Here is a 226267-nt window from a genome sequence, read left to right as displayed (position 1 = left end):
TTGTCGATGCCGAGCTCTTTCCACAGGCTATCGAGCACCCAGGCCCCGCCTATGGCCTTACTCGATATGACCTCCACCTGGTCTGGGTTTCCTGACTGCAAGGCGCAAGCCTCTGCGGGCTCTAGGAATCGGCCTATGCTCTTTGCAAGCCTCTTTAAGGCCTCGACGTCCAGGGTATCCGCGCGCCCGAACGAGTAGATCACCTCCGCCTTCGCGCAGCCTGCCTTGGGGTCCCAGACGTTGTGGGCTAGCTGAACGTATTTTGTGACCGAGCCGTCCTTGTTCTTCCTGCTGGTAGTTCTTATATACATGTCTAGATTATAGCATGGTTACCAGCGTGGTGCAAGTCCATAATAGAGTGCGCGTGTGCCTATTGACTTTTTCTGTTTTGGCCGCCGCCAAACCCGCAAACCCGCATGAAACCTAGATCCCCGATCCCGAAAACCCCCTCTGTGTGCCCTGTCACTGTCGAACCCGGGTGTGAGGCGGTGACGGAATTCCTTCGGGTCATAGCCGAATGGATGCCGAATAGATCAGGTGGTTCACACTTAAGCCGCGGAGTCGTGGACATAATACACTCGAAAGACATCCATCTGGCATGGGCAGAGGCGGCTTCTCCATGGACTTTGCAGGCAACGTGTTCGGGCTCGTGAACCTGTTCTTCGGGATAGTCATAGGGCTGTATTTCTGGAATCTCCTCAGAACTCAGCAGGGGAACAGGGTTGCCGTAGACCGGGAATCTCGCAAGGAGATGGAGAAACTCCAAAAGATGCGCAGCATCTCCCTGACGGAGCCACTCTCGGAGAAGACCCGGCCTACGACGCTCAAAGAGATCGTAGGTCAGGAGGAGGGCCTGCGTGCGCTGCGCGCCGCGCTGTGTGGACCCAACCCCCAGCACGTCCTGATGTACGGCCCTCCAGGCGTGGGCAAGACCGCCGCTGCCAGAGTCGTTCTCGAGGAAGCCAAGAAGAATCCCCGCTCGCCGTTCAAGCAATGGGCCAAGTTCGTCGAGGTGGACGGAGCGACCTCCAGATTCGACGATCGGGGTATCGCAGATCCCTTGATCGGTTCCGTCCACGATCCAATATACCAGGGAGCGGGTCCTCTCGGAATAGCAGGCATCCCACAGCCGAAGCCGGGCGCTGTGACAAAGGCCCACGGTGGCATACTGTTCATCGATGAGATCGGCGAGCTTCATCCCGTGCAGATAAACAAGCTCCTCAAAGTGCTGGAAGACAGGAAGGTGTTCCTGGAGAGCGCGTACTATAGCTCGGAGGATCCCAATATCCCCCAGCACATCCACGACATATTCCAGAATGGGCTTCCGGCCGATTTCCGGCTCGTCGGGGCGACCACCAGGTCTCCGGACGAGATCCCAGCCGCGATCCGCTCGAGGTGTATCGAGGTCTTCTTCAGGGCTCTCACTCCCGAGGAGGTGGGGACCATCGCGGCGAACGCTGCGGAGAAGGCAGGTTTCTTCCTGGAAGATGGGGCCCTCGACGTCATCAAGAAATACGCGTCCAACGGCCGGGACGCCGTGAACATCCTTCAGATCGCCGGAGGCGCCGCGCTCACGGCCGGAAGGCAGCTCGTAACGAGGGCAGACATCGAATGGGTGGTGAACTCCGGCCAGTACTCTCCCCGTCCGTTCAAGAAGGTCCCTCGCGCACCTCAGGTGGGGTACGCGAACGGGCTTGCAGTGTACGGCGCGATGAACGGGATGCTGGTGGAGATCGAGGCCACCGCGGTACCTGTGGAGAGGGGAACAGGGAAGGTCGTCACGACCGGGCTGATAGACGAGGAAGAGATGGGCGAGACGGGGAGGATAATGAGGCGCAAGAGCATGGCGAGAGGCTCTGTGGAAAACGTCATCACCGCGTTGCGTAAATTCCTTTCGGTCAGGCCCGAGGATTACGACATACACGTGAACTTTCCGGGTGGCATCCCCCTTGATGGGCCGTCGGCCGGGGTTGCCATCGTCACCGCCATCTACTCCGCTATAACCGGCGTTCCCGTGGACAACAAAGTCGCCATGACGGGCGAGCTGTCGATACGCGGGTACGTGAAGCCCGTTGGCGGGATCGTTGCGAAGGTCGAGGCCGCGGCGCTGGCGGGCGCGAGCAAAGTGATAATCCCCCGTGAGAACTGGCAGGAGAGCTTCGCGGAAAGGAAGGACATCTTCATCACCCCTGTGGAGCGGGTCGAGGAGGTCGTTCAGGCCGCGCTGGTCGCTCCGGGGGCGCTAATGGGCTCCATCAGCGCGAGCGTCCATACCCAGGTGGCCGCGGCGGGTCTATCCGCAGGGTGCTGAGGAGGGCACTGAGGCCTTCTCTCTGCAACAGAAATTGACAGTTCGGGCATGTTGACATAATGATGACCTGTGTGGTAGCCTTGCCTGTGAGGTGAGGCTTTCCTCGTTTTCTCATCGGGTCATCGGTACGTTCAGCCTGCCACAGTAAGCCGCCGATTCACCATGCTTGCGCTACCAGCCGTGGCACGTCGCGAAGCGAGGGGATTTGAAGGGCGAGAGCCGGGCGCGATAGCCCGTGTCCCTGGAGTCGAGGGCAGGAATCGGACAGGCCGGGCCGAATACACTGAGTATTGAGGGCACCGCGCCTGGGCGTGACTTGCTGCTGATTCGGGCGGGGCGTGTAGCGCGGCTCGCGATGCGGAGCGGGGATTAGTCCGCCGGAGCAGCCGAGGAGGTGCAAGGTTGTCATGCCGAAGGAAGAAGCCAAAGCAGCAACGACAAGAGACTTGGTGCCTCTCCTCCCGTTGCGCGGAGTGATCGTGTTCCCCTTCATGACGGTTCCCCTCGACGTGGGCAGGGACAGATCCGTCGCTGCGCTCGAAGACGCGATGATGAACGAAAGACTCATCCTGCTCGCCGCGCAGAAGCAAGCGAAGGTGAACGAGCCGACGCCCAAGGAGATCCACGAGGTGGGCACCATCTCCGAGGTCAAGCAGCTCGCCAGGTATCCCGATGGTACGATACGGGTGCTGGTGGACGGAATCCGGCGCGCGAGGATCGTCGAGTACGTCCAGGTGGATCCGTTCTACAAGGTCAGGGTGGAGCCGCTCGACGTGTCGGAACGACTGACGAAGGAGACCGAGGCGCTAATGCGCAGCGTCATCGGGTACTTTGAATCGTATGTGAGAGTGGGCAAGAAGATCCCCGCGGAGGTCTTGACGTCCGTTCAGGCTATAGAAGACCCGGGAAGACTAGCAGATGACATCGCAGCTCACCTTCCTCTGCGCACGGAGGACAAGCAGAAGATATTGGAAGCCGCCTCGCCTAGGGTCAGGCTCGAGCGGCTGTGCGCGATTCTCCTGAAAGAGATGGAGATACTCGAACTCGAGAAGAAGATCAACTCGCGCGTGCGCAAGCAGATGGAGAAGACTCAGAAAGAGTACTATCTGCGAGAGCAGATGAAAGCGATACAGAAAGAGCTGGGCGAAAGGGACGAGAGATCCCAAGAGGGCGAGGAGTACAGGGAGAAGATCGCCGCGGCCAAGCTGCCTAAGGAAGTGGAAGAGCGCGCGATCCGTGAGGTGGAGAGGCTCGAGAAGATGCCTCCCATGGCTGCTGAGGCTGTGGTGGTGCGAACCTACCTCGACTGGCTCCTGAGCTTGCCGTGGACTTACAAGACAGAGGACCGCCTCGACATCGAGGCGGCGGCAAGGGTTCTCGACGAGGACCATTACGGCCTCGAGAAGGTAAAGGAACGCATTCTCGAGTTCCTAGCGGTGCGCCAGCTCACGACGAAGCTCAAAGGCCCGATTCTCTGTCTCGTCGGTCCTCCCGGAGTGGGCAAGACCTCGCTGGGAAAGTCAATCGCGCGGGCGCTCGATAGGAAGTTCGTCAGGTTCTCGCTGGGCGGTGTGAGAGATGAGGCCGAGATACGCGGGCACCGGAGGACGTACGTAGGCGCCCTGCCGGGCAAGATCATACAGGCGATGCGCCAGGCCGGCTCGAAGAATCCGGTGCTCCTCCTCGATGAAGTGGACAAGATGAGCTATGACTTCCGAGGTGACCCGTCGTCAGCGCTTCTCGAGGTGCTCGACCCGGAGCAGAACGTGGCTTTCGGCGACCACTACATCGAGATCCCGTTTGACCTGTCGGATGTCATGTTCATTACGACCGCGAACGTGTTGCACGCGATCCCTAGGCCTCTCGCGGATCGAATGGAGATCATCTCCATACCTGGCTACACAGAGGAAGAGAAGGTCCAGATAGGCCTCCATTTCCTAGTGCCCAAGCAGGTGAAGGAAAACGGCCTCGGACACTGTGACATCCAGTTCACAGAGGGTGCGATCAGGGCGATGATCAGACAGTACACGCGCGAAGCGGGCGTGCGTGGCCTTGAGCGCGAGGTCTCCTCGGTACTGCGGAAGATAGCCAAGAGAGTGGTCAAGGAGTCGGCAGGTGGAGAGACACCTCGCGTGGTCGTTGACGCCGGCGACATTGAAGGATACCTCGGGATACCCCAATACCGGTATGGTGTCGCGGAGTCCGAAGACAGGGTGGGAGTCGCGACGGGGCTCGCCGTCACGGAAGTGGGCGGCGATATCCTGGCCATCGAGGTCTCCGTGATGAAAGGCACCGGAAAGCTCACGCTCACGGGGAAGCTTGGGGACGTGATGAAGGAGTCGGCGCAGGCCGGATTCACGTACATCAGGTCTCGTGCGGACGAACTGGGGATCGACCCCGACTTTTATCAAGACCGGGACGTGCACATCCACGTGCCGGAAGGGGCCATACCCAAAGACGGACCATCCGCGGGAATTGCCATGGCGACCGCCCTCGCTTCCGCGCTTTCGGGGCGGCCGGTGAGGTGCGATATCGCCATGACGGGCGAGATCACGCTGCGCGGGAGGGTCCTCCCCGTGGGTGGTATCAAGGAGAAGGTGGTCGCGGCGCACCGGGCTGGAGTCTTCACGGTTGTGCTTCCCGGCGAGAATCGAAAGGATGTCGAGGAGATCCCCAAGAGTGTCCTGGAGGGAATGAAGCTAGTGTTCGTGGACCACATGGACCAGGTTCTCGAGGTGGCGTTGCAGCGGCGCGAGGAGCCTCGCGGAAGCGAGCGGAACGCGGATGATGATGACGAAAAGGTCCTCCCCGAAATCGTACACGAGAGCCCACTGGCTCCGGTCCCAAACCAGATCTACTACGGGTCCTGCTAGTAGCCCTCCGGGGCGTCTCGTGGTGGCGGCCAGCGCCGGGAGGGATCTCCAGTCAGTTCCCGGCGGCGAAACTCCACGGCAACCGGACCGGCCGGGATCCTGAAACTACGGCAAAGGATGAACACCTCTTGAATGGATGGGCCACCCGTGCGCGGGTGGCCCGTCCCACTTCACACGTTGCGACGGTCATGCCTTCGCGCTCTGTCGGTTGGGCAGGAATCCCGCTTCGTGAGTAGAATAACCTACAGAGAACTTGAGAACCTAGGTGCGACAGGCTGCCAAACATCTGGAGTGGGGGAGGCGGCACATTTTTCGCCCAGAGCTATGCATTGTCTGCATAACCATGCAGGCGTGCATACAATCTGATCCTTCTTCAGGCAGGCGAGCTGCCCGGGCGCCTCAGCGCGCTCACCCGCGTGGAGCAGTGGGAGCGTGCAGGTGGGAGTGCCGACGGAACTCCACGGACGGGTGGTTGCGTGCTGCCATCCAGGGATCGTGCAGGGAGAGTGATCACAGTGGACGAGATCACGGTGGTGTGCTGGGGACTAGGCGCGATGGGCTCGGGAATGGCAAGGGCGCTGCTGGAGCGCAAAGGCGTCAGAATCGTCGGGGCGATTGCGACGAGGCCTGACAAGGCCGGCCGCGACCTCGGGGACGTCCTGAACGCGGGGCGGGATCTCGGCGTGAGGGTCACGAACGACCCGGACGAGGCGCTCGAGGCCGGCGCGGACGTCGTGCTTCATGCAACTTCGTCGTTCGCGAGGGAGATCTACCCTCAGCTGGACGCGGCCATGGCCGCGGGGAGCAACGTCATAACTGTGGCAGAGGAGATGGCATATCTCCGACAGAGCGACCCAGGACTTGCAGCAGAGATCGACCAGCTTGCCCGCAAGTACGGGGTCAGCGTGCTCGGAACGGGTATCAACCCTGGTTTCGTCCTGGATACCCTCATCATCGGGCTTACGGGCATATGCACCCACGTCAAGCGGGTGAAAGCACGGCGGGTCAACGACCTCTCTCCTTTCGGGCCGACCGTGATGAGGACTCAAGGTGTCGGGACCACGGTCGAAGAGTTCAGGGAAGGGCTGGAGAAGGGCTCGATTGTCGGCCACATCGGCTTCATACAGTCATGTGGAATGATCGCGGACGCCCTTGGCTGGAGGCTTGACGAGATCACCCAGACAAGGGAGCCCATAGTGTCCAATACCAGGCGCACGACACCCTACGTCGACGTCAAGCCTGGCATGGTCGCGGGATGCAACCACACTGCCCACGCCTTCATGAACGGCGAGGAGGTGATCACCCTTGAGCATCCGCAGCAGGTGTTGCCGGGTCTGGAGGGCGTCGAGACAGGGGACTACATATGGATCGAAGGCACGCCTCCGGTGAATCTCGCCATCAAGCCCGAGATACCAGGAGGCATCGGCACCATAGCCATTGCGGTCAACATGATACCGCAAGTGGTTGAGGCGGAGCCGGGTCTTGTCACCATGAAAGACTTGCGGGTGCCTGCTTGCGCTATGGGGGACATGGCAAGCCTCGCGAGGACGGCGAGAGGGGATGGGGAAAGTGTGCGGAAGTGACCCGGAGGGTATGCCGGAGAGGACGGAGCGCGTTCCAGCCGGGGAGTACGTGCAGGTAAAGGCGGTCGTTCTGAGACCAGGCGAACGCGCTCCGCAGGTGCCTGAGGACACCCAGCGAGTCCCGCTGGAGCTGCGCATAAAGGGCTACCTGGACAGTGACGCGTTCATCGGGGACGAGGTAACCATCACGACGGTGCTCGGAAGAAAGGTCGCGGGACAGCTCATTGCGGTAAACCCCCCATACCCACACTCGTTTGCGAGGCCGGTGCCCGAACTCCTGCACGTGGGCGAGGAGCTCGGGCGCATTCTGAAAACCGATGGGGCAAGCAGGCCGGGAGAGGGTGAACGGGCTTGACACGGGGCACGGGCTACGCGGAGGTCATGGCGCGACGCCACGAGATAATGAAGTCGGCCGTGGGAATCGACTACGAGAAGTTCGAAACGGGCGCCATCGCTTTCGATTACGAGGGGATGATGGACGAGGTTGGTTACACGCTCGAAGAGGTCCATGCCATCCAGGACGAGACCAACGTGGGACGGACTCCTCTCGTGGAACTCCGCAACATAACGGAGGTCGTGCGTCGCATCGCCGACCCCGGTAAAGGAGCGCGGATCCTGGTAAAGGACGAGGCCGCGAACCCCTCGGGGAGTTTCAAGGACAGGCGCGCGTCGGTATCTGTGTACCGCGCGAAGACAAAGGGCTACCAGGGCGTCATCGCAGCCACAAGCGGGAATTACGGCGCGGCCGTAGCTTCGCAGGCAGCCAAGAGGGGGATCAAGTGCATCATAGTCCAGGAGACCTACGACTCGAAGGGGCGCGGCCAGCCAGAGATCATCGAGAAAGGCCGGGCGTGCGAGGCGTACGGAGCCGAGGTGCATCAGCTCACCGTTGGGCCAGAGCTCTTCTACGTGTTCCTAATGCTTCTCGAGGAGACGGGGTTCTTCAATGCGTCGCTCTACACGCCGTTCAGCGTCGCCGGCATCGAAACCCTTGGGTACGAAGTCGGCACGGAGACCCTGCGACTGACTGGGCGCTTCCCGGACGCGGTGATAGTGACGCACGCGGGCGGCGGAAACGTAACGGGGACGGCTCGAGGTCTACGCAAGGCGGGAAGCCGCCAGACCCAGGTGATCGCTGCGAGCGTCGATATCACCGGGCTTCACATGGCGAGCGACTCCGACTTCAACAGAAAGTCCTTCACAACCGGGCACACCGGCTTCGGAATTCCCTTCGCGACCTGGCCCGATAGGTCGGACGTTCCGCGAAACGCCGCAAGACCTCTCCGCTACATGGATAGGTACGTCACAGTGACGCAGGGAGAGGTCTTCTACGTCACCGAGATGCTGGCGAAACTGGAGGGCATGGAGCGGGGTCCCGCAGGAAACACGTCGCTTGCGGCTGCCATCGCGATCGCTCGCGAGATGGATCGCGACCAGGTCGTGGTTGTGCAAGAGACTGAATACACGGGCGCGGGCAAGCATCCCTACGCGCAGCTTGCATTCGCACGGGACATGGGAGTCGAGGTGAGGCGCGGCGATCCCCGCGAGAACGTGCCGGGGAAGCGCATAGTCATACCTGAGCACCCGTCTCAGATCCGCGCGCAGGACGTGTCGCTGGAGGAGATGCGCAAGTCCTACATACGAAACGCGTTGTCCCACGCAAAGGCGCGGCGAGTATCAGAGGAGGACGTGAGGTTCCTCGCGGAGGACACGAACTCGACTGTGGCGTTCGTGGAGGGTACCATCCACGAGCTCGAGGCAGAGGGGGTCGCAGCCAGATGATGCGTTCGGACGATTTCGAGGAGAGACGCCGTCACCTTGCACACATGAGCAACGAGGAGCTCGCGAGGTACTTTTGGGAGCTCGCCGATAAGGTGGTGCAGCCGCTGGTGGACCTCGCCCGTACCCACACGTCGCCGTCCATTGAGAGGTCGGTGCTTCTCCGGATGGGGTTCTCAAGCCTGGAGGCGAAGACCATCGTGGACAAGTGCGCCGAGAAAGGTCTTCTAGGCAAGGGTGCCGGCCACGTTGTGTGGAAGCTGGCGAATGCCAGGGGAATGTGCGTGCGCGATGCGGGCGTTGCTCTGGCCGAGGGCAGACTGTGGGATGAGGCAGCCGCGCTCTTTGGGTTCAGGAGGTGAGGCGCCGTGGACGAAAAGCGGCTTTCCCCTGACGAGAAGCTAAACGTGAGGGAGATCCTTCGAGACCTCGAGCACTACAGGCCGAGGCGGCGCGGCTGGGTTTGGCGCGAGAAGCTGCCCCCAGGAACTCGCGTGGGCCCGTTCGAGTATCGACAGATATCGAGCTCGCTGAGGCGGTCGGTGGCACTGCCCGCCGCGAAGTACTTCGGGGGCGTGGATCCACAGCCGGAGGTCGTTGTGACCACGGAGATCGCATCGGGTCGCTTCGAGGACGACATCAGAAGGATGAGGATGGCCGCGTGGCACGGGGCTGACCACATCATGGTCATACGTACCACAGGGCAGAGCCACTTCGACGGGCTCATCGAGGGCACTCCGGAAGGGGTTGGCGGCGTCCCAATCACGCGCAAACAGGTGCGCGCAACGCGAAAGGCCCTCGATCTCATCGAAGACGAAGTGGGCAGGCCAATAAACTTTCATTCCTACGTGAGCGGGGTGGCGGGTCCGGAGATCGCCGTCCTCTTTGCGGAGGAAGGCGTGAACGGAGCTCACCAGGACCCCCAGTACAATGTCCTCTACAGAAACGTGAACATGCACAGGTCGTTCGTGGACGCGGCGGTGGCAAAGACCCTTATGCAGTGGGCAGGGATGGCTCAGATAGACGGTGCGCACAACGCGAACGCGACGGCTCGCGAGGCATGGAAAGTAATGCCCGAGCTGATGGTGCAGCACGCCATCAACTGCGCCTACTCAGTGAAAGTGGGAATGGCGAAGGAGAACATATGCCTGTCCACGGTTCCACCAACAGCACCGCCCGCGCCGGAGATGCGCCTGGATCTCCCGTACGCCGTTGCTCTTCGCAGGCTGTTCTCTGGGTACAGGTTCCGAGCTCAGATGAATACGAAGTACATAGAGTCTTCCACGCGCGAGGCCACGGTCACTCACACTCTCAATCTCATGCTGTCGCGACTCACCAGCGCTGACATTCAGAGCACTATAACCCCTGATGAAGGACGGAACGTCCCATGGCATTACAACAACATCGCCGCTCTTGCCACCGCGAAGCAAGTGCTGGTGGGGCTGGATGGTCTGCGCGACATGGTGAGGCTGGACGAGGATCCCAATGGCGAACTAGAGCGGAAAGCACGGGAGATCACGGAGCGCGCCGTATTGTTCCTGGAAGAGATCTTGAGCGTGGGAGGGTACTTTGAGGCTGTCAGGCTTGGATTCTTCGTGGATTCGGGGATGTACCCCGAGCGGAACGGAGACGGGATAGCGCGCGACCCAGACGGAGGAGTGGCTGCAGGCACGATAGTGCCGCGTGACCCCGATTACATGGCTCCTGTCTGCGCCCACTTCGGGGAGAACCACCTCCCTGATGGGATCCCGGTCGAGCGGCCTTGCGACCTAATAGGCGGGTGCACGCTGTGTAGGCCGGATAGGATAGTGTACATCGACGAGCTCGATCCCACGGACAACGTGGATACGAGACTCGCGGCTCTCGAGGCCGGCCAGCCGGGCTTGGTCTATCCTGAGGTGGAATGGGCCGCGGACCGCGTAGTGACCATGACCATGTTCTGGCCTCTCGACGAGGCCCGAGCGGAGGCGGCGGCCCTCGAGACGGCGCGAAGGCTCGGCCTGGAGGAGCCGAAAGCCATCCACAAGGAGGTCATGCACCCAGCGGAAGGCACGCTGGTCGAGGTGAGGGGCAAGGTCTCGTTCGGGGTCGAGCTGGCAAAGCTCAAGCTGCCCGAGGGGCAGAGGAACCTCTCGGCCGACGAGATAAGGAGATTCGTGAAGGACCGAGGCGTGAAAGTCGTCGCGGCGACGGTAGGCCAGGACGAGCACTCGGTGGGCCTCCGGGAGATACTAGACATCAAACACGGTGGAATAGAAGCTTTTGGAATCGAGTGCCACTACCTCGGGACGTCGTGTCCCGTGGAGAAGCTGGTCGACGCTGCGATAGAGGTCGGGGCGGACGCCATACTTGTGAGCACCATTATCACGCACGCCGACGTCCACAGGATCAACATGAGGAAACTCGCCGACCTGTGCCGCGAGAAGGGCATCCGGGAGAGGGTGCTCCTGGTGGCCGGGGGCACGCAGGTGACGTGGGACGTTGCCACTGAGTCGGGCATGGATGCGGGATTCGGAAGGGGAACCCGAGGCATAGACGTGGCGAGTTTCCTGGTCCAGAGGCTGCGCGAGAGGGAGGGCGGCCCATGCACCGAGCCGGGGGCTGAAGCGAGTCCGGGCGCAGCTGAGAATCGGAGCGCAAGGGAGGGGGCAGAAAGCGGGGCGGGCACCCTGCCGGACGGGAACGCCGAACGAGGCGCGGGGGCTGCCAGATGGTAGACGTCTTGGTTGCGGAGATCGGCAGCACCACAACCCTCGTGAACGCTTTTGCCGGCCTAGACGGCCCGAGTCCGGTTTTCCTTGGACAAGGGAAGGCACTCACCACCGTAAACGAGGGCGATGTCGCAATCGGTTTGCAGAGGGCGGTGGAGGACCTCGGGCGCGTCCTTGGAACGACGACACCTGTCAGGTATGGAGAGCTCCTGGCGACATCAAGCGCCGCGGGCGGGCTTCGGATGACAGTCCACGGGCTCGTGTACGACATGACGGTCAAGGCCGCCAAGGAGGCGGCGCTTGGGGCGGGTGCCGTGCTGAAAATGGTGACCGCCGGTCGCCTGTCGCAAGCCGACCTCGAGAGACTCCGGGCCACACGCCCGAACATCATCCTTCTGGCGGGCGGGGTGGACTTCGGAGAAAGGGAGACGGTGCTCGAGAACGCAAGACTCATCGCCGGGGCGCGTGTGCCGGCCCCTGTGATATACGCAGGCAACAGGGCGATCCACGACGAGGTGAGGGCGATCTTGGAGGAAGCCGGGATCTCCGTCACCATAGTGGAGAACGTGTACCCCCGGGTGGACGTGCTCAACATAGAGCCGGCGAGGCGAGCGATCCAAAGGCTTTTCGAAGAGCACATCGTGACCGCGCCGGGCATGGACCGCGTTCGCGAAAGGGCGCACGGCGGGATCATGCCTACCCCGGGCGCCGTGATGGCGGCAGCGAAGCTTCTCTACGAGACGATAGGAGACCTCGTGGTCGTAGACGTGGGGGGAGCCACCACAGATGTACACTCGGTCACACAGGGCTCCCCGGAGATAGCCAAGATCCTCGTGAGCCCGGAGCCCCTAGCGAAACGCACCGTGGAGGGCGATCTCGGAGTTTTCGTTAACGCCGGCAACATAGTGAACCTGGTAGGCAGGGAGAAGGTGTTTGGCGACCTCGGTATGGACCCAGGGGAGGCCCTTGCGGAGCTCGAGCCGGTGCCCTCGACCGAGAGGGGCATGCGTCTCGCGCTGGCTCTCGCAAGAGAGGCCGCCAGAATCGCAGTTGAGCGACATGCGGGTGACGTCCGGTACCTCTACGGCCCCCTGGGTAGAATCACGGTGGCGGAAGGAAAGGACCTGACGCGCGTCAAGTGGATAGTCGGCACGGGGGGAGCGGCGACGCGACTGCCGCAGGGCCGTCTCATACTGGAGGCGGTGAAAGGCAGGCGAGGCGAGACGCGACTACTTCCCCCGGCTGACGCCGAGTGTGTGGTGGATCGGGATTACGTGATGGCGTCGTGCGGCGTGTTAGCCAAGTCACGTCCGGAGGCAGCCATCGCCATAATGCTGAGAAGCCTCGGGCTCGTCGACCGGCACGGGGCAAGACCATCGACGTGAGGACGGGAGTGAGATCTCAAGTGGCAAGGAAAACGAGAGTAGTGATCATGGGCGCTGCTGGTCGTGACTTTCACAACTTCAACACGTTTTTCCGTGACAACGATGAGTACGAGGTCGTGGCGTTCACGGCGACACAGATTCCGAACATCGAAGGGAGGCGCTATCCGCCCGAGCTTGCGGGGGAAGGTTATCCCGACGGCATTCCCATCCTCGCCGAGGAGGAGCTGGCTGCCATAATCGAGGCTAACGGTGTGGACCAGGTGATCTTCGCATACAGCGACGTCTCTCACCTGGACGTGATGCACAAGGCTTCGTTGGCGCTGGCCAAGGGGACGGATTTTCGCCTCATGGGTCCTGGAACCACGATGCTCAAGTCGAGAGTGCCGGTCATCGCCATCACTGCCGTGCGGACCGGCGTCGGCAAGAGCCAGACGACTCGCAGAGTGACGGATATCATGAAGAAGCACGGCAAGAAGACGGTCGTGGTCCGCCATCCCATGCCGTACGGGGATCTCATAAAGCAGAGGGTTCAGAGGTTCGCGACTTTTGACGATCTCGACAGGTATGATACGACCATAGAGGAGCGGGAAGAGTACGAGCCGCACATAGCGAGAGGCTTCGTGGTCTACGCGGGGGTAGACTACGGCGCGATACTGCGGGAGGCTGAGAGAGAGGCGGAGGTGGTTCTCTGGGACGGAGGCAACAATGACATGCCGTTCTATGAGCCGGACCTCCTCATCACCTTGGCCGACCCTCACAGGCCTGGTCACGAGACGTCATTCCATCCCGGCGAGACGAACCTTCGCATGGCCGACGTGGTCGTCCTGAACAAGGTCGACACTGCGAAGCCCGAGGATGTGGACAGGGTGGAGGCCACGGTGAAGAGGATCAACCCGGGCGCGGCAGTCATTCGAGCGGCTTCTCCCATCGTGCTCGAGCAAGGGGACATGATAAGGGGGAAGAAGGCCCTCGTCGTGGAGGACGGTCCGACGTTGACGCACGGTGGCATGACCTACGGAGCCGGGGTGATAGCTGCGAGGCGTCACGGCGCTGCGGAACTCGTGGATCCCGAGCCGTACGCCGTCGGATCCATCAAGGCCACCTTGAGGAAGTACCCCGACCTGGAGCCTTTGCTGCCCGCAATGGGGTATGGCAGAGAGCAAATCCGCGAGCTGGAGGAGACGGTGAATCGAACCCCCGCCGATGTCGTCATCATAGGCACTCCCATAGACTTGCGGCGGGTGATGAACATCACGAAACCGGCGTTTCGTGTGAGCTACGAGCTCGAGGAGATAGGCCGTCCGACCCTGGAGGAGATCATCTTGGAGAGGTTCACCGGGACGCTCTTCTGAGTCGAAGTCTGCGGCTGGGCACGGTGGCCTGTTACCGGTGAAGTTGACTCGCCTGGCGCCGTGTGGTACACTCTGGACGTCAAGGAAACAGCTGTCACAACCGAGGCAAACGACGTGAAGGAGTGGTGCCGTGTGGCTGAGGTCGAGCTTCCGGAGGGCGTGTCCGTCGCGAGCCTGAGAAGCTGCCGCCAGCTCAGAGGATGCCCCGCAAGCCTGTATCTCATCTGTCCGGTGTACGCAAGACATGACAACTGCTGGGACTCGGAAGAAGGGTGCATGGACTGCTGGAAGGACTGCGAGCACTGCAAGGACTACGCGAAAGCTGTTTCCCTGGGGCTTGTCAAGAAGCGCAGGTGAACAAGGTCAAAGGCGATCTCCAGGGGCTGGGGCCGTGAAAGGCTCGCCTGCGGGAGCGGCTGAGCGGGCATAGATAGCTAGCACCCGGCGTCAGAATGTCTGCCCGACCGATCAAGGTCCTGCGGGAGCTGCGGAGAGCCTAGCGAGGCAGGCGGAGCGCCAGCCCCGTGAGGTGACCTGGAACACATGCACGAACAGCAAGAGAGCCCTCTGGCACGTACACGGTGATCGTGCCGGAGGGCTTTCTTACGTGATCGTACTAGGGCAGCGTAAGGCAGCACCACCCGAAAGTGGGATTGTCATCCATGGGAATACATGGTATCATGGACACGCCTGCGTTCTGTTGATGGGACGGATAGACGCAGGGCGCAGCAGGCGCGTTCCGCGCTTTCGGGGAGGGAATGCGTTCGTGAGGTGCGGTAACACTGCTCTTGCCGGATTTGTCGGCGCGTTCGCGTGTGTGCTCGCGGTATCTTGGGGTCTCCCTCCAGGTATTCTCATTTCGTCCGTCGAAGGCGCCGAGCGCTTGGATCGCGCGCAGGCGCCCACAGCGCGCTTTGCCGGCAAGCTTACGCTGGACTTCTCGTGCGCTCACGATGACTCCGGGTCCACAGCCATGAAGCTGGGAATGGCCGTTGACGGCAAGCTGCGGCTGCAGGCTGACGGAGGCGTGTCGTGTGACGTCACCGGGAGCGCGAAACCTCACCCTGCGGGCCGTGGAATCCTGGGGTACGCTGCCGTGGCGTTTGCCGCAAGACCCGGATGGGGAGTTAGACTTGACTTTGACGCGAGGACCAGCCGGAGCTGTGAGACCAATGATTCCGGTGAGCCCACTTTTGACAGCGTATCTAGTCTCGTCAGAACCACGCTGGAGTGGAAGTCCGGTTCCGGCAGGCTGTCCTCAAAGGTTGCGTGGGAGAGGGAAGGGGTGGTGTTCCCGTGTCGGCCGTCCAGCGACCGTGATAGTAGGGTGGTCGAGGGCGAGCTGAGGGTGGTTCCCACGGCGGCGGTATCCGCTCAGGTGGGGGTGAGCTTCGTGGACCGGCGGTATCGCATTGCGCCGCACAAAGATTCCTCTACCAATGCGTCGTGGTGTGAGGTAGAGGTAGATCCGGCGGGCGCCGGCGCGGAGGGCAAGGTCAGGCTGGAGGGCAGGAGCGTCACGTATCCCGGCTCCAGCACCAGAACGTACGACCAACGCAGCAGCGAGGTTGCGCTGTCTTGGAACCCGTTGTCGCGCCTCTTTGTGAGCCTGACGCTCTCCCACGTTGACAGGGACTTTCCGTTCGCCCCCGAGAAGGACCTCACCGACCGCGAAGTCTCCGCGTTGTTATCAATGAGAGACACCCTCGCCGGCACTATCACTCTCAAGGGCACGGCTTTCCAGCGCAAGGTGCCCGCGTCCGCCCAGAAAGAGTACACGAGCCACAGCATAGGTACAGAGCTTGAGTCATTGGTGGGCGACCATCTCTCGCTTTCCGCGGGGTGTGTCCTGTCGAAGAGGATCCACAAGGATCCGCAGGAGAGGGACGGCGACTATACGGAGGCGGAGATCTCGTGGAGAGTGAGGTACGACCTCTCCAAAGACGCCGAGCTTGTCTGCGAGGCAGAGATCGAACGCCGCGAGTACCCGTTCAAGGAGACCGCTAATACCTATGGTCTCACGTCCGGGGTGACCGTCGTGTACAGATTCTGAGCTGCCGAGCGCCAGGCGCTCGCGACAGTGCCCGCGCGGAATCCTCAGATCAGTGAAGCTCCTGGGCGGGCGGCGCGGGGGGCGCTCCGGTGACGGAGTATGGGATGAGTAGCCTTGCCCCGGGCTCGAGGCAGGTCTGTGCCGAGAGCTGGTTCGCGTTGGCGATGTCTCGCATCGGCACGCCGTAGCGTCTAGCTATCTGAAGGAGGTTGTCTCCAGGAGCAACGGTGTGCACGATTTCGCGATCAGCCTTTCCATCTATCGACAGGGTGTCGTCTATTTCGAGCTGCACCGGGATGGACATGGCGTCGAGATCGCCGACTATGAAGCCATGCATGAACGGGGGCTCCGGACGTCCCCTTGCGGGGTTCACGCTGAGCAGGTACTCGCGGACGACCGCAGGAACGTCGTCCCTGCGGCAAAAGAGAATCGGTGGGTGTTTACCCATGCGAGCGAGGAGCGCGCCGGATATCGCGTCCTGCCACCTCCCGGGGTTGACGAAGGTGAATGCGTGGCCGTGTTTGTCCGTCTTGCCGAACCCGAACCTACCGTCTGCAGAGCGGTACTTCGCGAATCTCACCGAGAGCTCGAAGGGATCCTCGCCGGAGATCCTCCCCACCGTGCCAGAAGTGAGGTCCCGCACAGCCTCCTCCACCTGGTCCGAGATGAGGTTGCGGCTCCCAACCATGAACACGTTCACAGACTTCCCGCAAGCGCGTATCGCTCCCACAGTCTCCTGGGGTAGGGTGTCCCTGAGGGTAAAGAGCACGGGCACTCCAGCGTGCGCGGCCATGGCGCCTGCACATAGGCCGGACAGGGGATGCTCGCCCGAGAGCAGCATGATGTCTTCCGGATAACCCAGGAACCTCACGATCTCAGCCGCCGTGTGGTACGCGTTCATTCCGGTCAACCTCATGACTGAGAACCCCAGGGAGGCAACATGCTGCTCAACGTCGCTACCGACTGCTCCGATCATGATCACCTGCGCAAGACCTTCCACACCTAAGGGCGCCAGCCTGCGAATCTCGTCGACGGTGACAGAGTCGAGACCGTTCGGCGGGCAGAGCAGCACCGGCCCGTCAATCGGCTGGTGCACGAGGGAGAGGGCAGCGATGGCGTCCAGCGGCCGTTCGGAGCTTGCCAAGACCACCGCGTTGGACCTTCGCCCGAAGACGAGCTGTGTCACCGCGACGTTCGTCTGGTAAGGTCCTCTGCCGAAGACCCTCGTTGTGTTGGGCGAATCGTAGGTGAGCAGCGGCATGAGTGGTGACCTCCTGGGCGCGGAGACATGGCTGCGTTCGAGTCCGCGCTCAGAGTTCGTATTCCCAGCGCCGTTCGCGCTTATACAAGAAGGGAGCCTGCGGTGCGCAAGCTCCCTGGCACGTTTCGACCACGCGCTTCGACAATGCGGTTGCTCTCCGGGGAAGGCAGGGTCCGCGGTCCGACTAACCCTGCTGCTCCTTCTCCTTCCTCGTCTTCTCAATGATCTGCTGGCTGATCTGCGCGGGCACCTCCTCGTAGTGAGAGAACTCCATAGAGTATGACCCGCGCCCGCCCGTGATGGAGCGGAGATCTATGGCGTACTTGAACATCTCAGCCATGGGCACCTGCGCCTTGATAATCTGCTGCTTGCCGTGAGGTTCCATTCCCATGATCCGTCCGCGCCTCTTGTTGAGGTCGCCCATGACGTCCCCCATCTGGTTCTCAGGCACCACGACCTGGACGTTCATTATGGGCTCGAGCAGCACCGGGCGGGCGTCCATGACTCCCTTCTTGAACGCCATCGACGCTGCGATCTTGAACGCCATTTCCGACGAGTCCACCGGATGGTATGAGCCATCATACAGCGTCACCTTGACGTCAACGACGGGGTACCCAGCGAGCACGCCCTCCTGAAGGGACTCCCTCACGCCCTTTTCCACGGCGGGGATGTACTGCCTCGGCACGGCGCCGCCGAAGATCTTGTCTACGAACTCGAACTCTCCTCCCGGGGGCAGCGGCTCGAGTTCGAGGAAGACGTGGCCATACTGGCCTCGGCCGCCGGTCTGTTTCTTGTGTTTCCCTTCGACCTTCGCTGTCCCGCGAATCGTCTCACGGTACGGGACCTTCGGAGTCTCAAGAACCACGTCCGTTCCGAATTTCCTCTTGAGCTTCTCGGCAATGACTTCTATGTGGACTTCTCCCATTCCCTCGACTATGGTCTCGGAAGTCTCCACGTCCCGTCTGACCACGACCGTGGGGTCTTCCTCGGCGAGCCTCGCGAGGCCGCTGCTGATTTTCTCCTCGTCGCCCTTGCTCTTGGGCTTCATTGCCATCGCCAACGTGGGCTTCGGGAAGGCTATGCCTGGCAACACTATTGGATTGGCTTTGTCCGTGAACGTGTCCCCCGTCGCCGTCACTGAGAGTTTCGCGACAGCCGCGATGTCTCCAGCACCCACCTCACCCGCGGGCTCCTGCTGCTTTCCCCTCATGAAGAACACTTGCCCGATGCGTTCCTGCGAGTCGCGGGTTACGTTGTAAACCTGTGAATCCGACCTGACGAGACCGGAATACACCCGGAACATGCTGATCTTGCCGACGAACGGGTCCGCGGTTGTCTTGAAGACCAGCGCCGCCAGGGGCGCGCCGTCCTCTGGTGCCCTGACCGCCTTCTCGTCGGACCCGGGCGTCTTGCCTTCAACGACGCCCGCTTCCGCCGGTGAAGGGAGCAGCGACACGATGGCGTCGATGAGCGGTTGCACACCTATGTTCCGGAGCGCGGACGCGCACAGGATCGGATACACCTTGCCCTGGACGACCCCCGTCCGGAAACCCTTCAAGATCTCTTCCTGGGTGAGTTCACTGCCCTCAAGGTACTTCTCGATGAGCTCGTCGTCGCCCTCAGCGGCTATCTCCACGAGGGCGTCGCGCAGCTCACGCGCCCTTCCAGAAAGGTCAGCTGGAATGTCGGTCTCCTCGTACTTAGTCCCGGCCCCATCCTTGTATACGATCGCCCTCATCGTGATGAGGTCCACTATTCCACGGAAACTGTCCTGCGAGCCTATGGGGATCTGCACCGGGACGCATCGGTTTCCGAAAGCGCCTCTCACGGCGTCGACCGTCTTGAAGAAGTCGGCGTTCTCGCGATCCAGCTTCGTTACTACGATAGCCCTGGCAAGCCCGCGCTCGTCAGCGAATCTCCACACGTTCTCCGTTCCGACCTCCACTCCAGAGACCGCGCACACCGCGACGAGAGCCGAGTCCGCCACCCGCAGACCGCTCTTCACCTCGCCGACGAAGTCCGCATAGCCAGGCGTGTCGATGAGATTGATCTTCACGCCCTTCCACTCGAGCGGGGCGACCGAGGTGGAGATGGATATCTTGCGCCTGATCTCATCGGGATCGTAGTCCATGGTGCTCGTTCCATCATCGACCCTACCAAGCCTGTCGATCGCGCCGGCATCATACAAAATCGCCTCGGCAAGGCTCGTCTTGCCTGCCCCGCCATGGGCGATGAGGGCAACGTTCCGGAGGTCCTCCGTCCGGTATCTCTTCAAAAACATCTCCTCCCTATTGTCAAAGGCTCGTCCAGTCCTATGTCGCCTTCCTTATTCTACACTTGCACCTCCCTGATTTCAAGAGAATGACTCGGCGCCGGGCCTCACCGCCCTCGCCTACCTCGCGCCCACCAAGACAAGCATTGCGCCACACAGGATGATGAGTAGTTTCACCCAGGATACTCTGCCCACGATGCTCGACAGCCCGAGTCCGCACACGAGGGTGAGGACCACCGGACCTAGGGCACCCAGGACCGCGTTGATCCTGAGCCCGGTCGTGACCCGACCGCACTTGAGCATCAACAGCGCGCCAAGGATCTCGACCACGGCGCCCGCCGCCCTGAGGCATGCCATGGACGCGACCACCTTCTCTTCCCCCGTCATGCGAAAAAGCCTCCCATCGTTTGTCAAGACGATCGTATGCCCTTGCGGAGCGCTTCTTTCCATCGCGACCGCACTTCACGACGCGGAACGACGTCTGGCGCTTCTATGCCCCTGCGCCCGACGTTGTTGCACACCGGCGACCGGTGTGCTATACTCTAACTGTGCAGCCTTCGAGCCGTCGGCGCTTCGGCGATTGTGGAGAGTGGGGAAACCCACTCTCTCATGTTGTAAGGCGAGTCGGCCCGTTCACCGCCGGGCCGAGGGAATCGGGAGGGGGCGTCCGACGCCGGCCTGCCTCAGAGGCTTGCACCGTGCGCTCGATCAGAGGAGGAGATAGAGTGAAACCCCAGGACATCGAGAACCTAGTCACGGACATCCTAAGGCCGATGGTGGATGGAAGAGGGATAGAGCTCGTGGACGTTGAATACGTCCGAGAAGGTGGCCAGTGGTATCTAAGGGTGTACATCGATCGCCCTGAAGGAGTCTCCATGGACGACTGCGAGTGGGTCAACAACGAGCTAGGTGGCAAACTGGACGAGCTCGATCCGATTCCTCAGAGCTACGTCCTCGAGGTCTCGTCCTCGGGAGAGAAGCCGCTCAGGCGCGAAAGCGATTACGAGCGGTTCCGCGGGCGCATGGTGCTCGTTAGTACGTACGCTCCCGTAGAAGGTAGGAAGTCGTTTGAGGGCAGGCTGCTCGGTTTGGTCGACGGGAAGGTGAGGCTCGACGTGGAGGGGCGCACATTCGAGGTGCCCCGCGATAAGATAAGCCACGCGAGGCTCGTCGTTGAGATCTAGATTCGGAGGCGGCTGCCGGAGGTCTCCCGGTTCGTGACAGGCGGGCGCAATGCCCGCATTTTGCAGGCCGCGAACCGGGATAATCCGCCGGGTGGCGAGGAGGGTTACGATGAATTCCGAGGTCATTGAGGCTCTTGCGCAACTTGAGAAGGAACGGGGGATTCCGAAGGCTGCGCTGCTAGAGGCCATAGAAACGGCGCTCGTTTCCGCATTCAAGAGGAACTACGGATCCTCCCAAAACGTCAGGGTCACCATAGACCCTGAAACAGGCGATATCAGCGTATATGCCCACAAGAACGTCGTGGACGTGCCGCGCGACCCCAGACACGAGATCTCTCTGGATGAGGCCCGGGCGGTGGATCCCACGCATCAGGTGGGTGATGTCTTCGAAGTCGAGGTGACGCCCCGTGAGTTCGGGCGGATCGCTGCGCAGACCGCCAAGCAAGTGGTGGTTCAGAAAATCCGCGAGGCGGAGCGGGGAGTGATCTTCGAAGAATACAGCAACAGGGAAGGAGACGTGGTGACGGGCATCGTCCAACGGCGCGAGATGCGCAACGTAATAGTCGACCTCGGCCGCGTGGAGGCGGTCATGCCCGTGTCCGAGCAAGTGCAGCGAGAGACCTATTCGTTCGGAGACAGGATTAAGGTCTACATCGTGGAGGCGCGCAAGACACCGAAGGGTCCGCAGGTGGTGGTGTCCCGGAGCCATCCAGGCCTTCTCAAGAGGCTTCTAGAGCTCGAGGTGCCGGAGATATACGATGGGACCGTGGAGATCAAGGGCATAGCCAGGGAGGCCGGAAGCAGGTCCAAGGTGGCCGTGCTTTCGTATGACCCAAACGTGGATGCCGTGGGTGCTTGCGTTGGCCCTCGGGGGATGAGAGTACAAAAGATCGTCGCCGAGCTGCGAGGCGAGAAGATAGACATCATTCAGTGGCATGACGATCCAGGCATATACGTGTCCAACGCCCTCAGTCCAGCGAGAGTCATATTGACGCGTGTGGATGAGGCGAGCCATGCGGCGAGGGCCATAGTGCCGGACAACCAGCTGTCGCTGGCTATCGGAAAGGAGGGCCAGAACGTGCGGCTTGCGGCCAAGCTCACAGGCTGGAAGATCGACATCAAGAGCGACTCGCAAGCGCGCGTGCTGGAGGAAGAGGAGGAGCGCCTGGCTGCTGAGAGAGCCTTGCGAGAGACGGAAGCCTCCGATCTCGAGGCTACAGAGGAGAGTGTTGACGAACTCGTCCAGGTGAAGACGGTGCAGCCTGAGGCCATCGAACGCGGATTGACAGAGGCCGAGGAAGGCGGGACTTCCGCAGAGGGCTCCGGAGAGGCACGAACTTGTCGTGAGGCGATCCCACCGACACATGTCGACGTGACACCGACTGATGGATTGGAGACGGAGTTGGCTATGCCTGCTGAGGAGGTTGAGGAGAGCCTCCCAGGCGAGGCTGTCCCGTCGCGACATGAGGACCTTGTCGTCAGGGCGGGCGGACGGGATCGTGAGACGCCCACCGAGTCGGCCGAGTCGAAAGAGGAAAGGGCGGTTTCAGGCGAGGCTCCGGGCAGGCGCAAGAAGAAGGACAAGGCCAAGAAGGGAGAAACCCTTGAGGAGGAGGCACCGAGGAAGGGACGCCTCCCCAAGAAGTCCAAACGGGAGCTGGACCTAGACGACGACCTCGACCTGGACGTCGACATATAGGGTGAAAGCGGGTGGCTTTCGAGGATGGCGAGGGGGAAGACTCGTCAACGGGTGAAGAAGGTTCCACAGCGCACGTGCGTGGGATGCAGGCAGGTCCGTCCGAAGAAGGAGCTCGTCAGGATAGTGCGCACACCGGAAGGGCTCGTCGAGATGGATCCAACCGGAAAGCGGTCCGGGAGGGGAGCGTACGTCTGCCCGGATCCTGGATGTCTTGACTTGGCGTTGAGAGGAAAGAGGCTGGACGCGGCCCTCGAGGTGCATGTGCCTGCGGAAGTGGTGGATGACCTAATGCGTCAGATCTCGTTGTACGCGAGCGGAAAGCCTCCAGCCTGAGACCGTGAAGATTTGAAGGTGGTGGGTGTATGGGGAAGAAGACCAGGGTATACGAGCTCGCACGCGAGCTCGGTAGGAATAGCAAGGAGATCCTTGACCTCCTCGCCGAGTCCGGCGTGCGCGACAAGAATCACATGAGCGCCCTGGAGGATAACGTAGTCAGGTTCATCAAGAACAGATTTGCCGAGAAAGAGGGGCGTAAGGACGCTGAGAGTCCTACTGCCACGGGGCGTGCCCAAGCCGCTTCGGAAGAGGAGAGACCGGCGGCAAGAGAGCCACAACAACCTCGCGAGAAGCCGAAACCGAAGCCGAAGCCTCTTCCATTGCCCAGACCGGTCGTTCCGCGAGGGTCGGCGCCCGGGCACGGCGTGGCGAACCCCCGGCCCGCTTCCGACTACAGGAGGTCCCACCATGGCACTGGAGGTTCTGCTGCTCAAAAGGCGATGCGGTCGCCGAAGCCGGCCTCCGCTGGCAGGGAGGGGCTCGACCATCCCCCTGCCCGCGAGCGTCAGGAGCGCCGGTGGACACCGGCGAGCGCTTCCCAAGTAGGTCCGCGTCCCACTGTGCCTGGGGCGCAACGCCACGGGGGTATGAGACATTGGCCGGCGCAGATAGCTCCTACGGTACCTCCTGCGCTGGCTAAGGCTCAGACTCGTCCGTCCCGACCGAGCCCCGGGGGGACGGGAGTCGCTATGCCGAGGGTTCCCGGAGCGGCGGGACCGTCAGAGTCAAGGTCCGAAGGAAGGCCGGAAGCAAGGCCTGAGATCTGGGGGAGGCCGAAGCAGATCCGGCCGGCTGTGCCGCCGGCGCCTGCGGGCAGGGTGCGTCCGGCCGCCGGTCCCGCTCCTTCTCCTACTCGCGCGCCTTCGGCGGCTCCTGCGGCCACGCCTGTTACACGTCATCTGGAAAAGCCGGCCGCGCAGCCTCCTGCCCCAGCGCCAGAAGCTCCTGAGAAACCAGGGGCAGTCGAGAAGATCGCCGCTCCAGCTGAAGCCCCTGTGGCAGCAAGCGTGCCGTCGGAGAAGGCTCCCACAGGTGAGGCCACGTTTCAGCCGGATGAAGCTGCCGCTAAGGGAGGAATGCCTGCGCCGCTCCCGTCCAGAGCTGCGGCTCTTGACGAGACGGGCAGCGGCGAGGCACGAGCTGTCTCGCGGGGGAACGAAACGGAACGGGACACGGTCGCTCCGGCTGAAACCCGGAGACAACCTGCGGCAATGCAGCCTCCTGCTCAGCAGCTCCCCGCGAAGCAACCGCCCGCAAAGCGCGCAGGTCCGGGCCGTCCCGCGACGGGTGCCGCGACGACGGGGGCAGCGGCCACAGGCGTGGCGTCAAGCCCTCGACCACGCCCGGTTCAGCCTCCCGCTGCGGACTCGAGGAAGCCCTCCGCCGAGCGTCTTCAGAGGCCCGATGCCAGGAGGGAGCGCAGGGAGGACCGCAGGGAGCAGCAGGAACGTCACCCGGAACGCAGGTTGGAACTCATAAAGAGCGGCAAAGGCGCGGAGAAGCTGCGAGAGGCGCGTGCGGAAGCCATCATCAGAGCGAGAATGCCCAGACGCCCGAGTGCGGCCCAGCCAGCCGCTGCACCGGCCTCCCGGAAGAGGGAGCATCCGAAGAGGCAGACGCGGATCGCCTTGCCGCCAAGCATCACCGTGGGAGAGCTGGCAGAGAAGCTCGGCGTCGGCTCGGCGGAGGTCATCAAGTCCTTGATGACCATGGGTATCCTCGCCACCATCAACCAAGAGATAGACTTCGACGCCGCAAGCCTGGTTGCGGACGAGCACGGTTTCGACGTGGAGCCGCTCGAGCAGCAGGAGGCGAGGGAGTTCGGAATCGAGGACGTACAGGACGCGCCGGAGGCTCTAAAGCCCAGGCCGCCCGTGGTGACCGTGCTGGGACACGTAGATCACGGCAAGACGTCGCTGCTCGACGCCATTCGCCAGACCAATGTGACGGCTCAAGAAGCAGGAGGCATCACGCAACACATCGGAGCTTACCAGGTGGAGCTCGGCGGCAGGAAGATAACATTCATCGACACGCCCGGTCACGAGGCGTTCACCGCCATGAGGGCCCGCGGTGCCCAAGTGACCGACATAGCGGTGCTCGTGGTTGCGGCGGACGACGGCGTCATGCCGCAGACCGTGGAGGCCATCAACCACGCTCGGGCAGCAAAGGTGCCGATCGTGGTCGCGATAAACAAGATAGACAAGGCCAACGCCCAGCCTGACAGGGTTAAGCAGGAGCTCGCCCAGCAAGGCCTGGTTCCTGAGGAGTGGGGCGGAGACACCGTGACGGTCGAGATATCCGCCCTCCGCAAGCAAGGCATTCAGGAACTCTTGGAGATGATCTTGCTTGTCGCAGACATGAGGGAGCTCAAGGCGAACCCTGACAGAGCGGCCAAGGGAACCGTGATCGAGGCGAGGCTTGACAAGGGCAGAGGGCCTGTTGCCACAGTCCTGGTTGAGAAGGGAACGCTTCGAGTGGGCGATGCGATCGTCGCCGGCGAGGTCTCCGGCAAAGTGCGCGCAATGGTCGACGACCAGGGCAAGTCGGTCGATGTCGCAGGGCCGTCCATGCCCGTGGAAGTTCTCGGGTTCTCGGAGGTGCCGCAAGCGGGAGACGTGCTTCATGTGGTTCCTGAAGACAAGCTGGCGAAGCAACTTGCGGCAAGGCGGTCTGAGAGGAAACGCGCGGAGGAGGCCCAGGGGGCGCGCTCTGTCAGTCTGGAGGCCCTCTTTGGTAAGATAAGAGAGGGTGAGGTCAAGGAGCTCAATTTGATCATCAAGGCTGACGTCCAAGGATCCGTGGAGGCGCTCAGACGGTCGCTGGAGAACCTGTCCACCGATGAGGTCAAGGTGAACGTCATCCACTCCGGAGTCGGTGCGATCACCGAGAGCGATGTCATGCTGGCCTCCACTTCGGGCGCCATCATCATTGGATTCCAGGTGCGGCCGGATGTAAACGCGAGGAAGATGGCGGAGAGGGACGGCGTTGACATACGTCTCTACAGGATCATTTACGATGCTACGTCCGACGTGAAGTCGGCCATGGAAGGACTGCTCGAACCCGAGAAGCGTGAGGTGACAGTTGGGAAGGCAGACGTGATGGCTACCTTCCGCGTTCCGAAGATCGGAGTCGTGGCAGGGTGCAAGGTGAGCGAGGGCAAGATCAGTCGAGACTCGCTTGTCCGGGTCATCCGCGATAACGTTGTCGTCCATGAAGGAAGGATCGAGTCGCTGAAGAGGTTTAAGGATGACGTCTCCGAGGTCGCGGCCGGCTACGAATGCGGGATCGGGATAGCCGGTTTCCAGGACATCAGAGAGGGTGACTTGATCGAGGCCTTCAAGGTGGAGGAGACCCGTCGCGAGCTGTAGAGGCGCGCATAAACCGTCTGAGCGTGCGGGTGAGAGTCCTGGCAGACCTCCGGCTATCTCAAGGGGTTGCCGGCGACCGCGGGAGGGGCCATGATAGTCGGCGTTCTAAAGCTCGAAGTCTTCATAGGCGGAGCTTCGTCTCTCAAAGACAAACGGAGAGTCGTCCGGAGGGTATGCGACAGGGTGAGGGCGAGGCACAACGTGGCCATCGCCGAGGTCGGCGAGTGCGACCTGTGGCAGCGTTCCACGCTCGGGGTCGCGTGTGTGTCCAACGAGATGAAGCTCGTTGAGTCTGTTCTCTCGAGCGTGCTGCGCGATGTGGAGATGGAGACCGACCTCGAGGTGACCAGGTGTGAAAGAACCATCGTTTGAAGGCGATGCTTTGGCGTCGGAAGGTGATGGGACATGGCTCGGCTGAGGGTTGAGAGGGTCGCGGAAGCAATCCGGTCCGAGGTGGCGGACATTCTGGCGCGTGAGATCAAGGATCCACGGCTGGGGTTCGCCACCGTGACCGACGTGGAAGTGTCGGACGACTTGCGTCACGTGAAGGTATTCGTGAGCGTGATGGGCGACAGGGCACAGGTAGACGAGACCATGGCCGCCCTCGAGAGCGCGACCGGGTTCGTCCGCAGCGAGATCGGCCGGCGAGTCAGGCTTCGTCATACGCCGGAAATAACCTTCCGGTACGATACGTCGATAAAGCGAGGGGCTCGGGTTTTCGAGCTCCTCAAGGAGATCCAGAGCGCGAAGGAGACCAAGGACGGAAAGGGAGGCCGGGAGTAGTGGAGAGCCATGAAGACATCGCGCGCATCCTCATGCGGTACCGGTCGTTCCTCATAGCGACCCACGTGTTCCCAGACGGGGATGCCATCGGCTCCGCTCTCGGGCTTGGTTTCGGGCTCCAGAAGACCGGAAGGAAGGCGGTAATCTCCTGCCCTGGTGGCGTTCCTGAGACCTTGAGCTTTTTGCCCGGTTCGAACAGAGTGGTGGCACCGGATCGCGTCTTCGGGGAGTTCGAGGCGGCCGTGGTTCTCGATTCGAGCGACCTCGACCGCATCGAAGGGATATCTGACAAGATCAGCTCGGGAGTGCCCGTGATCAATATCGACCATCACGTGACCAACAAGGTGTTCGGAACATACAACTACGTGGACCCGGGGGCGGCCGCCGTGGGTGAGCAGATTTACAGGATTCTGACAGCCATGCGGGTGCCCGTGGACAGGGACATGGCGACCTGCCTTTTCACGGCCGTGAGCACCGACTCGGGGTTCTTCCGGTTCTCAAACACGAGCCCGACCACTCTCCGTATCGCTGCCCGGCTTGTAGAGAAGGGTGCCGAGCCGTTCAAGATCTCCGAGCAAGTGTACGAGACCAAGACGCTGGGCAGTTTGAGGCTGCTTGGCCGCGTCCTCGATACCTTAAGGGTCGACGAGGCCGGGAAAGTCGCGTGGGTGGAGATCAAGCGTGAGTGGCTGTCCGAATTCGGAGTCGATGAGGGCCAAACGGAGGGTTTCGTGAACTATCCTCGCATGGTCAGAGGCGTTGAGGTGGCGCTCCTCTTCCGAGAGAGCACCGAAGGCAAGATCCGCGTCGGCATGAGGTCCAGGGGGGACTTCGATGTGAGCGTGCTTGCCGAGGTCTTCAACGGCGGAGGCCACTCCAGGGCCGCGGGCTGCAGCATCGAAGCGGTTTCGCTCGAGGACGCGAGGCTGGCCGTGCTCGGCAAGGTATACGAGTTGATGGCGGCGAGGTAGGTTCTTGGACCATGGCGTGCGGGGAGAGGATAGACGGAATCCTCGTGGTGGCAAAGCCGAGTGGCATGACGTCCCACGACGTGGTCGCCAGGGTCAGGCGGATGACGGGGGAGAAGAGGGTAGGCCACGCGGGAACCCTCGACCCGGACGCCTCAGGCGTTCTCGTGGTGCTCATGGGCAGGGCGACCTCCGCGATGCGCTTCATGCTGGAGTTGTCGAAGGCCTACAGAGCTGAGATCGTGCTGGGCGTGGTGACCGATACTCACGACGCTTCGGGGCGAGTGGTCCGCGTGGCGGAAGAGGTGAAAGTCTCGGAGCAGCTCTTTCGTGAGGTGCTCAAGGGGTACGAGGGGGAGATCCTTCAAGTGCCCCCGATGGTTTCCGCGGTCCATCACGAAGGACGTCGCCTGTACGAGCTCGCACGAGAGGGTATCGAGGTTGAGCGCGAACCGAGGCGCGTCACGATATACCGCGCCGATGTGGAATCGTGGCCCGACGGACCGATCGTCCCCGGGAGCAGAATATCGGTGGACGTGGTCTGTTCATCGGGGACATACATCCGCCAGCTCGCGGCGGACGTGGGTGAGTCGCTGGGGTGCGGCGCGCACCTGGGTTCTCTCGTCAGGACGCGCGCGGGGCCGTTTCTCCTGTCAAGCGCGCACGATCTGGATGAGATAGCAGCTGCTGCGAAGGACGGACGTATTCGAGATCTGGTGCTGCCCATCTCAGCGGGGTTGTCCCATCTGCCGGCTGTGGTCGTGACCGGCGAGGACGCCAGGAGGATAGCCTGCGGCGCGCCGGTCGAGGTTCCCGCAGGCACGTGCGTTCGGGGCACCCTGCCGGCAGACGATGATCCGACTTTCGCGGGCGGCGGGCCCTTTTCGGAGCGCCTGGAGGACCTCGTGAGGGTTCACAGTGACACCGGAGAGCTTCTCGGCGTGGCACGAGCCGAGGGAGCCGCCGAAGGGCGGATGCGTCTTCGCCCTCTCAGGATGTTCGTCGGATAACGCTTGGTCATGCGATGCTGGGGATGGGAGGTTCCGCGTGAAAGTCATAAGTGATGTGGCACGGATCGACATCGCAGACGTGGCAAGGTCAGTGATCTGTCTGGGGACGTTTGATGGCGTGCACCTGGGGCACCAGGAGATACTCAGAAGATGCGTCGCTTGCGCGAAGCGTTACGAGGCACGTGCCGTGGCTTTCACCTTCGACAGGCACCCTCTCCGGGTCATCCGGCCGCAGGCAGCCCCCGCGCAGCTCACAGACATCGAGGACAAACTCGCGCTCATAGAGGCGATGGGGATCGAAGTTGCAGTGGTAGCACGCTTCGACGAGGCCTTCGCCAGTGCGACACCGGAGCAATTCGCGCGCGAGGTGCTGGTAGACGGCCTGCGGGCTGCCAAAGCGGTGGTTGGCTTCAACTACACTTTCGGACGGAGCGCGAGCGGTACCGCCCCGGTCCTGGCGGAACTGGGCAGGAAGCACGGCTTCGAGGTGGAGATCGCGGAGCCCGTCACGGTCGGTGGGGTTCCCGTGGGAAGCACGGAGATCCGGGCGCGTCTTTCGCGTGGGGACGTGGTCGGAGCGTGGGCGATGCTCGGCAGGCCATTCTCTCTGAAGGGAACGGTGGTCCCGGGCGAGGGGCGCGGGCGAACGCTCGGGTATCCCACGGCAAACGTGCAGGTAAGCTCGGAATTGGCTGTGCCGGCAAGCGGCGTCTATGCGGTGATCGCGGGCGTTTGCGGGAAGGAACTCCGCGCAGTGGCTAACGTGGGCGTTAGGCCGACGTTTGATGGCAAGGTTCCCCGCCTAGAGGTGTTCGCCATCGACTTCGCAGGCGACATATACGGTGAGACCATGAGAGTGTCGTTCGTGAAGAGGCTTCGCGATGAGTTGAGGTTCAGTTCCGCTTCGGCACTCGCGTCCCAGATAGCGGACGACGTCAAGAACGCTGAAATGGTGTTCGCCACTCGCCTCGCGGGGCATACTGAATGTGGGATGGGAGCGGCCGCCGGAGAGTCGGGCACGGCTCAGCCCGAGCGAACGACGGAATCGTGAGGGCGACTGTGGGCGGCCCGCCGGAACGGCGGAGCGCGGAGCGTCGGAGCGCTGAGGGCGGCGTCGTTTACAACGGATAGGTTGTATGATAGAATTGGTGCGTGGCGGAAGTCCCGATTCCGCCGCAGCGACAGATGAACCCAGCGCTAGGATGCCTCGCACCTCCGGCGGGTTTCTTGGCGATGGGGGGATAGGGTTCAAGGAGGTGGAACGGCGTGGCTCTACCCGCCGGCGAAAAGCAAGCGATCATTGAGAAGTACAGACTTCACGAGAATGACACTGGTTCACCAGAGGTGCAGATAGCGATCCTCACTGAGAGGATCAACAGTCTCACCGAGCACCTAAAGGAACATCGGAAGGACCATCACTCGCGACGCGGGCTGCTCAAGATGGTCGGTCAGAGGCGCAATCTCCTCAACTACCTCAAGGAGAAGGATATCGAAAGGTATCGCGCCATCATCGATCGACTCGGCCTCAGAAAGTAACAGCGCTAGCTCGAGGAGGCAGGATTTGTAATGGAACACCACTGCCTGGACATGATTCTGGGCGGGAGGAGACTTTCGCTTGAGGTCGGGAAGGTCGCGAAACAGGCCAACGGGTCGGTACTGGTCAGGTACGGCGACACTGTGGTGTTGGTCACGGCGTGCATGTCGAAGGAGCCGCGAGAAGGCATCGATTTCTTCCCGCTTCTGGTAGATTACGAGGAAAGGCTCTACGCTGTGGGCAAGATCCCTGGTGGGTGGATAAAGAGGGAAGGGAGACCTTCTGAAGTCGCCACCCTGTCGGCCCGCATGATAGATAGGCCGATAAGGCCGCTCTTTCCCGAGGGGTTCAGGCACGACGTGCAAGTGGTGTGTACTGTGCTGTCGGTTGAGCAGGATTGTGAACCGGACGTCACAGCGATGATTGGCGCGTCCGCCGCCCTCAGCATATCCGACATTCCGTTTCGTGGACCCGTCGGTGGAGTAAGGGTCGGAAGAATCGATGGCCAGCTAGTCATCAACCCGAGCCTCGAACAGTCCCTCAAGAGCGATCTCTCCCTTGTGGTCGCGGGAACGAAAGACGCCATCCTCATGGTAGAGGCTGGCGCGAGCGAAGTCCCTGAAGAGGTGATCCTCGAGGCCATATCCTTCGGCCACGAGGCGATCCGTGGGATCGTCGAGTTCATTGAGGGGCTCACCGCCATGTGCGGCAAGCCCAAGCGCGAAGTGACTCTGTATAGGCCGGATCCCACTATCGAAGCGAAGGTGAGGGAACGGGCCACATCAGATCTCCGCGACGCTCTGAAAAGCGAGGACAAGCTTGCCCGCGAAGAACGCACCGACGCTGCCAAGATGACGGTAGTCGAGGAGATGCGGGAGACCCTCGGCGACGAGTTCTCTTTGTATGAGAAAGACATCACCATGGTCCTTGACAAGATAGTCAAGGAAGAGGTCAGGAAGATGATCCTCGAAGAGGGCTATCGACCTGACGGGAGAAGGGTTGATGAGATCCGGCCAATCTCCTGTGAGGTGGGAGTCCTTCCGAGGGTACACGGTTCCGGCCTTTTCACCCGTGGTCAGACGCAGGTGCTTACAAGCGTAACGTTGGGAGCCATCGGGGAAGAGCAACTCCTCGACGGTCTGGGTGAGGAAGAGTCCAAGCGGTACATGCATCATTACAACTTCCCGCCTTACAGCGTGGGCGAGGTGCGGCCGATGAGGGGCCCTGGTCGGCGCGAGATAGGTCATGGGGCGCTCGCAGAACGCGCGCTTGCGGCGATGATTCCTGACGAGGAGGCTTTCCCATACACGATCCGGCTCGTGTCCGAGGTGCTCGAGTCGAATGGCTCCACGTCCCAGGCGAGCGTGTGCGGGTCCACCCTTGCGCTCATGGACGCCGGCGTCCCCATCAAGAGGCCGGTCGCGGGGATAGCCATGGGTCTTGTCAAGGAGGCCGACAGGGTCGTCGTGCTCTCTGACATCCAGGGGATCGAGGATGCCCTCGGCGATATGGATTTCAAGGTCGCGGGAACGGACCGCGGCGTCACGGCCATTCAGATGGACATCAAGATCCCGGGGATAACCAGAGACATCCTCGAGAAGGCCCTCGCTCAAGCCAGGGAGGGAAGACTGTTCATCCTCGGGAAGATGCTCGAGGTCATCCCCGAGCCGCGCAAGGAGCTCTCGCCATACGCTCCGAGGATAATCCGGATGACCATCGATCCAGAGAAGATCCGCGACGTCATCGGCCCCGGCGGCAAGATAATAAGGCACATCATCGACGAGACCGGAGCGAAGATCGATATAGAGGATGACGGCAGGGTCTTCATCGCGGCCGTCGACGAAAGCGCTGGCGCGAAGGCCAGGAAGATGATAGAGGATCTCACCGCTGAGGTCGAGGTCGGCAAGGTTTATACGGGCACAGTCACTCGGATAATGAACTTCGGCGCGTTCGTGGAGATCCTGCCCGGCAAGGAGGGCCTTGTGCACATCTCCGAACTGGCTCACACACGGGTGCCCAGGGTGGAGGATGTCGTCAAGGTGGGTGACACGGTCGAGGTCAAAGTCACCGAGATAGATAGGCAGGGCAGGATAAACCTATCCCGCAAGGAGGTGCTCCCGAGGGATAGTGCTCTGGAGGCTGGGCGCCGCCAGGGCGCACATCGCCAAGGCGTGCCGGGCCGACACGATCAGCATGGAGACTATAGGCGCCGAAGATAGGTCGGAAGATAGGTCGAAGATAGGTGGCGGGCGTCGGAGCCGCGACCCACACGTGTCTCGGGCGCCCCGCCCGCAGGGCTGCTCATGGGGCGACGCACCCGTTGTGCCCCAAGTCTGACGGTCATGAGATCCCATATCGCCTGATCTTGTAGTAGAGGCTTCTCAAACCTATTCCGAGGAGTTTCGCAGCGGCGGTCTTATTGCCGCCTGCCGCCTCGAGCGCGCGGAGGATGGCGCGTCTTTCGGCGCGCTCGACGGTCTCTCGCAGCCTGGGAACGCCTTGGACGGGTCGCTTCTCTCCTCTCCCCGCCTCGTTGGACGCGTCCCCTTGTACGATCTGAGGCCACTGTTGGGACTTGCCCAGGGCAGGCAGATGGCCTGGCAGGATCTCGATCTCGCTGTAGTGCATGCTGATGATGGCTCGGCTGAGAACGTTCTCCAATTCCCTGACGTTGCCGGGCCAGTCATACTCTATGAGAATGTCGAGCGCCTCATCGGAAACGCGGGTCACGTTGCGCCCGTACGCTTGGTTGAACCGGCGTATCAGACTATGGCACAGGACGGGTATGTCCTCTATGCGTTCCCTCAGCGGTGGGATGAAGATCGGGACCACGTTCAGTCGGTAGTACAAGTCCTCCCTCATCCGCCCCTCTCTGACCGCTCTCTCAAGATCGGTATTGGTGGCAGCTATGACCCTTACGTCCACCGGTATGGGCCTCGTGTCCCCAACCCTCACGATCTCCTTTTCCTGAAGGACTCGGAGCAGCTTCGCTTGAAGAGCGAGGTTGGTCGCCCCAACCTCATCCAAGAAGATCGTCCCGCCGTTCGCTTCCTCGAAGAGCCCGCGCTTGCCGCCCCTTCTCGCTCCGGTGAAAGCGCCCTCTTCGTAGCCGAACAGCTCGGACTCGAGGAGCGTATCCACTATGGCCGTGCAGTTTACCCTGATGAACTGACCGTGCGACCGATCGCTCGCGTTGTGGATGGCGTGCGCGAACAGCTCCTTTCCGGTCCCGCTCTCTCCCCTGAGGAGGACGGTCACGGGCGTCGCCGCGACACGCCTAGCCTGTTCTATGGCTCGTGCCATCTTGGGGCTCACCCCAACTATGTCGTCAAACGTGTACTTGGCCTCAAGCCGCCTGATCAACGTCTTGGCCCTGTCGAGTTCCTCGGTGAGCCGCCTGATCTCCGATGTGTCGTGGATCACGGCGACGCTGCCCCGTAGCTCGTCACCAACGATCAGCGGCGCCGCGTGGACTATGACTTCCTTCCTCCTTGGACCCACCTTCATGCGGGCTCCCCGCACGGGGAGCCGAGTGCGAAGCACCTTCATGTGCATGCTCTCGCCCTCGGCGATGTCGGTGGTGGCCGGCTTGCCGATGACGTCCTCTTCGGTGAGGCCGGTGAGTCTCGTGTACGCCGGGTTGATGAGGAGCCCGTTCCCGTTTTCGTCCACCACGGATATGGCGTCCTGAGTGGAGTTGATGATGGCTTCGAGAAGGCCTTGGATCTGGCGGAGGTTGGTGATCTCCTCCGCGAGGGCGATCACCTCACTGATGTCTCTGAAAACCGCGACCGCTCCTATGACGTGACCTTCCGAGTTGCGCACCGGCACTCGGTTGGTGATGATCTTCACCCCGCCCAACACCTGCTGTTGGTTGAGTTCTGCCTGACCGCTCTCGAGCACGATGTGGAGCCGGGTGTTGGGGATCACATTTTGAGCTCGCTTGCCTATCATGTCGGCTGGATCGAGCCCGGTGATACGCGCGGCAGCGGCATTGAATATGGTAATGAGCCCCCGGCGGTCAACGGCGATCATGCCGTCGTGCGTGGAGTTCAGGATGACTTCGAGTTCTCTGTTGGACAGACGGAACCGTTCAGGTCGCCCCATGTAATCCCTTCCTCAGCTGGTGATATGAGAGGTCGGCGTCGCTTCCCGTGGCTGTCCGTTGATCCACTTGGGTGATCGGCACTCGTGATCAGTACGTGTAGAAGCCCTTTCCGACCTTCCTGCCCAGGTGACCCGCGTCAACCATGCGGCGGAGCAGCGGGCAGGGCCTGAACTTGGGGTCTCTGAAGCCTTCGTAGAGGACTTCCATAATGTGCAGACAGGTATCGAGCCCTATGAGGTCGGCGAGGGCCAGCGGGCCCATTGGGTGATTCATTCCGAGTCTCATCACAGTGTCGATGTCTTCCCGGGAGGCGACTCCCTCCATGAGACAATACGCCGCCTCGTTTATCATCGGGATGAGCAGCCTGTTCGCGACGAACCCGGGATAGTCGGAAACCGCCACGGGGACCTTGCCCATTCTCTCCGCGAGCTCCCAAGCGGCCCGGCGCGTTTCGTCCGAGGTGGCCTCCCCTGAGATGATCTCCACGAGTTTCATGGCGGGAACAGGGTTCATGAAGTGCATGCCGACCACGTTCTCGGGCCGTCTGGTTGCCGACGCGAGCCGCGTGATGGAGATCGAGGACGTGTTGGAGGCGATTACGGCAGCCGGCGGGAGAAGCGCGTCCAACTTTCGGAGGACGTCTTCCTTTACGTCGACTCGCTCAAACACCGCCTCTATGGCCACGTCCGCGTCGGACGTGAGGGAGAGACAAGCCCCGGCCTGGATCCTTGCGAGCACCTCGCGTTTCTCCTCCGGCGCCAGCTTGCCTTTCTCGATGGCGCGGTCGAGCCCCTTCTCCACTGCGGCCAAGCCTCGCCGCGCAAGATCCTCTGAGACGTCCAATAGCACCACGGAAAGCCCGGCTGTTGCCGCCACTTGCGCTATCCCGGTCCCCATCTGCCCCGCGCCCACGACCGCCAACTTGGAGACGTTCACCTGTAGGCCTCCTCTCTCGATCCGGATCTACTGCACGAGGCGCCTCACTTGTGCCGCAGCTTCATGACTAGGGTCTCACCTTGATCCCCGGTGCCGCGCGCAGCTGAGAGTCTGAACCGGACGTCCCTCGTCCTCCGCCCGCCTCAACACAGCCGCCCCACACCGCCTCTCCGAACTTGGGCGCGCACTATGATTGGGCAAGTAAGTCTTTCTTCATGTCAAGGCGAATCCCTTCAGGAGTCCTCGCACCGGACGCACACTTTGTGCAGATACTTGCACAGTACCCAGGTGCGATAGTGCACGCAATTGCACAATTACGAGCACCGCCGCGCTCGAAGCCCGCACAGCTCGCGTGTGGACGGAGTGGCAGAATCCTATGGGTATGGCATGACAATTGCTGCGGAAATAGCGTGGGGCGTTGGCGCACCGACCGATTGACGGCGGAGATTGACGGCGGAACCGAGGTGGAGACATTGCAGGTGCTCGTGATCAATCCCGGCTCAACCGCGACCAGGATCGCCCTGTACACACCCTCCGGCCCCCTCTTCGAGCGGAAGCTCTCTCACGACCACGAGGTCATCGCGTCGTTCCCCGGCATCATGGACCAGTTTCAATACAGGCTTTCAGAGATCATGAAGGTTCTCCGGGAGGAGGAGATGGAACCGGCCAGCGTAGCCGCGGTCGTGGCGCGAGGGGGCCTGCTTCGTCCTGTGGCCGGCGGAACGTACCTGGTCAACGAGAGGATGTTGGAGGACCTGCGCAATCAGGTGCAGGGCCCTCACGCCTCGAACCTCGGGGGTCTCATCGCCCGGCTCTTAGCGGACGGGTGGGGTGTGCCGGCCTTTGTAGTTGACCCGGTGTCGTGCGACGAGTTCGAGCCGTTGGCGAGGGTGTCTGGCGTCCCGGAATTGCCCAGGCGCAGCTTGAGCCACGCGCTGAACATCAAGGCGGCCGTGAGACGGGCCTCGCGAGAGATGGGAGCAGATCCGAAATCAACGAACTACGTCGTCGCCCATCTAGGCGGCGGGATATCAGTCGCGGCCTGCCGAGGGGAACGCATCATCGACGTGAACAACGCCAATGAACAAGGGCCCTTCAGCCCTGAGCGGGCGGGCGGGGTGCCGGCGGTGCCCCTTGCGCGGCTCGCCTTCTCAGGCCGATACACAAAGGAAGAGCTGGTCAAGAAGCTCGTGGGACGCGGTGGCCTCATGGCGTACTTGGGCACGTCCGACGCGGTCGAGGTGGAGAGGAGGATATCCCAGGGAGACGAGCGGGCGCGGCTCGCGTACGAAGCCATGGCCTATCAGGTGGCAAAGGAGATTGGAGCCATGGCTTGCGTGCTCCGCGGCGAAGTGCGAGCTGTCCTGATAACGGGCGGCCTCGCCAACGCGGCGCGCTTGGTGGACATGATCCGGACCCGTGTCCAGTTCGTAGCCGAAGTCAAGGTCTATCCGGGTGAAGAGGAGATGGAGGCCCTCGCGATGGGGGCCTTCAGAGTCCTCTTGGGGGAGGAGGAGGCGAAAGTGTATGTATGACGGAGCAAAGGAACATGGAGCGACTGGGATGGTGAGAAACCTGGAAGACCTCGCGAACATGGCGCGGGACGCAGGCCCGAAGACGTGCGCAGTGGTGTCGGCCGCCGACCCAGAGGTGCTCGTCGCAGCTGATGAGGCTGCACGACGAGGGATCGCCAGGTGCGTGCTCATCGGCGATCCTGCGGAGATAGGGAGGGCCGCGTCCGAGGTTGGAATAGACCTTTCGGGGTACGACGTCGTCGAGGAAGGAGGCGGTCCGGCAGCGGCACGCAGAGGCGTGGCCCTGGTGAACTCGGGGAAGGCGGATCTCATAATGAAAGGCCTAGTGAGCACGGCTGACGTGCTCAGGGCGGTTCTCGACAAAGACATCGGTCTACGCACCGGACGGCTTCTATCGCACTTGTCAGTGTTTCAAGTGCCTTCTCTGGATCGGCTCCTGATTTTCAGTGATGGAGCGATGAACGTAGCGCCTGGCCTGGGAGAGAAGGTCCAGATAGTGCAAAACGCCATAGACGTGGCGCGGAGGCTGGGAATCACAGAGCCGCGAGTCGCCGCTCTCGCGGCGGTCGAGACGGTCAACCCTGACATGCCTGCCACTGTTGATGCCGCGTGCCTCGCGAAGATGGCGGAGCGGGGGCAGATCAAGGGGGGCATCGTGGATGGCCCGCTCGCTCTGGACAACGCGATATCGTCCAGTGCCGCCACACACAAGGGGATCTCGAGCCCCGTGGCGGGACGGGCGGACATTCTCATAGTGCCGGACATAGAAGCCGGAAACGTGTTCTACAAAACTCTCGTGTACCTGGCTGGAGGATGCGCGGCCAGCGTTGTGGTGGGTGCGAAGGCGCCAGTCGTGATCACTTCGAGATCGGACTCGCACACGGCGAAGGTGTATTCGCTCGCCCTCGGCGTGCTTCTGTGCAAGTGAAGCCGTGTGAACCGCTCGGTACTCAGCGCGCAGCGTTTGCGACGGCACGAGGTACGTCGCTTGCCGGCGCCGGGCATGGAGGAAAGAGGCCATGAAAAGGGAGGAGGTCCGGAATTGAAGCTCTTTGAAGAGATGGGACGTTACGGGTTTGAGCAAGTGGTTTTCGCGAACGACGAAGCGTCGGGGCTGCGGGCCATCATTGCCATTCATGACACGACGCTCGGCCCCGCCCTCGGCGGGTGCAGGATGTGGCCTTACGCATCGGAGGAAGATGCCTTGGTAGATGCCTTGAGGCTCGCCCGTGGGATGACGTACAAGAACGCTGCCGCCGGGCTCGATTTCGGTGGGGGCAAGTCCGTCATCATCGGCGACCCGCGCAAGGACAAGTCCGAGGCGCTCTTCCGGGCGTTCGGGAGGTTCGTCGATACCCTCGGAGGCCGGTATCTCACCGCGGAGGACGTGGGAGTGAGCGTGGAGGACATGGAGATCGTCCATGCCGAGACCGACCACGTCCTGGGCCTGTCCGCGATGACCGGCTCGAGCGGCGATCCCTCGCCCGTGACCGCGTTCGGGGTGGTTAGGGGCATGAAGGCATGTGCGAAGGAGGTCTTTGGGAGCGATTCCCTCAAGGGCAAGACAGTCGTCGTCCAGGGCGCGGGCCACGTGGGTTACAACGTGGTGAGATACCTTTCCGAGGAAGGCGCGAAGGTGTACGTGACCGACATCTATGAAGACCGGGCGAGCCAGGCGGCCAAGGATTTTGGGGCCAAGCAGATCGCTCCGAGCGAGGTGTTCGACGTCACGTGCGACGTGTTCTGCCCCTGTGCCCTGGGTTCCGTCATAAACGACGAGACGCTTCCGAAACTCAAGTGCAAGATCGTGGCAGGGGCCGCGAACAACCAACTCAAGGAGGAGCGGCACGGCGACGCCCTGGAAGACATGGGAATACTCTACGCTCCGGACTACATCATCAACGCGGGAGGAGTAATAAACGTAGCTGACGAATTCTACGGTTACAACAGGGAGAGGGCGCTTCGCAAGGCGTCGGGCATATACGAAAACGTGCTGAAGGTCATCGAGATAGCGAAGAGGGAGAAGATCCCTACTTACAAGGCGGCGGCTAGGCTTGCCGAGGAGAGAATAGAGAAACTTGGGAAGATTCGCAAGGTATACGTGCCGGCGTAGGGTGGCTGGCGCGACATGAGAGAACACGGGGGCGCGCCCGGCGTGAGGCGAGCCTGGGTGACGAGGCGCTCGCCGAGGCCATGGGCGCTCCCCGGCGTTATGAGGGCTTCCCCGGCGGGCTGAACGAAGAGCACGAAGAGGGGACACGATCATGGCTTGTACAGAGAACTCTGCAACCAAGCCCGGGTCAGACCACGGCCGCGGCTTTCGGATCCTGGTGATCAACCCGGGGTCCACCTCGACTAAGATAGCTGTGTACGTTGACGAGCACATGCTCTTCCAAGAGACTGTATCCCATGAAAGCGCCGAACTGGCGAAGATCGGTGGCGTGAGCAAGCAGTATCAGATGAGGCTTGACGCCATCCTCGGTGCTCTCGGGAAACACGGAGAGTCCGTGACCGACTTTGACGCGGTCGTGGGGCGAGGAGGGCTGCTCAAGCCCGTGGAGAGTGGAGTGTACGAGGTAAACGAGGAGATGGTGCGCGACCTCACCGGAGCGGGGTCGGTGCCGCACGCTTCGAACCTCGGTGCTCCCCTTGCCCGCGAGATAGCGGCACGCGCGCGGGCACGGGCGTTCATCGCGGACCCCGTGGTCGTGGACGAGCTGTGGGACGTTGCGAGGCTCTCAGGGCTTCCCGAGATCCCACGACGCAGCGTTTTCCACGCCCTCAACCACAAAGCGGTCGCGAGGCAGGCGGCGAGAGACTTGGGCATGCGGTACGAAGACCTGAACCTCGTCGTAGCGCATCTGGGAGGCGGCATAACCGTTGGTGCGCATCTCAAGGGGCGGGTGGTCGACGTAAGCAACGGCCTGGATGGCGAAGGCCCCTTCACGCCAGAGCGAGCGGGCGCCGTTCCCGCCCTCGGCGTGGTGGACCTTTGCTTTTCGGGTAAGTACTCCGAAGACCAAGTCATGAGGAAACTGGTCGGCGCCGGCGGCCTCGTGGCCTACCTTGGGACAAGCGACGCTTCGGAAGTAGAGAGGCGCATCGGCGCGGGCGATGAGCGCGCCGAAATCATTTTCGAGGCCATGGCCTATCAGGTAGCTAAGGAAATAGGAGCGTATGCCGCAGTGCTTTCGGGGGATGTCGACGCGATCATCCTCACGGGGGGTCTAGCCCACTCGCGCCGCATGGTGGAGTGGATCAGGGACAGGGTCAGCTTCATAGCTCCCGTAATGGTGTACCCTGGCGAAAACGAGATGCAGGCGCTCGCTCAAGCCTGCCTCCGCGTCCTGCGTGGCGAGGAAGAGGCCAAGGTGTACAGGTAGGAGGTTTGGTTAGATGCCGAAGGTCGTGTTCAACGAGGAACGGTGCAAAGGGTGCGAGCTGTGCGTCACCTTCTGTCCGAGGAAAGCGTTGGCAATGGCTGAGCACTTCAACAGCAAGGGGTTTCACCCGGCGACGCTCATCGACGAGGAACGGTGCAACTCCTGTACCGCTTGCGCCCGGATGTGCCCCGAAGTGGCCATCGAAGTGTACAGATAGGGAGGAGGGAGGGCGCGCATGGCCGAGAGGATCTTGATGAAAGGCAATGAGGCTGTGGCAGAGGCTGCCATAATAGCGGGATGCAGGTGTTTCTTTGGATACCCCATAACCCCCCAGAACGAGATACCCGAGTACATGTCGAGGCGTATGCCTGAAGTCGGAGGGGTGTTCCTGCAGGCGGAAAGCGAGGTCGCCGGGAGCAATATGGTATACGGGGCCGCATGCACGGGGGCTCGGGTGATGACCACCTCGTCTAGCCCGGGGATCAGCCTCATGCAGGAGGCCATCTCGTACATGGCCGGCGCGGAGCTTCCTTGCGTCATCGTGAACATAGTGCGCGGAGGCCCGGGCCTCGGGGGGATACAGGGTGCGCAGTCCGATTACTTTCAGGCCACCAAGGGTGGCGGCCACGGTGACTATCGCCTCTTGGTGCTCGGCCCTTCCACCGTGCAGGAGCTAGTGGACCTCACGATGGAGGCGTTCGACCTCGCCGAGTTGTACCGCAACCCCGTCATGCTCCTTGGTGACGCGATCCTCGGCCAGATGATGGAGCCTGTGGAAATGCGCGAGCGGCAGCCGAGGGCCGACCTTCCGCCGAAGACCTGGGCGACGACGGGCGCGATGGGCCGACCGAAGAACGTCATAACGTCCTTGTACCTCGACCCCGCGAAGTTGGAGCGGCATAACTTGCGCCTGGCTGACAAGTACCGACGGATGGCCGCAGAGCAGGTGCGTTACGCCACGCACATGACGGAGGACGCCGATGTGGTGCTCGTGGCGTACGGCACGACCGCACGCATAGCCCGTGCTGCGCTCGAAAGGGCCAGGGAGCGCGGGTTGCGAGTCGGCTTGTTCAGGCCGATCAGCCTATGGCCGTTTCCATACGAGGCGCTGGCGGCCGCGACCGCGGGCGCTTCGCGAGTGCTGGTAGTGGAGATGAGCCTCGGCCAAATGGTGGAAGACGTAAGGCTGGCTTGCGGCGATACAAAGCCTGTGCACTTCTACGGGAGGACCGGAGGCATGAGCCCCTCGCCCAGGGAGATACTGGATGAGATCGTGAAGATCGTGGAAAAGGGGGCGTGAGGAATGCAGAAGGTATTCGGGCGGCCTGAGGCGCTCGCGGACGTGCCTACGCACTACTGCCCGGGGTGCACTCACGGGATCATTCACCGGCTCATTGCCGAGGTCATCGACGAGCTCGGGGTGCGCGAGCGTGCCGTGGGGATATCGCCGGTGGGTTGCGCGGTGCTCGCTTATGATTACTTCAACTGCGATTTCGTTGAGGCTTCCCACGGGAGGGCCCCGGCCGTGGCGACCGGGATCAAGCGTGCGTCGCCGAACACGGTCGTGTTCACCTATCAAGGCGACGGCGACCTTGCCTCCATAGGAGCCGGCGAGATAGTCCACGCGGCTTCGAGGGGAGAGAAGATAACGGTCATCTTCGTGAACAACGCCATCTACGGCATGACCGGTGGCCAGATGGCTCCAACGACCCTCCCAGGGCAGAGAACGACCACGTCTCCAAGAGGTCGGGACCCCGAGGTGGCGGGCCATCCGATAAAGGTTTGCGAGCTCCTATCGTCGCTCTCGGGGCCTGCGTACATTGCCAGGGTCTCCGTTACGAATCCGGCCAACGTGGCTAAGGCCAGGCGCACCGTGAAGAAGGCATTTGAGACACAGCTGGACGGAAAGGGGTTCAGCCTTGTGGAGTTCCTGTCCACGTGCCCCACGAACTGGGGTCTGTCCCCCGTCGATGCCCTCAAGTGGGTCGATGACAAGATGGCCGTGTACTACCCGCTCGGGGAGTACACCAAGGTTCCGGAGGTGGGCTGAGCATGCACGAGGAGGTCATCTTCGCGGGATTCGGTGGGCAGGGAGTGCTCCTCATGGGGCAGCTGGTCACCTACGCAGGGATGATGGAAGGTCGCAACGTGACATGGATGCCGTCCTACGGCCCGGAGATGCGCGGAGGCACGGCGAACTGCGGTGTCGTCGTGTCTGAAAGAGAGATCGCGTCTCCGCTAGTGAACGAGCCCACGAGCGTGGTGGCGATGAACAGGCCGTCTCTGGAGAAGTTCCAGGGGATGGTAAGGCCCGGCGGGCTTGTCATATACAATAGCTCGCTCGTCGACACCAGGCCGTCGAGAAGCGACGTCAGGGTGCTCGCCGTGCCGGCTAACGAGATCGCCAACGAGATAGGCGACATGAGGGTAGCGAACATGGTCGCTCTAGGGGCGTACCTCGCCGCCACAGGCGTCGTCAGCGTGGAGACCGTGCTTGCGGCGATGAAGAAGGTCCTTCCTGAGCGCCGCCACGGGCTCATCCCCCTCAACGAACAGGCCATCGCGCGGGGCAGGGACCTAGCGGCGGCGTCTGGCCGGGTGGGGTAGCGCTCGGGCGTTCGCAGGAACTATTGGGGCCTTATCAGAGACGGGTTCCTCTCGAGGGGAGCGTCGATGCCCACGTGGCCGCCGATGCTCTCCTCTTTCTTGCCTTCAATGAGGATCTGAACCCTTGCTATCCCTGGGAACTCAGTGAGCGTGTTCACGATGGACCAGGCGAGGAGCTCCTCCGTGCGGCTGCCTCCGGGGAATCTAGTGCGGATCTCGCTCGAGAAGTCGGCCGTGGCGAGATCTCCGCTTGCGCTCACTCCCAACACCTTTGTCCCCTCTGGGACGAGCCTTTCGAGCCCGGTTTCAGGCGCCGGGCCTCTTGCTAGCAGCTCTAGCGCTCCCCGCATCGCGTCGGTTCCGGCAGGGACCGTGGCCTTGACAGGCACGAGGTAGGAATCGGTAAGTGTGGTACGGCCGAAGTACACGGTGACCTCGGTGGCGGGACGAGTCTGGACGGCAGCCGTCATCTCGTTGACGCGCTTGGAGAGCGCCGAGAGGTCGGCGAAGGCGCGGTCAAGGTCTTTCTCGACGCGTTGGAGGTCGCGTGCGAGCCTCATGGAAGCGCCCATTCCCCATCCCGCAAGCGCAAGGGCGATGAAGATAGCCACCCAGAACTGCCATCTGCTCACGCTGACTCCTCCGTTCCCATGCAGTCACCACTGAGTATGCTGTCCCCGGCGCGGGGAACATATTCTAATGCGGAATACGACGGAGATCGGCACATCCCTGCAAGGAGGCTTCGCCGTGGCGCTGTGATGATAGGAGCACGAGTAGGCGTAGTGAAGTCCGTGGCACGGTTCGGGCGAGGGGTCGTGAAGGCCGAAGTACAGTGCGAAGGTGTGACGGCGGAAGCACTGTGCTACGAGGATTTGACCGGGCCGTGCTCGGTGGGAGACGAAGTCGTTCTCAACACTACTGCGGTGGAACTCGGTCTGGGCACCGGGGGACACCACTTCGTCATGTGGGTGGTCGGGAGGGACCGCCTCGACCTTGACGTGGGGCCCGGGACAGGTCACATAATGAAGGTACGCTACACTCCGATGCAGGTGAGGTGCCTGGCCGTGGAGGAAGAGACGAGCCCGTACCGTCCGGCGTTGGAGTCCTTCTCGTCGCTGGAGGGCACTCCGGTGGTGGCTTGCGAACTCCACAGCATGATAGCGCCGGTAGCAGCGGGAATAAAGGAAACAGCTGGTGACGAGACGCGGGTTGTGTACGTGATGACGGATGGCGGAGCGCTACCCCTACCGTACAGCTCGCTCGTGCGGGAGCTGCGCGAAAAGGGACTCATCGACTTGGCGATCACGTGCGGCCACGCTTTCGGCGGCGATCTCGAGGCGGTGAGCCTCCACTCTGCCCTCGCCGCAGCGCGCGCGTGCGCTCGGGGCGATGCGGTGATCGTCTCAATGGGTCCGGGACAGGCCGGAACTGCCACCAAGTATGGGTTCTCCGGGATTCAGCAGGGAGAAGTGGCCAACGCGGCGTATTCTCTGGGAGGGACGCCGGTCGTGGCTCCGAGAGTGAGCTTCTCTGACGCGCGGGCAAGACACTACGGTGTGAGCCATCACACTCTCACGATCCTGTCCCGCGTCGCGCTGGCGAGGTGTATTGTGGTCGTGCCGGAACTGGGCAGAGAGGAACTGCGCCGGCTGAGGCTTCAGCTTGCCCGGGAAGGCGTGGACCGGCGCCACGTCGTCCTGGTGGAAGACGGGCGTCCAGCCGTGGAGAGGCTCAAGCGCACGAACGTTCGTGTCAGGACGATGGGGCGGGGCCCGGACGAGGATCCCGCCTTCTTCCTGGCCGCGGGCGCCGCGGGTGTGTTGGCCGGCAAGATCGCGTGCGCCACGCGCCGCGCCGAATCCTAGGAGCCACGGGGGGAGGAGAGAAGCTCGGCCAAGGTGACGTGGCCTTTGCAGAGGATGGCGAGAGCGCGGAGGATCTCCGAGGGCTTTCCCGCGATCCAAAGGGCTTCCTTGTGAACCACTATGGTCATGCCTGAAAGTGCCTCCTTGTGAGCGTCTCATGGGTCACGTGGGCTTTGTGACGTAGGCTCATTCTCCACGGTCGCCACCGATGCGCATTTCGACCACCTTCCGCCGCCCCGTGAGCTCCGGCCACATGCCCGCCGGGTTCTTGCGGCAGGCGGTCCCGGATCCCGATCACGCGGCGGCTGGGAGGCTCGGCTGCCACGGCGAACCTAGGGGACATACCCCTCGGATCTGATAAGAGGATACGCACTATCGGGCCGTTTCATGCTACGTGCCCACGAATTGGAGGGACTCGCGTTGGAAGAGGCGCAGTTTGCGGAGAGACAGGTCGGTTCGAGGTCGGTGTACCGGGGGGCCATCCTCACCCTGCGCGTGGACGAAGTCGAGCTGCCGTCGGGAAGGCGGTCGACGCGTGAGGTTGTGGAACACCCCGGCGGCGTGGCGATTGTGGCCGTCGACCGGGACGGTTCGGTGATCCTCGTGCGCCAGTACCGGTACCCAATTCGCTCGACCCTCTGGGAGATCCCCGCCGGGAAGCTGGACCCGGGCGAGAGCCCGAGCGAGTGTGCCGCTCGCGAGCTTGAGGAAGAAACCGGCTACCGAGCAAAGAGACTCGAAGAGATCTTGCCCTTCTATACGTCTCCTGGGTTTTGCGACGAAGTGCTGCACCTTTTCTTCGCGAAGGAGCTCGTGGCCGGGCAGGACAGACCGGAGGAGGACGAGCTCATAGAGACGAGGCGTGTGCGCCGCGAAGAGGTGGAGGCGATGCTGGCAAGGGGAGAGATCCGCGACGGCAAGACCGTCCTCGGGCTGCTCGCCGCGATGTCCAAGGGGCTAATATAGGTGGAGCTGGAGCGGTCTTTCGTCGACCTTCACGTGCACATCGGACGGGACGGCCGCGAGCGTCCTGTCAGGGTGTCCGCTGCCAGGAATCTCACCTTTGACGGTACTCCGCCTCTTATCGCCGGTGGGGGCGGACGCTGTGGCAAGTCCCTCGGGGGTATGTCGGACGACGATTGAGCACGAGCCCCCGCAGCGTCGGATAGGCGCAAGAGCGGTGCTGGAACCGTGAATATCGCGGCGAGCGTGGACATACACATCTAAGGAGGTGGTCCGAAGGAGGATCGCGCGATGCTGGACGATTCACGGTCCCCGGTCTTTGCCGGTGTATCCCTGAGGAGGCATCTGCCCGTCCTAGTCCTAGTGACCTTCATGTTCTTGATGGGCGTCATATTCGGCTCACTCTCGGTCAGGGCGCTTCCCGGAAGCCAGAAGGCCGAGCTCGCCGAGGACCTCATGGTGTTCTTCAGGGGTTTCGGTGGGTCCGGCCAAAACGAGGCGGGCGCAGGCGCAGCTCCGAGGCAAGCGCTTTACAACAACGTCAAGACGATCCTCCTCGCGTTCCTCCTGGGGCTCTCGGTGATAGGAGCCCCGGGCGTGTTGGTTCTCCTCTTCCTGAGGGGCTTCGTCATAGGCTTCACCGTGGGATTCCTCGTCGACGAGATGGCGGCGAAAGGGGTGGTTCTTGCCGCAGCGTCGGTGCTCCCGCAGAACATCTTCATCATCCCTGCGATACTGGCCGGATGCGAGGCGTCGCTCGCGTTCGCGGTTACCCTTGCCCTGGACAGGCTGAGTCACAAACGCGTCCCGATCTACCCTCAGCTGTTCTTTACGGCGGTCGTGTGCCTCGGGGCGGTAGTGCTCCTCGTCGCAGGGAGCGCTGTCGAGACTTACGTTGCGCCCACGTTCATCAGGCTCGTCTCAAGGTACCTGCTCTAGACTTCAGAAGGCTTGGTCGGACAGATGCAGTGGGAACACTATACCGGAGGCGAGGGAAATTGCGGGCGCTCTCCCCCCATGATATACTGGAAACAGCGGGACGACATGGCACGTCTGGATTCGTCCGGCGGTGGAGGAGGAGCGGCGTGGCCCTGTTGGACGGGTTGCTACTGGACGAGTTCCTGGCGTACCTGAGCGTAGAGCGGGGGCTCGCGCAGAACAGCCTGGAATCGTACGCGAGAGACCTCAACCAGTTCGCGGAGTATGTGGAGGAGCTTGGCGGAGGCGGACTCGACGGCGTCACTCAGGATACCATAATGGCGTACCTTGCCCACCTCAGGAGGCAAGGAAGGGCCACGTCGAGCATATGCAGACAGCTGGCTGCAATAAGGGGCCTCTACAAGTTCCTGGACCGCGAAGGCAAGGTCCAGCACGATCCCACGGTGAACCTGGGGTCTCCGAGATTGGAACGGCGCTTGCCCGGGGTGCTCGGGTCGGAAGAAGTAGCGAGGCTCTTGGAAATGCCTGCTATCGGAACCCCCTCGGGCGTGAGGGACCGGGCTATGTTGGAGGTGCTTTACGCCACCGGCATGCGTGTTTCCGAACTCGTGTCGCTCAACGTCGGCGATCTGAACGTGGGGATGGGCTACGTCAGGTGCGTCGGAAAGGGATCCAAGGAGAGGATAGTCCCTGTCGGCAGCGTGGCTTCGCGGTGGACGGAGGTATACCTTCGAACGGCCAGGCCGAGGTTGGTGAGAAGCCGTACTGAGAACGCCCTATTTGTGAACGCCCGAGGCAAGAGGATGACCAGGCAGGGGTTTTGGAAGATAATAAGGGCGTACGCAGCCAAGGCAGGGCTCCAGAAGCACGTGACCCCTCACACGCTGCGTCACTGCTTCGCGACTCACCTCCTCGAGAACGGCGCCGACCTGCGCTCCGTTCAGGAGATGTTGGGCCACGCTGATATCGCGACTACCCAGATTTACACCCATCTTGCCAGGGGCAAGCTGAAGGAGATATATGACGCCGCCCATCCGAGAGCGAAGCGTGCTCGCGTCTCGGGAGGTGCCCCTGCCATGGAACCGACTTCGCCTTCAAATTCAGGCGCGGCCGACCATTCTCCGGTCGCCAGCGCCAAGACAGGGGGGAAGGCGTGACATGAGGGCCTACGACGTCATCCTCAAGAAGAGGCGTGGAGAGGAGCTGTCTCCAGACGAGATCGCCTTTCTTGTGGATGGATTCACACGGGACAAGATCCCCGACTACCAAATGGCAGCATGGTGCATGGCCGTGTTCTTCCAGGGGATGAGCGCGAGAGAGACACGGGATCTCACAATCGCCATGGCAAAGTCTGGGGACGAGGTGGACCTCTCCCAGATTCGCGGCATCAAGGTGGACAAGCACAGCACGGGCGGAGTGGGGGACAAGACCACACTCGTGCTGGCACCGCTCGTGGCCGCATCTGGTGTGCCCGTCGCGAAGATGTCCGGTCGAGGGCTGGGTCACACCGGGGGAACTCTTGACAAGCTCGAGTCGATTCCGGGGTTCCGCGTAGACCTGCCCAGGGAAGCGTTCGTGAGGAACGTGAATTCGGTCGGGCTGGCCGTGGTGGGGCAGACGGCGGAGATAGCGCCCGCTGACAAAAAGCTGTACGCGCTGCGTGACGTTACGGCCACCGTCGACAGCATTCCTCTCATCGCTAGCAGCGTGTGCAGTAAGAAGCTGGCGTGCGGTTCGGACGCCATCGTGTTCGACGTAAAGACGGGCAGCGGGGCGTTCATGAAGTCCGAGAGCGACGCGCACGCTCTCGCGCGCCTCATGGTGGACATCATGAAGGGCGCAGGGCGCAAGGCGGCCGCGGTTGTGAGCGACATGAACCAGCCGCTGGGCCGCGCCGTCGGGAACGCGCTCGAGGTAAGGGAGGCCATTGAGACGCTCCGAGGCGAAGGCCCGCCCGACCTCGTGGAGCTCTGTTTGACTCTGGGTTCGGTGATGCTCGTGCTGGGGGAGGCCGCCTCCGACACCGGTCGGGCTCGGGAGGCCTTGGCCGGTCTATTGAGGAGCGGCGCGGCCCTCGCCAAGTTCTCCGAGTTCGTGAGGGCGCAGGGCGGAGACGCGAGCGTTGTGGAACGCTTGGACGTGCTTCCGAGCGCGGACCACGTAGCGGATGTACCCAGCCCAGGCGCGGGTTACGTGGCGGCCATCGACACTGAGGCGGTGGGCGTCGCGGCCATGCTGCTGGGAGCGGGGCGCCGTGTGAAAGACGAACCGGTGGACCCGGCCGCGGGGCTCGTTGTTCGGAAGAAGCTCGGAGACTGGGTGTCGGCGGACGAGCCTCTCGCTGTCCTTCACACCAACGATCGCGCGGCCGTCGACGAGGCCTCTCGGCTCGTGGCTTCCGCGTACTCCCTCTCCGAGGCGCCCGTGCTGCCGCCCCGTCTCATCAGGAGCGTCATAGACTACTGACATCGCCCCAACTAATCGATCCTGGCGCGTCCCCTCCGGGCGGATTCGGGTATATGCCTGCGTCCGCCCGAATATGTACCTGACTGAAGGTCTCGGACGGTTCCGTCTGCGACGGTTCCTCAGGGTACGGGAGGGGATGGAGGATGAATGCTCGGAGGGTAGCGGCGGGCGTCGCTCTCGCAGTCTTCCTGATCACCGCGGTGTCCATGTGGAACGCCGGCGCCCCAGCCGGCGCGTCAGCGCAAGAGAAGCAGCCCGGTCCTGCCCCAAGCGTGCCGATCACCGCGGGTTCCGCGATTCTCATGGAAGCCTCCTCTGGCCGGGTGCTGTTCGAGAAGGATCCCGACAAGCGTATGGCTCCAGCCAGCATCACGAAGATCATGACCATGCTGCTGGCCATGGAGGCGATCGAGCAGGGAAAGGCAAGCCTTGATGACATGGTGCCCACGAGTGAGCGCGCCATGGAGATGGGAGGGTCGCAGATTTGGCTCGAGGTGGGGGAGGAGATGCCTCTCTCAGACCTCATGAAAGCCATCGCAGTCGTCTCGGCCAATGATGCCAGCGTCGCCGTGGCAGAGCACATCGCCGGGAGCGAAGAGGCCTTCGTAGACATGATGAACGAGCGAGCGCGGGAGCTCGGGATGACAGGAACCCACTTTGCGAACTGCCATGGCCTCCCTCACCAGGACCACTACACGACTGCTAGGGACATCGCCATCATGTCTCGAGCGCTTCTTCGTTATCCCAAGGTCCACGAGTGGTTCACCATATGGATCGACTATGTGCGGGGCGGTAAGAACATCCTCGTCAACACAAACAGGCTCGTCAAGTCATACGAGGGAGCGGACGGACTCAAGACCGGATTCACAGAGGCGGCGGGGTACTGCCTCGCCGCCACGGCCAAGAGAGGAGGCCTTAGGCTGATAGCAGTCGTGTTGAACGTGGCCGACTCGCAGCTACGGTTCAAGGAGGCTTCCTCCCTCCTCGACTTCGGTTTCAGGTACTACTCCGGCGTGGAGATAGCGTCCAAAGGGCAGGTCATGGCGCAACTGGACGTGGCCCGCGGCGTCATTGAGAAGGTGGACGTCGTCGCCAGGGACCATCTCGTGGCCGTAGTGCGCCGGGGCGAGGAGGGCAAGGTGAGGAGCGAGATGGTCCTTCCCGAAAGGATCACCGCCCCGGTGCAGAAAGGGCAGAAGATCGGGGATCTCATCGCCCTACTGGAAGATGGAACGGAGGTTGCGCGAGTTGACCTTGTGGCGGCAGAGGAGGTGAAAAGGGGGAACGTGTTGAGGGTCGTGCTGCGTGCCACCCGAAACCTCTTGCGGACCCTCTTCCGGGTCGGACAGGACTGAATGGGAAAGCGTGACGGCCCTCGGTCGGAGTAGCATCTCGACAACGCAGGCGCGTGAGACAGTGAGGTAGGATGCCCCGAAATGCCCCGGCGACGGGGCATTTTCGTCGTCCCCGGGAGGACTCATAGGAGGGCCGTAGAATACAAACCGTCGGGAGCGCCCGACCGGCATGACACGGTAGGAGGGCTTCGCATGAGAATCGAAACCAGGGCTATTGGAGACGTTCTCGTTGTGCGCCTTTCGGGAGAGCTGGATCTAGGCACCGCTCCCGACTTCCGCGCGAAGGTAGAGGAGGAGCTCGGCGCGAGGCCTGAAGTCACCAACATGCTCTTGATGCTGCGCGACGTCACGTTCATCGACAGTTCGGGCTTGGGAGCCATCCTCGGGAGGTACAAGAGGCTGCGCGCGCACGGAGGACGCGTGGTGGCGGTGTCGCCGTCCCCGCAGGTTCGCAAGGTCTTTGAGCTCTCAGGCCTCGTGAACATCATCCCTGTGTGTGAAACAGAGGACGAGGCCTGGATGCGAGCGTCGGGGGGGTAGGGGGATGAGCGTGACTAACCATGTAACCCTTGAGTTTCCGGCAACCGCTCAGAACGTGGAATTCGCCAGGGTGGCGGTTGCCTGTTTCGCGTCGCAGATCGCATCTTTCACCATGGAAGAGATAGACGACATCAAGCTCATAGTCTCCGAAGCTGTGTCCAACGTAGTGCTCCACGGGTACGACACTCCCGGCGGACTCGTGAGGGTTCGGGCGGTCATCGAGGGCAACGTCCTCACCATAACGGTGGAAGATACGGGCCGTGGGATAGCAGATATAGAGCAAGCCCTCCGTCCAGCGTTCACCACGTCTCCGGATCGCATGGGGATGGGTTTCACCATAATGGAAGCTCTCGCAGACAGCCTCGACGTCTCGTCCAGGCCTGGGGCCGGGGTGCGGGTCACCATGACAAAGGCTCCACGCATGGCAGGGAGCGAGGAGAATGAACGACGGTCTTGAGCGCGTTCGGTTTCCCCAGACACCCGTTCTCTCCGACGAGGAGGTTCGCGAGCTCGCCGCGCGAATCCGCGCTGGAGACGATAAAGCCCGCGAGGAGCTGGTCTCGAGGAACTTGCGCCTCGTGATGAGCATAGTGAACCGCTTCTTGCAGAGAACTGACGATTCCGAAGACCTGTTCCAGGTGGGGTGCGTGGGCCTCTTGCGGGCCGCTGACAGGTTCGACGCTTCTGTGGGCACTCGGTTCTCCACGTACGCCGTTCCCGTGATCCTAGGGGAAATAAGGCGGCACCTTAGGAGCGCGGGGGGGATGAAAATCGGGAGGACTCTGCGGGAGCGTGCGGTCAAAGTCGAGATGGCGAGAGAGCAGCTACGGGCCACTTGCGGCAGAGAACCCACAGTTGAGGAAGTGGCTTCCGCAACGGGTCTCGCGCGCGAGGAGGTGGTTGAGACCCAAGAGGCATTCCAACCCGTCGCGTCCCTCTCGGAGCCGTCTTCCGGCGAGTGTCCCGCGCCCTTTGAGGAGCAGCTCGCGGTGGGCGAGTCTTTCGCCGACAAGAGCGTCGAGTCCATCGCGCTCCAACAAGCCATGACACGGCTTAGCGCTTCGGAGCGAGCCGTTCTGCAGCTGCGCTTCTTCCGCGAGTTGACGCAAGTGGAGGTCGCTCGGGCGCTCGGCATATCCCAGCCCCAAGTCTCGAAGATCGAGCAGAAGGCTTTGCGCCGCCTCAGGCAGGAGCTGGTCTAGACGTTGGCCGAAACCGACCGCGCGGCAATAGTCGTGGAAGGCGAAGCAGCGCCCCGTACTGTGGTCTCTGACACACGGCGGGGCGTTCTCGATCGCTTGAGCTGGCGACTTTCGCGGCCTTCCTTCCGGCCCAACGCAACACGCCACCGGGGAATTAAAGCCATGAGCCGTGAGCATAATTAACCGAGAGAAAGGAGGTTGTTTCACGTGACAGTGGTCAAGATAGTGGAGCTGATGGGCGAGTCCTCAACGAGCTGGGAAGATGCCGTGAACCAGGCCGTTCGTGCCGCATCTCAGACCCTCAGGAATATCACCGGGGTTGAGGTGACCAACATGACCGCCTCAGTGGACAACGGCAAGATAGTCAGGTACAAGGCGGATGTCCACGTTGCCTTCGCGGTGGACGGTACCTGACGGACAGCCCTGGGGAGAGATGCGCATTGACATCCCAGAAAGCAAAGAAGCAGGTGGCGAACCTGCCCCACATGACCCAAGCATCGCAGGAGGAGAAGAGGCGGCAGCTTGCGTACAAAGAGCTCGTGCAGAGGAGAAAGCCGAGGCCGCGCTACCTGCGGAACTTGCTGGTGGCTTTCGTGGTGGGCGGCGCTATAGCCGTTATCGGACAGGTGGTCTTGACGTTCTTCATGTCCCGGGGCCTTGACCTCGATTCAGCGTCCGCTCCCACGCTCGCGGTGATGATCCTGGTGGGAGTGGTTGCTACAGGGCTCGGCGTCTACGATGAGCTTGGTGAGTTCGCGGGAGCGGGGGCCGCGGTGCCAATTACCGGGTTTGCCAACACCATAGTCGCCGCGGCCATCGATTTCAAACGCGAGGGGTGGGTTCTCGGCATGGGCGCGAAAATGTTCATAATAGCCGGTCCAGTCATTGTCTACGCCACGCTTGCTGGAGTCGCGGTTGCGCTCATCAAGTTCGTGGCCACGTCGTAATTGGGGGGAAGCCTTGAGCCGTGGCGGTGAAGAAGCTCGGGAAAAGCACCGTTGGCTTCGCAAACCCTCCCGTCATCGTGGGAACCGGGACGGTCGTTGGTCCTGTGGAGGGCAAGGGGCCGCTGGCCTCGGATTTCGACGTGGTCCTGCCGGACCACACGTACGGCGAGAAGACTCCCGAGAAGAGTGAGACAAAGATCTTGGAGCAGGCCGCGAAAACAGCCATCGAACGAGCGAAGATCGACAGGAACATGGTGGACTTCTACATGGCCGGCGACCTCCTCAACCAGATAATCTCCGCAGGATACTCCGCAAGGCAGCTCTCCATCCCGTACTTCGGCCTTTACGGCGCCTGTTCCACGTGTGCGATGAGCCTGGCCCTCGCGGGAATGGTGCTGGACGGCGGGTTTGCAGACTACGTTCTGGTCGCATGCTCCAGCCATTACCAGACGGCCGAACGTCAGTATAGGTACCCCATAGAGCTGAACGTCCAACGCAAGACGACATCGCAGTATACCGTGACGGGCGCGGGAGCGGCCTTGCTTGCATCCGCCGGCACCGGACCGAAGGTGACCCGGGCGACCGTCGGTAGGGTGGTGGACCTCGGACTGAAGGACGTGAACAACATGGGCGGCGCCATGGCGCCGGCTGCCGCTGACACGCTCCTGACACATCTGGCTGATACCGGTCTCAGTCCTAGGGATTACGATCTCATCCTCACGGGCGATCTCGGGTCATTTGGAAGCGAGATGCTCAAGGAGCTAGTTAAGGATAACGGTGTCGAGCTGGGGGGCAACTATGTGGACTGCGGACTCATGCTGTTCGACACGAGGACCCAGAAAGTCGGGGCCGGAGGCAGCGGGTGCGCGTGTTCGGCTGTGGTGACGTTCGGCCACGTCCTGAGGGAAATGCAGAGGGGCACGTACAAGAACGTGCTCCTCATCGCGACGGGGGCTCTCATGAGCCCGCTCAGTTGTCAGCAGGGTGAGTCCATACCTTGCGTCGCGCATGCCGTCGTGATCGAGGCGTGAAGAGGGGGGTCGATCCGCGGCACGTAGGATTCGAGAACGGAGGTGAAGCTGTGACCTACCTGTACGCTTTTCTCGTGGGAGGCGCGATATGCGCGATAGGCCAGCTCATCCTGGATTTTACGAACCTCACCCCCGGTCACATGTTGGTCATCTTGACGGTTGCGGGGGCGATAGCCGGGGGGCTCGACCTGTACCAGCCGTTGATCAAGTTCGCGGGAGCGGGCGCCATCACTCCGGTTTCCGGGTTCGGCGCGTCCATCGCTAGAGGGGCTTTGATGGAGGCTAAGAGGACGGGGCTCATCGGGCTCTTCACCGGAGTGTTCGAGTACACAGGGATGGGCATAGCCGTGGCGGTGTTCTTCGGCGCGCTGGTTGCGCTCGTCGCCAGTCCGAAAACGTGAGGATGTGATGGCTGATTGGCGAGGAAGAAAGTGATCGTGGTGACTGACGGAGACGGCAGGGCGAAAGCAGCTGTGCGACAAGCTGCCCGCAACCTCGGCTTGCACTGCATCGAGAGGTCCGCCGGGACTCCCACGCATGCAGGCGGCCGAGAGCTTGCAGCCATGGCGAAACAGGCTCCAGTGGAGCCGGTGATAGTCATGTTCGACGACCGAGGGAAGAGGGGCAAGGGTCCCGGTGAAAAGGCGCTCGAGGACTTCGCGCGCGACGCGGGGATCGAGATAGTGGGCGCAGTCGCGGTGGCGTCCAACACAAAGGCCGACAAGTCGGTCACGGTGGACGAATCAGTCACGAAAGAGGGGGAGGTGACCGCAGGGCCGGTGGGGAAATCCGGTGCGCCCGAACCTCCCGGCCACGAGCAGCTGGAAGGAGACACGGTCGGGATCCTGTCCCGCCTTCAGATCCCGAAGATCGTAGGCATAGGCGACCTCGGCAAGATGGATACCCAGGATGCGGTGGAGAAGGGTGCCCTCATCACGACAAGAGCCATCCGAGAGATCCTCGAGCACCAGGGGATGGTATGAAGCCTTCTCGGCCTCTGAAGGAGACCGCAGTGATTTGTCAAAGGAGAGAAGGCTGGTGAAGGCAGGTGGCATGTCGCTGTGGGAGAGGTAGTGGGGATCCCCCGTGCCCTTCTCTACTACCATTACTACCCCATGTGGAAGGTCTTCTTCGAGTCGTTGGGGGCTAGCGTCGTTACCTCCGGTGAGACCACCAGAGCGGTACTGGACGCCGGCGCGAGGGTCGCGGTGGACGAAGCTTGCCTGCCCATCAAGGTGTTCCATGGGCACGTGCTCGCCCTCGCCGGCAACTGCGACTACGTGTTCGTCCCCAGGCTCGTGTCGGTGGAGAGACGGGCCTTCATTTGCCCGAAGTTCATGGGCCTGCCCGATATGGTGCGCTGCAACTGCCCCGGCATCCCCAATCTCATCGACTCGTGCGTGAATCTGAGCAAGAGCACCAGGGGGTACGTTCGCGCCGTGTACTCCGCGGGCCGTGTGTTCACCGGGAACACGCTCAGGATCTTGGCCGCGCACACCAAGGCGAAGGCTGCGTTGGCGACATACACGCGGTACCTCGAGAGCGGCATGACTCCGGACGAGGCGCTCGCTCTCATGGGCATGACGAACTCGCGCGACGCGTCTGCGCGTGGGGGCGTGGCCGCGGCGTCCTCCCCGCTAGGGGCGGCACGGAACCCGGGCAAAGGGCAGGATGGCGTGGCGATCGGGCTCGTCGGGCACCCCTACGTCGTCTACGACCCGTTCGTAAGCATGGGTGTCATTCGGAGACTCCGAGAGATGGGGGCGATCGTCGTGACGTCGGACATGGTTCCGGCGTCCACGATCGAGAGTGAGGCCTCGAGATTTCCGAGGAGAGTGTTCTGGACGCTCGGCAGAAGGCTCCTCGGCGCGGGGTTTTACTTCCTGGGGTCTGGAGCGGTCCATGGGTGCCTCCACATGAGGGCGTTCGCGTGCGGTCCGGAGTCGCTCATCGGTGAGATCCTGGAGCGGGAGGCGGCGCGGCACAGGGACGTGCCATTTGCGACCATCACCGTTGATGAGCACACGGGAGAAGCCGGAGTCCTCACGAGACTGGAGGCGTTCTTCGACGTGGTCACGCGCAGGAAGAAGCGGTGAATCCATGAAGGTCACCTTCGCGCACATGGGCAACTTGTACATCACTGTAAAAGCGCTGCTGGAAGACCTCGGGGTGGAGGTGGTGGTGCCTCCCATGCCGAGCAAGCGCACTCTCTCCATAGGCTCGCGCCACTCGCCCGAATTCGCGTGCCTGCCACTCAAGGTGAACATCGGGAACTACATAGAAGCCCTGGAGCTCGGGGCCGACACCATCGCTATGGCGGGGGGCGTGGGGCCTTGCAGGTTCGGCTTGTACGGGGAGGTGCAGAGGGAGATTCTGAAAGGTCTTGGGTACGAGTTCGACATGGTCATCATCGACCCTCCCCAAGGAAGGTTACGACGAGTCCTGCAGCAGGTCGGGCGGCTCGTGGGGCGGAACTCCGTGGGCAGGTACCTGCGAGCCGTAAGGCTGGCTTGGGCCAAGATGACCGCGGTGGACGAACTCGAGAAGCTGGCGCAGCGCGTCCGGCCGTTCGAGAGCCGGCGTGGTGAGGCGAGCGCCGCGCTCGAGCGTGCGCTGAGGCTGGTCGATGAGGCGTCGAGCATCGCTGGCGTGAAAGGAGCTCTCGAAGACGGGCGGGAGGCGCTCCTAGACGTGAAGGCACCTGGAGGCGGTGCTCACAGCGCTCCGAGGATAGGTGTAGTGGGCGAAGTGTACGTCGTCCTCGAGCCCTTCGTCAACTTCGATGTCGAGCGCAGGCTCGGAGAGATGGGGGTTCTAGTGGAGAGGTCCATATACATAGGCGATTGGGTCAGAGAGCATGTCTTCAAGGACTTGCTCCGGCTGCGAAAGGGCAGGAGGCCGTATGACCTCGCGAAGCCGTACCTCTGTCACTTCGTGGGGGGACACGGAATCGAAACCGTGGGACACACCGTCGAGTACGCCCACCGGAGGTTCGACGGGGTAATCCAGCTCGCGCCGTTCACGTGCATGCCCGAGATAGTTGCGCAGGACGTGCTCCCGTCCGTCTCTCGAGACATGGGCATTCCAGTGATGACACTGATCTTCGACGAGCATTCCTCGGATGCCGGGGTGCTCACGCGCCTCGAGGCGTTCGTGGATCTCGTCGAGAGATCGCGGAGCCGGCGTGACGCCATGTGAGCCATGGTGGGGAGGTGAGTTCGCTCGTGGCACGAAAGGCGTACCTGGGAGTCGACGTCGGATCGGTCAGCACGAACCTTGTCCTCCTGAGCGAAGAGGGTGAAGTGATCGAGAAACTGTACCTCCGTACCAGGGGAGAGCCCATCGCGGTCATTCAGAGAGGAATGAGAATGCTGGCCACGGCGTTCTCGGGTGTGGACGTCGCGGGTGTCGGGACCACGGGGAGCGGCAGGAGGCTTGCGGCGGTGATCCTGGGGGCTGATTGCGTCAAGAACGAGATAACGGCGCACGCGGTCGCCTCCGCACGGTTCGTCCCGGAGGTGCGCACGGTCATCGAGATCGGAGGGCAGGATTCCAAGATCATCATCTTGCGCGACGGCATGGTGCTCGACTTCGCCATGAACACGGTGTGCGCGGCCGGCACAGGCTCGTTCCTGGACCAGCAGGCTGCGAGGCTCGGGGTGCCCATCGAGAGGTTCGGGGAGCTCGCTCTCACGTCAAAGACACCCGTAAGGATAGCGGGAAGGTGCGCTGTGTTCGCGGAGTCGGACATGATTCACAAGCAGCAGATGGGCCACAGGATAGAAGACATCGTCGCCGGCCTTTGCGAAGCCCTGGTGCGCAATTACCTCAGCAACGTGGGGAAGGGCAAGGACATCCGCCCACCTGTCGTGTTCCAGGGCGGGGTCGCCGCGAACGCAGGGATGAGAGCGGCTTTCGAGAAGGCCCTCGGGACAGCTGTGGCCGTGCCAGAACACTACAACGTAATGGGCGCCATCGGGGCCGCTTTGTTGGCGATGGAGGAAATGGAGTGCCGGAACGAGCCGTCTCGTTTCCGCGGCCTCCAGGCTCTCGACATGGACTACTCAGCCTCCAGCTTCGAGTGTAGGGGCTGTCCCAACCTCTGTGAGGTAGTGAACATCAAGATGGGCCGCGAAGTCATCGCAAGGTGGGGCTCCCGCTGCGGGCGATGGGACTGTCTCTAGGAGTCGGAACAAGGAGCGCGCCGCAAGCATAAGCTTGCATCGTGGGAGGGGGTGTGCTTCAGGCTCTGATCCTTCTCGCCGCGCCCGCTCGGAGGCCGCTTCTCGTTTTCTTGACCCGTCCCAGCGTGCGTGCTATTATGGAGAAAACCACGGCCCGTCGACTCAACCTGTGTGCGAATGGGAGCGGAGAACGAGTGGATTTGCGTGGGACGATGAGGATCACCGACGACGGAAGACTGGAGATCGGCGGGTGCGCTTGTGACCGGCTGGCGAAGGACTTCGGCACCCCGTTGTACGTCATGGATGAAGACGAGATCCGGGCGAGGTGCCGCGAGATGGCGGGGGTGCTTGCCCGCGCGTATCCGAATACGTTCGTGGCATACGCGAGCAAGGCGTTTTCCACGCTGGCCATGTGCAGGCTCGTCCACCAGGAGGGTTTGGGGCTGGACGTGGCGTCAGGGGGCGAGCTGTACACGGCGCTCCAGGCGGGGTTTCCTCCCGCGCGCGTCCTCTTTCACGGAAACAACAAGTCCCTTGACGAGATTGAGATGGGCGTCCGCGCAGGTGTTTTGAGATTCGTGGTGGACAACTTGTCGGAGCTGGACCTCATCGAGGACGTTGCGCGCAGGTTCATGAGGAGGGTACACGTTCAGATCCGCCTCACACCCGGCATCGATGCTCACACTCACGACTACATACGCACGGGGCAGCTCGACTCGAAATTCGGTCTGGGAATTGAGAACGGCCAGGCCATGGCGGCCGTGAAAAGGGCGCACGCGAGCGAGTTCCTGATCCTCGAGGGCCTGCACTGTCACATCGGCTCGCAGATACTGTCCGTGAAGCCCTTCGCGATGGCGGCTGCGATCGTCATGGACTTTGCCGCTGAAGTGAAGAAGGCCACGGGCTACTCAGTTCGAGAGGTGAACCTCGGGGGTGGGCTCGGGGTGAGGTACACCTCCGGGGATGAGAGGGTTCCGCTTGGGAAGTACGCCTCCGTGATCTCCAAGGTCGTTCGGGAGAAGTGCCTCGCGCACGGGTTGGAGCCACCTCGGTTGATGGTGGAGCCCGGACGCTACATCGTGGGCGAGGCGGGCACGACGCTCTACACGGTGGGCTCCGTGAAAGAGATCCCCGGTGTTCGCAAGTACGTGACAGTGGACGGCGGACTTGCCGATAACCCCAGAGTGGCGCTATATAAGGCGTGTTACGAGGCAGTCTCGGTGACGAGACCGCTCTCGCCTCCTGAGGAAAGAGTCTCAATTGCGGGCAGACACTGCGAATCGGGGGACATGCTCATACGAGACATATTCCTTCCGCGCCTCAAGACGGGCGATATCCTGGCTGTGCTGAGCACGGGGGCGTACAACTACTCAATGTCGAGCAACTACAACAGATACCCCAGGCCCGCGGTCGTCTTCGTGAGGGCAGGAGTGGCTGACGTAGTGGTCGCGAGAGAGGCATACCAGGACGTGGCTGCGCGCGATCGAATCCCGGCCAGGCTGGAGCTAGCAGACGATGCCTCACCGTACCTGAGCAGTGTGGGTACCGCTTGAGCGGCCCCGAGTGAGCGGCCCCCAAGAGAGACCCTCAAGAGAAGCGGAGGCCACCGGTTCTGCCCGGCAGGAAACCGGCGACCAGCCGGAGTATTGCCCAATCATGATACGCGCGGGGGGAATGGACGCTGGATCTCGCTGCCATCCTGGTGACGCTGCCGATAATACTCTTGTCCCTGACCGTTCACGAATGCGCCCATGCCGCGATGGCGAACGCTCTGGGCGACCCGACCGCGAGGTGGCAAGGGAGGCTGACGCTCAATCCCCTGGCCCACCTGGACGTATTCGGGACCCTCACGCTCATCCTCACCCAACGATTCGGGTGGGCCAAGCCTGTCCCGGTCAATCCCGCGTATTTCAAGGACTGGAGACGCGGGATGATGCTGGTTGGCGTGGCTGGGCCCCTCGCCAACGTGGCCCTGGCTTTCCTGTTGGCGATACCTTTGAGAATGGGGATCGCAATGCCCTATGCCCTGGGGCGGCTGGTCGTCTCGGGGATCATCATAAACCTTGGTCTAGCGGCGTTTAACTTGATACCCGTTCCTCCGCTGGATGGCTCGAGGCTGTTGCTTGGGGTGCTCCGCGGCAGGAATCTCTATGTTTACCATCAACTAGAGTCTTATGGTCCATTCATTCTCCTGCTTCTCGTATTCAGCGGCGCGACGAGGATAATCGTGGCTCCGATAATGAGTCTACTGGCGCTGCTGGTGCTCGGACAGAGGCTGTTTTGAGTCCGGTTGACGGCAGGCGCGGCACGGCGGCGGACGAGGGATGATGGAGGGGATGCGTGTATGGCGAAACCAAGGATATTCAGTGGCATGCGACCCACCGGGAAGTTGCACTTGGGAAACCTCTTCGGTGCCCTCGTGAATTGGGTCAGGCTTCAAGATGAGTACGATTGCGTGTACGGAGTCGTGGACTGGCACGCATTGACCACGGCATACGAGGACACGAGCGAGATCAAGTCGAATACCAGGGAAATCGTGATGGATTACCTCGCTGCCGGGATAGACCCGGAGAAGAGCGTAATCATGCGGCAGTCCGACGTCAAACAGCACGCCGAGCTATCTTTGCTGTTCTCAATGATCACGCCGCTGTCTTGGCTTGAGCGTTGCCCCACGTACAAGGATCAGCTTCGCGAGCTCGAGGGACGGGAGATAATGACCCACGGGTTCCTGGGGTACCCAGTCTTGATGGCGGCAGACATCCTCGTGTACAAGGCCGACGCGGTGCCGGTCGGCGAGGATCAGCTGCCTCATTTGGAGCTTGCTCGGGAGATCGCCAGGCGGTTCAACTTCCTGTATGGTCCCGTGTTCCCTGAGCCGCAGGCCAAGCTGAACGAGGTCGTCCTACTTCCGGGCACCGACGGACGGAAAATGAGCAAGAGCTACAACAATGTCATAGAGATGTCGGCCAGCGCTGGCGAGGTGCGCAAGGCCATAGAGAACATGATCACGGATCCTGCCAGGATACGGCGGCAAGATCCTGGGCATCCCGGTGTGTGCTCAGTGCACGCGCTCCACAGGGTGTTCTCGCGCACGATGATAGACCACATAACCCGGGAGTGTGAGAACGCAGGCATAGGGTGCGTGGAGTGCAAGAGGCGACTGGCGGACGCGGTGAACGAGTTCCTCGAGCCCATCCGGGAACGCAGACGCGTGTTGGAAAGAGATCCAAGTCTGGTGGACGACATTCTATCTGATGGGGCGAGGCGGGCGCGTGCGATCGCCGAGGCGACCCTGGAGGAAGTCAGGAAGGCGATGCGGATTTGACCACCATGCAGGTGAACATCCCAGGCTTTTCAGGCACGCTCGAGGATCTTGCCAGGGCAGTGGAGAGAGGGGACGTCGACGCCCTGTCAGTTTCGGTTTACGAGGTCATCCAAACCTGCTTTGAGGAACTCGAGCGCTCGGGAAAGCCTGGTCTAGAAGATGTGGGCGGGCTGCTTGCGGCGGCGAGCAACCTGATCGCCGCGAAGGCGAAAGCCCTCCTACCACCGGAGCCGCAGGCAGGCGAATCGCAAGCAGAGTCCGGCGAAAACGAGGGGGCTGCCTGGGATACCGACAGTGGTGGAGCAGAGGGGGGCCGGGAGGACGGAGATACCGCACTCATAGCACACCTGATGGAGTACCGCGTTTTCAAAGAAGCGGTCGAGGAGCTTGCTAGGCGCGATGAAGCGTGGCGCCTGGTGTACCTTCGCGACTCTCTCCCGTCCGAAGCATGCAGCGCGCGCCTTAGCGGGGGAGTAAGCCTTTCCGACCTCGTTCAAGCGCTCCGAAGGGTGCTCGAAGGAGTCTCGGAGGACGAGTTCACCGCACTACCTGAGGACGACCTCTCGATAGAGGACAAGATGGACGCCATCCTCGCCCGGCTCCATCGCAACGGCAGGCTCGTGTTCCGCGAGCTCTTCGAAGGCGCAGCCATAACCCGTTCCGAGGTGATAGCGGTATTCCTTGCGCTCTTGGAGCTAATAAGGCTTGCCAAGGCGGTTGTGCGGCAGGATGCTCATTTCGGGGACATCCTGATAATGCCAGCGACCGGAGGCTCTGATCATGGAGTATAGGGAAGCCAGAGCCGCCATCGAGGCGATGGTGTTCGCGTCGCCTCGTCCGGTCACCGCGCGTGAGATGGGGGAAATACTCGGGATCGACGTTCGTACGGCTGACGCCATCGTGGACGACCTCAGGAGGGAGTATGACGAGAAGAATCGCGGGATGCAGATCGTATTCGTGGCGGGCGGTTATCAGATGGCGACCAGGCCCGCGCACGCCGACTACATAGCCAGGCTGAACGTCGGGACCCGGCAGGCGCTTTCCAAACCTGCTCTCGAGACGGTGGCCATGATAGCCTATAAGCAGCCCATCACCAGGGCCGAGCTGGAAGCCATCCGCGGCGTGAGAGTCGACGGCGTGCTCAACACGTTGATCGAGCGCGGGTTGGTGCGACCGGTCGGCCGCAAGAAGGCGCCTGGACGGCCGGTCTTGTACGGAACCACTCCGGAGTTCCTTCGCTGGTTCGGCCTGGCATCCCTTGACGACCTCCCACCGATCGAAGGAGACGTGGCAACGCTCCCGGGCTTCGGGCTCAGGTCCACAGCCAGGCGGTCGCCTGATCAAAGGGTTCTCCGACGGGCTTCCAGGGAATAATAGCGTTTGGGCGCAATGGATTGCGGTCTGGGAGGACGGCCGGAGCGCCCGTGACCTTTCCGATACTTCAACCTGCCGCGCAGATGCGAGGGCGGAGGCGACCGAGTTGCGCTGGGCTGTCATCGTCTTAGCCTTTATCCCGGGCATCGCCGCGCTCATACTCATCCTCGCAATGCTTCCGCTGAAGGTGTCGGTCCGTTTCGTCAGAACTGCTGGTCGCAACATCATCCGCGTGTGGGTGGGCGTCCTGTCGGGCCTCGTGTGGCTTAGTGTCTATCGGAGTGCTTCACGCGTCGAGGACACGAGCGGCGGGGAGGTGACAGGGGTAGGCGAAGACCTGACGTCGGTCTTGGCGGAATGGGTGTCGCGTTTGTGGGCGCGCTCCCGGGCCCTTGGGGGGTCGGGCGGCGCCCGCGTCCAACAAGGGCCGCGCCGCTGGCGTGATGTGAGAGGGCGCATAGGGCGCTTCCTTTTCTCTGCGTTGAGGTCTACGGGCCTGGACGTCAAGATGCTTCGAATCCGTGTGGAGCTCGGGTCCGGGGAGGCCGCGACGAGCGCCATCGGCGTGGGACTGACTTACGCGCTCGTCAATGCCTGCCTCGCCGCATGTCCCGTGCCTCTCAGGTTCGCTGCGGGAAAACCCGAGATAGCGATCACGCCTCGCTACGACCGCGCTGGGCTCGACGTCGCCGTGGACTGCATAGTGGCTCTCACGCCAGGTTATATTATCCTACAGGGTATACAGAACAGGCGCAGGAGGCGACGTGTGTCATGCCCGACCACCCGATAGAGGCGCTCATGAAGACGACCATGGACAGCATAAAGGAGATGGTCGACGTCAACACCATCCTGGGGGATCCCGTGGAAACCCCGGACGGGACGGTCATCCTGCCGGTATCGCGAGTGACCTTTGGGTTTGCCGCAGGCGGTAGCGAGTTTCAAGCGGCAGGCGGCGGCGCCTTGGGCCATGCCAAGGGGGCCACGGAGAATGGAGAGGAGGCCCTTCCGTTCGGCGGCGGGGCGGGAGCCGGGATAACCGTGCAGCCAGTGGCCTTCCTCGTGGTAGGGCAGGGACAGATCCGCGCGTTGCCTGTTGACGGGGGAGCCATCATCGACAGGCTCATCGACGTCGTGCCCTCCCTCTTGGGACAAATGTCCGCAAGAAGGCGCCAGAGCCCACCTGCCTCTGAGGTCTCCGCGCAGAGGCCGAACGTTCAGGGCGGGGTCCAGTGAGCCCTCCTCCTTTTCCTCAACTTGCATTCTCCTTGGCTGTGCAGTAGAATCTTCCTGAAGGCAGGGAACCTTTCCGCTGGAGGGTTGGCGGGCGCACCGCTGCTCCGTGTGCTTCGCCTGCCCGCCGATTACTGTACAGCCTGAACGGAGATGATATCTGTGCGTCAATTCGCAGTGATCGGTCTTGGGAAATTCGGCACGAGCGTGGCCAGGGCTCTCAGCAAGATGGGTCACGAGGTTCTTGCCATCGATGTAGACCCTGACAAGGTGCAACACGTCGCCGATGACGTGACCCACGCGGTACAGGCAGATGCCACCGATGAAGAGGCTCTCCGGGCGCTGGGGATCCGCAACGTGGACGTCGCGGTCGTGACGGTGGGCCACGACATCAGGTCGAGCATACTAGCGTGCATGATACTGAAGGAGATCGGAGTCGGGCAGGTGGTCGCCAAGGCCACAGACGAGCTTCACGGGAGACTGCTCGAGAAACTGGGCGTTGATCGCGTGGTGTACCCAGAGCGGGACATGGGAGTCAGACTGGCCAACAGCCTGGGTTCATCCAATATCCTGGAATACATCGAGCTGTCTCCTGACTACGGAGTGGCGGAGATCGTGGCGACCGAGGAATTCGAGGACAAGACCCTGAGAGAGCTGAACCTTCGAACTCGCTTCGGAGCAAACGTGGTGGCCATTCGCAGCGGCGACACCGTGAAGGTCTCCCCGGGAGCGGATGACCGGGTCCGCGAGGGGGACGTTCTCGTGATCCTCGGCTCAGTCGAGAGCCTGGATAGGCTGAAGAAGATGAGGTAACCACGGCCGGTGGGTCTTGCCATGGAGAGGCTTCAGAGGGTGCTCGCGCGGGCGGGAGTTGCTTCAAGAAGGCACAGTGCCGACATCATCAGGCAGGGCCGCGTGCAAGTGGACGGCGTGGTGATTCGCGAGCCGGGGGCGAGGGTGGACCCGTCCCGCGCCAAGGTCAGTGTCGACGGAAGACCCATCACCATCGATGACTCCAGAGTGTACTATCTGCTCAATAAACCTGCCGGCTACATCAGCACGGCTCGGGATCCTCAAGGTCGCCCAACCGTGCTCGACCTCGTCCCGCGCGACCGTCACAGACTCTTCCCCGTGGGCCGGCTGGACTTCGACACCGAAGGCCTTATCCTTCTTACGAATGACGGAGACGCGGCGTACGCCCTTACTCATCCCGCGTTCGAGGTGCCCAAGACTTACATAGCGCAAGTGCGGGGCGTGCCGGGCGAACGTGCGCTCGAGGCGCTCAGAGGCGGGGTGAGGCTTGGAGACGTGGTTACATCGCCCGCGCGAGTTAGGTTGCTGAGAAGCGACTCCACGTCAGCCGTGATAGAGGTCGAGATTCACGAAGGTAGGAAGCGCGAGGTTCGGAACATGCTCGCCGCCGTGGGCCACCCGGTGCTGCACTTGAGAAGGACCCGCCTCGGGAGGCTCGTCTTGGGCGACCTGAAAGTCGGGTCGTGGAGGCGGCTAACCCCTGACGAGGTTCGATGGGTGCAGACCCTTGCGGCGAAAGCGGCGGGACGCGCAGGGCGTTCCAAAGGCCCTGGCAGCGGCGACCAGCGCCAGGCGCCGGTGGCGGCAGAGGATGAAGATGGAACTGAGTGGGAAGGATATTGACGCTTTGTGCAGAATAGTGTGGCGTGCGAAACCAGGGCCCCAGGCGACCGAGGGCCCCAAAGATAGAGTGCGAGGTCTGCTGAGAGTTGAGCATGAAGTCTGGCGGAGGACGACGCGTGGTCGTGATAGGAGGCGGGCCTGCCGGGCTCATGGCCGCGATTGCGGCGGCAGGAAAGGGCGCGAGGGTTACGTTGCTCGAACGGAACCCAGAGGTTGGGCGCAAACTCCTCCTCACCGGTGGGGGCAGGTGTAACTTCACTCACGACACCGATGTTCAGGGCCTTGTGGCCGGGATGCCGGGCAACGGCGAGTTCCTCTACTCCGCCTTCTCCGCGCTGGACTCGTCAAGACTGAGGAGATTCTTCTCAGACTTGGGCGTCGAGAGCGTGGTGGAAGGGGATGGGAGAGTCTTCCCATTCTCTGGGGTGGGAAGGGACGTTTTGACCGCCTTGGTGACGTGCGCCCGAAAGAAGGGCGTCGAGATGAGATGCCTCTGGGAGGCGGACCGAATCTTGGCGGATGACGGTCGAGTTCTGGGAGTCGTCGCGGGCAGGGTGCCGATGAGCCCCGGGCTCGTGTCGTGCGATGCGGTGGTGGTCGCAACGGGCGGGGTGACGCACCCGATGACTGGGTCCACCGGCGACGGCTACCGCATGGCGAGAGAGCTCGGCCACACGATAGTGGAGCCCAGAGCGTCCTTGGTTCCTCTTGAGACAGAGGAGCCGTGGGTCGCGAGCCTTGCCGGTCTCGCGCTGAGAGACGTCAGGGTGGAGTCGTTTGTGGCGGAGCAGTCTTTGGGCGCGGAATTCGGGGGCATGCTCTTCACGCATTTCGGGGTGTCCGGGCCGGTGGTCCATGCTCTGTCAAGGGACATAGCTCTGGCCCTCGAGCGCGGGGAAGGCCCCGCGCGTCTCGTGATAGACCTCAAGCCGGGGCTTACCCTGGCTGAGATAGACAGGGAGCTGCTTGAGGCTTTTGACCGTCACTTTCGTCGCCGGGTTCCGAACTCACTTGTCGAGTTCATGCCGGCGAGGCTCATCTCCGTGCTGGTCCGCGAGGCGCACATAGACGGGACGAAGCCGGTTTCGCAGGTGACGCGCGAAGAAAGGCTTGCACTGGGGCGCGTCATCAAAGGACTCGTCCTCACTATCAAAGGAACGCGGCCGATTGAGGAAGCGATGGTCACAGCGGGAGGAGTGAGCGTGAACGAGATAGACCCGCACACCATGGGATCCAAGCTGGTGTCGGGGCTGTATTTCGCTGGGGAAGTGATGGACGTAGACGGCACCACAGGCGGTTTCAACCTCCAAGCAGCGTTCTCCACGGGTTTCCTGGCAGGGCTGTCCGCCGCCATGGGAGAGGCGGTGTTTCGCGATGTCCGGTAGCGGCTCTTCCTCACGGGATGAGAGTCTCCTGGTCCGCCTCGAGCGGGCCTTCTGGCTAGCTTTCCTGGTGCTCTTGACGCTTGTCGTCGTCGCACAGGCTGCTCTGCTCACGGAGCGGGGAAGGGGCCGAATCAGCCGAGCGGATCGTCTCGAGGGGGTAGCGCTGCGGATACACGAGGTCGCGCGATGAATTAGGTGGCAATTCAGTGTGGAAGAAGAGGAATAAAGGAACGCATGTCGAATAAGGCAGAAGCTAGAATGAAGCGCCCTGTGATCGCCATCGACGGCCCGGCCGGCGCGGGGAAGAGCACTGTGGCGAGGGCTATCGCCGCCATGTTCGGGCTCCGCTACGTCAGCACCGGCCATTTCTATCGGGCCGTCGCGCTCAAGGCTTTGCGTCTCGGGGTGGACGTAAGATCGAGCGAAGCCCTAACGACGCTTGCAAAGTCATGCGACATTGCCATACGCGTGAATGCTCTCGGTGAGTCGCGCACGCTCCTCGACGGCGAGGACGTCACCGAAAGCCTCATGTCTTCAGAAGTTGACGCGTGTGTGTCCGAAGTGGCGCTTGTCCCAGGGGTGAGGCTGGCGCTGCTCGAGCGGCAAAGGTCGCTTTCGCGCGAGGGTGGCGTAGTCATGGATGGGAGGGATATCGGCACGGTCGTGGCGCCCGACGCCGACGTGAAGGTATTCCTCGTTGCCACGCTCGAGGAAAGGGTCCGGCGACGGGTCGCCCAGGCTCGAGAACGCGGATGTAGGAGCAGTCGCGTGGCTGTGGCGGAAGGGGTTGCGCATCGCGACCGGTTGGACAGCGAGCGTGAAATAGCGCCGCTGTGCCCTGCGCCCGACGCGGTGGTCATCGACACCACCGGCAAGACCCCCGAGGAGACGATCGCCGAAGTCGCTCGGCTGGTCGAGAGCGCGACAGGTCAACGCATGCACTCGCCGGCTTCGTCGCGTGCCAAGGAGGAGCGAGCTTGTTCTACGTGATAGTTCGGGCGATCTTGCGGGTGGTCCTCAAGATCGCTTTTCAGACGCGGGTCGATGGTGACGACAACGTACCCTCGGAAGGGCCAGTGATACTGGTGGCCAACCACCTGAGCATGCTTGACCCAATAGTCCTAGGGTGCGCGATAGCGAGACCAGTCAGGTTCATGGCTAAGCACGAGCTTTTCTCGAACCGGTTCTTTGCGTGGATCCTGTCCAGCTTGGGCGCGTTTCCCGTAAGGCGTGGGCAGGCTGACAAGGAGGCGTTCCACAGGGCTGTCGAGATCCTCCTCAAGGGGCAGGTGCTTGGCGTGTTTCCTGAGGGCACCCGAAGCCTCACGGGACGCCTTCAGGCGCCGTACTCTGGGGCGGTGGTGCTTGCGGAGAAGGTGGGCGCCCCAATCGTCCCCGTCGGTATCGTCGGCACGGATAAGATCCTTCGAAAGGGAGCTGTGCTGCCGAGGCCAGGGAGGATATCGGTGAGGGTGGGCAAGCCGATATTCCCGCCTAGCTGCTGTCAAGGACAGGGACGGGAGGCAGGGAGAGAGAGCGTCGACCTGAAGAGCCTCATGATGCAGCACATAGCGGAGCTCATCGCGGGAGGCGCGCAGGCGGCGAGATAATGTTGGTCCTTCTGCGGGAGATACTAAATGGAAGGAAATGACGGGCTTCGCATCGCCCTGAGCAAGCGGACGGGGTTCTGTTACGGGGTCCGCCGCGCAGTGGGAATAGCAGAAGAAGCGGGCTCGAAGGGACGGGCGTTCACGATCGGACCACTCGTCCACAACCCGCTCGTGGTGGAGAAGTTGAGGGAGAAGGGCGTTGCGCCGGTCGCGGGGCTCGATGAGATCAAAGAAGGGATCCTCATAGTACCGTCTCACGGGCTGCCGCCGGATCTGCTGAAAGAGGCGGAGAGACGTGGACTCGAGGTAGTCCACGCGACGTGTCCCAATGTCGGCCGCACTCAGCGGCTCGTTGCGGACTTGAAGCGTGATGGTTACCAGGTTTTTATCGTCGGAGACGATGGACATTCAGAGGTCGCAGGCCTCGTCGGGTTCGCGGGAGGCGACGCCCGCGTCGTGAGATCTGCCGAGGATGTCCTCTCCGGCCCTGTGAGACCCAGGGTAGGTGTCGTCTGTCAGACCACCCAAACGATTGAGGCGTTTCGCCAGGTGCTTGCCGCCCTAGCTTTGCGGGCGAAGGAACTCGTGGCCTACAATACAATCTGCAACGCGACAGAGGAGAGGCAACAGGCTGCGCGCGAGCTTGCACGGTCAGTGGATGCCATGATCGTGGTGGGCGGGCGAGCCAGCGCGAACACGCGTAGACTCGCTGAGATCTGTGAGGCCGAAGGGGCGAAGGTGTATTGGATAGAGGCCGTGCCCGATGTGGACTCTCTGGATCTCTCCGGCGTGAGATCGGTGGGGATTGCGGCGGGGGCATCGACGCCGAATTGGGTTATCGAGGAGGTCATGGAGAGGATGAGCGTACTGGGCGAAGACAAGAAGAATGAACGGGAGGAACCAATGGTCGCACAAGGTGACGAGAAAGGCCCGAGGACGGGCGGCTGCGAGGGCGAAGACGGCTGCTGCCAGGGGCGCGATTGCTGCACCGGAGGCGGCGAGGGGGAAGCCGCCCTCGGGGGGGAGCAGAGAGCGCAGAACGCTCCCGATGATGCGTCCGCGGCTCCAGAGAGCTCACGTGCTATGTCAGGCGCAGCCGAAGAACCGAACGGGCCGGCTGGTTCGGCGGGGGCGGCGACAGAGTCGGGGACTGAGTCGGCTCCGCATGCTTCCCGACCGGCGAGGGAGCAGTCCGGTGGTGAGGCCCGGGGTGAGGGGGAGCCCCGCGGAACGTCGAGAGAGACGGCCCATGCGGACGGCGAGCAGATGCCCGAGGGATCAGAGATATCCGAGGGAGACATCGTCAGGGGCACGGTCGTGGCAGTACACCCCGACGAGGTCCTTGTGAATATCGGTTTGAAGTCCGAAGGGGTTGTGCCGAGGTCGGAGATATCGAGGAGACCGGTTCAGTCCTGCCTTGAGGTCGTTCGGGAGGGGCAGGAGATAGACGTTCTCGTTGAGAGGCTTGAGGACAAGGAAGGCAGGCCGCGTCTATCCAAGAGGAAGGCCGACACCGAGCGGGCCTGGGAGACGGTGCAGAGAGCGCTCGACAGCGGTGAGATCTTGGAGGGCGAGGTCACTGACGTCGTCAAGGGCGGTGTAGTGGTGGATGTCGGTCTGAGGGGCTTTGTCCCGGCGTCGCACGCGAGCCGCCGTCCCATGGCGGACCTTTCACCCCTCGTGGGTCAGACCCTGCGTATGAAGGTGCTCGAGGCCGACCGGGCAAAGAGGAACGTCGTGCTTTCCGCCCGTCTAGTGCAGGAGCAGGAGGCGGCGGAGGCGAAAGCGAGGGTGCTCGATTCGCTTCAAGAAGGCGAGATCGTGGACGGCATCGTCAGGCGAGTCGTGAACTTCGGGGCCTTCGTGGACATTGGAGAAGGCGTCGAAGGGCTGCTGCATGTGTCCGACATGGCATGGACGAGGACGACCGATCCCCGTGACGTGGTGCATGAAGGCGATCACATAAGGGTGAAGGTTCTCTCGGTGGACAGGGAACGCGAGAGGATTTCGCTGGGGCTCAAACAGACCCTGCAGGATCCGTGGGAGGACATAACCTCGCGCTATCCCGTCGGAAGCATTGTGACCGGCAAGGTCACGAAGCTGGCAGATTTCGGCGCTTTCGTGGAGCTCGAACCCGGGATCGAGGGACTCATCCATATATCCCAGCTTGCAGAGAGACGGGTGTCACGTCCTGACGAGGTCGTGAAACCCGGGGATGAAGTGTCCGTTAAGGTCATAAGCGTGAGGCCGCGGGATCATCGCATCGGTCTGAGCCTGAGAGAGGCGCAGGCTGAGGGAGACAGGCAGGCGTTCAAGAAATACGCCGACAAGGAGGAGGAGTCCGGGCCAACCCTCGGAGACGTGTTCGGGGATCTGCTGAAGAACTCGAGGGAGGAATAGCCGACTCTCCGTCTTGTTCATCTCAGGGAAGTCGGTGACGTATCGCAAGAGCGGAAGGTCACCAGGCGACCACGAGCAGGTGGCCATCGATTGGACGCATGGCCGGCGGCAGGATGAAGCCGCCGGCCCTTTCGTTGCGAATAAGCCTCGGAGTTTCAGGTTACGCTACCTTCCAGAGTGTGGCAGAGTGGCCGCAGGTTCGTGCGCGTACGACGGCGCGTGAACGTAGGACGGCGAGAAAGTTGCGCACCGGGAAGGGAGGCGGCGGCAGGACATGACCGTAGGACTCGTCCTCTTGCTTGGCACCAGCATCTTGATCTTCCTCGGGGTGACCCACCGAGTCCTGGACAGAATGCACCTCACTGACAGGCAAGCCCTCGCGGCACTCGGGCTGATGCTCGTCGGGAGTTTCGTTGACGTGCCTGTTTGGCGCGGTGTCCAGTCCGTGACCATCAGCCTTGGGGGGGCGGTTGTACCCATCGTGCTTGCTGTGTACGTTCTGGCGCGTGCCGACACTCCCACGGAGACAGGGAGGGGTATAGCCGCGACCGTCATAACAGGTGTCGCGCTTTTCGCCCTCACCAAGGTCTTCTCCTTCGAGGAGGGCCGCGCCATTATAGACCCTCTGTACGCATTCGGGCTAGTGGCGGGTGTCGTCGCGTATCTTGCGGGGAGATCGAGAAGGGCGGCGTTTGCCGGGGCGGTGTTGGGCGTGGTGCTTCTCGATGTGGCTCATCTCGTGGAGGTGACGTCCAGACGCATGCCGGCCACCGTGCACTTGGGTGGAGCGGGAGTGTTCGACGCTGTGGTGATCGCGGCGGTGGTGGCGGTGGGCCTCGCTGAGGTATTCGGAGAGGCCATGGAGAGGGTTCAGGGTGGACCTGTCCCCAACGTCCGCCGAAGAATGCGGGTGGATTCGCCCCTGCCTTCGGAAGGTCCGCAACCGCGAGCGGACGAGGAGCGCTCCAAGGGTACGCTCGCGCGCGCGGACGACTCAGGGAGGGATGAGAGTGACCAGGTCTGACGTGGGTCTGAATGCTCACGGAGCCAGCCGACGACGAAGACTCGCGGCGGCAATTGCGATGCTGGCGAGCGCAGTCGCCGTGGCCATGGTGACCCTCTCGCTTCCCGCACTGGCTCACGAGGAACGCGGCGAGGGTTACTACACGGTGGTGGACGAAGAGAAGCGGGAGATCTTCATGACTGCCATCATGGTCGCTCCAGGCGACATCTTCATCGCCGAGGACGATCGAGCGTACGAGATCACCCTCGTTCAAGGGGACATCGCCCACGCTGTGCTCGTAGGAACCCTGGGGCTTGACGAGGAGCGCGGCAGTGGAGCTCAGGGGCTGCTGGAGCGCGCGTTTTCAACGGCCGTTTCCGCACTGCGCAGCGTGTTCCTGGCCCAGGGCGAGCAGGGCCGGGGCAGGACGGTCGTGCTGTACAACACGCACAGCGACGAGTCGTACGAGCCAACGAGCGGGACGCCCACCAAGGACTGGGGCGATGTGTACAAGGTCGCGGCCGCGTTCGAGCGGGCTCTTGAGAAGCAAGGCTTTCGGGTGGTAAGGTCGACGGACAACCATAACCCTCACGACGGGGGCGCGTACGCCAGGTCCAGGAGAACATTGGCCCAGCTCATGAAGGAGAATCCTATAGCGGCCTTCGACATCCACAGGGACGCTGTGCCTCCGCAGGCGTACAGGGCGACCGTGGCGGGCGAGGACGTCACCAAGATCACACTTGTGGTTGGCCAGCAGAACCAAACGAGGGGCCAGAACATCCAATTCGCCAAGACGCTCAAGGCCGAAGCCGACCGCCGAGCGCCTGGACTCATCAAGGGCATATTGTGGGCGCAAGGCGACTATAACCAGGACATGCTGGGTCGCTCCGTGATCATTGAGGTCGGCGCGCACACCAACAGACTTGACCAAGCCGAGAGAGCGGTCAACCTGTTTGCTTCGTCCGTGGGCCAGGTGCTGGGCGTCGCGGCGCCCGGGGTCGGGGCCGTGAGGGGCGGCGTGGGGCGCGCCCTAATCTGGATGGTTGGCCTTGTGGTCGTGGGTGGGGGAGCCTACCTCGTCGCAAACTCCGATAACTGGAGGAAGATCAGGACCCGGCTCGCGGGGGTGGGGGCGCGAGGGTTGCTCAACCTCATAGGCCTTCGCCGGAAGAGGAAGCCATGATCTTCCCCCGTCTCGTAGTGCTCGGTTCCGCCCGCAGGCCGTGTGCAAGTCGCCCGCACGCTAGCGCGGTCTACCTCGGTCCGGGACCTTCCATGTGACGCCAGCCCCGCCCGGCCGATGACGGAGGATGCCCCCGGATGAAAGTCATCTACCATTGTTATGGAAGCTCACACTCGTCCGTCGTAGCGGCAGCCATTCACCTCGGGTGGCTGCCTTCTGATAGAGTACCCGAGCCGTGCGAGATGCTGGCGTTGCCGCACTACGACAAGACCACTCCGGACCAGATCGGCACTTGCTTCTTGATGGGGATTGACGAGGCAGGAAGGGAAGTGTACATCATCGGAATGGGCGCGGCCAAAGGCGTGGTGAAGCGGGCGGTGGAGAGCATCTTCCGTATCTGCGGAGTATCACGGGACGAATACCTCCTGGTGGACACCTTGCCGGAGGTCGGACTCGTTACCAGGATCGGCGGCGTCCTGTCGAGAGCTGTGGGGCTGATAGGGGTGGGACGCCCCCTCACCATTTGGGGGATGAGGCGTTCGTACCCGAAGTTCGTGCGGCTAGTGCAAGATGTCAAGCGGCGTCTTTCCGGTATCTCCGGACAGTGACCCCAGAGTGACGTTCGACGAAGCGCGCCTCTCCAGGCCCTCCGCATCCCACTGCGCGCGGCCCGCGTCCCACTGCAGCCGCGTCCCACTGCAGTTGACACCCCAAAGGGGGTGTGGTACACTGATTTCGTCCTTGTGATGCCCGGAGAGGGCGAGCCGAAAGGAGAGGAACCAGGGGTGAAGAGCAAGAGACCGCTAACCGTCGTGATTGCCGTTGTGGTCGTTGGCCTCGTGGCCATCGGCGCCGCGTGGACATACTCCGATCTCAGGGCCGTCGCGAAAGTCAACTCTGCAGCCATTACTTGGAAGGAGTTTCATTCGGCGCTGGAAAAGCAATCGGGTAGGCAGCTTCTCGCTCAAATGATCAGGGAGGAGCTCATCACGCAGGGAGCTGCCAAGTACGGCATCCAGGTGACTGATGAGGACGTGGCTGCCGAGATCGACGATCTCAAGGCGCAGTTTGGCTCGGACGCGAGTCTGGAGCAGGCACTGTCACAGTATGGGATGACCATGGACGACCTGCGACACCAGATCAAGATCAACCTCTTGCTCGAGGCGATCGCGTCGAAGGACGTGACGGTGGGCGACGATGAGGTGAAGAAGTACTACGACGAACACAAAGAGGATTTCAAGGAGCCCGAAGAGGTGAAGGCCCGGCACATCCTGGTCAAGGACGAGAAGACCGCGAACGAGATACGGAAGGAACTGGCTGGTGGCGCGGACTTCGCGGAGCTCGCCAAGGCGAAGTCGGAGGATCCTGGCTCCAAGGACAAAGGCGGAGACCTTGGCTACTTCCAGAGGGGAGCCATGGATCCTGCGTTCGAGAAGGTGGCTTTTGAGCTGAAGATAGGTGAGACGAGCGGTCCAGTGAAGTCCTCCTTCGGGTATCACATCATAAGGGTCGAGGACAAGAAGCCTGAGCGTGTTCCCTCACTCGAGGAAGTCCGCGACGAGGTCGTGAAGCAGGTCACGCGAGAGAAAGCGAAGCCTGCGTCGACGGTGATCAGCGAGCTCAAGGACGCGGCGCAGATCAAGATAAATGACAAGGCTCTCCAGGATGCCTTGTACGAAGTCGTATACTAGGCTGAAGTAGAGGGGTAGGTTGTGATCGCTGTCTCGAGAGCGTCGTTCGAGGAGGGCATGAGTCCCTCCTCTTCTTGTAGCTCTTCTCTGAAAACACGCCGCAGGACCATGCCGGCGAGCTCGTCGCGTGGTGCCGTTGTCTCCCGAGTAGAGGCGGGAAGCATTGCCGATGAGGCTGGCATCGTGCCAGGTGACAGGCTCGTAGCCGTGAACGGCAGACAGGTGCGGGACGTGCTCGAGTACAGGTTCCTTTGCGCTGATGAGGAGCTTTCGTTGGAGTTCGAGAAGTCCGACGGCGAAGTGCTCGTGGTCGAGGTGGCGAAGGACTTCGATGAGTCCTGCGGACTCGAGTTCACCGACGCCATCTTCGATGGGGTGCGGCGGTGTCGTAATCGTTGCGTCTTCTGTTTCGTGGACCAGCTTCCTCGCGGGGTGCGCAGGACTCTTCGGCTGAAGGACGACGACTTCAGGCTTTCATTCATGACTGGAAGCTACATTACGCTGACGAACTTCACTGAGGAAGATTACGCCCGCGTGGCCTCAATGAGGTTGTCTCCACTCTACGTGTCCGTACACTCCACGAACCCCGCCACGCGCGGGCGGCTCCTCGGTAGGAAGAGACAGTGTGACGTCATGAGAAGCCTGGCAAGGCTGGTGGAAGCGGGGATCGTAATCCATACCCAAGTGGTCCTCTGCCCAGGGCTGAACGATGGCTCTGATCTCGAGGGGACCGTACGCGATCTTCGGTCCCTTTTCCCGGGCGTGAGGTCGTGTGCAGTGGTTCCGGTGGGGCTTACGAGACACAGGCGAGGGCTTCCCAGAGTCGCTCCGGTCCTGAAGGAAGACGCCGCCCGGGTGATCGCGGACGTGGAGAGGTGGCAGAGGGAATCGCTGGAAGTGTGCTCCTACAGGTTCGTGTTCGCCTCCGACGAGCTCTATCTCCGCGCCGGACGCGCCGTACCAGGACGCGAGGCTTATGAGGACTTTCCGCAAATAGAGAACGGAGTTGGCCTGTTGCGGGAGTTCATCGACCATCTCGACGCGCTGAAAGCGAGCGGACGGCTGCCTGAAGAGGTCAATACTCCGACGAGGCTGGTCGTCGTGACGGGTGAAGACGCATACGCGGTGGTGGGTGAGGCATGCAGACTCCTTGAGCGCGTGAGGGGTCTATCTTGCCGAACGCTTCTCGTCAAGAACGCGTTTTTCGGGCCGGGCGTGAGGGCAGCAGGCCTATTGACCGGACGCGACATCGCAAGAACCTATCTTCTGGCGGTCGGCCGAGGAAAGTGTGACGCCGTGGTGATCCCGAGCGTGTCCCTGAAGGCCGACGAACCCAGGTTTCTGGACGACATGACAGTCAACGAGCTGCAACGTGAGTGCGGAGTGCCCGTTGAAGTCGTTTCGCCAGATCCTGCTTCACTCGCAGTGTGCGCGTTGAGGAGAGGTGGCTGCGCATGGGAGCCCCAGTAGTCGCCATCGTCGGCCGGCCGAACGTGGGGAAGTCCGCTCTCTTCAACAGGATCGTCGGGACACAGCACGCGATAGTCGAGGAGACTCCGGGAGTGACGCGTGACCGCATATGCGCCGACGTCGAGTGGCGCGGGCGCAAGTTCATCTTGGTAGACACGGGTGGCATAGAGCCCTCGGAGAGTGGAGATCCGATTCAGGACATGACTACTGCGCAGGCCAGGGTGGCCATCGAAGAGGCGGATCTCGTCCTGTTCCTAGTCGATACCAAGTCCGGCTTGATTCCGCAAGACGCGGAGATAGCCGACTTGCTCAGGCGATCCGGTCGTCCCGTGATCCTGGTGGCAAGCAAGGCGGAAGGAGCACGTCGCGAGGACTATCTGGAATTCTTCGCCCTTGGATTTGGATGTCCCGTGCCGATCTCGTCAGTACACGGCACGGGGATAGGAGACCTCCTCGATGCGGTCCTCGTGCATTTGGGCGAAAGCCAAGATAGGGGCGAGGACCTGGAAACCGAGGAAGCGGTGAGGATCGCCGTGGTAGGCAGGCCCAATGTGGGCAAGTCCTCGCTGGTCAACGCCATCCTCGGGACGGAGAGGTCCATCGTGAGCGCCGAGCCCGGGACGACGAGGGACGCAGTGGATACGCCATTTGAGTGGCGCGGCCGCAGGTTCGTCATCATAGATACCGCGGGGTTGCGCAGGAAGACGAGAGTGCACAGCGCGATCGAGCGCTACAGCGCCCTTCGGGCGGAAAGAGCGATCCGCGGATGCGACGTGGCGCTCGTCGTACTGGATGCGTCGGAGGGGCCGGCCGCCCAGGACGTGAGGATAGCTGGTCTGGCGGACGAAGCAGGACGCGCCTCGGTGATCGTCCTCAACAAGTGGGACCTCGTGAGCAAGGAGGAGGGAGCGAGGGCCAGACTGGAGAGGGCTATCGACTCGGATCTCGCTTTCCTTTCGTACGCCTACCGAGTGTTTGTGTCCGCTCTGACTGGCGCGGGGATCCAACGGCTGATGCTTGCCGTTGAGAAGGCTGCGGCCGCCCATGCCCGCAGGGTTGCTACGTCCGCGCTGAACGAGGTGATCGAGGAAGCGCAGATGAGGGTCGAGCCACCGCACGATAGAGGGCGTCAGCTCAAGATCTTCTATGGAACCCAGGTGGGGACCAGGCCGCCTGAGTTCTCGTTGTTCGTGAACGATCCCGATTTGGTCCACTTCTCGTATGAGCGTTACCTCGAGAACAGGCTTCGTGAGGCCTTCGATTTCGAGGGCACCCCGGTGAGGCTCAGGTTCCGCCGGAGAGGCTAGCAATGGATCGGAGGAGAGGTCGTGGTCTGGCAAAGGATGGTTCCAGCAGTAGTGCTTAGTTATCTTCTCGGTTCAATCCCTTTTGGCTACTTGGTTGGGAGACTCCTGCGGGGAGTGGACGTAAGGCGACGTGGGAGCGGGAACATCGGGGCCACGAACGTGTTGCGAGTGCTGGGTCCGGGACCCGCTCTCTTGGTCCTCGCGGGCGACATGGGAAAAGGGGCGCTCAGCGTGTACCTCGGTCGAGAAGTGGCCGGCCCTGTCGGCGCTGCGGCGTGTGGCATCGCAGCGGCTGTCGGAGGAGCGTGGTCGCTCTTTCTCGGGTTCGGTGGGGGCAAGGGCATGGGTGTCGGCAGCGGAATCATCCTCGCGACCATGCCCGCGGTGGCGTGCGTGCTGGCTCCAATATGGGCTGGGCTCGTTGCGTTGACGCGCTACGTCTCACTTGGGTCTGTCGTGATCGCGGCGCTCGCGCCGGCGGTGGCGTACGTCATGGGGGTGCCTGAGGGATATGTGGTGCTCGCTGCGGCAGTCGGCGGGATCGCCATAGTGAAGCACTTCTCCAACATCAAGCGGCTCATCACTGGCACGGAACGGAGACTGGGGGATCCGGCCGACTAGAGTTCTGGAGCGCTGGGGGACTCTCTCCCGCGAAGACACGGGTCGTGATCGACCGTCCGGGCGCGGCGGGACCGCAGCGGCGATCGGACGGACGAGCCATCGGCGAGGCAGAGTGGATCGTGGCGGGACCTGACGTGTGGGATTGGGCGCGTAAGAATCTGACGCTGATTCGGGAACGATTGCCTGGCGGCGGCTTAGGGGGGTCGGAGCGTGTCTTCGCCAACGCGTGTGGGCGTCATCGGCGCGGGAGGATGGGGGACGGCTCTCTCCATACTCCTCGCAAGAAAGGGGTTCAGGGTCGACCTCTGGGCGCGTGAGGAAGCAGTAGCGCGTGAGATCTCAACCTCGCGCACGAATGAGACTTTTCTACCGGGGGTCGTGGTCCCAGAGGGTGTAACCGCTCGGACCGCTCTGGATGAGGTGGTGCACGACGCCCCCCTCCTCTTCGTGCCTGTCCCGGCGCAGCATATGCGGGCCGTCATCCGGGCTGCCAGGCCGTACCTAAGGCAGGATCAAGTTGTGATTCACGCAGGCAAGGGCATCGAGGAGGGAACTCTCCTGCGCCTGTCTCAAGTGCTTGCGGAGGAGCTCCCACGGGAGCTTCACGGCAACATAGGGGTGATATCCGGCCCAAGCCACGCCGAAGAGGTCGCCCGCGAAGTGCCTACCGCCCTCGTCGCCGCGTCTGTCAATGACGATGTAGCGAAGCTCGCGCAGGACACTCTGATGTGTCCGACCATGCGGGTGTATACGAGCCACGACGTCATAGGAGTGGAGCTCGGCGGCGCCCTGAAGAACGTGATCGCCGTAGCCACCGGAATTGCGGACGGACTCGGGTTTGGGGACAACACGAGGGCAGCCCTGATGACGCGGGGCCTCGCGGAGATCGCGCGCCTCGGGATCGCTCTGGGAGCCAACCCGCTCACCTTTGCGGGTCTTTCCGGGATGGGGGATCTCGTCGTGACATGCATGAGCATGCATTCGCGCAACAGGCGGGCGGGAATAGAGATAGGGCGGGGCCGGAAGGTCAAAGACGTCCTGGCTTCCACACCCATGGTCGTGGAGGGAATTCCCACAACGCGTGCCGCGGTTGAGCTTGGTCGTCGCGCGGGAGTGCAAATGCCCGTCGCGGAGAAGCTGTACGAGATCCTCTTCTCAGGGCTAGACCCGATGCAGGCGGTGGTGGATCTGATGACTCGAGATCCACAGGCGGAAACCTCGCCTGTGTTTCGAAAGGGCTTGAACATCCTGGACGGGATCTGAAACAGGGGGGAGGGGAGGCCGGCCGTCGGGTGTCGAGAGAGCCTGAGGGAGGCCGGTCCAATCGGACATGGGATCGGGTGTTGGTGTGAGCTGGCCTGTGACCATAGCCACCCTTGTGGTGGCTGCCGTGGCGGCGTGGTGGACGTTTCGGGACGCGCGCGGGCGGGATGCCAATCCCCTGCTCTGGGCGGCGGCGATCGTGATAGGTGCGCTGATGGTGGGATATGTCGCTGTCCCAGCCATCTTCGGAGGATACTTGCTCCTTAGGCCGCGGGGTGCGCTCCTTGTATGCCCTCATTGCAAGCGAAGGTACATTCACAATCTGGCTTTCTGTCCGCACTGCGCGAAACCAGTCAAGAAGGAGTGCCTGCGGTGTCACGACACGATGCCGCTCGACGCGGACAAGTGTCCTCACTGCGGGATGAAGGCCCTCTAAGTTTCGCCGCGGCGGGAGGAATCATCCACAGGGCGTCGAAACATTAAGGCACCCCCATTCGTGTTCGTCCCAAGGTGCTCGACCTTGCCGGTGCTTCCTGGTGGCACGGTCGGTATGTCTCGGAGGCGCCGTGCGAGAAGTCGCGGCTGGTCGGCCGCGGTGCAAACGGAAGGGTTCTCCTTGACGTGCCGGTCACGTGTGCGTCGATAGAGTCCAGGGCAGGCCTTTCGGTGAGGTGCGGGGGTGATGCGGGTGCTCGAGAAAACAGACAGGATCGACGTCCTCATCCACCAGCTGACTCGCCTTGAAGAGGACCTCGACAAGCTCGACGGGGAGGGCCGCGATCAGACCAGGGCCGAGGTTGCGGCCGTTCGGGGTCAAATCGTGGACGTCCTCATGGCAGCTCTTCGGGAAGGAGACGTGTTCGCGCGGCGAGGCGCGGCGTACGGCCTCAGCAAGCTCCCCGAGGCGCGTGCGGTGGACGTGCTGATATACGCCCTGGAAGACCCGGACGACTCGGTCCGAAGCTGGGCGGCGGAAGCGCTCGGGTCCATAGGAGACGAGCGGGCTCTCGGGCCCCTCGTGAGATCCCTCAAGGAAGAGAACCCTTATGTTGCTTACAGCATCACCCACGCGATAATGAAGTTCCCCAAGAATGAGGTGGCGCGGGCGGTCATGGCCGCTTCCGACAGCGCCGACAGGAACGTGCGCCGGAGGGCGGCGAAGCTGCTCGGAGAGCTCAAGTACAAGAAGGCGGTTCCTCGTCTTGCGACGATGCTGAGCGACGCTGACCCGCAAGTGAGGTATGAGGCCACCGAGGCTCTTCGCAAGGTGGGGGACATCAGGGCTCTTGAACACCTGATAGCCGCGCTTGCCGACGAGTCTACGGATGTGCGGTACGGAGCCATTCAGGCTTTGCGGGCGCTTGGGGATCGAAGGGCCGTGGAACCCCTCGTCAGAGTGTGCATGGAGAACGAGGATCTCCGTTTCTATGCGTTGCAGGCATTGAAGGAGCTCTGCGGAGAGGACGCGGTGAGGCCTGTTCTCGAAGCGCTCGATCACCTCAGGAGCGTCGCGCACGCGGTGGCCATACGAGTGCTGAACGAACGAGACCAAGGCGTCCAAAGGGCGAGTGGTTGAGCGGGCGAGCGGGGCGTCCGCCAAAGAGGCTCGAGGGCCGACCGACCGTCAGAGGGCAGGTTTGAGGGCTGTGCGGCGGCTGGTGGTTCCGGCAGCGTGGGAGCGAGACCGGGATACGCCGCCGCTTCTCTTTGCGCTCCCTTTCCGGGAGCGGAATGGTGTGCTATAATTCAGTGCAACCGGCATGGGGACCGGTGCACGCTGCGGCTCGGAGCCTGCGTGGCGATAATCGCCCAGAGCGAATCGCTCGAGTCAGGCCACCGGGCGCGTCAGGGGGTGACGGAATGATTTCTCAGACTGATATGATCGTGCGCCTAGGTTTGGCGGTGCTGTTCGGAGGGCTCATCGGCCTTGAACGGGAGAGCCACAAGCGCCCCGCCGGGTTTAGGACACACATCCTCGTGTGCGTCGGCTCCGCCCTGATCATGATGATCTCCCAGTATGCTTTCGTCGGTTTCACAAGGGTGATCCAGTACGACCCAGGTCGGATCGCGGCCCAGGTAGTGAGCGGCATAGGGTTCTTAGGGGCGGGAACGATTCTCAGGGAAGGCGCCACGATCAAAGGTCTGACGACGGCAGCGAGCCTGTGGGTGGTGGCGGGCATTGGGCTCGCAGTGGGCACGGGCTTCTACCTCGCGGGCGCTCTCACCACTGGCATAGTGGTGGTGGTGCTCATCGTCTTGGATCGGTTCGAACGCAGGTTCATCTATACGAAGCGGGACACCCTCTTCGTCCAGATGCAGGACAGGCCCGGGCAGCTCGGCGCCATCGCCACCGTGCTAGGCAAGTACGGAGTGAGCATCAAGGACGTGGAAATGGAGACAATTGAGACAGGACACGAGGCGTCCCTTCATCTTGCGCTCGAAGTTCCATTCTCAGTGCGCAAGGACAGGCTCCTAGATGAGATAGCCGCTGTTGAGGGAGTGTACCGGGTCGGTTACGAGGAGTGAAGGCATGGCTGTGAGGATACTCGTGACGAATGACGACGGGATCCTGGCGGACGGCGTTCGCATCCTCGCCGCTGAGCTCGGGACTCTCGGAGAGGTCGTGGTGGTCGCCCCCGACAGGGAGAGAAGCGCCACGGGCCACGCCATAACCGTGCTTCGCCCCTTGAGGGTGGAGAAGGTCACCGTTCCCGGACTAGACGCTGAGGCGTGGGCTGTGGACGGGACGCCGTCCGACTGCGTGAAGCTGGCAGTCGAGGCTCTGCTCGAAAGGAAACCCGACGTGGTTGTCTCGGGGATCAACCGCGGACCCAACCTGGGCACGGACGTGCTTTACTCCGGTACGGTCTCCGCGGCAGTGGAGGGCGCCATCTGCGGACTGCCAGCCATGGCACTGTCGGTGGCCGCCTTCGAGAACTGCAATTACGACTATGCGGCGAAGTTCGGCGCGAGGATGGTGTCGAAAGTACTCGAAAAGGGCCTTCCCCCAGATACGCTCCTTAACATAAACGTCCCTTCCGTGGATGAGGAGGACATAGCCGGCGTGGCCATTACCAGGCTCGGGGCTCGCAAGTGGAAGGACGTGTTCGACCGGAGAATAGACCCGAGGGGGAGGACGTACTACTGGATGGCGGGAGACGTGATCGACTGCGATGAGGACGAGGACACCGATTCAGTGGCCATACGAAACAACCTCGTCTCGATCACCCCGATTCACCTCGATCTCACGAGGTACGACCTCATAGACGAGTTGAGGCGATGGGGGATCGGCGCGGCGGCTTCGCATTTTCCGGGCGGGAGGCATAGTATATAGAAGACTCGCTTTCGGACCGGGGGTATGACCGTGGGTCTCGCCTGGATGTTGAGGTGCGCGGCCGTTCTATCCCTAGTCATCATCCTCGAGATGGCTTGGGTGATATATGCTCACAGGTCTCAAGCGCTGTCGCGCCAGGTCATCTCATTCGCAGTGGGCGTCGTGGCGGCGACCGCCGTGCTATACGCTGCGCTGCTCTCGGTCATTGCAGTGCGTGTCATGGCTCCTCTCATATACGGCTTATGAGCGCGGGGTCGCAGTCCCGCGCGGAAAGGAGGGGAAGCGCGCCTGCCCTCGCACTCCGGCGTGGAGGGCCGCCAGCGTGCGCTTGTCAAGTCCATGAGGAAGGTAGCCCTGGTGCTGGGCGGGAAATCCGCGGAGAGAGAGATATCTTTGCGCACAGGGGAGCAAGTCGGGGTCGCGCTGAAGCGCAAAGGACATGAAGTCATCTCTCTCGACCTCGATGACGGGCTCGTCCCGGCTCTTCAGAGAGAGAAGCCCGATGTGGTTTTCATCGCGTTGCATGGCAGGTACGGTGAGGACGGGTGCCTGCAGGGTCTGCTCGAGATAATGGGCATTCCGTACGTAGGATCCGGCGTCCTCGCCAGTGCGTTAGCCATGGACAAGATAATGTCCAAGAAGCTCTTTCGACTTGAGGGCCTCACTTGCCCGCGCGGCATCGCCGTGACGAGAGACGATATGAGAAGAACTGGCGAATATGGGCTCGCGCAGGAGGTTCAGGAGACCTTAGGGTTCCCCGTGATAGTGAAGCCCTGCAGAGAAGGGTCGACCATAGGACTCTCCCTCGTAAAGGAGCCAGGCAGCCTTCATGGAGCCCTCGAGCACGCTTTCGAGTACGACTCAGACGTCCTGGTGGAAGAGTACGTCAAGGGAACGGAGATCACAGTGGGAGTGCTGGGCAATCGCGAACCTCGGGCGCTTCCGGTGATAGAGATAGTGTCGGCGACCGGTCTCTACGACTACGAGGCCAAGTATACAAAGGGGCTGAGCGAGCACATCATTCCCGCGCGTATTCCGGATGACGCATACGCTGCAGCGCAGGACGCCGCCGTGAGAGCCCACAAAGCCATGGGCTGTCGCGGCATGTCCCGCGCGGACTTCATGGTCGATCCTGGAGGAGTCCCGTATATCCTTGAGGTGAATACCATCCCCGGCATGACCGAGACGAGCCTTCTTCCAGACGCGGCCAGAGCAGCGGGAATCGACTTTCCCGAGCTCGTCGACATGCTCATAGAGCTCGCCCTCGAGACACCGAAAGGCGAACCGCCCGTCGGGGTTCGTTTCTGAGAAGCTACATCGGAGGTTGTGCCCTCTCATCCTTCCTGACCCTCAAATGGGGCCCGATGAAAAAACTGGGCCCCATTCTCCGTTTCCAGCAGGAGATCCCAAAGACGCGTCGAAGAAGCTCTTTGTTTAGATAGCGTAGAAAGCTCCTCGGCCGGGCGGGCGTGTCTGGCGGTCTCGCTCGGCTGCCGCCTGTCCGGCGGCTCTCCGACGCCGTGGAACGCCGTGGCGCCGGATCTGCGCGGGAGTAGAAGCGGTTTTGGCGTCGTGCTCTCGTCAACGTCGAGTCCTGGTGTGCTTCTCAGCGACCATCGTCGTCGCCGCGGCGGTCGACCTGCGCAAGGGTCGTCCAGCGGGGCGTTTGTTGGCTAGTTCCTTCAAGCAGACAAGAAAGGAAGGCCCGCTGCCCGCCTAGCTCCATGGCCCCGCACTGCCTGCGCGGTGCGAGGAGCATTAGATCGTGGGGTCCGGTGGACAGCAAGGTTCCTGGCGAGCGGGGACCGGGGGAGACGAGGGGAGGTGAGCTCTGGCGAGAGAACCGCCCTGTGGGCGGAGGTTGTCGCAAAGCCGGCCCGCGAAGCAAGTGGCCGACGGGAGTGCTCGGCAACCTAGCGATGTGTAGGCGGTCAGGGTTTCGAAGGTTCCCGGGGATCAACGTCCGTGCGAACAATAGTTCCGAAGGAGGGTCTCGAGGTGCGAAAAGCTATTGTCATCGCGTTGTGCATGGTGGCGCTCGTCGCGGTCGGCTGTCTCGGGGCGTCGGCAGCGGAGACGCTGAACGTCATCTACATGGCCCAAGCGGGATACCAGCCGGATGACATCCGTGATATGGCCGATCTGTTCGAGTTCTTGACCGACACGAAGGTCAATATAACCTTCGTCAAGTATGACGAACAGCACGAGAAGATCGTTGCTTCGGCCGTAGCTCCGGTGGCTACCTACGACGTCATACTCCTGGACCTCATCTGGACCGCGGAGTTCGCCTCAAAGAAGATGGTCGTGCCGCTTGACGACCAGATCACGGCGGAAATGCGCAAAGACATAGCCCCGGCTATCATGGACGCCTTCGTCTTCGACGGAAAGACGTGGGCGATGCCGTTCCTCGCCAACTTCCAGTTGTTCTTCTACAACAAGGACATGATCAAGAAGGCGGGTTTCGCCGGTCCCCCGAAGACGCTCGAGGAAATGGTAGAACAGATGAAGGCCATGAAGGCCAAGAACATCGTGAAGTACCCCTGGACCGACTCATGGAACCAAAAAGAGGGCCTCGTGTGCGAGTACGTGTGGCTCACTGGGGCGTTCGGCGGTGACACGTTCGACGCCTCCGGAAAGCCCATCTTCAACGAAGGCCCCGGCGTGAAGGCTCTCGAGTTCATGGTGAGCCTGCTCAAAGAGGGGCTCGCCAACCCCAAGTGCCTGACCAACGACGAGACGGCGGCGAAGGACGATTTCATATCGGGCAACGCCGCTTTCACGACGAACTGGACGTTCCAGTACGCCTTGATGAACGACCCGGCGGTATCAAAAGTAGTTGGGTCCGGCGAGATGGGGCTCATTCCGGTCTCGAAGGCCATAGCCGACAAGAAGAAAACGGCGTCGGTCAGCGGATTCCAGGGAGCTGCGATCATGGCGAACTCCCGCAAGAAGGATCTAGCCTGGAAGTACGTGAAGTTCATAACCAGCCCATTGGTGCAGAGGTCCTACCTGCAGGAGATGCCCGTGTGGACCTCCGTGCAGAAGAGCGCATACGCCAACATGATGGACCAGACGATGGCAGTCAAGAGCGAGCAGATAGCAGCGGTGCACCACAGGCCGAAGGTGCCGCCCTATCCTGAAGTGTCGTCCATTCTGCAGCGGTACATCCACCAGGCACTGCAGATGAAGATGGAACCCAAGGCGGCGCTGGACAAAGCGGCGGAGGAGATAAAGGCGGTTCTAGCGAAGAAGTAGTCGGGCTGCACCGTCCGTGCTCTGCGCGGGGCCGCCAGCCGGGTGGCCGGTCGGCCCCGCGTCCTCCTCCGAGGGGCTGGTAACGGAGGTCGGCGACATGTTGTTGAGAGCTCATGATGCTAGCGAGCGAAGGTTGGCGTGGTGGCTCCTTGCACCCAGCGTAGCCCTGATCGTGCTGGTGGTGATCGGTCCTCTGCTGTTCGCGCTGTACCTCAGCTTCCAAGACGCCGAGCCGACGGTTGGCGGAATAAGCATGAGGTTCGTTGGACTCGCCAATTACGTCCACCACCTCGTCCAGTCTGACCTTTTCTGGATGGCCGTGCGGGTGACAGTGTACTTTACCCTGGTTTCTCTCGGCGTGGAGCTGATCCTGGGCATCGCGATAGCGCTGGTTCTGAATGAGAGGTTCTGGGGAAGATCTGTGGTGCGAGCTATGATCTTGTTACCGTGGGCCGTTCCCACCGTGGTCAACGCCAGAATGTGGGAGTGGATCTTCGCTGGATCCAAGTTCGGCGCGTTGAACGGGCTCATGAAGGTGCTTCGCGTGTTCCCTCCAACGCACGACCAAGTGTGGCTGGGATTTGACGTACCATTCGAGGCCGTCCCCGTGCTGGGATCCCTTTTCAAGTGGATGGGCGTAACGCGGGCGTTGAACATGATCATAGTCGCCGACACGTGGAAAGTGACGCCTCTTGTGGCCTTTCTCGTGCTCGCAGGGCTTCAGACGATTCCCAGCAGTCTGTACGAGGCGGCTACTGTGGACGGAGCGGGCTTTTGGCGGAAGCTTACCCACATCACGCTGCCGCTCCTCAAGCCGGTGCTCCTCGTCATCCTGGTGCTGCGCACCATGGAGCTCTTCCGCGTGTTCGACATCATCTACATCATCATGCAGTATTCCATCAGAGTGCTGGGAGTGCTCACGTATGAGGTGGGAATGAAGTTCCTGCACTTCGGGAGCGGAGCGGCTCTTTCGTTCCTGGTGGCCTTGTTCATACTCGGGCTCGCGCTTGTATACATTCGGCTCTTCTACACGGAAGACGGCTATTGAAGGCTTCTGATCAATTGGTCGGGGACGGCTCTTGCCACGGGCTCAGGAGGAAGCTTGGAGGGATCAGTGTGAGGTTTCCACCATTGAGGGGCAGGAGAAAGGGCAGGACGGTGGTCTGGCTGAGGCGAGCAGGGGTTTACCTTGGAGTCGCGGTGATCGTGGCGTGGACCCTGGCGCCTGTTACGTGGCTTGTCATCTCCAGCGTCACGCCTTACAACGAACTCATATCAGACCGGGCGACCCACTGGTTCCCCAGACATCCCACTCTCGCAAACTTTCAGGTCATGTTCGACCTTTCGAGCGAGGTGGGCGAGCGGTTCGTGTTCGCCATCCGCAACAGCATGATTGTCGCGAGCTCCGTGACGGCCATATGTCTCGTCGCGGGTTCCCTCGCGGCGTACGCGCTGGCGCGTCTGCGCGTGCGCGGGAAGAAGGCCCTCGTTCTGTCCCTCATGTCAATAAGGATGCTTCCGACCATCACCCTCGTGATCCCGTTCTTCGTCTTGGTGTCATACATCGACTACGGCTTCATGAACATCGGCTCGTCTTTCCACCTCTTCGACACGAAGCTGGTCCTCGTCACCCTTTACACCACTTTCATCTTGGGATTCGTTATCTGGATCATGCGGGGCTTCTTCCTCACGATCCCTACCGAGCTGGAAGAGGCGGCGCGCATCGACGGATGCACGCGGCTTCAGGTCCTGCGTCACGTCGTGCTTCCATTGTCCTCGCCAGGCTTGGTCGCCACGGGTATACTCTCGTTTCTCTTGGCGTGGGACGAGTTTCTGCTCGCGCTGATATTCACGAGATCCAACAACGCCATCACGTTGCCCCTCTTCATAGCGGAGCTGGGAAGCCAGTACATAACCGCCTATGACCAGATATCTGCCGCAGGAGTCATGGCCGCCATTCCTCCGGTGCTCCTCGCCCTGCTCTTCCAAAGGTTCATCGTGCAAGGATTGACATCGGGCAGCGTAAAGGGATAGGCTTCCGAGCCACACGCGTCGCGCCTCAACCGCTCCGTCAGAAGGACTTTTACGTCTGCGCGAAGAAAGTACCATAGCCGTTTTGTTGTCATCCAGTGGTCGCCGAAGACCGTCGAAGCGGCGGGTCGGATGTCGAGCCACACCGGCATGCCCAGGAAGCCTGCGCAAGAAGGGAGCGTTGGAAAGTTGGCAGAGATCTCGCGCCTTCGGGCGGGCACGGTTCCGAAGGGCAACCAGAAGCTAGTCAAGACCATCAATCGCAACATCGTACTGAACATCGTCAGACAGCACGGGCCGATCTCGCGGGCTGACGCGGCGCGGATGAGCCAGCTGTACCCCGCCACGGTATCGTCCATCGTCAACGAACTCATTGCGGAGGGATTTGTGCGCGAGGTTGGGCTGGGCGACTCAACCGGAGGCCGGCAGCCGGTGATGCTCGAACTGAACCGCGGGGTGTACGTGGCGTGCGGCGCCTCCATAGAGGTCGGGCGAGTCAGGGTGTGCCTCACGGACCTTGACGCGCGAGTGCTTGCCAGAGTGGAGCGGCCATTCTCGTGGCAGGAGGGCCCACGTAAGAGCCTTCCCGCCATTGCCTCCGCAATCCGCGAGATAGTGGAGTCTGGTAAGGTGCCGGCGGAGAAAGTGCTTGGGGTCGGGGTCGTGTACCCAGGCCCGGTCGACACATCGGCAGGTGCCATCCAGGCGTCCCCGCACATGCCAGGGTGGGGCGGGTTTTCTCTGAGGGCAGCACTCGAGGGGGAGCTCAACCACGAGGTGGTCGTGGACAATGACGCGAATGCCGCAGCCTGGGGCGAAAGGTGGTTCGGCGCCGGGAAGGGGCACTCCAGCTTCCTCTACGTTATGGCGGACTATGGCCTCGGAGGCGGGATAATCATAGACGACAGGCTCTACAGGGGGCGCAACGACGGGGCGGGAGAGATAGGTCACATGACCGTGGATGTCGATGGTCCGCAGTGCAAGTGCGGAAACTTCGGGTGTCTCGACGTCATGGCGTCGGGCACGGCCATCGTGCGCAAGATGATAAGTGACATAAAGCGCGGCGCCGAGACGCTGTGCAAGGACCTCGTGGGAGGGGACATAGAGGCAATCACGATCGACACAGTGCTCGAGGCGGCCGAAATCGGAGACCCCCATGCCCGCGCGATAGTCGAGGAGAGCGGCAGGTACGTTGGTATTGGTCTTGCGAACCTTACCAACTGCTTCAACCCCGAACTCATTATCCTCGGGGGCCAGCTCGCGCTACGCAGCGACCTGTTTTTCACGAGCGCCAGGGAAACCGCGAGAAGGCGTGCCTGGCCCGCGTTGGGCAAAGATCTTGAGATCGTCGTCTCGGCGCTCGGTCACGACGCGTGTGTCATTGGCGCGGCAAGCCTCGTGCTGACGAAGGTGTTTGAGTCGCCGAGCATCAGGGCTTACGCATAGAGACGACTCCAGGTGAGATGGAGAGACCTCCCGACTCTCAGGAGGGGTTTGCGGTGACCCGGATGGAGAGCCTTGCGAAGGGCAGCTTCATCAGTTTCCTCGTCCTCGTGATCGCTACAGCTTCATCCTGGGGGGTGTCAGCAGGGCGCGAGATGAGGCTGAACGTGATATACATGGCACAGGCGGGTTACCAACCAGAGCAGTTTGAGGAGATGACACGGGAGTTCACGGAGGAAACCGGGATCGACGTGGCGGTGAACATCGTCCGCTACGACGAGGAGTATCAGAAGATAGTCACGTCCGCCACATCGCCCGTGGCCACTTATGACGTCGTGCTATTGGACCTCATCTGGGTGGCGGAATTCGCGGAGAAGAGCTACGTGGTGCCGCTGGACAAGGGACTTGCCTCAAGGGCGAGAGAAGATGTTTCTCCCATCATCCTGAGTGCCTTCGAACACCGGGGCCGAATCTGGGCCATGCCTTTTCTGGCGAACCTCCATTTCCTCTTCTACAACTCTGACATGCTCCAACGTGCGGGCTTCAAAGCGCCGCCGGCGACAGTGGAGGAGATGGAGACTCAGATGCGGGAGATCAAGCGCAGAGGGATAGTCGACTATCCCATGATCGCTTCGTGGAATCAGAAGGAAGGTCTGGTATGCGAATACGTCTGGTTGGTGGGGGCGTACGGCGGCGAGATCTTTGACGTGCGGAACGAGCCGGTTTTCAACCGTGGGCCCGGCGTTCTCGCTTTGGACACAATGGTGCGATGGGTGAGGGAGGGGCTTGTGGATCCTCTCGCCCTGACAGCTGACGAGCTCGTGGCGAAGGACGTCTTCATGGCGGGAAAGGCGGCGTTCGTTCCCAACTGGACGTTTCTGTGCGGGCTGATGAACGATCCAGCTGTTTCGCGCATTGCCGGCCAAGCCAAGATGGCGCTCCTGCCAGTTGCGAAGGCAGTACGCGACGGGTCGGGCCGGCTCTCGTCGTCCGTGAGCGGATTCCAAGGGCTTGCCGTGATGGCCAACTCCTCTCGCAAGGAGGACGCGTGGAAGTACGTCGAATTCATGACGAGCCCCGCGTTTCAGGGCAGGTTCTTGGAAGAGGTGCCCGTGTGGACCTCCCTTCAAATGAGCCCGGCCGCCCGGGCCAAAGATCCGCTCCTGGACCTAAAACTAGAGCAGATGCGGTGGCTTCACCACCGTCCAAAACTCGTTCGGTACCAAGAGATATCCGCGATCATGCAGCGGTTCATCCACGCTGCGCTCGAGGGCGCGATGTCGCCGAAGGACGCTCTGGACGAAGCGGCGGAAAGGATACGCCGACTGCCCTGAGGCACGAGGCCCGTTCAGCCGCGACGTCGGGCAAAGCCAGGCTACGGAGGATGTAGGGTGGGTGTCGGTGCAGGGAAACCGGGCATGCGCGTGACTGAACGTGTGCGTCTCGGCTTTGCCGCGATCGTCTGGTCCACGTTCGTCTTGAGCATCCTTACCTTCTATGCCATATCCCACCTAACGGCCGCTCTTCACCAGATAAACACGTGTGACGTCCCGGCCATCCAGCTCAGCGGGGAGATCTCAAAGAAGATATACCAGACCACGGGCAACGTCTACCTGACCATAGCCGGAGGCGGGAAGGTGGCGAGGCCAGAAGACCAGCTCAACGAGGTGAGGATGCTTCTAGACAGCCTTGACGAGCTTCTCAGGCGGCATCCAAGCCGGAGCGTCCGCGTGATTCTGCCGATGCTGGACGACATCGCGGACGCGGCGGGGGAGTATACGAGCGTCTTGGTGAGCATGCACGCCGAACGCGACCCGGAGAAGCTCTACATGCTCCTGAGGGCGTTGTCGGGCAAGGGCGAATGGCTCATCAGCCGCGCAGAGCACGTACAGCTTCGAATATGGGAACAGATCGGTCCGAGGATGACGAGGGTGGAGCGGCTCTCGACCCTGCTCAAAGCGGGGGTGGCGCTTGCGTTCGCCTTCGCATTCATCTTCGGTCTCTTTGTCTCGGGGGTCATCACCAGGACCCTCATCGAGGTGTCCCACGGGATCCGGAAGGCCGCGGAGGCGGCACACCACGAGAGCGAACGGTCGGCGCAACTTTCAGCGGGCATGCGGTCGTCCGCTGGCACGGCCCAGACGGCTTTGGAGGCAGTGCTCAGGGCTTTCCACGGCGTCGTGGAGACCAGCAAAGTGTGCAGCGAAGCGTCGCAAACCATAGCCGCCCGCATGGAGGTCGGGGCCGACGCCGCGCGCATGTTGGCGGACAGAACTCAGGTTACAGCGAGGGCTGCCGAGAGGACGAAGACGACCGTGTCATCGCTTGGTCGCAGGGTGGCTCTGGCAAGCGCGGTGATACGAGAGACCATTCTCATGGTTGACTCCAACGTTAGAACGGCGACAGAAGCCAGCTGCCACGTGGACGCGCTCCAAGAACAGATGGACCGGATCGACGCCGTGCTGCAAGGGATAACGAACATCGCGGATCAGGTGGGGTTGATAGCTCTCGACGCGCGTATAGCCTCCGCTAGGTCGGGCAACCTCGGTCGCGACTTCGGGAGAGTGGCGGAGGAGATCGGCAGTCTCGCGGAGATGAGCGCGAGCGCGGTAGAAGAGGTCAAGAAGCTGATGAGTGAGATAAAGGCCTCAACGCTCGAGGTGGCGAAGTCGCTGGGAGCCTCTATCGAGCGTGTGAGGGGGCTCTCTCGCCAGTCGTCGCGCGTAGAAGAGGTGTTCCGGGCGATAAAGGCGTCCTTCGACGAGATCCTTGGTTTGATGGGTGAGGTGGAAGACGCGGCGGGCATGGGCGCAAGGGAGGCCAGGCTCGTGCAGGAGGCCATGGCTGAGATACTGGGATCGGCACGCCACGTGGCGCGACAGGCAGGCGATCTGGCCGGCGAGATGCAAGATCTCGCCGGGAGTGCCAAGGAAGCCATAGGAGCAAGTGAAGCCCTGGTGGACGGCATAGCCGGACAAGCGAGATCGGCAGAGGAGCAGTCGAGACTCGCTCGGGAGGTGCTTGGCGAGATCCAGAGGTTGGCTTGAGGATGCCTCCAGCAGATTCTTTCACGCCTGTGACGCCGGTCACATCACGAAGATGTCCCGGCGTCTATCATCGCAAGTAGGAAACACCCTGAACACGGGACAGGAGGGATCGAGATGACCATCAGGAAAACGGCGGCCTTGTTGCTCGTGGTAGCCGCCTTGGTAGCCGCCCTCATCATGGGGGGCACTGCATACGCGATAGACGCGGAGAATCCCGATGATGAGGCCTTTGCGGCCGATGTGTTCACGGCGAACATCATAGCGGGGTTTCCGGAGCTCGCCCTCACGGTCGAGATGGTTCAAGCGCTGAGGGACGCGGATTACGGCTGGGGCGAGATTGTGATCGCGTGCGGTATCGCAGTCAACTCAGGCCAGACTCTCGACAGCGTGATAGCTCTTGCGAACGAGGGCGCAGGATGGGGCGAGATAGCGAAACAGCTCGGTGTCCCAGAAACGGCATTTGGACACTACGTGAGGGGCATCATGGGCAAGGGTGGTCCGAAGGCGAAGGAGCGACGCGGGCGCAAACAACTCGACGACGCCGTGGCGATGGACGTCGTGTGCGAGAGGTTCGGCCTCCGAGAGTCTGACGTCGAGGCTCTCTTCTCGGCGGGCATGGACGCACAGGACGTCTTGTGTGCGGTGAGCATCGCTGCGGCAGTCGGCGACGCGTCGAGAGTCTCCCTGGTCCTTGAGCTTCGTGCAAGGCAGGAGAACTGGGTCAAAATCGCCGAGGCGGTTGGAGTGGCCGGGGACGCGGTGATCAGGCAGGGTGTACATGTTAGGAATCGCGTCGAATTCCAGAACGCGCTCAAGGCGATGATAAGAGAGCGAGTCTGGTCAGGCGACAGGACCAACATGGGAAAGGGCAAGGGCCATCCCGAGGACCAGGGGAAAGGCAAGGGGCCGGGTGGCAACGGCGATGGCCCGGGGAGCCCCGGTAGCCAAGGCAAAGCGGGGTCTTGAGGTCATGGCCGCGGCAGCGGCAGTGTCCAAGCGACACGAGGTCCGAACCGGGACGCGACGAGAGGGTACCTCGGCTGCGACACTCGCGGCCGGGGCACCCTCTCATGATCAGAACGTTTCCTCCAGGAAGAAGACGTCGAGCTCCCTGACACCGAACGCCAGTGCCTCGTCGTGGGTGGACATGAAAACGTCGATGCGGTTTCCTCTTATGGCACCTCCGGTGTCCTCGGCCCTGTATACGCCAAGACCGTCGATGTACACCCACGTGCCTATGGGGATGACCTCGGGATCGACAGCTATGGTGCGATAGGGTGTAGCTGTGAGCCCGGAGCTCGTGATGCCGAAGGCTGGGTGATCCCTGGTCTTGCCGGTGCAGAGAGGGCAGTTGTCGTACGCCGTGGCAGTCACGCGCAACCTACCCTTCGTTTCCGTCGTGAGATATGCTGAGGGCTTCGGGTCTTGAGCCGCCGCCTCGGCGGCGAAGGCCGGGCGGTGGGCCGTGAGCATCATTCCGGTTCAGAGCGCAAAAGACATGGTCCAGGACAGTGCGCTCGAAATGATTTTCTTGAAGATGGGCATCGGCTTCTCGCGCTGGACGCCGCCCGCCACCATCTGGACGGCACTCCTACGCGGTCCACACCTCCGTACGCTGTAAAAGAAGTCGTCTCACAGATATGATCCCCGGCTCCTTCTCGAACGACACAGGGAACTCGCTGAAGCGTTTCCTGCACGTCACGATACGTGCACGTCTTGATCATTGCACGAGTATTCAGTCGCTTGCCTGGAGGAAATGCACTATCTGGGGAGAAGTACAAATGAGGCATCCAAACGTGGGCGCAGGAGGTGCGAGCATCCGCGGTTCCTTCGTGTCTACGTCGCTGAGCGATTCTCGAGTTCGCTTGGCGGAGCCTGGCTGGGGCGGGAAGTGGTTTCGTGAACATCGAGAGGGCTGCGAACCGGGCTAGCGACGAGGGCAGCTCCAGGGAGCTCTTGGAGAATCTGCGCGTGATCCTCGATTCCATCGACGAAGGCATTCACGTTGTCGATAGGAACGGAGTCACTGTTCTCTACAACAGGGTCGCGGCCCAACTGGACAACCTCAGAGAAGACGAAGTGGTGGGCAAGCACATCCTGGAAGTCTTCCCGTCTCTTTCGAGGGAGACGAGCACTCTACTTCAGGTTCTGCGAACAGGTCAGCCCATATGCAACAGGGAGCAGACATTCACCACTTACAAGGGAGATGAGATAACCACTCTAAACTCCACGCTGCCCGTAAAAGTCGACGGGAAACTCGTGGGAGCCGTGGAAGTCTCTCGCAATATCACCCTCATGAGAGAGATGGCCCACCGAATAGTCGACCTTCAGGTAGAGCTGTTCGGTCGCCGCGAGGGAAGACGTGAGACAGAGTCGGAGGGAGCGCGATACACATTCAGGGACATAGTGGGCGAAAGCGAGAGCATCCTCGAGCTCAAGCGCAGGGCGGCACGGGCGGCCGCAAGCTCGTCATCAGTCCTCGTGTACGGTGAGACCGGCACCGGCAAGGAGCTGTTCGTGCAGGCTGTTCACAACGCGAGCCCGCGCGCGCACGGCCCGTTCGTCGCCCAGAACTGCGCGGCGTTTCCCGAAGGGCTCCTGGAGGGAATCCTCTTTGGCACCACGAGAGGCAGCTTCACCGGGGCCCAGGACAGACCGGGGCTGTTCGAGCTTGCCGATGGAGGAAGCATTTTCCTTGACGAGATAGACTCGATGCCCGCGAGCCTTCAGGCGAAACTCCTCAGAGTGCTTTCGGAGAAGTGCGTCAGAAGGGTCGGCGACACGAAGGTGCGAAGGATAGACGTCCGCGTGATGGCCGCCATGTCCCGGCCTCCGCTCGACGCTGTGGCCCAGGGCGTGCTTCGCGAGGACTTGTATTACCGTTTGAACGTGATCTCCTTCGGAATACCGCCTTTGCGAGAGAGACGCGAGGACATCCCTCTCCTCGTCGCCCACTTCATCGCCAGACTCAACGAGCGTCTCATGATGAGTGTGAGAGGGGTTTCCGACGAGGTTTTGAGGATCTTCTTCGCGTACGCCTGGCCAGGAAACGTGCGCGAGCTCGAGCACGCGGTCGAGGGGGCCATGCACCTCCTCGACGGGGACGTCATAATGCTCGAGCACCTCCCGGATAACCTCCGAAACCTTGAGATACGCAAAGACGGCGAGAGGAGCCTTCCCACCGCCATTCCCACCGCCGCCGGTCGGAGTGCGGCCGACGCCGCTCGTCGAGTTGCCCTCGAGTTCCAGGGGAATTTCCGCCTGGCGGTGGCGGACGTGGAGAACTCCCTCGTGAGAAAGGCTTTGATCGAGGCAGGCGGGAACATCTCCAAAGCCGCACGGGCTCTCGGCATCCCACGTCAGACTCTTCAGTACAGACTAAAGAAGCTAGGCATAGACCCGAAAGCGATTCAGGCTCCCGATCCGGCCCCGCTGTGAACCAACGCGAGCAGCCAGACTCCTGTGCTAGGTCCCTCCCAAGCTAGGTCCCTCCCAACGACACAGTGTCGTGCCTGCGTCTGCGGCAGCATCCTGCGTTCCTACGGGCTAAGAGGATCATGAAACCACCGGACCTGAGCGCGAGGGAACCGCGCGCGGTTTTCGCAGGGTTTCCTTGAGGTTGGCTGCGCGGTAAGGCGATGGAACGTCTGGGAAACAGGGGCACCAACGCCGCAGTATGCACCCATTTTGGCACGGCCATAATACCTGTAGACCGTGGAGGAACGGCGGGAGGTGCGCGTCATGAAGGGATACCTGGATCTTGTCGTCCATGACGGCAATCGTCCACTCATGGAAGCACTCGAGGCTTCAGTCGTGTCGCTCCTTGCCGGGCGGCCCCTCCACGTTCACGTGGAGGGACTTCGAGGCACCGGGAAGACCACGATCATTCGCGCCATGAGGGATGTGCTTCCGAGCATGCGGAGGATCAAAGGTTGCCCGTACAACTGCGACCCCGAGAGCCCTCACTGCCCCGAGCATCGGGGCCTCTGCCGCGAAGCCATCGAAGCTATAGGAACGGAGGAGGTGCCCGTCCCTTTCCTTGAGATATCTCATGCCGCGAAGATCGGCACTGTGGTGGGAAGCATCGACCTCGCACGGATCGTGGACCCTTCAATGCCGGAGGCTGCGCTTCTGCCTGGCGTGCTCCCCCGGGCACACAGGGGGGTCGTCTTCATCGACGAGATCAACAGGCTCGCCGATACCTCTCCTGAGCTCACGGACGTGCTCTTGGATGTCATGGGCACCAAGCCCGGCCGTCTCCAGGTGGAGGAAACCGGCTTGCCCACGTTCGAGATCCCCATCACGTGCGCCGTGTGGGCCGCAAGCAATCCCGACGAGGAGCCCGGCGCGCTGGAGGACATACGGAGGCAGCTCTCCGACAGATTCGACTTCACGGTGAACATGGCGAGACCTCAGGACCAATCCACGGTAAAACGCATCCTCCTCGACGGCGAGGACCGGCTCAGTCTGCAGCCATCCTCCATCCCTGGACGGGGCGGGGCTTCGTCGAGGTGTCTAGAAGTGGTTAGAGAGAGAATGCTGGGGCGGGCAGCGGCGTTGCCCGACGTGACCCTGCCCGATGACCTAGCCTCTCTCCTCGCGGAGGTGTACGTGAGCTTCGGCATGGAGAGCCTTCGAGCTGTGGAGGCCATCTCGCTCGGAGCTCGCGTGCGCGCTGCGCTATGCGCGAGACCGCACGCTTCCATCGAGGACGTGAGGACGGTGCTCCCCTTTGCCCTCCGACACAGGGTGGACGCCTCCACTCTCATAAGCATCGGGAAGTTCTTCGATGAGTACGAATCCAGGTGCGGTAGGCGTCGGGAGGTGGACCCGCCCAAGGACGAGACGTCCGAAGGAACGCGGGACGCTTCCGCAGATGAAGCGCGATACAAGGACAGGGACCTAGGAGCCGCGATAGGCGAGCAAGGCTCGCGTCCGGACACTCTCTGGGAGAGACTCATGAAGGGCATGGGCTTCACGAGGCCGGACGCGCCCAAGGGCGGGCCGACAGGGGGCGGTCGTTCAGGGTCGGGCCAGGCCTCCCCTAGGGCGTCCGCGGCGGGCGCAGGTCCCACGGGCGGCGGGGGCGCGGATTGCGGGAGTCCCCAGGAGACGAGCCACGAGAGTCGCGCGAGCGCCATATCCGATCCGACCGACTTCCCCCTCGTGGCACCTCCCATGAAAGCTAGAAGCCTTGCTCAACTGGCCGGCGGTGAGGTAGTGTTCACGGAGGAGGATCTCAGGCTCCGATGACCTCCTTCGACCATATTCCCGTCCTTCGATACGACGCCCCTCGTCTCGTCCGAGTGATGCAAAGCGAGTTCCGGATGGGAAGGGGCATCAGGGTCGGCGAGACGACGGTCGTGAGCAGGCGGGTCCATGTCATCCACCCCGCTAATCCGGGAGAGATCAAGGTCATCGTGAACCAGGACGCGGGGGTGGCATTCTACGCCAGGCGTCGGAAGGATGAGATCCTGCACATAGATGTGTTCCACGAGGTCGCTGAGGTGGACCACCGCAGGGCAGCTGAAGCCGTGAAGCGCGCTGTCCATAGATTCTACGGCGATCTCCTCCTCGACCGGGCGCGGGGCCTCTTCCTCCCTCAGCCCAGGGAACTCATAGACCTCATGGACATTCAGACGGGCACTGGCGGCGGCAGGATAGGGGGCGCTCTCAATTACGGAAGGAAGCTCTCGCTGCGCAGGGCTCACTGCAACCACGTGCACATCGCGGCGATGCTTCCCGACAACTGCCTCCTCGCGTTGTTCTACTTGGTGCTGGCTCTTGAGGAGGAGATAACCGGGCAGGGCGTGGAGATCCGAAAGGTGGAGAGGCTTACTCACCAAGAGGGCACTGGGAAGAGCGATCTCTCGCCATACTCTAGCATGTTTGATTCCTACCTCAACGAGTCGGGGACCGCGGGTCATGGTCAAGATTGGGAGAGGCTGCCTCGGGAGGCGAGGATTGAGGCGGTGTCCTGCATGGCCGAGGAATTCGGGGGAAGGGCGAACATGGCGCGTCTTCTCGACCTTCTTCCTGCGTCGGGCGCCATCCCGCCGGACATTCGATCTGATACCGGTGATCTCGACGAGGTCCTCGAACGCCTGTCCGCCTTCGACCTTGTGGCTCGTGAGCGCGGGCAGCTCACGCTCACCGCGAAAGGGAGGGAGGTGCGTGACATTCTTGCGACGTGTGCATCGGAGGTCGAGGCGGGTATAAGGAGACTCATAAGGAAGATGCCGCTTGTGCCGCGGATTCCCCGGCACGAGGAAGGGCGTTTTGGACGGAAGGCCAACCACGAGAGGCCCAAGGTGTCGAAGAGCGTGAGAGCGCCGAAGGAGGGAGAATGGTGCGACGAGATCGCGGTGCCCGAGACCGTGCTTGCCGCGCTCTCCAGGGAACACCTCGAAAGGGGCTGTTCCAGACAGTCTTCCTCCTCCAGCGCCGGGGAGAACGCCATTGCGCCTACTCTTGCGCCGCGCCTCACGCGTGAAGACATAAGACTGTACCGAAAGCGCCCTGCCAGGCCGCCTGAAGTCTGCTTGCTCATCGACGCAAGCGCCAGCATGGTCGGAAGGCGGATCCGCGCGGCCAAGTACCTCATTCGTCATCTCGCTACCGCGTGTCAGGTGAAGGTGACGGTCCTCACCTTTCAAGAACGGGACGTTCGACTCCAGATAGCCTCCACGAGGAGCAGGAAGGTCATTGAGGAAGGGGTTCGGCGCATCGAACCCGCGGGCCTCACACCGCTTGCCGCCGGAATCACGGAGGCGCTGGACTTCATCCGGTCGAAGAAGCTCAAGGACGTGCTCCTGGTCTTGATCACCGATGGAATACCCACGATGAACCGCTGGACCGCGGATCCCGCACGGGACGCTCTCACCGCGGCGAAACGCATAGCAGAGGACAAGGTGCCGTTCATGTGCGTTGGACTCCAGCCGAACAGGGACTTCCTCAGGAAGCTCGTGGACACGGCGGGCGGCAAGCTGTACGTGGTCGACGAATTCGATAAGGACGTCCTCATAAGCCTGGTCAGGTACGGCAGGAAAGAAAGCGCGAAGGGAGGATTCTCACCTTTCCGTGCCGAATAGCCCAACAAGATCCGCCAAGCGAATGAACCCCCTTTCGGGTCGGTCGCCTGCTTCGGCGCGGGAGATGAGCTCTTTGCAGGTAGTAACGGTCATCGGACTTGCGTTTGCTCTCCTCGTAGCGGTGTTCGCCATCCAGAACTCCATGCCGGTTACAGTCACGTTCCTCAGGTGGCGCCTTACCGATGTTTCTCTCGCGCTCGTCATTCTCGGTTCCGCCGCTGCTGGAGCCTTGGTCATCGCTCTACTGGGCGCCGTGCGAGAAATCGGCCTCAGGCTCAGTCTGAGGTCGCTCCGCGGAAGGGCCGAGCGGCTTACTCACGAACTCGAGACGACTAGAGGCAAGGCCGCGAACTTGGAAGACGAGGTCGCGAGACTGGAGAACGAGGTGCGCGCGAGAACGCATGAGCTAGAGAGCGCCAGGAAGCGGATGGAGGATCTCGAAGTCGAACTGGAGGCTACACAGGTTATGGAGGTTCTTCCGCCGCCCCAGGGAGGCGTCGACCCTGGGGTCGGAGCCGAGCCCGACGCGCTGGCAAGCCACGCAGCCGACCACGTTGAACGGAAATCCGGCGCCTGAGAGTATGCGACGGGAGTGAAACCGCACCCGGACGAGACCCCACCTCAGCGAGCCGGGGGCGATGCCACCAACCGAAGGACTCGTGTCGCCGCACAGAAGGCACTGCCCTGGACTAGCCAGGAAGTGCCTTTCTTGCTTATAATGCAGTAGGTGGGCGTAATCGGTGGGCAAGTCCGGCTTAGCGTGGCAGCTCCTCGCGGATGGCCGTGGAAGACTGCCGAGCGCTCCAAGAGCCGACCGCAGCGGGCCGGAGAGCGGCGGCGCGAGATGATGTGGAGGAAGATGGCATTGGCAGGTCGCGTATGGAGCGTCGCGGGTCTTTCTAGAGACTCTGAAGAGACGAGCAAGGCGCTTGCAAGGGAGCTCCGGATTCCGCTGCTCGTGGCCAGGGTAATGCTGCTTCGGGGTTACGCCAGCCCCTCGGCTGCCCAGGAATTCCTGAGGGCGGACATGGGGGATCTCTTGGATCCGTTCCTCCTGCCGGACATGGAACTGGCGGTGGTCAGGGTGCTTCGCGCTCTGAGGAACGGTGAGCGGATCCGGATTTACGGCGATTACGATGTGGACGGCATCACGTCCACGTGCGTCTTGCTGGACGTGTTGAGGACTCTCGGCGCCAACGTGGATTACTACATCCCCGGGAGACTCCATGAAGGATACGGGCTGAATCTGGAGGCTGTAGAGAGAGCGGCGTCCGCCGGCGTATCCCTCATCATCACCGTGGACTGCGGCATCACAGCGGTGGAGGAGGTGAACCTCGCTGCAAAGCGGGGAATCGACGTAATTGTCACCGACCATCACGAGCCCTCCCACGTGCTCCCGAGGGCTCACGCGCTGGTGAACCCCAAGAGAAGGGACCAGACCTACGCGTTCCCTGACCTCGCCGGGGTGGGCGTCGCCTACAAGCTGGCCTCGGCGCTCCTGAGGGCTCACGCGGGCACCCTTGACGCGCCCGTGCCCTCTGACGAGCTGCTCGAACTCGTGGCGTTGGGCACGATAGCGGACGTGGCCCCCCTGACCGGCGAGAACAGGATCCTTGTAAAGCACGGCCTTGCCAGGCTGAGCACCGCTCCCAACCCGGGCATTCAGGCGCTCATCCAGGTGTCGGGCCTGACGGGACGAGAGATCGGGGCCGCCGCCGTGGGCTTCTTCCTTGGCCCACGGCTGAACGCCGCGGGGAGGCTTGGAGACGCTTCGCTTTGTGTGGACCTGCTCACCGCCGCCTCTCCGGACGACGCGGAGCGCATCGCGTCAATCCTGGACAAGGCGAATCAGGAAAGGCAGTCCTTGGAGCAGGCCATACTGGACGAGGCCGCATCAATGGTGAAGACCTCTGAGGACGGCGAAGCGGAGGACGCCGTGATAGTCTTGGCGGGCGAAGGCTGGCATCCGGGCGTGATCGGAGTGGTCGCCTCGCGTCTCGTGGAACGCTTCTGGCGCCCCGTGATATTGATAAGCATGGAAGGTGATGAAGGGCGCGGCTCAGGCAGGAGCATCGACTCTTTCGATCTATACGGGGGCCTCGTTCAGTGCAAAGACTTGCTCAAGGAATTCGGAGGCCACCGCCGAGCGGCGGGGCTGTCGCTGTCCCGTAGTGCCGTCGATGCGCTTCGCGAGCGCTTGAACCAGATAGGCCGGAGCACGTTGACTCCGGAGGACCTCACTCGAAAGGTCGTCTGCGATCTAGAGGTGAGGTTCGGCGAGATCGACCTCGCCGCGGCGGAGGGTCTTGGCATGATGGCCCCGTTCGGAGAGGGCAACCCCGTTCCGACCTTTCTATCGACGGGAGTGCGGCCCGTCGAGTACCGAGGCGTAGGGGCTGAAGCGAGGCACCTCAAGATGAAACTCGCTCAGGACGGGGTCGTGCTCGATGCGATAGGGTTTGGGCTTGGGAGCAAGGCACCCGTGCTTTTCGCGCGGGGAGCGAGGGAGCTGGACGTCCTATACACCATCGAGGTCAATCAGTGGAATGGCGCCAAGCAAGTTCAGCTTAATGTAAAAGAGTTGCGGGAGGCTGTCAGAAGCTGACGCTTGTTGTATAATTGAAGGTGTGAAAAGGGCGGCCGACAGGCGCCCTCCGGGCGCGGCGCGGCTGGCGGTCAGGGACTCTTCGTCCGGGAGCGATGTCGGTTGCGGGTGGTCGAGATGGAGCAAGGCATAGGCGACATCATCGAGAGAATAAGGCGGTACGCTCCCGAGGGAGATCTCGATGGGGTGAGGAAGGCCTATGAGTTTGCGGCTCATGCCCACGCCGGGCAGAGGCGTGACTCGGGGGACTCTTTCATCTTCCATCCCCTCGGGGTTGCCGCGATCCTCGCGGAGCTCGAGATGGACGTCACAACGATCTCGGCGGGCCTGCTCCATGACGTGATAGAGGACACGCCCGTCACTCTCGATCAGATCAAGGCCGAGTTCGGACGAGAGGTGAGCGTTCTCGTCGACGGAGTCACCAAGCTGGGCCGGCTGCCATTCATGTCACGGGAGGAACAACAGGCGGAGAACCTTCGAAAGATGTTCCTGGCGATGGCCCAGGACATCAGGGTTGTCCTCATCAAGTTGGCCGATAGACTGCACAACATGCGCACCCTGGGGCATCTTCCGTGGGAGAGACAGGCGAGGATAGCCAGGGAGACTCTCGAGATATACGCACCGTTGGCCCACAGGCTGGGCATGTGGAGAGTCAAGTGGGAGCTCGAAGACCTGGCGCTCCGGTACCTCGAGCCAGGCGAGTATTACAAGCTCGTCGAGAAGGTCGCGAGGAAGCGAAAGGAGCGGGAGGGTCTCATAGAACAGGCGAGCGCGGTGCTCAGGAGGGCCCTCGACGAGGCACATGTGCCGTGCGAACTGCAAGGACGGGCGAAGCACTTCTACAGTATATACGAGAAGATGAAGCTGAAGGGAAAGGCCTTTGAGGAGATATACGACCTCATTGCCATAAGGGTCATTGTCAACAGCGTGAGGGACTGCTACGCGGTGCTGGGGATAGTCCACTCGTTGTGGAAGCCGATGCCCGGGCGGTTCAAGGATTACATCGCGATGCCCAAGTCCAACATGTATCAGTCGCTGCATACGACCGTCATCGGTCCCGCCGGAGAACCGCTCGAAATCCAGATCCGAACCTGGGAGATGCATCGTACCGCGGAGTACGGCATCGCGGCCCATTGGAGGTACAAGGAAGGCACGCGCACCGTGAGCGAGTTCGAGGAGAAGCTCTCGTGGCTGCGCCAGCTCCTCGAGTGGCAGCGGGACATGAAGGACGTCCATGACTTCATGGAGACCCTGAAGATAGACCTCTTTAAAGACGAAGTCTTCGTATTCACCCCAAAGGGCGACGTCAAAAACCTCCCCGCAGGGTCCACCCCGGTGGACTTCGCCTACACCGTGCACACGGACATCGGACACAGATGCACAGGCGCCAGGGTCAACGGCAGGATGGTGCCCCTCGACCACCAGCTGTGCAACGGAGACATCGTGGAGATTATCACATCCAAGGGACCGGGGGCGCCCAGCCGCGACTGGCTCGCTTTCGTCAAGACATCGAAAGCTCGCAACAAGATCCGCCAATGGGTCAGGGAGGTGCACCGCGAGGAGGCCGTGCCGCGAGGCCGGGAACTCATCGAGCGGGAGCTGCGCAGACAAGGTCTTGAGGTTCGCGACAACCTCAAGGTGGATAGGCTCTCTTTGGCAGCGAGGCGCCTGGGGTTCGCAGACCCGGAGGACTTGCTTGCCTCGATCGGCGATGGCAAGATGTCGCCTGCCATGGTGGTGACTCGGCTCGTTCCTGAGAGGCTTGCTAGGGACAAAGAGGAAAAGGAGCCGACTCAGCTTGTCTCGCGGCGGAAGCGTCGGTCGGGGCAGGGCGTCAAGGTGAAGGGCGTGGACAACGTCCTCGTAAGAATGGCCAAGTGCTGCAGCCCCGTGCCCGGGGACGAGATAATCGGCTACATCACGAGAGGGAAGGGCATCTCGGTGCACAGGAGCGATTGTCCGAACATATCGTGGCTCCTGGGCTCGCCTGAGCGCACCATTGAGGTGGAATGGGAGTTTGCCGAGGACAACTCCTATCCCGTGGAGCTCGAGATCGAGGCTCACGATAGAGTGGCGCTCCTCTCCAACATAATGTCGGCTATCACCGAGCTTCGAGCCAATATCAGCGCCGTGAACGCCAGAACGACGAAGGACCAGATGGCTGTGGTGAACATGGTGGTCGAGATCACGGACACCGACCATCTGAACTCCATTGTGAACAGAGTGAGGCGCGTTCACGGAGTAACCGACGTGCATAGGGCGCACCACACGGGCGTCCAGCAGTTGCAGTCGGTGTAGACAGGGATCGTGGAGGAGCATGAGGGCGGTTGTGCAGCGAGCCAAGTCGGCTCGAGTAGTGGTGGGCGACGAGGTAGTAGGACGGATAGGGCGGGGAGTCGTCGTCTTCCTTGGCGTGGGCGCTGACGATTCTCAGGAGGACGCAAGGTACCTTGCGGAGAAAGTGGCCGGTCTCCGCATCCTGGACGATGAAGCGGGGAAAATGAACCTCTCTTGCCTCGATCTGGGTTTGCCGGTGCTTGCCGTGTCGCAGTTCACTCTGTACGGGGACTGTCGCAGGGGACGCCGTCCCAGTTTTACTGAGGCCGCGAGGCCCGAGAAAGGACTCGAGCTGTACGGCACGTTCGTGACTGAATTGCGAAGGACGGGTCTCGTCGTCGAGACCGGTCGGTTCCAGGCGGCCATGACGGTATTCGTGGAGAACGACGGCCCTGTCACTATACTCCTGGACAGCAGGAAGCTGTTCTGACGTCCAGCCGGACCCCGCGCGGGCGACTTCGCTGCAGCGGTGCCGAACGGCATGGGGCCAAGGGAGGTCGGATGAGCTCAGTGATTGTACGGACGGTGCGCGTGGGGCAGCTCGGCACGAACTGCTACATAGTGGGGTGCGAGGATGAGCGCAAGGCCGTGGTGATAGATCCCGGCGCGGAACCCGAGAGAATCATCCAGGCGTTGAGGGCGGATGGGTTCACGTGCGGGGTCGTCGTGAACACGCACGGTCACGCGGACCACATAGCAGCGAACGGCGCCGTGAAGGCAGCGACAGGAGCCGCCATAGCCGTTCACATGCTGGATGCGGAGGCCCTTGCGGACCCATCTGTGAACCTCTCAGCGTTCGCCATGCCTCCGGGCTTGCGGGTCGAAGGCCCTAGAGCGGACAGGCTCCTGGCCGAGGGTGAAGAGGTGGTGGCGGGCTCTGTGAGACTTCGAGTGGTCCATACGCCTGGACACACCCCGGGCAGCATTTCGTTGGTGGGTGACGGCGTCGTATTCTGCGGGGATACGCTCTTCGCGGGAGGTGGCGTGGGGCGCACCGACTTCCCGGGAGGCTCGTACGACTTGCTCGTGATGTCCATCACGGAAAAGATCTTCTCACTTCCCGATGACACGGTCGTGTATCCGGGGCATGGTCCTTCGACCACGGTCGGCACGGAGAGATGGTGAGGCCCGGTCAGGGCTCCCTGCAAGCGGCGCACGGAAGGGAAAGCCGGTGACGAGGTCGTGAACGCGTCTTGGCGACGTGATTGACAGGCGCGCCGGGGGTCGGTTAGAATCACAGCGTACTGCCTATGATTGGAGGAGATGCTCTTGTTCCGGGGCTTTCGGGGGAAGAAGGGCTCGAGACTGGCGAAAGCTATCATCATAGTCATATCGGTGACTTTTGTCGGAGGGCTTGCGTACACAGGGACAGTCTTCATGAGACGCCCGTCCGAAAGCGAGGCAGGGATAGTCGCTAGCGTCGACGGCAAGAGAATAGGCTGGGAGGTCGTGGACAGCCGCTTCAAGGATGCTCTTCTGGAGGAATACGAGAACACGGGCCGGGTTCTTCCGGAGACGAGGGGGCCGATCCGAGCGTCCGCGGTCGAACAGCTCATAAACAGCGTGCTCATCAGCGAGGCCATAAAGAAGGAGAAAATCCAGGTCCCTGCCAAGCAAGTCGAGGCCGAGCTCAAACGGCAGAGAGACGCATTTCCGAATGACGAGGCGTTCCGCGCAGCTCTCAAAGAGAACAATCTCACGGCGAGCGATCTCAAGAGACAGATTCGGGACTCTCTGGCCGTGCAGACCATGTTCTCGCTCGTGACGTCCAGTGTCTCCGTGTCTGAAGACGCTGTCAAGGCGGCGTATACTAAGGAGACGGGCAAGCCGGCGGAGGGACAGGAGTTCGAAGGAAAGAGGGCGGGAATACGAGAACGGCTCGAGGCCGAGGCGAGGCAGGACGCCCTCGTCGCGTGGCTTGATGGCCTGCGAAAGAACGCCAAGATAGAGATATTCGACCCTGAGATACGGGCCGTGAAAAAGCTCCAAGAGGGAGCATATGACGAAGCCATCGCCGAGTACGGCGAGGCCATCAAGAAACAGCCTGACAACGCTTATCTCTATGTCGGGCTCGCCCAAGCACACCTCGGAAAGAAAGACCTCGCCGGGGCGACGCAAGCTCTGGAAAAGGCGCGGGACGTCTATCCGGAGGAGCCGTACATCAGGCTCCTCCTGGGAACCGTGTACCGGGACGCTGGCGCTCGCGAGAAAGCCAGGCATGAGCTCAAAGCGGCCTCCGAACACGGCGGGCTTGACATCCTCCTGCACATTCGCCTCGAGTCGCTCTTTCAGAGCATGGGCATGAATGACGATGCCAAAGCTGAGAACGAGAAAGTATCGGAGATCAGAGGGTTGCTGGAACGCAGGAGCGGTGCGGCAAAGGCTCCTACCGGATCAGGCTCCGGGTCTCCGAACGGGAGCTAATTCGGGGCGGTGTCTGTCGGTTCAGATGCCACCGGGACCGAAGCGTCTGACGCCCCAGGTGGTCGGGAGCGCCGGGGAGTCGAGACGTCCGTGCGTCCCGCGCCTGATGTGGCAGAATCTGCTGAGATCGAGGAGGCCGGCCGATGGGCGAGTTGAAAGCGCCGAGGGGTACCGCCGACATCCTTCCAGGGGAGTCGGAGTTGTGGCTCCGTGTGGAAAGAGCGGTGCGCGAAGTGTGTCGAGCTGCGGGATACGGAGAGATCCGTACACCCATCTTTGAGCACACTGAGCTCTTCGAGCGCGGGGTGGGCGCTGTCACTGACATAGTCGAGAAGGAGATGTACACCTTCGAAGACAAGGCCGGACGAAGCATGACGTTGCGCCCCGAGGGCACGGCCCCGTGTATGCGCGCGTACTTGGAGCACAACATGAGGACGCTGCCGCAGCCGGTGAAGATGTACTACATCGGTCCCATGTTCCGTTACGAGCGTCCCCAGTCGGGGAGGTTCAGACAGCACACGCAATTCGGTGTGGAGGCCATAGGCTCGCCCGACCCTGCCCTCGACGCCGAGGTCGTCTCGATACTCGTCGATGTGTACAGACGTCTCGGGCTATCCGGTTTCGTGGTTCATCTCAACTCCATAGGCTGCCCCCAGTGCCGGCCTCGCTACAAGGAAGCCCTAGCGAGAGCGGTGGAGGCACGGGCGGACGATCTTTGCCCTGATTGTCGTCGTAGGCTGGGGCGCAACCCGCTCCGCATCCTTGACTGCAAGAATGAGACGTGCCGCGAGATCTCGGGGAACGTGCCCACGATATTCGGCTTCCTGTGCGAAGAATGCAGAAAGCACTTCGACGATGTTACGAGGTATCTTGAGAATCTGGGGCTTGACCACGAGATCGACTCGCGCATCGTGCGCGGACTCGATTACTATACCAAGACCGTCTTTGAGGTGGTCCACGGCAGCCTCGGCGCCCAGGACGTGCTGGGCGGCGGGGGACGGTACGACGGGCTCGCCGAGGACCTCGGCGGGAAGCACACCCCTGGGGTGGGGTTCGCGGCGGGGATCGAGAGAGCAGTCATGGTTCTCCGTGCGTTGGGCTCACCGCCGGTGGAGGCGGAAACAGGCGCGGGCATCGTGGTCTTCGTCGCAATCGTGGGCATGGAGGCCAGGGCAGAGGGGTTCAGGCTCGTGAACGCCCTTCGCGCGCGGGGGGTGCCCGCGGACCTCGACTACATGAATAGGAGCCTCAAGGCTCAGATGAAGCATGCTGGCAGGTGTGGAGCTCGCAAGGTCGTCATCCTTGGAGCGGAGGAGTTGGAGGCTCGGATGGCGACCGTGAAAGACATGTCCACCGGCGAGCAGTCCAGGGTGGCTCTCTCCGAACTCGTGAGAGTCCTTTCGGAAGGCGGGAACGGCGCGGTAGATTGGCGGTAGGGTGATGGACGACCGGCGGCGACCATCCAGCCCCCGGCGTCAGGCCGTCTTCAGGGTGGGAGAGTGAAGGTAGGCGACAGACGAGGGGAACCTCTGAAAGGCCCGGCGCGCCCGGTCGCGGGTCGGCGCCGGGCGAGGTTTATCGCGACGAGGCACAGGGTATCAACCGCTGGACCAAGACTCCAGGCGGATGCACGGAGAAGTGAGGCTAATGCAGAAGAGGACGCACATGGCAGGGGAGCTTTCCGAGCGTGTCGTTGGGGAGAGGGTTACGGTGGCCGGGTGGGTTGCCAGGCGAAGGGATCTGGGAGGTCTCGTGTTCATCGACCTTAGGGACCGCTCAGGGCTCGTCCAGATCGTGTTCAACCCAATGGTGGCGAGGGACGCCCACGACACAGCGGAGAAACTGGGCAGCGAGGACGTCATCTTGGTCTGGGGCACGGTCGAAAGGCGCCCGCCCGGGACCGAGAACCCGTCGATCCCCACCGGGACGGTCGATGTCGTGGCCGATGGGGTCGAGGTCCTATCCAAGTCGAAGACTCCTCCATTCTACATCGCGGAGGATCTCGACGCGGACGAGTTGCTCCGGCTTCGGTACAGGTACCTCGACCTCCGCAGGCCTGACATGCAGCGCAACCTCATCTTCAGGCACAAGCTCACCATGGCCGTGCGGCGGTTCCTTGATTCGCGGGGGTTCATCGAGGTTGAGACGCCGATGTTCATCAAGAGCACGCCCGAGGGAGCGCGGGACTATGTCGTGCCCAGCAGGCTCAACCCAGGCAAGTTCTACGCCCTGCCGCAGTCGCCGCAGCTTTTCAAGCAGCTTCTCATGGTGGCCGGGTTCGACCGCTATTTCCAGATCGCGCGGTGCTTTCGAGACGAGGACCTCAGGGCCGACCGGCAACCGGAATTCACGCAGATAGACATCGAGATGTCTTTCGCGGATCGCGACGACGTGCTAGCCCTAACTGAGGACATGATGGCCGCATGCATGGAGGAAACCCTGGGGCTCCGCGTGGCTACGCCTTTCCCGCGGCTGTCCTACGCGGAAGCCATGGAAAGGTATGGATCGGACAAGCCCGACACGAGGTTCGGCATGGAGCTGTTCGACATCGGCAAGGCTGTGGGGGGATCAGCGTTCAGGGTGTTCCGCGACGCCGTGGCGGGAGGCGGCAAGGTGGCTGCCATAGTGGCGCCGGGCTGCGCGGGCTTTTCGCGCAGGGACATCGATGAGCTCGAGGAATTGGCGAAGACGTTCGGTGCCAAGGGGCTCGTGTCGATCGCGGTGTCCCAGGGCGAGGGGGGCGGTCTCCAGTTCCGCTCAGCCGTCGGCAAATTCCTGTCCGATGCGGAGCTTCAGGAGATAGCGCGGCTGACTCGCGCTGCAGACCAGGATCTCATCCTGATCTCAGCCGGGCCCCGCCCCGTGGTTCAGAACGTCTTGGGCCGGTTGCGCCTTCACCTGGGATCGAGGCTGGGCATGATTCCCCAAGACACGATCGGATTCGCATGGGTCGTCGACTTTCCCCTGCTGGAGTTCAGCGAGGAGGAGGGGAGGATCGTGGCGGTTCACCACCCGTTCACGGCCCCACTGGGCGAGGATCTTGACCTCCTCGAGACGAGTCCCTTGGAAGTGCGCGCCAACATGTACGACCTTGTCATGAACGGAGTGGAGCTCGGGAGTGGGAGCATAAGGGTGCATCGGCGCGACATTCAGGAGAGGATATTCAGGGCTCTCGGCCTCGGACCGCAGGAAGCGCAGGACAAGTTCGGGTTCCTGCTGGAAGCGTTCGAGTACGGCGCGCCACCTCACGGCGGCATCGCGCTTGGGTTCGACCGGGTAGTGATGCTCCTCGCAGGCCGCAAGACCATACGAGATGTCATCGCGTTCCCCAAGACGCAGCGCGCCGTATGCCCGATGACAGGGGCGCCAGGACCGGTATCCCGAGAACAGCTCAAAGAGCTTCACATAGAGGTCGTAGACGCGGAGAGAGCTGCCGCTGCCGGTGACGCGCAAGAATCTTGAAATCCGCTGAGTCCTGTGGTATCATTACCGTGGTGCACAAATGAAGAGCCATGGACCCTACCGTGTGCGATGTGGTGCTGGTAACTTCTGTTCCAACACCATATGAAAGGGAGCCCGGCCTCCGGGTGCGGCGCGTATGCCGCGGTGGTGCGGACACGTAAACCACCTGGGAGGGCACCCACCTGCAGGGCGCAGGGATATGAGATGTTACCGGTAAGACGGCACGGTGGGGTCTTCTTTTTCTTCTCGTTGCGCTCACGCGATGGTCGAAGGCCGTGCCGCGGCACACCGCGCCGCGGTAATCCCTGCCACTCAAGACCCTCCGCAAGCCTCGCGTCGGAAGCGTGCGCGTGTAGCGTGCGGTGCATTGAAACACGGGCTCTGGTGTGCAACAATGACAATGGGAACACACGCTCGCCCCACCCGACGCGGCTCACGAGAAGCAGCGCCCGATCGGGGGCTACCGGACGAGGCTACCGGAGGTGTATCCGGACGTGGACGTCGACATGTTCGGTCGCGAGGCTAGGGAGACGTTGCGGCGCGATGCGCCGCTCGCTGCGCGGATGCGTCCGAGGAACCTGGACGAGTTCGTCGGACAAGATCACATCATTGGCCCTGGCAGGCTTCTTCGGAGGGCCATCGAGGCGGACCGGCTTGCGTCCATAATCCTATATGGGCCGCCGGGGACCGGCAAGACAACCCTTGCAATGGTGATCGCGAACATGACAAGAGCCCACTTCGAGCAGGTCAACGCGGTCACGGCAGGCGTAGCCGACATAAGACGGGTCGCGGCCGAGGCGGAGCAAAGGCTGGGGATGCACGGGAAGAGAACCATTCTGTTCATCGACGAGGTTCACAGGTTCAACCGATCCCAGCAAGACGTGCTCCTTCCCGCGGTGGAGAACGGAATCGTCATCTTCATCGGAGCCACCACGGAGAACCCCTTCTTCGAGGTCAACGCGCCCCTCGTGTCCAGGTCGCGGGTGTTCCGGCTGGAACCGCTCACAAATGCGGACATTGCCGCTATCCTCCGCCGTGCCCTCGAAGACAGCGAGCGCGGATTGGGAGGGTTGTCCGTTGAGATCGATGATGACGCCTTCGATCACATAGTCAGCATGGCGAACGGCGACGCGCGATCCGCTTTGAACGCCATCGAGCTCGCGGTTCTCACCACGCCTCCTGACGCGCGCGGCGTCCGGCGGATCACTCTCCAGGTGGCGGAGGACTCCATCCAGAGACGCGCTCTCGCATACGATCGCGACGGCGACGCGCACTACGACACAATATCCGCCTTCATCAAGAGCATGAGGGGATCAGACCCTGATGCGGCGATTTACTGGCTTGCACGGATGGTGGAAGCTGGCGAGGACCCCGAATTCATCGCCAGGCGAATACTGGTACAGGCAGCCGAGGACGTGGGGTGTGCGGACCCGCACGCCCTTCTCGTCGCGTGTGCCGCATGCTGGGCAGTGAGGTTTGTGGGATGGCCCGAGGCAAAGCTGCCCTTGGCCCAGGCCGCCATCTACGTTGCCACCGCCCCGAAGAGCAATGCAGCGTGTGTCGCCATCGGGCGCGCGACCGAGGACGTGAGGAAAGAACGGTCGGGAGAGGTGCCTGCTCACCTAAGGGACGCCTCGTACGGGAGTGCCGCTCGGCTTGGCCACGGCGTCGGGTACAAGTATCCCCATGACTTCCCAGGTCACTTCGTAACGCAGCAGTATCTTCCCGATACCCTCCTCGGTAGGGTGTACTATGAACCGTCGTCGAACGGGTACGAAAGGCAGATCGCGGACCGTCTCGCCAAATGGCGAGGGGCAGTGAGAGCGAACGAATAGCGCGGCATCTGAAGCGCCGCGCGGGACGCACGAGCTGTCCGGTCGGCTGAGGTACGTTCGAGGCGGGTGGGCGGAGGAGCCGCGACTAGAGCGCGATGACACAGGCGGCGCCGTTGACACGACTCCCCGATCATGCTATAGTGGTGTTGAAATCCCAACGAGTTTAGTCGGAATTCCTTTCCCGGGCGGGACTTTGACACAGGGAGGGTGAGAGCGGTGAGGCTGTCCACGCGGGGCAGGTACGGCGTGCGGGCAATGTACGACCTTGCCCTCCGCTACGGTGAAGGCCCCGTTTCCCTGAAATCCACCGCGGAGCGTCAGGATGTCTCCGAGCACTACCTCGAGCAGCTCATGGCGGGCTTGCGGCGCGCCGGCCTCGTGACGAGCTCGCGAGGTGCGCAGGGCGGCTACGAGCTCGCGAGGCCTCCGTCGCAGATCACCATCGGCGACATAGTGAGGGTGCTCGAGGGACCCATAGACCCAGCTGAATGCGTGGCCGACGGAGACCCGGCGGAAACGTGCGAGCGAGCGGATGAGTGCACTATGCGTCTCGTGTGGAAGAAGCTCAAGGACTGCATGAACAGGGTGCTTGACTCCATCAGCCTCAGTGACCTCTGCGACGAGGCTGCGGGATTCGCCGCCGGACGGTGCGGATCGTGCAAAGCGGCGCCGGGCTGCGCTAGCGTATCCGTGGGAACACGAGGGGATGCCCGGGCCCGATCGGAGGGCGTCTCTTGAGCCGTGCGGTGTCGCGGTAAGCGAGAGGTCGGGTGGCAACACTATGAGTTGGTGACGCCGAGATAGAGATTGAACCCCATGCCGCTCGAGGCAGGCAAGGGTCCCGAGGAGCAGAGGCGCTAGACGGTCGACGCTCCCAGCCCTTGAGTACCACAGTGAGCAGGAGCTGATATCAAGTGAGGACTATATACTTTGACAATGCGGCCACCACCCAGCCCCGCCGGGAAGTGGTCCAAGCTATGTTGCCGTACCTTGGCGACGAGTACGGAAACCCGTCGAGCATTTACGGGATAGCCCGCGTTTCAAGAGCCGCCTTGGATGGAGCGCGCGAAAGGGTCGCGGCGATCCTGGGAGCTGACCCGAAGGAGATAGTATTCACGGGGAGCGGCACCGAGGCGGACAACACGGCGATCAAAGGGGTGGCCTTCGCCAACAGGGAGAGGGGCAACCACATAATAACGTCGTCCATCGAGCACCACGCGGTCCTCGATAGCGTGAAGCGCCTGGAAAAGCACGGGTTCCGCGCGACATACCTCCCAGTGGACGCATACGGGATGGTCGACCCCGCTGACGTTGAGGCGGCCATAACCGACAAGACGATTCTCATCTCGATAATGCACGCCAACAACGAGGTGGGCACGATCGAGCCCATCGAGGAGATAGCGGAGATCGCGAAAAGGCACGGCGTTTACCTCCACACCGACGCCGTCCAGACCGCGGGGCACATACCCATCGACGTGAAGCGCCTGGGCGTGGACCTGCTGTCTCTCTCAGCACACAAGTTCTACGGCCCAAAGGGTGTTGGGGCGCTCTACGTCAGGCGGGGCGTGCGGATGGAGCGGTATATCGACGGCGGCGCACAGGAACGCAACAGAAGGGCGGGCACCGAGAACGTGGCGGGCATCGTGGGACTCGCGAAAGCGCTCGAGCTCGCCGCCGAGGAAATGGACGCCGAGATGGAGCGGGTATCCCGGTTGCGCGACCGTCTGATTCAAGGGGTAATGAACCGCATCGGGCATGTGAGGCTGAACGGACATCCGACCAGGCGGCTCCCAGGAAACGCGAGCTTCTGCTTCGAGTTCATCGAGGGCGAATCGCTTCTTCTGAACCTAGACATGCTTGGCGTGTGCGGGTCGAGCGGGTCCGCGTGCACGTCGGGGTCGCTCGAGCCATCTCACGTGCTGCTAGCCATGGGCGTTCCCCACGAAGTCGCGCACGGCTCGCTCAGGCTGACGCTAGGCCGCTACAACACGGAAGAGGAAGTTGACTACGTCCTCGGGCACTTGCCGGCGATAGTGGAGAAGCTGCGGGCGATGTCCCCGTTCGGACAAGAGCTCGGATCGGCGACAGGCGCTTGCGACAAGTGCGCCGGAGCGCCCGAGCCCGCCGCCAAGCACTAGCGGGCGCATGCGTGGCGGCACGTCCCGGCGCTTGCCAGCAGCCAGCGGCTCGATGCGATGGGGCGCGGCGGGACATGGCGTAGGACGACGGTGGAGCGAAGGTCGGCGACGGGGCGGATGCGGGAAGTGCCCGCGATCGCAGCGGAGCGGACGATGGCCGCTTCGTGGCGCGAGATTCGTCGCGGTCTGCCCGTGTCGCGACTCGGAGAGGAGAGGGGATGAAGCGCGTGTACTCACAGAAGGTGATGGACCACTTCACGAACCCAAGGAACGTGGGGGAAGTGGAGAATCCCGACGGAGTGGGTATGGTTGGCAATCCGATCTGTGGCGATGTCATGAAGCTGTCCATAAAGGTTGAGGACAACAGGATAGTAGAGGCCAAGTTCAAGACCTTCGGGTGCGGCGCGGCCATTGCCACGAGCAGCATGGTGACGGAGCTGGTCAAGGGCAAGACGCTCGAAGAGGCCATGGAGATATCCAACAAGGCGGTGGCGGAGGCCCTGGACGGACTCCCCGCCAACAAGATGCACTGCTCGAACCTTGCGGCGGACGCGCTCCACAAGGCAATCGAGGACTACTTGGCGAAAAAGCGCGCCGTCGCCCCCGAGGGCGAGAAGAGGCTTGTGGCTGGCGAGAGTCGGTGAGTCGCGCGCCTGGGGCTGAGAAGGTGGGCGGGCGGGAGCGCGTGCTCGTCGCGATGAGCGGCGGGGTCGACAGCTCCGTCGCGGCGGCCGTGCTCAAAGAGAGGGGCTTCGAGGTCATCGGTGCGACCATGCAGGTGTGGCCGGGGTTTCTGCCGGTAGGCGAGAGCGAAGGCGGATGCTGCTCGCTGGCAGCGATCGAGGACGCGCGCCGGGTAGCCGCCATTATAGGCATTCCGTATTATGTGCTGAATTTCCGGGAGAGGTTTGAGGAAGAGGTAATAACATACTTCGCGCGAGAGTACGCATCCGGCCGCACGCCGAATCCCTGCATAAGGTGCAACCAGCGCATCAAGTTCGGGCATCTTCTCCGCAAGGCAAGAGAGATGGGAGCCGCCTTCGTCGCCACGGGACATTACGCCAGGGTTCGCAAGGACCCCGAGACGGGGCGGTGGCTGCTGCTCAGAGCCAAGGATCCGCAAAAGGATCAGACGTACGTACTGTACTCGATGACCCAGGACGAGCTTGCCCACACGCTCTTTCCAATCGGCGACTTCACCAAGGACGAGGTCCGCGGCATGGCAGCGTCTCTTGGGCTTCCCGTTGCGGAAAAGCGTGAGAGCCAGGAGATATGCTTCATTCCGGACAACGACTACAGGCGCTTCCTGAGAGAATACCTCCCAGGGATCGCAAAGCACGGGCCCATCCTCGATCTCGATGGGAACGTCGTTGGCGAGCACGAGGGCGTGGCGTTCTATACGATCGGCCAGCGTAAAGGCCTCGGGATCGCCTCGGCGGAGCCATTGTACGTCGTCGACATCGACCCGGCCGAGAACGCCGTGGTAGTGGGCAAAGCCGGCGATCTCCTGGACGCGGGGCTCGTGGCGCAAGGCCTCAACTGGATACCCTTCGACAGGCTCGAAGCACCGATAAGAGTGGAGGCCAAGATCAGGTACCGCACTCCGGGCGTCAGCGCGACGGTGGCGCCGGTGTCAGAGGCCGCGGCGCGGTGGGACGAGCGAGCAGGCCCTGAGCTAAGTCAAGTGGGCCCCCTCCGTGATGAAGTGGGCGAAGCGGGCCCGGCCGAGGCGGCGGAGACGGTGGAGGTGCGCTTCGTAACCCCACAGAGAGCCGCCACGCCCGGGCAATCAGTGGTGTTCTACGACGGGGACGTCGTGGTAGGCGGTGGTGTCATATCCAAACGGCTACGCGCATCATGGCGACGAGCCGGAGCCGACCGCAGGTGAGCGCCGGCGACGCGAGGGCGGCTTGGGTCACTTGGGCCATTATTCTCACCTTATTGGGGCATACTAGCCTCCTGAAAGGGAGGCGTTTGGCATGAACAGGTTTTGGCGATCGATCATAGCTGGTAGCGCGGCGGGCGCCGCCATAGGAGCCTACTTCTATGTCAGGTCACGCAGGGCTCGCGCACGGACTCTTATGGGCGCCGACTCCGAGGACATGCGCGCCGCTCGTTCCGCGCGCGCCATGGTCACGAAAGCCGCGGGGCGAATGGTCACGCAGGTGGGCAGGAGCATCGTCGGTGCGGGCGAGAAAACCCGCGCAGCCGGGAGGCGCCTCAGGCTCGGCAGAGCCGACTAGGCAAGCCGGGGTGCCTTGACGCGCCCCGGCGCGTTTCCACCAGAGGAGATCAGTGGGCGGCAGGTAGAGGGATGAGCCTCGCGCATGCCTGAGAACGATGCAGATAGGAGTGTCACCCCCCGAGGGCGTGAATGGGTGTCCCGGGCCCTGCCATGGCTCCTCCACGTGCTCCTGGTCGCGGCCGTAGCGTTGTTCCTGTTCCGGGTGAGGGCCGTGCTCGCGCCGTTCGTTCTCGCGTTGGGCCTCTCGTATCTCATGAATCCCCTGGTAACCTACTTGGAAAAGCGGGGAGCGCCAAGAAGCGCCGGCACCCTGGTAGTGTACGTGGGCTTCACGCTCTGCGTCACTCTTGTGGGCGTATACCTGTTTCCCAGGCTACTCACGCAGCTCGAGACTCTCACCGACGTGCTGCCCGAACAGGCTCAGCGGGTTCAAGCGAGGCTCGTCGCGTTCTACACGAGGTTCAACAGGTTCAACATACCAGAGCCTCTGAAAGGCGCGGTGGACGACGGCATCCGAAGGGCCGAGGAAGGGGTGGCGGACTTCGCGAGACGTTTCGTGAGCGCTCTTCCCGGCCTCCTGCCCAAGATGACCATGCTCATTCTCGTTCCTGTCCTGGCCTTCTACTTCACAATGGATTTCCCCGAGATCAAGATGTGGCTCTTGTCGTGGATACCCTCGAGATGGCGCAGCGAAGTGGTGGGCTTGCTCATCGAGGTGGATCAGGCACTGGGATCGTTCGTCAGGGGGCAGATCCTGGTGTCTGCGGTGGTCGGCGTGCTCATTTTCTTGGGACTGTCCATCATCGGGGTGGACTTCGCGTTGGTGATCGGGATCGTTGCCGGGATCTTCAACATCGTGCCCTATTTCGGCCCCGTGATAGGGGCCATCCCCGCCGTCATCTCCGCCCTGCTGGAGTCGCCGGTGCTCGTGATCTATGTGATAATCCTGTTCGTCCTCGTGAACCAGCTCGAGAGCGCCGTGGTCGGACCGAACATCCTCGGTGAGCAGGTGGGCCTTCATCCAGTTGCAGTGATATTCTCCGTCCTCGCGGGCGGTCACCTCTTCGGGGTCACAGGGATCCTCCTGGCAGTGCCAGCCGCGGCAGTCGTGAAGGTCATACTCAGATACCTCCATGACAGGCTGGTCTCGTGACCCCCGGGAGTGGGATGGGCCGACTCCGTTCATGTTGTGGCTGCGTAGCGCTGGCGGCGCGGCGGGCGTCGCGTTGACACCCCCTGTTCGATTCGCTATGATAAAGGTAACTTGGATCTGGGAGGATGTGGGCTGTGCAGGTCAGACCGGGGACTAGGGCTTTCACCACCAGCGAGATTCGGAACATGTACAGGGAGTTCTTCATCGGGAAAGGGCACAAGCCTCTGCCCAGTGCCTCGCTCATACCGAGGAACGACCCGACGCTTCTCCTGACAGGGGCTGGCATGGTCCCCTTCAAGCCCTATTTCCTTGGCACGGCGAAGCCCGAATCGCAGCGAGTGACGACGTGTCAGAAGTGCGTGCGGACCCTGGACATAGATAACGTCGGGAAGACGGCTCGCCACCTAACGTTCTTCGAGATGCTGGGCAACTTCTCGTTCGGCGACTACTTCAAGAAAGAAGCGATCCCATGGGCCTGGGAGTTCGTCACCAGGCACCTGGGCCTGACGGAGGACAGGCTGTGGGTGACGATATACCTTGACGATGACGAAGCATTCGAGATTTGGAACAAGGATGTGGGGGTCGCGTCGGAGCGCATTAAGCGCTTTGGGAAGAAGGACAACTTCTGGGAGATAGGCGTAGGTCCCTGCGGCCCGTGCTCCGAGATACACGTGGACAGGGGCGAGGAGTTCGGCTGCGGAAGGCCCGGATGCGAGCTTGGCTGCGATTGTGACAGGTTCATGGAGATATGGAACCTCGTATTCATACAGTTCCATCACGACGAGGCGGGCAACTACATTCCACTGGAGCGGAAGGGCATCGATACCGGGATGGGGCTTGATCGGGTAGCCGCGGTCATGCAGGGCGTGCCCACGGTGTTCGACACAGACGCCGTGTCTCCCGTGACTCGTGCGGTCGCTGAGTTGGGTGGAGTCGTGTACGGGGAGCGAGGCCGGCGGAAAGGCGACAGCGAGCACGGAAGAGACGCAGACGTTTCGGTGAGGATCATCACCGACCACGCGCGAGCTGTGACCTTTCTGGTGGCTGACGGGGTGCTGCCTGCCAACGAAGGAAGAGGATACGTTCTACGAAGGCTGATTCGGCGCGCCGTGCGCCACGGAAGGCTCCTTGGCATCACGCGGGCGTTCCTCGCCGACGTCGCGGACGTCATAACCTCCGTCATGGGCGGAGTGTACCCGGAGCTCGTGGAGAGAAGAGATCACATACGCAAGACCCTGTCCATCGAGGAAGAGCGGTTCATTGACAGACTAGACCAGGGTACCAGCATCCTTCAGGATGTCATTGAGGGTCTCAGGAGTGCGGGAAAGAACGAGGTCCCCGGGGAGGAAGCGTTCAGGCTTTACGACACGTTTGGCTTTCCTGCGGAGCTCACGCGGGAGATCGCCCAAGAGAGCGGCATGACCGTGGATGAGGCGGGGTTTGCCGCCGCCATGAAAGAGCAACGCGAGCGGGCGCGCGCTGCACGGCAGGATCTCGGGTACATGGGCGATCTGTCCACGGCGAAGGCACAAGCTCTGTCCGGGCTTTCCACGAAGTTCGTTGGGTACGAGACGACTTCGACGGACGCGAGGGTGTCAGCGCTCTTCGTCGACGGCGAGCCTGTGAGCCGCGCGGACATAGGGCAAACCGTGGAGATCGTGCTCGACGTCACGCCCTTCTACGGGGAAGCCGGCGGGCAGGTGGGAGACTCGGGGACCATAACGGGGCAAGCTGGAAGGGCCCGGGTCACGACGGCCGTTCGGGCGTCGGATGCTATCACAGTGCACAACGCCACTGTCGAGGACGGCGGCATCGCCGTGGGCGACGTGGTGAAGGCAGAGGTTGACGGGGAACGCCGCCTCGCGATAGCCCGAAACCACACTGCCACGCACCTCCTGCATGCCGCGCTCCGGAGAGTTCTCGGTGATCATGTGTTCCAGTCCGGCTCTCTCGTTGCTGACGACCGGCTCAGGTTTGATTTCTCCCATCACTCGGCAATGACGGACGAAGAGATTCGCAAGGTGGAAGACATGGTCCTGGGCTGGGTGCTGGCAGACGTGCCTGTCCGACCGGTGGAAATGACGCTCGATGAGGCCAAGGCCATAGGGGCCATGGCATTGTTCGGCGAGAAGTACGGTGAACGGGTTCGTGTCGTTGGGATAGCTGATTGCAGCAACGAGCTGTGTGGCGGCACGCATGTCGGCCGCACGGGCGAGATCGGGCTTGTGAAGATCTTGTCGGAGACCGCGGTGGCCGCAGGGGTTCGACGTGTGGAAGCCGTGACAGGAAGGGCCGCCCTCGAGTTCCTGAGGTCGCAGCAGACGCTGCTGGAGAGGGCGTCGGAAGAGGTCAGAAGCCGACCCGAGGAGCTTCCGCAGAAACTGGCCAGGATGGCCCAGGAGCTCCGCGCACGTGAGAAAGAGATTGAGTCACTTCGAGCGAAGATGACTCTGTCGCAGGTGGACGCGCTCCTCGCGGGCGCGGTCGAGGTCGATGGAGCCAAGATCGTCGTGGCCGAGACGGAGATCTTCGACCCGGCCGCGCTGCGCGAGCTGGCAGACGGTCTTCGAGCTCGGGTCCACTCGGGTGCCGTGGTCCTCGGGTCTCGATCCTCGGGTAAGGTGCTGTTTGTGGCGACGGTCACCAAAGATCTCATAGACAGAGGCCTGCGCGCGGGCGACATCGTCAAGGCCGCGGCTGAAGTTGCTGGCGGAGGCGGTGGCGGACGTCCTGACATGGCACAGGCGGGCGGAAGGGACGTCACCAAGCTGAAGGACGCGCTGGGGAAAGCGATGGCTACGATAGAGCGGGCGCTACTGCACTGAGCGCGGGGTCATCCAGGACAGACGCTCGGTGGGTCAATACGGGGGGCGTTCGGCAAAGCCGGCGCCAGGGGGGCGTGACGCCGAGATGAAGGGGCCCTTTGATGAGACTCAGACGTTTCGGGTCGTTCCTGAGGACGTGGTGAGCGCCAGAGCGCTGCTGCTCGAGGTTTACCAGGCTTTGAAGGAGAAGGGGTACAACCCTACGAATCAGATCGTCGGGTATCTGATGTCGGGGGACCCCACTTACATAACGAGCCACAAAGGCGCCCGAAACCTCGTGCGGAAGCTGGAGCGGGACGAGATCATCGAGGAACTCGTCAGGTACTATCTCGAAGGAAGATAGGCGTGACAAGGTCGGCTGAGGCTTTCGAAACGGGGACCAGGGACGCACGGGAGACGCCTCGACGCAGTCGCGGAAAGGCGGGCCGGTTCGGGAGGTCGGGCGGTAGGTTGCCGACGCAGGTGGGGCTGGGGAGAGGTTTTGCCTCGGTCGTCGGCCTGACCGCCTTGTCCGTCTTTGCGACGCTGTATATGCTTTGGCCGAGAGCAACCGTGGCGATCTCCGCACCTGAATCGGAGGTGCGCCGCGAGTTCGAGATAAGGGCGTCGATGGCCGCAACCGAGATCGACGTTGAGGGCGCTTGTGTGCCGGCCCGTGTCGTACAGGCCTCTTTCACGGTATCAGCAACGGTGCCTGCTTCAGGATTGGTCCGATCGGGAGCAACGAAAGCGCGCGGGGTCGTGGTTTTCATCAACGATGCGCCGAGGCCCGTGAGCGTTCCTCGGGACACCGTGGTGGCCACAGCGGCGGGCGTGAGGTTCCGCACTCTGGCCGACATAGTCGTTCCTGCGTCCGTCGTGAGGCATTACATGGGCGTGACCGTTGACGCTGATCCTGGGATGGCGAAGACGAGCGTGGAGGCGAAGGAGCCTGGGATGCACGGGAACGTAGCGGCGGGGCGCATCACGGTGGTGGTGGACGGGGCAAAGCCCCACCTCAAAGTGATGAATCCTGAGCCAACTGTGGGTGGCGAGGATGCGGTGACACCGGCGGTGTCCGCGCTCGACCTCATGACTGCCAGGAAGAGGCTCGCGGCGGAAGCTGCCAAGACAGCCGTCTCGAGGCTTGTCGAAGGAGCGCCGGCGGGCTTTCGAGTTCTTGGGGAGACGCTCGTCACGGAACTGGGGGAGCCGGTTTTCAGCCAGGCTCCTCTTACTCCGTCCACGCAGCTTCGCGCGTCTTGCCGGACCCACGCCAAAGCGCTTGCCGTGAGAGAAGAGGACGTGTTGAGGGTGGCGAGAGGTCTATTCTGTTTGGGGCTCGATGATGGCAAGGCTCGTGTGGTCTCGCCTGAAGTGGAGGTGAGGCTGGGTAAGGTGAAGAGGGTAGATGACGAGACCGCTGTCATCCGAGCCGCCGCTCGCGCGCTTGTCGCCGAAGGCGTCGATGTAGACAAGTTAGCGATGGAGCTCGCGGGTATGAGCATCAGTGAGGCCGAGTCCTTGCTTTCGGAGCGGCATGGGGAAGCCGGGTTCTCAATACAGCCCGCTGGGGGCGTCGCAGGACGCTTACCACGCTTCCCCTTGTGGATACGGGTGGTCGTGCGCCGGCCGGAGGCGAAGAGCCTCTAGAGCCGCCACATATCGTCAAGTCGGGCGATATCAGGGTCGGAGAGGGATCGGAAGCGCGGATCATGGAACGTAGACCGCTCGGGAGCACAGGACTTCACGTCTCGAGGTTGTGCTTGGGCACCTTGACCATGGGGCCGTTGCAGGCGAAGTTGCCTTTGAAACAGGGGGCATCGCTCATACGTGCGGCGGTGGAAGCCGGGGTCAATTTCATCGACACAGCCGAATTATACGGTACATACGAATATGTCCGTGAGGCGATCGCAGGAGACGACGGGCTGTCGGCCTCCGACCGGGAACGAATCGTGGTCGCTTCCAAGTCCTACGACTATACTTATGACGGGATGAGGCTGGCGGTGGAGCGGGCGCTCCGGTCCATGGGCTTAGACCACATAGACATCTTTCTTCTTCACGAGCAGGAGTCGGCGCTCACCTTGAAAGGGCACCAAGAAGCCCTGCGGTACTTGGTTCGTGCGCGACAGGCCGGGCAGGTGCGGGCGATCGGTGTGTCAACCCATCATGTGGCTTGTGTGAGAGCCGCGACCTTGATGCCTGAAATAGACGTGATACATCCCCTTCTGAACAGGTCGGGAATCGGTATAGCCGATGGGACGGTCTCCGACATGCTGGAGGCGGTGCGGGAGGCGCGCTTTGCCGGGAAAGGCATCTACTCCATGAAAGCGTTGGGCGGCGGCGCCCTGCTCGGCGACGTGGAGGGCTCGCTCGCATGGACGCTGGCCTTGCCCTTCGTCGATTCGGTAGCCGTCGGAGTGAAGACCCTCGATGAGCTATGCATGGACCTCGCCATCTTCGAGGGTCGAACCCCCGACGACGCGCTCCGCTCTCGCACACGCCAGAACAAGGCGCTCATCATTGAGCCGTGGTGCACCGGCTGCGGAACATGCGTCGCCAGGTGCACGCACGGGGCGCTCACTATATCGCGTGGTTCGGGGCGGGCCGTGGTGGACACGACGCGGTGCGTGCTCTGCGGTTATTGCCAGGTGGCGTGTCCTGAGTTCTGCATGAAGGTGGTCTAGCGTGCTTTGAGGATCATGTGTCTTGATGTCGGCACGAGAACCATCGGCATCGCCCTCTCAGACCCGATGGCGGTCGTCGCGCAGCCTGCAGGGGTGGTCCGGAGGAGGTCGCTCGGCGAGGACGTGGAGCACCTGTCATCGATAATGCGTGCCAACGAGGTTGGCAAGGTAGTGGTGGGCTTGCCGAAGAACATGGACGGCTCTCTCGGAGAAAGCGCCGCTCGAGCGAAACGTTTGGCGCAAGCCCTAGGGGCTTGCACCGGGGTGCCGGTGGTTTTCTGGGATGAGAGGCTTTCCACTGTTTCGGCTGAACGTGCCCTGATCGAGGCGGACGTCTCGAGGCGCCGCCGCAAGGGCCTCGTGGACTCGGTCGCGGCCGCAGTAATCCTCCAGGGCTATCTCGACAACAGCCGAGAGGCTGTCGGAGAAGACGGTGAAGACGGTGCGGGCGACGAAGAGACACGCGCGAGCCAGGGGTCGTGCGTTCATGGCATTTCCGGCGAAGGAAAGCGTGATGGTGGGGCCGAAGGGCCGGGGGCGGGGGAGGAATGAAAGCCAGCCTCAGTGGGGAGCATAGCGGCTGACAGCGACCAAGGTGGGCATTGACCCGACGACCCAAGATGGATACACTCGGATGTGAAAGAGAGGTGGCCCAAGTGCCAGAGATCGACGATGTCGTAACCCTTGTATACGAGGATGGCGAGGAAGAGACCTTCGCAGTGGAAGACGTCATGGAGTTTGAGGGGAATACCTACGTAGTTCTGGTGCCCGCGGACGCGGACAGCGAGGCGCGGGAGGACGAAGAGGTCGAGGCGTGCATCTTCCGTGTCGAGACGGATGAGGACGGCGAGGAGGTCCTGGTCGATCTGGACGACGACGAATACGAGAAAGTGACGGGAGCCCTCTGCGCGGACTTGGAGGAAGCCTGCGACGAGGGTGAGGACGAGGACGAATTCGAAGAGGAAGACGAGGATGACTCGGACCTGGACGAAGACGAAGATGACGCCTTGGATTCTGAGGACGACGAGAACGAGGACGAAGACAGGGACTGAGAACGCGGACTAGCGTCAGGAACGTGATCGTGTGAGAGGCGGCATCCGAGGAGGGCAAGGCAAGCCGGGAGGCTGGTTCGCTCCTCTCGGTAGGAGGAACGCCGACGCGGCGGGGAGGACGAGGAAGCACCAAGCGGCCGGTACTGAGGTCCGAACGACGGACGATGGCGCTGAGGACGCCGTCGTCGCCGGCGCATCATGCGCCGTTCCCGGGACCGGCCCCGGGACTCGGGCGAAACCCGGGGTGCGAGCGTGGTATGCGGCGGCGACGGTGATGGCCCTCGCCGTGCTTTGCCTTACGTGGGCCGCTTTTCTTGTCCTTCCTTTCGGTTCAGGGAAGATGGTGACTGTACGGGTCGAGAGAGGGCTGACGTCTTCAGACATCGCGAAGCTGCTCGCAAGGGAAGGGCTGATCCGATCGGAATTCGCGTTTCGGGCCGCTGCGCGGCTCTCCGGTGTCCAGGATGGGCTCAAAGCGGGGACTTACAGTCTGAGCTCGAGGATGGGGACCTTAGGGATCCTGGAGGCCCTTGCGGAAGGCCGCGTGGAGCGAGTGAGGTTCACGATCCCCGAAGGGTATCGCCTCACTGAGATTGCGAGCTTGCTCCAAAGGAAGTCGCTCGTCTCGCGGGCGAGGTTCCTTGCCCTCGCCACGGGTCAAGTGGAAGGCTTCCGGGTGGATGCCGGCAGCATGGAGCTATCTGGGAACCTGGAAGGCTATCTCTTCCCTGACACTTACGAGGTCGAGCTTGGAGTCCCCGAGGAGGCCATCATCGCGGCCATGGTATGTCGTTTCGCCGAGGTGGTGCTTCCGGAGTACGCCACGGACGACGCGGCCGAGGCCGCGAGGGGTCTCGGCCTCCATGGGGTGCTGACCATAGCCTCCATGGTAGAGAGGGAAGCTCGACTCCCCGAGGACAGGCCTGTCGTGGCTGCGGTGTTCTATAACAGACTGCGAAGGCACATGCCACTCCAATCGTGCGCCACGGTTCAGTATGCCCTGGGGACGTGGAAGGAGCGCCTCACCTTCGATGATCTCAAGGTGGACTCGCCGTACAACACTTACATAGTGCCTGGCTTGCCTCCCGGCCCCATATCGTCGCCGGGTCTGTCGTCGATTCGTGCGGCCCTTCACCCCGCAGACGTGGAGTACCTCTATTTCGCCGCAGACGACAACGGCGGACATGTCTTCAGCCGCACCTTCCGCGAGCATCAGCGGGCCCTCAGCCTTCTCAGGCAACGGGCGGCAGACTGAGCGTGTGCTCGGTAGGCGTCAAGCTCACGCACGCCTTCCGACGCGCCCGCAGGGGCCGGCCTTAGGTGACGTGAGTGAGCGACGCTGACTGCCCAGCGCCTGTCGCCGACGCACTTGGAGTCATTCCGAGGGACGATAGATCTCGAGAGCGCGGCGGGCGATGCGCGCGAACACGGGCGCCGCGGCCTTGCCGCCGGACATGCCCTCTTCGACGAAAACCACGATAACGAGCCTTGGCTCCGAGAGAGGGGCGAACCCCGCGAACCAGGCGTGGGACGTAGGCGAGTCAGTCCTGTCCTCCTTCTCGGTCTCCGCGGATCCGGTCTTTCCGGCGGAACCACCCTCCTCCACCCACGCTGCGGTCCCCGTGCCCCGTCTGGTCACGGCCTCGAGCATCGAGGCCACCTGTCGGCATGTATCCTCAGAGAACACCCTCACCGGCTCGGCGGGCTCCACGACAAGGCCGGAGGCACGGCGGTCGGGCGCTTTGCCGGGCAGCACCTCCCTTACGAGCCTGGGACGCTGAAGCAGTCCGCCGTTGGCGATCACGGACATTACCGTGGCGACCTGCAACGGAGTCATACTGAGCCGTCCTTGGCCTATGGCCAGGTTCGCGACGTCTTGAGGCGACAGCGACTGCGCCTCCGGGATGACGCCGGCCTGTTCACCCGGGAGCGCGACCCCGGTTGTCGAGCCCAATCCCAGCTGCTCGGCGAAGTCCAGCAGCCTCGCTGCGCCTACTCGTAGACCGATGGTGATGAAGGCCGTGTTGCAGGAGTATGCGGTGGCATCCAAGAGATCGATCATGCCGTGGCCGCCCTGCTCGTGCGCGTAACACCGAAATCGCGTGGCTCCGACGTCAACGTACCCTGGATCGTAGAACGTGTCGTAGAGCGAAGCCGCGCCGGTCTCTATGGCGACCGCGGCCACCACGACTTTGAACACTGAGCCGGGTGGATATGCCATTATGGCCCTGTTCAACAGGGGTGCCGCAGGGTCACCGACGGCGGACGCGATGTCGCCAGGTCGAAAGGTCGGCCTGCTCGCCATGGCGAGCACCTCGCCTGTCCGTGGATCCATCACCACGACCGCTCCCCGCTCGATCGAGTCATCCATGACCTCCTCCACGAGGGCTTGGATGTCACGATCTATTGTCAGCCGCACCCCGCCTCCCACGAACTCTCCTTGTAGCCATCGCACACCAAGGCCGCGCAGCGGCCGACCCTTGGCGTCGGCGTAGACCGCGATCCTGCCGGGGATCCCTCCAGCGAGGTACCGATCCAAGAGGCGTTCGACGCCGGCTATTCCACGCGTGCCTGAAGGGTCGAGGTAACCAAGGACATGAGCCCCGATGCCGTCTGGGTGGTAGCGCACGGCCTGTTCGACGATGACAACTCCAGGGTCGCGGAACGCCTCGTCCAGGGTCGCGTGGTCGATTCCATCGGTTCGACCGTCTCTCAAGGGCTCCGCAGCCACCTGTGTGTAGATCGCAGCCGGGGAATCCAGACGAGACAGGACAGCCTCCCACGATCCGCCCGTAAAACGTGCCACCATTCGGGCCACCGCCTCGCGTGCTTTGACTGTGTCCGGGAACACGACCACCGCCCTGCTCGCAAACTCCCCCGTGAGTATGCGCATGTTGCGATCGTAAATCGGGGCACGCGCCGGGACCTTTGCGAGAATCACTGCTCGCTGGTCACGGCCGAGCTCCGCCAGATCCTCTCCTATGACGAGCTGGACGAATGCCATCCTCACCATCAGCACGGTGAAACTCGCGAGGAGGACGAGCGGGAGACCGCGCCGAATGCGTTGGGCTCTTTCCCCTGGCAATGTTGGAACACCTCTTGCGGGCGGACTCGCATGGGACCCGAAACATCCTAGTCCCAACTTCACGCGTGTAGGTTTCCCCGCTGCGGCAGCACTATGTCGCGCCGGGATACGGAGCACTCGGCATGCGATCCCGGCGACGAAAGGACTTGCGCGCGTCCGCGGAGAATCGTACGCGCGCGGGTTTGCGTCGGATAGCAGATCGTCGGAAGGCCTCTCGGCCGCCGGCGGTTCCCGCAAGAGGCGCGTGAGGAAGGTGCCCCGTGAGGACCCGCTTCGCAGCGGAACCGGAGGATGGACTGTAGCGTGGAAAGGAGGTAAGCGGTACATGGAGAGCGTCAGACTGGGTGAGATCATGGCTGAGGACATCGACTCTCTGAACCAGATGTGCGTCCCGTCGGGAGTCTGTGCAGACGAGCTCTCAAAGCTCCTGCAGGAGAGCCGCGCGGCACAGCTGCACGCCTTGGAGATGGGCGCGAGGGTGTTCGGAGCGTTCCTGGAGGGAGAGCCTGTCGGCCGTGTCGAGGTCATGCCCATCGAGGCAGCCCCGCTTCCGCTGGAAGGGGAGGGTCTGTGGGTCATCAGGTGCCTTTGGGTTCTCGAGAAGGCGAGAGGTCGGGGAATCGCGAGATCCCTCATGGAGCTCGCCCTGAAGGCTTCGGAAAGAGCTCGGGGAACGGCGGTGCTTACCTACCCTGACTGGATGCCCACTGGGTTCTTCGAGAGGTTCGGCTTCGCCGTGGTTGGGTGGGGTGGCTCTGGCATCGTCCTTCTGCGATCGTCCGACCCAGGCGCTAGGGTCACGTTCGTCCCTGTCGTGCGGAAAGCGGAGTCCTCAGGCAGTGAGGTGAGGGTGGAGGCGGTCCTCAACGCGAGGTGCCCGTGGATGGCTCGCTACTACCGGACACGCCTTGCCCACGCAAGATCCATTTCTGACAGGGTCACCACCGAAGAGTATGTCGTCCACACACGCGAGGACGCCCTCCGGTTTGGGGAGGAGAACCTCTACGTTGACGGAAAGCCTGCGTTCGCAGGGCTTGCGGGCTTGGATGAGCTGGAAAGGGTGGTCAGGGAGCGCCTTGCGGCCAAGGGCTTGGACTGACATCCCAGCCGCGTGACGCGGCGGTGGGAGGGGAGGCGATTTCCATGAGAATTCTTGGGGAGAGCGTTGAGCCAATGCATAATATGTGATATATTGTATTCGGTGGTGAAACATGGACGAACGCATAGTCAGTACCAGCCTTGTTGAGCAAATACGGGGCATCCTTCGAGAGGACATTGTTTCCCTGCGGCTCCTTCCCGGCGCCCGTCTTGCCGTGGACTCCCTGGCGGAACGATTCGGCGTGAGCCGCACGCCGGTCAGGGACGCCCTCAACGCCCTCGTCGAGGAGGGCTTGGTGATGCTCGCTCCGCGCGTTGGGTACTACGTGGTGGAACTGTCAGCTCAGGACGTGGAGGAGATCGCGGACATCCGGGAGATGATCGAGCTATACGCCCTCCGGCGCGCGATGAGAGTGATGCGACCCCAAGACATCGAACTGCTTCTGGAAGAGACCCGGGCCGTCCGGTCCCTGCGCGGCGAAGAGCGGCGCAGGATGTTCGAGCAGCTGGATCGGAAGTTCCACACGGAGATGATCGGTGCGGCGAACAACAAGCGTCTTCGTGACCTGTCCGCACGCATCCTTGCCCTAGTGGACCTCATGCGCAATCTCAACGCGCGTGTGGACGAGGCGCTGGACGAGCACATCGCCATACTGGAGGCGATGCGGAAGGGAGACGTCTCTGTGGCGCAGAGGCTCCTTCAGGAGCACCTTGAGGGGGTGCGGCGCGCTATCATCTCGGAGATGAGCAGGGCAAAGGGCGAGGATCCCGCGAGGTCCGTGGCAAGTCTTGGTTAGGCGTATCGAGGGGAGATCGGGGGATCCCGCTCGACAGCTCTTGGAGTTGGTGCATATCACGTGGTGAATGAAGGAGAGGCCTGCGGAAAGGCAATGGACTCCCGCGAAGCGGCGCCGCCGTTCGTAATGGCGATAGACGTGGGCACCTCGGCTGTGAGGAGCGTGTTGGTGGATGCGCACGCGCGCGTTGTGACGACAACCCTGGCGCGGGCGCCCGTGAGAGTGAGGGTGTCCGCAAGCGGAGCGAGCGAGATAGACGTTGCGGAGCTGGCGGAGAGCGTGTGGGGTTGTGTGGACGCCACGCTCGAGCGCGGACGGGCTCTGGCGTCTCTGGGCTCGTCAAGCAAGAACGCCTCAGTGCGTGGTGTCGCCATTGCGACCTTCGTGTCGAGCGTGTGTGGGCTGGACAAGGACTCCCGGCCGATCACCCCCCTTTTCACCTGGGCGGATACGAGAGGCGAAGAGGACGCCGCCAGGCTCAGGGATGTCGTGCCTCACGTGGAGGTGTACGAGCGAACGGGGTGTCCTCTACACACCAGCTATTTGACGGTGCGGCTGTCCTGGCTGAGGCGAACGCGCCCTGAACTGTTCGGCCGAGTCGCGCGGTGGATGACGATCGGGGAGTACCTCGAGTCGCAGCTGTTCGGCCGGGCGCGATGCAGTTTCTCGGTGGCGTCGTGGGCCGGGTTGCTCGACCGGGCGCGTCTGGCATGGGACGGCTCGCTCCTGGACTTGCTGGGGATCTCACCCGGGCAGTTGTCTCCCCTGGTTGACGTGGACGAGCCAGCTTCGGGTCTACAAGCTCGGTTCAGAGAGCGTTGGCCGGAGCTGGCGGACGTTCCTTGGTTCCCGGCCATTGGAGACGGTGCCGCCCACAACCTCGGAAGCGGAGCTGGGGATTCACGAAACATCGCCCTCGCTCTTGGCACGAGCGGCGCGCTCAGAGTCGTGGAACAGGGCGATCCCCACGTGATCCCGGGGTTGTGGGTGTACAAAGTCGACCGTCGCCGGAGCTTGGTTGGGGGTGCGCTGAGCGAGGGCGGCAACATCCTCGCGTGGCTCACGAGCCTCCTTCGTCTTCAACCCGGCCAGGAGAATGGGAGGGAGGGCGTGGCCGGGGAGGCGGCATGGGAGGAGACCGTGGCCGCAATGGCGCCGGACTCGCACTCTCTCACGGTCTTGCCCTTTGTGGCGGGTGAACGCAGCCCGGGATGGCATCCCGGAGCGCGTGCCACCATTACGGGGATGAGCCTTGCGACCACCCCCGAAGAGATAGTGCGAGCATGCCTTGAGGCAGTGGCATACAGGTTCGCGGAGATAGCGGCCAGGCTCCCTGCCACCGGTGAAAACGGGAGGACTATCATCGCGTCGGGAGGGGCCTCGCGATTACGCGTGTGGCTACAGATACTTGCGGACGTGCTGGGGCGGCCGGTTGTGCAGTCCCAAGAGCCGGAGCCGACTGCGAGGGGGGCGGCGCTCGTTGCGTGGCGAGCGCTGGGGGCCTTCCGGGACGGCGCGGACCCTCCCGCCGCCACCGGCATGGTCTTCACACCTGACGACGCGAGGCACTCGCGGTATCTCGAAGGCTTGGCGAGGCACAGGGCGCTGTACGTCAAGTTGATGGACGACAGCGCGCAGAGGCGCGGTGACTGAGGCGGCAGGGGTCGGAAACAGCGTGAGGACGTCATCGGAGGCTGCCATCAGGAGGTCGTGTCGTGGCTGCGCTTGATGGGAATCGTCTCGAGCGTAGGCTCTATCCGGAAAGATCGCTTGTGGGGTTACGGCCGGAGGGTTTCCGCAGCCTCGAAGTGCCCATGCCCACGGGCTTGTGGGTCCGCCAGGCGTTCGACCGGAGCAAGGTTGACGATGTCCGTGCGACGCTTCGCCGGGGGCTGGAACTATCGGGCCTTGGCGCGAGGATACCCGCGTGCGGGCGAGTGGCTATCGCGGTTGGAAGTCGTGGGATCGCAGGCCTGCCCGAGATCGTGTCCGAAGTAGCCGAGATAGTGCGCGAGAAGGGCGCTGTCCCGTTCGTCGTTCCAGCGATGGGCAGCCACAGTGGCGCCACGGCCGAAGGGCAGAGGCAGGTCCTCGCCGACTACGGCATCAGCGAGCGTGCGCTCGGGATCGAGGTGCGGGCGTCCATGGACGTAGTGGAGCTGGGGCGCCTGGACTCGGGCGTGCCCGTATACTTCGACCGAGAAGCCTGGGAGGCTGATGGGGTCATAGTCGTCAACAGGGTCAAGCCGCACACTTGTTTTCGTGGCCCCATCGAGAGCGGCCTCGTGAAAATGCTTGCCATAGGCCTGGGCAAGCACAAGGGCGCCAGCGTCCTCCACGCGGCTGGCTTCTCCCGGTTCCCAGAGCTGCTTCCCGCGGCGGCGCGGTTGATCCTCGCGAGGGCACGGGTATTGTTCGGTGTCGCCACCGTCGAAAACGCCGCTCAAGAGACGGCTCTCATAGAGGCGGTACCGAGTGAAGAGATCCTGAGCCGCGAGCCCGAACTACTGCGGATAGCTCGGGAGAGGATGGGGCGGTTTCTCTTCGACTCTTGCGATGTGCTGGTAGTGGATGAGATAGGGAAGGACATCAGCGGGGATGGCATGGACCCCAACGTGACAGGACGGTACTCCGAGCCGACGATGAGCGGCGAGGACGGTTTTCAGGCGCAGCGGATAGTCGTCCTTGGGCTCACTTCCGACTCCCACGGCAATGCCAGCGGAATCGGCGTAGCCGACATCACAACCCAGGAAGTGTTGGACGGCGTGGACTTCGTGGAGATGTACACGAACGCGGTGACTTCCAGGGTCCTCGCGTCCGCGAGACTGCCCGTGGTGGTGCCGACGCCCCGCGATGCCGTCGCGCTCGCCCTCCTCACGTTGACCGGCACAAGTCCGGAAAGGGCCCGGGTGGTGAGAGTCCATAACACCCTGCAACTGGAGAGAATCTGGGTGTCCGAGGCAATGTGGGAGACACTGGCGGGCAGGCCTGGATTCGAGGCGCTCACGTCTCCCGCTCCTCTCCAGATAGAGACGCTGCCGACCTTGACGGAAGGAGTTGACGGAAGGAGGTGACGAGAACCGTAGGGAGAACGCTCGGTGCGGTGGGACGCCTTGACGAGACGGCCGTCCGCGTTGGAGCAGTACGCCGGGAATTCGAGGCAATCTGGAGCTCGTGAGAGAACGTTCACTACGCAAGGGAGGAAAGCACGATGAAGTGGCATGTGAGGTTCGTCACCTTGTGCGTTGCCGTCGTGTTCTTGGGGGCTGTCGGCACTGCCGCATCTGGCGCGCAGCAGCCCTACAAGGGGACGGCTCTCAGGGTCGTCCTCGCGAACCATCCCTGGGCTGATGCGATCCGACCCCTCATCCCCGAATTCGAGCAGGCCACGGGCATCAAGGTGAACGCGGAGTCTTATTTCGAGGATCAGCTCACTCAGAAGCTGACCGTGGAGTTCGCCTCGGGGACGTCCACCATCGACGTGTTCATGCAGAGACCCCTTCAGGAAGCCAAGCAATTCCACAAGAACGGGTGGTACACCGACCTCAAGAAACTGATCGACGATCCCAGGCTCACACAGGCAGACTGGGATTTCGCTGACTTCTTCCCGGCGGCGGTTCAGGCGGAGACCGTGAAAGGTTTCGTGACCGGGATACCAATCGTAACTGAGCAGGAGATCATCTACTACAGAAAGGATCTGTTTGAGAAGGACAATATCAAGGTCCCCACGACGCTCGCCGAGCTCGAGGCGGCCGCGAAGCACTTCCACAACCCTGGCAAGGGGATGTTCGGCATAGTATCCCGAGGTCAGCGCTCACCCGCCGTGACGCAATTCTCCAGCTACCTCTATAGCTTCGGTGGAGCCTTCGACAAGGACGGCAAAGCGACGCTGGATACTCCCGAAGCCATCAAGGCTTTCACGTTCTACGGAGACCTGCTTCGCAAGTACGGTCCTCCAGGGGTGCTGAACATGAGCTGGCCGCAGGCCCTGGCCATTTTCGCCCAGGGTAAGGCGGCAATGTACACCGATGCATCTGTCTTCTACTCGAACCTCCTCGACCCGGCGCAGTCTGAAGTGGGCGACAAAGTCGGGTTCGCGGTCTTCCCCGCGGGACCAGCGGGCGCGAGACCGTACTCGATCGTGTCCTGGGGGCTCTCCATGAGCGCGACGTCGCGACACAAGGAAGCTGCATGGGAGTTCATAAAGTGGGCTACCAGCAAGGAGACGACCCTGAAGACTCAAAACCGGCAGGTTCCCAGCGCGCGCACCTCGGCCTGGGAGAGCGAGGAAGGGATAAAGAACTTCCCTGCGCAGCTCGTGTCGGTCATCGCGCAGTCGGGCAAGATAGGCCTTCCGTATGACCGGCCCAATGTCATTGCGGTGGGCCAGGCAAGAGACATTATCGGCTCTGTCATAGTCACCGCTATCGAAGGCGGCGACGTGGCCGCGGCGGCCAAGAAAGCGAATGCGGACTACCAGGCGCTGCTCGACAAGGAGAAATAGCCGTCGGTAGCTGCGTGCGCTCGGCCGGAGATGGAAGATGCGAGCGAAGGGCCCCTGCCGGGCCCGGGGCCCTTCGCCGGTTGCCACGTGGGGGTGGGTCATGTTGCGGGGTGGTTGGCTCGATAGAAACCTCCGATACGTTTTTCCGCTGCCGGCGCTGGTGTTCGTTTTCGTCATGATGGTGTTTCCCATTGCGTACACGCTCAGGCTGTCGACAACGGAGTGGAGCATGTCATCCATGGCGCCACCTTCATGGGTGGGTGCAGCGAATTACGCGTCACTCATCTTGAGCGACGACAGGTTCTCAGGCGCTGTGTGGCGGACCTTCTATTTCACGATCCTTGCGGTGATCCTGGAGACGCTGTTGGGGGTGTCCATCGCACTTGCGCTCAACCGGGAAGGGAGAGGCAGGAACCTTGTCAAGACCGTTTTCCTCCTTCCCATGGTCGCGACGCCCGTGGCCGTGGGGATGGTGTGGCTGCTCATATACGAGCCTACGATAGGCGTGGCGAATTACTTCTTGAGCCTTCTGGGTCTGCCGCCCCTACACTGGTTGGCTTCTCCCCGGCAAGCCTTGCCGTCGCTCGTGCTCGTGGACGTGTGGCAGTGGACGCCGATGATCACCCTCATCGTGCTTGCGGCGTTGACCGCGCTTCCCCGCGACCCATTCGAAGCGGCTCTGGTCGACGGGGCAACGCCTTGGCAGACGGTCCGGCACGTCACGCTTCCCCTGCTACGGCCGGCGATAGTAGCGGCAATGACGCTCAGAGCCATAGATGCTTTAAAGACCTTCGACATCATCTATACGATGACCCAGGGCGGTCCCGGGTTTTCGTCGGAGACTCTAAACATCTACTCGTTCGTCCTTGGCTTTCAGTACTTCCAGATGGGGAAGGCCTCCGCGCTGCTGATGATCTTCTTCGCGATAGTGCTCGGCTCGGCCATAGTCCTGAGCTGGGCTCGAAGACCAGTGGAGGCGTGATCGGGGGTTGTCATGGTGTTCACGATGCGAGCGAACAAGGCATGGGGCAACGCCAAGACGGCGGCTGCGGAGCGGTGCGCGCGGGAAGGCGCGACGCGAAAGGTTAGGTCGCGAGATCGGCTGAGGAAAGAGATAGCGCACGTGCTTCTCCTTCTGGTCATCATAATCCCATTCGTCTTTCCGTTCCTTTGGATGGCGGTGTGTTCGCTGAAGCGGCAGGCGGACATCATCCGGATGCCTCCTTCGTGGGTGTTCAGACCGACGTTGCTGCACTACCAGGAGGTGTTCCGGCAGTATCAGTTCACGCACTTCATCTGGAACAGCCTCGTCGTCGCGGCGGGTTCCACGTTTTTGTCGCTAGTCCTCGGGTTGCCGGCCGCATACTCCATAGCGCGTTTCCGCCAACGGAAGCTCGCATTGGTGATCCTGGTTGCGCGAATCGTTCCGGGGATAACATTCCTCATTCCCTGGTTCATACTTTTCTCGAGGCTGCGGTTGGTGGACACGTACACATCCCTTATCCTTAGCCACATGCTCGTCGGATTGCCCTTCATGATCTGGGTGATGGTGCCATTCTTCGAGTCTCTGCCCAAGGAACTGGAAGAGGCGGCGATGGTGGACGGTTCCACGCGGGCGGGGGCTTTCTCGCGCGTCCTACTGCCGTTGACAGGCCCCGGTGTGCTGACGAGCTCCATCTTGTCATTCGTTTTCTCGTGGAACAACTTCATGTTCGCGGTGGTCCTTACGGGAGCGCGAACCCGCACCCTGCCCATAGCGGTGTTCAACTTCCTATCGTACTCGGAGATCAACTGGGGCGGGCTCATGGCGGCCGCCGTGGTCATCACAGTGCCGATCCTCGTCATAGCGCTCATCGCTCAAAGGTACATCGTTGCAGGGTTGACTGCCGGGGCGGTCAAAGGATGACGCGGTGTCGGGCGGAGAGGGCGGGGCTCGATCGTGGGGCGCGCGACGGCGGATGCGAGGGGTGTGAAGGAGAGGAATGAAAGGCATGGAGAATGGCGCGCGCTGCAGCGCTGACCGAACGGAGGAAGCCCGCGGAGCGGACGCGTCTTTGGCGAATGGGAAAGCCGACGTGGGTGTGGTGGGTCTCGCGGTGATGGGGCAGAATCTGGTCCTCAACATGGCTGACCGCGGGTACAGGGTCGCGGTGTTCAACCGCACGCTGGCGACGATGGAGGAGTTCGTGAGGAAGGCTCATGCAGCCGGGTATGGCGCGAGGGTGGTTCCCGCGCGATCCATCGCTGAGCTGGTGGAGACTCTCTCGACACCGCGGCGCATCGTGCTGATGGTAAGGGCAGGCGCTGCGGTGGACGACACGATCGAGCAACTGGCGCAGGTGCTTGAACCCGGGGATGTGGTAGCAGACTGTGGGAATTCGCATTTCAGGGACACGGTGCGAAGGCAGAGGACCCTGGAGGAGCTCGGCCTGCGGTACCTGGGGGTAGGGGTGTCAGGCGGCGAAGAAGGCGCGAGACGCGGGCCGAGCATCATGGCGGGAGGGGACCCGGAAGGCTGGTCGCTCCTGCGTGACGTCTTCGTGGATATTTCGGCAAAGGCTCGGGAGGACGGCAAAGCGTGTGCATCGTACATGGGCCCCGGTGGCGCGGGCCATTTCGTCAAGATGGTGCACAACGGGATCGAGTACGCGGACATGCAGCTCATCGCTGAGGCGTACCATCTGATGAGGAAGGTCTGCGGCCTAGGTGTGGCGGAGGCTGCGGACGTGTTCGATGAGTGGAACCGCGGGGAGCTCGAATCGTATCTCATCGAGGCTGCCGCGGACGTTTTGAGGCGTGTCGACGCGGAAACGGGACGCCCCCTGGTGGAGGTGATTCTGGACGAGGCGGAGCAGAAGGGGACTGGAAAGTGGACGAGCCTGGAGTCGTTGGATCTGGGCGTACCTGCCCCGACGATCGCTGAGGCCGTTTTCGCGCGGTTCGTGTCGGCTCTCAAAGGCGAGCGTGAGCTGGCGTCGCGATGCCTTGCGGGCCCTTGGCCTGAGGCGCAGGTGGAGGAGGACGCAGTGGAGCGCGGCGCATGTTCGGGCCCGGCGCCGAACGACGGGGCGGGGCTAGGCGGGAGACCGGGCGGTGACGAGCGGGATGCGATGCGGATCACCCTAGGACACATTGAGCAGGCACTCTACGCCTCCAAGATTTGTTCTTACGCGCAGGGCTTCGCCCTCTTGAGACAGGCATCCGTGGAATACGGCTGGAAGCTGGACCTTGCGACGGTGGCGCGGACATGGCGAGCCGGGTGTATCATTAGAGCCCGTTTCCTCGACCGTGTGGCCGAGGCGTTCAGAAGGGACCCGGACCTTTGCAACCTGCTCCTCGGGGAGGAGTTTCGTCGAGTCGTGGCCTTGGCTCAGCGCGCGTGGAGAAAGGTCGTGAGCGCCGCCGTTCTGCGCGGGCTGCCTGTGCCCGCCATGGGCTCCGCTTTGGCATGGTATGACTCGTACCGGTGCGAACACTTGCCCGCCAACCTCATCCAGGCCCAGCGAGATTACTTCGGCGCCCACACGTACAGGAGAGTTGATCGACCGGGCTCCTTCCACACCCAGTGGAAACCCGGAGTGTGACGACGCGGCGCAAGTTCGCGCAAGGAGGGGGACTTCGATGTTGGCAGCTGTCCTCGAGGGCCCGCATCAGCTCGTCTTGAGAGACGTTCCCAAGCCGCGGCCAGGGCCGGGCGAGCTGGTGGTTCGGGTGGCGGCGTGCGGTGTGTGCCAGACCGACTACTCCGCCTTCATTGGGGCGAGACGCAACTACACGCCGCCCATCGTCATGGGGCACGAGATCTCGGGCATGGTCGACGAGACGGGTCCGGGGGTGGAGGACTTTCGCAAAGGAGACGCGGTCATCGTCTCTCCGGCGGTGTTCTGCGGACGGTGCGGCATGTGCCGTCTCGGAATGCAGCACTACTGCGAGAATGGGGCAGTCATCGGAGGCGACGGTTTCGAGCGAGTGCTGGACGGCGGCTTCGCGGAGTACGTGCGCGTCCCGGTGACCAGCGTGTTCCGAAAGCCTCCTGGGCTGTCCTTCATCGCTGCGGCCTTGACCGAGCCACTCGCCGGTTCGTACAAGGGGCTTGTGGAATACAGCGAGATTCGCGTGGGAGAGGACGTGGTGGTCATAGGAGCCGGGTCCATGGGCCTGCTCGTCACTCAGATAGCCAGTGCTGCCGGCGCTGGCCGCCTCGTCTTGATAGACATCCAGCGGTACAAGCTCGAGCACGCTCTCAGGTGCGGGGCCACCCACGTCATCAACTCGAGCGAGGAAGACCCGGTGGACTCGGTAGGGCGGATCCTCCCAGGAGGGCCGGACATAGTATTCGAGGCTGCGGGCGTCCTCGAGGCCGCCAAGCTGGCGTTCCGCCTATGCAGGAAAGGGACTCGAGTGAACATGTTCGGCGTGATCGTCCCAGGCACGATAGAGGTATCGCCCGCAACGATACACTTCACTGAGATCCGAATGGATGCGTCGTTTTCGGTCACTCCGCGCGTCATGGCCAAAGCGATAGACCTCATGGAGAAGGGCCTTGTGGATCCGGAGAAGATCGTCACGCACCGTATGCCGCTCGACCGAATCCACGAAGCCATGCGTCTCATGGGGGAGCCCGAAAGGATAAAAGTCGTCATAGACAGCACGGGAAGACTCCGGGAGGAATAGACGGCTTTGCACCCTGTGGAGGATCGTTAGGTCGCGCGGCGAATTCTTGATTAGCGACCCATCTTCGTGAGTAGGAGGTGATGCTAGTCGAGATCTCCGATTGTTTTCCCGCATCCGAGTGTCCGGTGACCAAAGATGAAAGGGAGGCTGAGGCGAAATGGCAGGTGGGGCCTGGTTGCTGTTTGCGCTCGCCGCTGTGGTGGTGTTCATCATCTACACTACCGCAAGCGTACGAATGCATGCTTTTCTAGCGCTGATCCTCGCGTCTTTCATAATGGGCTTGCTGGCGAAGATGCCGTTGCTCACGATAGTGGACAGCATCACCGCAGGATTCGGAAGCACGGTCTCCTCCATCGGCATAGTGATCGCGCTCGGCGCGGCCATGGGTACAATACTCGAGAAGAGCGGCGCAGCGGAGACGATGGCACGGACCATGCTGCGCCTGGTGGGACGCGCCCGCGCCGCCCTCGCGATGGCTCTAACCGGGTACGTGGTGTCCATCCCCGTCTTCTGCGACTCGGGGTTCGTGATCCTCTCACCCCTGAACAAGGCTCTCGCCGCAGCGACCCGCACCAGCTTGACAACGATGGCGATCGCGCTTTCGATGGGTCTCTACTCAACGCATACCCTCGTGCCTCCGACCCCCGGTCCAATCGCTGCTGCGGGCACAATCGGAGCGGACTTGGGGCGCGTTATCGTCTATGGGGTCCTCGCTGCATTCCCCGCGATGCTGGCCGGTTGGTGGTTCGCTGAGAAGGTTGCCTCAAGGTACTCCGTCGCCGTCGCAGACGAGCCGGGCGTCACATTGAAAGACGCTTACGTAGACGAGAAAGGCCTGCCTTCTCCCGCCAAGTCGTTCGCGCCGATCATCGTTCCGGTGATCCTCATACTCCTTAAGTCTGTCGCGGACCTTCCCAGCGCTCCGTTGGGACGAGCGGGATGGAAGACCCTCTTCGACTTCATAGGGCACCCGGTGACCGCCCTCCTCATCGGCACGTTTCTCGCCCTGCTGACAGTGCCCAGGCTGAGCCGCGAGGTGTGGAGTGACTGGATAGGGGCGGGCGTCGCGACGGCGGGATGGATAATCCTCATCACCGCCGCGGGAGGCGCGCTCGGGAACGTCATCCGAGCGACTCCCCTCGCGAGCTATCTGGGCGCGACCCTTGGCAAGTGGCACATGGGCATTCTCCTCCCCTTCCTCGTATCCGCTGCCCTCAAGACAGCCCAGGGTTCGTCGACGGTGGCTCTGATCACCACGTCGGCGCTTATGGCTCCGCTTCTCACGCCGATGGGGCTGGGCGGGGAGACGGCGAAGGCACTGGTCGTGCTGGCTATCGGAGCGGGCTCCATGGTGGTGTCGCATGCAAACGACAGCTACTTCTGGGTCGTGACTCAGCTGTCGGGTATGGACGTCCCCACCGGCTACAAGTGTCAGACGGTCTCATCCCTCATCACGGGGGTTACGGCGCTCGTTGCCATAGTCGTGATGAGCTGGGTGTTCATGTAGACCGGTCAAGGTGTGGTGCCCTCGCAACCGGAGCGTGAGCACGTGGAGGGGGCGGTCTCGGGTGATCCAATGGCCGCCCCCTCCCTCTTCCTGAGAGGCATGGGATTGCAGGGCCTTGAGGGCCCATCGGAGGGCCGGGTTCGAGCCGGCGGCGTGTCCTCAAGGCCAATAGATCAAGTAGGAGAACGTCCGAGCCCGGGTGTGACTTCCTCCTCGCGGGCCTCACCCCCCATCAGGGAGTTGAGGAACGTCGCGTTCTACTGGAAGGAGGCGTTGGCGATTGGGCGAGGCGCGTTGCGACGTGTGGACGGACTTCGGGGCAATGGATATCCCAGACAGTTACGAGCGCCCGCCTGCGGTAGTGCTCGGCGACGCGCTCGTAGACTACGTGTGCAAGGTAGACGAGATGCCGATGGCGGGCGGGGACGCGCAGATCCGCTCGTGCGAAAGGCGCCCGGGGGGTGCCGGGCTCAACGCGAGCGTGTGCCTTGCCTCGCTCAAGGTTTCATGCTGCCTTGTCACGGCTGTGGGCGACGACGAGAACGGGCGTTACCTCACGCGCCACCTCGCGGCCGCCGGCGTGGACTCGTCGCACATCCGCTCGACAGGAACCACCGGATACGTGATCTCATTCGCCGACTCGGGTGGCGAGAGAACCATGTTCTCGTACCGCGGGGCTTCGTCCACTCCGATGGAGATGACGCCGGCGCTCGAACGGGCTCTCGACCACACCCCGCTTCTCATGGTATCGGGGTACTGTCTGCAGGACGATGAGCAAGCCAAGAAGTGCTTGAATGCCGCTCAAAGAGTCAGAAGGACGGGGGGCATGGTCGCTTTCGACCCCACTCCCGTCGTGGGCCGGCTCGCCATCGGTGCCGTTGAGCGAATGCTTGAAGCCACCCAAGTGCTGCTCTGCAACAGTCGCGAGCTGCAGACTCTCACAGGGTGCGAAGCAGTGGAATCGGGGATTCGCGCCATCCTGCAGCGCGTGCCGTGCATAGGCGTCAAGCTGGGGCGGCGCGGTTCGATCGTGGCACTGCGGCGTGGGACGGCCGCCCACTGGTCGCCTGGTGATAGGAGCCCGGATAGCGCCGAGTCCGAACCTGAGATCCTGAGATGCCCCACGCGCCCGGTGAGAGCCGCGGACACCACGGGAGTCGGTGATGCATTCAATGCAGGGTTTCTCGCTGCCTTGCTGTACGGGTCGCCGCTGTCCTCTTGGGGCGTCTGGGGAAACGTGGTAGCGGCGAAGGTCATCATGAGTAGAGGCGTCTCTCGTGACGCGCAAGTTCCGTGATCCGCTCGCGCCTCCCACGTCGACTCTGCATCCCCCGCGCGAGGCGACGGTGACGCTCGCGATATCACCAGGCCGGCTCGAGGCTGAACCCTCTCCGTCGACTCCGGATCCGACCCCTGGACCTGGACGCCCCAAGCAGGTTTGGTCCGCTCCAATCGTACCACCAGGGTCTTCCGCTTCCCAATCTCTTTAGACACTCGCTACTTGTCGGATGAAAGCCTCGTTTGCGCAGAAAGCCTCGCCTGCGCAATATGGCTTCGCGCTGTCTGGCAGGCGCTCGTCCATGCATTCGCGAAAGCTGGGTTCCGCACGACTGCTCGAGGCACGTCAGTCACGCTTACTTGCGGGGTAGGGATGCGTGACCGGCTCGGCAGGATCGTGCGGCGCAACAGCCCCGCGAAGTCGTTCCGGACAGCGAAGGCACAGCTCTTGACATGCGACATAAACTCTACTATCCTATAGATAGGTTTATGACATAAACAATAGGAGATCGGGTTGATGCGAACAGGAGGTCGGGCTGGTCATGCAAGAAGGTCTAGAGGCGGAGCGAGTTATCGAGGACCTAAAGTTCATCAAGACGGCCATAGCCAAGAGCGGCGGGATCATGAGGTGGCTCCCGATTTCTCAGGTCATGCGAGTTGTGTACCTGATAACCGGCCTCGCCATGACGGCTCTCTGCGGAGGGTTGTACCTTCTCTACAGATTCTACGGGAGTTACGCGGAGTCACCGGCTTGGGCTCGTGCCGCTCTGATCGTCCTGAGCGCTGCGGCCTTCGCCGCGGGTGGGGGCGTCAAGATCTCGGGGCTGATGGCTGCAGCCAGGAGGATTCGATCTGAGTACACGCTTCTGCGTCTCTTGAAAGAGGTGTACAGCGAGCGGATGGTTCTCATCCTCGTGCCACATGTCGTAGCGGGCGCGGGCGTGGTCGTTTTCCTCACCATCCGCGGGCTTGTGTCGTACGTCGTCCCCACGATCGCGATCCTATTCGGGCTCGTGATGAACGCTCTCATCAACGTCTTCGATTTCAGGGAGCTGGTGGTGAGCGGCGACTGGCTCATTGCCACAGGCTTGGTCGTCCTGTTCCTGGGGAATAGGTTGGATCCTCTGCTGGGGCTGGTGTTGACATTCGGTCTCGGGTTCGTAGCCGCCTTCGTGTATGGCACTGTCGCTGCGAGGATCCAGGCTCGCGAAGGAGAGCCCGGCCGTGAGTGAGGACAGGGGCGGTTTCGTCATAGACAAGGTGATCCACGAACGGGCGAGGCTTCTCATCCTTACGTATCTGGCAAGCCAGACGAAAGACCGGGTTCTCTTCAACGAGCTCAAGGAGGGCCTCGGGCTCACGGGGGGCAATCTCTCCGTCCAACTGAGGAACCTTGAGGCAGCCGGGTACGTCCGGATCCACAAACGTATCAAGGGAAACAAGCCCGAGACCAGCGTTGCACTGACGTTGGCGGGCTACGAGGCTCTGCGCTCCTATGTCGACCAAATGGAGAGAATCATCCGTTCTGTGAGGGAGTCTCGCGCGGACCTCCACCCAGAGGAGGGGTCATCGTGATCGAAGTTGCGCACGTGTTCCACGACTACACGGGCGAAGGCCGGTACGCCGTGAGCGATGTGTCCTTCACGATTTCCAAGGGAGAGATCTTCGGCTTCTTGGGGCCGAGCGGGGCCGGCAAGAGCACGGTGCAGAACATCATGACCGGCCTGCTCAGGCTGCAAAGGGGAGAGGTCTTGTACGACGGTGTGTCCGTGAGAAGGCTCGGGCGCAGGTTCTTCAACAGCATAGGCGTGTCTTTCGAGCATCCAAATGTCTACGAGAAGTTGTCAGGCTACGAGAACCTATCGTATTTCGCAGGGCTCTTCGACGTCCCGACCCAAGACCCCATGAAGCTTCTGGACATGGTGGGCCTTCGCGAGGCCGCGCATAGGAGCGCCGGTTCGTATTCGAAAGGAATGAAGCAGCGCCTGGTGTTCGTGCGCGCCCTCGTCAACAACCCAAGCATTCTCTTCCTCGATGAGCCCACGGCCGGACTCGACCCCTCCCTTGCTGGCCGAATCAAGGACATCATCCGGCAGAAGCAGCGTGAAGGGTGCACGGTCTTTCTGACCACCCACAACATGTTCGTAGCAGACGAGCTCTGTGACCGGGTGGCCTTCTTGAACGAAGGACGGATCGTGGCCATGGACTCGCCGCGAGCCCTCAAGCTAAGATACGGCGAGAGATCCATCAAAGTAGAATACAGAGATGGTGCCGATATGAAGACCCAGGTGTTGTTCACAGAGAGGGCGGAGGACCGTGCGTTGCTTCACGAGCTCCTCGAGCGGGGCCGCATTCTGACCATCCACTCCCGCGAAGCTACCTTGGAGCAAATCTTCATCAGCCTCACTGGGAGGGAGCTGGCGTGACAAGGCGCGTCACCGTGCTCTTCAGGCAAGACCTCACTCTGGCGCTTCGTAACGCGTTGATGCCGGTCCTCGGGTTCCTGATCGTGCTCATGGCGGTGACAGTGCGATTCGTTCTCGCGAGGGAATGGCGACCCGCCGAGTCCTACTACTTCGTGGACCAGACCGAAGGCGCATCGTATGAGAGCGTCCTGCGGGAAGCGGGCACTGACTCAGGACGCTTCCTGTCAGATGAAGAGGCGCTCCGAAGCGCGGTGCGCAAGAACGCGAACAGTGTCGGGGTCCTCTTCACAGGACCCGCCGCTTGCCCGAAGGTGACCATCGTTCATTCCGGTCGGGTGAGCGCACAGGGCATCAACGTCCTCAAAGCCGCGCTGAACGCGATGATGCGCAGCGTAACCGGGGGATCCGGCGAGGGAGCCATCGAAGGGGCCGCTCGGGTCAGATTCCTGCGGCCGGAAGCTCGGCCCGTGCCTCCCAATTTGACGGCCGTTCCTGGACTGCTCTCGTTCGAGGTCGTCGTGCTCGGCTTCGTGTTCGTCGCGGTATTCATCTTCCAGGAGAAGCGCGAGGGCACGATCAGGGCGTACCGGGTAAGCCCAGGGGGAGCGAGTGCCTACGTCATCTCAAAGACCCTCGTTTTCTCATTGGTGGGTACCCTGTACGGCTGCGGGCTGCTCCTTGCGACAATGGGCACTGCGGTGAACTACGGCGTGATCGTCCCCCTGCTAGCCCTGGGAGCGGGCGTTTACACGTTGGTCGGGATCTCAGTCGCTTCCTTCTTCGAGGACCTTTCGGAATGGTTCTTGCCTGCGGTCCTCCTGCTCGTGCTGAACATGATTCCCGCGATCTCGATGGTGTTTCCGGTGTTCTCGCCCGGGTGGCTGCAATTCATCCCATCGTATCCGGTGACCGCTGCGATCGTCGAGGTTCTCTTTCCGTCAGGAAGGCCGGTTCTCCCGATGATGGGAACGCTCCTGGCAGAAGGCGTGGCTGCATATGCGGCTTGTGCGGTCTTGACCGAACGAAACCTGATGAGGGAGGGCGGGTCGTGAGCACGCCTCGAGGTTTCTCCGCGAAACGGGTTCTCGCACTAATGCGACAGCATCTCATCGTGGCTCTGCGCGACAACATCGTGGTGTACATCATCGTTGCTCCGGTTCTCATGGCGCTTATGCTCAAGCTGCTTGTCCCTGCGGCCGAGAGATCCCACCTATTGTTTGCGGTCGATCGTGCTGTGAGTCCCGAAGTGGTAGGTAGGCTTCGGGAATACGGAGACGTGGAGCTCTTCGAGCGTGGAGGCGTGATCTCTCGGGTGGAGCGCCCGGACGCTGCCGCAGGCGTGCTTGACGACGAGGGCAGGCTGTGCCTGGTGCTCGAGGGCAACGAGCCGCGGGAGCTCGTCGAAACGTACGAGATCATCTTGGAAGACATCAACCATGTCACGCCAGTAGCCGAATTCAGAGAAGAGAGACTCAGCTCGGAGGGGTGGTTCGTGCTCGACCTGGTCACAGTCGGACTCATCATGGCGGCCTTGTTCTTCTGCGGAACGGTCTCTGGATTCACGATAGTGGCCGAAAGGGATACCAAGGTTATCCGAGCACTCGCGGTGTCCCCGACGGGGGTCAGCGAATACGCGGCGGCACGCGGCCTTCTCGCAACCATGCTTGCCGCGGCCGTAGTCGTCATGACTGGCTGCGTCATGGTAGGACGCTCTGCGGACGTTTTCCGCCTCCTCGCGCTCGTGGCTTTCTCGGCCCCTCTGACCACTCTGGTTGGGTTGCTCACAGGCATGTTCGCGCACAACCAGATCACCGCGATAGCGTTGCTGAAGATAGCCATGCCGTTGTACCTGGCCGTTCCTTTGGGATCCACCTTCGTGCCCGGAGGACTCCGGTTCCTTTTCTACGCCCTGCCGAACTACTGGCAGTTGGAGGCCCTGAAAGCTATGTATGCTCCATCCTTGGTGACGCGTGATTTCATGCCTTCGATGCTGTTGACGGCGTTGTGCGCCCTGCCTTTCCTGGCGCTTGCGGCGGGCAAGTTCGGGAAGCATGTGGGTCTATGCCGGTGACCGATGGGTCTCGGCCGAGCGCCGGCGAGCGCTCAACGTCGCGCAACCGGCTGTGCGCGGCCCGCACCCAATGGCCCGCGCTGCGCCGATGGACCGTGGAGAGGAGCCTCGAGGCGCCGGCCGGCAGTATGAACGGAAGGAGGGATTCCCTGAATGGCATGGTATTGGTGGGTTGTCATCGGAGCGGTACTGGTCGTAGGAGGGTACGTCAAAGTGAGGGTCCTCACCGCGATGATCCGCCGCAGCAAGAAGGGAGCTGATGAGGACGTGTGAGCGTGGGTCGGTGCGAATCCGGCGGGCCCAACTCGTGACGGAAACGGATTTGCGATGCCCAAACGCCTCTCCAAACGCCACGGCCGCGGCGTGACGATGGTGCCTGCTATTCCTGGCGACGCCACTGGTATGGACACGCACTTTCGGATGGTCTGTTCATATCTATACTAGTGAGTCTTTCGCAGGGGGTGGCAGGCACGTGCTAGATCTCCTGATAGGTTCGGCATTGCTTCTGCGAGGATTATGGTTCCTCGCGTCCTACATATCGAGCGGCAATGTGTTCCCGCCGCCCCTTTCCGAGAAGGAGGAAGCCGAGGTCCTGGCTCGAAAGGAGAAGGGCGACGAGGAGGCGAGGAACATCCTCATAGAACGCAACCTCAGGCTCGTCGCGCACATAGTGAAGAAATTCGAAGGAACCGGGGAAGACCAGGAGGACCTCATATCCATAGGGACGATCGGCCTCATAAAGGCGATAGATACATTCAACCAGAGGAAGAAGACGAGGCTTGCCACGTACGCCGCGCGGTGCATCGAGAACGAGATTCTGATGCATCTACGCGCGACTCGCAAGAGCAAGGGCGAGATCCTGCTGTACGACCCCATTGGCGCAGACAAGGAGGGCAACGAGATCACCCTCATCGACGTTCTAGGGAGCGAGCCTGACGAGGTGACCCTCGTCATCGAAGGCGCGGTGGAGGAAGGGAAGCTGGCAGAGAAAGTGCGTGAACTCAGCAGACGCGAGAAGAAGGTCATAGAGATGCGCTACGGGCTCGGGGACGGGTTGCGGAGGACGCAGAGGGAGATCTCAAGGCACTTGGGTATCTCACGTTCCTACGTGTCTCGCATCGAGAAGAGGGCGCTCCTCAAGCTCCAAAGGCAGATGATCGCCGAGGGCTTCAATTGACCGGAGACACCGAAACCGACCGCGGCATTCCGCAACCTGCGCCTCGAGGCCGCAAGGCCAACATCCTCGCCGAAACCAGGCACGCATGGTATAATACCACCATAGGCACAGTTGCTGCCTGGAGGGATGGGCTTGCTCTCCTTGTTGTGCCCCGACCTGTACGTGCCATCCATCTATCGGGTGGACCTCTCGCGGCTCACCGACCGCGGCATTAGGGGTTTGGTGCTCGATATCGACAACACGTTCGTCGACTGGGGAAGCGCGGACATCCCTGCGGGGGTGCTTGCCTTCCTCGACGACGCGAAGGCACGGGGCATCCGGGTCTGCGTGCTCTCGAACAACCTTCGCAGGCGCATAGAGGCCATCTCGCGCGCCCTCGGGATCCCGGCCGCGAGAGGCATCAAGCCGATGAGGTCCGCATTCCGCGCCGCATTGGGCGTGCTCGGAACTTCTCCTAACGAAACCGCTGTCATAGGCGATCAGATCTTCACCGACATCCTCGGAGGAAACCTCCTTGGTATGTACACCATCCTCGTTGTCCCCACTTCCCGCAGGGAATTCGTGACGACCCGCGCCGTGAGGAAGCTCGAGAGAGCGGTGCTGCGCTGCCTCACCAGGAGAGGTATGCTGTCCCTCGAGAGCTGCGAGTCCCGGGCGCCGGGCGGAGCCGAGCATCCCAAGCGATAGAGGGCAATTGCCATGGAAAGACAGGAAAGACAGGGCCGCTCGAGCAAGGCCGCGGCGCGACCGTGACACGGCAACGGACAAGCATGAGACCGGGATACACGCCATGCGCGGAGCGCAGACTAACGAGAAGGGCACACGCGTCAACGTGTGAAGGTTTTTGTTTCCTCGCGTAGAAAAACAAGGGTACAGCTTGCGCGGGGAGGCAGTGTCTTGTTTGCCGAGGTAGTCGTGGACGTCCCAACTGTAAAGGCCCAGAAGCCGTTTCATTATGGGGTCCCCGCTCGCCTGAGGGAAAGCGTGAGGGTGGGAAGCGCAGTCGTCGTGCCGTTCGGCGGTCGCAGGCTCGTGGGTTACGTGGTGGGATTCGTAGAGACGCCGGACGTGGCGAGCGTCAAGGATATCATCGAGGTGTCGCGGCAGGCGGAGCCGCTATCTGAGGAGATGATGACCCTCGCGACTTGGATGACTTCGCGCTACGTATGTCTGCCCGCTGAAGCCATCGCTCAGATGTTTCCGGCAGCGGTGCGGCGTGGGAAGGTGACCGCGAGAACCAAGACCCTCGTCGAGCTTGCCATATCCCCTGAAGAGGCTAAGGCCTTCATTGCTCGCGTCGAGCGGCGCGCGCCACGCCAGGCTGACATAGTGCGCGTTCTCCTCGAACGGGGCGGGCAAGAGGTGAGTGAGGGCGGCCAGGGAGCGCACCTCACGGCGAGCCCTGATGCGGTCCGTGCTCTGATCCGCAAGGGGGTTCTCGTGTCGAAGAGGGTGGAGGTAATGCGAAGCCCGCTGGGTGGGGCTACACCTCGAAGCAACCGGCCGACGGCGCCCATCCGGTTGACCGCGGACCAGGAAAAGGCCGTGTCCGCCGTGCTTGCGGCGATGGATAGGCCAAACCCCAGACCCATTCTGCTCCACGGTGTGACGGCCAGCGGCAAGACAGAGGTATACATGCGTGCTATAGAGGCGGCGCTGGCTCGCGGGAGATCCGCGATTGTGTTGGTTCCGGAGATAGCGCTGACGCCGCAGCTAGCCAGGGCGTTCCACGAGAGGTTCGGAGGACTCGTGGCCCTCCTTCACAGCCGGCTCTCAGCAGGCGAGAGATACGACGAATGGAGGAGGACGGAGCGGGGCGAGGCAAGGATCGTGGTGGGAGCTCGGTCTGCGGTGTTCGCGCCCCTGCGAGATCTGGGTCTCGTGGTAATCGACGAGGAGCACGAGAACTCGTACAAGCAGGAGGAATCTCCGAGATACCATGCGCGGGAGGTGGCGCGCGAGCGCGCGAGAGTCGTCGGGTGCGTATGCTTGCTCGGGTCGGCGACGCCATCTGTGGAGTCGTTCTACCGAGCGAGGACGGGCGAGTATGACTATCTTGCTCTCACGTCGCGCGTGGAGATGCGGCCGTTGCCCTCCGTGGAGATCGTGGACATGAGAGAGGAGCTTGCGAGCGGCAACAGGAGCGTGTTCTCGCGGGCGCTCGTGACAGCCGTTCGAGAACGCCTCGCCCGCCGCGAGCAGGTGATACTCTTCCTCAACAGACGTGGCCATTCCACGTTCGTGCTGTGCCGAGAGTGTGGACATGCCCTTCGCTGTCCCGAGTGCGACGTGGCCCTGACGTACCATGCCGAGGAAGGGCGCATGCGCTGTCATTATTGCGACCACGAAGAGGCCGTGCCCAATGTCTGTCCGAAGTGCGGCAGTAGTTGCATAAGGTACTTCGGCGCGGGAACGGAGAGGATAGAGCAGGAAGTTGCGCGCGTGTTTCCGCACGCGAGGGTGGTGCGGATGGACCTGGATACCACGCGCGGGAGGATGGCCCACGAGAGGATAGTCGATGCGTTCCGTGACGGGCACTACGACATCATGGTCGGCACCCAGATGGTGGCGAAGGGCCACGATTTCCCGCGAGTCACCCTAGTCGGGGTCGTGAGCGCCGACACCTGCTTGAACCTTCCAGATTACAAAGCGGGCGAGAGGACTTTTCAGCTGCTTACCCAAGCCGCGGGGCGCGCAGGGAGAGGCGAAGCGCCGGGACAGGTCATCATTCAGACATACGCACCGGACCATTATTCGGTTCGCCGCGCCAGGGACCATGACTACCTTGGGTTCTACGAGGAAGAGGTTCGCGCGAGGCGAGAGCTGTCGTATCCTCCGTTCGTGAGCCTCGTGCTCCTGGTTGTGTCAGGGGAGGATCTGGAGGAGGTGGAGCGGCACGCAAGGGGCCTCGCAGCGGCTATGCGCGTCGCAGCGAGGAAGGTGGTTTCACTGCCCCCGTCCACGAAGACGGGGTCCGGAGAGCCACCTACGACGGGCGTACGCGTATTGGGGCCCGCGCCCTGCGCGATGAGGCGAGTGAGGCGGCTCCACAGGTGGCAAGTGCTTGTAAAGGGGGCCACGGTGGAGGTCGCCGCATCGGTTGTCCGGGAAGGACTCGCGGCGTGCCCCGCTCGCTCCCGTGATATAATGGTTCAAGTGGATGTCGATCCCGAAAGCGTGTTGTAAGGGCACGCTGGCTTTGGGCTGTCGCCGATCGGGCCGCGGGGCGGCGCGGGGCGGAGGGAGGGGGACGAAACGGTCCTGGAGATACGAAAGTTCAAGGATCCGATTCTCAGAAAACAGTCTCTTCCTCTCAAGAGGGTGACTAAGGAGATACTCGTCCTTGCAGACAACATGCTGGAGACGATGTACGCGGCTGAAGGCGTGGGGCTTGCCGCTCCCCAGGTTGGCGTGCCCGTAAGGCTCATTGTGGTTGACGTGGGCGAGGGCCCCATGGTGCTCTTCAACCCGCGCGTCGTGGCCAGCATGGGGGAGGCGGTGGCGCGCGAAGGATGCCTGTCAATTCCTGGAGTTACTGGCGAGGTGACTCGAGCTGATAGGGTGATCGTGGAAGCCCTCAGCCCGAACGGCAGCGGGGTCCGGCGGGTGGAGGGCGAGGGTCTCCTCGCAAGGGCTCTGCAACATGAGATAGACCATCTTGACGGGGTACTCTTCATCGATAAGGCTACAGACATCGTGGAAGAGCGGGTTGATGAGTGACATGGTCGTCGTCTTCATGGGGAGCCCCGACTTCGCAGTCCCTTCCCTTCGTGCCGTGATCGAGGCGGGGCATAGCGTGGCATGCGTAGTCACCCAGCCTGACAAGGCTAGGGCGCGAGGCAGGCGGCTTGCGCCTACGCCAGTGAGGGAATTCGCCGAGTCGCGCGGACTGCGCGTGCTTACACCAAGAACGCTGAAAGACGAGAACGTTCTCAACTCCTTGCGCGAAGCGGCGCCCGACGTCATCGTGGTAGTGGCGTACGGTCTCCTCCTGCCTCCCGAGGTCCTGGCTATCCCGAAACACGGCTGCGTCAACGTGCATGCCTCTCTCCTCCCCAAGTACCGTGGGGCCGCGCCGATCGAACGCGCTTTGATGGCCGGTGACCGGTCGACAGGGGTGACCACCATGTACATGGCCGAAGGGTGGGATACAGGGGACGTCATCCTTCAGGAAGAGATCGAGATCGGTGAGGATGTGACCGCGGGGGAGCTCCGGAAGGAGCTCGCGGAGAGAGGGGCGAGGCTCCTCGAGAAGACATTGTCTCTCATCGAATCCGGAAGGGCGCCGAGAATGAGGCAGGACGAAGAGGACGCGACATGCGCGCCCCGAGTCAGGCCCGAGGAGTTCGAGATCGATTGGTCAAGACCTGCGCACTCGATTCACAACCTCGTGAGAGCCGGAAATCCCAAGCCCGGCGCGTTCACGAGACTCCACGGTGCCATCTTGAAGATCTTCAAGGGGCGGCCGGTGCGCGACACGTCTGGGATACCTGGCTTGCCCAGCGTATGCGGTCCTCCGGGCACGGTGTGCGCAAGGCTGTCCGACGGCATCCTGGTGAGAACGGGTGAAGGGTTTTACCTCGCCACCGAGGTCCAAGCGGAGGGCGGCAGGCGCATGCCCGCCCCGGACTATCTTCGGGGCCATCCGGTGGAGCCGGGGACGGTCTTGGGGGGCTGAGACTGGCTTTCTGCGTGGCAATGCGCGTTCTGGCGTGCCGACGTTTTCGGGACTTGAGGGCGCCGCGAATGGGCGGGACGCACGCTCACAAGACGCGGTGTGCCCGGTTTGATCTGACGCCGCGGTCGGTTATAATCTAGTGGGGACTATGGTACCCACGGTACCTACGCGACCGATGTCCGGGAATGGAAGACGCGGCAGCGATCCTGCGGTCTTGGATGGGCGAGCTGAATGCCGGCGTCCGAGAGACGTCTCGAGGAGGGTTTCACCATGTTTTTCTGGGACCCGACGTATATTCTGATCTTCCCTGCGATCCTGTTCGCCATGTGGGCACAGAGCCGGGTACACGGCGTCTTCAACGCCTATTCCAGGGTGAGGGCGCATAGCGGCGTGAGCGGAGCGGAAGTGGCCAGGCGTATTTTGGATGACAGTGGGCTCCATTCGGTACGCGTCGAGCAGATTCCAGGAAGGCTGCATGACCACTACGATCCCAGGACGAGAGTCCTCCGGCTGTCTCCCGAGGTGTACGGAGGAAGCTCGCTCGCGGCCCTCGGTGTGGCGGCGCACGAAGCGGGCCACGCCATCCAGCACGCCAGCGGATACGTGCCGCTAGCCATCCGTTCGAGCCTGGTGCCAGTTGCGACGTTCGGGTCGAACCTTGCGTTTCCGCTGTTCCTCATCGGATTCGTTTTCGCGGGCACCGGCCTCGAATGGCTGATGACCCTCGGGATATGGCTCTTCGTGGGCGCCGTGGCGTTCTCGGTCGTGACTCTGCCGGTCGAATACGATGCGAGCAGGAGGGCTTTGGCGTACCTGGAACGAGGCGGGTACGTGAGCCGAGACGAGCTGCGCCATACCGGCGAGGTGCTGAGCGCTGCGGGCCTGACATATCTCGCTGCCACGGCGGTCGCCGTGACCCAGCTCCTGCGGCTCCTGATCCTGCGGGGAAGCCGGAGGGATTGAGCTAGGGTAGGCATGGGGATGGGTCTCACGGTGGACGCGGTCTGCAGTGCTCGCGGGGCGGCCCTGCGGGCGTTGATGGACATCGATGAAAGAGGGGCGTACGCCGCGATCGCAAGGGATCGCGCTCTGAAGGTCGTGCGGCTTTCGGAGCGCGATCGCGCTCTTGCGACCGAACTGGTCTACGGCGTGACGAAGATGCGCAAGGCCCTAGATCACGCGATCGGAGCCTTCGCAGCACGGCCGGTGGAGCGAATGGACGCGGTTGTGCGCAACGCGCTTCGTCTTGGTGCGTACCAGGTTCTTTACCTGTCGCAAGTTCCGGCGCCTAGCGCCGTGAGTGAAGCCGTTGAACTTGCCCGCGCCTTCGGGCACGAAGGAGCCGGCGCCTTTGTGAACGCGGTCTTGCGGGCGCTCGTCGGGGCAAGCGGGAAGATCGATTTCCCAGACGCGGCCGATGAGCCAGTTGACCATATTGCGGTCAGATATTCCCACCCGGAGTGGATGGTCTCCAGGTGGGTCCACAGGTTTGGTTTCGAAGAGACGGCGCGCCTGTGCGCCGCGAACAACGAAAGTCCTCCCGTGACCATCAGGGTGAACGCTCTCAAGACGTCCCGTGAACGGCTCCTATCGGGACTCGTCACGGCGGGGTTCGACGCTCGCCCGTCGCCCTACGTGCCCGAAGCTGTGGAGGTCTGCGGCGGCGCGGGCCTCTTCTCTCATGAGTCGTACGCAAACGGGGAGTTCCTGGCCCAAGACCAGAGCTCCATGCTCGCGTCGTACGTGCTGGACCCTCTTCCGGGCGAACGCGTGCTCGACATAGCGGCTGCACCTGGGGGAAAGACGACCCACATCGCGGAGCGCATGGGAGATCAGGGCGAGATCGTCGCCGCGGACGTGCACGCACACAGGGTAAGACTCCTTCAGGAAAACGCAAGACGGCTCGGCGTCCGATCCATCAAGGCCGTGGTTCTGGACGCTACGGATCCTCAAGCCTTTGCCGCTGAAGCCACGTCACGACCGTTTGACAGGGCGCTCGTGGATCCTCCGTGCACCGGCACCGGCGTGTTGAGACGGCGGCCGGACCTCAGGTGGCGCAGGAGCTTGCGCGACATCTCAGACCTTGCGGTCGTGCAGGCTCGGCTCCTTGCGGCTGCTGCGGCGGTCGTGAAACCCGGAGGCATAGTCGTGTACAGCACGTGCAGCATCGAGCCAGAGGAGAACGGTGGAATCGTGGAGGGTTTTCTCAGGGAGCACCCGGGTTTCTCGCTCGAGCCGGCTGCACCGTACTTGCCGCGCGAGTTCGTGGAGGCCTTCCCCGGACAAGGCCTGCCTTACGTCGAGACTTTCCCCCACATCCACGCGATGGATGGCTTTTTCATCGCCCGCTTGGCGCGGCGTCCCGAGCCGTGAAAACGAGCCTCATCTCTGGCTGGCACAAGCATAATCGCTTGTCATGGGCATCACTGCCTGCTGGGTGATGGCCGCCCTTCGCTTGACATCCCAAAGCATGACATGCAGAGTTTTGCGGGCATAAAAACGATGCTCCCGGGCAGGGTAATCTTGCAGGCGTAGTCGCAGGTCAAGGAGGCGCGAAAGACTTGCCTCCTTGACCTGCGACTTTGGATGCCTGCGACATGTATCATGCCGGGGGTTGCCGCGCTTGAAAGGCACTTTTGTCACCGCACGAGAGAAGAGCGAGCGAATACGTCTCGAGAGCAGCGACGGGCTCAGCTTAGTCGACAGCGTCAAGAACGGCACTGGCACTGCCGATACAGACGATTCCCGGGCTGCACCCTGTGACCACGGACAAGGGGGGCGCCGAGGCAGGCGTGGCCGCTCGCCTGGGTCAGGGGCGCGTTCCGCGCTCCTCCTTGCGATTCTAGCCTGTGCCATCGGATACTGCCTGACTTTCGGGACGCTTCCCGACAGGGTCACGGTCCTCGTTGGTTCAACGAAAGATCTCTGGGTCCGTGCTCCGTTGGACGTGAAGTTCCGGCTCACGGGCGAAGAACTCGTGCGTATGGACGCCGTATCCTCGAGCGCGGGGGGCGCCATTCGAGGGCGTGGGGCGGGCGTGAGACTCGTTCCTCTTGCCCAGGGCGATACCAGCCTCGAGGTTCGACTCTTGGATGTGATTCCGGTCAAGCGTCTCCTCGTGAGCGTCGTACCGGAGGTGAGGGTCGTTCCTGGTGGACACGCCATAGGAGTGCTCCTGTCAACAAAGGGCGTGGTGGTGGTGGGGCATTACCCTGTGGTCGGAAGCGACGGCAGACGCTCTTACCCTGCACGGGAAGGGGGGATCGAGGTTGGCGACGTCATTGTAAGCATAAACGGTCAGCCCGTCGAAGGCAAGTCTGAAGTGGAACGGCTGGTCGACTCCGCGGGAAGGAGCGGAAAACCGGTGGAGATCAAGATCATTCGCGACTCGAGGACGTTCACTGTTCGCGTGAAGCCCGTGAAGGTCGAGGAGGATGCCTCATCCGAGCCAGTGAGGCAGGGGGCACAGGCACGGTACAAGATTGGCGTGTGGGTTCGCGAGAACGCCGCGGGAGTGGGGACGCTATCCTTTTACGAGCCTGAGTCCCGGGTGTACTGCGCCCTAGGGCACCTGATAACCGACGCCGCGACTAACAGAGAAGCGGATGTCACGCGCGGAAGGATCGTTCAGGCGCACATCCTGGGCATCCATCAGGGGAACCGGGGCCAACCAGGGGAGAAGGTTGGAAGCTTCAGCGGCGAACAAGACGTTATCGGCACGATAGAGAGGAACACCAAGTTCGGCATCTTCGGCACTCTCACGAGGGCTCCGTCGAATCCCCACTTCAGCTCGGCTATCCCCATCGCCATGGCGGAGGAGGTCACTCCCGGTTACGCAGACATCTACACGGTGGTGGAAAACAGCCGCGTTGACAGGTTCCGCGTAGAGATCCAGCGGGTGGCTAGGCAGGCAACCCCGCAAGTGAAAGGCATGGTGATACGAGTGGTGGATCCCAGGCTACTCGCGATCACAGGCGGAATCGTGCAAGGCATGTCCGGCAGCCCGATAGTCAAGGACGGGAAGCTCGTTGGCGTGCTCACGCACGTCTTCGTGTCCGACCAGACCAGGGGCTACGGCGTGCTCGCGGAATGGCTTGCCAGGGAGGCCGGACTCTTCACGCGTGCAGCCAAGTCTGAGGCAGCGACGACCAGGCCCAGGCCCGCGCTCGTGCCGAGCGTCCTGCCGGTTCAGGAGGACGAGCCGTACTCTCGGGCGGCATAGGAAGCGCCGGGATTTTCGTCGAGGGGGGCAGGACTTCGTGGGGTGGCGTAGAATCCTATGGCAGCGATGAACGAGGCTACTGTGCCAGTATCTGTCAGCCTGTGGATGGGGTGGTTCTATGGCTTCTGGTCGGACGCGCGTTCTCATCGTCGACGACAACCATGAACTGTGCGATGTCCTGAAGGAGTTCATCGACGCCCAGCCCGACATGGAAGTGGTCGGGCTTGCCTATGACGGCCTGGAAGCCATCGACAGCATATCCACCACCAACCCGGATGTGGTGGTTCTCGACATCATCATGCCGCATCTAGACGGGATCGGCGTGCTCGAGCGCCTCGCAAGGCAAGACATGCCGAAACGGCCGAGATTCGTGATGCTTACCGCCATAGGGCAGGAACACATGACCCAGAGCATCATAGAGCTAGGCGCCGACTACTACCTCCTCAAGCCGTTCGACATGGAGACGCTAGCCCAGCGGATCCGACAGGTGGCTCAAAGCGGTGGGGTCGCGAGGAAGAGAAAGCTAGGTTCCACAGATGCTCCGCGCGACCTCAACACCGAAGTAACGCGGATCATCCATGAAATGGGAATCCCGGCCAATATCAGAGGCTACATGTACCTGAGAGAGGCTATCATAATGGTGGTCAACGAGGTCGGGCTGCTAGGTGGGGTGACGAAGGAGCTGTATCCACGGGTGGCCCAGAAATTCGATACCACCGCTCCCAGGGTTGAGCGCGCAATCCGACATGCGATTGAAATAGCCTGGACACGCGGGAACATTGACTTCCTGCACAGCGTTTTCGGACACACGGTGAGCAGCGAGAAAGGCAAGCCCACCAATTCGGCGTTCATAGCACGGATTGCCGACAAGCTTCGTCTCGAGATGCGCGCGAGCTGAGCCTGCTCCGCCGGCGCTTTCGACATCGCCCAAGAGTTCTCGGAGAATCCTGGAATGTGTTTTGAAAGGACAACCCCGGAATGATATGTTCCGGGGTTCAGTATACTATTTCACGAGAGGGGGAGATAGCAGGGAATTCACGGAGGGCGTCCACGTGAGGTGCAAAGGCGTAGCCAGGGTGGACCGGAGGACGAAGAACCTCTTGGCCCGCTTGCGCCCAGGCGACATTGCTGTCGTTGACCACGAAGACATCGATGTGGTGGCATGCGAGTCCCTCGTCGCAGCCGGGGTTCGCGCTGTGGTGAACGCGCGCAGATCCATGAGCGGCAGGTACCCCAATCCCGGGCCGATTTCGCTGTGCCGTGCGGGGGTGTACATTGTTGACGAGGTTGGCCGCGAGGTCCTGGACCTCGTGAGGGACGGCGATCTCATCGAGCTGGAGGGGAACTCAGTCGTGAGGGACGGAACGGTAGTGAGCCAGGGCCGGATCCAGACGCTCGCATCTTTGGAGCGCGAGCTCGGCCGGGCGCGGAAGGAGCTCGCTCGCGAGCTCGACGCGTTCGTGTCCAACACCATTGAGTACGCGCGCCGCGAGAAGTCGGCGATCCTGGGTGGTCTCGCGTTTCCGCCGCTCCGCACGAGGCTTGTGGGCAGGCACGCGCTCGTGGTCGTGAGGGGCAGGGACTATAAGGAGGATCTTCGGGCCATTCGCTCCTATATCGAAGAGGTGCGTCCCGCCATCATCGCCGTCGACGGAGCTGCCGATGCGCTCCTTGAGATGGGGTTCTTCCCGGACGTCATCGTGGGGGACATGGACAGCGTTTCCGACGACGCCCTTCGACGCGGCAGTGAACTGGTGGTTCACGCGTACTCCGACGGCAGGGCGCCAGGCCTGGATCGGATCAAGCGGCTCGGCCTCGAAGCCGCCGTTTGCCCCGTCCCCGGTACCAGCGAAGACCTGGGTATGCTCCTCGCGTACGAGAACGGCGCGGAACTGATCGTCGCTGTCGGCACCCACACGAGTGTGGAGGACTTCCTCGACAAGGGCAGGCCGGGTATGGCGTCCACGTTCCTGACCCGCCTGAAGCTAGGCTCTCTCCTCGTGGACGCGAAAGGCGTGAGCAAGCTGTACACGGGACGCGTGAGGGTGGGCTATGTCATCCTTCTCGTCATCGCGGCGCTGGTTCCGCTGGCCCTTGCCGGCGCCGAGTCGGACATGGTCAGGCAGATTCTCAGGCTCTTGCTCATCAGGCTGAGATTGGACGTAGGCTTGCTTTGACGTCGAGGCCTGAGCCCGGTCTTGCGGTGGAGCGTGAAGAGGTGGCACCGCCGTGATGGTCGACATGAAATACCACTTGGCTTCCCTGGTCGCCGTGTTCCTCGCGCTCGGGGTCGGTATCCTGGTGGGAAGCGCGCTTGTGACCGATAGCGCTCTGGTGGAGAGGCAGGAGCAGATGATCGACAGGCTGGAGGAGGACTTTGCTAGGATGAGGGCGGAAAAGGAGGACCTGAGCGGGCGTCTCGCCGCATCCCAGAGGCTCCTCGCCGCATCTCTGGAATTCGAGGAATCGGCGGCGTCGCTTCTCGTTCGGGGAAGACTCTCGGGCAAACGCGTAGCGATAGCAGTGTGCCACGACGCAATGTCTCCAGAGGAAGTGGAGAAGATCTGCAGCATCCTCGAAGACGCCGGAGCACGCGTGGCTCGGGTGGTGTACGTCAACAAGGACCTCGTCCCGGCTGCAGGCACGGACGCGAGGGAGGCCGCATCGCTGTTCGGGCTGAGCGAGACCGAGTCTGATCTCATAGGGCTCGAGGCCGCTCGCGCCCTCGCAGCCTACCTGGCGTTCCACGAGGCGAGCCAAGTCGCTGACGCCCTCTTCCTGTGGGGGTATGCCACTCTGCGCGGACAGGAAGAGCTTCTCCCGAATGATTCCGCTGATGCCGTGGTCGTGGTGGTTGGTAGCTCCGACCCCGCGTCGGGCCCGGCTGACGCTGGGATCCCGATGGTGAGGGCGCTCAAGGACCTCGGGGTGGAGGTCGTGGGCGCTGAGAGCTGGGACGTGAAGGTCTCCCACATCGCCGACTATAGGAGGGAAGGCATTCCCACAGTGGATTGTGCAGACGTTCCGCTTGGCCGGCTTCTCCTGGTCCACGCACTGGCCGTGCAAAAGGGCAACTTCGGAATCAAAGGCGCTTCAGAAACCCTCGTCCCGGAAATGTGGGGGATTCCTCAGTGAGCAGGCTCATCTCCGTGATCATCCCCGCTTACAATGAGGGGTCCACGGTAGCCTCCACCGTCCGGGCGGCCCGCGCAGGCGTCGTGGCATGCGGCTTTCCATGCGAAGTACTGGTCGTCGATGACGGGTCCGTTGACACAACCGCACAGGCGGCCGAGGCTGCGGGAGCCCGCGTCGTGAGTCTGGGACGGCGGTCGGGCAAAGGCGCGGCCCTCACCGAAGGCGTGTGGCAGACGACTGGAGACGTAGTGGCCTTCCTCGATGCCGATCTGGGGGATAGCGCGTCCGAGGTGGAAAAGCTCATCGCGCCGGTAGTGCGAGGCGAGGTCGACATGACGATCGCTAGGTTCAGGCGGACACGGCGAGGGACCGCGGCGGGTGGGTTCGGCATAGTCAAGGGCATGGCGAAGACGGGCATCAGGTGCCTCGCGGGCCTTTGGGTGTCTGCGCCTCTGTCAGGGCAGCGGGCTGCAAGGCGCGACGTCGTGCTTGCGCTCACGCCGTTTGAGAGCGGTTTCGGTGTGGAGGTCGGTATGACGATCGACGCGGCGAGGCGCGGATACCGCATCGCGGAGGTCGATTGCGAGATGTCGCACCGGGCGACGGGCAGGGACTTCGCAGGGTTCCTCCATAGGGGCAGGCAGTTGTATTGGGTGACGAGGGCCCTCGCCTGTCGCGCTCTTCGCGTCCCGAGGACGTGAGCTGCGAGGTGAGACCGAGCGGTGCTCGAGTGTCTGGTGTTGGCGTACGCGCTTGCGCTGGTCATCGCGCCGCCCGCGCGCGACGTGCTGGTGCGCCTCGGCCACGTTCGGCCCAACTACGCAGGGCGCGTCGTGCCCTCCTCAATGGGAGCCCCACTTGTCTTGTGTGCCGCTGTGGCTTGCGTAACCGTCGCGGCACCGAGCGGCAGCGGCCAGCCCTCGTCCATGCCATGCCTTCTCCTTGTGACGGCATGTACGCTCGCTGGCGTGGTGGACGACGTCTTCGGGTCAGGTGAGAACCGCGGCTTGGTGGGGCACGCGGCGGCGCTCGTGAGACGCGGGACCCTCACCACAGGGATCCTCAAAGCCGTCGCAATCGTCATCTCCGCGGCGTTATCCGTTCGAGCTGCTGCCCCGTCCCTCCCTTTGACCACGCTCCTCATGGATGCCGCGATCGTTGCGCTGGCCGCCAATCTCTCCAACCTCCTGGACCTCAGGCCCGGCCGGGCCGCAAAGGCCTATGTGGCTGGTGCGGCGGCGCTCTCGCTGGTGACGGGACTGCCCGCTCCAGCGCTCGTGCCTGTCGCCCTTGCCGGGGCGGTGCTCGCGGGAATGAAGGACGACCTGAGGGAGGGCAGCATGCTCGGGGATGCCGGGAGCAACCCGCTCGGAGCCGCGCTCGGCTACTGGGTCGTGCTTTCCACGCCGCTTGTCGCGAGAGCGGTGATCCTCGTCTTGCTGGGCCTCTTACACGCTTACTCGGAGCGTCACTCATTGACAGCCCTCATCGAGAGGAACTCCGTCCTCCGATTCCTCGACGGTCTAGGTCGAAGGTGACAGCCGGCTGACGGCGGGGTGCCCGTGCCGTGCGCGTGATCTTGCTTGCCACCGGGTGAAGGAGATCCGTCCCATGCAGCGAATAGGTGGTGTCGTGGTGATGCGCCGTGAGGTTTGGAGCCCACGTCAATAGGGCGGGCGGTTTGGTTGGAGCTCTCGATTCGGCTCGGGCCCTAGGGTGCGATACGATTCAGATGTTCTCGCGAAGCCCCCGGAGCCTACGCCAGGGACCCGTGGACGAAGGAGAGGTCCGGCTCTTCAGAGAGGGTCGTGCAGCCGCTGGCATTCGGCCGTTGATTCTCCACGCTCCGTATCTACTCAATCTCGCTTCTCCCAAGCAGGACACGCACGCGGCTTCACGCGACGCCTTGGCCCACGATATCGCGCTTGCGAAGGCACTTGGCGCGGACATGCTCGTCTTTCATCCCGGCAGCCACCTGGGATCAGGAGATGCGGCGGGAACGTCGCGGATAGCCCAGGCGATAGTGGAGGCGTGCGATATTGCACGCCATGAGCCGCCGCCTCCGAACGAGCCTGGGCAGGGGCCGCGCCTTCTTCTGGAGATGGTGTCGGGGGCGGGCACGGAAATCGGAAAGACCTTCGAGGAGCAGGCGGAGATCATAGACCGCGCGCGAGGAGTGGCGCTCGGAATCTGCCTCGATACCTGCCACATCTTCGCAGCCGGATACGAAGTCAGAACGGTCGAGGGGCTGTCACGGGTCCTCGATGAACTCGAAGCCACTCTCGGCGCGAGCAGGCTTGCGCTGGTGCACGCGAACGATTCCGTTGGAGACCTGGGGTCGCGACTCGACCGCCACGCGGACATCGGGAAGGGCCGCATCGGTGAGGAGGGCTTTCGCGTCATCCTCGGCTGCACAAGGCTCGCAGATCTTCCGTTCGTGCTTGAGACGCCCCGAACGACCATCGATGATGACGCGCGCAACCTCGCTGCCCTGCGTCGCATAGCAGCGGAGGCGGTGAGGTGGTAGATGGAGCGATGCGGCAGGGACGAGGTCGCGGCGGTGTTCGGTGCCCACGGCCCGCTGGCGAGGACGTTCGCGGGCTATGAGGAAAGACGGCCTCAGATCGACATGGCCCTTGCGGTGTGGAAGGCCTTTTCCACGTCTCGCCATGCGGTCATAGAGAGCGGCACGGGCACGGGCAAGTCGCTGGCTTACCTTGTGCCGGCGGTGCTGTGGGCGCGCGCAAGCAACGAGAAGGTGATCGTGTCCACGAACACGATAAACCTCCAGGAACAGCTGATTCGCAAGGATCTTCCAGCGCTGGCCCGGGCTCTCGAAGTTCCATTCAAGTTCACGCTCGTCAAGGGCAGGGCCAACTATGTGTGCAGACGTAAGCTCGCGTGCGTTGTCGACGGAGCTGACGCGCATCTGCCAGCAGGACCGGATGTCCGGCATGCGTTGGAGGCGCTCCTGGCGCGCCTATCAGAGGCGTCCTCCGACTCAGAGTCCGATCTTCGCACTCTTGCACCTTCAGAGCTTTGGGACCGAGTTGCTTCCGATTCCATGTCCTGCCTGCGCTCAAAGTGTCCGCATCTGTCGATGTGCTATTTCGCGAGGGCGAGGCGGGAGATGGAGGAAGCTGACGTGCTGGTCACGAACCACCATCTCCTGTTTTCCGACCTGGCGCTCAGGACCACGTCCCCTGGCTGCCCCGGAGCCCGGGTGCTTCCAGATTATCGCTTCGTAGTCTTCGATGAGGCCCACAATGTCCCCGATGTGGCCGCAGAGAGGCTTGGCCGGCGGGCCAGCCTCGTGCAAATGCGAAGGTGCTGCCAAGATCTGGTGGGGACGGAACGAGAGCGCCGCGCGAGCGAATCCGGGCTTCTTCCCTCGCTCCGGGTGAGCCTGTTCCGAGGAACAGGAAGGCTTGATGACGCGACCCTCGGAGCGTTGGGGCGGCTACTGGACGCGGCGATCGCAAATGTCAAACGTCTGGGCGAGAGCGTCGCGTGGTTCTTCGATTCGTTCGCCAGGGCGGTCGACGAGTCGGCGGATTGGGAAGGGCGTGTCCGACGTGCGCGGCGCGAAGGCGAGTGGAGGGCCGGAGGTGGCGCGCGAGCCGAGCACGAGCGCGAAACCCAACTCGCTGTGAGGCTGGTCGGGCGGGTCACCGAGGGACGGCTGTGGAGGGAGGACGTGGTTCCCGGCGCGCAGCGTGTCGTGGCAAGGGCGGATGAGGTCGCCCGAGACCTTGCGTCGATTCTCGACACCCTGGCGGATCTGGAGGCCGACGCTGACGAACGCCTCCAGGAAGCCATGGCCGACGTCCAAGGGGCGGCGGCGAGGCTTTCAGCGGAGGCCGCGTCTCTCGATTTCGTGATGCGCCGGTCTGATTGCGGCCACGTGTATTGGGCGGAGTTGACTCCGCACGACATAGCCCTCGTGGCGACGCCGCTCGAGGTCGGGCCGATCCTCGGGGAGCACCTGTTCTCGCGGGTGGAGTCGGCCGTGTTCACGTCGGCCACCATGACCGTGCGCCGCGAGTTCGCGTTCTTCCGGAAGGAGGTGGGCCTCGTAGACCTCGATGAGCCTCCTGTGGAGGCTGTCTTCGACTCGCCTTTCGATTTTCCGAGACAGGCATTGCTTGCTGTTCCGTGCGACCTCCCACAACCCCATGACCCGGAGTTCCAAGACGCGGCAGCAAGGGCAATATCGGACATTGTGACGGCGTCCAAGGGACGTGCCTTTGTTCTGTTCACGTCCATGGACATGCTCCATCACACCCACGAGAAGATTCGTTCGTGTCTCGAGAGGTCGGGGATCCCAGTTTTCAGACAGGGCGACATGCCGCGTCACGTCATGTTGGAACACTTCCGCGAAAGTCCCGGCGTTCTCCTAGGAGCGGACAGCTTCTGGCAAGGCGTGGACGTGCCCGGAGAGGCGCTCTCGTGCGTCATCCTGGTCAAGCTGCCGTTTCAAGTGCCCACGAACCCGGTGGTGGAAGCGAAGGTCCAGGCCGCGGAGCAGGCCGGGGAAAGCGGCTTTTACTCGTACGCCCTTCCCAGCGCCGTGATGCGGTTCCGCCAGGGCTTCGGAAGGCTCATAAGATCCAGCGAAGACAGGGGCGTTGTTGTCGTGCTGGACAAGAGGCTCGTGGAGAAGCCCTACGGCAGGATCTTCCTCTCGTCTCTCCCGGCGGGCGTCGAGTGCCTCACAGGCTCTACCGCGGAGGTCGCCTCTGCCGTGCGGGCCTGGCTGGACTAGTCCAACATCTGCCTTGACACGATCTTCCGGTTGTCCCCTCCCGCGCCCGTATGCTATTATACGCTCACAAGTTCGTATGGACGGGGCTGGCAAGCCCGGTCCCGCCCGGCGCGCCTCTGCGCGCCACGACAAAGTACCAGGTAAGGAGGTAACGCCATGAGACACGGCAAGACCAGACTCTTGCTCGTTTGTATCCTGGCCGTGCTATTCGTCTCGTCGGCGCAGCTTCTCGTTCCGTCGGGCGATGTCGCGGGCGCTGCGTCATCCGATTACCAGCTTCTTGCTCACGTAATCGCTGGCGAGGCGAGAGGGGAGCCGTACCTAGGGAAGGTCGCCGTGGGCGCGGTCGTCATGAACAGGGTGAAGAGTCCGCTCTTTCCCAACACGATAGCCGGGGTGGTCTACGAACCCTGGGCCTTCACATCGGTGATGGACGGGCAGATAAGCCTGCCGCCGGACCCGGAATCCTATCGCGCGGCGCAGGACGCGCTCTCCGGGTGGGATCCCACCCACGGTGCCCTCTACTTCTACAATCCCGCGAGAACCACGTCCTACTGGATCTACTCCCGTAATGTCACGACGGTCATAGGAAGACACTACTTCGCGAGGTAAACTGCAGGCCGTGGATGCACCGGTTCGCCGCTGGCAGGGGCAGGCCAGGCAGCGCGGAGACGGCCGCAGGTCCGTCTCCGCCGTCGCCTCGCGGTTCGACTCGACCGGTGAGGGTTCCCGCGTGGGCCCCGCGGGCGAGGAGCTCCGCAGTCTGAGGCATTCCAGGAGGCGGCCGCGCATACGTATAAGCGGAACACGGTCCATAGGGAGTGCGGCCCATGCTCGTCGTGATAGGGCGGAACTGGCGGCGTCTGGCCGTCGCGGCCATCGTGCTGATCGCCCTCGTGCACGCTGCGGAGCTCGCCCTCGTCGGCGCGGCGAGAGCGGTCATCGCCACGGTTTCAGGAAGGCTTGTGCCTGTGTACTTCGTCGCGACCGCGGACAACAAGGTCGCCTTTACTTTCGAAGGCGGTTTCGGCAAGGATCGGACCACTGAGATCCTCGGTGTCCTCAAGGAACACGGTGTGAAGGCAACATTCTTCCTGTCAGGGAAGTGGGTCGCGGACCACCCTCTCACCGCCCGCCAGATCGTCTCCGAGGGCCACGACCTCGGGAACTACACGTATTCCGTGGTGCATCCGAACTCACTCCTCGCGTCCGAGCTCAGACGGGAGCTAGAGAAGGCCCACAAGGCCATCGAGGAGGCGACGGGCAGGGCGCCCATGATCTTCCGTCCTCCGTACGGTGAGTACAGCAACAAGGTCATCGAGTCCGCCAGAGACCTCGGATACGAGACCGTCGTATGGAGCATTGACTCGCTTGACTGGCGAGGCGCGCCTGCGGCGGATATCCAGGCCAGGGTCGTCGGCAAGATCCACAAGGGGGCCATCGTGAGGTTCCACGTCACAGGAGCTCACACGGTGGAGGCTTTGCCCGCTATCGCGGCCGAACTCGCAAAGCAGGGCTATTCCATCGTTCCACTGTCAAGCCTGCTGTTGGAGGGACGGTACTACATACACCCTCACACAGGAGAGCAGCGCCCGATAGAGCCACAGGGAGGGGCAGGGCAGCAAGAGAGGAGGGCTCCGACGGATGCGTAAAGAAAAGGACAGGTTGGTGCCCAAGCGCGAAGCGCGTTTGACCGCCATCGTGATAAGCAAGGAGACGATGCTGCTCGCGGCTTTCGCTCTTCTCGTGATGGTTTTCACGGCGGTCTTCGTGTCGTCCCTGGACGAGGTGAGACGAGTGTTCTACGGGGTCAGGCCCGGCGTGACTCTCGGGGGACGGAGAGTATCTGGTCTCCTGGCTCACGAGGTGCGACGCATCGTCGAGGCCATGGCTGAGCGCGAGCGGATCTCCCCCAAGGACGCCATGTATTTCAAGGAGACAGGGGAGGTCATAGCCGAGGAGCCGGGGACCGATGTGGACGTGGACCTCACTGTGACCCGAGTGATGAAAGCGAAGCCGGGCGAGGCCGTTGAGCTCGCGACGATCACCGTGATGCCCACCATTACAAGGAGGCTCTTCAACCCTGTGTACAAGGCTGAGACCGACCAGAAGGTCATGGCGCTCGCGGTGAACGTCGCGTGGGGCGAGGAGCACCTTCCCGCAATGCTCGAAACGCTCCGGGCTCTCAATGTGAAAGCTACGTTCTTCCTGGATGGTGAGTGGGCACAGAAGCGTCCGGAATCCGTCAAACTCCTCGCAGGCGAGGGGCACGAAATCGCGAATCACGGGGCGAGGCACGCTCACGTGGCCCGGATGCCCGAGTCGGACATCCGCGACCTCATCCTGCGGAACGAGGAGCTACTGGAAAGGCTCGGGGTGAAGCCCAGCAAGCTCTTCGCCCCGCCGTACGGCGAATGCAATCAGACGGTGACGGCGGCTGCCGCATCTCTCGGGTACACCACCATCATGTGGACCGTGGACACGATAGACTGGAACACCAGCGACCCGAGGAAAGTCGTCGAAAGGGTTGTGCGCAAGATGACTCCTGGGGCCATAGTCCTGATGCATCCGACGGATGTCTCGAACAAAGCCCTTCCCGAACTTGTCGAGACGGCGCGAAAGAACGGCTACCAGTTTGCGACCATTTCCGAGCTACTCGGAAAGAGGTGACGAGCGTGCCGCGCTGCACTGCGCGGTGCTCCGCTGTGTCACCTCAGCTTCTCACGAATGGCTTTCCAGTAGGCGTCATCCTCGTACCCCAGCTTCCATATGGCCACGCCTCCAAGACCGTACTTATCGATGAGATCGAGCTTGGGTTTTATGCTCTCTGAGGACTCAAACCATATCTCGTGGCGCTCTCCTCGCGAGTCCACGTACTTGAAATGAGGCGACCGCGCCTCAGGATCCCACGAAGGGTCGATTCCCAGATTCTTCGCGCGGTTCATCACCTGTGTATAGGGAAGAGCCACGACGCGCCCGGTGTCGAGGTTCCAGTCGTAGCCGTACGCTGGGATTCCCAGCAGGATCTTGGCGCGCGGCATCTGAGTCGTGGCGTACCTCACTACCTTCTCGACCCAGTTGTACGACGCGATGGGCCCCGGGCCGCTCGTCTTGGAATGCTCGTCGTAGGTCATGAGCATCACTCGGTCGCACACTCTCCCGAGAGCATAGTAGTCGAACGCCCCGACCCATCCAGCCCCGGCGTGATCCGCCGTCTTGGCCGGCACGGACATGGTCACCAGGTACCCGCGGGGCCTCAACTTCTCCGCGAGCTCGGTCATGAACGCCGTGAGCTTGCTGCGGTCTTGCGCATATACGTTCTCGAGATCGATGTTTACGCCATCATACCCGCCTTCCTCCAGGATGTCGAGGATGTCGGCTGCGGCTTGCGCCCGGGAGTTCGCGGTCTGCAAAAGGGCGTGGGCCCTCTTTGCGTCGAAGCCCGAGGCTGTCAGGTTGTGCACTAGAGCAAGGGCACGGATCCCGGTGGAGCGCGAGGTCTCCATAGCGCGCCGGCTCGCCTTTCCGGACACGCGGCCGCTGGCGTCCACAGGGTGCAGAAACGCTGCCATCGAATCGAGCACTTGCTGGCCCCTCGCAAGGGACCCGTGAGACGTTGGGTCACCCGGGTAGTCTTCGGTGTAGTATCCCAATACCCAGCGATCTGCCGGCGTTCCCTTCCCGGGGTCGTCGATCTCACCGGGCGCCCGCTTGGGAGCCGCACCACTTCCCCGGCCACCCTCAGTCCCCGAGGTCGGGTCTACGACCAGGAATCCCGCGATCCAGCCGATCCTGCCGTCCTGCAGTCGGACTTGGTACCAGTCGCCGTGACGGGTGAGGGTGACCAGCTTCGCGGGAGGGTTCACCATGGTGAGGGTGGGGTAAGACGTTCCAGGGCCCTTTCGTACTCTTGCCCGCTCTGTGACGGTCGTGCTGGTCCCCGACTCAAGCCTGGGTACCGGCTCGAGCCCGGGTGCCGGCGCAGCCGCCTTCCCCACGACGAGTCCTTCGCTTGTTGGCGAAGTCGGGGAAGACACATCGGCACCCAGCTGGGTCTTGACCACGGCTTTGTCGGAGACCGACACACCGGCCGCGTCTCCAGGCGGCTCGGCTGAACCCAAGGTGGGGGTCTCGTGTCTGGCTGAGAAGACTAGCAGAAGGAGGGTCAGGACGGCTGCTGCGGTTCTCGGTTCCAAGTCAAGGCCTTCCTCCTCGAGCTCAAGGTCGAGCGCAAAGTCGGTCGGACCGCGCCCCGACGCGGTCGTACGCTTAGGCGCGCTCAGGCGCAAGGCGCTACCCGCCCAAGTGTCGAGTGTGCGTGCTCGGGGACGCGCGGACGCAAACGGCGCGTAGTCTTCAAGTTCTACTGAGGAGCTTGTGATCCTTTATGAAAATTCCTCTAGCGAAGCCTGTTACTGCAAGGGCCGCCATCGTGCACCCAGCCCATTGGAACGTCACGCTGCGGCGGTCGAGTCAGCCGCCGCATTGCGGGCAGCCTCGCGAGCGCTTTACCCGCCACGGAGGGCGCTGCTCCTCAAACCCTCGGCGGAGCGGTCTTCTGCGCAAAGAGCTTGCGAAAGGAGCTCGGAACGCCGCTAGAATGACGCCTCTTCCTGACGCGCGTCGGCGCGGCATGCGGCCTGGATGCCACGGCGAGATTCTCTTGCGGCGAAAGAGGAATCATATCAGGGTAGGCGAATGTATCAATGTCTGTCGCCTTGTGACGAGGGGTGGAGAGATCTGTCAGAATCGCGTGGTTGGGTTCCATACAGGCGGACGGTTCTGCCGTGCGGCGTGAGAGTTGTCACCGAAGAGATGACTCACGTGAGGTCGTGTTCCGTCGGCATCTGGGTGAATGCTGGCTCGCGATGGGAAGACCCCGCGGAGAACGGAGTCTCTCACTTCATCGAGCACTTGGTCTTCAAGGGCACGACGACCCGATCGGCCAGGCGGATCGCTGAAGAGATAGATGGGGTCGGCGGTCAACTGAACGCCTTCACAGGCAAGGACCACACCTGTTTCTATGCGAAAGTCCTGGACGAACACGTAGATCTTGCAGTGGACATCCTATGTGATCTGGTGTGCCACCCCCTCTTGGACCCGGCGGATGTGGAGAAGGAGAGGGGCGTGGTGGCCGAGGAGATCGGGATGTACGAGGACTCACCGGAAGACGTGGTTCACGACGAGATAGCGCGAGCGGCATGGGGGAGTCTGTCGGTGGGCATGCCGGTGCTCGGAACGCAGGAGACGCTCGGCAATCTCACGAGGGACTCAGTTGCGAGGTACATGGGCGCCCACTACACTTGCGAGAACGTGGTGGTCGCAGCGGCCGGGCATGCGACCCACGAGAGGATCGTCGAGGCTGTAGAGAAACACATGAGTCTGCCGTCGTCGACGTTGACCCCCGAGGCGAGGCCATCATGGACGCCGGGCGTGCGCGTGTTCCGCCCGAAGAACACGGAGCAGGTACACATGTGCCTCGGCGTGGAGGCGTTCAACAGGAGGCACCCAAAGAGGTACGCGCTGCACGTGCTCGACATCTCCATAGGGGGAGGAATGAGCTCGAGGCTGTTTCAGAAGCTCAGGGAGGACCGGGGTCTCGTGTACTCGACGTACTCCTACGTGGCGTCCTTCGACGATGTGGGGTCCTTCATCTTCTATGCGGCCACAAGCCCAGACCGTGTCCGAGCAGTTGAGGACCTCGTTCGCGAGGAGCTCGAAGAGGTCGCATCGCGCGGAATCAGCGCCGAAGAGCTTGCGAGGGGCAAGGAGCAGCTGAAGAGCGGTCTCGTGCTGAATCTGGAAACGACGAACAGTCGTATGGGCAGGCTCGGGCGACTCGAGCTGTTTCGCGAGCCGCTCGAGACGCCGGACGAGGTGTTCAGGAGGATAGACGACGTCACCGAAGATGACGTGCGCGAGGTGGCAGCAGAGCTGCTAGCTGGGGCGGTGCCTGTTGCGGCGGCGGTCGGCCCGCGGAAGGCGAAATCGTCGTTTGTTCGGAGGGAGCGCGATGGACGGCAGGGACGGCAGGATAGACCAGAAGCTGCAGTCGCTCCGGAGGGCCATAGAGGAGCTGCGTGCCGAGCTGCACATGGCAATAGCCCGCGACGACGGAAGGCTTGACGGAACGGCTACGCACCGCATCAGCGAGATCTTGGACAGGCTAGTTGCCCAGTACCTGCGCGTCAGGGAGAAGATGGATGGCCACGGCGTTTCCGACTCATGCGACCAGCGCAGCCAGCTCGCGGCGGGAGCGACGGGCCAAGGTGAATACAAGGCTTGCCATTATGTCAAACTAATGCCGAAGTCCAGTCTTTCGGAGGGGGTTCTGCAAATGGCAAGCGTAATGGGGACGTTTGATTCCCGAGACCAGGCCGAGAAGGCGGTCGAGGAGCTGAGACGAAAGGGTTTTGGCGAAGACAAGGTATCCATAGTAGCAAAAGAGGACCGCATGAAGGGAGGCGGTCGAGGCGAGGGCGGGCTTACGATGCGCGGCGGGGGTAACGATCTCACCGGCGGAACCCTCACAGGCGGCGCGATAGGCGGTGCCGCGGGCATTCTTGCGGGGCTTGGTGCGCTGGCCATCCCGGGAATCGGCCCGATCGTAGCTGCAGGCCCTATAGCTGCGGGTCTTACAGGGGCGGTCACCGGCGGGATAGTGGGTGGCCTCGTTGACCTGGGTATCCCCGAGGAACGAGGCAGATACTACGAGAACAAGGTCAAGGAGGGCAAGATCCTCGCCGTCGTGAAGGCCGACGATGATACCGTCAACGATGCGAAAAAGGTCCTCGAAAGGTATGGGGCGTCCGATATCGAGATCCACTAAGTGAGGAGGCCGAACGGTCAACTCGTCTGAGAGAACAGGCGGCCGCCAGGGGAGCGCCGTCGCGGGCCGGGCCACGTGGGGACGAGCACCGTGGCGGGCACCGGGCGGCTTTCCCTTCGCTGTTGTCATAGGCGTCCGATAGGCGTCCGAAGGGCACGGAGAGAAGACAAGACACGTGACACGCGCACGAAGTGGACAAGCACGAACGCGGGAGGGGAAAGACGTGGGAATCAAAGTGGTCGTGGCTGGCGCGGCGGGACGAATGGGAAGACACGTGGTGGCAGCGGTGTCGAGACAGCCTGACATGGATCTCATGGGTGGCGTGGACGTGAAGGAGGGGAACGTGCCGATCGATCCCGACCGAACCGATGCCCTGCTCGAGGTGGCTTCGGATCTCGAGTCGGCTCTCAAGAGACTGCGTCCGGACGTAATGGTGGATTTCACTCACCCCACCGCAGTCATGGGGAACGTCAGATGCGCATTGGGCATGGGAGTTCGGTGCGTAGTGGGCACGACCGGCCTTAGTGCAAGAGACGTGGACGAGGTAGACGTCTTGTGTCGCAGGAACGGTGTCGGAGCGGTGGTCGCCCCCAACTTCGCCGTGGGAGCCGTCCTCATGATGAAATTCGCAGAGATCGCCTCGAGGTACTTCCAGGCTGCGGAGATAATCGAGCTGCACCATGACAAGAAGGTGGACGCGCCTTCAGGCACTGCCATGAAGACGGCCCAAGGTATGGCTATGGCGGACAGGGCCCACGCGGAGGCTGCGGCTGCAGGCGAGGAGTCGCCGGCGCGAGGAGAGAGCGTGAGCGGAGTGCGCATCCACAGCGTCAGGCTGCCGGGTTTGGTCGCTCACCAGGAGGTGATATTCGGGGGACCGGGCCAAGTGCTCACGATACGTCACGACTCGATATCGAGGGAGTCGTTCATGCCGGGCGTCATCATGGCTATCCGCAAAGTGATGAACCTCGATCGAGCGGTGTTCGGCCTCGAGCACCTTCTCGATCTCTGAGTGCCTGGCGAGGCCTCACTCCCACTCGCGTTCGCGAGACGACTCCAGGAAGCGCCGTCGGCGGCCGTGAATCTGTCGTGACTTCACTCAGCACGTAGACTGCGAGGGAAGTCGGCCGTAGAGCGCCGGCATCCTCCTCCTAGCGAGGGCGCGAGGACGCCCCCTGTCACGGGAAGGGGTTGCCGGTTTCGCGTGTCATGGGCGACACTCTGACGGTTCGATTGCCTCGCCGCCATCTAGCCTCAATGCCCCGGGACCCCGGACCACTGCTGCGGTCCCGACCCTCACTCACGTTGCGCCCCATCATCCTCCGTCCCTCCGCAGACGGAACAGGCACCGGCGCTCGCGCGGGTTCATATATTACGCGTAGCAACTTCAGGTCAGAGGAGGGAGCGTGGATGAAAGCGGGCCTTGGCGGGCTTGTCATCGCGGTGCTCGGCGGCGACTGGCGCGAAATCGAGGTGATAAAGAGGTTCCTTTCCGAAGGTGCCAAGGTCAGAGTGGTCGGATACCCCGATCTCCCAGAGCTGACAGGCGCGAAGAGAGAGACCTCGGTGTTCGAGGCTCTCCGCGATGCGGACGCGGTGGTCGTGGGCATGGGCGGCCTCGATGTCGGCGGCAAGGTGAAGACGCTCGACCAGGATGTCACGATCGCCTTGACCGAGGAGGTGCTCGAAGTCATTCCGCCCAGAGTCCCGCTTTTCGTCGGAGCTGCCAGGCCCAGGTTGAAGGAGTTCGCGGCCAAGCACGGTGTCACCATCGTCGAGGTGACGGAGGACGACGAGATCGCCATAAGGAACTCGATACCCACCGCGGAGGGCGCTGTCCAGATCGCCATGGAGGAGCTGCCGGTGACGATCCATTCGTGTCGGGCCGTAGTGGTGGGGTTCGGCAGGGTCGGCGTCACGCTCACGAGAGTCCTGCTGGCTCTCGGCGCGCGCACAACAGTAGCTGCGAGAAACCTCGCGCAGCTCGCGAGGGCTGAGGAGATGGGCGCTCTCACGGTGCATCTCTCGTCCCTAGCCGAAGCGGCGTCTGACGCCGACGTAGTCTTCAACACAGTGCCTGCGATAGTGCTGACCGAGGCAGTGCTCAAAGTGATGAGGACGGGATCCCTCATTATCGACCTCGCATCGCAACCGGGAGGAACGGATTTTCAAGCGGCGGCGCGCTACGGAATCAAGACCGTCCACGCTTTGGGGCTGCCGGGGAAAGTAGCGCCGAGAACCGCCGGCGCCATTCTCGCCGAGGCCTTACCTCAGATGATCCGCAGGGAGCTCGCCCGTCTCCGCTGACCCGTGGGGTGTGCATCACGCGCTGGAGGTGTAATCCATGCGACTTGCTGGCAAGAGAGTTGGCGTCGCGTTGACCGGGTCCTTCTGCACGATTCCCGAAGTCCTGCCGGAAGTCGAGAGACTGGTCGCCGAGGGGGCCGAAGTGTACCCCATTCTGTCAGAGAAGGTCGCGACCCAGAACACTCGGTTCGGAAAAGCCGCCGACATCGCGTGCAAACTCGAGCAGATCACAGGAAAGGAACCGTTGTGCACGATCCAGGAGGTGGAGCCCTTAGGACCGGGGAAAGTCCTCGACGCCTTGGTAATCGCGCCCTGCACGGGGAATACCCTGGCCAAGCTGGCGCTTGGCGTCACCGACGGGCCGGTGCTCATGGCGGCGAAGTCGACTCTTCGAAACGGCCGCCCGCTGGTCCTCGGGATATCCACCAACGACGCGCTCGGGGCGAACGCCAAGAACCTGGGTGCCCTGCTCAACACCAAGAACGTCTACATGATCCCGTTCGGACAGGATGCGCCCGAAAGCAAGCCGAGCTCCCTCGTGAGCGACATGAGCCTCATGTTGGACGCGATAGTTGGAGCACTGGAGGGAAGGCAAATCCAGCCCCTGCTTGTTGACAGGAAGAGGCACGCGGGATATGCTAACGTAAGATAACGCTCGTACTACATGCCCGCGGGGAAAGGTGCGTGCGACGACGTGCGTCGCGCGAGATCGTGCGCGCGGCGCTCACCCGAGGTTCGCAGCCGGCACCCGGGGATCGGTTGAGAGGGGAGAATCGTGCGAGGACTGAAAGTGGCGGTGGTTGGGGCAACCGGGGCGGTCGGCCAGGAGTTCCTGCGTGTGCTCGGAGACAGGGACTTCCCCTGTGCGACGCTATCCTTGTTTGCGTCGCCGAGGTCGGAGGGGAAGACCATGCGTTTCCGGGGAGAGAACCTTCGAGTTAGGGCGCTGTCCGCGGCGGGAATCGCCGGACACGACATCGCCTTCTTTTCCGCGGGAGCGTCGGTGTCGAGAGAGTTCGCGCCCTTGGCAGCGCGGGCCGGTGCTCTCGTGATAGACAATTCCAGCGCGTTTCGAATGGATCCCGAGGTGCCCCTCGTGGTGCCGGAGGTCAACCCGGATGCCATAGAGAAGCACTCCGGGATCATAGCCAACCCGAACTGCTCGACGATCATAATGGTCGTGGTCCTGAAGCCGATTCACGACGCGGCTACAGTGAGGAGGGTCGTGGTCTCAACGTATCAGGCGGTCTCAGGTGCGGGAGCGCGGGCGATGAGCGCGCTTTTCGAGGAGAGCAGAGCATACTTGAGCGGCGGGACAGTGAGCGCTGATGCCCTTCCGTTCGCGTCCGCGCCGAGGCACTACCAGATAGCATTCAATCTGATCCCACAGATAGACGTGTTCCAGGACATGGGCTACACCAAGGAAGAGTGGAAGATGGTGCGGGAAACCGAGAAGATAATGGGGCCCGGCATCGCGGTGACCGCGACGACCGTGCGCGTTCCGGTGGAACGGTGTCATTCTGAGTCGATAAACGTTGAGACCCAGAGGAAACTCTCCAGGGAGGAGGCCCGCGAGATCCTTTCGCGGGCGCCCGGAGTGAGGGTGGTCGACGATCCTGAGCAGATGCTGTATCCCATGCCGCTCTCGGCGGCGGGCAAGGACGAGGTGCAGGTCGGGCGCGTGCGTGAGGACAACTCCATCGAGCACGGCCTGAACCTATGGGTCGTTGGCGACCAGCTTCGAAAAGGGGCGGCACTGAACGCCGTGGAGATAGCCGAGGAGGCTATTCGGAGGGGCATCGTCTAGAGTCGAGGTCCGCGTGATGGTAGGGCGCGGAACAAGAGCACCGGCCGCATCCAGGATATATGGCTCGTCGACCGAAAGGCGGGACTCTAGGACTCGGGCGAGGTGAAAGCCGTGAGGATCCTGGTGCAGAAGTTCGGCGGCACGTCGGTTGCGACGCCCGCCCAGAGGGCCCGTGCGGCGACCAGGGTGCTGGAAGCTAAGTCGCGCGGCTATTCTCCTGTCGTGGTAGTGTCGGCGATGGGCAGGATGGGGGAGCCCTACGCCACCGATACGCTCATAGAACTCGTCAGGAAGGCCCACAACGAGGTTGACAGGCGCGAGCTGGATCTCGTCCTATCGTGCGGGGAAGTGATCTCCACCGTCTTGATGGCGCAGACGCTTCGGGCGATGGGGTGCCCGGCGACCGGGCTCACGGGCGCCCAGGCGGGCATCATAACAGATGACAACTTCGGGAACACGAGCATTCTCGAGGTACATCCCGAGCGGGTAGTCGAGCAGCTGCGAGACGGGAGAGTGGTTGTGGTCGCGGGCTTTCAGGGCATGACGAGGTCGGGCGACGTCACCACCCTCGGCAGAGGCGGCAGCGACACCACAGCCGCTGCCCTCGCGGTTGCGTTGGGGGCCGAGGTGATAGAGATATACACCGATGTGGAGGGGATCATGACTGCGGATCCGAGGATCGTTCCGGACGCGAGGTCCTTGCGAGTCATGACTTATCGAGAGTGCGTCGAGATGGCGCATCTCGGCGCGAAGGTCGTCCATCCGCGGGCGGTGGAGATAGCCATGGAAGGCGGCATCCCGATACGCATCAAGAACACGTTCTCCGAAGAGCCGGGGACCCTCGTGACGGGCACCGGAGCATCTCCCGACGGAGCGGTCATACGCTCTGACAAGGTCGCAACGGGCGTGACTCACATCACCAATGTCGCCCAGATCCGCATAGATTCGTCGAGGGACGTGAACGAGTCGGGAATAGCGAGGAGCGTGTTTCGCGCGCTTGCCGACGCTGGCATAAGTGTGGACCTCATCAACGTATTCCCCGAGCTGATCTGCTTTACCGTGAGTGAGGACGTGGTCGAGAAGGCGGTAGCCGTTCTCAAGGGGCTCGACCTCGACGGGCTTACCATAGGCATGGTGAGAGGTTGTGCCAAGGTATCCGTGGTGGGGGCTGGCATGAGGGGTGTGCCGGGCGTCATGGCACGGGTCGTGGAGGCGCTCACCGATGCGAAAGTAGCCATTTACCAGACGTCGGACTCCCACGCCAGCATATCGTGCTTGGTGAAGAAGGAAGACATGCAGAAGGCCATGAGGGGACTGCACGCGAAATTCGGGCTCGGGGTGTGATCTCCGAGGCCGGAACGCGCGGAGTGTGTCGCGAACGTCGGGAACGACAATTCAGCTGGAGGGATGGTAGCATGAGGTGCTTCGGACGAGTGCTCACCGCCATGGTCACCCCGTTTACCCCCGACCTCGAGGTAGATTACGACAGAGCTGCGGAACTTGCGAGGAGGCTTGTTGACTCGGGCTCGGACGGGATCGTGGTGGCGGGAACGACAGGGGAGTCGCCGACGCTCACGAAAGATGAGAAAGTGAACTTGTTCCGGGTAGTTGCCGAAGCCGTCGGCCGGGACGCGACGGTCATCGCCGGCACCGGAGGGAACGACACCCGGTCCAGCGTCGAGCTCACGCGCAAGGCCGAAGAAGTCGGGGTCCATGGAGTCATGGCTGTGGTTCCATACTACAACAAGCCTCCCCAGGACGGGCTTGTGGCCCATTTCAAGGCCATCGCCGCTGCCACAAACCTCCCGGTCATCCTGTACAACATACCCGGGCGGACAGGCATGAACATGACACCTGAGACGGTTGAGAAGCTTGCGAGGGTAGAGAACATCGTGGCAGTGAAAGAAGCGAGTGGAAGCCTAGATCAAGTGACTGACATCCGTCGGCGGACGCCGCCTTCGTTCAAGATATACAGCGGTGACGACAGCCTCACCCTTCCGATCCTCGCGGTGGGCGGCGAAGGCATAATCAGCGTAGCGTCGCATGTGGTAGGGAAGCGGCTGAAAGAGATGGTCGAGGCGTACGTCTCAGGCCAGGTCGGAAGGGCCTCTCAGATCAACTCTGAGCTATTTCCTCTTTTTAAAGCCCTGTTCGTGACGACGAACCCGATCCCTGTGAAGCTTGCGCTGCGACTTACGGGATTTAGCGTCGGGGGGCTGAGGCCGCCTCTCGTGGAAGCGGGAGAGAAAGACGCAGCCATCGTCCGTCAGGCACTCTTGGACTTGGGGCTCGTCGCGTGAACCAGCCGGATGGCTGACAAGGCACCGCCTACCTCGTTTCGGCGAGCCCGGGCGCGGCGAACAGGCGACAACGCGAGCGGCGTCGGCCTTGAGACGCCCGCGGCGTTGTGTTACAATTGCACCCAGATGACTTCACCGCTCGGGACCTCGTGTCAGCCGTGCCGGGCCCCGGCGGGGTTTGTAAAGATGGTGACGCGAAGCGCGTGGCGAAAGACGACAGACTTTCCATCGTACCCCTGGGTGGGGTAGGCGAGATCGGCAAGAACATGATGGCCGTGGAGTACAACGGGGACATCCTCGTGGTCGATGCGGGAGTGGCTTTTCCGGAGGAAGAGATGCTCGGCATTGACCTGGTGATCCCCGATGTCTCGTACCTTGTGGCAAATCAGGACCGCATAAGGGGGATCATCCTCACCCACGGTCACGAGGACCACATCGGCGCGCTGCCGTACATTTTGAAGCAGGTGAGCACCAGGCTATATGGGACCAGATTGACGCTGGGGCTCGTTGAGGGACGGCTTGCGGAGCACGGGGTCTCTCCGGCCTTTCCCCCGCAGTGCGTGAAAGCGGGGGAGACTCTCTCGTTGGGACCGTTCACAGTGGAATTCGTCCGGGTGAGCCATAGCATCGCCGATGTCGTCGCGCTCGCCATCACGACGCCGGCAGGGCTCTTGGTCCACACCGCAGACTTCAAGTTCGACCAGACGCCGTTTGGGGAGGAAGGGCCGGATTTCAGGAAGTTCGCGGAGCTCGGCTCGCGCGGGGTGCTCGTTCTCCTGTCCGATTCCACCAACGCGGAGCGTCCCGGGTACACAATGTCTGAGCGCGAAGTGGGCCGAGCGTTCGAGGATGTCTTCAGCAAGGCTGAGGGAAGGATCCTGGTCGCGACGTTCGCTTCGAACATCCACAGGGTTCAGCAGATAGTGGATGCGTCTTGGGAATTCGGGAGGAAGGTCGCTGTCATAGGCCGGAGCCTTGAGAACACAGTGGAAATAGCTACGAACCTTGGATACCTTTCCATTCCTCCCGGGATGCTCGTGCCAGTGGACGAGGTAGACAAGGTCCCTGCCGACGGTTTGACCATCATCACCACCGGCACTCAGGGCGAGCCGATGTCAGCCCTAGCGCGCATGGCCATGGCGACCCACAAGAAGGTGGGGATCCGCCCAGGGGACACGGTGATCATATCGGCGTCCCCGATCCCCGGAAACGAGAAGCTGATCGGCCGAACCATAAACCATCTGTTCAGGCAAGGGGCGGACGTCATCTACGAGAAGTTCTCGGGCGTACACGCATCCGGTCATGCGAGCCAGGAAGAGCTCAAGCTCATGATCAACCTAACTCGTCCCAAGTATTTCGTGCCCATTCACGGTGAGTATCGTCATCTCGTGAAGCACGCGCGCCTCGCTGAACAGGTCGGGATTCCGCCGGAGAACGTCTTCATATTGGACATCGGGGATGTACTCGAGTTCACGAAGGATGGCGCGCGCCTCGGCGGCAAAGTGGACGCCGGGCAGGTGCTCGTGGATGGACTGGGCGTTGGGGATGTCGGGAACGTGGTTCTCCGGGACCGTAAGGTGCTGGCCCAGGACGGCATACTCGTGGTCGTCGTGACGGTGGACAAGCAAACCGCGGAAGTCGTGGCAGGGCCCGACATAGTCTCGCGGGGCTTCGTATACGTCAAAGAGTCTGAAGCACTCCTCAAGGAAGCGGAGGGCGAGGTGCGCGACGTCATCTCCCGTTGCTCGGCTCAAGGCATAACTGAGTGGGGGACTATCAAGAACAGGGTGCGCGAGGCGCTTGCCGAGTTCGTGTACCAGAAGATTCGCAGACGCCCGATGGTCTTGCCTATCGTGATGGAGGTCTAGTCGGTTGCCCGCTCCGTCCGGCGGGCCGGAGTGCGCGGGGCGATGGCTGGTGCCGAGCTGATGCAGATGCGTTCTCAAAAATCGGGGGTGAGGTTATGGGTGGAGCTGACCTGCTGAAGATGGAGGGAGTCTCCAAGACCTACAGTGGCGGGGCAAGGCCAGCGGTAGAGGGTCTCTCTCTCGAAGTCCGGGCGGGGGAGATCTTCGGGTTTCTCGGCCCCAACGGAGCGGGGAAGACCACTACCATCAAAATGATAGTGGGGCTTCTCAGGGCCGACAAGGGCTCGATTGTGGTGGACGGCCATGACGTGGCAAGAGATCCTGTGGCCGCCAAGTCGAGCATCGGATACGTTCCGGACAACCCCAACCTCTACGATAGACTCACCGGGCTTGAGTACCTCAATCTCGTGGCAGACGTATTCGGCGTGTCCCGAGACGAAAGGAGAAGACGCGTCACCGAGCTACTGGAGGTGTTCGAGATGGAGCAGGCCGCTCCAGACATCATCCAGAGTTACTCTCACGGGATGAAGCAGAAGCTTGCCCTCATCAGCGCGCTCCTCCACGAACCGCGGGTGTTCATCCTCGACGAGCCCATGGTGGGACTGGACCCGAAGGCGTCGCGTCTCTTCAAGGACATGATGAAGAACCATTGCGCCAAGGGGCACACCGTTTTCTTCTCCACGCACATCCTCGAGGTCGCGGAGAGGCTCTGCGATCGAGTGGGGATCATCAACAGGGGACGCCTCATCGCATGCGGGACCGTCGAAGAATTGCGCGAGCGACGCAAGCAGGCGGATGAAACGCTTGAGGACATCTTCCTCGAGCTAACGGCGCACGGGGAGGCGGGTTGACGTGGCAAGGCGGGTAGTCGCGCTCATCCTCGCCCAGCTCAATATGAACTTCGCTGTATCCCACTCGAGGCACTACTACCTGAAGAAGCGTCAGAGCTTGTGGGAACCCGTAGCCATACTGCTCAGCGTCGTTAGCGTCGCGGCAGTGATCGCTTTCGGGATCTATAAGGCGGCATCGTACTACTATTCGGCGGCTGCCATGGTTGGGCAGGGAGCCGTCACTTTGACCCTGGGAATCCTCCTTGCACAGGTCATAGTGCTCATCCTCGGATTCGTCCTTGTCATAGCGGTGTTCTACTTCTCGAACGACCTCCCCATCCTGATCCCGCTTCCTCTTCGGCCGGCTGAGGTCATCGCCAGCAAGTTCGCGGTGATCCTCGCCAACGAGTACGTGAGCTTGGCGGTGTTCGTGGTTCCCGTTTTCGTGGCTTACGGTGTCCGAGCAGCTGCGAGCGCAGTCCCTTACGTAGTCTCCTGCATATTGGTCTTCCTGGCCATCCCCCTGGTGCCGCTGGTGTTTGCCGCCGTGCCGGCGATTCTCCTCATGAGGGTCGCGGGGTTATCCAGGCGAAGGGACACCCTGGCCATGATAGGGGGTTTCCTTTTCATGGTCGCGGTTGTGGTCCTCCAATTGCTTGTACAACTTCAGGCTCCTGGCAGGGGAGAGGAAGCTGAGTTTCTCGCGAAGGTGCTCGCGACAGCGGAAGGCCTTGTGGATGTAGTCGGCGCACGGTTCCCGCCCAGCATATGGGCGACGAAGGCGCTCGCGCTGGCAGGTACCGCGCAAGGTCTATCGAACCTGGCCGTTTTCCTTGTCGCCGGCGCCCTCGGGTTCGGGATTCTCCTCGCCATCGGCGAAAGGGTCTTCTATCAGGGCGTGCTCAAGGGTTTCGAGGTGGGTGTGGCGGGAGGACGCGTGCGCCGCGCCGCGAGGTGGCGTGCCAGGGCGATTGCCTCGCGCTCGCCCGTGGTTTCCCTGGCCGTCGCGGAGATGAAGGTATTCACCCGAACTCCCGTGTTCGTGCTGAACGGGTTTGCCGGGTTTGTCATGCTTCCAGTGGCGTTCGTGGTCATGTCGGTGGCGAGGAACGATCCCGAGGTCGCCGGTTTCTGGAACGCGTTGCTTGCCGCACCGGGGAGCACCGCGATCGGGACCCTCGTGATAGCGGGGCATTTCTTCGTGCTTGCGGCTCTGTCGTCCATTCCGTTTTCCGCTTTCTCGCGCGAAGGGAAAAGGAACATCTGGATTCCCAGGAGCCTTCCCGTATCAGGTAGGACGGTCGCCCTGGGCAAGGCGGCAGGGGCAGAGGTCATGATAGCCATCGGGGCGCTCCCGGGGGTGGCGGTGCTCGAGTACCTGGTCAGGTTGCCCTTCCCGAGTGTGCTTGTGGGGATAGCCCTCGGTCTTCTGTCCTCGTTCCTGCTGTGCGTGTTTGGAGTGCTTTTCGACATGTGGCGCCCGATGTTGAGCTGGACAGATCAGCAGAAGGCCATCAAGTCCAATCTGAACGTGCTGGCGGGCATGCTCATGGGCGTTGCGGTCATCTTTGTGATAGGTCTGGCTGTGAGATTCTGCGCAAGGCTGGGGCTGACGGAGTGGGGGGTGGTCACCGGAGTCGCTCTTATCCTGGTTTTTCTTCTCGTGGTCTTGCTGAAGATCCTGGGCACCATCGCTGACAAGTTGTGGGTCAGACTCGATGTCTGAGGCGTCCCAGGCGCTTCGCCCCCTCCTGGCTCATTCTCGTTGCTCATTCGCGTTGCGCGCGGGAGCTCCGCACGAGGCGCATGAATCGCGGGCGCCAGCCGCATAATACTTAGCGGCGCGGCCTTGAGCCGCCAGCGCTTCATGTGACCATTGCCAGGAGGTTGAAAGACATGAGCAACCGGTGCGGCACCGGCGGTAGAATGTGGGCATCCGGCACCGGGCCGGTGGGTCTCGCCGGCGAGGTGAACCCGGTTCCCGAGAGAACGACGTCGCCCGGGATGCCAGGCGACGCGCCGGAAGCATCGGAGTCGACTTCGGCTTCTCTGAAACAGCTCGGTGAGATGCGTGCTCCCACGGCTCCTTCGAGCAACGTGCACGTAATGACGATAATAGGCCAAATCGAGGGCCACATCGTCTTGCCTCCCCAAAACAAGAGCACCAAGTATGAACACGTCATCCCTCAGCTCGTGGCTGTGGAGCAGAACCCTGCCATCGAAGGCCTCCTGGTGGTCCTGAACACCGTGGGAGGAGACGTCGAGGCCGGGCTCGCAATTGCCGAGATGATCGAGAGCATGTCGAAGCCCTCCGTCTCCCTCGTGCTCGGTGGCGGTCATTCGATCGCCTTGCCGGTGGCCGTGAGCTGCAAGTACCGACTCATCGCGTCAACTGCCACGGTGACCGTGCATCCGTTGAGGCTATCCGGGCTCGTGATAGGTGTGCCTCAGACTTACGAGTATTTGGAGAAGATGCAGGACCGGGTGATCAAGTTCGTGTCCGAGCACACACGGATAACCCAGGAGAAATTCCGGGAGCTCATGTTCCGCACGGGAGAGCTGGTCAGAGACGTAGGCACGGTCCTCGTCGGGAGTGACGCCGTCAACCTCGGCCTCATGGACGCCGTAGGGGGCCTGTCCGATGCCATTTCCATGCTAAACAAGATGATCGCCGAGAAGCGGGCGAGACGCGCCGAAACGGACGAGAGGGAGGCTGCGAGGCTGCAATGATCCTCTACACAGTCCTCCCCCTCGAGGTGGTCATGGATGGCATGGACAAGGAGAGGACGTTCGTTGACGTGGAAATACAAGGCGTGAAGATGACCGTGGAACAGCTGTCCTCCACGGAGGCAGCGATAGTCAGGATAATCAGCACCGACCCTCAGCATTTCCTCGATCCCGGCCTGCAGCCGGGAACGCGCATCCGGCTTGCGCCCACCCTGTCAACGTCACCTGGCTGTTCGTCCGTCCTTGCACGGGACCCCCAGAGCCCGCCGCCTTCATAGAGCGCCCTCCAAGTGGAGCCTTCCAAAGCGACGCAGGAGCTCTCCCGTCTCGCCAGGGACTTTATGGGGACAGCGTGGCCTTTCCGTCCATGATTGCCCTATGCTATAATAAGTCAGGCTGACAGGACATATATTGAGACCGACGCGCCGAGGCGTATCTTCGCAGGTGGGGGAGATGTGCGGCGTGGCCAGCTCGCTCTGTCGGCTGCTTGCGGGGGTGGGCCTCTTTCTTGTGGGTGTCCGGTTGCTTAGGGCGGGGCTCGCGGGAGCGGCGGGCAAGCAGGCAGAGGGCGCACTGAGAGGCCTCACGCGCACGCCGCTTGCGGGAACGGCCACGGGAGCCGTTGTCACTGCGGTCCTACAGAGCTCGAGCGCGGTCACGGCGATGGTGGTCGGGCTCGTCGATGCGGAAGTGCTCGACCTGTACCAGGCTTTCGGAGTCATAATGGGGGCAAACCTCGGGACGTGCGTGACCGCGCAGATTGCATCGTTCCGGGCAGAGGCCCTGGGCGTCCCAGCCGTCTGCGCCGGGCTTGTCATGTACCTGGGAGCCAGACGACCGCGGAGCCGCGACATGGGGGCCGCGCTGGCCGGCCTTGGGTGCATTCTATGGGGTGCGGGAGTGACCTCCTCCGCGATGGCGTGGGTCGGGAGTCTGCCATGGGTGGTTGAGTCGCTGGTCGTCCTGGGGCAGGTGCCGGCGCTCGGAGTCGTGGCGGGCACGGTCCTTGCCGGCCTCATCCAGAGCTCCAGCGTGATAACGGTCGTGCTCGTCGGACTCTCGCGGCAAGGAATCGTGGGTCTGGAATCCGCCGTGGCAGTCGCTCTAGGCAGCAACGTCGGAACTTGCGTGACGACGCTTGCCGCGAGCCTCGGAGCATCGAGGACAGCGAGGAAGGCGGCCATCTTGCACCTTGCGTTCAATGCAGTGGGAGTCGCGTGCGTTCTCCCGGTGTTCGGGCCGTTCATCCGGCTCGTGGAGTTCGTGTCCGGGCTGGACCCCGGACGCGGGATAGCCAACGCACACACTCTCTTCAATCTCCTGTCCATCGCGGCGATCCTGCCGTGGTCCCGCACGTTCGTGGATCTCGTGAAGGGAGGAACGACATGGACATCGTGAAAGCCGTGGTCCTCGGGATGGTGCAGGGGCTAACGGAGTTCCTGCCGGTGTCGAGCTCCGGCCACCTAGTCATCGCCCGGGAGATACTCGAAGCCCATGAAGCGTTGGTGTCCTTCGACGTCCTGGTCCACCTCGGCACCCTTGTCTCGGTCATTCTGGTCTTCAGACGGGACGTGGCGCGCCTCGTGGCAGCAGCGGTGGGCATGGCAGGAGACGTCGTCCGCGGGACAAGCTTGGGAGAGGCAGTCTCGAGGGATGACGCGCGGAAGACTGTCTTGCTGATCGTCGTCGCAAGCGTTCCCACCGCCCTAATAGGGTTTGCGCTCGGGCAAGTCGTCGAGCGTCTCTTCGCATCGAAGCTCGCCGTGGGGGCCTTCCTCATAGCGACGGGGATAGTGTTGTGGATAAGTGACAGACTGAGGGCGAGAGAGATCCCGCTGAGCCGATTGGGGACTTCGGGTGCGCTGTTCGTAGGCATGGCGCAGGGGCTGGCGGTAGTGCCCGGCTTCTCGCGCTCGGGCGCGACCATCAGCGCGTGTCTCCTTTTGGGGCTCAGGCGCGAGGACGCCGCTAGGTTCTCTTTTCTCCTCTCCATACCGGTGATCCTCGGGGCCGCAGCTCTCGAGCTGCCCGATCTCGTGATATCGGGCGTCGGGCGGGGGTTTGGGGCGCCTTTCCTTGCGGGAGCGGCCGCGAGCATCGTCTCGGGGTACGTGGCGATACATCTCGTGTTCTCAGCGTTGAGACGGAGAAGGCTCACGGTGTTCGCGGCGTACACCTGGCTCGCCGGCGCGGCGGTGCTGGCCTGGGAGCTGATTGCGGGTTGAGCCGGAAACGCCCAGGTGACCGGCGCGGCGGTTGCGTCAGGTTGTGTGAGAGGGCGATTGCGTCTGGGCCAGGCTCCATACGGTGCAAGAGCGAGACGGGATGCTGACGCCGGTGGCAAGCATTGGGAGGTGAAGCGGTGACCATTTCGGTTCTATCCGGACTTCTCGGCGGCCTCGGGCTCTTCATCTACGGAATGACGCAGATGGGTGAGGGTCTTCAGAAGGCAGCCGGCGATAGGATGCGGAGAATCCTAGAGGTCCTCACCGCAAGGACGTGGATGGGAGTGACTGTGGGGGCCGTCGTCACAGCCGTAGTCCAGAGTTCCAGCGCGACCACGGTCATGCTAGTGAGCTTCGTCAACGCCGGCCTCATGACGCTAAGACAGGCGGTCGGTGTCGTCATGGGAGCCAACATAGGCACGACCGTGACGGCGCAACTGATAGCGTTCGATCTTTCAGACCTCGCCCTTCCGGCTGTAGGGCTGGGCTTTGTCATCACCTTCTTCTCGCGCAGGAAGATCCACAAGTACCTCGGCCAGATCGTTCTCGGGTTCGGCCTCCTGTTCTTGGGCATGACGGTCATGACAGACACCATGAGGCCGCTGAGAGACAACCCAGCTTTCGTGCGATGGATGGCGAACCTTGGGGAGAAGCCCATCCTTGGGGTACTGGCCGGACTGGCCATGACCATGATCATCCAGAGTTCGAGCGCGACCATCGGCCTGCTCATGGCAGCCGCATCCCAGGGGATAGTCGGGTTCGACGCTGCCGTGCCTGTGCTGTTCGGCGATAACATAGGGACGTGTATCACCGCGGTTCTGGCGAGCGTGGGAGCGAACCTGTCCGCGCGGAGGACGGCCGTGGTTCACGTGCTCTTCAACGTGTTCGGGACCATCCTCTTTCTTGGTCTGCTACAGCTGTTCAAGACGTTCGTGTACATGGTAACCCCGTCGAGCGACATCGCGCGTCTCATAGCGAACGCTCACACATCCTTCAACGTTCTCAACACCCTGGTGTGGCTTCCCATGGCAGGCGTTCTTGCGCGGATCGCCACCGCGTTGTGTCCTGGTAAGGAGTTCATCCTGGAGCGCGGCCCCAAGTACTTGGACAAGCGCATGTTGTCCACGCCGTCTGTCGCTCTCCAGCTCGCTGTGCGGGAACTCGTGAGGATGGCAGGGATCGCGCGCGAGATGGTGAAGGATGCCGGGGAGGCTCTCCTAACTGGCAGGCCGAGCGCCGTTGCCAAGAGCATCAACGCTCGCGAGGATCTGGTGGACAATCTCCAAGCCGAGATAATCCTGTACCTCTCGACTGTCATGGCCCAAGGAGTGATGACCCAACCTCAGTCGACGAGGCTGGCCGGAATGCTGCACGTGGTGAACGACATCGAGCGCATAGGCGACCACGCAGTGAACATCTCCGAGTTCGCCATCGACAAGGTCGAACAAGGGCTTGAGTTCTCCGACGAGGCCAAAGCAGAGCTGAGAGACCTTTTCGAGCGGGTCGACGAGGTGATCTCAGACGCGGTTCAGGCTCTCGAGAAGAACGACCCCGCGCTCGCTCAGGACGTGTGGGAGAAGGAGAAGTACATCGACGAACTGGAGGATGTCCTCAGAACGAGCCACCTCAGGCGGCTGAACCAGGGTAGGTGCTCCCCTGCGTCCGGAGTGATTTACGTCGAGGTTGTGGACAACCTCGAGCGCATGGCGGACCATGCGGTCAACCTCGCCGACGCCGTCGTCCAGAATGCGGTTCCTTCGCAGGATTAGGGCAGTTGCGCCGGCTCGCGCCGCGGCCACACGACCGGACGCGCCCGGTGCCCGTGGAGGAATTCGGGTGGCCGCGTAGAAGTCTCCAGGGCGCGACGGAGGTCCTGCTATGCCTGAAGTGTCGAGACGTCTGCGAAAGAGAGGCTCTAGAGAAGCTGGTGCCAGAAAGGGGCTCTCCACCCTGCACCATGCGGGGCGGTACCGTGCCCATTTCTTGGCTGTAATGGGCACGGCGTGTACCGGCATGGGCGTGTTCTGCATCGCTTGCCTTTTCCTCGATGAGCTCGGTCTGAGGTACGCCGCGGGCGCTATTGGCGAAGAGCTGGCCGCTGCGCTGCGCGCGGTCGCGGGCGACTGGGCGGTGCTGATACCGCTCGCGTTGGCGGTGTTGGGCGTCGCCATTGCGGTGGACCGCGACGCCTGGACGATCGCAGCGCGGGCGAGCGGGCTATTGTGTGTCGTCGGCGCGCTCCTTGGCCTCGCCGGAGAAGGGATGGCAGGCTCCCTTGTCTCGAGATGGCTTTCGGCCGCAGTCGGGAAAGTCGGCGCCGCGGTGGCGTGTGTTGTCGTGCTCCTTGGTGGCGTGAGCCTGGCAGCTGACACTCCCGTTCCGCGGCTGGTCATCGCTCTTGCAAGAGCCACCGCAACAGGAGCGAGGATCGGCGCCAGAGTCCTCGCGGTCCTTGTGAGTGCTACGGTGCGTGCCATGTCCCTCTTCGCGAGACGGATCCTCCTGCCTCTTTTCGAGGAGGCGGAGTCGCCCGACATGGAGCCTCACCTTGAGACGGATGGGCGCCAGCTGGCGTCGCCGCCTCAAGGGGTCGCGGCAGAGGTTGCGGGGGCACGCACACCGCGCGATGCGAGGGGGCGTGGCACCAAGAAGGCCGCGACCGCTGCCGAGAAGAAGGGGACTGACCGAGGTGTCTGCTCCATACCCACGGGAGGCAATGTCGTTCCCGGAAGAAGGGAGGATCCTCCCCGCGATGGTGGATACGTGTTGCCTCCGATCACACTCCTCGGGTACCCAGCGAAGCCCTCGAGATGGAAACAAGGCGAGGCTCCGGATCACTCGAGACTGCTAGAGGACACGCTAGCCAGCTTCGGCGTGAAAGGCAGGGTCAGCCAAGTCGACCGGGGCCCCGTTGTGACCAGGTATGAGCTGACTCCCGCTCCCGGAGTCAAAGTGAGCAAGATCATGAGTCTTTCCGACGACATCGCGCTTGCACTGGCCTCGTCCGGCGTCCGGCTCGAAGCACCGATACCGGGCAAGTCAGCGATCGGGATCGAGGTCCCAAACCCGGAGATCTCCTTTGTCTACCTAAGAGAGGTGCTGCAATCCAGCGAATTCCAGAGGCACAAGAGCAAGCTCGCGATAGCGCTGGGAAAGGACATCGCAGGCAAGCCCGTTGTCGGCGACCTCGAGAACATGCTCCACCTGCTGGTTGCTGGAGCTACAGGGTCAGGCAAGAGCGTGTGTCTCAACGCCCTCATTGCGAGCATCCTTTTCAAGGCCACGCCTGACGAGGTCAAGCTCCTCATGATAGACCCGAAGCGCGTGGAGCTCACGACCTACGATGGAGTACCACATCTGCTCGCGCCCGTTGTCACCGACACGAGAGAGGCCGGAGGATACCTGAGGTGGGTCGCCCAGGAGATGGACAACAGGTATCGCCTATTGGGCGCGAACGGCGTGAGGAACATAGAGAGGTTCAACGCCCTGTCCAAGGCGGGCAAGCTGCAGGATTCGGAGGCGGGACCTCTTCCATACATAGTCGTGATCATAGACGAGCTGGGGGATCTCATGATGGTTGCCCAGAAAGACGTGGAGGACGTCGTCTCGCAGCTCGCGTTCATGGCGCGTGCAGCGGGGATTCACCTCGTTCTCGCCACTCAGAGACCCTCTGCGGATGTAGTCACGGGGATCATAAAGATGAACATACCGTCGCGGATCGCTTTCGCCGTGCCTTCCCAGGTGGATTCCAGGGTCATCCTGGACACGGGCGGCGCTGAGAGGCTTCTCGGGAAAGGAGACATGCTGTTCTTCCCTGTTGGAGCGCCGAAGCCAATTCGGGTTCAGGGGGCGTACGTCTCCGACTCTGAGATCGAGGCGATCGTGGATTTCGTGAAGGCGCAGGCCGAGCCGACATACGTCGCGCAAAGCGTTACGAGGGAAACGGCCGACGGTGAAAGCCTTGGAGAGGAGGATCCGCTCTTCGAGGACGCGGTCAGGCTCATATTGGAGACGGAGGAGGCATCCATCTCAAAGCTCCAGCGGAGGTTCAGGATCGGGTACACGCGGGCGGCAAGGCTCATCGACGCCATGGAGTCGCGCGGGCTCGTCGGCCCGTATGAGGGAAGCAAGCCTCGAAAAGTGCTCATGACCCTTGAACGATGGGACGCCACCCGGGCGAAAGCCCGCGACTTGGGCCGGGACTCGTGAAGCGTGAAGAGGGTACCGTGCGAATCACAGAGTTCGAGAGCGCACCGGGAGGGGGGAAGTTTAGTGCGAGAGCTCGGCGAACTTCTGAGGAAAGCGCGGGAAGCCAAGGGTCTCACGATTTCAGACGTGCAGGAGGCCACGAAGATACGTGGCCGCTATCTGGAGGCGATTGAGCAAGGCGAGCTCGAGGTCCTCCCAGGGGAGGTCTATGTGAGAGGATTCCTGCGCAACTACGCTGAGGCCGTGGGCCTGCGCGGGGACGAGATAGTGGAGCGGTACAAGGCTGCACGCTCCCAAGTCGCAGAGGGAAAGGCCCCGGAGACGTCATTCGAGAAGGGGCAGGATGTATCAGCAAAACTCAGAATGTCGCGACATTGGATGGTTGCTGGCGGGATCATGGCCGCGGTAGTCATACTCGCGGGCGCCGTCGTGTTGCGTTACGTGCGCCCGCCGGCCGACTTGGCCGGCAGGCCTGGTGCGTCTCGGTCTTCGCACCTCCAACTCAATGGACTCAATGGGGATGTCGCGGCAAGCGGTGCCCTGGCTTCATCGGAAGGCCAGATCTCCGCGGAGACGCGCCCGGACGGAATGCCCGCGGAGGCGGGGCAGGATAGCACAGGGCAGATTGCCGGGCAGCCGGCGCAGGTGACGCCGTTCCCTCAAGGTTCAGACTCGCAGTCCGGGGGGGTGGAGGCGCGGTCCGCTCTGCGTGAGCCTCAGGAAGCCTCCCGGACAACAGCCGGCCACGAGCTTTCGGTGCACGTAACGGAGAGGTGTTGGGTGAGGGTGGTGGCGGACGGGAAAGTGGTCTTCGAGCGTTCCATGCTCGCGGGAGAACGCGCCACCTGGCAAGCGGCGGAGTCCCTCCGCATAAAGGTCGGGAACGCGAGTGGAATCGACGTGACTTATAACGGGGTACATATAGGTGCCCTGGGCAGATCGGGACAGGTCGTGGAGAGGACATTTCCCGAAGACTGAAGGCACGGCTTGCCATCGTCCAACATGGCGTCATGTCAACATTTTTCGCCCCCATGTGCAGGAGAATGCCGAACAGAATCGAATAGCAAATCCCAGGGGTCAGGCAAGACCGTGCAACCGTGGTATTTAGAGGGCGTAAGGAGGGACTGAGTTGAACAAAGCGGAACTCGTGACGAAAGTTGCCGAACAGACAGGAGCGAAACGAAAGGATGTCGAGAAAGTCATAGGTGCAACACTGGATGCCGTGGAGAGCGCTCTTGCTTCCGGAGACAAGGTGCAGCTCGTCGGCTTCGGCACTTTCGAAGTAAGGAAGCGTGCCGCGCGCACCGGGAGGAATCCGAGGACTGGCGCAACGATCAAGATCGCGGCGTCTAAGGTGCCGGTGTTCAAGGCCGGCAAGGCTCTCAAGGAAAAGGTTGCCGCCCGATAGTCGGTGCCATACAGACCGGCTTGTCAAAGAGCGGTTACGGGTTGCCGGAAGGCAACCCATTTTCCTATCACGGACCGGGATCGCCGCCTTTCGACAGAGCAGGCGGCAGACAAAGGGCAAAGGTCCTCGGGAACCTTCTCGCCGGCTGTGTCCGATCCCTAACGAGGCTACAACGACCTTTCGGCCGAGGCAACCTCTCGCTGCAGTACATTGCAGAACCGGGCGCAACCTTTGACCGACCGACATAGATCCTGGACAGACCACACGCGATCTTTCAACCGCGGACAGACTGTCTTCAGACCCATGTGAGTCTTGGCTCGGCCAGATGCGACTTCTTGCGAACCCGACAAGGCCTTCCGGCCCGGACGGATCCTTGGGAGGCCGCGAGCTGACCTTCGCTCAAGCGGCACAGGCGTTGCAGAAGCAAAGCAAAGCGCCACCATTCGCTCGATCGCCGTGAGGCTTTCCAGGCCTGCAGCGCACAGGAAGAGGCGCACGGCGGTCTTAGCTCGGCCCCGACGAGGACCTTTGCGAGAGTATTATGCCCGCGGCAGCGGGAAATAAACTGACACTTACGGGCAATAATTGCATGTACGGGATACCGAGGAGTGCGACTTCTGTGCTCGTGCGAGGTCACGAGGGGGACTTGAGGTGGCAGTCGACCTTCACGTTCATTCCACGGCGTCAGACGGGCGCTATTCTCCCGAAGCGCTCGTCCGGCTGGCGTCAGAGAGAAACGTAAAGACTATAGCTGTCACGGATCACGACACCGTGGCAGGAGTGAAGGAGGCGTTGTCAGCAGGCGCGGAGCTGGGCATAAGAGTCATACCCGGCGTGGAGTTGTCCAGCGATTCGGAGGAAGCCGAGGTTCATATCCTTGGATACCACATCGACACCTCTTCATCGGCGTTCCTCGAGACCCTGCACATGCTGAGAGAGGGGCGAATGGCCCGGGCCGAGCTGATACTCCGGAAGCTGGGCCGTCTCGGCATACACATTCCCATGAGTCACGTCGTGAACCTTGGGAAGGGCGGCGTAGTCGGGAGGAGCCAGATCTTCCGCGCAATGGTGGACCTGGGATACGCGAGGCCGGAGCGCCGCTATGGCGACTTCGAAAAGTACCTGGGCAAAGAGGGCCTTGCGTACGTGGAACACTACGGGTTGACTCCGACGGAAGCCGTCCGCCTGGTGAGGACGGCGGGCGGTGTTCCCGTGTTGGCACATCCAGGGAGGTGCGCCGGGGAAACGCTCCTTGGTGATCTCGTACGCGCCGGGCTGGAGGGGGTCGAGGCGTACTACCCCACCCATAACCACGAGCTCACGAGGCGATGGCTGGAGATCGCCGAGAGACGAGGGCTTGTCGTCACGGGGGGAAGCGACTTCCACGGTGTCGCGCCCGATGAACCTGCCGTGCTTGGGGGGGTGCGTGCGCCCGATTGGATAGTGGACGCTCTCGAAGAGAGGTGGCGCAAGCTTCGTGCAAGTGCCGTGAGGCCGGACGGAGGGAATGGGCCAGATGTGTCGAAAACGAGTTGACGAGACGGCCGAACTCGGCGGTGGTACGAGGTGATGATTCCCATGGCGGGCGCGGTTGGGCATACTCCAAGACGTATTTGGGGCCTGAGGTTTTCGGGCGCGGGACCCGGACCCGTCACGATCGTGTTTGCCTTTGCCGTGATCATGTGCCTCGGGGTTGTGTCGTGGCGGTTCTCCACTTTGGGGCTCGAGGACGTGGTGGGCTACAAGAGCCCGTACAGTTTCGCGATCGAGCCAGGGGAGCCCACCTCGCGTCTGACGAGAAGGTTGGTCTTCGTGATAGTGGATGGGCTGGGGTTCATCGGCGTCGATGACATGCCTGTCCTCAAGGACATCGGAAGCCGAGGCGCGGCTTTCTCGCTCCTCGTCCATCAACCGTCCTTCTCCTATCCCGGATGGACCACGCTTCTCACCGGAGCGCCACCGGAGATCTCCGGGGTGACGACCAATGCATACGATGGCGCTGTTCCGGTGGATAACCTGTTCAAGGCCGCACAAAGGGCGGGGGTCAGGACCGCGCTGGTCGCGAGCCAGGATTGGAAGGGTCTCCTTGGCGCGGCGATCGCGGATGCGACGTACGTCACAACCCCCGCGGCGCACGACGCCTCCGGGAACGCGAAGGCCGACGACGACATCCTGCGCGCGGCACTGGCGGAGATCGAGAGGGATGACGCAGGCTTCCTCGTCGTGCACTTTTCGTCGGTGGACGCCGCCGGGCACGCCGCCGGCGCTGCAAGCTCGGCTTATGCCGCGGCGTCTGCCGCGGTGGACGCGAGGATAGGGAAGATCGTAGCGAACCTCGACTTCACAAACGATACGATGATCGTGACGTCTGACCACGGTCACACGCCGAGAGGCGGACATGGGGGATGGGAGGAAGACGTCATCCGGGTTCCGTTCGTCGCGGCCGGGGCAGGAATCGTGACGCCCGAAGAGCCAGGGGCGGAGCTCTCGTGGATGCCTGCGCGACATGAGGACGTGGCTGCGACGTGCGCCGCACTACTTGGTGTTCCTGTTCCCGTCCACTCTCAGGGAAGAGTCCTCTTCGAAGCTTTGGACGCGCCCTCGCACGTGGTCGCCGAGAGGTCCATAAGGCAGGCTGAGGCGAGAAGCGCTTTCGCTAAGGAATACGTGCGCGAGCTCGGGATGCGTCCGCAGGCGCTCGAGCCGATCTCCAACGCGGTCCTCCTTCACAACGACGGCAAATACGAAGAGGCGACAGAGCTTGCCTCAGAGATAGACAGCCAGGCATTGAGGGCGATCTCCGGCGCGCGTCGGCGTCTTCTTGGAGCAAAGCGGCTTGTGAGTGTGCCGGCGCTTCTCACCCTGGTAGGCGGGCTCGTGTGGGGACTTGCGCTCATAGTGGGCGGACGCGTAGCAAATCTCAAGGTCCCCGTGATTGGGTCGGCTTTGTACTTCGCCGCGTACTACGGTCTAGTGCTCGCGAAGGGTGTAGCGTTCTCTATGAGCGTCTTCCACGCCGAAAGCGAGGTCACACCGTTCTTCATGTGGAGGATGGTCGACTCGATCGTGTGCGGAACTCTGGCGGCGGCGGTCTCGGGGTGGTGGCTTGCGCGCGAGGAGCGAGCGCGGCCTCTTGACGCTTTCCTTGCTGGCTTGGCTTGCGTCTATTCGATTGTGCTCGCTCTTGTCCTCCAAGTAGCGTGTTTCGTGGGAGTTGAAGGCGTGAGGTTCACTCACCACCTGCCAGATCTTCACAGAGCGTTCAAGTATTGCGTTGACTTGCTCCAAACGACGGCGGTAGGCGTATCGTCACCGGCTCTTGCGGCGGTTTCGGCGGGCGTTTACTGGCTTCGCCGTCGCGGCGGCGTCCTTTCCGCCGGAATCAGCGGCCGCTCGGGTCACTCAGCATCGGGGAGGGCAAGGCTCGGATGAAAGACGTCTTCGATTACGTGGATAAGCACGCGCCCGAGTTCGTGAGGGACCTCCAAACCCTCTTGCGACAGCCCAGCATATCCGCGCAGAACAAAGGCGTTGAGGACACGGCGAGGATGGTCGAGCGAATGTTCTCGTCCGTGGGCGCAAGGGTCCAGGTGCTCCGTATAGGGGGGGCAGCACCGCTTGTCACGGCGGAGATACCGGGGGCTCAGGAAAGAACGCTTCTCTTCTATAACCATTATGACGTCCAGCCGCCGGAGCCGCTGGACGCGTGGCGACATGACCCGTTTGGCGCCGAGATCGACGGTGGGAGGATATACGCGCGTGGTGCCGCTGACAACAAAGGAGACCTTGCTGCGCGTGTGAGGGCGGCTGAGGCCTTCATCAAGGTCAGGGGGGAACTCCCCGTGACCTTGAAGTTTGTCGTCGAGGGTGAAGAGGAGATAGGCAGTCCCACCCTCGACCGTTACGCGAAGGAGCATCCGGAGGCGTTCCGTGCTGACGCGTGCGTCTGGGAGACAGGCAGCCGCGACGAGGAGGGAAGGCTGGAGGTCACTCTGGGCTGCAAAGGCCTCTGCTACGCTCACATAGAAGTAGAGGGTGGCAGCCATGACCTGCATTCCTCGCTTGCGGCCGTTGCTCCGAACCCAGCGTGGAGGCTTGTGTGGGCGTTGAGTTCCCTCAAGAACGAAAGGGAGGAGATACTCATCCCCGGATTCTACGAAGATGTCCAGCAGCCCAACCAGGCGGAGATCGAGCTTGTCGAGAAGCTGACCACGAGCTCCGATCGTCTGGCGAGATCGTTCGGAATCAACGGGTTCGTGCTGGGTCTTGCAGGCAAGGACGTCCTGAGGCGGCTCTACTTCGAACCGACGTGCAACGTTTGCGGTCTTTCGTCAGGCTATGAGGGACCGGGCTCAAAGACCGTTCTCCCCAGCAAGGCAGTGGCCAAGCTGGACATGCGTCTCGTGCCCAATCAGGAGCCTGAGGACATTGCGAGGAAGTTCGAGGCCTATCTGAGTGCAAAGGGCTGCGGAGACTTCCGCGTGACTTGGCTCGGCGCGGAACGCCCTGTGAGAACGGATCCGGAGTCACGCATAGTGAAGGTGATCAAAGAGGCCGGGCTGGAGCTTACCGGGAAGGAACCATCGCTATACCCGACGTCCCCGGGCACCGGTCCGATGTACCAGGTGGCTGCACAGTTCGGCACGCCTGCCGTGGGAGTGGGCGTGGCGAACCCGGAATCTCGCGTGCATGGGCCCGACGAGAACATCAGGGTGTCTGATTTCCTTGAGGGCGTCAAGTTCATCGCACTGGTGTTGGAGCGCTTCGCGGGCTGAGACCGCGATGGTCGACGATGGGAGAGGAGTCCGCCGATTGGCGTCGAACCTCCTCGTCTGGAGGGGTTTGGGTGAAGGCAATCTGCACGGGCACCAGTGGCTCAGGGAAGCTCGAGTACCTAAAGGGGGCCCTTGCCGCGTCTGAGGCGCTTGGCAGGAAGGTCCACCTCTTCAACGTGGGCGATCTGATGTTCAAGAAGGCTGACGAACTGGAGAGTCCTACGAGTCCTGAGAAGATCTTGGATCTCTCTCCGTCCACGCTGAGGTCTCTCCGGGCCGCTGTGTTCGAGGAGATCCTCAAGAAAGCGGAGAAGGTGGAGAACTGCGTGATATCTACCCATGGGTGCTTCCGGTGGAAGAACTACCTCATGCCTGCTTTCGATGTGCACTACCTGAACGAACTGAAACCCGATCTCTACGTGACGGTCATCGATAGCATCCTCAACGTGTCGAAAAGGCTGGATGAGTCGCCCGTGTGGAAGGGGCGGCTCTCGCTGAAAGACATCCTGATCTGGCGCGACGAAGAGATCTTCGTCACGAAGATGATGGCGTCGTACCAGCGAAAACCCCACTACGTCGTGGCGGTGGGCCAGCCTCCGACCACCCTCTACGACCTCATGTTCAAACCGGAGGTGCCCAAGGTATACTTGAGCTTCCCCATCACCCTGATGCACAACGACTCGGTGAAAATGCAGGAAGTGAGGGAGTTCAGGGACAGGCTGCGGGAGCACTTCGAGGTCTTCGACCCGCTTGCAGTCGAGGATACCGAGCTCACGTACGGGACGGGAAAGGGCGAGTCGAGGAGCTACAGTCTTTCCGAGATAGGTCCGGAGTTCGGCATCACGCCGTCAGAGAAGGGCGAGATAGCTGATCAGACGGTCATCCGCGACTACATGCTGATCGACCAGAGCGACATGGTAGTCGTGTACTACCCCACGGACAAGACGTCTCCGGGGGTGCTCTGCGAGATCATCTACGGCTCTACGAACAACAAAGAGGTTTACGCGATTTTCAAGGAACGCGTGAGCCCCTTCTTGAAATTCCACTGCACAAAGGTGTTCGCTGACCAGGAGTCCTTCTTCGACTACCTGAGGCAGACCGGCAGGATGCCCGCGAAGTAGGGCGGAAGTGCAGCTTCGACTGTGTCTCGGGATATCGGGGCCACGGGGGTGGCGGTGATGCCCGGATCAGCCGTGGTATTGACGTTCTCGTTCCTTTGTCCGGGGATGGTGGCGGGTTGCCCCGCTTCCACGTTCGGTCTCACCCTCGCCATGCCTTTCGAGGGAGGGCTTTCCCCGACGCCCCGGCAGATGTCCATGGCTGTCTTCGTGGCAGCCACCATCTTCGCAGCGCTCGTCTTCGTCATCCTCGGCACGATCGGGGCCAACAGGGCTCTCACCAGGAAGGTGAGGGCTACCATCAGGGATCTCTCCGAGTCGGAAGCCAAGTACAGGCAGCTCATAGAGAACGCTAGCGACGGGATGTTCGTCGCGGACATGGGCGGCGCGATAACGTACGTGAACGAGCCCCTGGCCGCGATGCTCGGATACGCTGCTCACGAGCTCATCGGTCGGAAGATCTTCGAGATCGTGGCGAGAACAAGCCATGATGAAATCGCTGCAGCTCTCTCCCCCGAAGGTGTGTCGGGAGACTGTCAGATGCTCGACGTGGAGCTGGTCGGACGCGAGGGCAAGTCGGTGTTCTGCCAGATCAACACGAGCGGCTTGAAGAGGGAAGGAACCGCTGTGGCGATCCAGGGAGTCGTTCGCGACGTGACCCAGAGGAAACGGCTCGAAGAGGAGCTGCGCCGTCAGACTGAAGAAGCTCGCCGGTCCGCCGCGGAGATGGTGAGCATACACAAGGTGGCCGTGGCAACCACATCAGTCCTCCACCTCCCTGCGCTCCTCGAAGTGATGTACGAGCAGGTGGCGGCGATAATCGGCAACGAATCGTTCTTCGTTGCCCTTTTTGACGAGCAGGCCTCAGTGATAAGGTTCGAGATGGTCGTGGACCATGGCGTTCGCGTCGCAAGTTTCACACGGCCGTATCCGACGGGCCGGGGCCTCACTGAGTGGGTCATAAGATCAGGCGAGCCTCTCTTCATAAGGGATTCGTCTATGGACATGGAGCGTGCTCCGGCCGAAGCCATCACCTTGGGGGACATGCCGCTCTCCGTGATCGCCGTGCCGTTGTCGGTGCAGAACAGGGTTATCGGCGTGATGTCCGTTCAGAGCTATACCCAGCGCTTCGAGGAGGGCCACTTGAGGATCATGTGCACCATCGGCACGCAGGCGGCCATCGCCATAGAGAACGCGAGGTTGTACCGGGAACTCCAAGCTAAGAACGAGCTGCTCGAGAAGAGCGAGGCGGAGCTCAGACGGGTCAACGCCAAGCTCGACAGGCAGCTTGCCGAGGTGACTAGGCTGCACCAAATAGCCGAAAGGCTGGCTATCACAGACTCGGTCACCGGTCTGTTCAACCACCGGCACTTCCAGGAGAGGCTTGCCGAGGAACTCGCGAGGTGCGAACGGTACGGACGGTACCTTTCCCTGCTCATGGTGGACATCGACGACTTCAAGCAGTACAACGATGTGTTGGGTCATCCTGCGGGCGACGCCGCTCTGAAAGCTGTGGCGAGACTCCTGACGAGATCGGTTCGATCGACAGACATAGTGGCGAGGTACGGCGGGGAGGAGTTCGTGGTCGTGCTCCTCGAGGCTCACAAGACGCAGGCGCTCCGGGTAGCCGAGAAGATAAGGGAGAGGGTCGAGGCGTACCCGTTCCCAGACGAGGATCGTATACCGAGCGGGCGCGTGACAGTCACTGTGGGGGTCGCGACGTACCCCACTGACGCCAAGACTCAGAAGGACCTCATATATCTCGCAGACATGGCTTGCTATCGCGGGAAGCGGGAGGGCCGGAACCGCGTCATCCAGGCTTGAGGTCTTCGAAATCGAGGAGCACGTCAACGCGGTCGGGCCTGACTATGACGAAGCCGCCTGTCACCTCGATGCTTTCCCGCGCGCCGTCAAAGTCCACGACGAGCCTGCCCGGCCTCATGGCAGACACCGTTGGTGCGTGGTTGCGGAGCACCTGGAAGTCTCCCTCGGACCCGGGGACCAGAATAGAGGTAGCTTGGGTTGCCAGAACGGTCCTTCGCCGGGTGAGAACACGCAGTTGAAAGCCGTCCACGTCTCCACGCCCCTCGTGATTGCGCTCGTTCCGCGCGACTCAGGATTTGGACGGTTTGAGAGCTTCGTCGATCGTTCCAATCATGTAGAAGGCTTGTTCGGGCACGTCGTCCAGTTCTCCTCGGATGATGCGCCCAAAGCCTTCCACGGTCTCGCGTATGGGGACGTACCGCCCCGGTTCGCCCGTGAACGCTTCGGCGACGAATAGCGGTTGGGTGAGGAACCTTTGCACCTTCCGCGCCCTGCTCACGATGAGCTTGTCTTCGTCCGAAAGCTCGTCCATCCCCAAGATGGCTATGATGTCCTTGAGCTCCCTGTAGCGCTGCAACACGCTCTGTACACCCCGCGCCACATTGTAATGGTCGTCCCCCACGACCCGCGGGTCCAAAACGCGCGAGGTGGAGTCCAGGGGGTCGACAGCGGGGTACAGCCCTAGCTCTGCGATGCTCCTGGAGAGCACCGTTGTCGCGTCCAAGTGGGCGAAAGCGGTGGCGGGCGCAGGGTCGGTGATGTCGTCCGCGGGCACGAAGACAGCCTGGACCGAGGTGATGGAACCCCGGGCTGTCGATGTGATCCTCTCCTCCAGCATGCCGACTTCCACGGCGAGGGTGGGCTGATACCCGACTGCGGCTGGCATCCTTCCGAGGAGGGCGGAGATCTCCCTGCCCGCTTGGATGTAACGGAATATGTTGTCTATGAACAGAAGCACGTCCTGGCCCTCTACATCGCGAAAGTACTCTGCCATGGTGAGTCCCGCCAGTCCCACCCGGAAGCGGGCTCCGGGGGGTTCGTTCATCTGACCGAAGACTAAGGCAGTTTTCTCCAGGACGCCTGACGCCTTCATCTGCAACCACAGGTCGTTCCCTTCGCGGGTGCGTTCTCCGATTCCCGCGAATACGGAGAACCCCCCATGCTCCACGGCAATGTTGCGGATCAGCTCCATGATCAGCACCGTTTTCCCGACACCGGCTCCGCCGAAAAGACCAACCTTCCCGCCGCGTGGGTACGGCGCGAGGAGATCGATTACCTTGATGCCGGTCTCGAGTATCTCGTTTCCGGTCCACTGCTCGGTTAGCTCCGGCGATGGTCTGTGAATCGGCCAGAGCTCGACGTTCTCCGGCATGGCCAGACCGTCTATCGGCTGGCCGAGCACGTTGAAAGCCCGGCCAAGAGTGCCGCGGCCCACGGGCACTTTCATCGGAGCGCCGGTATTGGTGACCACCATTCCTCGAGTGAGACCCTCGGTGGACGACATCGCGATGGCGCGGACACGCCCTCTTCCTATGTGATGCATGACCTCCAGTGTAACGCGGGTAGGCTCGCCCGGGCTTTCATCGTATGGCCCGCTTTCCGGGGCCCGGCGCGGGGGGCCTTCGATCGTGAGAGCCGTGTATATCTCGGGGATGTCGTGCTCCGGGAACTCGACGTCGACCACCGGACCGATGATCTGCACGACGCGTCCGGTTGCATGCCCGCGCTCGTCCCGGCGTTCGGGCTCACCTGGGCAGCTGGGGATTCCGGCCACTTTGGTCACACCTCCTTAGGGCCTTACGGCCATCGACAGATCTTGGGTCAGCGGAGGCTCTTCGCCCCGGCGGCGATCTCCGAGATCTCCTGGGTTATCTCGGTTTGCCTTGCCCGGTTATAGGCGAGGGTGAGCCCTTCGATGAGTTCCCCAGCGTTGTCGGTGGCCGAGTCCATGGCGACCGTCCTCGCGGCGAACTCGCTCGCCTTGGCCTCAACGAGGGCTGCGTACACCGCGGACGCGAGGTAATGAGGAAAGAGCACGTCGAGCACGGACTCGGGTGAAGGCTCGTATACATACTGCAGATCCGAGCTACCAGGGCCATCTTCATTCATGGCAAGGTCGGTTCTTTCGCCCGGCTCAACCCTGTCGTCTTCATCGTTCTTGTAGTCGATGTCCGAGCCTTGTGCTTCCTCGCTGCGCCGGGCGCGGCTCTCGCTGATGGGTAGAAGTCGCTCGGTGCAGGGGAGGTACGAACCACGGGAAACAAACCTTGCGAACACCATGTGGACGGAGCGTGCTGCGCCCTCGGAATATCGCGTGAGCAGGTCCAGGGCGATGCGACGGGAGAGCGACTCCTCGGGCATCTCTGGCAGGGGGACGTACTCGCTGACAGGGTGAAAGCCCCGCTTGATGAGGAAGTCCCGGCCCTTCCTTCCCGCGACGACCACGACGAGGTCGTGTCGCGCGAGATCCGCTGTTCCGAAAAAGCGCATCGCTTCGCGCAGCACGTCCGCATTGTACGCGCCTGCGAGACCCCGATCGGAAGTGATGACCAAGAGACCTCTGGCCGTGCCCTCTCCGGGCGCTAGGAGAGGGTGGGCCCACTCCGGGGTCCGGGCGGCTATGTCTCGGACGACGCCCTTGAGCATCGCGGCGTATTCGCGAGCGGGTTCCACGAGCCTCTCAACGCGTCGCAACCGAGTGGAGGCCACGAGAGACATCGCTCGGGTGATGTGTTGCGTGCTTCGAACGCTGCGTATTCTGCGGCGAAGGTCGCGGAGCTCCTCCATGATGCATGATCACGCTCCTTCGATTACCTGGCTCTCCAACGCTCCTTGAGCCTTCCTGGGAGAGGTCTCAACCGGTCCCTTCACGCCTTTCGGCACGAAAGTCCGCTTGAACTCCGCTATCGCCGATGCGAGACGCGCCTCGAGGTCGTGGTCAAGGTCCTTTCCCGAGGCGATCGCTTGAGGAATGTCCGGGCGGGTCCTGTGCACGTGCTCGACGAACTCAGTCTTGAAAGCGGCGATGGCCTCGACCGGCACGTCATCGAGATGTCGGCGGACGACGGCGAATATGAGCATGACCTGGTCCTCGACAGGCATCGGCTCGTACTGCGGTTGCTTCAGGATCTCGACGATACGTTTCCCCAGCTCCAGCCTGACTCTGGTCTTGGCGTCAAGCTCCGTGCCGAACTGAGCGAACTCAGCCAGCTCGCGGTACTGCGCGAGATCCAGGCGCAACCTCCCCGCGACTCTCTTCATGGCTGGTATCTGGGCTTCACCGCCGACTCGCGATACGGAGAGACCAACGTTCACCGCTGGCCTCACCCCCGAGAAGAACAGCTCGCTCTCGAGGTATATCTGTCCGTCGGTGATGGATATCACGTTGGTCGGTATGTAGGCCGACACATCGCCGGCCAGCGTCTCGACTATGGGGATTGCGGTCATGGAGCCGCCGCCGAGCTCAGGGGCCAACTTCGCCGACCGCTCGAGGAGTCTCGAGTGGAGGTAGAAGACGTCGCCGGGAAACGCTTCTCTGCCGGGCGGGCGCCTGAGAAGGAGGGACGTTGCCCTGTAAGCGATGGCGTGCTTGGAGAGGTCATCGTATACTATGAGCGCGTGCCGGCCGGAGTACATGAACTCCTCGGCCATGGCGCAGCCCGTGTAGGGAGCTAAGTACTGCAACGGCGCGAGCTCGCTGGCGGAAGCCGCCACGACGGTCGTATAGTCCATGGCGCCCTCTTCCTCGAAGAGCTTTACCAGCTTAGCGATGGTGGACCGTTTCTGGCCGATGGCCACGTAGATGCAGATGACGTCTTTGCCCCGCTGGTTTAGGATGGTATCGATGGCCAGGGCCGTCTTCCCAGTCTGCCTGTCACCTATGATGAGTTCCCTCTGGCCGCGACCGATCGGGATCATTGAGTCCAGGGCGAGAATGCCTGTCTGAAGCGGCTCCGAGACTGGAGATCGCATGGCCATCCCTGGAGCAGGATGCTCCACGGGACGGCGCGCGGGCGCGTCCAACGGGCCTTTCCCGTCGATCGGGACGCCGAGAGCGTTCACGACCCTCCCTATCACGGCCTCTCCAACAGGCACGTCTATGACTCTGCCGGTGCCCCGCGCAGTGTCGCCTTCTTTCACGTCCACGTCGGAACCCAGAAGCGCGACGCCAACCGTGTCTTCTTCGAGATTGAGTATTATCCCCATCGCCCCGCTGGGAAATTCCACGAGCTCTCCGAGCATCGCGGCGCGCAGCCCGGACATGCGCGCGATTCCATCGCCTACCTCGACCACCGTTCCTTGGGTGAACACATCGACTCCGGGACGAACCCCGGCTAGACGATCCCTTATGTAAGCTGCCACAGCCTCCGGCGAAAGCTCCAAACGCATCACTTCCCCGGTTGCGGTGGCGGATCGCACGACTTGTGCGACGACGCAGTCTCTTCAGCCTCTGACCTTGCATTCGCGCTCGTTCCGGCGGAAGTGCCTGTCGCACGCACAGTTGCGGTCCTGGAGGTCTGTCGCAAAGCTCCTGATGCGTGAGGTGCCTCGAGTTCATCGCGAAGTCTGCGGAGCCGACCCAGGACGCTGCCGTCGATCACGGTGTCTCCGACCTGAACTATCAGGCCGCCCAATATCCCTGGGTCTACGTCCTGTTCAAGGAGGATGCGGCCTCCGAACCTCTCGGCAAGGCCCTTCCGGAGCGCTGCCACATCGTCCGGCGTAAGCTCGATGGCGCTCGTCACACGCGCACGAACCACCCCCTTGTCCTCATCGAGCAGCCTTCGGTAGCCCCTCGCCACCGCTCCGAGGGAGTCCACCTGGTTTTCGTCTACGAGCAAGTCGAGAAGGCCGAGCGTCACGGGTGAGAATAGGTCACCGAGGGCGTCCGAGATGATGAGCCGCCTTTCTTCGGAAGGGATGCCGGGGTCGGCGAGAGTTCGTCTGAGAGGCTGCACGGACGCCAGGATTCTTGTTACCTCCGCCAACTCGTCCGCAACGGTTTCGGGTTCGAGGCGCTCTCTAGCTATGGAGAGCAGGGCTCTCGCAAGCATGCCGGGATCTAGCGCCATCATGAGACCTTGCCCCCACGGAGTGCGCTGGCGTGTACCCCGGAGATGACGTCACGAGCGGCTTGGGATGCCACCTGACGCAGCGTCTCGGGGTCGAGGGCGTCCCTGATGGCCCGAGACGCGACGGCGACGGAGAGGTCCAGGACGTGCTCGCGTACCTCCCGGAAGGCCTGCTCCTTCTCGCGAGAGATCTCCTCCCGCGCACGCGCCACGATGCGCGAGGCTTCTTCAGTCGCGATCTTCCGGGCGTGAGCCTGGATCTGCTCGGAGGCGCGTCTCGCCTCCCGCACGATCTCCTGTGCTTCTGTCCGAGCCCTGGAGAGCTCCAGCTGGGATTCTTCCTTCAGCCGTGCGGCACGCGTTCTATCGGCCTCCGCCGCTGAAATGGTATCGTGGACGTACCGCTCTCGTTGCTCCAGGTACGCTTTCACTGGACCAAAGAAATACCGGCGCAGGAGGAGGAACAAGATGACGAAGTTGAGTATCTGGAAGACGTACGTGTAGTTGAGCCGCATGAAGACCCCCCAAGGTCCCACGGAGCAAGTCAACTCAGCAGTCCGAGGAACGGGTTCGCGAACAGCAGGATCAAGGCCACGACGAGCGCGTATATTCCGGTAGTCTCGGCGATGGCCGCGCCCAGCAGCATCGTCCTGATGATCTCGCCTTGAGCTTCGGGCTGGCGGCCGACCGCTTCCGCGCCCTTGCCCGCAGCGAACCCTTGTCCCACACCGGGCCCGATGCCCGCTATCATCGCCAGCCCCGCGCCTATGGCAGACGCGGCAAGCACGAGAGCCCTTGCCGCAAGCGCCGAGTCCATGGAAAGCCCCCCTTTCTCTCTATAATGTGTCCAGGCCAAAGGCTTTGTAACCGCGCGCTCACCCAACATGCTGCGCGCCGTGCTCCTCGCCATGCTCCCATGCCCCTGCCGTGCGCTCTTGGGATCCCCGAACGAAGTGAATCGGGGCCTGGCGCGTGCGCGGACGTTCTATGATTTCGCCAGCGCACGCGCGGCCCCGGTAGGTTCGCCCGCGCGGTGTCTTCGCTACTTGAATGGCAAAGCGCGTGTCTCGTCCTGCCCCCTATAGCGCCGCGCCTTGCTCATGCTTGGGGTGATTTCTCGAAGATGAAGCCGTAGTAGTCTCTGCCCACGCCTTCCTTCACCATGCCCACCGTCGCCCTGACTCTTGTGCCGATGGCAAGGTCCTCCGTGTTCATTTGCCCCGACACGCGCACGCCGTTCGGGAACTCCACTATGCCGAACCCGAGCCACGGCTTCATGTATCCCTCGGGAAGGGCGTACACCCTTGTGAACGTGAGGAGCGTGCCCTCGCCCTCGAGGGGAACCTCATCGAACTCGCGGCCGCCGCACTCGCGGCAGACCGCTCGGGCGGGATGGAAGAGCCTCCCACACGCCCTGCATCTATACGCGTACATTTTGGGCTCCATGGCTTGGTCACTCCTCCCTCGACACGATCGTGGTCACCACGTTGTTTCCGAACCCGCCGAAGTTGACGGCCAAGCCGTGCCTTGCGCCTTCGACCTGCCGGCCGCCGGCTTCTCCGCGAAGCTGCCGCACGAGCTCAACGATCTGCGAGACGCCGGTAGCTCCGAGCGGATGTCCTTTCGCCTTGAGGCCGCCCGAGGTGTTGATGGGAATCCTCCCGCCAACGCGCGTCTCTCCCCGGCGGGCGGCAAGGTGGCCTTCGCCTCTCGGGAAGAGGCCTGCCTCTTCGGAGATGGCTATCTCGAGAATCGTGAACGCGTCATGCAGCTCCGCCACGTCTATGTCTTCGGGTCTCAAGCCGGCCATGGCGAACGCTCGCTGCGCGGCAAGACGCACTGCGAGCAGGTCCGTGGGCACATCGCGTTCCGCCACGACATGGGTGTCCGTGGCTTGGCCGATCCCCGCGATCCGGACCGGTCTCTTCGGGAACCGGTCCGCAAGCTCCATGGCGCAGAGGACCAGCGCGGCGGCGCCGTCCGACACCGGACACACGTCGTACACGCGGAGCGGCTCCGCAACGTACGGGTTGATGACGTGGGCGTCCTCGTCCTCGATTATCGCGTGAAAGCTGGGGACGAGCTGTATATGTGCCACCGGGTTGTGCATCGCGTGCTCGTGGTTCTTGACAGCCACGCGAGCGAGATCCTTCTCGGTCACCCCGTACTTGTCCATGTAGAGCCTCGTGAACATGCCCGCGAACGCCGGAAGAGTCAGGCCGTACGCGTACTCCGCGTCAGGGTGAAGCATTGTGGCCACGAAGTCCGTGGCTTCCCATCCGGTCACCACGCGCATGAGCTCGCCGCCCACCACGAGGACCACGTCGCACATGCCGCTCGCGATGGCCATGTAACCGAGCTTGACCGCGGACGCGCCGGAGGCGGGGCCATTTTCGACGGTCTCGGCCATCGCGGGTTGCAGGTTGAGTGTGTCCACGAGAGCGGACGCAACGCTGCTCTGCCTGTTGAGCAGCCCGGCGCCCATCGACGCCACGAAGACCTGGTCCACACCGTGTCCTTCCGTCGTCTTGATTCCGGCGTCGTCGAGAGCCTCCAGTGCTGCGAGGGCAAGCATGTCGACGAGGGAGACCTCGGCGCGCCCAAACTTCGTGTGGCCAACGCCGGCGATTCCAACCTTCCTCACCACGATCCCACCTTTCTCGACGCCCTTGTCGTCAACGCTTGAAACCTGGGATCTGAGGGTACTCAGACGGCAGAATCAGCTTCTTCGCCGCTTCGAGCATCTCCTCGGGCACGGGGCGGCGGCCGGTGCATTTCATGGGCTTGTGCTTTTCCCACAGGGCCTTGGTGAGGACGTGCGTCGGAACCCCGCCGAGCTCGTGCCAAGTGCTTGGCCGGCTCTCGAGCTCGTACTCTATCATCCACCGTCGGTACCCTATGGGGCTTTCCGCGACGATGAGCACCTCCTGTTGGCCGAGGTAGTCCATGTGGTATTCCATCTTGGCCGCGAAGAGCTGGGCCCCGATCCGGAGGCCACGCTTTATGGCGACGGTGTGATACGACATTCCCACTTTGTCGTCGACCATTCGACCGTTGACGACGCCGACGATGACCCCGTCGATCGTGCCCACCAGGACGTACTCGTCCTTCACTCGATACCTCTGATACCCGAGGAGCTCTGCATAGAACCGCGCGGCCACGATATCGTAGAAGTCCTTCTCAACCGTGATGAGGGGCCTTATGGCCTCGAGAAGACGCGGAACGTCTTCTCGACCGGCCTGGTGGACTACCATCTTCTCACCTGACGCCAGCGTTATGTACTTGGGCGGATACGGAGGCATAGCTGTTTCGGGCGGACGCAGGGATTGTTCAAGCTTGTCTACGATCATCCTCGAAACCCTCCTCTTGGTGTGATCATGGTCCTGAGGCGGCGTGAGCGCTCTACGGACACTCATCCACGGATCCGCCGGATCCGCCGCCGGACTTTGTGCCGAGTGCGACCCGTTCGACACTTCGACGCGTTCACTACACTAATTACTCACGTTGCAGGAGTGTCCTTTGGATATGGTTCATAAACTTTCGGTGCCTGCTTTATGGCAACTTGCGACTGGTTTCCCAAGTCACGGCTCGTCATTCCTCGCGGGTAGGGCCGAGAGGGCAAGGCTACGAGCTCGCCTTTCCTTCTCATCTCGTTTCGGCGGGCGGAGGCGCCGGAGGCCGTCCTGTCGGAAAGAGCGGGAGGGTCCTGGAGCAATGATGGAGGAAGAAAGGAAAGATGAGAGGCCGTGTCGAAGTCCCTCAAACAGCTGGACCGGGGAGGATGGAGCGGAGGCGAGACGCAGGGTCGCGTGTATGTTGACGCAGCCGCACAGTGCGAGGTGTGTAGGCCGTGTTGCACGAGGTCGGCATAACGGTCGAGGAGGTGCTTACGCTCCCGGCATTCGCCGGAGCGAGGGTGATAGGTGGGCGCGAGGGGCTCGGCCGCGTCGTGACCAACGTCAACGTCATGGAAGTGCCGGACATCCTGGAGTGGATAAGGGAAGGAGACCTCCTCCTCACGACCGGCTACCCCATCAAGGACGACGTGGAGGCTCAAAGGACGCTCCTACCCAGGCTCGCCGCCAAGAACGTGGCGGCTGTGGCGTTCAAACCCAAGCGTTACATAGACACAGTCCCCGTTTACATGGTGGACGCTGCGGACGAGCACGGCTTGCCGCTCCTCGAGCTGCCGCTCGAAGTGAGCTTCTCTGAGCTCATTTCCGCGGTGCTCGCGCAGATCGTGAACAGACAAGCCAGGTTCGTGCAGATGGGCATGGCCGTGCACCGCAAGTTCATGGACCTCATCCTTGAAGGCGGCGGCCTCGACGAGATCACGAGGGCTTTGGCGGACTTGCTTAAGGCGGTGGTGCTGGTCGAGGATTCGCTCAACCTCCGGAAGGCGCTCTCCGGTAGCTGCTGGGGCAAGGGGACCGAGGAGCTGACGCGAGCACTGCTGGATCGACCGAGCGAGCTCCTGGCGACGGAGACGCTCACCGATACGATTGAGGGCACCGTTCTGTCTTTCCAGAGAGAGCAAGTGGAGGTGGACGGCTATAGGGCCGAGGTCATTCGAGTGCCCGTGACCAGCGCCGCAGAGCAGCTCGGGTCGGTTAAGGCCGTGAAATTCGACGCCAGCTTCACTGTGCTCGACCTGCTGAACCTTGAGCGACTCTGTCCGCTCATCTCTTTCGACATCTTCCGGCACCACGGTCTAGTCCAGGTGGAGCAGAAGTACCGTACCGAGTTTCTGGATCAGCTGTTCTCAACGGACCGGCCGGACGAAGAGAAGTTCGTTGCGAGGGGAAGGACCTTCGGTTGGGACCTCAGCCTCGAGTACGTCGCGGCGCTCTTCGACGCGAGGCCGTCCGCCAGGTTCGAGAACATCGCCGAGAACGAACGAGCTTGCCAGTTAGCCAAGGCCCAGGCCACCACGATTCTGGCGGACTACTGTCGGAGAAACAGGTTGAGGCACATACTCACGAGCCACGCGAGCGGGATACTCCTCTTCCTGCATCCCGAGGCGGCGGACGGCCAGGACGTGGCGGCTTGGATCGATGGGATCATAAGGAGAGCCCGCAAGAACCTCCAGCGGTGGACGGTCACGTGCGGTATCGGCCGCCTTGGGAAGGGTGTGGAGGGGATCTGGAGGACGTACCGCGAGGCAAGGGCCGCGCTTGAGCTTGGCCGGGCCATATTCGGGGAAGGGCGCGATATCCACTATGAGGCCTTGGGCGTGTACCGGCTGCTCCTTGCTCAGTCAGATACAGACGAACAAAGGAAGTTCGCCGAGGAGGTGGTGGACCCTCTCAGAGCGTACGACACGTCGCGAGGTGGGCAGCTCCTGAAGACCCTCGAGACTTACCTCCAGACCAACGGAAACGCCAAGAAGACCGCGTCTCTCCTTTTCACCCACTACAACACAGTGCTCTACCGGCTTAACAAGGTCAGACAGCTCACAGGCCTGGACCCATGCCATCCTGATCAGCGCTTGACGCTGCAGACGGCCCTGCGGCTGTTCAGAATATACTGCTCCGGAGAACTGGGTGCATGAGACACCCAAGAGATGAACGTGGCGGGTCAGCGGTGTTGCGCGCCTCGCCGGCAGGCCATTTCCCAGTGCGACCCCAGGAACCTTCCCGCGTGGGTCGCAAGCATCCTGCACTCTCGAGACCGCTGCACTTGTAGGTTTGCGCGCGCCGAGCGTGCCCGAGCACGCGGCGAGACCGGCAAACCGAGCGAGACGTGAGATGTCATAGAGCCCTGACCACAAGTTTATGACTATTCCACAAAGGTAAGTGTTGCGGGCACACGGAATATCGGAAACGAGGAAACCCGAGGGGAATCAGTGAGTGAGCGGGTCAGGGGAACAGTGGTCATTCGAAGGAGAGCCGAGATGCCTCGGTGCGGTCTCGAGGGGAAGGAGGTTCCAAGACCTTCTTTCCCGCAGGCGGCGATACCGGGTTCACAGCGTCTTCGCGAGAGCTCTGAACCTTTGGGACGGGGGTGAGTTTCTGACCTTTCTGCCCCTTTCCAGGGGTATGAGCGAGACTTGTGCGACGTTGGCCCTCGCCCGCGGCGAGTCGCTCTTGGATTTCGAAGTGAAGACCGGGTTCGAAACCCGGGTCTATGAAGGAATGCGCGTGCAGGTCGGTGCCGGGCTGGTGGTCGACTTCAGCTCGTCCGAAGAGTGGGAAAGCAGACTATGCCACTTGCGCCCGCGGCTGCCGGACGGCACGAGTCTGACGGCACTGTACCGGGTATTGCTGGACTCGAGGAAGGAGTCGCCGTTTCGCGGGGTCATCGAAGGAACCGACCCAAGGCTGGCGGGGTTGCTGGAGAGTTTGAGGAGGGCTGTCCTCGAGAAGGACGAGGCCGGACTCGGCGCCGCTCTCGAACACGTGGTGGGCCTCGGGCCAGGGCTCACGCCGAGTGGCGACGACTTGATAACGGGCTTGAGCCTCACGAGGTCGGTTTTCAGGGAGGTTCGCCTGAGGCAGGGAAAAGGGGACGCGCTCTGGGGGGTCGTGGTAAGGCGAGCGCTCACACGTACCCATGAGCTCAGCGCGTTCTTCGTGGAGGAGGCCCTCTCAGGGAGGGGCCACGAGTTCGCGGAAGACACGCTGGCGTTCCTCCTCGAGGGCAGGCCACGCGAGACTGCTCTTGCTGCATCGAGGCTCATCGGGCTCGGCGCGACCTCGGGGTTCGATATTGGTGTGGGCCTCTACCTCGCGGCGGAATGGGAGAGGAGGTACGCATGGTGCTCAGGCGGCTGGTAATTGAGAAGAACGCTTACCACGACTCGGTCGTGCTCATGAGCCTAACCCAGGAGATCCAAAGGCTTCACGGGATCGAGGGAGCTCTCGTGGGCATGGCGACCGACTTGAATAAGGACAGCGCGCGGGCGCTGGGATTCGGCGACGCCGAGATGGAGCGAGCCGGCCCAGGTGATCTCATCATCGCGCTCACGGGAGACGACGCGGGTGCGCTGGACGAGGCGGAGAAGAGGATCGCTTCCAGACTCGAGAGGAAGGCCCGGGCGCGGGAGCGGGCGAGCGGCGAGGAGGCTCTCTACCCATCTCTCGCGGAGGTGCCCATCAGGGCCGGCGGGATCGCTGCAATCTCAGTGCCAGGAGCCTACGCTGCACGAGAAGCGCGAGAGGCTCTCCGACGGGGACTGCATGTCTTCTTGTTCAGCGACAACGTGTCCCTCGAGGATGAGCTCGCCCTGAAACAGATGGGGCTAAGAGAGGGGCTGCTCGTCATGGGCCCGGACTGCGGCACGGCTGTCATCGGAGGGGTCGGCCTGGGTTTTGCGAACAAGGTCCGACCCGGGCGGATCGGGATAGTGGCAGCCTCCGGGACAGGGCTACAGCAGGTGCTTGCCGTCATAGACGAGCTGGGTGAGGGGATAACGAACGCCATCGGCACGGGCGGCCGCGACTTGAGAAATGAGATCGGCGGGATAACCACGCTCATGGGGCTGGACATCCTGGAGAAGGACGACAGCACGAAGGTCAAGGTGTTGATCTCAAAGCCTCCTCACGACGACGTCCGCCTGAAGGTGATAGACTTCCTCGAGAAAGGCAGCAAGCCCGCTGTGGTGTGTTTCATGGGTGACGAGGGGCATGCACCTGGCGGGGCTGCCACCTGCAGCGACCGAGCCACGGTTGCGTTTGCGGGTAGCCTCGAAGAGGCTGCCGCAATGGCATGCTCTCTGGCGAGTGAAGGGGTCAGCCGAGAGATCTACCCTCAGGAAAGGATAGAGGCCTTGGCTCGAGACCTTGCTGCACTGCAGGAGCCACAGGTTAGCGATGTCCGCATGAGCGCCGCGCATGGGGCAAGTCCCCGATATCTGAGGGGTCTCTACGGAGGGGGCACGCTGTGCGAGGAGACTCTGGCGATCTTGGCGAGGGCAGGGGTAGGCGTTTACTCAAACGCAACGTGGCTACCCGAGTTCATGCTGGAGGACCCGGAGACGAGCCGCGCTCACACTTGCATCGACATGGGGGATGACTACTTCACCCGAGGACGACCCCATCCCATGCTCGAGCCGGGGCTTCGTGTTCCGAGGTATCTCCGAGAGGCACGCGATCCGGAAGTGGGGATCCTGCTCTTCGACGTGGTTCTGGGATACGGGTGCCACCCCGACCCCGCCGGGGTGATGGCGGAGGCGGTCCGCGAAGCGGCGGAGCTAGCGGCGCGCGAGAAGAGGCCCTTGATACAGATCGCCGTGCTGGTTGGCACGTCTGGCGACCCTCAGGGGCTTTCTCGGCAAGAGAAGGTGCTTCGGGACGCCGGAGCCACGGTTCTCTCGTCCAATAGGGCAGCGGCCAGGCTGGTGGCGCTCATGCTCGAGCGGGCACGCGACAGGGCAGGTGAAGCGCCAGGGGGTGTATTGGACGTCCGATGAAATCCTGAGAAACCCTGGCAACTTGCCTGCAGCTCACGGCAAGGGTGGCGGGGTGCGAGGCGTGGAAGGCCCGCCACTATGAAACCGCTCGTTTGGCGACACGCATTCAGTTGCGCACACTGACGTGAAGGAGCTGTGTTGTCATGGAGATGGTGAAGAACTGGCCCCCCGCCCGGGTGGTGGTGAATCTCGGCAGCAGTGTCTTCGCAAGGTCCGTGCGGGAACAGGGTGCGAGAGTGTTCGAGGTGGATTGGCGGCCGCCGGCGCTCGGCAGACCGGAACTCATCCGAGCCTTGGAGGTTGTCCAGGACAGGCCGGACGTGGACGAGGCCAACCGCCTCGCGCTCGAGAGATACAGCTCCGCGAGGCCGACTCTCGTGGGGATCGGGCGGGCACGGGACGTGATTCCGGGCCTGGGCGAATACATGCTGCTTCACGCGGGCCCACCCATCAACTGGGAGCGTATGGCGGGTCCGCTGAGAGGAGCTGTAATTGGGGCCATCTTGTACGAGGGTTGGGCCTCGTCCGCCGAGGAGGCCGAGAAGGCGGCCGCCGGTGGAGAGATAGCTTTCTCTCCGTGTCACGAGCACTCGGCGGTGGGCCCGATGGCAGGGGTCGTGTCTCCGTCGATGCCCGTGTTCGTCATCGAGAACCGGTCGGGCGGGAACAGGTCTTACTGCACACTAAACGAGGGCCTCGGAAAGGTCTTGCGATATGGCGCGTACAGCGCCGAAGTCCTAGAGAGGCTCAGGTGGATGGCTGACGTCCTTGCCCCCGTCCTCGCGAAGGGGATAGAGCTCTCTGGGGGGATAGATCTCCGGTCCATCATAGCGCAGGCGTTGCACATGGGGGACGAGGTACACAACCGCAACAGGGCGGCGACGTCTCTCTTCATACGAAGCATCGCGCCTCATCTTGTGGAAACAGGCTACCCGATCTCGGACATCCGCAGAGTCCTTGAGTTCATCAACGGCAACGATCACTTCTTCTTGAACCTCTCGATGCCCGCGGCGAAGGCGATGCTTGAAGCGGCTCATGGTGTGCCGAAGAGCACGATGGTGACGGTGATGAGCAGGAATGGCACTGACTTCGGGATAAAGGTGAGCGGGCTCGGGGACCGGTGGTTCACGGGACCGGCACAGAAGGTCAGAGGGCTATACTTCTCCGGGTTCGGCGAGGACGACGCAAACCTCGACATCGGGGATTCCTCTATCACTGAGACGGCGGGGCTGGGCGGTTTCGCCATGGCGGCCGCCATACCCATCGTGCAGTTCGTGGGAGGAACCCCGGATGACGCGGTGGAGTTCTCGAAGAGGATGTACGGCATCACGCTCTCCGAGAACAGGTTCTTCACAATACCCGTCCTGGGTTTTCGGGGAACGCCCACCGGAATAGACCTGAGAAAGGTGGTGGAAAGAGGGATTCTGCCGCAAATAAACACGGGCATCGCTCACAAGGATCCTGGAATAGGACAGGTCGGTGCGGGGCTCGTTACCCCGCCGTGGGAGTGCTTCGAAAAAGCGCTCTTGGCCTTCGTCGAGACGTATGCGTGAGTCGCGACGTATTGAACTGCACGCAGTGAGGAGGGTTCTTCGATGCTGTCTTTCTGGGACAAGGTGCAGATGTATGACCTGACACAACCGCTTGGCCATCTCACTCCCCCTTGGCCGACTTACGAGCCGCTTCAGATCAAGTTCTTCAAGCGGCTGAGTCCCAACGGCGCAAACGGTCAGCTCATTACCACGTCGAACCACGTCGGGACGCACCTAGACGGGCCGCTTCACTTCTGCACGCACGGCAAGGACATAGCGAGCCTGCCCCTGGATTACCTCGTAGGCCCCGGCGTCGTGGTGGACATCAGCGACGTAGCCGAGGATTACGGGATCTACACTTCGCGGGACATCCTGGACCGCGTCGAGGTGCGCGAAGGGGATATCTTGGTCATCCATACCGGGTACCATCACTACGCGTGGGACCAGCCCGAGGCGGACGAGGTGCGCTACATGATCAAGCACCCAGGCCCGGCGAGGGAGTTCGCCGAGTGGTGCAGGAAGATGAGACTGAAGTGGCTGGCGGTGGATTGCGGGTCCGCGGACCACCCGATGAACACGAAGATCCGCGAGTGGATGCCGATCCAGGCGAGGGAGGCCGATGAGCACCTAAGGAAGAGGTACGGCAAGGGCCTCGACGACTTCTTCCCGCCGGAAGACTACCAAATGATGCACATCGCGCTGTTTCCGCACGACATAATCCATGCCGAGAACCTGGGCGGTGATATAGACAAGGTGCTCAATAAGAGACTCATCATAGGTTGCTTCCCATGGAGGTTCGTGGGCGGCGAGTCGTCCATCTGCCGCATCGTGGCCTTCGACACGAAGGAACGGTGACGATGAGGGATCGTAATCAGTTGTAATCAGTATCCAATTGATCGAGACGCGTCTTGTTGAGCGTCACGAAGGACACCTGGTAGATAGTGGCGAAATTGCCGGAAGAGTGCGAGCGGTGACGAACGGGCGCGACGCGTTCGTGCCTTGCGAACGCTCATGGAGTCTCAAGGGGCGAATGTCGAGTGTAGGACCGCACGACTAGTAGGCAGAAAGGAGGGCGAATGGTGCTGCTACCTTTCGACTACGTCAGGGCGCGAAGCAGGGAAGAGGCTGTGGATCTGGCCATACGGGCCGGAGCCGGAGGTAGGTTCCTCGCGGGGGGCACCGATCTTCTGGTCCGCATTCATGACAGGCAGCTGCGTCCGCAGGTACTCATAGACCTAAAGGGGATCGTGGGGATCCAAGCGGTGAGCCCCCGCGCCGGCGGAGGGCTCGTGGTGGGTGCTGCCACGCCCCTCAACAGACTGATTAGTCATGAGGCGGTGCGCGCGGGATACGGCCTTCTCGCGGAGGCGGCGCACACCGTGGGTTCGGTGCAAATCCGCAACCGCGCCTCTCTGGGCGGGAACATCAGCAACGCGTCGCCCGCTGCTGATACTGCTCCCGCCCTCTTGCTTTATGAGGCGGAGATCGTGACGTGGGGTCAGGCAGGGGAGAGGAGGATTCCAATAAGCGAGTTCTTCAAAGGACCCGGGGCCACGGCGCTTAGCGCGGGGGAGTTCGTGTTCCAGGTGGAGCTGCCCGCGCTCAAGGAGCGGTCCTTCGGAACGTACCTGAAACTGGGTAGGACAGGAGCCGTGGATCTCTCGATAGTGAGCGTGGCAGCACTGGCCCTTGAAGGCGGCGAGGTCCGTCTCGCCCTGGGTGCCGTCGCGCCTACGCCAGTAAGGGTACGGGAGGCGGAAGCCATCCTTCGCAACCGGAAGGACCAGCATGCCATCAGGGAGGCAGCGGCCGCGGCGAGGCGTTTTGCGGAGCCGATCAGCGACATACGGGCGAGCAAAGAGTACCGGCTCGAGATGACCGAGGTGCTGAGCGCAAGGGCCATAGAGCAGGCTCTTAGGGGTCTCGAGGCGGGCGCGGGCGCGAGGAGGGGGGACAGGCCGTGATGCACGACATTCGGGTGAAGGTGAACGGTCAGTGGGTCGAGGCTCGCGTGCCCTCTCACAGGAGGCTGCTGGATTTCCTTCGTGATGATCTCGACCTCACGGGAGCGAAGGAAGGTTGCGGCGGCGGGGAGTGCGGCGCGTGCACCGTGCTGGTGGAGGGAGAGCCGGTGAATGCATGCCTAATGCTTGCGGTGGAGGCTGACGGCGCGGACGTGATCACCGTGGAAGGACTGGCCGAAGGTGACTGCCTCGATCCGGTGCAGGAGGCTTTCGTGGAGAACTCCGCTCTCCAGTGCGGGTATTGCATCCCGGGGATGGTCATGTCCGCCAAGGCGCTCCTCGTGCGCAACCCGAGCCCGACGCGGGGAGAGGTCGTTGAGGCGATAAGCGGCAATCTCTGCCGGTGCACAGGCTACGCACGGATCGTGGACGCCATCATGAAAGCGGCTCAGGCAGAGCGGGCGGGTCGAACCGTCCGGGGGGATGAATCTTCCAAGCCGGGGGGTGAATGATGGTGGCGACGAACGCAAGCTACATCGGTGCTGAAGTGGTGAGAAGCGACGCGAGGGAGAAGGTGACGGGGAGCGCCCGCTACGCCGGAGACCTCAAGTTCGACCGGATGCTCCACGCGAAGCTTCTTCGAAGCAAGTACGCCCACGCCAGGCTCGTCCGCGTTGACGCGTCGAAAGCATCGAGACTGCCCGGCGTGAAGGCTGTGGTCACCGGCGGGGACTTTCCTCACCGGATGGGCCTGTACCTCGTCGACCGAACCCCTTACGCCGTTGACAAGGTTCGGTACTACGGGGAGCCGGTCGCGGGCGTGGCTGCCATCTCACCTGACGTCGCGGAGGAGGCGCTTTCTCTGATCGAAGTGGAGTACGAGGAGTTGCCACCGGTGCTCGACTTGCTCGAGGCGGTCAAACCCGGCTCACCTCTTGTTCACCCCGAACTCCACGAGTACGAGCACGTCCCCGCCATATTCCCAGTGCCTCACACGAACATCAGCAACCATTTCCGGATAAGGAAGGGCAACGTGGACGCGGGATTTGCCGAGGCCGACTTGATCGTGGAGGATACGTACTATGTTCCGCACATCCAGCACTCACCCATCGAACCACACGCAGCGATTGCCCTGTACGATTCGCAAGGGAAGCTGACGATCTGGGCGAGTTCACAATCGCCCTTCGCGATGAGGAAGATACTTAGCCAGAGCCTCAAATGGCCCATGCACAAGATACGCGTCATCGGCCCGTACGTCGGGGGAGGGTTTGGGGGTAAGGCAGGTCTCAACGTGGAGGCGACCTTGGTTCCTCTGGCCATGAAGGCGAGAGGCTACGCGGTGAAACTGGTTTGCACCAGGGAGGAAGAGTTCCGAGACACCTTCGTGAGGCAGGGCATGTGGTGTCGCCTCAAGACCGGGGTGAAGCGCAACGGACGCATCACCGCGCAGGAATTCGAGATGTACTGGGACGGCGGCGCGTACACCGAGTACGGCGTGAACGTCACGCGCGCGGCCGGCTACAGCTCTGCCGGGGTGTACGACATTCCCAACATGAAGACCGACTCTTACTGCGTATACACGAACAAGCCTGTGGGTGGACCCCTGCGCGGCTTCGGCCACGGAGAGAACCACTGGGCCATCGAACAGCACATGGACCAGATAGCTCACAAGCTAGGCATGGATCCCGTGGAATTCCGCATGGTGAATCTTCAGCGAGAGGGGTCCACGAACGCCACCGGGCAAGTCCTCCACAACGTGGGCATCGGCAAGTGCCTTGAGGAAGCAGCCAGGCTGATCGGCTGGACGAAAGTGACGGGACCGGGCAGGCCGGAACCTGGCGCCAAGAAGGTGCGCGCGAAGGGAATCGCCTGCATGACCAAGGCTCCGGCGATGCCCAACGACGCTGCGTCCACGGCCATTGTGAAGGTGAATGACGACGGCACGGTGGTGCTCAACATATCCGCCCAGGAATTAGGCCAAGGCGCTTTCACGGTGCTTGCGCAGATCTGCGCGGAGGAGCTTGGGGTGCGTTACGAGGACATAAGGATATATCCCGTGGACACCGACCACGGGGCGTATGAGTGGCAAACGGTGGCAAGCAGGATCACGTATTCGTGCGGACGCGCCGTGATGGAGGCGGCCCGCGACGCCAGGCGACAGTTGGTAGACCACGCGTCGAAGTACTTTGGTGTCCGGGCCGAAGACATCGGCGTGGCGGGCGGGGAGGTGTTCGTGAGAACCGACCCGAGGAGGCGCGTTCCCGTGGGCAAGCTCGCTCTGGGCGCCACGCTTCCCGACTTCAGCGGATATGGCGGCCCGATCGTCGGGCGGGGCAAGTTCATCCCTGAAGGAATCGTGGCGATGGATGCCGAAACAGGTCAAAGCCCCAAGCCGGTAGCGAACTGGACGTACGGTGCGCAGGCGGTCGAGATAGAAGTCGACCTCGAGACCGGGAAGATAGAGGTCAAGAAGGTAGCAGCCGTGTACGACGCGGGGCGTGTGATAAACCCCGTGACCGCCGCGGCTCAGGTTGAAGGAGGTGTTGTGCAGGGACTGAGCATCGCGCTGTTTGAGGAGATGAAGTTTGACGACAAGGGCAGATTGCTGAACCCCTCTTACGTTGACTACAAGATAGCGACAGCAGCCGAGATCCCCGAGATGCTCATTGGGTTCGTGGAGGTTCCGCAGGAAGACGGACCGTACGGAGCGAGGGGTATCGGGGAGCACGTCATGGTGCCGACACCGCCTGCCATCGCGAACGCGCTGTTCCACGCGGTGGGCGTACGGATGAGGCGTCTGCCCATGACGTCGGAGAGCGTCTATTGGGCCTGCAAATCAAAATGAGCGACGACTCTATGTTCTCGGTGTCAATGACCTGTAGCGGACAGCAGGTTTGAAGGGAGGAGAAATCCGTGGCAAGCACTCAGCCGACCGTGGCGGCGCATGTCAGAGGGCCCATAAGGCCCGGGGATCCGCTGCCGTTTTCCCAGCTCCTAGTTCTGGGTATTCAGCATACTTTCACCATGTTCGGGGCGACGGTCTTGGTGCCGCTCCTCACTGGGCTCGACGTCAGCGTGGCTCTATTCACGGCCGGAATCGGCACTTTGTGGTTCCATCTCGTGACAAGACGGAGGGTTCCCATATTCCTCGGCTCCTCGTTCGCCTTCATCGCACCTGTTGCGCTCGTCATCAAAGAAATGGGAATCCCCGAGGCGCAGGGCGGCATCATCGTGGCAGGGCTCATCTACTGCGTCCTCGCGGTGATCATATACTTTGTAGGCCCGAAGTTCATGGAATCACTTCTTCCGCCGGTCGTCACTGGGCCCATCATAATGGTCATAGGCCTAAACCTCGCTCCAGTCGCCATCTCGAGCGCCAGCAAGAACTGGATCATAGCGCTCATCGTGCTCGCTACCGTGGCTTTCGTGAATCTGTACGTCAAGGGATTCATGAGGCTCCTCCCGGTCATTTCCGGGATAATCGTAGGTTACGTAGTGAGTTTGATCTGGGGCATAGTCGATGCCGCGCCCGTGGCGCAGGCGGCGTGGATCGGAGTGCCCCACTTCACGTGGCCCGTGTTCAACGCCGCGGCCATCGGGTTGATAGCCCCGGTGGCGGTGGCCACTATGGTGGAGCACGTGGGGGACGTGTTGGCCGTTGGTGCTACTGTCGAGGATGACTTCGTGAAAGACCCCGGGTTGCACCGGACTCTCATCGGGGATGGAATTGGGACGTCTCTCGCCGGGCTGTTCGGAGGGCCTGCGAACACGACGTACTCAGAGAACACGGGGGTGCTTGCCCTAACTCGAGTGTGGAAGCCCGAGGTCATGCGGATCGCCGCAGTGATGGCGATTCTGCTAGCGTTCATCGGCAAGCTCGGGGCGGTCATAAGGACCATTCCCGAGCCGGTGATCGGCGGCATATCCATTGTGCTCTTCGGGATGATAGCGGCCATCGGTGTGAGGACGGTCGTCGAGAACCAGGTGGACATGAAGCAACCGAGAAACCTCCTCATAGCCAGCGTGATGCTGGTGATAGGAATCGGCGGCGCCATGATCAAGATCTGGGGCAACCTGCAATTCGGCGGCATAGGCCTCGCAGCCATCGTGGGCATAATACTGAACCAGCTTCTGCCCAAGGAGACGGGGAAGTCCGAGGGCAGCCGAGCGTGATTCGATTGGCTCGGGCGCTTCGCTCGTGGATTGCGAGTGGATGTGGGTGACCGACTGCTCCGAGGTCGTTGGCGTCGGGGCGGTACGCGTTCGTCCCAGCTGAGGGTTCGTCCCTGAAAAGCCTTCGATTCGGGGGGAGCGTCAAGGCTCCCCCCATCCGTTCGACGCGCCGTCTTGAGGGCCTGCTCAGCTGCCACTCCTACAACGAAGGAGTGAACATGAGCACGAGGGCGATGACCAGGCCATAAAGGCCCGTGGTCTGCGAGATCGCTTGACCGAGGAGCATGGTGCGCGTTATGTCCGTCCGCAGGTCGGGGCGACGTCCGACTGTTTCGGCTCCCTTGCCCGCGGCGTAACCTTGACCGATGCCGGGTCCTATGCCTGCGAGCATCGCCAAACCCGCGCCAAGCGTGGCCGCCGCCCGCACTAGGGGCGGTCCGTCCCGAGTCACCAACGGATTGGCGAATATGAGGAGCAGCGCGACGACGAGGGAGAAGATCCCCGAGGTCTCAGCGACGGCCTGCCCCAAGAGCATCACGACTGTGACGTCGGACCGCCTGGCGGGGTTGCGCCCGACCGCGTCCGCGGCTTCGCCCGCGGCGTAACCCTGACCGATGCCGGGCCCAAGGCCGGCTGCCATTGCCAAGCCCGCGCTCACCGCGGATGCCGCAAGCACGGCCGCTCGTGGGTGTTGGGCTGCCGCCGTGCTGACGAACTCCTGCCACCCCTGGAAACCCAGGTGGGCCAGGACGTTGAACGTTTCGAAGACCCCAGGCAAACCGTTCATGTGAAATCAATCCATAGCCCTGGAAATGAAGGTCATCGTGAGCATGACGAATATGAACGTTTGAACCATTCCTGAGAAAACGTCAAAGTACGCGTGGGGAAGCACGGGTACGACCACCGGCAGCACCGAGTACAAGAGACCCATGATGATGGTCCCGCCGAGCATGTTGCCGAAGAGACGGAACGCCAGGGAGAACGGCAAGGCGATCTCGCTTATTACGTTCAGAGGTGCAAGGAACGCCACGGGATCGAAAAACCCCTTGATGTACGAAGCCAGCCCCTTCCGCCGGATCGAATAGTACTGGATGTTCATAAACGTGATGGTGGCGAGCGCAAGCGTGGTGTTGAGGTCCGCCGTAGGAGGGGTGATTCCAACGAGGCCCGTGAGGTTCGCCACCAGGAGGAAGAGAGCGAGCGTTCCAACGTACGGTATGAAGCCTCTCCTCTCCTTGCCCATGGCTCCGTCCACGAGCCATTGCACGGCCTCGTACACTATCTCGGGCACGAGCCGAGTCCCCGACGGTGCCTTCTCAGGCGGACGCGACCACATCAACCTGACGGCCGCCCGCGAGGCGACAACCAGGAAGATCATAATGGCCCATGTCGCTACGAGGGTCTCGGGTACGTCGTGTCCCAGCACGCGAACGGTTCGCGCAACGAATGGCATGACTCGTCGTCACCTCCCGTTCCAGGCGACGCTTCCTGCGGCAGGTATGCCCTGCGTTCCGGGTTTCCTCGCTCCTGGGCCTGTCCTCAAAGCGGTCCGAGTATGCCTGTGAGAAGGATCACGAGCTTTACCATGATCATTCCGGCCGCGGCTCCAAGGAACACCCCCGTGTTCGCACGCAGCGCGGCATACAGCACCAACGCCGTAAGGACGTACCTCGCGAGGTACCTGACCCCCGCCGCCACCGGCGCTCGCGTTGGTCCTCGCGACAGTGCGGCAATGATGGCGGTGCCCAGAAGATGGAAGCTAGCGAGTCCGAAGACCGTCCCGGCCAAGCTGCCGAATGCGACCTGGTGGAATCCTGCGGCCGCCAAGACAGGCGTCGCCACGGCAAGCACGAGCGCGGCACGCCTCGCGATCGTCCGCTCAATGTCACCTGTCTTCCTCATCCGCGTCACTCCGCTTTTCGTGACACGTGTAGTATCCTCCTTTCACTAGCTTTTATTAGCGTCCCTGTGGGCCGCCCCGTCTCAAGCGATTCGGGAGAATGACAAGGACGCTTCGTTGTTCGACGAGGCCGCGTGGAGCCTAGCGGGGGGCACGAATCCCGCGTGCGCTCATGGAGGGATTTCCCGGGCGGCGGAGAAAGAATGAGACTGTCGGGACGAACGCTCGGACCAAGCGAGGAGGCGAGGCACTGACATGCCAGAGATCGCGTACGTGAACGGGGAGTTCATTGCGCTGTCTGAGGCGCGGGTATCGGTGGAGGACCGGGGGTTTCAGTTTGGAGATGGAGTATACGAGGTCGTGAGGTGCTATCGTGGAAAGCCGTTCGCTCTGGACGAGCACCTCGCCAGGCTCGAGAGGAGTGCGGCAGGAATCGAGTTGGCTCTGCCATGGACGCGCCACGAGCTGAGAGAGCTCGCGGCTGAAGCATTGCAAAGGAGCGGGATCGCCGAGGCGGTGCTTTACATCCAAGTTACCCGAGGATGGGCTGCCCGTAACCATGCGTTTCCGGAGACGGTCAAGCCAACGATCGTCCTCACGGTGCGGCCGGCAAAGCCGGTTCCGCCTGACCGCGTGGAGCGCGGAGCTTCAGCGATCACCGTTCCCGATGAGCGGTGGCTTCGGTGCGACATCAAGTCGATAGACCTTCTGCCCAATGTCATGGCCAAAGAGAAGGCGAGGCGGGCGGGCGCGCTAGAGGCAGTGATGATCAGGGACGGGGCCTACGTTACGGAGGGCTCGAGCTCGAACGTCTTCGCGGTGATAGACGGCACGATTCACACTGCTCCCGAGGGACCGCGCATCCTTTCCGGGGTGACGCGATCGATCGTGTTGCGTCTCGCGCGCGAGATGGGCATGAGGGTGGTGGAGGATTTCTTTGCTCCCGGGTTGCTTGCCGACGCTGACGAGGTGTTCATAACAAGCACCACGTTGGAGGTTACACCATGCGTCCAAATAGACGGACGGCCGGTCGCCGCCGGCAGGCCGGGCGAGATAACGCGATCGCTCGCCGCAGCTTATGCCTCCGAGGTCACCGCGCGCATCGGTGAAGAGCCGGCATCGCGATGAGAGAGGGATGAGAACGACGGACGAAGAGGATCACAATTCCCGGTAGAGCACCCAAGTGCGCCTGCCGCCGCCCCGGTCTAGGTACAATTCAAAGACCCTGCCGTCGTCAGTCCGAACGCGGTAATAGTTGCGGTGGCGCCGCAGGCGCCAATTGCCGTGCTTGGGGCTCACGGTTCCTATGCCGTAATCCTGCCACTGGGCCTCCACAGAGGCTACGCGGTGCTCTTGCCCGCGCCACACGAAAGAGGCCGGAGAGCCCGGACGGGACCGGAATACGACCTCAACCTGTTCGGAGTAGAAGCGAGGCATGGTTCTACCTCCCGCGCGGCTTGAGCTACTGCTACAATCCGCCCGTGATCGGCTTCGGGCGAAGGCGTGGCATGGCAGGACTTTCGTCGTCCTCGCTCAACGGGAGTGACAAGCGACAAACCGTCTGACGCTCCTATCATATGTGCGCTCTACTGAGGGCGGGAAGAGACATCCGGGGAGCTCTCCGTTTGCCCTGTGGAACGCCAAGCACTCGCAACACCTGCCCTTACGGGGACAGGGTTGGTAGGTGCAAGTGCAGGTCTCGACGTTCTTCTCGACGTTGCATTCCATGGCGGTTCTCCTTTCGCCGCGCCACGGTGCACCGGTTGCGACGCGCGTGACGCGCGCACCGCGCACCTGACGACGCGGGTGAGTTTAGACGATACTGGAAACGAATTCGACGAAAGTTCCTCGCGTCCTTCCCCGTGTGCCGAGAAGCGTGCGGAGACCACGGCACAGGGCAGTAGATCGGGCGGCGCCGGATGCGGCCGCGGCTCGTCCACTCCCGAGAGATCTCCACGGCGATACTGTGTGGGGTGACGATGTGATTCGAGCGATACTGTTCGACCTTGACGGGACTCTCGTTCATTACGACTTCGACGCGTTCGTGAGAGAGTACCTCGCAGCTCTGGGAGCGCGCCTGGCGCACATGGTGGACCCCGCCCGCCTGGCAAGACAGATCATGAAATCCACCGAGGCCATGGTCCGCAACCTGGACCCATGCAAGACCAATCGGGATGTCTTTGCGGAGGATTTCTTCCCCGCCATAGGAATCCCGGAGGACGTGCTCTCGGCGCTGTTCGACGACTTCTACCGTCGCGACTTCCCCAAGATAGGTCCAAGACTCGGAATACGCCCGCATCCTTCAGCTCGGAGAATGGTGGAGACCCTTCTTTCCAGAGGCCTCGACGTGATCATCGCCACGAACCCAGTATTCCCTCTCGTGGCAATCGAGGAACGGATGCGATGGGGAGGTCTCTATGGGATTCCATACAAGCTCGTGACCTCGTACGAGACCATGCATTTCTGCAAGCCTAACCCCGAGTACTACGTGGAGATCCTCCAGCTCATCCATCGTATGCCCGACGAGTGCTTGATGGTGGGCAACGACGTGGAAGAAGACATCGTCGCTGGCACGCTCGGCATGACGACGTACCTAGTGGAGGATTTCCTGCTCGACCGCGGCAGACCTTACAACCATCCAGATTTCAGGGGAACGTTCGACGAGCTCGTACGCTTTTTGGAACGCGGCAGCTTCTGAACGAACCACCGTGCCATGAGACCGCCCTGCCCTGTCCGCCAGTCGGCGCTGCCGCCTCCACCTGCGACTCCTCCGCGTCTGACTCCTCCGCCCCCGCCGCCGGAGAGCCCGCCGCCTCTCCTGGTCGCAGACGTGCCGGCGCTCGTGGCAATGAGCAGCGAGTGCTAGAGAGACGCTGTCAGATTCGAAGGGCTTGAGGCGAGGTCACCGCCGGTCGAGCTCTCGAAGCAGCGGTGACCCACGGAGATGGCGAAGCCTTGAGCGGAGACCTTCGGAAGTGCGGTTCTGAGAAAGATCGGGTCGGACCATTCCGACCACCAGAAGGAATCCCGGGGAGAGACTGCGAATGTACAAGAAAGCCCGTCAAAGCCTGTCGCGAAGACGGTTCGCGTACCGCGGCGCGGCAGGGCGGCGACGGAAAGCGATTGGAGAAAGGGGGGTGACGAGGGATGGGCAAGTCCTGCGGCTGCGGTGCCTCTAAGAAACCGGCGGCGCCCAAGCAAGAGACCGAGAAGGACGCCAAGAAGAAGGGTACCCGGTCGTGCGGCACCAAGAAATAACGTCCGCTGTGAGGAGTGGGTCCGGTGGCAAGGCGGCTCTATCGTTCGAAAACCGAGTGCATGATCGGGGGCGTTGCCGGGGGGCTAGCGGAGTACTTCGACATCGACCCCACGCTAGTGCGAATACTGTGGGTAATCCTCGCGCTCGCCAATGGCATCGGGGTGCTGGCGTACCTGATCGCATGGATAGTCATCCCGGCGAACCCGCATACCGAGGCGAGCGAGCGGTTCGAGAAGACCGAAGGTATTCGCCAGGAAGTGATAGAGAAAGCCAAAGAGGTCGAGGCTAGACTGAAGGGAGGGACACCGCCCGCAGGTCCGCACGGGGGTTCGACCCACGCCCAAGAGAACGCGTCGTTGGGGTCGTGCCGCGAGGGTACCGGCAGCGCGGATCGAGACGTAGGTGCCTCGAGGATCATCGGCCTCATCCTCGTGTGTGTGGGTGGACTCCTCCTCGTGCGTGATTTCTGTCCCTGGTTCGACTTGGGCGCTCTTTGGCCCATCCTTCTCGTTGCTGCGGGCGTCGTTCTGCTGGCGAGCGGAGTTGGCGGGCGTAGATAGGACCGGACGGATTGTGCCCGCGGTGAACACGCTATGCGGAGGCGTTTCAAGTATGTCATCGCTCGACACGGGCCGCGGTGACCGCTGCGCAAAGCAGGACCTCGACGCACACTGGTTCGGGCCTTCGGGGCCGGAGCTCCCCGGCAACCGGGATCTCATAACCGCTTCATGGGAGCGTTGTCGCGCCCTCGGAGTCGACCCAGAGGGTGGTATGAGCAGCGTAGTCTTGTCGCCGGGAGAGCTGGCTCGGAGAAGAGGAGCCAGCTCGCGGCTCCTCAAAGTGGCGGAACCCTTGATGTCGAGCCTCTACGAGGTCGTGGCGGGCTCCGGCCACGTGATAGTCCTTGTGGACGCAGACGGGTACGTGCTCTCCGCTACCAGTGACCCGGACATGCCAAGGACCTCCGCGAGGACCTCTGCCGAGAGAAGGACCAACGACTTTCTCGCCGCGTCGGCCCGGCAAGCAGCGGCGCGGGCTTCATGGTCTGGACCCGCGCTTGCCGAAGACCGCCTGTGACACCCGCGAAGGGTTGCGTACCGCCTGGTGGCTGTCCGCCAGGCTTGTGTTTACACACTGAACCTGGCCACGAGCTTTTCGAGGTCGGCCGCCATCTTCGCGAGGTCTTGGGCGGAGGCGGCTATTTGCTCTATTGCTGAGCTCATCTGTCCCGTGGACGCGGAGACCTCTTCTGACGCGCTTGCGGTCTGTTCCGACACTGCGGCCATGGCTTGCACCGCCTTTTGCACCTCGTCCGCGGACGCAGTCATC

At 62.3% G+C, this 226267-nt stretch carries 201 protein-coding genes, 1 other RNA gene and 3 pseudogenes; 178 read left to right on the top strand and 27 right to left on the bottom strand.

Annotated features, from left to right (window positions below; translation table 11 throughout):
* Nucleotides 1-311: transposase (locus NUW12_05925; GenBank protein ID MCR4402310.1), on the bottom strand; the 311-nt coding region annotated here is incomplete at its 3' end.
* Nucleotides 312-619: 308 nt separating this feature from the next.
* Here NUW12_05925 and lonB point away from each other — a divergent pair.
* From lonB to NUW12_05870, 11 genes are all read left to right on the top strand, one after another.
* Nucleotides 620-2311: an ATP-dependent protease LonB gene (gene lonB, locus NUW12_05920; protein MCR4402309.1), complete on the top strand. Its 1692-nt coding sequence runs from the start codon at nucleotides 620-622 to the stop codon at nucleotides 2309-2311.
* Nucleotides 2312-2718: 407 nt separating this feature from the next.
* Nucleotides 2719-5184 carry an endopeptidase La gene (gene lon / locus NUW12_05915; protein ID MCR4402308.1) on the top strand — a complete coding sequence of 822 codons (2466 nt, stop codon included), beginning with the start codon at nucleotides 2719-2721 and terminating at the stop codon, nucleotides 5182-5184.
* Between the two features lie 515 nt (nucleotides 5185-5699).
* Complete coding sequence (gene ord / locus NUW12_05910) at nucleotides 5700-6767, top strand: 2,4-diaminopentanoate dehydrogenase (protein MCR4402307.1); 1068 nt, start codon at nucleotides 5700-5702, stop codon at nucleotides 6765-6767.
* Nucleotides 6768-6777: 10 nt separating this feature from the next.
* Entirely contained in the window at nucleotides 6778-7122 is a 345-nt protein-coding gene (ortA, locus tag NUW12_05905; protein MCR4402306.1) for a 2-amino-4-oxopentanoate thiolase subunit OrtA, read from the top strand.
* A 26-nt stretch (nucleotides 7123-7148) separates the two neighbouring features.
* Complete coding sequence (gene ortB / locus NUW12_05900) at nucleotides 7149-8549, top strand: 2-amino-4-oxopentanoate thiolase subunit OrtB (GenBank protein MCR4402305.1); 1401 nt, start codon at nucleotides 7149-7151, stop codon at nucleotides 8547-8549.
* Nucleotides 8546-8908, top strand: coding sequence for an ornithine aminomutase subunit alpha (locus NUW12_05895; GenBank protein ID MCR4402304.1), 363 nt, complete (start codon nucleotides 8546-8548; stop codon nucleotides 8906-8908). Before ortB ends, NUW12_05895 begins: the two co-directional genes overlap by 4 nt.
* Nucleotides 8909-8914: 6 nt before the next feature.
* Entirely contained in the window at nucleotides 8915-11263 is a 2349-nt protein-coding gene (gene oraE / locus NUW12_05890) for a D-ornithine 4,5-aminomutase subunit OraE (protein MCR4402303.1), read from the top strand.
* Nucleotides 11257-12642, top strand: a complete 1386-nt coding sequence (locus tag NUW12_05885; protein ID MCR4402302.1) for a GlmL-related ornithine degradation protein — start codon at nucleotides 11257-11259, stop codon at nucleotides 12640-12642. Before oraE ends, NUW12_05885 begins: the two co-directional genes overlap by 7 nt.
* A gap of 47 nt (nucleotides 12643-12689) precedes the next feature.
* A complete protein-coding gene (locus NUW12_05880; GenBank protein ID MCR4402301.1) occupies nucleotides 12690-13994 on the top strand; it encodes a cyclic 2,3-diphosphoglycerate synthase in 1305 nt (434 codons plus the stop codon).
* A 132-nt stretch (nucleotides 13995-14126) separates the two neighbouring features.
* Entirely contained in the window at nucleotides 14127-14351 is a 225-nt protein-coding gene (locus NUW12_05875; GenBank protein MCR4402300.1) for a hypothetical protein, read from the top strand.
* 409 nt (nucleotides 14352-14760) lie between these two features.
* Nucleotides 14761-16047 (top strand): hypothetical protein, encoded by a 1287-nt coding sequence (locus NUW12_05870; GenBank protein MCR4402299.1) that lies wholly within the window; start codon nucleotides 14761-14763, stop codon nucleotides 16045-16047.
* Nucleotides 16048-16096: 49 nt separating this feature from the next.
* Here NUW12_05870 and NUW12_05865 read toward each other — a convergent pair whose 3' ends face one another.
* The 3 genes from NUW12_05865 to NUW12_05855 all read right to left on the bottom strand — a co-directional run bounded on the left by NUW12_05865 (nucleotide 16097) and on the right by NUW12_05855 (nucleotide 19967).
* Nucleotides 16097-17308, bottom strand: coding sequence for a cell wall-binding repeat-containing protein (locus NUW12_05865; protein MCR4402298.1), 1212 nt, complete (start codon nucleotides 17306-17308; stop codon nucleotides 16097-16099).
* 184 nt (nucleotides 17309-17492) lie between these two features.
* Nucleotides 17493-19583, bottom strand: a complete 2091-nt coding sequence (fusA, locus tag NUW12_05860) for an elongation factor G (protein ID MCR4402297.1) — start codon at nucleotides 19581-19583, stop codon at nucleotides 17493-17495.
* A gap of 117 nt (nucleotides 19584-19700) precedes the next feature.
* Nucleotides 19701-19967 (bottom strand): YqhV family protein, encoded by a 267-nt coding sequence (locus tag NUW12_05855; protein MCR4402296.1) that lies wholly within the window; start codon nucleotides 19965-19967, stop codon nucleotides 19701-19703.
* Between the two features lie 338 nt (nucleotides 19968-20305).
* Between NUW12_05855 and NUW12_05850 the strand changes: the two genes are divergently transcribed.
* From NUW12_05850 to pnp, 11 genes and pseudogenes are all read left to right on the top strand, one after another.
* Entirely contained in the window at nucleotides 20306-20764 is a 459-nt protein-coding gene (locus NUW12_05850; protein ID MCR4402295.1) for a ribosome maturation factor RimP, read from the top strand.
* Nucleotides 20765-20873: 109 nt separating this feature from the next.
* Nucleotides 20874-21899: pseudogene (nusA, locus tag NUW12_05845) on the top strand (transcription termination factor NusA).
* A gap of 588 nt (nucleotides 21900-22487) precedes the next feature.
* Nucleotides 22488-22796 (top strand): YlxR family protein, encoded by a 309-nt coding sequence (locus NUW12_05840; GenBank protein ID MCR4402294.1) that lies wholly within the window; start codon nucleotides 22488-22490, stop codon nucleotides 22794-22796.
* A 1079-nt stretch (nucleotides 22797-23875) separates the two neighbouring features.
* Nucleotides 23876-26167, top strand: a complete 2292-nt coding sequence (infB, locus tag NUW12_05835) for a translation initiation factor IF-2 (protein MCR4402293.1) — start codon at nucleotides 23876-23878, stop codon at nucleotides 26165-26167.
* A 90-nt stretch (nucleotides 26168-26257) separates the two neighbouring features.
* Nucleotides 26258-26539, top strand: coding sequence for a DUF503 domain-containing protein (locus tag NUW12_05830; protein MCR4402292.1), 282 nt, complete (start codon nucleotides 26258-26260; stop codon nucleotides 26537-26539).
* A gap of 33 nt (nucleotides 26540-26572) precedes the next feature.
* Complete coding sequence (gene rbfA, locus NUW12_05825) at nucleotides 26573-26950, top strand: 30S ribosome-binding factor RbfA (GenBank protein ID MCR4402291.1); 378 nt, start codon at nucleotides 26573-26575, stop codon at nucleotides 26948-26950.
* Nucleotides 26950-27921, top strand: a complete 972-nt coding sequence (locus tag NUW12_05820) for a bifunctional oligoribonuclease/PAP phosphatase NrnA (GenBank protein MCR4402290.1) — start codon at nucleotides 26950-26952, stop codon at nucleotides 27919-27921. Before rbfA ends, NUW12_05820 begins: the two co-directional genes overlap by 1 nt.
* Nucleotides 27922-27932: 11 nt before the next feature.
* Complete coding sequence (gene truB, locus NUW12_05815; protein ID MCR4402289.1) at nucleotides 27933-28928, top strand: tRNA pseudouridine(55) synthase TruB; 996 nt, start codon at nucleotides 27933-27935, stop codon at nucleotides 28926-28928.
* 37 nt (nucleotides 28929-28965) lie between these two features.
* Nucleotides 28966-29979: a bifunctional riboflavin kinase/FAD synthetase gene (locus tag NUW12_05810; GenBank protein ID MCR4402288.1), complete on the top strand. Its 1014-nt coding sequence runs from the start codon at nucleotides 28966-28968 to the stop codon at nucleotides 29977-29979.
* A gap of 215 nt (nucleotides 29980-30194) precedes the next feature.
* Nucleotides 30195-30464 carry a 30S ribosomal protein S15 gene (gene rpsO, locus NUW12_05805; protein ID MCR4402287.1) on the top strand — a complete coding sequence of 90 codons (270 nt, stop codon included), beginning with the start codon at nucleotides 30195-30197 and terminating at the stop codon, nucleotides 30462-30464.
* 30 nt (nucleotides 30465-30494) lie between these two features.
* On the top strand, nucleotides 30495-32681 hold the full coding sequence (gene pnp / locus NUW12_05800) for a polyribonucleotide nucleotidyltransferase (protein ID MCR4402286.1): 2187 nt from the start codon (nucleotides 30495-30497) through the stop codon (nucleotides 32679-32681).
* 121 nt (nucleotides 32682-32802) lie between these two features.
* Here the strand turns inward: pnp and NUW12_05795 are convergent, their stop codons facing one another.
* Together NUW12_05795 and NUW12_05790 are read right to left on the bottom strand one after the other, a co-directional pair.
* Nucleotides 32803-34569: a sigma-54-dependent Fis family transcriptional regulator gene (locus NUW12_05795; GenBank protein ID MCR4402285.1), complete on the bottom strand. Its 1767-nt coding sequence runs from the start codon at nucleotides 34567-34569 to the stop codon at nucleotides 32803-32805.
* A gap of 88 nt (nucleotides 34570-34657) precedes the next feature.
* Nucleotides 34658-35506 carry a 3-hydroxybutyryl-CoA dehydrogenase gene (locus NUW12_05790; protein MCR4402284.1) on the bottom strand — a complete coding sequence of 283 codons (849 nt, stop codon included), beginning with the start codon at nucleotides 35504-35506 and terminating at the stop codon, nucleotides 34658-34660.
* Between the two features lie 464 nt (nucleotides 35507-35970).
* On the opposite strand from NUW12_05790, the gene buk (NUW12_05785) reads away from it, so the two are divergent.
* The 8 genes from buk (NUW12_05785) to NUW12_05750 all read left to right on the top strand — a co-directional run bounded on the left by buk (NUW12_05785) (nucleotide 35971) and on the right by NUW12_05750 (nucleotide 43031).
* On the top strand, nucleotides 35971-37041 hold the full coding sequence (gene buk, locus NUW12_05785; protein ID MCR4402283.1) for a butyrate kinase: 1071 nt from the start codon (nucleotides 35971-35973) through the stop codon (nucleotides 37039-37041).
* Between the two features lie 28 nt (nucleotides 37042-37069).
* Nucleotides 37070-37969 carry a phosphate butyryltransferase gene (locus NUW12_05780; GenBank protein ID MCR4402282.1) on the top strand — a complete coding sequence of 300 codons (900 nt, stop codon included), beginning with the start codon at nucleotides 37070-37072 and terminating at the stop codon, nucleotides 37967-37969.
* Nucleotides 37970-38083: 114 nt separating this feature from the next.
* Nucleotides 38084-39154, top strand: coding sequence for a leucine dehydrogenase (locus tag NUW12_05775; GenBank protein MCR4402281.1), 1071 nt, complete (start codon nucleotides 38084-38086; stop codon nucleotides 39152-39154).
* 151 nt (nucleotides 39155-39305) lie between these two features.
* Nucleotides 39306-40424 carry a butyrate kinase gene (buk, locus tag NUW12_05770; GenBank protein MCR4402280.1) on the top strand — a complete coding sequence of 373 codons (1119 nt, stop codon included), beginning with the start codon at nucleotides 39306-39308 and terminating at the stop codon, nucleotides 40422-40424.
* A gap of 13 nt (nucleotides 40425-40437) precedes the next feature.
* On the top strand, nucleotides 40438-40641 hold the full coding sequence (locus tag NUW12_05765; GenBank protein MCR4402279.1) for a 4Fe-4S binding protein: 204 nt from the start codon (nucleotides 40438-40440) through the stop codon (nucleotides 40639-40641).
* An 18-nt stretch (nucleotides 40642-40659) separates the two neighbouring features.
* A complete protein-coding gene (locus NUW12_05760; GenBank protein ID MCR4402278.1) occupies nucleotides 40660-41724 on the top strand; it encodes a 3-methyl-2-oxobutanoate dehydrogenase subunit VorB in 1065 nt (354 codons plus the stop codon).
* A gap of 3 nt (nucleotides 41725-41727) precedes the next feature.
* Nucleotides 41728-42474, top strand: coding sequence for a thiamine pyrophosphate-dependent enzyme (locus tag NUW12_05755; GenBank protein ID MCR4402277.1), 747 nt, complete (start codon nucleotides 41728-41730; stop codon nucleotides 42472-42474).
* A gap of 2 nt (nucleotides 42475-42476) precedes the next feature.
* The gene (locus NUW12_05750; protein MCR4402276.1) at nucleotides 42477-43031 is read left to right on the top strand and encodes a 2-oxoacid:acceptor oxidoreductase family protein; all 555 of its coding nucleotides are present in this window, start codon (nucleotides 42477-42479) and stop codon (nucleotides 43029-43031) included.
* Between the two features lie 20 nt (nucleotides 43032-43051).
* Here NUW12_05750 and NUW12_05745 read toward each other — a convergent pair whose 3' ends face one another.
* Nucleotides 43052-43663 (bottom strand): GerMN domain-containing protein, encoded by a 612-nt coding sequence (locus NUW12_05745; protein ID MCR4402275.1) that lies wholly within the window; start codon nucleotides 43661-43663, stop codon nucleotides 43052-43054.
* Between the two features lie 126 nt (nucleotides 43664-43789).
* On the opposite strand from NUW12_05745, the gene NUW12_05740 reads away from it, so the two are divergent.
* Nucleotides 43790-44896, top strand: coding sequence for a DUF3866 family protein (locus tag NUW12_05740; protein ID MCR4402274.1), 1107 nt, complete (start codon nucleotides 43790-43792; stop codon nucleotides 44894-44896).
* Here NUW12_05740 and NUW12_05735 read toward each other — a convergent pair.
* A complete protein-coding gene (locus tag NUW12_05735; protein MCR4402273.1) occupies nucleotides 44893-45024 on the bottom strand; it encodes a hypothetical protein in 132 nt (43 codons plus the stop codon). The two genes, NUW12_05740 and NUW12_05735, sit on opposite strands and share 4 nt — an antisense overlap.
* A gap of 292 nt (nucleotides 45025-45316) precedes the next feature.
* Here NUW12_05735 and NUW12_05730 point away from each other — a divergent pair, with 292 nt between their 5' ends.
* The 50 genes from NUW12_05730 to NUW12_05485 all read left to right on the top strand — a co-directional run bounded on the left by NUW12_05730 (nucleotide 45317) and on the right by NUW12_05485 (nucleotide 94117).
* Nucleotides 45317-45862 (top strand): NUDIX hydrolase, encoded by a 546-nt coding sequence (locus NUW12_05730; GenBank protein MCR4402272.1) that lies wholly within the window; start codon nucleotides 45317-45319, stop codon nucleotides 45860-45862.
* Nucleotides 45863-46150: 288 nt separating this feature from the next.
* A complete protein-coding gene (gene spoIIM / locus NUW12_05725; protein ID MCR4402271.1) occupies nucleotides 46151-46798 on the top strand; it encodes a stage II sporulation protein M in 648 nt (215 codons plus the stop codon).
* Nucleotides 46799-46953: 155 nt separating this feature from the next.
* Nucleotides 46954-47955 carry a site-specific tyrosine recombinase XerD gene (gene xerD / locus NUW12_05720; GenBank protein ID MCR4402270.1) on the top strand — a complete coding sequence of 334 codons (1002 nt, stop codon included), beginning with the start codon at nucleotides 46954-46956 and terminating at the stop codon, nucleotides 47953-47955.
* Nucleotide 47956: 1 nt separating this feature from the next.
* Nucleotides 47957-49264, top strand: coding sequence for a pyrimidine-nucleoside phosphorylase (locus NUW12_05715; GenBank protein ID MCR4402269.1), 1308 nt, complete (start codon nucleotides 47957-47959; stop codon nucleotides 49262-49264).
* Between the two features lie 143 nt (nucleotides 49265-49407).
* Nucleotides 49408-50619: a D-alanyl-D-alanine carboxypeptidase gene (locus NUW12_05710; GenBank protein ID MCR4402268.1), complete on the top strand. Its 1212-nt coding sequence runs from the start codon at nucleotides 49408-49410 to the stop codon at nucleotides 50617-50619.
* A gap of 192 nt (nucleotides 50620-50811) precedes the next feature.
* Nucleotides 50812-51159, top strand: coding sequence for an anti-sigma F factor antagonist (spoIIAA, locus tag NUW12_05705; GenBank protein ID MCR4402267.1), 348 nt, complete (start codon nucleotides 50812-50814; stop codon nucleotides 51157-51159).
* 4 nt (nucleotides 51160-51163) lie between these two features.
* On the top strand, nucleotides 51164-51616 hold the full coding sequence (spoIIAB, locus tag NUW12_05700; protein ID MCR4402266.1) for an anti-sigma F factor: 453 nt from the start codon (nucleotides 51164-51166) through the stop codon (nucleotides 51614-51616).
* Nucleotides 51600-52361, top strand: a complete 762-nt coding sequence (locus NUW12_05695) for a sigma-70 family RNA polymerase sigma factor (protein ID MCR4402265.1) — start codon at nucleotides 51600-51602, stop codon at nucleotides 52359-52361. Before spoIIAB ends, NUW12_05695 begins: the two co-directional genes overlap by 17 nt.
* 207 nt (nucleotides 52362-52568) lie before the next feature.
* On the top strand, nucleotides 52569-52775 hold the full coding sequence (locus tag NUW12_05690; GenBank protein ID MCR4402264.1) for a dodecin family protein: 207 nt from the start codon (nucleotides 52569-52571) through the stop codon (nucleotides 52773-52775).
* Nucleotides 52776-52846: 71 nt separating this feature from the next.
* Nucleotides 52847-53308 (top strand): stage V sporulation protein AC, encoded by a 462-nt coding sequence (gene spoVAC / locus NUW12_05685; GenBank protein ID MCR4402263.1) that lies wholly within the window; start codon nucleotides 52847-52849, stop codon nucleotides 53306-53308.
* A 20-nt stretch (nucleotides 53309-53328) separates the two neighbouring features.
* Nucleotides 53329-54339 carry a stage V sporulation protein AD gene (gene spoVAD / locus NUW12_05680; protein ID MCR4402262.1) on the top strand — a complete coding sequence of 337 codons (1011 nt, stop codon included), beginning with the start codon at nucleotides 53329-53331 and terminating at the stop codon, nucleotides 54337-54339.
* Nucleotides 54340-54389: 50 nt separating this feature from the next.
* The gene (gene spoVAE, locus NUW12_05675; GenBank protein ID MCR4402261.1) at nucleotides 54390-54740 is read left to right on the top strand and encodes a stage V sporulation protein AE; all 351 of its coding nucleotides are present in this window, start codon (nucleotides 54390-54392) and stop codon (nucleotides 54738-54740) included.
* A 15-nt stretch (nucleotides 54741-54755) separates the two neighbouring features.
* Nucleotides 54756-55322, top strand: a complete 567-nt coding sequence (locus NUW12_05670; protein MCR4402260.1) for a stage V sporulation protein AE — start codon at nucleotides 54756-54758, stop codon at nucleotides 55320-55322.
* A 78-nt stretch (nucleotides 55323-55400) separates the two neighbouring features.
* Entirely contained in the window at nucleotides 55401-56435 is a 1035-nt protein-coding gene (locus NUW12_05665; protein ID MCR4402259.1) for an acyl-CoA dehydratase activase-related protein, read from the top strand.
* Between the two features lie 4 nt (nucleotides 56436-56439).
* Complete coding sequence (locus tag NUW12_05660; protein MCR4402258.1) at nucleotides 56440-57537, top strand: CoA protein activase; 1098 nt, start codon at nucleotides 56440-56442, stop codon at nucleotides 57535-57537.
* Between the two features lie 26 nt (nucleotides 57538-57563).
* Nucleotides 57564-58523 carry an acyl-CoA dehydratase activase gene (locus tag NUW12_05655; protein MCR4402257.1) on the top strand — a complete coding sequence of 320 codons (960 nt, stop codon included), beginning with the start codon at nucleotides 57564-57566 and terminating at the stop codon, nucleotides 58521-58523.
* Between the two features lie 194 nt (nucleotides 58524-58717).
* On the top strand, nucleotides 58718-60076 hold the full coding sequence (gene lysA / locus NUW12_05650; GenBank protein ID MCR4402256.1) for a diaminopimelate decarboxylase: 1359 nt from the start codon (nucleotides 58718-58720) through the stop codon (nucleotides 60074-60076).
* Between the two features lie 149 nt (nucleotides 60077-60225).
* Nucleotides 60226-60807, top strand: coding sequence for a site-2 protease family protein (locus NUW12_05645; GenBank protein MCR4402255.1), 582 nt, complete (start codon nucleotides 60226-60228; stop codon nucleotides 60805-60807).
* A 60-nt stretch (nucleotides 60808-60867) separates the two neighbouring features.
* Nucleotides 60868-61848, top strand: coding sequence for a tryptophan--tRNA ligase (trpS, locus tag NUW12_05640; GenBank protein MCR4402254.1), 981 nt, complete (start codon nucleotides 60868-60870; stop codon nucleotides 61846-61848).
* Nucleotides 61849-61853: 5 nt separating this feature from the next.
* Nucleotides 61854-62639: a segregation/condensation protein A gene (locus NUW12_05635; GenBank protein MCR4402253.1), complete on the top strand. Its 786-nt coding sequence runs from the start codon at nucleotides 61854-61856 to the stop codon at nucleotides 62637-62639.
* On the top strand, nucleotides 62629-63222 hold the full coding sequence (scpB, locus tag NUW12_05630) for an SMC-Scp complex subunit ScpB (protein ID MCR4402252.1): 594 nt from the start codon (nucleotides 62629-62631) through the stop codon (nucleotides 63220-63222). Before NUW12_05635 ends, scpB begins: the two co-directional genes overlap by 11 nt.
* Nucleotides 63223-63328: 106 nt before the next feature.
* Nucleotides 63329-64012, top strand: coding sequence for a hypothetical protein (locus NUW12_05625; protein MCR4402251.1), 684 nt, complete (start codon nucleotides 63329-63331; stop codon nucleotides 64010-64012).
* Nucleotides 63994-64455, top strand: a complete 462-nt coding sequence (gene ytfJ, locus NUW12_05620) for a GerW family sporulation protein (GenBank protein ID MCR4402250.1) — start codon at nucleotides 63994-63996, stop codon at nucleotides 64453-64455. Before NUW12_05625 ends, ytfJ begins: the two co-directional genes overlap by 19 nt.
* A gap of 159 nt (nucleotides 64456-64614) precedes the next feature.
* Nucleotides 64615-65265 carry a TrkA family potassium uptake protein gene (locus NUW12_05615; GenBank protein ID MCR4402249.1) on the top strand — a complete coding sequence of 217 codons (651 nt, stop codon included), beginning with the start codon at nucleotides 64615-64617 and terminating at the stop codon, nucleotides 65263-65265.
* 21 nt (nucleotides 65266-65286) lie between these two features.
* Nucleotides 65287-66108, top strand: coding sequence for an rRNA pseudouridine synthase (locus tag NUW12_05610; GenBank protein ID MCR4402248.1), 822 nt, complete (start codon nucleotides 65287-65289; stop codon nucleotides 66106-66108).
* 116 nt (nucleotides 66109-66224) lie between these two features.
* The gene (locus NUW12_05605; GenBank protein MCR4402247.1) at nucleotides 66225-67493 is read left to right on the top strand and encodes an NAD(P)/FAD-dependent oxidoreductase; all 1269 of its coding nucleotides are present in this window, start codon (nucleotides 66225-66227) and stop codon (nucleotides 67491-67493) included.
* 234 nt (nucleotides 67494-67727) lie between these two features.
* Entirely contained in the window at nucleotides 67728-68483 is a 756-nt protein-coding gene (gene cmk / locus NUW12_05600; protein MCR4402246.1) for a (d)CMP kinase, read from the top strand.
* On the top strand, nucleotides 68480-69103 hold the full coding sequence (locus NUW12_05595) for a 1-acyl-sn-glycerol-3-phosphate acyltransferase (GenBank protein MCR4402245.1): 624 nt from the start codon (nucleotides 68480-68482) through the stop codon (nucleotides 69101-69103). The genes cmk and NUW12_05595 overlap by 4 nt, the downstream gene beginning before the upstream one ends.
* A 27-nt stretch (nucleotides 69104-69130) precedes the next feature.
* Nucleotides 69131-71503, top strand: a complete 2373-nt coding sequence (locus tag NUW12_05590) for a bifunctional 4-hydroxy-3-methylbut-2-enyl diphosphate reductase/30S ribosomal protein S1 (GenBank protein MCR4402244.1) — start codon at nucleotides 69131-69133, stop codon at nucleotides 71501-71503.
* A gap of 274 nt (nucleotides 71504-71777) precedes the next feature.
* Nucleotides 71778-72527, top strand: coding sequence for a DUF1614 domain-containing protein (locus NUW12_05585; GenBank protein MCR4402243.1), 750 nt, complete (start codon nucleotides 71778-71780; stop codon nucleotides 72525-72527).
* On the top strand, nucleotides 72514-73689 hold the full coding sequence (locus NUW12_05580; GenBank protein MCR4402242.1) for a stage II sporulation protein P: 1176 nt from the start codon (nucleotides 72514-72516) through the stop codon (nucleotides 73687-73689). Before NUW12_05585 ends, NUW12_05580 begins: the two co-directional genes overlap by 14 nt.
* A gap of 137 nt (nucleotides 73690-73826) precedes the next feature.
* Nucleotides 73827-74297, top strand: coding sequence for a DUF3189 family protein (locus NUW12_05575; GenBank protein ID MCR4402241.1), 471 nt, complete (start codon nucleotides 73827-73829; stop codon nucleotides 74295-74297).
* 177 nt (nucleotides 74298-74474) lie between these two features.
* Nucleotides 74475-75380 carry a peptidylprolyl isomerase gene (locus NUW12_05570; GenBank protein MCR4402240.1) on the top strand — a complete coding sequence of 302 codons (906 nt, stop codon included), beginning with the start codon at nucleotides 74475-74477 and terminating at the stop codon, nucleotides 75378-75380.
* 108 nt (nucleotides 75381-75488) lie between these two features.
* A complete protein-coding gene (locus NUW12_05565; GenBank protein ID MCR4402239.1) occupies nucleotides 75489-76850 on the top strand; it encodes a DUF512 domain-containing protein in 1362 nt (453 codons plus the stop codon).
* Entirely contained in the window at nucleotides 76835-78157 is a 1323-nt protein-coding gene (gene der / locus NUW12_05560; protein ID MCR4402238.1) for a ribosome biogenesis GTPase Der, read from the top strand. Before NUW12_05565 ends, der begins: the two co-directional genes overlap by 16 nt.
* A 21-nt stretch (nucleotides 78158-78178) precedes the next feature.
* Nucleotides 78179-78778 carry a glycerol-3-phosphate 1-O-acyltransferase PlsY gene (gene plsY / locus NUW12_05555; protein MCR4402237.1) on the top strand — a complete coding sequence of 200 codons (600 nt, stop codon included), beginning with the start codon at nucleotides 78179-78181 and terminating at the stop codon, nucleotides 78776-78778.
* A 210-nt stretch (nucleotides 78779-78988) separates the two neighbouring features.
* On the top strand, nucleotides 78989-80041 hold the full coding sequence (locus NUW12_05550) for an NAD(P)H-dependent glycerol-3-phosphate dehydrogenase (protein MCR4402236.1): 1053 nt from the start codon (nucleotides 78989-78991) through the stop codon (nucleotides 80039-80041).
* Between the two features lie 97 nt (nucleotides 80042-80138).
* Nucleotides 80139-80477: a hypothetical protein gene (locus tag NUW12_05545; protein MCR4402235.1), complete on the top strand. Its 339-nt coding sequence runs from the start codon at nucleotides 80139-80141 to the stop codon at nucleotides 80475-80477.
* A 246-nt stretch (nucleotides 80478-80723) separates the two neighbouring features.
* A complete protein-coding gene (locus NUW12_05540; GenBank protein ID MCR4402234.1) occupies nucleotides 80724-81617 on the top strand; it encodes a HEAT repeat domain-containing protein in 894 nt (297 codons plus the stop codon).
* A gap of 284 nt (nucleotides 81618-81901) precedes the next feature.
* Entirely contained in the window at nucleotides 81902-82567 is a 666-nt protein-coding gene (locus NUW12_05535) for an MgtC/SapB family protein (GenBank protein MCR4402233.1), read from the top strand.
* A 10-nt stretch (nucleotides 82568-82577) separates the two neighbouring features.
* Complete coding sequence (gene surE / locus NUW12_05530) at nucleotides 82578-83375, top strand: 5'/3'-nucleotidase SurE (GenBank protein ID MCR4402232.1); 798 nt, start codon at nucleotides 82578-82580, stop codon at nucleotides 83373-83375.
* Between the two features lie 30 nt (nucleotides 83376-83405).
* A complete protein-coding gene (locus NUW12_05525; GenBank protein MCR4402231.1) occupies nucleotides 83406-83621 on the top strand; it encodes a hypothetical protein in 216 nt (71 codons plus the stop codon).
* A gap of 93 nt (nucleotides 83622-83714) precedes the next feature.
* Nucleotides 83715-84683, top strand: coding sequence for a D-alanine--D-alanine ligase (locus tag NUW12_05520; protein MCR4402230.1), 969 nt, complete (start codon nucleotides 83715-83717; stop codon nucleotides 84681-84683).
* 690 nt (nucleotides 84684-85373) lie between these two features.
* Nucleotides 85374-86630, top strand: a complete 1257-nt coding sequence (locus tag NUW12_05515; protein ID MCR4402229.1) for an extracellular solute-binding protein — start codon at nucleotides 85374-85376, stop codon at nucleotides 86628-86630.
* Nucleotides 86631-86727: 97 nt separating this feature from the next.
* Nucleotides 86728-87678: a sugar ABC transporter permease gene (locus NUW12_05510; protein MCR4402228.1), complete on the top strand. Its 951-nt coding sequence runs from the start codon at nucleotides 86728-86730 to the stop codon at nucleotides 87676-87678.
* 83 nt (nucleotides 87679-87761) lie between these two features.
* Complete coding sequence (locus NUW12_05505) at nucleotides 87762-88664, top strand: carbohydrate ABC transporter permease (protein MCR4402227.1); 903 nt, start codon at nucleotides 87762-87764, stop codon at nucleotides 88662-88664.
* Between the two features lie 186 nt (nucleotides 88665-88850).
* The gene (locus tag NUW12_05500) at nucleotides 88851-90107 is read left to right on the top strand and encodes an ROK family transcriptional regulator (protein MCR4402226.1); all 1257 of its coding nucleotides are present in this window, start codon (nucleotides 88851-88853) and stop codon (nucleotides 90105-90107) included.
* Nucleotides 90108-90169: 62 nt separating this feature from the next.
* Nucleotides 90170-91438, top strand: a complete 1269-nt coding sequence (locus NUW12_05495) for an extracellular solute-binding protein (GenBank protein ID MCR4402225.1) — start codon at nucleotides 90170-90172, stop codon at nucleotides 91436-91438.
* A gap of 57 nt (nucleotides 91439-91495) precedes the next feature.
* Complete coding sequence (locus NUW12_05490) at nucleotides 91496-93151, top strand: methyl-accepting chemotaxis protein (protein ID MCR4402224.1); 1656 nt, start codon at nucleotides 91496-91498, stop codon at nucleotides 93149-93151.
* A gap of 114 nt (nucleotides 93152-93265) precedes the next feature.
* Complete coding sequence (locus NUW12_05485; GenBank protein MCR4402223.1) at nucleotides 93266-94117, top strand: hypothetical protein; 852 nt, start codon at nucleotides 93266-93268, stop codon at nucleotides 94115-94117.
* 108 nt (nucleotides 94118-94225) lie between these two features.
* Here NUW12_05485 and NUW12_05480 read toward each other — a convergent pair whose 3' ends face one another.
* Complete coding sequence (locus tag NUW12_05480; protein ID MCR4402222.1) at nucleotides 94226-94525, bottom strand: 3D domain-containing protein; 300 nt, start codon at nucleotides 94523-94525, stop codon at nucleotides 94226-94228.
* A gap of 525 nt (nucleotides 94526-95050) precedes the next feature.
* Here NUW12_05480 and NUW12_05475 point away from each other — a divergent pair.
* The 26 genes and pseudogenes from NUW12_05475 to mltG all read left to right on the top strand — a co-directional run bounded on the left by NUW12_05475 (nucleotide 95051) and on the right by mltG (nucleotide 126239).
* On the top strand, nucleotides 95051-96589 hold the full coding sequence (locus NUW12_05475) for a sigma 54-interacting transcriptional regulator (protein MCR4402221.1): 1539 nt from the start codon (nucleotides 95051-95053) through the stop codon (nucleotides 96587-96589).
* Nucleotides 96590-96892: 303 nt separating this feature from the next.
* Nucleotides 96893-98404 carry a magnesium chelatase gene (locus NUW12_05470; GenBank protein ID MCR4402220.1) on the top strand — a complete coding sequence of 504 codons (1512 nt, stop codon included), beginning with the start codon at nucleotides 96893-96895 and terminating at the stop codon, nucleotides 98402-98404.
* On the top strand, nucleotides 98401-100242 hold the full coding sequence (locus NUW12_05465; protein MCR4402219.1) for a VWA domain-containing protein: 1842 nt from the start codon (nucleotides 98401-98403) through the stop codon (nucleotides 100240-100242). The genes NUW12_05470 and NUW12_05465 overlap by 4 nt, the downstream gene beginning before the upstream one ends.
* A 73-nt stretch (nucleotides 100243-100315) precedes the next feature.
* Complete coding sequence (locus NUW12_05460; protein MCR4402218.1) at nucleotides 100316-100819, top strand: lipopolysaccharide assembly protein LapA domain-containing protein; 504 nt, start codon at nucleotides 100316-100318, stop codon at nucleotides 100817-100819.
* A 288-nt stretch (nucleotides 100820-101107) separates the two neighbouring features.
* Nucleotides 101108-102847 carry a single-stranded-DNA-specific exonuclease RecJ gene (recJ, locus tag NUW12_05455; GenBank protein ID MCR4402217.1) on the top strand — a complete coding sequence of 580 codons (1740 nt, stop codon included), beginning with the start codon at nucleotides 101108-101110 and terminating at the stop codon, nucleotides 102845-102847.
* Nucleotides 102848-102964: 117 nt separating this feature from the next.
* Entirely contained in the window at nucleotides 102965-105145 is a 2181-nt protein-coding gene (locus NUW12_05450) for a bifunctional (p)ppGpp synthetase/guanosine-3',5'-bis(diphosphate) 3'-pyrophosphohydrolase (GenBank protein MCR4402216.1), read from the top strand.
* Nucleotides 105146-105164: 19 nt separating this feature from the next.
* Nucleotides 105165-105614, top strand: a complete 450-nt coding sequence (gene dtd, locus NUW12_05445; protein ID MCR4402215.1) for a D-aminoacyl-tRNA deacylase — start codon at nucleotides 105165-105167, stop codon at nucleotides 105612-105614.
* A gap of 80 nt (nucleotides 105615-105694) precedes the next feature.
* Entirely contained in the window at nucleotides 105695-106309 is a 615-nt protein-coding gene (locus NUW12_05440; GenBank protein MCR4402214.1) for an MBL fold metallo-hydrolase, read from the top strand.
* A gap of 144 nt (nucleotides 106310-106453) precedes the next feature.
* Nucleotides 106454-107608, top strand: coding sequence for a SurA N-terminal domain-containing protein (locus NUW12_05435; GenBank protein MCR4402213.1), 1155 nt, complete (start codon nucleotides 106454-106456; stop codon nucleotides 107606-107608).
* Between the two features lie 143 nt (nucleotides 107609-107751).
* Nucleotides 107752-109044 (top strand): histidine--tRNA ligase, encoded by a 1293-nt coding sequence (gene hisS, locus NUW12_05430; protein MCR4402212.1) that lies wholly within the window; start codon nucleotides 107752-107754, stop codon nucleotides 109042-109044.
* Nucleotides 109045-109255: 211 nt separating this feature from the next.
* Nucleotides 109256-111070, top strand: coding sequence for an aspartate--tRNA ligase (gene aspS / locus NUW12_05425; GenBank protein ID MCR4402211.1), 1815 nt, complete (start codon nucleotides 109256-109258; stop codon nucleotides 111068-111070).
* A gap of 51 nt (nucleotides 111071-111121) precedes the next feature.
* Nucleotides 111122-111307, top strand: a non-coding RNA gene (gene ssrS, locus NUW12_05420) — 6S RNA.
* Between the two features lie 269 nt (nucleotides 111308-111576).
* Nucleotides 111577-112905, top strand: a complete 1329-nt coding sequence (locus NUW12_05415) for an AAA family ATPase (GenBank protein ID MCR4402210.1) — start codon at nucleotides 111577-111579, stop codon at nucleotides 112903-112905.
* A gap of 216 nt (nucleotides 112906-113121) precedes the next feature.
* Nucleotides 113122-113643 (top strand): Rrf2 family transcriptional regulator, encoded by a 522-nt coding sequence (locus tag NUW12_05410; GenBank protein ID MCR4402209.1) that lies wholly within the window; start codon nucleotides 113122-113124, stop codon nucleotides 113641-113643.
* Between the two features lie 176 nt (nucleotides 113644-113819).
* Nucleotides 113820-115043 (top strand): cysteine desulfurase NifS, encoded by a 1224-nt coding sequence (gene nifS, locus NUW12_05405; protein MCR4402208.1) that lies wholly within the window; start codon nucleotides 113820-113822, stop codon nucleotides 115041-115043.
* Nucleotides 115044-115270: 227 nt separating this feature from the next.
* On the top strand, nucleotides 115271-115687 hold the full coding sequence (gene nifU / locus NUW12_05400; protein MCR4402207.1) for a Fe-S cluster assembly scaffold protein NifU: 417 nt from the start codon (nucleotides 115271-115273) through the stop codon (nucleotides 115685-115687).
* Nucleotides 115684-116931 carry a tRNA 2-thiouridine(34) synthase MnmA gene (gene mnmA / locus NUW12_05395; protein ID MCR4402206.1) on the top strand — a complete coding sequence of 416 codons (1248 nt, stop codon included), beginning with the start codon at nucleotides 115684-115686 and terminating at the stop codon, nucleotides 116929-116931. Before nifU ends, mnmA begins: the two co-directional genes overlap by 4 nt.
* A 91-nt stretch (nucleotides 116932-117022) precedes the next feature.
* Complete coding sequence (locus NUW12_05390; GenBank protein ID MCR4402205.1) at nucleotides 117023-117286, top strand: hypothetical protein; 264 nt, start codon at nucleotides 117023-117025, stop codon at nucleotides 117284-117286.
* Nucleotides 117287-117370: 84 nt separating this feature from the next.
* On the top strand, nucleotides 117371-118441 hold the full coding sequence (locus NUW12_05385; protein ID MCR4402204.1) for an AI-2E family transporter: 1071 nt from the start codon (nucleotides 117371-117373) through the stop codon (nucleotides 118439-118441).
* Nucleotides 118442-118626: 185 nt separating this feature from the next.
* Entirely contained in the window at nucleotides 118627-121266 is a 2640-nt protein-coding gene (gene alaS / locus NUW12_05380; protein MCR4402203.1) for an alanine--tRNA ligase, read from the top strand.
* Nucleotides 121267-121351: 85 nt separating this feature from the next.
* Nucleotides 121352-121609, top strand: a complete 258-nt coding sequence (locus NUW12_05375; protein ID MCR4402202.1) for an IreB family regulatory phosphoprotein — start codon at nucleotides 121352-121354, stop codon at nucleotides 121607-121609.
* A 107-nt stretch (nucleotides 121610-121716) separates the two neighbouring features.
* Nucleotides 121717-122898: a baseplate J/gp47 family protein gene (locus NUW12_05370; GenBank protein MCR4402201.1), complete on the top strand. Its 1182-nt coding sequence runs from the start codon at nucleotides 121717-121719 to the stop codon at nucleotides 122896-122898.
* A 62-nt stretch (nucleotides 122899-122960) separates the two neighbouring features.
* Nucleotides 122961-123932, top strand: a complete 972-nt coding sequence (locus tag NUW12_05365) for an aldo/keto reductase (protein ID MCR4402200.1) — start codon at nucleotides 122961-122963, stop codon at nucleotides 123930-123932.
* 6 nt (nucleotides 123933-123938) lie between these two features.
* Nucleotides 123939-124337: pseudogene (gene ruvX / locus NUW12_05360) on the top strand (Holliday junction resolvase RuvX).
* Between the two features lie 251 nt (nucleotides 124338-124588).
* Nucleotides 124589-124984, top strand: a complete 396-nt coding sequence (locus tag NUW12_05355; GenBank protein MCR4402199.1) for a DUF1292 domain-containing protein — start codon at nucleotides 124589-124591, stop codon at nucleotides 124982-124984.
* A 31-nt stretch (nucleotides 124985-125015) separates the two neighbouring features.
* Nucleotides 125016-126239, top strand: coding sequence for an endolytic transglycosylase MltG (gene mltG, locus NUW12_05350; GenBank protein ID MCR4402198.1), 1224 nt, complete (start codon nucleotides 125016-125018; stop codon nucleotides 126237-126239).
* A gap of 120 nt (nucleotides 126240-126359) precedes the next feature.
* Here mltG and NUW12_05345 read toward each other — a convergent pair whose 3' ends face one another.
* On the bottom strand, nucleotides 126360-128069 hold the full coding sequence (locus NUW12_05345) for a penicillin-binding protein 2 (protein ID MCR4402197.1): 1710 nt from the start codon (nucleotides 128067-128069) through the stop codon (nucleotides 126360-126362).
* 325 nt (nucleotides 128070-128394) lie between these two features.
* On the opposite strand from NUW12_05345, the gene NUW12_05340 reads away from it, so the two are divergent.
* The 34 genes and pseudogenes from NUW12_05340 (at nucleotide 128395) to NUW12_05175 (ending at nucleotide 167071) form a co-directional block, all read left to right on the top strand.
* A complete protein-coding gene (locus tag NUW12_05340) occupies nucleotides 128395-129168 on the top strand; it encodes a GNAT family N-acetyltransferase (GenBank protein ID MCR4402196.1) in 774 nt (257 codons plus the stop codon).
* 112 nt (nucleotides 129169-129280) lie between these two features.
* Entirely contained in the window at nucleotides 129281-129964 is a 684-nt protein-coding gene (locus NUW12_05335; protein MCR4402195.1) for a GntR family transcriptional regulator, read from the top strand.
* A 60-nt stretch (nucleotides 129965-130024) separates the two neighbouring features.
* Nucleotides 130025-131617 (top strand): gluconokinase, encoded by a 1593-nt coding sequence (locus NUW12_05330; protein ID MCR4402194.1) that lies wholly within the window; start codon nucleotides 130025-130027, stop codon nucleotides 131615-131617.
* 62 nt (nucleotides 131618-131679) lie between these two features.
* Entirely contained in the window at nucleotides 131680-133038 is a 1359-nt protein-coding gene (locus tag NUW12_05325; protein MCR4402193.1) for a DUF362 domain-containing protein, read from the top strand.
* Nucleotides 133039-133175: 137 nt separating this feature from the next.
* On the top strand, nucleotides 133176-134468 hold the full coding sequence (locus tag NUW12_05320) for a sugar ABC transporter substrate-binding protein (protein ID MCR4402192.1): 1293 nt from the start codon (nucleotides 133176-133178) through the stop codon (nucleotides 134466-134468).
* A 100-nt stretch (nucleotides 134469-134568) separates the two neighbouring features.
* Complete coding sequence (locus NUW12_05315; protein ID MCR4402191.1) at nucleotides 134569-135450, top strand: sugar ABC transporter permease; 882 nt, start codon at nucleotides 134569-134571, stop codon at nucleotides 135448-135450.
* Between the two features lie 15 nt (nucleotides 135451-135465).
* Nucleotides 135466-136374: a carbohydrate ABC transporter permease gene (locus tag NUW12_05310; protein MCR4402190.1), complete on the top strand. Its 909-nt coding sequence runs from the start codon at nucleotides 135466-135468 to the stop codon at nucleotides 136372-136374.
* A 76-nt stretch (nucleotides 136375-136450) separates the two neighbouring features.
* Nucleotides 136451-138052: an NADP-dependent phosphogluconate dehydrogenase gene (gene gndA, locus NUW12_05305; GenBank protein ID MCR4402189.1), complete on the top strand. Its 1602-nt coding sequence runs from the start codon at nucleotides 136451-136453 to the stop codon at nucleotides 138050-138052.
* 37 nt (nucleotides 138053-138089) lie between these two features.
* Nucleotides 138090-139142 carry an alcohol dehydrogenase catalytic domain-containing protein gene (locus tag NUW12_05300; protein MCR4402188.1) on the top strand — a complete coding sequence of 351 codons (1053 nt, stop codon included), beginning with the start codon at nucleotides 138090-138092 and terminating at the stop codon, nucleotides 139140-139142.
* A 157-nt stretch (nucleotides 139143-139299) separates the two neighbouring features.
* On the top strand, nucleotides 139300-140649 hold the full coding sequence (locus tag NUW12_05295) for a GntP family permease (protein MCR4402187.1): 1350 nt from the start codon (nucleotides 139300-139302) through the stop codon (nucleotides 140647-140649).
* A gap of 280 nt (nucleotides 140650-140929) precedes the next feature.
* Complete coding sequence (locus NUW12_05290) at nucleotides 140930-141946, top strand: carbohydrate kinase family protein (protein ID MCR4402186.1); 1017 nt, start codon at nucleotides 140930-140932, stop codon at nucleotides 141944-141946.
* A gap of 523 nt (nucleotides 141947-142469) precedes the next feature.
* Nucleotides 142470-143159 (top strand): hypothetical protein, encoded by a 690-nt coding sequence (locus tag NUW12_05285; GenBank protein MCR4402185.1) that lies wholly within the window; start codon nucleotides 142470-142472, stop codon nucleotides 143157-143159.
* Nucleotides 143152-143502 (top strand): transcriptional regulator, encoded by a 351-nt coding sequence (locus NUW12_05280; protein MCR4402184.1) that lies wholly within the window; start codon nucleotides 143152-143154, stop codon nucleotides 143500-143502. Before NUW12_05285 ends, NUW12_05280 begins: the two co-directional genes overlap by 8 nt.
* Nucleotides 143499-144353 carry an ABC transporter ATP-binding protein gene (locus tag NUW12_05275; protein ID MCR4402183.1) on the top strand — a complete coding sequence of 285 codons (855 nt, stop codon included), beginning with the start codon at nucleotides 143499-143501 and terminating at the stop codon, nucleotides 144351-144353. Before NUW12_05280 ends, NUW12_05275 begins: the two co-directional genes overlap by 4 nt.
* The gene (locus tag NUW12_05270) at nucleotides 144350-145405 is read left to right on the top strand and encodes an ABC transporter permease (protein MCR4402182.1); all 1056 of its coding nucleotides are present in this window, start codon (nucleotides 144350-144352) and stop codon (nucleotides 145403-145405) included. The genes NUW12_05275 and NUW12_05270 overlap by 4 nt, the downstream gene beginning before the upstream one ends.
* Nucleotides 145402-146424 (top strand): ABC transporter permease, encoded by a 1023-nt coding sequence (locus NUW12_05265; protein ID MCR4402181.1) that lies wholly within the window; start codon nucleotides 145402-145404, stop codon nucleotides 146422-146424. The genes NUW12_05270 and NUW12_05265 overlap by 4 nt, the downstream gene beginning before the upstream one ends.
* A gap of 472 nt (nucleotides 146425-146896) precedes the next feature.
* Nucleotides 146897-147601 (top strand): RNA polymerase sporulation sigma factor SigK, encoded by a 705-nt coding sequence (gene sigK, locus NUW12_05260; GenBank protein MCR4402180.1) that lies wholly within the window; start codon nucleotides 146897-146899, stop codon nucleotides 147599-147601.
* 126 nt (nucleotides 147602-147727) lie between these two features.
* The gene (locus NUW12_05255) at nucleotides 147728-148288 is read left to right on the top strand and encodes a YqeG family HAD IIIA-type phosphatase (GenBank protein ID MCR4402179.1); all 561 of its coding nucleotides are present in this window, start codon (nucleotides 147728-147730) and stop codon (nucleotides 148286-148288) included.
* Between the two features lie 210 nt (nucleotides 148289-148498).
* Nucleotides 148499-150787, top strand: a complete 2289-nt coding sequence (gene priA, locus NUW12_05250) for a primosomal protein N' (protein MCR4402178.1) — start codon at nucleotides 148499-148501, stop codon at nucleotides 150785-150787.
* 75 nt (nucleotides 150788-150862) lie between these two features.
* A complete protein-coding gene (gene def / locus NUW12_05245; protein MCR4402177.1) occupies nucleotides 150863-151321 on the top strand; it encodes a peptide deformylase in 459 nt (152 codons plus the stop codon).
* A 1-nt stretch (nucleotide 151322) separates the two neighbouring features.
* Entirely contained in the window at nucleotides 151323-152279 is a 957-nt protein-coding gene (gene fmt, locus NUW12_05240; protein MCR4402176.1) for a methionyl-tRNA formyltransferase, read from the top strand.
* Nucleotides 152280-152549: 270 nt separating this feature from the next.
* On the top strand, nucleotides 152550-153242 hold the full coding sequence (locus NUW12_05235) for a zinc metallopeptidase (protein MCR4402175.1): 693 nt from the start codon (nucleotides 152550-152552) through the stop codon (nucleotides 153240-153242).
* 30 nt (nucleotides 153243-153272) lie between these two features.
* Nucleotides 153273-154652: a 16S rRNA (cytosine(967)-C(5))-methyltransferase RsmB gene (rsmB, locus tag NUW12_05230; GenBank protein ID MCR4402174.1), complete on the top strand. Its 1380-nt coding sequence runs from the start codon at nucleotides 153273-153275 to the stop codon at nucleotides 154650-154652.
* 250 nt (nucleotides 154653-154902) lie between these two features.
* Nucleotides 154903-156501, top strand: a complete 1599-nt coding sequence (spoIVB, locus tag NUW12_05225) for a SpoIVB peptidase (protein ID MCR4402173.1) — start codon at nucleotides 154903-154905, stop codon at nucleotides 156499-156501.
* Between the two features lie 118 nt (nucleotides 156502-156619).
* Entirely contained in the window at nucleotides 156620-157399 is a 780-nt protein-coding gene (gene spo0A / locus NUW12_05220) for a sporulation transcription factor Spo0A (GenBank protein ID MCR4402172.1), read from the top strand.
* Between the two features lie 154 nt (nucleotides 157400-157553).
* Nucleotides 157554-158678, top strand: a complete 1125-nt coding sequence (steA, locus tag NUW12_05215; GenBank protein MCR4402171.1) for a putative cytokinetic ring protein SteA — start codon at nucleotides 157554-157556, stop codon at nucleotides 158676-158678.
* A 55-nt stretch (nucleotides 158679-158733) separates the two neighbouring features.
* Nucleotides 158734-159636, top strand: coding sequence for a copper transporter (locus NUW12_05210; protein MCR4402170.1), 903 nt, complete (start codon nucleotides 158734-158736; stop codon nucleotides 159634-159636).
* Entirely contained in the window at nucleotides 159633-160337 is a 705-nt protein-coding gene (locus NUW12_05205; protein MCR4402169.1) for a glycosyltransferase family 2 protein, read from the top strand. The genes NUW12_05210 and NUW12_05205 overlap by 4 nt, the downstream gene beginning before the upstream one ends.
* A 21-nt stretch (nucleotides 160338-160358) precedes the next feature.
* Entirely contained in the window at nucleotides 160359-161174 is an 816-nt protein-coding gene (locus NUW12_05200; protein ID MCR4402168.1) for a hypothetical protein, read from the top strand.
* A 107-nt stretch (nucleotides 161175-161281) separates the two neighbouring features.
* Nucleotides 161282-162163: a deoxyribonuclease IV gene (locus NUW12_05195; GenBank protein ID MCR4402167.1), complete on the top strand. Its 882-nt coding sequence runs from the start codon at nucleotides 161282-161284 to the stop codon at nucleotides 162161-162163.
* Nucleotides 162164-164401 (top strand): hypothetical protein, encoded by a 2238-nt coding sequence (locus NUW12_05190; protein ID MCR4402166.1) that lies wholly within the window; start codon nucleotides 162164-162166, stop codon nucleotides 164399-164401.
* Nucleotides 164402-164677: 276 nt separating this feature from the next.
* Nucleotides 164678-165013, top strand: a pseudogene (locus NUW12_05185) (cell wall hydrolase).
* 218 nt (nucleotides 165014-165231) lie between these two features.
* Complete coding sequence (locus NUW12_05180) at nucleotides 165232-166053, top strand: polysaccharide deacetylase family protein (protein ID MCR4402165.1); 822 nt, start codon at nucleotides 165232-165234, stop codon at nucleotides 166051-166053.
* Complete coding sequence (locus NUW12_05175; protein MCR4402164.1) at nucleotides 166046-167071, top strand: polysaccharide deacetylase family protein; 1026 nt, start codon at nucleotides 166046-166048, stop codon at nucleotides 167069-167071. The genes NUW12_05180 and NUW12_05175 overlap by 8 nt, the downstream gene beginning before the upstream one ends.
* A gap of 38 nt (nucleotides 167072-167109) precedes the next feature.
* On the opposite strand, the gene NUW12_05170 is transcribed toward NUW12_05175, so the two are convergent.
* Nucleotides 167110-168597, bottom strand: coding sequence for a glycosyl hydrolase family 18 protein (locus NUW12_05170; GenBank protein MCR4402163.1), 1488 nt, complete (start codon nucleotides 168595-168597; stop codon nucleotides 167110-167112).
* Nucleotides 168598-169099: 502 nt separating this feature from the next.
* Here NUW12_05170 and NUW12_05165 point away from each other — a divergent pair.
* The 24 genes from NUW12_05165 (at nucleotide 169100) to NUW12_05050 (ending at nucleotide 198628) form a co-directional block, all read left to right on the top strand.
* On the top strand, nucleotides 169100-170527 hold the full coding sequence (locus NUW12_05165; protein ID MCR4402162.1) for an insulinase family protein: 1428 nt from the start codon (nucleotides 169100-169102) through the stop codon (nucleotides 170525-170527).
* A 211-nt stretch (nucleotides 170528-170738) separates the two neighbouring features.
* Nucleotides 170739-171230, top strand: a complete 492-nt coding sequence (locus NUW12_05160; protein MCR4402161.1) for a general stress protein — start codon at nucleotides 170739-170741, stop codon at nucleotides 171228-171230.
* Nucleotides 171231-171453: 223 nt separating this feature from the next.
* The gene (gene dapB, locus NUW12_05155) at nucleotides 171454-172242 is read left to right on the top strand and encodes a 4-hydroxy-tetrahydrodipicolinate reductase (protein MCR4402160.1); all 789 of its coding nucleotides are present in this window, start codon (nucleotides 171454-171456) and stop codon (nucleotides 172240-172242) included.
* A gap of 398 nt (nucleotides 172243-172640) precedes the next feature.
* Nucleotides 172641-173537 carry a dipicolinate synthase subunit DpsA gene (dpsA, locus tag NUW12_05150; protein ID MCR4402159.1) on the top strand — a complete coding sequence of 299 codons (897 nt, stop codon included), beginning with the start codon at nucleotides 172641-172643 and terminating at the stop codon, nucleotides 173535-173537.
* A 37-nt stretch (nucleotides 173538-173574) separates the two neighbouring features.
* Nucleotides 173575-174189: a dipicolinate synthase subunit B gene (locus NUW12_05145; GenBank protein MCR4402158.1), complete on the top strand. Its 615-nt coding sequence runs from the start codon at nucleotides 173575-173577 to the stop codon at nucleotides 174187-174189.
* 123 nt (nucleotides 174190-174312) lie between these two features.
* Entirely contained in the window at nucleotides 174313-175344 is a 1032-nt protein-coding gene (locus NUW12_05140) for an aspartate-semialdehyde dehydrogenase (protein MCR4402157.1), read from the top strand.
* A gap of 111 nt (nucleotides 175345-175455) precedes the next feature.
* Nucleotides 175456-176688, top strand: coding sequence for an aspartate kinase (gene dapG / locus NUW12_05135; GenBank protein MCR4402156.1), 1233 nt, complete (start codon nucleotides 175456-175458; stop codon nucleotides 176686-176688).
* Between the two features lie 71 nt (nucleotides 176689-176759).
* On the top strand, nucleotides 176760-177644 hold the full coding sequence (dapA, locus tag NUW12_05130; protein MCR4402155.1) for a 4-hydroxy-tetrahydrodipicolinate synthase: 885 nt from the start codon (nucleotides 176760-176762) through the stop codon (nucleotides 177642-177644).
* A gap of 203 nt (nucleotides 177645-177847) precedes the next feature.
* The gene (locus NUW12_05125) at nucleotides 177848-179512 is read left to right on the top strand and encodes a ribonuclease J (GenBank protein MCR4402154.1); all 1665 of its coding nucleotides are present in this window, start codon (nucleotides 177848-177850) and stop codon (nucleotides 179510-179512) included.
* Nucleotides 179513-179622: 110 nt separating this feature from the next.
* Nucleotides 179623-180363 (top strand): ABC transporter ATP-binding protein, encoded by a 741-nt coding sequence (locus NUW12_05120; GenBank protein MCR4402153.1) that lies wholly within the window; start codon nucleotides 179623-179625, stop codon nucleotides 180361-180363.
* A gap of 1 nt (nucleotide 180364) precedes the next feature.
* Nucleotides 180365-182068, top strand: coding sequence for a hypothetical protein (locus NUW12_05115; protein MCR4402152.1), 1704 nt, complete (start codon nucleotides 180365-180367; stop codon nucleotides 182066-182068).
* 278 nt (nucleotides 182069-182346) lie between these two features.
* Entirely contained in the window at nucleotides 182347-183072 is a 726-nt protein-coding gene (locus tag NUW12_05110; GenBank protein ID MCR4402151.1) for an ATP-dependent Clp protease proteolytic subunit, read from the top strand.
* Nucleotides 183069-183347 (top strand): YlzJ-like family protein, encoded by a 279-nt coding sequence (locus tag NUW12_05105; protein MCR4402150.1) that lies wholly within the window; start codon nucleotides 183069-183071, stop codon nucleotides 183345-183347. Before NUW12_05110 ends, NUW12_05105 begins: the two co-directional genes overlap by 4 nt.
* Before the next feature lie 184 nt (nucleotides 183348-183531).
* A complete protein-coding gene (locus tag NUW12_05100; GenBank protein MCR4402149.1) occupies nucleotides 183532-184467 on the top strand; it encodes a Na/Pi symporter in 936 nt (311 codons plus the stop codon).
* Nucleotides 184455-185294: an undecaprenyl-diphosphate phosphatase gene (locus NUW12_05095; protein ID MCR4402148.1), complete on the top strand. Its 840-nt coding sequence runs from the start codon at nucleotides 184455-184457 to the stop codon at nucleotides 185292-185294. The genes NUW12_05100 and NUW12_05095 overlap by 13 nt, the downstream gene beginning before the upstream one ends.
* A gap of 137 nt (nucleotides 185295-185431) precedes the next feature.
* Complete coding sequence (locus tag NUW12_05090; protein ID MCR4402147.1) at nucleotides 185432-187063, top strand: Na/Pi cotransporter family protein; 1632 nt, start codon at nucleotides 185432-185434, stop codon at nucleotides 187061-187063.
* A 109-nt stretch (nucleotides 187064-187172) separates the two neighbouring features.
* On the top strand, nucleotides 187173-189503 hold the full coding sequence (locus NUW12_05085; protein ID MCR4402146.1) for a DNA translocase FtsK: 2331 nt from the start codon (nucleotides 187173-187175) through the stop codon (nucleotides 189501-189503).
* A gap of 63 nt (nucleotides 189504-189566) precedes the next feature.
* A complete protein-coding gene (locus NUW12_05080; protein MCR4402145.1) occupies nucleotides 189567-190481 on the top strand; it encodes a helix-turn-helix domain-containing protein in 915 nt (304 codons plus the stop codon).
* Between the two features lie 151 nt (nucleotides 190482-190632).
* Nucleotides 190633-190911, top strand: coding sequence for an HU family DNA-binding protein (locus NUW12_05075; protein MCR4402144.1), 279 nt, complete (start codon nucleotides 190633-190635; stop codon nucleotides 190909-190911).
* A gap of 651 nt (nucleotides 190912-191562) precedes the next feature.
* Complete coding sequence (locus tag NUW12_05070) at nucleotides 191563-192447, top strand: PHP domain-containing protein (protein ID MCR4402143.1); 885 nt, start codon at nucleotides 191563-191565, stop codon at nucleotides 192445-192447.
* Nucleotides 192448-192489: 42 nt separating this feature from the next.
* On the top strand, nucleotides 192490-194343 hold the full coding sequence (locus tag NUW12_05065) for an alkaline phosphatase family protein (protein ID MCR4402142.1): 1854 nt from the start codon (nucleotides 192490-192492) through the stop codon (nucleotides 194341-194343).
* On the top strand, nucleotides 194340-195686 hold the full coding sequence (locus tag NUW12_05060) for a M20/M25/M40 family metallo-hydrolase (GenBank protein MCR4402141.1): 1347 nt from the start codon (nucleotides 194340-194342) through the stop codon (nucleotides 195684-195686). The genes NUW12_05065 and NUW12_05060 overlap by 4 nt, the downstream gene beginning before the upstream one ends.
* A 71-nt stretch (nucleotides 195687-195757) precedes the next feature.
* Nucleotides 195758-196807: an AAA family ATPase gene (locus NUW12_05055; protein ID MCR4402140.1), complete on the top strand. Its 1050-nt coding sequence runs from the start codon at nucleotides 195758-195760 to the stop codon at nucleotides 196805-196807.
* Nucleotides 196808-196864: 57 nt separating this feature from the next.
* Complete coding sequence (locus tag NUW12_05050) at nucleotides 196865-198628, top strand: diguanylate cyclase (GenBank protein MCR4402139.1); 1764 nt, start codon at nucleotides 196865-196867, stop codon at nucleotides 198626-198628.
* On the opposite strand, the gene NUW12_05045 is transcribed toward NUW12_05050, so the two are convergent.
* The 10 genes from NUW12_05045 to NUW12_05000 all read right to left on the bottom strand — a co-directional run bounded on the left by NUW12_05045 (nucleotide 198615) and on the right by NUW12_05000 (nucleotide 207050).
* Nucleotides 198615-198878: a F0F1 ATP synthase subunit epsilon gene (locus NUW12_05045; GenBank protein ID MCR4402138.1), complete on the bottom strand. Its 264-nt coding sequence runs from the start codon at nucleotides 198876-198878 to the stop codon at nucleotides 198615-198617. The genes NUW12_05050 and NUW12_05045 overlap by 14 nt on opposite strands.
* A gap of 39 nt (nucleotides 198879-198917) precedes the next feature.
* Complete coding sequence (atpD, locus tag NUW12_05040; protein MCR4402137.1) at nucleotides 198918-200393, bottom strand: F0F1 ATP synthase subunit beta; 1476 nt, start codon at nucleotides 200391-200393, stop codon at nucleotides 198918-198920.
* A gap of 56 nt (nucleotides 200394-200449) precedes the next feature.
* Entirely contained in the window at nucleotides 200450-201415 is a 966-nt protein-coding gene (atpG, locus tag NUW12_05035) for an ATP synthase F1 subunit gamma (protein MCR4402136.1), read from the bottom strand.
* A 9-nt stretch (nucleotides 201416-201424) separates the two neighbouring features.
* The gene (atpA, locus tag NUW12_05030) at nucleotides 201425-203011 is read right to left on the bottom strand and encodes a F0F1 ATP synthase subunit alpha (protein ID MCR4402135.1); all 1587 of its coding nucleotides are present in this window, start codon (nucleotides 203009-203011) and stop codon (nucleotides 201425-201427) included.
* A 5-nt stretch (nucleotides 203012-203016) separates the two neighbouring features.
* On the bottom strand, nucleotides 203017-203703 hold the full coding sequence (gene atpH, locus NUW12_05025; GenBank protein ID MCR4402134.1) for an ATP synthase F1 subunit delta: 687 nt from the start codon (nucleotides 203701-203703) through the stop codon (nucleotides 203017-203019).
* Nucleotides 203700-204215, bottom strand: a complete 516-nt coding sequence (atpF, locus tag NUW12_05020; protein ID MCR4402133.1) for a F0F1 ATP synthase subunit B — start codon at nucleotides 204213-204215, stop codon at nucleotides 203700-203702. The genes atpH and atpF overlap by 4 nt, the downstream gene beginning before the upstream one ends.
* Before the next feature lie 29 nt (nucleotides 204216-204244).
* Nucleotides 204245-204517, bottom strand: a complete 273-nt coding sequence (gene atpE, locus NUW12_05015; protein MCR4402132.1) for an ATP synthase F0 subunit C — start codon at nucleotides 204515-204517, stop codon at nucleotides 204245-204247.
* Between the two features lie 281 nt (nucleotides 204518-204798).
* Complete coding sequence (locus tag NUW12_05010; GenBank protein MCR4402131.1) at nucleotides 204799-205146, bottom strand: zinc ribbon domain-containing protein; 348 nt, start codon at nucleotides 205144-205146, stop codon at nucleotides 204799-204801.
* Nucleotides 205147-205153: 7 nt separating this feature from the next.
* Nucleotides 205154-206344, bottom strand: coding sequence for an acetyl-CoA acetyltransferase (locus NUW12_05005; GenBank protein ID MCR4402130.1), 1191 nt, complete (start codon nucleotides 206342-206344; stop codon nucleotides 205154-205156).
* Nucleotides 206345-206375: 31 nt separating this feature from the next.
* Nucleotides 206376-207050, bottom strand: a complete 675-nt coding sequence (locus NUW12_05000; protein ID MCR4402129.1) for a hypothetical protein — start codon at nucleotides 207048-207050, stop codon at nucleotides 206376-206378.
* Between the two features lie 500 nt (nucleotides 207051-207550).
* Between NUW12_05000 and NUW12_04995 the strand changes: the two genes are divergently transcribed.
* The 9 genes from NUW12_04995 to NUW12_04955 all read left to right on the top strand — a co-directional run bounded on the left by NUW12_04995 (nucleotide 207551) and on the right by NUW12_04955 (nucleotide 219779).
* Nucleotides 207551-209251: a PucR family transcriptional regulator ligand-binding domain-containing protein gene (locus tag NUW12_04995; GenBank protein MCR4402128.1), complete on the top strand. Its 1701-nt coding sequence runs from the start codon at nucleotides 207551-207553 to the stop codon at nucleotides 209249-209251.
* A 298-nt stretch (nucleotides 209252-209549) separates the two neighbouring features.
* On the top strand, nucleotides 209550-210476 hold the full coding sequence (locus tag NUW12_04990; protein MCR4402127.1) for a DUF2877 domain-containing protein: 927 nt from the start codon (nucleotides 209550-209552) through the stop codon (nucleotides 210474-210476).
* The gene (fdrA, locus tag NUW12_04985; GenBank protein MCR4402126.1) at nucleotides 210455-212110 is read left to right on the top strand and encodes an acyl-CoA synthetase FdrA; all 1656 of its coding nucleotides are present in this window, start codon (nucleotides 210455-210457) and stop codon (nucleotides 212108-212110) included. The genes NUW12_04990 and fdrA overlap by 22 nt, the downstream gene beginning before the upstream one ends.
* Before the next feature lie 143 nt (nucleotides 212111-212253).
* Nucleotides 212254-213663, top strand: coding sequence for a DUF1116 domain-containing protein (locus tag NUW12_04980; GenBank protein MCR4402125.1), 1410 nt, complete (start codon nucleotides 212254-212256; stop codon nucleotides 213661-213663).
* 42 nt (nucleotides 213664-213705) lie between these two features.
* Nucleotides 213706-214497, top strand: coding sequence for a cyclase family protein (locus NUW12_04975; GenBank protein MCR4402124.1), 792 nt, complete (start codon nucleotides 213706-213708; stop codon nucleotides 214495-214497).
* A gap of 224 nt (nucleotides 214498-214721) precedes the next feature.
* Nucleotides 214722-215606 carry a xanthine dehydrogenase family protein subunit M gene (locus NUW12_04970; protein ID MCR4402123.1) on the top strand — a complete coding sequence of 295 codons (885 nt, stop codon included), beginning with the start codon at nucleotides 214722-214724 and terminating at the stop codon, nucleotides 215604-215606.
* Nucleotides 215603-216118 (top strand): (2Fe-2S)-binding protein, encoded by a 516-nt coding sequence (locus tag NUW12_04965; protein ID MCR4402122.1) that lies wholly within the window; start codon nucleotides 215603-215605, stop codon nucleotides 216116-216118. The genes NUW12_04970 and NUW12_04965 overlap by 4 nt, the downstream gene beginning before the upstream one ends.
* Complete coding sequence (locus tag NUW12_04960; GenBank protein ID MCR4402121.1) at nucleotides 216118-218451, top strand: xanthine dehydrogenase family protein molybdopterin-binding subunit; 2334 nt, start codon at nucleotides 216118-216120, stop codon at nucleotides 218449-218451. Before NUW12_04965 ends, NUW12_04960 begins: the two co-directional genes overlap by 1 nt.
* A gap of 89 nt (nucleotides 218452-218540) precedes the next feature.
* Nucleotides 218541-219779, top strand: a complete 1239-nt coding sequence (locus NUW12_04955; protein ID MCR4402120.1) for an NCS2 family nucleobase:cation symporter — start codon at nucleotides 218541-218543, stop codon at nucleotides 219777-219779.
* A gap of 199 nt (nucleotides 219780-219978) precedes the next feature.
* On the opposite strand, the gene atpE (NUW12_04950) is transcribed toward NUW12_04955, so the two are convergent.
* From atpE (NUW12_04950) to NUW12_04940, 3 genes are all read right to left on the bottom strand, one after another.
* Nucleotides 219979-220566, bottom strand: a complete 588-nt coding sequence (atpE, locus tag NUW12_04950) for an ATP synthase F0 subunit C (GenBank protein ID MCR4402119.1) — start codon at nucleotides 220564-220566, stop codon at nucleotides 219979-219981.
* Nucleotides 220567-220572: 6 nt separating this feature from the next.
* Nucleotides 220573-221232 (bottom strand): F0F1 ATP synthase subunit A, encoded by a 660-nt coding sequence (gene atpB, locus NUW12_04945; protein ID MCR4402118.1) that lies wholly within the window; start codon nucleotides 221230-221232, stop codon nucleotides 220573-220575.
* 86 nt (nucleotides 221233-221318) lie between these two features.
* Nucleotides 221319-221681 carry an ATP synthase subunit I gene (locus NUW12_04940; protein MCR4402117.1) on the bottom strand — a complete coding sequence of 121 codons (363 nt, stop codon included), beginning with the start codon at nucleotides 221679-221681 and terminating at the stop codon, nucleotides 221319-221321.
* A gap of 253 nt (nucleotides 221682-221934) precedes the next feature.
* Between NUW12_04940 and dat the strand changes: the two genes are divergently transcribed.
* Nucleotides 221935-222807: a D-amino-acid transaminase gene (gene dat, locus NUW12_04935; GenBank protein ID MCR4402116.1), complete on the top strand. Its 873-nt coding sequence runs from the start codon at nucleotides 221935-221937 to the stop codon at nucleotides 222805-222807.
* 30 nt (nucleotides 222808-222837) lie between these two features.
* On the opposite strand, the gene NUW12_04930 is transcribed toward dat, so the two are convergent.
* Together NUW12_04930 and NUW12_04925 are read right to left on the bottom strand one after the other, a co-directional pair.
* Nucleotides 222838-223116, bottom strand: coding sequence for a DUF6504 family protein (locus NUW12_04930; protein ID MCR4402115.1), 279 nt, complete (start codon nucleotides 223114-223116; stop codon nucleotides 222838-222840).
* Between the two features lie 96 nt (nucleotides 223117-223212).
* Nucleotides 223213-223407 carry a DUF6485 family protein gene (locus NUW12_04925; GenBank protein ID MCR4402114.1) on the bottom strand — a complete coding sequence of 65 codons (195 nt, stop codon included), beginning with the start codon at nucleotides 223405-223407 and terminating at the stop codon, nucleotides 223213-223215.
* A gap of 253 nt (nucleotides 223408-223660) precedes the next feature.
* On the opposite strand from NUW12_04925, the gene NUW12_04920 reads away from it, so the two are divergent.
* From NUW12_04920 to NUW12_04910, 3 genes are all read left to right on the top strand, one after another.
* The gene (locus tag NUW12_04920) at nucleotides 223661-224377 is read left to right on the top strand and encodes an HAD family hydrolase (GenBank protein ID MCR4402113.1); all 717 of its coding nucleotides are present in this window, start codon (nucleotides 223661-223663) and stop codon (nucleotides 224375-224377) included.
* 584 nt (nucleotides 224378-224961) lie between these two features.
* The gene (locus tag NUW12_04915; protein ID MCR4402112.1) at nucleotides 224962-225498 is read left to right on the top strand and encodes a PspC domain-containing protein; all 537 of its coding nucleotides are present in this window, start codon (nucleotides 224962-224964) and stop codon (nucleotides 225496-225498) included.
* Nucleotides 225499-225550: 52 nt separating this feature from the next.
* A complete protein-coding gene (locus NUW12_04910; protein ID MCR4402111.1) occupies nucleotides 225551-226015 on the top strand; it encodes a hypothetical protein in 465 nt (154 codons plus the stop codon).
* A 50-nt stretch (nucleotides 226016-226065) separates the two neighbouring features.
* Here the strand turns inward: NUW12_04910 and NUW12_04905 are convergent.
* The coding region (locus NUW12_04905) for a methyl-accepting chemotaxis protein (protein ID MCR4402110.1) at nucleotides 226066-226267 on the bottom strand (202 nt) is incomplete at its 5' end.

This window comes from Bacillota bacterium, assembly GCA_024653485.1.
Taxonomy (GTDB): domain Bacteria; phylum Bacillota; class SHA-98; order UBA4971; family UBA4971; genus UBA6256.
Note: the sequence above shows the minus strand (reverse complement) of the source record. Positions and strands in the feature narration are given on the sequence as shown.

Excerpts from the sequence above, each read along its gene's own strand:
- lonB (MCR4402309.1), top strand. The coding sequence starts at position 620 with ATGGACTTTGCAGGCAACGTGTTCGGGCTCGTGAACCTGTTCTTCGGG.
- lon (MCR4402308.1), top strand. The coding sequence starts at position 2,719 with ATGCCGAAGGAAGAAGCCAAAGCAGCAACGACAAGAGACTTGGTGCCT.
- ortA (MCR4402306.1), top strand. The coding sequence starts at position 6,778 with ATGCCGGAGAGGACGGAGCGCGTTCCAGCCGGGGAGTACGTGCAGGTA.
- ortB (MCR4402305.1), top strand. The coding sequence starts at position 7,149 with ATGGCGCGACGCCACGAGATAATGAAGTCGGCCGTGGGAATCGACTAC.
- NUW12_05895 (MCR4402304.1), top strand. The coding sequence starts at position 8,546 with ATGATGCGTTCGGACGATTTCGAGGAGAGACGCCGTCACCTTGCACAC.
- NUW12_05885 (MCR4402302.1), top strand. The coding sequence starts at position 11,257 with ATGGTAGACGTCTTGGTTGCGGAGATCGGCAGCACCACAACCCTCGTG.
- NUW12_05880 (MCR4402301.1), top strand. The coding sequence starts at position 12,690 with ATGGGCGCTGCTGGTCGTGACTTTCACAACTTCAACACGTTTTTCCGT.
- NUW12_05865 (MCR4402298.1), bottom strand. The coding sequence starts at position 17,308 with ATGCCGCTGCTCACCTACGATTCGCCCAACACAACGAGGGTCTTCGGC.
- NUW12_05855 (MCR4402296.1), bottom strand. The coding sequence starts at position 19,967 with ATGACGGGGGAAGAGAAGGTGGTCGCGTCCATGGCATGCCTCAGGGCG.
- NUW12_05840 (MCR4402294.1), top strand. The coding sequence starts at position 22,488 with ATGGCGAGGGGGAAGACTCGTCAACGGGTGAAGAAGGTTCCACAGCGC.
- infB (MCR4402293.1), top strand. The coding sequence starts at position 23,876 with ATGCCTGCGCCGCTCCCGTCCAGAGCTGCGGCTCTTGACGAGACGGGC.
- NUW12_05830 (MCR4402292.1), top strand. The coding sequence starts at position 26,258 with ATGATAGTCGGCGTTCTAAAGCTCGAAGTCTTCATAGGCGGAGCTTCG.
- rbfA (MCR4402291.1), top strand. The coding sequence starts at position 26,573 with ATGGCTCGGCTGAGGGTTGAGAGGGTCGCGGAAGCAATCCGGTCCGAG.
- truB (MCR4402289.1), top strand. The coding sequence starts at position 27,933 with ATGGCGTGCGGGGAGAGGATAGACGGAATCCTCGTGGTGGCAAAGCCG.
- pnp (MCR4402286.1), top strand. The coding sequence starts at position 30,495 with ATGGAACACCACTGCCTGGACATGATTCTGGGCGGGAGGAGACTTTCG.
- NUW12_05795 (MCR4402285.1), bottom strand. The coding sequence starts at position 34,569 with ATGGGGCGACCTGAACGGTTCCGTCTGTCCAACAGAGAACTCGAAGTC.
- NUW12_05780 (MCR4402282.1), top strand. The coding sequence starts at position 37,070 with ATGGTGAGAAACCTGGAAGACCTCGCGAACATGGCGCGGGACGCAGGC.
- buk (MCR4402280.1), top strand. The coding sequence starts at position 39,306 with ATGGCTTGTACAGAGAACTCTGCAACCAAGCCCGGGTCAGACCACGGC.
- NUW12_05765 (MCR4402279.1), top strand. The coding sequence starts at position 40,438 with ATGCCGAAGGTCGTGTTCAACGAGGAACGGTGCAAAGGGTGCGAGCTG.
- NUW12_05760 (MCR4402278.1), top strand. The coding sequence starts at position 40,660 with ATGGCCGAGAGGATCTTGATGAAAGGCAATGAGGCTGTGGCAGAGGCT.
- NUW12_05755 (MCR4402277.1), top strand. The coding sequence starts at position 41,728 with ATGCAGAAGGTATTCGGGCGGCCTGAGGCGCTCGCGGACGTGCCTACG.
- NUW12_05750 (MCR4402276.1), top strand. The coding sequence starts at position 42,477 with ATGCACGAGGAGGTCATCTTCGCGGGATTCGGTGGGCAGGGAGTGCTC.
- NUW12_05740 (MCR4402274.1), top strand. The coding sequence starts at position 43,790 with ATGATAGGAGCACGAGTAGGCGTAGTGAAGTCCGTGGCACGGTTCGGG.
- NUW12_05735 (MCR4402273.1), bottom strand. The coding sequence starts at position 45,024 with ATGACCATAGTGGTTCACAAGGAAGCCCTTTGGATCGCGGGAAAGCCC.
- spoIIM (MCR4402271.1), top strand. The coding sequence starts at position 46,151 with ATGCTGGACGATTCACGGTCCCCGGTCTTTGCCGGTGTATCCCTGAGG.
- NUW12_05715 (MCR4402269.1), top strand. The coding sequence starts at position 47,957 with ATGAGGGCCTACGACGTCATCCTCAAGAAGAGGCGTGGAGAGGAGCTG.
- NUW12_05710 (MCR4402268.1), top strand. The coding sequence starts at position 49,408 with ATGAATGCTCGGAGGGTAGCGGCGGGCGTCGCTCTCGCAGTCTTCCTG.
- spoIIAA (MCR4402267.1), top strand. The coding sequence starts at position 50,812 with ATGAGAATCGAAACCAGGGCTATTGGAGACGTTCTCGTTGTGCGCCTT.
- spoIIAB (MCR4402266.1), top strand. The coding sequence starts at position 51,164 with ATGAGCGTGACTAACCATGTAACCCTTGAGTTTCCGGCAACCGCTCAG.
- NUW12_05695 (MCR4402265.1), top strand. The coding sequence starts at position 51,600 with ATGAACGACGGTCTTGAGCGCGTTCGGTTTCCCCAGACACCCGTTCTC.
- spoVAC (MCR4402263.1), top strand. The coding sequence starts at position 52,847 with ATGACCCAAGCATCGCAGGAGGAGAAGAGGCGGCAGCTTGCGTACAAA.
- NUW12_05660 (MCR4402258.1), top strand. The coding sequence starts at position 56,440 with ATGAAGGTCACCTTCGCGCACATGGGCAACTTGTACATCACTGTAAAA.
- trpS (MCR4402254.1), top strand. The coding sequence starts at position 60,868 with ATGGCGAAACCAAGGATATTCAGTGGCATGCGACCCACCGGGAAGTTG.
- NUW12_05635 (MCR4402253.1), top strand. The coding sequence starts at position 61,854 with ATGCAGGTGAACATCCCAGGCTTTTCAGGCACGCTCGAGGATCTTGCC.
- scpB (MCR4402252.1), top strand. The coding sequence starts at position 62,629 with ATGGAGTATAGGGAAGCCAGAGCCGCCATCGAGGCGATGGTGTTCGCG.
- ytfJ (MCR4402250.1), top strand. The coding sequence starts at position 63,994 with ATGCCCGACCACCCGATAGAGGCGCTCATGAAGACGACCATGGACAGC.
- NUW12_05610 (MCR4402248.1), top strand. The coding sequence starts at position 65,287 with ATGGAGAGGCTTCAGAGGGTGCTCGCGCGGGCGGGAGTTGCTTCAAGA.
- cmk (MCR4402246.1), top strand. The coding sequence starts at position 67,728 with ATGTCGAATAAGGCAGAAGCTAGAATGAAGCGCCCTGTGATCGCCATC.
- NUW12_05590 (MCR4402244.1), top strand. The coding sequence starts at position 69,131 with ATGGAAGGAAATGACGGGCTTCGCATCGCCCTGAGCAAGCGGACGGGG.
- NUW12_05585 (MCR4402243.1), top strand. The coding sequence starts at position 71,778 with ATGACCGTAGGACTCGTCCTCTTGCTTGGCACCAGCATCTTGATCTTC.
- NUW12_05575 (MCR4402241.1), top strand. The coding sequence starts at position 73,827 with ATGAAAGTCATCTACCATTGTTATGGAAGCTCACACTCGTCCGTCGTA.
- NUW12_05565 (MCR4402239.1), top strand. The coding sequence starts at position 75,489 with ATGCCGGCGAGCTCGTCGCGTGGTGCCGTTGTCTCCCGAGTAGAGGCG.
- der (MCR4402238.1), top strand. The coding sequence starts at position 76,835 with ATGGGAGCCCCAGTAGTCGCCATCGTCGGCCGGCCGAACGTGGGGAAG.
- NUW12_05540 (MCR4402234.1), top strand. The coding sequence starts at position 80,724 with ATGCGGGTGCTCGAGAAAACAGACAGGATCGACGTCCTCATCCACCAG.
- NUW12_05535 (MCR4402233.1), top strand. The coding sequence starts at position 81,902 with ATGATTTCTCAGACTGATATGATCGTGCGCCTAGGTTTGGCGGTGCTG.
- NUW12_05520 (MCR4402230.1), top strand. The coding sequence starts at position 83,715 with ATGAGGAAGGTAGCCCTGGTGCTGGGCGGGAAATCCGCGGAGAGAGAG.
- NUW12_05510 (MCR4402228.1), top strand. The coding sequence starts at position 86,728 with ATGTTGTTGAGAGCTCATGATGCTAGCGAGCGAAGGTTGGCGTGGTGG.
- NUW12_05495 (MCR4402225.1), top strand. The coding sequence starts at position 90,170 with ATGGAGAGCCTTGCGAAGGGCAGCTTCATCAGTTTCCTCGTCCTCGTG.
- NUW12_05485 (MCR4402223.1), top strand. The coding sequence starts at position 93,266 with ATGACCATCAGGAAAACGGCGGCCTTGTTGCTCGTGGTAGCCGCCTTG.
- NUW12_05470 (MCR4402220.1), top strand. The coding sequence starts at position 96,893 with ATGAAGGGATACCTGGATCTTGTCGTCCATGACGGCAATCGTCCACTC.
- NUW12_05465 (MCR4402219.1), top strand. The coding sequence starts at position 98,401 with ATGACCTCCTTCGACCATATTCCCGTCCTTCGATACGACGCCCCTCGT.
- NUW12_05450 (MCR4402216.1), top strand. The coding sequence starts at position 102,965 with ATGGAGCAAGGCATAGGCGACATCATCGAGAGAATAAGGCGGTACGCT.
- dtd (MCR4402215.1), top strand. The coding sequence starts at position 105,165 with ATGAGGGCGGTTGTGCAGCGAGCCAAGTCGGCTCGAGTAGTGGTGGGC.
- hisS (MCR4402212.1), top strand. The coding sequence starts at position 107,752 with ATGGGCGAGTTGAAAGCGCCGAGGGGTACCGCCGACATCCTTCCAGGG.
- aspS (MCR4402211.1), top strand. The coding sequence starts at position 109,256 with ATGCAGAAGAGGACGCACATGGCAGGGGAGCTTTCCGAGCGTGTCGTT.
- NUW12_05415 (MCR4402210.1), top strand. The coding sequence starts at position 111,577 with ATGTTCGGTCGCGAGGCTAGGGAGACGTTGCGGCGCGATGCGCCGCTC.
- NUW12_05390 (MCR4402205.1), top strand. The coding sequence starts at position 117,023 with ATGAACAGGTTTTGGCGATCGATCATAGCTGGTAGCGCGGCGGGCGCC.
- NUW12_05385 (MCR4402204.1), top strand. The coding sequence starts at position 117,371 with ATGCCTGAGAACGATGCAGATAGGAGTGTCACCCCCCGAGGGCGTGAA.
- alaS (MCR4402203.1), top strand. The coding sequence starts at position 118,627 with ATGTACAGGGAGTTCTTCATCGGGAAAGGGCACAAGCCTCTGCCCAGT.
- NUW12_05375 (MCR4402202.1), top strand. The coding sequence starts at position 121,352 with ATGAAGGGGCCCTTTGATGAGACTCAGACGTTTCGGGTCGTTCCTGAG.
- NUW12_05365 (MCR4402200.1), top strand. The coding sequence starts at position 122,961 with ATGGAACGTAGACCGCTCGGGAGCACAGGACTTCACGTCTCGAGGTTG.
- NUW12_05340 (MCR4402196.1), top strand. The coding sequence starts at position 128,395 with ATGGAGAGCGTCAGACTGGGTGAGATCATGGCTGAGGACATCGACTCT.
- NUW12_05335 (MCR4402195.1), top strand. The coding sequence starts at position 129,281 with ATGGACGAACGCATAGTCAGTACCAGCCTTGTTGAGCAAATACGGGGC.
- NUW12_05320 (MCR4402192.1), top strand. The coding sequence starts at position 133,176 with ATGAAGTGGCATGTGAGGTTCGTCACCTTGTGCGTTGCCGTCGTGTTC.
- NUW12_05315 (MCR4402191.1), top strand. The coding sequence starts at position 134,569 with ATGTTGCGGGGTGGTTGGCTCGATAGAAACCTCCGATACGTTTTTCCG.
- gndA (MCR4402189.1), top strand. The coding sequence starts at position 136,451 with ATGAAAGGCATGGAGAATGGCGCGCGCTGCAGCGCTGACCGAACGGAG.
- NUW12_05300 (MCR4402188.1), top strand. The coding sequence starts at position 138,090 with ATGTTGGCAGCTGTCCTCGAGGGCCCGCATCAGCTCGTCTTGAGAGAC.
- NUW12_05295 (MCR4402187.1), top strand. The coding sequence starts at position 139,300 with ATGGCAGGTGGGGCCTGGTTGCTGTTTGCGCTCGCCGCTGTGGTGGTG.
- NUW12_05285 (MCR4402185.1), top strand. The coding sequence starts at position 142,470 with ATGCAAGAAGGTCTAGAGGCGGAGCGAGTTATCGAGGACCTAAAGTTC.
- NUW12_05255 (MCR4402179.1), top strand. The coding sequence starts at position 147,728 with ATGGGCTTGCTCTCCTTGTTGTGCCCCGACCTGTACGTGCCATCCATC.
- fmt (MCR4402176.1), top strand. The coding sequence starts at position 151,323 with ATGGTCGTCGTCTTCATGGGGAGCCCCGACTTCGCAGTCCCTTCCCTT.
- NUW12_05235 (MCR4402175.1), top strand. The coding sequence starts at position 152,550 with ATGTTTTTCTGGGACCCGACGTATATTCTGATCTTCCCTGCGATCCTG.
- spo0A (MCR4402172.1), top strand. The coding sequence starts at position 156,620 with ATGGCTTCTGGTCGGACGCGCGTTCTCATCGTCGACGACAACCATGAA.
- NUW12_05210 (MCR4402170.1), top strand. The coding sequence starts at position 158,734 with ATGGTCGACATGAAATACCACTTGGCTTCCCTGGTCGCCGTGTTCCTC.
- NUW12_05190 (MCR4402166.1), top strand. The coding sequence starts at position 162,164 with ATGGAGCGATGCGGCAGGGACGAGGTCGCGGCGGTGTTCGGTGCCCAC.
- NUW12_05180 (MCR4402165.1), top strand. The coding sequence starts at position 165,232 with ATGCTCGTCGTGATAGGGCGGAACTGGCGGCGTCTGGCCGTCGCGGCC.
- NUW12_05175 (MCR4402164.1), top strand. The coding sequence starts at position 166,046 with ATGCGTAAAGAAAAGGACAGGTTGGTGCCCAAGCGCGAAGCGCGTTTG.
- NUW12_05165 (MCR4402162.1), top strand. The coding sequence starts at position 169,100 with ATGTATCAATGTCTGTCGCCTTGTGACGAGGGGTGGAGAGATCTGTCA.
- NUW12_05160 (MCR4402161.1), top strand. The coding sequence starts at position 170,739 with ATGGCAAGCGTAATGGGGACGTTTGATTCCCGAGACCAGGCCGAGAAG.
- dpsA (MCR4402159.1), top strand. The coding sequence starts at position 172,641 with ATGAAAGCGGGCCTTGGCGGGCTTGTCATCGCGGTGCTCGGCGGCGAC.
- NUW12_05145 (MCR4402158.1), top strand. The coding sequence starts at position 173,575 with ATGCGACTTGCTGGCAAGAGAGTTGGCGTCGCGTTGACCGGGTCCTTC.
- dapA (MCR4402155.1), top strand. The coding sequence starts at position 176,760 with ATGAGGTGCTTCGGACGAGTGCTCACCGCCATGGTCACCCCGTTTACC.
- NUW12_05110 (MCR4402151.1), top strand. The coding sequence starts at position 182,347 with ATGCCAGGCGACGCGCCGGAAGCATCGGAGTCGACTTCGGCTTCTCTG.
- NUW12_05105 (MCR4402150.1), top strand. The coding sequence starts at position 183,069 with ATGATCCTCTACACAGTCCTCCCCCTCGAGGTGGTCATGGATGGCATG.
- NUW12_05095 (MCR4402148.1), top strand. The coding sequence starts at position 184,455 with ATGGACATCGTGAAAGCCGTGGTCCTCGGGATGGTGCAGGGGCTAACG.
- NUW12_05085 (MCR4402146.1), top strand. The coding sequence starts at position 187,173 with ATGCCTGAAGTGTCGAGACGTCTGCGAAAGAGAGGCTCTAGAGAAGCT.
- NUW12_05065 (MCR4402142.1), top strand. The coding sequence starts at position 192,490 with ATGGCGGGCGCGGTTGGGCATACTCCAAGACGTATTTGGGGCCTGAGG.
- NUW12_05060 (MCR4402141.1), top strand. The coding sequence starts at position 194,340 with ATGAAAGACGTCTTCGATTACGTGGATAAGCACGCGCCCGAGTTCGTG.
- NUW12_05050 (MCR4402139.1), top strand. The coding sequence starts at position 196,865 with ATGCCCGGATCAGCCGTGGTATTGACGTTCTCGTTCCTTTGTCCGGGG.
- atpG (MCR4402136.1), bottom strand. The coding sequence starts at position 201,415 with ATGGAGGAGCTCCGCGACCTTCGCCGCAGAATACGCAGCGTTCGAAGC.
- atpH (MCR4402134.1), bottom strand. The coding sequence starts at position 203,703 with ATGATGGCGCTAGATCCCGGCATGCTTGCGAGAGCCCTGCTCTCCATA.
- atpF (MCR4402133.1), bottom strand. The coding sequence starts at position 204,215 with ATGCGGCTCAACTACACGTACGTCTTCCAGATACTCAACTTCGTCATC.
- atpE (MCR4402132.1), bottom strand. The coding sequence starts at position 204,517 with ATGGACTCGGCGCTTGCGGCAAGGGCTCTCGTGCTTGCCGCGTCTGCC.
- NUW12_05010 (MCR4402131.1), bottom strand. The coding sequence starts at position 205,146 with ATGGAGCCCAAAATGTACGCGTATAGATGCAGGGCGTGTGGGAGGCTC.
- NUW12_05000 (MCR4402129.1), bottom strand. The coding sequence starts at position 207,050 with ATGATCGTAGACAAGCTTGAACAATCCCTGCGTCCGCCCGAAACAGCT.
- fdrA (MCR4402126.1), top strand. The coding sequence starts at position 210,455 with ATGGTGCTCAGGCGGCTGGTAATTGAGAAGAACGCTTACCACGACTCG.
- NUW12_04980 (MCR4402125.1), top strand. The coding sequence starts at position 212,254 with ATGGAGATGGTGAAGAACTGGCCCCCCGCCCGGGTGGTGGTGAATCTC.
- NUW12_04975 (MCR4402124.1), top strand. The coding sequence starts at position 213,706 with ATGCTGTCTTTCTGGGACAAGGTGCAGATGTATGACCTGACACAACCG.
- NUW12_04960 (MCR4402121.1), top strand. The coding sequence starts at position 216,118 with ATGGTGGCGACGAACGCAAGCTACATCGGTGCTGAAGTGGTGAGAAGC.
- atpE (MCR4402119.1), bottom strand. The coding sequence starts at position 220,566 with ATGAACGGTTTGCCTGGGGTCTTCGAAACGTTCAACGTCCTGGCCCAC.
- atpB (MCR4402118.1), bottom strand. The coding sequence starts at position 221,232 with ATGCCATTCGTTGCGCGAACCGTTCGCGTGCTGGGACACGACGTACCC.
- NUW12_04940 (MCR4402117.1), bottom strand. The coding sequence starts at position 221,681 with ATGAGGAAGACAGGTGACATTGAGCGGACGATCGCGAGGCGTGCCGCG.
- dat (MCR4402116.1), top strand. The coding sequence starts at position 221,935 with ATGCCAGAGATCGCGTACGTGAACGGGGAGTTCATTGCGCTGTCTGAG.
- NUW12_04930 (MCR4402115.1), bottom strand. The coding sequence starts at position 223,116 with ATGCCTCGCTTCTACTCCGAACAGGTTGAGGTCGTATTCCGGTCCCGT.
- NUW12_04925 (MCR4402114.1), bottom strand. The coding sequence starts at position 223,407 with ATGGAATGCAACGTCGAGAAGAACGTCGAGACCTGCACTTGCACCTAC.
- NUW12_04910 (MCR4402111.1), top strand. The coding sequence starts at position 225,551 with ATGTCATCGCTCGACACGGGCCGCGGTGACCGCTGCGCAAAGCAGGAC.